Below are 173,118 nucleotides of genomic sequence, written 5' to 3' on the forward strand. Positions count from 1 at the left end.
ATCGCGGCCAGTCGATGTGCGTGCACGGCACCGGCAGTTTCGTCGATCTGCTCACCGGCACGGTGCGGCCGCGCGCAACCGAAGGCCACGACGGCACGTTGACGATGACGGCGCGGCGTCATGGCGGCGTCTCGCACTTCTCGCTCGAAACCTTCGTGCCGACCACGGGTTCCGCGCTGAACTGGATTTGCGAAAAGCTGCGCTGGTTCGACGACCCCAAGACCATCGCCGCGCTGGCCGGCACGGTGAATTCCGCGCGCGGTGTTGCGTTCCTGCCGGCGCTGACCGGCACGCGCGTGCCGAAGCTCGAACCCGCCGCGCGCGCGTCGCTTAGCGGCATTTCCATCGCCACGACCCAGGCCGAGATTGCCTACGCGATTCTCGAAGGCATCGCGCAATCGGTCGCGCTGTGCGTCGATGCGAACGAGTCCGTTGCGGGCGTGGCCGCGGGCGAACTCATCGTTGGCGGCGGCCTCTCGGGCAGCGACACGCTGCTGCAGATCCAGGCCGATCTCTGCGGCGTGCCGGTACGGCGCATGGCCGAAAGCGACCGGGCGAGCCTGCGCGGCGCGGCGTTTCTCGCGGGCGCCTCAGGCCTCATGTGGGATTCGCTCGACGAGGCGCGCGCGACGCTTGCCACCGACGCGGTGTTCGAGCCGAATATTTCGGAAGACGCACGCTGTCACCGGCGTGCAGCATGGCGCGCCCGCGTGAACGCCGAACTCGCCCATGTGGCGGAATTCGAACCAGGTTGAGCAGGAGAACTAACGCAATGCTGTTGTTTACATCGAGAAGCGTCAACCGCGAACGCGAGAGGATGACCGCAACCGAGCCGCTGCGCCTCGTGCGCGCCGAGCAGCTCGATCGCCTCGCGAGCGAAGCGTTCGACATCGTTATCGTGGGCGGCGGAGTGACGGGCGCGTATGCGGCGCTCGATGCAAGCCTGCGCGGCTATCGCGTGGCGCTGCTGGAGAAGAGCGACTTCGCCTCGGGCACGTCGTCGAAGTCGTCGAAGATGGTGCACGGTGGCCTGCGCTATATCGAGCAAGGCAATCTGGGCCTCGTGCGTCATTCGCTGCTGGAGCGCCAGCGGCTGCGCAGGAACGCGCGCCATCTGGTTCAGCGTCTGCCGTTTCTCTTTCCCGTGCTGGAGAAGGACGGCGTGTTCGACAAGCGCCTCGCCAAGGCATTCGAAAGTCTGCTGTGGACCTACGACCTCGCGGGCGGATGGCGCGAGGGCATCCTGCACCAGAAGCTTTCGAAGGCGGAGGTGCTCTCGCATTGCCCCACCTTCAAAGAAGAGAATCTCAAGGGCGGCTTCCTGTATTTCGACGCCCGCGTGGACGACGCGCGGCTCACGCTCACGCTTGCGCGCACGGCGGCGTTTCATGGCGCGGCTGTCGTCAATCACGCGAAGGCGGCGGAAGTCACGCGCAGCGAGCAGGGGAAGGTGGATGGCGTGATCGTGCAGGCCGATGGCCGCGAGATCCGCGTGCGCGCGGGCGTGGTGATCATGGCGACGGGCGTGTGGCTGCGCGACTGGAGCGGGCGGCGCAAGGGTGAAACCGCGGCGCTGCAGATCCGCCCCGCGAAAGGCGTGCACGTGGCGATTCCCTGGCTGAAGATCCGCAATGACTGCACGGTGACGATACCCGTGCCCGGCCGCAGCCGGCGCGCGACCATCACACGCTGGGGCAACGTCTCGTACCTCGGCACGACCGACGAGGATTACACCGGCGATCTCGACGATGTCTGCTGTACGCGCCGGGAGCTCGATTTCCTGCTGGAAGGCGCGCGTTCCGCGCTCAAGACCGACCTGTGCGCCGAGGACGTGGTGGGCAGCATCGCGGGCTGCCGGCCGCTTGTCGGCCCGCCTGGCGGCAAGACGCTGGAAATGAAGCGAAATCACGAGATTCATGTGGCACCGGATGGGCTCGTCACGATCGTGGGCGGCAAGCTCACCACGTCGCGCCACATGGCGGAGCAGACCATCGACGCCGCGCAAAAGGTCATTGGCGAGCGCCGCCGCTGTTCGACGCGCTCGGCGTACCTGCTCGGCGCGGCGGGCTACGACGCGCAGGCCATCGTCGCCTCGGGCGGTCTCGGTGCGCATCTGGGCGAGCGCTATGGCAGCGAGGCGCGCTTCGTGAGCGATCTGCTGCAAGCCGATGCGCGTCTTGCGAAACCGATCGTCGAAGGCTTGCCCTATACCGAAGCTGAAGTGCTCTATGCAGTGCGCCACGAACTGGCGGGCAACGTGGACGACGTGCTCTCGCGGCGCATGCGCGCGCGGCTCATGGCGCGTGACGCGTCGGCGCGTGCGGCTGCCCGTGTGGGAGAGATTCTGCAATCCGAACTCGGTCTTGGCGCCGAGACTATCGCCAACCAGGTGCGCGACTACATCGCCTCGGTCGAGCACGAAAAATCCGTTTTGATGGGAGATACCGAATGATCAGCAAGGAAGCAGTCAAGCGTGGCTATAACCGCGGCAACTACACCGTTGGCGCACCGACGCCGCCTGCATGGTCCGTCGCGCGCGAAGCAAGCGGTGCCGAGGCCGGGCTGCAGCGCAATCCTGTTTCGTTGAGCGCGCAACAAATAGAGGCGCTGCGCGCGCTGGCCGACGAAGTGCTGGTCGCGACGCCGGAGGTGGTCGCGGCCACGCGCGACTGGTGGGCCGGCACGATGATCGCCGAAACGGGCGGCAAGCCGGCCACGCCGCATGCAGTGGTCGTGCGCGTTTCCACGGTGGAGCAGGTGCAGGCCGTGATGCGTCTTGCCAGCGAGGCCGCGATTCCGGTCACGCCGTCGGCAGGACGCAGCAATGTGACGGGCGCGGCGCTGCCCGTGCGCGGCGGCATCGTGCTCGACGTTTGCGGCCTGAACCGCTTGTTGAACTTCGACCGCGAAAGCCAGATCGTCGAAGTCGAGGCGGGCATGTTCGGCGACATCTTCGAGGAGACGATCCAGCGCGACTACCGCATGACGATGGGACACTGGCCTTCTTCGTACGCGATCAGCACCGTGGGCGGCTGGGTGGCGTGTCGCGGCGCGGGGCAACTCTCCACGCGCTACGGCAAGATCGAGGACATGGTGTTCGGCATGGACGTCGTGCTCGCGGACGGGCGGCTCGTCACGCTCGGCGGTTACTCGCGCGCGGCCGTCGGCCCCGACCTGCAGCAGCTTTTCATCGGCTCCGAGGGCACGCTCGGCGTGATCGTGCGCGTGCGCCTGAAGCTGCATCGTCTGCCTGACTACGGGCGCGCGATTGCCTATGGCTTCAGTTCGTTCGCCAAGGGTCTGGAGGCGTGCCGCGAAATTCTGCAACGCGGCGGCAATCCCGCGGCGCTGCGCCTTTACGACGCGCTCGAAAGCGGCGTGCAGTTCGGATTGCCCGAATCCAACGTGCTGCTCGTGGCGGACGAAGGTCCGCGCGACATCGTCGAAGCGGTGCTCACGATCAGCGAGCGCGTGTGCAAGGAACTCGGTACGAAGCTCGACGAAGCCGCCATCTTCGAGAAATGGCTGGACACGCGCTACCTCACCGGGAAGAGCGCCGAAGGCTTCAAGCGCAGCCCAGGCTTCGTGGCCGATACGCTCGAAATGATCGGCCCCTGGAAGGATCTTGCGGGCATTTACGACGATGTCGTGAAGGCGATCAACGCGGTGCCCGGCACGCTCGCGGGCTCGGCGCACCAGTCGCACGCCTATGTGGACGGCGCTTGCCTCTACTTCTCGCTGCGCGGCGACGTGGAGGTGGCGGACCGCGCGCAGTGGTATCGCGCGGCCTGGGACGCCGCGAACCGCGTGATCATCCAATACAATGCAACGCTTAGCCATCATCACGGCGTGGGCCTGCTGCGCGCGCCCTATATGAACGATTCGCTCGGCAGCGCGTTTGCGGTGCTGGAAACGATCAAGCAGGCGCTCGACCCGAAAAACATTCTCAACCCGGGCAAGCTCGGTCTCACCGACACGCTCAGTCACGAGGCGAAGCAATAAAACAATGGATATGTCACTTGGGGCGCGTCTGCAGCGGCACCCGGTCATCGCGACGCTTTACGGCGTCGAGCAGTTCGACGACTTCCTGAAGAGCGCGGCCGAGGTCGCCATCGTCGCGAACGTCGATCTGCGCATGCTTCACAAGGTGGTCGCGGCGCTCACGAAGGCGGGCAAGTATGTCATCGTCAATATCGATAGCTGCGACGGCCTTTCGCAGGACAAGGGCGGCGTGGAGTACCTTGTCGATATCGGCGTGACGAGCCTCGTTTCGACCCGGGTGGCGACGATCCAGCGCGGCAATCGCGCGGGCCTCATCACGATCCAGAAGGTGTTCGTGACGGACCGCTCGACCTGGCCGCGCAGCGTGAAGGCGCTCGAGCAGAGCGACCCGAACATCGTGCAGTTGATGCCGGCGCCGATGCTCGCGCGAATTACCGCCCAGGACCGCAAGGTGCTGCCGCCCATCGTCGCATCGGGCTTCGTGTGCAACGAGGCCGATGCGCGCGATGCGCTCGAACGCGGCGCAGTGGCCGTTTCGACGAGCGAGGCCGGGTTGTGGGACATGAAGCTCGCACGCTGAAGCGGCGAATTTATCCGGAGCAAACGATGGCGAAATCTTATTTGCAGGTCATTGCGCACTACTACGTAAAACGCGGGCACGGCGACACGATTGCGGCCTTGCTACGCGAGTTGGCGCAGGCATCGCGCGGCGAGCCGAAGAATCTCTATTACGACTACTTCCGCTCGCCGGCCGATCCCGATCACTTCGTGATTCTCGAACAATACAGCGACGCGAATGGGCTGGCGGAGCATCGCGAGACCGCGCATTTTCAACGCATTGGTTTGCAGTCCATCGTGCCGCTGCTGGAGCGGCGCGAGGTGGCGAGCCATATGGTGAACGAGGGCGAGGCGTAAGCGCCGGGTTCTACTGCACCGTGATGGTGGCCTTCATATACGGGTGGATACCGCAAAACACTTTGTATACCCCCGGCTTGTCGAACTTGAATTGATAGGTGTCGTTCTGGTCGAGCGCGGCGGAGTGAAAGACGCCCGCGTCATTGACGACCGTATGCGGTTCGCCATCCATGTTTTTCCAGGTGACGGTCGTGCCCGCCTTGACCGTAATAGCCATGGGCGAAAACATGAAATTCTTGATGACGATCTGATTGGCGTCCTGCGCGTGCGCGGCAGGCGAGCCGAGGGCCGCCACCGCCATGAGCATTCCGATCCCGTAGAAGAGGGCGAACGCGCGACGAGTGTGAATGGAGAGCATGGCTCGAATCCTTGTTGAGTGCGCAAGACGCAAGGTCAGGCGAGGGTCGTGTCGGAGAGCGTTGCCGCGAGGGGATGGCGCGAGACCCGGATACTGGTTACGCCGAGCATCTTCGGCAATTGATCGCTTGCCACCTTGAGCGGCCCGGGTCCGGGGCCATCGCCAGCCGTCGGTTGCGGATAGGCGGTCGAGCGTGCCGTGTGGAACGTGATATTGCCTTCCACCTTGGAAACGATCTGATGAATATGACCGTTGAGCACGGTCACCGAGCCAAAGCGCTTCAGATAATCCATTGCCTGGCCCGCATCGCCGGTACCCCAGCCCCACGGTTCGTAGATCGTCCACATCGGCATGTGCGTAAACACGACGATCGGCGTGCTGGACGTGCGGCCCTTGAGGTCGTTTTCGAGCCAGGCGAGCTGGTCCTCGCCCAGATTTCCCAGCCCGTTCGGCTTGAAATGCATCACGTTGACGAGCGCGATGAAGTGCACGCCGTTGTGGTCGAAGCTGTAATAGCCACGGTTGTCCGATGCCTTGCCGAAACGCTTGAAGTATTCGCCTTGCGGTCCGTCCGTCACATCGTGCTCGCCGGGCGTGGTGTGCAACTCCGTGATGGTGAGGCCGGAGAGCAATTGCGCCGCCAGATCGAACTCCTCGGGTTTGGAGAGGTGCGTGATATCGCCCGTGTGAATTGCGAGAGCAGGCTTGACCGGCATGGCGTTGACATAGTCAATTGTCTGCTTGAGCGTACCCGCGACATCGGGATTGGCTTCCTTGTTGAAGCCAATATGCGAGTCGCTGATCTGCAGGAAGAGCGGCACGCCCGCCGATTTGTCCTTGGCGCTGGCTGCCAGCGCCAACTCCACCGGCGTGAGGACGCCTCCGGCCAGAACAAACACGGTGCCCGCGCCACCGAAGGCGAGGCATTTCAGGGCATTGCGGCGCGACGGCTGGGAAGGAAGATCTGACGACATGATGTCCTCTCGACTGGGTTCGGGAAGTCGGCCGCCGGTGCCATGCGGAGCGCCTTCAGGGCGGGCTTCACGTGCAATACCGCGAGGGCGGCGGTTTTATTCCCATTTTTTTCCCAGAGTTTTTCTCCATGTTTTTCCCGGTAGTCGAGCGCGGGAATAACCGGCGTCGACGCGCGGTAGTGCAGACGTGGCAAACGCAATGGCGGAAACATCCATGGACATCATCGCGATGGCTCGTCGCCGCGCCGGCGGCGTGAGAATCGACGTGCAATTCGTTCTGCGCCGACTTCAACTCGGGTCGGGCCTCGTGATGCTGACTTATCTCTTTCTGCATCTGGTCAATCACGCGCTCGGCATCTGGTCGCTCGAACTTGCCGGACGCGGTCTCGTGCTCGTGTTGCGGCTTTGGCGCAGCACGCCCGGAACGATTGCGCTGTATGGCGCGGCATCGGTGCATTTCGTGCTGGCGTTGCGCACGATATACGGACGGCGCCACTGGGCCCTGCCGCCCGCGGAATGGCTGCGCCTGTGGGCCGGGCTCAGCCTGCCGCTCCTCTTGATCCGCCATGCCGTGACGACCCGGCTCGCGTCTTCGCTCTATGGCTTCGAACCCGACTACGAGCGAGTCATTGTTGTGCTGCTCACGAGCGGCACGCAGGGCCTGCAACTCGCGCTGCTAGCGCCTGGCTGGATACACGGATGCCTCGGGCTGTGGTTCCGGTTGCGCCACTATGCGTGGGCGCGCCGCATGCGGCTGGCGCTGCTGGCACTGGTTGTCGTGCTGCCGCTGCTTTCCGCTGCGGGCTTTCTCCAGATGATGCGAGTCGTCGAGGGGACGCACCGCCTGCTTCCGCCTGTCGATGCCGCGCTAGTCGTCCATCAAGCTGCCCTCAATGGCGCGCGTCACGATCTCGTCACGCTGTATCTCGCCCTGATTGCCAGTACGCTGATGCTGGGCCAGTTGCGCAACGCGCTGGAGCGCCGCAGGCTGCGCAGACGTTCGGTGGACGCCTGTTTGCTGGCCCGGAGTTCATCGCGCGAGCAGGATTTTCAGGAATGACTTTCGATGTCGAGTTTGTTCCGCCAGGAAGGCGAAAACTTTATATTCAGCGCGTGCGGAGAGGGCGAATATACGGGTTCCAGATGTTGTCAGAAGCGGTTGTCAAAAGTGGGAGGACGCAATGCCCGCGAGTCTCGAGAATCCGGGAGGAGACATGTCGACAGTTTGTGCGATCCACAGCGACCCGCGTTCCGAGACGTTGAGTTCGGTCGCTGCGCGATTCAAAGGCAGGACAGTGCGCCTGTGTTCAGGCGGGCCGTTGATGACGGTAAACCAGGTCCTGCCTACGGCATTCGGGCCGCAGCTTTCTTGTGCCTGGTTCGAATCGCCCGAGTCGACGAAACTGATCAGGGCCGTGTTCAGCACCGATGCCGTTCAGTTCGCTTCAGCGTAATCGGGCACTCAGACGCTATAACCCGAATTGCGCATCAACCGGCGCGTTGCCTCGCCGCCCGAGCCTTGCGAATCGAATTGCGCGCGAAGTTTCGCGTCCGCCTTGCGGGTCACGCCGCGGTGCATGGCCACAATAATCGCGAAACAAGCAATGAGAAAGATTAGTAAGGTAGGCATCACGTTGCTCCTGGTTGGACTGGCCGGATAGGTGTCGCGTCCATTGATTACGAGGCGCATGGTGCGGGCGCTGAACGGGGCCAACGGAGCCCAGCCAGCCGTCACGGCGTTCTCGATTTATCATTTGGTACGCGCGAGGTGCCAAAATACGCGCATAACCCGTACCGAGGCCGCGATCCGCCCCTCTTTGCTGAGCCATGCGCCGCGAATCGAAGGCAGCCGGTTCCGCTTGAGATCAGGACGCCGAATCCCATTTAGCATTCGTGAACCAGCGTATTCGTCCTCCCTTACCGCCTGAATGGCCCTTTCCGCCGATTCGCGACGTCTCCGGCCGCGCCTTCGGCGATCTCGTCGCGCTTCAATATCGCGGCGCTGGCGTGTGGCTCTGGCGGTGCCGATGCGGCGCACACGTCACGGCCGCGCTCGATGAGGTGGAGAGCGGCCAGACGCGGGATTGCGGCTGCCGTGAGCAGCGCCGCGTGTGGCGGTCCCGGCCGGGTTCGCCCGCGCTGAAGGGCGGCGAGGTGTTCGGCCAGCTGACGACGGACCGGTACGCCGGCGATGGGATGTGGGTTTGCCGGTGCGACTGCGGCAATGAGGTGACCGTGAGCGCGGGGCGCCTGCGCCTCGGCCAGGCGCGGTCGTGTGGCCGTTGTTTTGGCGGAATGTCTGCTTAGTGTAAGGAAGGGCATTGCGCCTGGGCTTGCGGGTCACCGCCAATGACTCGTCATTGTGCAATTCAGCGAGCCACGGCTTCGCGCTCGCTCTCGCGTTCCAGAAAAGCCGCCACGGCTGCCGCCTCCATCGGGCGGGAACAATAGTAGCCCTGAATAAGCCTTGCCCCGAGCGCCGATACCGTTTGCAGTTCGTCCGCCGTTTCCACGCCTTCGACCACGCAGTCGAGCGACATCTGCCGGCTGAGATTGAGCAGCGTGCGGACCACGGTGAATGCCGTCGTGCGCTCCTTGAGACCGCTCACGAACATTCTGTCGATCTTCAGGCGCGTGAGCGGCAGATTGCACAGGTAGGAGAGGCTCGAATAGCCGGTGCCGAAATCGTCGACCGACAAACCGCAGCCCAGCGCACGCAGCACTTTGGCCGCTTTCTGGATCTGCTCGAAGTCTTTGGCCATCGCGGTTTCGGTGATCTCGAAGTCGAGCCGGGCCGGGTCGATGCCGCTGCTGAGAATGCACTGCGCCAGTTCCTTTACCGCCGATTCGCTGGCGAAATCATGCGCCGAAAGGTTGAAGGACAAGCCGATATGCGCGGGCCATTGTTTCGCGCAAGCGAGAGCCTTGGCAAACAGCGCGAGGGTCAAGCCGTTGATGACCCCGTTGCGTTCCGCGGCAGGAATGAATTCACCGGGCGGGACCGTGCCGAGCAAGGCGCTTTGCCAGCGCGCGAGGGCTTCGAAACCGACGGTGCGTTGCCGCTCGAGCGAGAAGATCGGCTGGAAGGCGAGGTGAAGTTCGCTGGCGAGGTCGGGCGAGCGTAGCGCCTGCGCGATTTGCGACTCGCGGATGATTGCGTTGCGGTGCGTCTCCGAAAAGATGGTCACCGAACCGCGCGAGCGGCGCTTGCCTTCGTAAAGCGCGTAGTCTGCTGTTTCGAACAGATCCGCCTTGCTTCGTGAAATGTGCGGATAGGTCGAGAAGCCGATCGTCGCCCCGAGCCGCACGGAAACCTCGCCGACAAGCACGGGATAATGAAAGACATCGCAAATGGTCCGGCCGAGCTGCGAAAGGCTGGCATCCGTGCAGTCGTGCGTGACAATCACGCCGAACTCGTCGCCGCCCAATCGCGCCAGGGTGATCGTGCCGCGCGCCGCTGCGGCCAGGCGCGAGGCGACTTCGGCTAGCACGTGGTCGCCCAGTGAGTGGCCGTGAATGTCGTTCACGGACTTGAAGCCGTCGAGATCGACGAGTCCCACCGCGAGCCGGCCGCCCGACGCCATGGCGGAATCGAAATGCTTGTCGAGCGAAGCGAAAAACGCCCGCCGGTTGGGCAGATTCGTGAGACTGTCGATATTCGCGAGACGCTTGTTTTCGCCTTGCGTTGCAACGAGGTCGGAGAAGTTCTTGAATTGCGTGAATGCAACGACCAGCATCGCCAGCGAGACCAGCGACGTATCGATTGCGATCGCCTGGAATACCCCATTTCCCGAACTCAGGAACGTGACGACGAGCGCGCCATTGACGATGGCGGTGACGGTGAAAGCCGCCTTGACGACGTTCATCAGACAGAAGATGACGCCGACGACCGTGATGGCCATGTAAAAGGCAACGTGGAGCTTGAATGCCGCGCCGCCGTGAGGCAAGAGGGACAGCGACCACGCCGTGAACGAGATCGCGAAGACCCACGCGAGCCTGCCGGAATTGCGCAGGATCGTAGCTGCTTCTTCCGCACTGACGCGGATTCTCGAGAGCCGCAACCAGGAGAGGACGCGTACGAAGCAAAATACCGTGAGCACGAGCGGACAGACGAATCCCTGCCACGCGGGAAGCTCGCTCTCGTGGGGCAGCACCATGCCCCACGTGTTGACGACCAGCAGCCCATACATCATGGGAAGCTGATAGATCATCACACGCAACTGCGCGAGCTTCAGTGCCGCGCTGTTTCCGGCGATGAACGTGCGTCGAATCGTTCCCCAATAGTGGGCCAGGACGTTGAACATTGTCTTGCGAGTCGATGCGGTCCCGTTGAAGTAGCCAGGAACGAAATGTAATACCTCCGTTTACGACCGCGCGCATTATTTCTGGAGGAAACGCGCGTGCTTTTCATGGTTGTTTGCGCGCGCCCATTTTTCATCAGACGATTAACGCGCGTGCGTTCGCGCCTTTCGTTTCTTCAACGATGCGACCACCTCGTCGACCATTGGGTGGTGACGTTGCGTGTTCCAGAGCAGCGCAGCCGTGACCACTGCAATGTTTTCTTTCAACGGCCGCACGATCACATTTGCGGGCGCAAGCTTGCGCATCGACGATGGCACGAGTGCGACGCCCTGACCGCAGCCGACATAGGCGATTTGCGAAGTGACGGTGCGCACTTCGTGCGTGATGTGCGGCGTCAGTCCATGCGAGCGGCACACCGAGGTCAGGAAGTCGAAATACACCGGACTGACCTGCCGCGACGACATCACCAGTTGCTCGCCTGCCAGCGACTGCAGTCGCACGCGGGGCAGCGCGGCCAGAGGATGATCCTTTGGCAGCGCCACTGCCAGGCGGTCCTCCGCGAGCGGCAGGGTGGCGATGCCGCTACCCACCTCGCCGTCGATGCGCACGAACGCGAGATCGAGTTCGCCGGCTTCGAGCATATGAATCGCGTCGACGCTGTCGATTTCCTGGACGAGCACGGTCAGTTGCGGGTGAGCGTGTTTGAGCGCATCCAGCACGGGTGGTACCGTTTCGAGCATCGCGGAGGTGATGGCGCCGACATGCAACACACCTGACTGCCCGGCGGCAACCTCACGCACGACCCGCTCCAGCCGCTCGACCTGCCCGGCGAATTGCCGCACAGCCGGCAATATGGCGGCGCCGGCCGGGCTCAACTGCGTGCCCTGGCGCGACCGGTAGAACAGTTCCAGCTTGAGCGATTGTTCGAGCACCTTGATCTGCTCAGTGAGCGGCGGCTGCGACATGTTCAGCCGCTGGGCGGCGCGCCCGAAATGCTGTTCCTCTGCCACCGCGAGGAACATCCATAGCTGCCGTATCAGCCTGAAGTCGATCGTATTGTTCATCGTGCGCGCGTTTCCCGCTGGCCAGTTGCTGTTCTGGAAATCGTATCACCGAGATACGAAATGCGAAATTTACATATCAGCCGTGCGGCGCGAGGATGGCGTGACTTTCCAACGGAGCCGAGCGTGACGACCATCCCTTCTTTCCTCGATCGACTCGCGTCACTCGACACCAACACGGTTTCCGACGCACTCGACTTTCTCGGCTTGCCCGGCGCGACTTACGGCTTGCGTCCGCTCTGGGACTGCCCGAAGATCGTCGGCCGCGCCAGCACCATCTTGCTCGGGCCCAAGCAGGACGCCAAACCCGGCGTGCACCTCATCTCCCCCGTCATCGACGCGGTCAGGACGAACGATCGCGTGCTGGTGATCGCGGGCGGCGTGGAAGGCATTTCCTGCTGGGGCGACATCCTCGCCAATGCCGCCACGGCGAAACAGATTCGCGGCTCCATCATCGACGGCGCGAGCCGCGATATCGATGGCAGCGAGGCCATCGGCTATCCGGTATACGGCCGGGGCGTCACGATGATCAGCGCGCGCAATCGCGTGGTGCAGATCGACTCGGGCAAGCCGGTGCAAATGGCGGGGGTCACCGTGCATGAGAACGACTATGTGATCGCGGATCGATGCGGCACCGTGTTCGTTCCTACCGGCCACATAGAAGCGGTGCTGGACCTTGGCGAGCGGATCGCACGCCGTCAGGACGGCATGGTGGCGGCGGTGCGCGCTGGGCGGCCGGTCGCCGACGTCATGCACGACAAGGAATTCGAAGCGATTGCGGTTCGATGAGCGGCCACAGGTTCAGACAAATTGATAAGGCATGCTACCGATGACGAATAACCATGAACTGGCAGGCGTGACGCACGTAAATACCCCCGCATTGAATCGCTTCCTCGCGGCTGCGAAGCCTTCTGCCACGTACAAGGTCATGGACCGCGTGGCTGCACGGCGCGCAAGCGGCGCCGCTGTCATATCGCTGAGCGCAGGCGAGCCGGATTTCGACACGCCACCGCATGTTTGCGAAGCCGGTATCGCCGCCATTCGCGCGGGCCACACGCGCTATTCGCAAGTGGCGGGGCTGCGGGCTTTGCGCGAAGCCATTGCCGCCAAGTTCCGGCGTGAAAACCGGCTCGACGTGGACTGGCGCGATACGCTCGTATGCAGCGGCGGCAAGCAGGTGATCTTCAACGCGCTCGCCGCGACGCTCAACGAAGATGACGAAGTCGTCGTGCCCGCACCGTATTGGGTGAGCTACCCCGAGATCGTGCAGCTATGCGGCGCCAGATCCGTGATCGTGCCATGCGGCGCGCAAAGCGGCTTCAAGCTGAGCGCCGACGCGCTGCAGGCCGCCATTACGCCGCGTACGCGCTGGCTGATTCTGAATTCGCCGTCCAATCCGAGCGGGGCGGTTTACAGCCGTGCCGAACTGCAACAACTTGCGCAAGTGCTGCTCGCTCATCCGCAGGTGCTTGTTCTTTCCGACGATATCTACGAGCATTTGATTTTCGACGGCCTCGAATTTTTCACGCTTGCTCAGGTCGAACCCCGGTTGCGCGAGCGTGTGCTGACGATGAACGGCGTTTCGAAGGCGTATGCGATGACGGGCTGGCGCATCGGCTTTTGTACAGGCCCCCGGTGGCTGATCGACGCAATGGAAAAGCTTCAGGGCCAGCAAACGTCCGGGGCGTCGACCATTTCTCAGCACGCCGCGCTGGCGGCGCTGAGCGGGCCGCAAGATTTCATCGGCCACTCACGCACGGTATTTCAGCGTAGGCGCGATCTCGTGGTCGATCAATTGAACAGGGCGCCGGGCATGCGCTGCGAGGCGCCGCAAGGCGCGTTCTACGCCTTTGCCTCGTGCGATGGCCTGATCGGCAAAACGACGCGGGAAGGCGCGTATCTCAAGGACGACGAAGCAGTTGCCAACGCACTGCTCGACGAAACCGGTGTGGCAACGGTGCACGGCAGCGCGTTTGGACTGGGCTCGCATATCCGTATCGCCTATGCGCTGGATGACGTGTCGTTGCGGCACGCTTGCGCCGCAATCCAGAATTTTTGCCGCACGCTTGTGGAGTGACCACGATGCTTCAGGAATTTACCCGTTCGGCGTTCTCGTTCGACGTGCACGGCACCGCGCTCGAGCTTTGCGCCATCCACCGTGAAGGCGACAAAGCCCCCATTGTTTTTCTCCACGGGTTCGGCTCCACGAAAGAGGACTACGCCGATATCGTGCGCTACGCCGAATTCGAAGGGCACCCGTTTATCGCGTACGACGCGCCAGGCTGCGGAGAATCGCAGTGCGCCGATCTGCAGAAAGTCGACATACCGTTTCTCGTCGAGACCGCGCTCGCCGTGCTGGAACGTGTTGGCTTTGGCCGCTTCCATCTGGTCGGGCACTCGATGGGCGGCCTGACCGCGCTCATGCTCGCCCACCGGCACCCGGAGCGCGTGCTCAGCTTCGTGGATATCGAAGGCAATATCGCGCCCGAGGACTGCTTTCTCAGCAGGCAGATCGTGGACTATCCGCGCGCCGACGCCGAGCGCTTCTTCAGCGACTTCATCGAGCGCACGCGCCTGGCGCCGGCTTACGCCAGTGCGTTGTACGCCGCGAGTTTGCGCTACAAAGTCAGGGCCGAGGCGGTAGGGCCGATTTTCCGGTCGATGGTCGATCTCTCCGATAACGGCGACCTCATGCGTAAATTCCTCAGCTTGCCGTTTCCGCGGATGTTCATGTATGGGCAGCAAAACGCTTCGCTTTCGTACCTCGATCATATTCGCGGGCACGGTGTGGTCCTGGCCGAAATCGCGGAGTGCGGGCACTTCCCCATGTATTCGAACCCGGTCGCGATGTGGCGGGCCATTGCCGAATTTCAGCGGCGCGCGTGACAGGCCGCGCGTTGCGTGACCCATGATGCGCGGTGGATCGCGACGGTCTTGACGCCCGCAAACGTTTGGCATCCTCAGTTACGTGGGCGAAATCACTGGCGAACGGCAATGCATGCCTTTTTCCTCGCATTCGACGACTCGCTGCGCGGCCTGTCTTGTTCGCGGGTCGGCTCGCCGCCGCCTAAAGTTCGCCTGGCCGTTGCCGAAATACCAGTCATGGCGCGCAAACATCCCGACTATCCCGACAAACCTCCCATCTGGGCAGAGGCGCGTGCGCTCGAGGCGAGCATTCGCGTCATCCGCCGTGCGCAGGGCAAGAAGAACCCCGAGGATTTCCCGGCGGGGAGCCCGGAGTGCACGGCTGCCATGGACGAGTTCGTGCGCGACGTCTGCCGCGCCCTCGAGATCGATATCGACACGCTCGGCAAGGACTAAGGCGACTCCGGGCGACCGTTCATGCCCTGCACACGCGGGAATGCGGATTGCGCGCCGCTGGACGACCGATGACGAGTCCACGAGGTTGCGCGTGAAAACGGCTCTTACGCTCGCGTTGTCGTCATGTCTTGGCGTGGCGTTGCTCGCGACGCAGCCAGCACATGGCGCAGATCCCACCCCCACTCCCGACGCCACGCCGCCATGCGGCCGGCTCGTGGGGGCGAGTGCCGCCGGCAGCTTTGCACTCCGCAGCGGCGAACCGGTCGATTTCGTTTCCGCAGGGCAGGCTACGCACGGCACGCTGCTCGTGTTCAGCGACGGCCCCGTATTTCGCGCGTACTGGCAACCCGAAGGCAGTGAGGAGAAGTACGCGCTGGCCAACGCGGGACCGGATAGCGTGCGCCTCGTTTCCACACCCCCGCAGGGCACACCGGCCAGCGGCGCTCAGCCCGGCGTCGCAATGCAGCCATTGCAAGTGCTTTCGTGTCCGAAGCTTTAATTCCTTTTTGTCGCGCTTTCGGTCCATTTCCCACCATGTGAACCGTCCTTTCGTATCGCGCCGCGACCGACTAGTCTTTTAACGATACCAAACCGACCGGCCCGTGACAGGCGCACCGCGCCGCGCAGCCGCCTCGAAGGAGACAGATATGGAGCTCGAAGCTCGCACCATGGCGCGCGTGATCGCGAGACTCGTGCCGTTCCTGATCATTTGCTATTTCGTGGCGTATCTCGATCGGGTCAACGTCGGCTTTGCTGCGCTGCAGATGAACAAGGCGCTCGATCTTTCCGCGAGTGCGTTCGGTTTTGGCGCAGGGATCTTCTTCATTGCGTACTTCTTCTTCGAGGTGCCGAGCAACCTCCTGCTCGAACGTTTCGGCGCCAGGCGCTGGATCGCGCGCATCATGTTCACGTGGGGCATCATCGCGGGCGCGATGGCGTTCATTCCGGACATCGCCCGCATGACCGGCATGTCGAACGCGCACGTATTCTACGGACTACGTATCTTGCTCGGCATCGCCGAGGCGGGGTTCTTCCCCGGCATCATCTTTCTGCTCACGCTCTGGTTTCCCGCCAAATACCGCGCGCGCGTGGTGGGCTACTTCATGGCGGCCATTCCTTTATCGACGGTGATTGGCGGCCCGGTTTCCGGTGCGCTGCTTTCGCTGGACGGCAAAGGGGGGCTTGCGGGCTGGCAGTGGGTCTACCTGATCGAGGCGATTCCCGCGCTCGTGCTCGCCGTGGCCGTGCTGTTCTATCTGACCGACAAGCCCGCCGACGCCGGCTGGCTTGCCGACGACGAGCGCCGCTGGCTCGTCGATCGCCAGGCGCAGGAGCGCCGGCATCGCGAGAAGGTGCGCAAGTTCAGCGTGCTGGAAGCGCTGATCAATCCGCGCGTGCTGGCCGTGGCGCTGATCTATTTCGGTGCGAACGCAACCAACTACGGGTTGAGTTTCTTCCTGCCGCAGATCGTCAAGGCGTTCGGACTCACGAACTTGCAGACCGGCTTCGTCACTGCGCTGCCCTACGCGGTCGGCGTCGTATCGATGGTGCTATGGGGCCGGCATTCCGACCGGCGCCTCGAGCGCAAGCGTCACGTGGCATTTGCGCTGGCCGTTGCGGCGGCGGGTATTGCGGCTGCGGCCGGACTCGACAATCCGGTGCTCAAAATGCTGGCGCTTTCCATTGCGGGCTTCGGTATTTTCGGCTGCCTGCCGGTGATCTGGACGTTGCCGGCCGCGTTCCTCTCGGGCGCGGCAGCGGCGGGCGGCATTGCCGCCGTCAATTCGCTCGGCAATCTGGCGGGCTTCTTCGGCCCTTATGCGATGGGCTGGATCAAGGACAGCACGGGCGGCTTCGGCGCGGGCCTGCTATGTCTTGCGGGGGCCGGGCTCGTGGGCGCGGGCGCGGCGCTCGTCCTCCATCACAACCCGGCGCTCGAGACACTCGAAGAAACGCCGCAAACCGAAACGCACGGGGAGGGCGGCGTAGTGAGGTCCTGAGTGAGGCCGTCAGCGGTGCATATGCACGCTATTCGCTCATTTCAGGCGTGCCATGACGAGCGTCGCGACTTTTCGATAAACGCGCTTGACCTGTGCCCATGACAGCGCCAATTCGATGAGTCGCCCGCGTGCATTGAGCACGACGATGCGCGACTCGTGCTGGGTCTCGCGATCCGCCCAACGCACCTTGTAGTCGCCGTGCAGCGGCCGGAAGTCGAAATCGCGGCAATGAGCATGCGCCCATTGTGCGATGTATTCGATCAGCAGATTGCCCACCGAATACACGCTGAACGCCTCGTCATAGGTGGTGATCAAATACTCGACGCTGCGCGCGCCGACGAGATTGACCGAAGCCGCCACCGGCTGCCCGTTGACCTGGACACAAGCAACGAGCGGCAGCGCGGTGAGGTCGGTTCGCTTTGCGAGGCCGATGAAAAAATCGCGTACGCGGTCGTCCATCAAATAGGCCGACTCGATTCCGCGCTTGAGCGCCCATTGGCGCTTGTTGGCGAATAGCCACGTCAATACGCGCTCGGTGTCTTCGGCGTTGTCACACCATCCGAGACTGACTTCGCCTTCTCGGCGCAACCGCTTCGCGCTCGAACGCAGCGCGGCGCGCAGCGTCGAGTGCCGTGTTGCGAGGAAATCGTTCCATGTGGGCGCGGCGCGCAGATCGATCGAATAGCCGGGCATCACGCGCCAGCGCGGCGGCAGCGCGCGCTGCACCCATGACTGCGGCGCGGCGTCGAGCGCGCGTTGCAGCGCGCTGCCGGTCTCCAGCATCGGAATGTAGAGCACGTCCGCGTGAATTCGCATGACCGCCCGGACCGCTGCATCGTAGAGCTCCGCGCGCCCGGCGTCGGCGATCAGCGGGCCGCCGTACTCCTCGCCGCATCCGCAACCCAGCGCGTGGGCGGCCCGCCACGCGCCTTTACGCGTGATGGCAACGGGCCATAGCGCCAGAAGGCCACGCGCGTCGTGCACCGTCGCGACTTCGACCCTCGCGCCGCGCTTGAGCGCCGCCGCAACGGCAGCCTCGCAATAGGCGAAGCTGATGAAAGGCGACGAGGCATCGGCTCCGGATAGAAGGGCGCGCCATTGGGGCTCGAATGCGCGAAACGCATCGATGGTCTCGCACGTTCGCAACTCGTACCGCAAGGATGCGGCCGGCGACGAATCGTAGATCGCCACGACGGAGGTCGGCACTTGCGTCTCCTGAATGAATTCGTGGTGCTGATGATTCAGCCTTCGAGGGAAGTGCTGAGCCGGTCTTTAGTCGTAATGCGGCGGTTGCGGTCCGCGAAGGTGTCGGGGCGCGCGCCGCGCACGCTTTGCCATACGACGACGTTCTCGTGGTCTTCGGGTCCGAAGCCGACTTCGTCGTGATCGTAGGGAAACACGCCCGCGAACCAGCGCTGCAACTGTTGGGATCCGTCGAAGACTTCATTACACACGGGGTTATCGTAGACGATGAAAAGATGCTGGATAGTCCCGCTCGTGAGGCCCGCTTCGAGTTTCTCCAGCAACGACGCCATCAACTCGGGGCCGAATGGATTGAAAAGAAACACGACTACGTTGCCCGACGGCACCTTCAAGTCGGCGACATTGGCGTGCAACGCGCGAATGGGCGGCCGTTGCGGATAGCGCCGCGCCATGACGACGGCGTTCGCGTTCGCCGTTCTCACGAGGTCCGCGCTGATGTCGTAGCCCAGCGCCAAAGCGAAAGGATACTCGGAGGCAACGATCATCGGCCGGCCCTTACCGCAGCCAATGTCCATGAACGTATAGCCGCTGATATCGCCCAGCGTGTCGAGTGCGCGGCGGATGATGGTGGGCTGCGAGCCCATGTAGGGCCTGAGTTGCTCGGCGAGTTGGGCGTCGCACTGCAGCGCGTTGGAATCGACGAGGCCGCTCGTGTCCGTGCCGTACTTGAGATCGATAGGGTGGCGACGCAGGCAGCCAGAGTAGACCGCGCGCAATACCGGCACGCGAATGCAGATGCGGCGTATCGGCGGCATGAACATCGCTCGCTGCACGCTGTCGGGCAGTCGAGCCACCGCATTGAGCAGCGGTTGCTTCAGTGCGCGTCCGAGCGCGAATCGGGGGCCGCCGTGTGTCGTTGTTCGCATGGATTGTCGCGCTGTGAACCTTCTGGAATGGGGTTGCCGATCCATCATGATCGCCCCGTGCGACATCGGGCCGCCGCCATTCCTCGGTTGTATTTCGACAAAACGGCACGAATCCGTGGCCTGCTAACGTGTGTCATATGGCCGGCGTAGTGTTTTAAGTGCGGGGTTTGAGTGCGCAGCCAGTGCGGCATGGATGGCGAGCCCTTTTTTCGCACAGTGCGGCGAAAGCGCTTTCATGCTGAGCGCCCTCAATACTCTCCCTGATGTTTCCGCCTTTAATTCCGTGCCTTAATGAGCGTTCGCGCGTGGTTCAGCGCGAATAATGTTTCAGCTTCGTAAGGTATCTGGTGCAGGTGGGTCTCCAGGTTTTTGTCTGCGCAATACTCAACCGGAAGAGGCGAGACGATGAACGCGCGAGTGGATACCGAAGCGCGCCGCAAGCGGTACGCAATGCACCGCCTGGGCCTGGCAATGAAGCGGCTGATGAATGCCGAAGTGGCCAGCGAAAAAATGATGGCGACGCGCTGGGTGAATGCCTGGAGCGCTTCCGTTGGCGAGCGGTGGTTCGCGGCAAGCCCGTATGGAAGGCTGAGTCAAGCGGCGTTAATCCGTGCACCATTAAAGGGCGCAACAGGTTTTCGTAATGGGCAAAAATCGGGCCGCCAATCGTTAATATGAAACAAAACGCATATTTAATTGACCAATGGGCGCGCGAAACGATATTGTCATAATTTAGACATTTCCGCGCTTACCTTGGCTCTTGCAGAATACGAAACCACCCATTCCTTGAACGTCGAACTGGATGGCGTGAACTACGCGGGCGCTTACCGCGTGATGGCCGGAAGCGTTATCGTTTACTTCGAAAACGAAATCAAGTTCGCGCAGTACGGAACGAATCGTCCCGAGATCATCGCGCGCTGGGTGCTCACCGACCTCTGCCGTAAAGCCGATACCCGCAGGCGCAAGGCAGGCAGGCGCTGATTCGTGCGTGCGGAATCGGCATGCAGCCGCACAAGCATTCAGTGCGCTTTCTTGCGCATGTTGCGAAGGTCCTCCCGCACGCGCCGTGAGACGAGCACAGTCAGATAATCCATGACGCGTGCGCCGTCACTGAACTCCGCCCACGTTTGCTCATACATCTTCGCGACGGTTTCCAGCGGCGTTTGCGTTTCGGTCGCGATCGACTTCACGACCTCTTCGGCAGCTTCCTGTTTCATCAACGCCTCCCTGGCGCAAAGGCGCCTGGCGTGAGAACGCGCGTGAACTGACGTGAACGCTATTGCACTGCGGCCGTTTTGGGGGCGGCGTCGTCGCTTTTGTCGCCGTGCCATTGCGCGCGAATTTTCGCCACCACTACGGCAGGCAGCGGAATATAGTCGAGCGCCTGAATCGTCGGCTCGCCGCGCGTGAGCGCCCAGTCGAAGAACTTCAGCGTTTCAGCACTGCGCGCCGAGTGGCCTGGCGTGGCCTGCAAAAGCACGTAAGTCGCGCCGATGACGGGCCATGCGTCCTTGCCTGGCTGATTGGTCAGCACCTGAAAGAGCGAGCTTGACCAGTCCGCATTCGCGGCAGCTGCGCTGAATGTCTGGATGCCCGGCTCGACGACCACGCCCGCTGCGTTGGTCATGGCCGTGTAAGTCAGGTGATTCTGCTTCGTGAAGTCCCAGGCGATATAGCCGATCGCCCCGGGCAAATAGCCCACGAAAGTGGCGACTCCTTCATTGCCATTGCCGCCTATTCCGAGGGGCCAGTGAACACTGGTGCCTTCGCCAACCTTGCGTTTCCATTCAGGGCTCACCTGCGAGAGATAGTGCGTCCAGATCAGCGTCGTGCCCGAACCGTCCAGACGCCGGACGACAGCGATCGGCGTGTTGGGCATCTTGATCTTCGGATTGAGCCGCACGATGGCCGGGTCGTCCCAGTACAGGATCTTGCCGAGAAAGATCTGGCCCAGCACTTCGCCGGTCAGCATCAACTGGCCAGCCTTGATGCCCGGAAGATTCACGACCGGAACCACGCCGCCTATCGCGGTGGGAAACTGCCGCAATCCTTCCTTGCTCAACTGCTCGCTTGTGAGCGGAGCGTCGGAACCGGCGAAGTCGACCGTGTGCGCGACGATCTGCTTGATGCCGTCCGTGGAGCCGGTACTTCGGTAGATCACTTTGCCGCCGCCGGACTTCTGGTAGGCGGTGGCCCAATGGTTGTATAGGGGGGCGGCCAGCGTGCTGCCGCAGCCGGTCACATCTTGCGCGCGGCACGTCAACGCGAAAATGCCGCAAACGAGCGCGGCAATCAGGGGGGGCAATGGTCTCACGAGCTTCTCCCGTTATTCATGTTTTGCGGGATGTCGCGGAGTCGGTTTTCTCCGCGTAGTGACTATTACAGGATGATGAAATGCAGGATTCAAATTGAATCCTGCTATCGTGCGGCGGATTTTTAACGAAGCATTCGAGTGAACTGCACGAACGGATGATGAGGATAACAAACGAAATTTCCACGCAAAGATTCGCGCTGAAAAAAGTCGAATTCCGCAGAGGAAAAGGCGTGATCGAAAGCCGCGAGACTGCAACAAATCTTTCACAAAATTTCGCTACGGTAAGCGGGATTGACCCCGAGTTCGTCTTGACAAAACGCCTGTAATTCCTTACGGAGACGCTACAGATGGCCATCAATACCCTTCGCCCGGCATGGTGCGGCGCTTGTTTTGCCGCACGCCCTTCACGTCTTGCGGTTGCCGCTGCTCTGGTTTGTGCCAGTGCAGGCGCAGCCGCGCAAAATGCGGACGCATTCTTCGGTGATTCGGGTCTGCTCGTTGTGAGTCGCAGTGTTTACGACAACGTGTCGAGCAACGTCACCCCTGGCACGGCGCTGCCGCCCAATTGCAATAGCGCGCAGGCGAGCTGCCCCACGGGCGGTGCGCCCACTGACGGCACGTATCCGGCCGTCTGGAACAACGTGCTCTACGATCCGAGCTTTGGTATCACGTCGCGCATTTTCCTCGATACGATCATGCCGGGAGGCCAGGTCGTTCACACGCTGGAGGTGCCCAACAGTCTGCATCCGGGCCATGACCATGACCAGCTCGTGACGAGCTTCAGCTCCAAGTCCGAACTCGCGCTCAACCTCTCGAGCGACGGTCGTTATCTGACCTTCATGGGCTACGTTGCACCGGTCAACTCGATCGACGTATCGAACTCGAATACGCCGGGCGCGATCGATCCGACGAATCCGGACGGTCAGGCGTTCTATCGCGCCGTGGCCCGGCTCGATGCGCAAGGGCACCTCTCCTTCACGGAGACCAACGCTTACAGCGGCAATAACGGCCGCGCTGCGTTGCTCAACAACGGCAAGGACAACGGCGAAGGCACCGGCTTCTACTACACGGTGGGCAACGCAGGCAACGGTGCGAACCCGCAGCCGGCGGGCGTGATTCTCGGCGCGGGCGCGCAATTCATCGAAGCGACGCACCAGCACGAGGCGCAGCAAACGCCCGGCACGCCCACGCCGCTCGCCAGCTTCTCGGTCACGCAGCTCGGTGCGAAGGCCGACAAGGTGGGCAAGGACGACAACTACCGCGGCCTGACCGTCTTCAACAACGTGGTGTACTTCACGAAGGGCAGCGGCAGCAACGGCGTGAACACGGTGTACTTCGTCGATACCACGGGCAAGGCGTGTCCCTCGGGCGGCGTAGGCGTACCGGTGGCGGGCGCGAAGCTGCCGGCCAACCCGCTTGCGTACGACGCGGCCACACTGACGACCAGCGGCTTGCCGAGCAATGTATGCGTGCTCGCGGGCTTCCCGGCCACGCCGAACAAGACCGCGACGACGCTCTCGTACCCGTTCGGCCTGTGGTTTGCCGACGCGAATACGCTTTATGTCGCCGACGAAGGCGACGGCTATTCGGGTGGCACGGACCTGTACACGCACGCCGCGCAGCAGACCGGCGCGGGCCTGCAGAAGTGGGTGTACAACGCAGGGACGAAGTCGTGGAAGCTCGCGTACACGCTGCAGAACGGCCTGAACCTGGGTACTTCGTACACCGTAGCAGGTTATCCGATGGGTACGAACAGCGCGACCGGCTTGCCGTGGTCGCCGGCCACGGACGGCCTGCGTAACATCACCGGACACGTCGGGCAGGATGGCACGGTTACGATCTGGGCGATCACCTCGACGGTGAGCGGCAACGGTGACCAGGGCGCGGACCCGAATCGCCTCGTCGCCGTGCGCGATGTGCTGCGCAACACCACGGCTTCGGGTGCTGCGAACGAGCGCTTCGTGACGCTGCGCAACGCGGGGTTCGGCGAAGTGCTGCGTGGCGTGTCGCTTGCGCCGGGCAGCGAGTTCGGCAAGTGGTTCTGATCGCCGCGTAGTCGTGCGGAAGCGGCCGGGCGTGCGTCACGCCCGGCCGTTTTTTATCATTGCAGCGCGCGCGCCATTTGGCTGCTGAATTTCGCAACGAGTGGGCCGACCACGTCGCGTAACACGGTCGTGCCGAAACGCCGCTCGCTGCGCTCCGGCTCCACGTCGATGCGGCCTGTGTTGTAGACGTCGTAAAGATCGGCGATGAGCCGGGTGTGATTCTCGCTGAGTCCGGCTTTGAGCAGCATCGGTGTCCACGCTTCACGCGGCAACGCATGGGGCGTGATCGTGCGACCGCTCGCTTCGCAGAGCGCCGCCGCAATATCGGTCACGCTGACCCTCTGCGGTCCTTCGATGCTCACGATTCGCGGTTCGTCTGACTGCTGCGGATGGAGCAGCAACTCGGCGCTCGCCGCGCCAACGTCTTGTGCGGCGACCGTGGGAAAGCGGCGCTCGAGAGGCTGATGCAGACTTGGCAGCACACCGGTTGCGAGCGCAGCGGGAATGAACGCCGCCCAGTTCTGCATATGTTCCGCCGAGCGCAGCAAGGTGAGATGCGTCGCAACGGGCTTCAGCCGCTGTTCCAGGTGGTGATATAGCCGTGTAATGCCCGTATTGATCGGCAGTTCCGCGCCGTAGTCGGAAATGGCGAGCAGCGTGGCGGGCGGGTTCGCGCGCAGGGCGTCGGCGGCGACGTCGATCATCGTGCGCATGGTTGTTTCGGGGTCCTTGTCACCTGACGGGACAGGGCATAGCAGTTGAACGGCGCGGGCGCCTTCTATCGCGGCTGCGACCGATCGCGGGTCGGTCAGATCGGCGAGCGCGATTTCGCAGCCCAGCTCCGCGAGACTCTCTCCATGGCGAGCATTGCGCACCACGGCGCGCACGGGCTTGCCCGCACGACGCAACGCGGCGGCGGTGACGCGCCCGGCCTTGCCCGATGCTCCGAAAATCACGAACATAATCGCTTTCTCCTGGTTTGCGTGGTCTGCGTCATCGTAGGCATACGAGCGCTGGCGGGCGCGCAGGAAAGGATGGCGTTGCGCAGAAACGGATGATTGAATACGTCCACCATTGCGCCGTGCGCGAGCGTGACGACAATCCAGTAGACTGGCTGCAAACATCGCACGATTTCCCGCACGGCTTTAGCGTCGAAGAGGAATGCCATGAGCGCAGTGACTGCAGATTCGAACCGGCAGACTGGAGCAAGCGTCAGCCTGCGTTCGAGCGTTGGGTTGGGCTGGCACGGCGGCGGCGCAGAACTGCTGCGCGTGAGTGCGGGGGAGCATCGTTTTCCCGCGATGACGTATCACCGGATCGGCATTCATGTCGGCACGCCGGTGCGTGCGCGATGCGCGTGCGACGGCCGTCGTCAATCGCGGCTCCAGGCGCACGGCGACGCGGATGTGGTGCCCGCCGGCGTCGAAGGCGAATGGACTGACGACGCGGACTGCACGATTCTGCGCGTGTGGTTCGACGATCGCTTCGTGCGCTCGATTGCGCAGCAAATGGAGAACCCCTGGGGCCAGCGCGAGATCCGGCCGCATCTCCAGTTGCGCGACCCGCGCATCAATGCGCTGGCGGGTGCGCTGCTCGCCGAGATCGATGCGGGAACGGCTTGCGATCCGCTATTCGCCGAAAGCATTTCCACTGCTATGGTGGTGCGGCTGCTCGGTGCAACGGATTCAGCGCTGCGAGGCCGCACCGCAACGCTTGCGACCCACAAGGCCGCGCGCGTGACCGATTACATCGAGAGCCATCTCGATCAACGCCTCACACTTGGCGAGCTTGCTGCGCTCGTCGACTTGAGCGTGCCGCATTTCAAGGCCCTGTTTCGCGAAACGCTAGGCATGCCGGTGCATCAATATGTCGTGCGGCGACGCGTCGAGCGCGCGAGGGCGCTGCTCATCGAAGGCCAACTGAGCCTGAGCCAGGTGGCGCTCGAAGCGGGCTTCTCGCATCAAAGCCATATGGCGCACTGGATGACGCGGCTTCTCGGCGCCACGCCGCGCGAGTTTGCGAAGCGGCCGTAAAAGCGGGGTTCAGCAAAGCGGCGAAATCGTGAGGCGTTGAATCGCCGCTGCTGCGCTCGTTACCGGTTGACGTCCACGACCAGCCGCCCGCGCACACGCCCGGCGAGCAGTTCGCTTGCGGCCGGGATGGCTTCGGCCAGGCCGATTTCATGCGTAATCGTATCGAGTTGCTTCAGGTCGAGCGTTTCTCCCAGCGCGTGCCACGCCTGCTGCCGCTCCGCGAGAGGACGCGTCACGCTGTTGATGCCGAGGAGGCTTACACCGCGCAAAATGAATGGCGCGACCGTGGCAGGAAGATCCATGCCTTGTGCAAGACCGCACGCGGCCACCGCGCCATCGGCGCGCAAACTCGCGCAGACGTTCGCCAATGTGTGGCCGCCAACCGAATCGATCGCGGCAGCCCAGCGCTCTTTTTGCAGCGGGCGGCCCGGTTCGGAAAGCGCGGCGCGGTCGATGACTTCGACGGCGCCGAGCTGCTTCAGATACTCCGCCTCTTGCAGCCTGCCGGTCGAAGCGACTACGCGATAGCCCCGGCGCGTGAGCAGTGCAATGGCGAAGCTGCCCACGCCGCCGTTCGCGCCCGTGACGAGCACGTCGCCGTGCGCGGGCGTGATGCCGTGGCGCTCCAGCGCGAGAATGCAGAGCATGGCCGTGTATCCGGCCGTGCCGACGGCCATCGTTTGGCGCGGCGTGAAGCCCGCCGGGAGCGCAATGAGCCAATCGCCCTTGACGCGCGCCTTCTGCGCGAGGCCGCCCCAATGCTGTTCGCCAACGCCCCAGCCGTTGAGCACGACCGCGTCGCCCACCGCGTAGGCGGGGTTCGCGCTTTGCGCAACCGTGCCCGCGAAATCGACGCCCGGAACCATGGGGAAGCTGCGCACGACCGGGCCTTTGCCGGTAATCGCGAGGCCGTCCTTGTAGTTCAGCGTGCTGTAGCCGACATCGACGAGCACGTCGCCTTCCGGCAGGCGTGCGTCGTCGAGCCCGGCGATACGCGCCTCATACGATCCGGATTCCTTATCAATGAGAATGGCCTTGAACATGATGCATCCTGCTCCTGAAACAGTGAACGGTTGACGGTGCCGCGCCTCACGCGCGAGGCAGCCCGGCGATGAAGCCTTTGAAGAATGTATCGAGCGGCGCCGCGCTGCGAACGAGCCGGGCGCGCAGCACGGCGCCTTCCCAGCCGATCCAGAAGAAAGCGGCGAGTGACGCGAGGTCGATTCGCTTCGCGAGCACGCCTTCGCGCTGGGCCTCGCGCAGGCACGCCACGATGCGCGCCTGCCAGCCTTGCAGAATATGTTCGAGCGTTTCGCGAAAGTCCTCGGGCAGGATGTCCACCTCGACACCGAGGTTGCCGACGAGGCAGCCGCGTGTGTAACGGTGGCGGGCCATGCCTTTGCTCGCGTCTTCGACGAAGGCGCCAAGCCGCTCCAGGGCGGGGCGCGTGTCGTCCTCCAGCCAGCGGTCGAGTTTCGCGCAGAAGTACGCATCGTACGCGGTCATCAACTCGCGCCCGAACGCTTCCTTGCTCTCGAAGTAGTGATAGAACGAGCCCTTTGGAATGTTCACGCGCTTGAGCAGGGCGTCCAGCCCTGTGGCTGCGAAGCTCTGCTCGGTCAGCATTTCCATGCCGGCGTGAATGAGGGATGCACGTGTATCGGCATGCGCGCGCGGGTCTTTCGGCGGCCTGCCGCGGCGCGGTTTGGCAATGGTCGGGTCCATGCCGACGATATTAGACCGATCGTCTATAAAATTCAAGCAGGCGATTGTATTCGAGTTGCTAGTGCGCCAGCGCTTCCAGTTCGCCTCGCAGCACGCCCCACAACGTGCGGGCGGCCAGGACGAGCAGCAGCGGCGTGACGGTGGCGAGCAGAAAGATCGCGATGCCATGCGTGATGGGGCCCGGCGCATGGTCGGCGTAGCGTTCGGCGCAACTCACCGAGCCAGCAAGCGGAAAGCTCACGGCCCACCACGAGAGCCGGAAGGGGCAGGCTATGGCGAGATAGCGCAACCGGCCCACGAGCACGGTGAGGAGAAACAGCGTGAGCATGTAGAGTGCGTCGGCGAAGCGATCGACTTCGCCCGTTACGGTGACATAGGCCGAGAAGCCCACCGCAAACGGCGCGAGCAGAATGAGGAGCGTTGGCTGCAGATTGTCGGCCATGGGCTCCTCGAACATCAGGCGCGCAAAGACGAGCGTGAAAAGCGGCACAGCGAAAAAGAGTCCCACGGCAAGTGCGAGTTGCAGTACGCCATTCACGCCCGTGATCTGGATGGCGGGCGTGGCGAGTGGAATGTCGATGAGCCCCACGACCGGCACGATCCACGCGGGTGTCGCGTGGGACGGTTGCTGACGCTGACTGAGCCAGCGCATGATGACGAACCACGCAAACGCGATCATGCCGATCGCGCCGACAGTCCACACCGCGCGCGCAAACGGCACGCTTAAATCCGCAAGCGGGATGGGAAGCAGAAGCAGGCTGATGAACAGCGTCCCAAAGAGATTGCCGGCCACGGGATGATTGAATTCGGCTTTCACCGCATCGGGTCCGGTGACCCATTTCACGGCGTAGCCGAAGCCGATCATCAGGAATGCCAGCACGGCGAGCACGCCGATGAGTTGTGCGACCCACAGTGGCATGCCGTACATGCGATGCGCGAGGCGCCAGGCCGACGAGAGTCCGGCAAGCCCCATGACCGAGCCGAACAGCGCAACGGGTAGGTAGCCGAGTCGTCCGGCTTGCGCGCTTGCCTGCGGGCTGCCATACGAGGCTGGCGTATCGATGCGATCGCTCATGCGTGGCTCCTGGCCGTTTTTAGATTCGCCTTGGGAGAACGGCGCACGCGCCGTTGGATGTTTTCAAATGTTTGGCATGCGAAATATCTGCGGCGGTTTCACGCCACACGCGATCATAGCGACTTGAGGCAAATGCCAGCGCCAGCAGGGCGCAAGCATCAAAGCCGCTCGATCAGCCGCTTTTCGCTGTGCGCGCAATAGTCGTGGCAGGCTGCGCGCGCGGCGTTCGCCGCGCCGTGCACGAATAGCGGCGCGTCGGTGCGCCGCGACATCGAGACGACGATCGAGGGCGGCGATGGCTGCAACGGCAGTTCCACCACTTCGCCGCGTGCAATGAGGTCGTCGACGAAGAGGCGGGGAATGGCGGCGACACCGAACCCGTCGCGCACGAGCTGTACGATCACGGAAATCGAGGGCGACCCGGTGATGCGCGTGTCGGAAATGCTCACCCCGTTCGCGAGCGCAAGCTTGCTCACGATGTCTTCCAGCGCGCGATGCGGCGCCGTTCCCCGCCCGAACGTGAGGATGGGGTGCTGTAGCACGCGCCGCGCGAGTGAGCTGCGCGAGGGCGGAAAGAGGCCCGCGCGCGCGATCCAGTGCACGGGGTAATTGGCGAGCGCGTCGCACACTACGGATGCCTCGTCGCTGCCTTCCACACGAATGATGAGGTCGAGCTCGCCCGCCATGAGGCGGCGCTGCAACACGACGCTCACATCCACCGCAAGCTCCACTTCCAGCTGTGGATAGTCCTGGCTGAGCCTGCGCATGTAATCGGCGAGCCAGCTATGCACGACCGTTTCGATCACGCCGAGGCGCAGCTTTCCGCGCATGGCGCCTTCGGTGGATGCGGCGGCCTGGAGCTGGCGCGTTGCCTCCACCACGGCTTTCGCGTAGCCCAGCAGATGTTCGCCGTTGGGCGTGAGGCGGAATTCACGGCTCTCGCGATCGACGAGCACTGTCTGCAATTCGTCTTCGAGCGCTTTGAGGCGCTGCGAAATGGCGGCGGGCGTGGCGTGCAGCGCCGTGGCCGTCGTGCGAAAGCTGCGCAGCTTCGCGAGCGTAACGAAGGTTTCGAGGAATCGCGTATTCATGGCGCGTGGGCGAGGGGATGGTCGAAATCTCGGGAAAACCCGCGATTTCGTTAAGAAATTCTATTCGTCCGACTCAAGAAAAACTAGTTGGCGTCAATTTTTTGTCTTTTCTATGCTTTGGCCTAACGAGTAGGCGAGCCGTTCGCCGCGGCTCCTGAACTTCAAGTCACGCCCAAAGACCATGACCCCATACGAATTCCGGCTTGCCGTGCGCACACGCGACTTTTGCGGCCCCACAGCCGGTCATTGCGGCGAGTACGCGCAGGCGAATCTCGCGATCCTGCCCGAGGCGCACGCGCACGACTTTCTGCGCTTTTGTCATGCGAATCCCAAGGCGTGCCCGTTGCTCGGCGTGGGCGAGCCCGGCGACTTTCGCGTGCCGGCGCTCGGCCGCGATATCGATATCCGCACCGACGTGCCCGCGTACAACGTGTATCGCCATGGCGAGCTGAGCGAACGAGTCGCTTCGCTCGAGGCGCTTTGGCAGGACGATTTCGTCGTGTTCGCCATTGGCTGCTCGTTCTCGTTCGAGCATATGCTCGCGCTCGAAGGCATTCCGCTGCGTCACGTGGAGGAGCGCTGCAACGTGCCGATGTACCGCACGCGCCGCGCGAACCAGCGTGCGGGCGTGTTCGCTGGCGATCTCGTCGTTTCGATGCGTCCCATGCGCGGCGCCGACGCCATCCGCGCGGTGCAGATCACGAGCCGCTTTCCGGGCGTGCACGGCGCGCCGGTGCATATCGGCGATCCGGCGGAACTGGGTATTGACGACCTCGCGCGCCCCGAGTTCGGCGACGCGGTTTCGATACGCGCGGGCGAGCTGCCGGTGTACTGGGCCTGCGGCGTGACGCCCCAAACAGCGTTGATGGACGCGAAGCTGCCGCTCGCGATTGCGCACGCGCCGGGCCACATGCTCATGACCGACATTACCAATGCATCGCTGGCGGTGTTTTAGGCGCGCCAGAAGCGCCCGAAATTCATTAGCACGTCTATCAAAAGGAGCAACAGATGGACAGCAAGACACTCGCGTCGCCCGCGGCTGAATCCGCGCCGTCTTCCGCGCAGGAGCGTTCGTGGTACGCGCACGCGTCGCCGCAGGCACGCCAGGCGTTCTGGAGCTGCAAGATCGGCTACATGCTCGACGGCATGGATACGCAAATGCTCTCGTTCGTGATCCCCACGCTGGTGGCGAGCTGGGGTCTCAGCCTCGGCGATGCAGGTTTCATCGGCACGCTCACGCTGCTTTCGTCGGCGCTTGGCGGCTGGTTCGCGGGCATCCTCTCCGACCGCATTGGCCGCGTGCGTACGCTGCAACTCACGGTGCTGTGGTTCGCGATCTTCACGGGCCTATGCGGACTCGCGCAGAACTACGGTCAGCTGCTTGGCGCACGGGCGTTGATGGGCTTCGGCTTTGGCGGAGAGTGGACTGCGGGCGCGGTGCTGATCGGCGAGGTGATTCGTGCGAAGGACCGCGGCAAGGCCGTGGGGCTCGTGCAGTCGGGGTGGGCGCTCGGCTGGGGGCTCGCCGCGCTGCTCTATGCGGTGCTGTTCTCGGTTCTGCCGGCGGAGCTGGCGTGGCGCTCGCTGTTTCTTGTGGGTCTCGTTCCGGCGCTGCTCGTGCTGGTGATTCGCCGATATGTCAAGGAACCCGAAGTATTCCGGAGCGCCAGGGCGGCGCAGGCCGAAGCGGGCGACAAGCCGCGCTTCACGGAAATCTTCGCGCCGAAGCTGCGCTGGACCACCGTGCGCGCGGCGCTCCTCGCAACGGGCGCGCAAGGCGGCTACTACGCCATTACCACCTGGCTGCCTACGTTTCTCAAGAGCGAGCGCCATCTCACGGTGATGGGAACGGGCGGCTATCTCGCGATGATCATCGCGGGTTCATACGTTGGCTATCTCTCGAGCGCGTGGCTGACCGACCGGATCGGCCGCAAGCCCAACTTCATTCTGTTCGCGGCGGGCTCGATGGTGATTGCATTCGCCTACACTTCACTTCCGCTCACGAATGGCTCGATGCTGTGGCTCGGCTTTCCGCTCGGCTTCTTTGCGTCGGGTATTTTCTCGGGCATGGGAGCGTTTCTCACCGAACTCTTTCCGACGCGCGTGCGTGGCTCGGGACAGGGTTTCTGCTACAACGTGGGCCGTGCCATTGGCGCGCTGTTCCCGTTTCTGATCGGCGCGCTCGCGAAGCAATTCGGTCTCGGTCCGAGCATTGGCATCTTCGCGATCGCGGCCTACGGCGTGCTGATCGTGGCCGCGCTCACGCTGCCTGAAACGCGCGGGCGTGAGCTTGAATCGGCTTGATCGTGCTTGTGTGCTTACGCGAGTTCGCGCGCCTTGATCGTGTCGCTGGCGCGCACGAAGTTGCCGGCGCCGAGATGGTGGATCGTATGGAGGTCCGTGTTGCTGCTGTCGAGTTCCCAGTGGCCATTGCGGAAAGCGCGCGAGTCGGCTGCTGCGGCAACCACTTCGGCAAAGCACGTGTCGTAGGCGTCTTCGGTATGCTTTTCGGCAATCAGGCGGCATTCCATCCATGCCGGGCAGCCCGCTTCGAGCAAAGGCAAGCCGAGCTTCGGGCCCGTAATGGCCGCGATATCGAAGCGCTTGAACTTGTCGGTCTCGCGGCCGCTCACGCTGCCCACGGCATAGGTCAGGTCGATTGCGGCGGCGCCCGGAATGATCACGCCGAATGTGCCGCTTGCGTGGATGAGTTCGCGCGTGAACGTGCGCTTGTCGATCACGATGGCGATGCGCGGCGGCGTGAATTCCACGGGCATCGACCACGCGGCCGCCATAATGTTGCGGCGCTTGCCGTCGCTGCTGGTGACGAGCACCGTGGGGCCATGATTGATGAGGCGGCTCGCATGTTCGAGCGCCACCGGCGTGAAAGTGGAGAGGTTTTCCATCGGCGTGGGATTCGCTGTGAGTCGGAACCCGAGCGACTTTACCTCAGAACGCCTCAAGCCGCTGCAACCGGCAAATTCGCCTGCAGATAGATCGACATCGGCGTTTGCAGCGGCAGGCTCGCGGCCGCGCCGCGGTTGTAGTGAGCGAGGATCACCTCTACCGCGCGCACCGCTTCGACGAATGGGCTCTGGTCGAGCACGGCGTCCATCACGCCTTCGGCGAGCAGCGCGCGGCTGATCGCGGTGAGTTCGTGGCCGATCAGGGTCGTTGCGTGCTCACGCTTGAGCGCCTTGAGCGCGCGTGCAATGCCTTCATCGCCAACCGAAAGATTGTAGATGCCGCGTAATGCCGGATACTTCTTGAAGGCGTCGCGCGTGAGGCGTTCGGTCGATGCGGCGTCTTCGCGGCTTTCCACCGTGGCCACGACTTCGCAGGCCGGAAAGCGGCTGCGCAGCACCGAGCGGAATGCGCCGTCGCGCTCTTCGTGGCCGAGGTAGGTGCGCAGGCCCGCGATCACCATGACCTGGCCGCCCGTCTCGCCCAGAAAGCGGCCCATCAGTTCGCCCGCCGTGCGCCCCGCGCAGCGGTTATCGATGCCCACGTAAGCGAGGCGTCCCGTGTCGGGCAGATCGCTCGCGATGGTAACGAGCGGCATCTTGCGCGCCACGCGCGAGAGCGCATCCACCACCACGGGATGCTCATAAGCCACGACGATCATGGCGTCCGCCTTCTGCGCGGCGCGCTCGATCACGCGCGCGAGCGACTTCGGTTCGAGGTCGTCGAAGAACGTGAGCTGACACATCACGCGGTAGGTTTCGAATGACTTTTGCGCAAGCTCGAACCCGTGACGCAAGGCGATGTAATAGGGCGAATCGGGCTTCTGCGTCACGATGGCGATGCGCAGCCAGCGCACCGACACTTCGTCGAGCGCCCGGTCCATCTTGAGCTTGCGCGCCCATTCGAGCACGCGCGCTTCCTTGTCGCGCGCCACGCCGCCTCGCCCGTTCAACACGCGCTCGACCGTGGAATAGCTCACGCCCGAGGCTTTGGCGACATCTTCCATCGTGGGTTTGCGTCTCGTGTTCATACGCGCTTTCCGTGTCTTTTCATTAGACGATTCATTTTGAGGAATTCTCCTCAAGAATCCGTTTGAGAGCGGAAATTCATTCAACTACATTCTAAGCGTGCCAGGCGGGCAGTGACGCAAGGGCCGAACACTACACAAACTGGAGACAACCTCATGAACATGACGAGACTTCGCGTGGGCCGCGTGTGCGCGGCCGCGCTCGCGGCAATGGCGCTCTGTAGCGGATTCGCGGCGAATACGGCCCGCGCCGGGGAACGCTTCGTGATGGTGAGTCACGGCTCGGATTCGAACGTGTGGTGGAACACCGTGAAAAACGGCATGCGCGACGCGAGCGAAGACTTCGGCGTGCCGGTCGATTACCGCAATCCGCCCACGGGTGACACCGGCGACATGGTGCGCATTCTCGAGCAGGCCTCGGCGCGCAACTATGCGGGCGTCATCACTACGGTGCCGAATCTGGAGATGATCCAGACAGGTCTGGCTGGTGTGAAGGCCAAGCATATTCCGCTCATCACGATCAACGGTGGCCCGGAAGCGGGTGTGAAGCTCGGCGCGATCCTGCACGTCGGTCAGCCCGAATACGCAGCCGGCAAGGCGGCGGGCGAGCGCGCCAAAGCGGCCGGCATTCACGACTTTCTCTGCGTGAATCACGGCGCGGATATCCAGGCGCTGTGGGACCGCTGCAAGGGCTTTGCGGACGCCATCGGCGCCGATTACAAGAAGTCCACGCTGGATAGCGGCGAAGACCCGACCGTTATCGAAAGCAAGGTGGCCGCGTATCTGCGCTCGCATCCCAACACCCAGGCGATTCTCGCGCTCGGCCCCGATCAGGCGATGGGCGTGCTGCGCGGCGTGAACGATGCGGGCAAGGCCGGCAAGCTTTATGTCGCGACGTTCGATCTTTCGCCGGACATCCTCAAGGCGATTCAAGCCGGGCAGATCCAGTTCGCAATCGATCAGCAGCCCTATCTTCAGGGATACCTCTCGGTGGCGGCCATGGCGATCGCGGTGCGCGACAAGACCAGCGACCCGGCCCATATCGTCGCCGCGCTCAAGGACGACAAGAAGGTGGCGGCGCGTCTCGCGAAGTACGACCTCAAGCCGGTTTATACCGGTTCGACGGTGAGTTCCGGCCCGAGCTTCGTCACGCGCGACAACCTCGCGCCCGTGCAGAAGTACGCGGGTTCGTACCGGTAAGAGCAGGCGTGAAAGCGACAACCTCGCGCGGAGCACGGCAATGAACATCGACATGAATGCGTGGTACAGGGTGGAGATCGACCGCAAGCGTCTCAAGGCATTCTCCACTCGCACCGACGCGCGGGGGCTCATGCAGGTGGGCGGCTTCCTCGCGCTCGTCGTGGCGACCGGCGTGCTCGCGTGGTACTCGCTCGGTACGGCCTGGGCGATTCCCGCCTTCCTGCTGTACGGCACGGTGTTCGCGTTCAGCGAGGCCGCCGCGCATGAGTTGGGTCACGGGACCGCGTTCAAAACGCGGTGGATGAACGAGACCGCCTACTGGATCATCTGCTTCATGTCGTGGCGCGAGCAGGTGTACAGCCGCTGGCTGCATGCGCGGCACCATACCTTCACGCATCTGACCGCCGAACCTTATCAGGACCCCGAACTGGCGTTCAAGCGGCCGCTCAGCTATTTGAAGCTCGTCACGGATTTCGTGCGTATCTCGCACGGTATGCAGTTTCTCGGCGCGATCGTGCTGCACAGCTTCGGCATTATCACGAAGGGCGCGAAGGAGGTGGTGCCGGAGGCCGAGTACCGCAAGATGTGCGCGAATTCACGCGTGCTGCTCGCGTGCTACGTGGCGGTGTTCGCCTGGGCGCTCATCGCGCATAGCTGGCTGCCGATCCTGTTCCTGTTCGTCTCGCGCGCCTATGGCACCTGGCTGCATGAACTGTGCGCGCTCACGCAGCATACGGGGCTCAAGGAGAATGTGCTCGATCACCGCGTGTCGAGCCGTACGGTGATGCTCAATCCCGTGCTGCGTTTTCTGTACTGGAACATGAACTACCATATCGAGCATCACATGTATCCGAGCGTGCCGTTTCATGCGTTGCCCGCTTTTCATGACGCGGTGGCTTCGCAAATGCCGAAGCCTTATGCGGGACTGTGGCCCGCATGGCGCGAGATTCTTGCGATCTTCGCACGCCAGCAGCGCGATCCCGAGTGCGTGGTCGTGCGCGATCTGCCGGTGGGCAAGCGCGGTGAAGCGGTGGCGTAGCGCCTGGCTTCCGCTCAGGAAGCCTGAGCGCCGCTCGCGTTAGCGGCGCGGCGGCCAAAAGCCTGGCGGACCCAACTTTGCGCGTTTACTACCAGAAGGCCAACCAGCACGAGCGCCGAGCCAAACAGGAAAGCGGGCTCCACGCTCTCGTGCAGCAGCGCGACGCCGAACGCCACGCCGAACAGCGGCGTCATGAACGAGAGGATGCCGAGGCGCGCGGCCAGATAGCGGCGCAGCAGCCAGAACCACACGAGATAGCTCACGAACGAGACGAGCAGCGTCTGGAACGCGAGCGAAGCCAGGGCGAGCGGGGTGCCGTGAAAGTGCGCCTGGCCGGTGAGAAACGCGAACGGCATCAGCACGACGAACGCCCCCGCCAGTTGATAGAAGAGCGTTTGCGTGGCGGGCGCTTCGCTCAGACGGCTCGTACGCACGACAACGGTGGTGAGCCCCCAGGCCGCGCCCGCGCACAGGCCCATGAAGTCGCCGAGCAGCCACAGCGGCGAGCCAGGCGTGCCGCCGCCCAGCAGCGCCGGGCCGAGGAACGTGATGGCAATGCCCGCGAAGGCGATCGCAATGCCGGCCCATTGCAGCCGCGCGAGGCGTTCGTCGGGCAGGCGCAGATGCAGGCCGATGGCCGCGAACATCGGCGCGGTATAGAGAAACACGGCCATGTGCGAAGCATTGGTCCAGCGCAGGCCCATCGCCACGAACACGAATTCGAGCGCGAACAGGCCGCCCGTGACGAGTCCCGCGCCGCGCGCCACGCCTTCCAGCCAGCGCTCACGCGAAACGAGCCGGTTGAAGAGCCACACGAGGGCAGCCGCCACGCCTGAACGCAGCCCGATCTGCAGCATGGGCGGGATATCCCCGGCCACCGCCTTGATCGCGGCCTGTTGCAGACCCCATGCGAGGCATAGCGCCACCATGATGGCCACGGCCGTTGCGTCGACTTGCTTTCTCATTGCGGACTCACTGACTTGAAGTATTCGGCTGAAGTTTGGCAGCAGTGGGCGTAGTATTGATGCGTCGGGATGCGCGCATATAGCGCAAAACTGACAATCGATAGCCCCAGACCGCCATGCCCAAAACGTCCAGCCATGCTCGCCCGGTGCGCCACCTGCGCCTGCCGCCCTTTACCGACGTGCTGCCCACGCCCGTGTTCTTCCGTATGGAGCACATGCCTTCGCACGCCACTTACCCGGAGATGTGCCACCCGTGGGGTGAGTTCGTCTACGCATTCAGCGGCACGACCGAGGTGAAGGCGGGGGACGAACACTACATCACGCCGCCGCATCTCGGCCTGTGGATCGCGCCGGGCACGGAACACGTGGGCTTCAACGAGCAGGAGACGGTGCATTGCTCGGTGTACATCAGCCGCGATCTGTGCACGCGCATGCCGGCAACGAGTTGTGCGGTGATGGTTTCGCCGCTCGTGCGCGCGATTCTCGAACATTTGCGCGTGACGCCGGTGGAGGAAGAGGGCGAAGCGCAGCGCGCGCGTCTGTTGCGCGTGCTCGTGGATCAGCTGTCGACCTGCGCGACCACGGGCAGCTTTGTGCCGCATACCGACGACGCCGATCTCAACGCGATCCTCCAGGTGCTGCGCGAGAATCCCGCCGACAACCGCTCGCTCGCCGAACTGGCCGATGCGTTTCACATGAGCGAGCGCACGCTCATGCGCCGCGCGCAAAACGAGCTGGGCATGTCGTTGACGGAATGGCGCCAGCGCATCCGGCTCGTGAATGCGCTGCCCATGCTGCATGCGGGGCGCAGCGTCGAGGCCGTGGCGCTGGATTTGGGCTACGCCACATCGTCGGCCTTCATTGCAATGTTCCGACGATTGACGGGCACGAGTCCCGGGCAGTTCGTGGCGCGTACGCGCCACGCATAGGGCTCGCGCGCAACGCTTACGAAGCCTCACGAAACCCCACAAAACCCTAAAGATTCCCCACGCGCGCGCCGTTAGAGCAGGCATGAAAACCCTACTCACCCAAACCGACGCGCGCTTCATCCTGTCGCTCGCCCTCGAGCTGGCTGAAAGCCAGGCCGCCGCGGCCGGGGTTCAGCTCGAATCGGCGGCAGGATCGGCGATTACCGACGACGTGATCGTCGCCACGCTCTCGCAGTTCGCGCCGACCGTGACGATCGACGAGTTCTACGGCCTGCTGGACCGGCCTGAGGTGCTGCACTGACCAGCGGCGCGGCTTCGTTGCGACCGCAACGAAGCCGGAAGTCACTTAGAACTTCTGACGCAAGCCCACGCTCACAATGGCTTGCGACTGCGTGGCCGACGAGTGGCCGTTGCCCTTGTCGGACACCGAAGCGGTTGCCGCGACCGGTTTGCCCGCCGCGTCGAGCGTCATGCCCGATGCATGCTGATAGCCCGCGAGCAGATACACCGTCGAGCGCGTCGAGAGATCGTAGGTCGCGCCGACCGACACGTTGTGGTACTGCGCATCTTCGTCCACGCCTTCCACAGCGCTGCCACGCGTATAGCTGTAGCCCGCGAACAGACGCGTGCGCGGCTGCACGTTCCACTGCGTGAAAATGCCCGCGATATTGAAGATCGCGTTGCCCGAGAACAGCGAATTCGCGCCCGAGCGGTACTGCACGTTGCTGTAGTTCACGCCCACCACTGCCGGACCGAAGTCCCACGTCGCGCCCGCTGCCACGACCTGCTGCGATTGCGCGCTCGCGTAGCCTTCGTTGATCGACGAGTTGAAGGTGCCGTCGTACGTGCCTTGCCACTTGCCGTAAGTGGGGTCGTCGAGGCCGGTCTTGCTGTTGTCCGAGCGCTCGTAGCCCACGCCCATGCGCAGCGGGCCGTTCGCGTAGCCTGCGCCCACGCTCCAGGTGTTCTTGCGCTTCATGCTGCCCGGCTGGCCGCCGAAGCCGTACAACGCGCCAAACGTGAAGCCCGCGTAATTCGCGCTCGTGTACTTGATCGAGTTGTCCACGCGCGTGGTCTGGTCGAGGTCGTCGATGTCGCCCGGATGCGCGCCGAATCCGCCGATGAAATTGACCGGCGCGACCGGTCCGACGAAGTCATCGAGCGAGGTGTACTGGCGGCCCATGGTGAGCGAGCCGTAGCGCTGGTCCGCGAGGCCCACGAAGGCCTGACGGCCGAACAGGCGCCCGCCCTGGCCCGAGGTGCCGTTGGTGATGTCGAAGCCGTCTTCGAGCAGGAAGATGGCCGCGAGCCCGTTGCCCAGATCTTCCTTGCCCTTGATGCCCCAGCGGCTGCCCGAGAGGTTGCCGGTGGAGAGGCCCACGTTCGAATGGCCCGTGTACGCGCCGGTGGTGCCGGTGCGCTCGTTGCTGCGATACGTGATGCCGGCATCGGCAATGCCATACAGCGTGACCGAACCTTGCGCCGATGCGATGCCGGCGAGCGAGAACAGGACTGGTGCGGCGAACAGGTGTTTTCTCATCATTTGTTGTTTCAACGTCTAAAGATCGCCTCGTGAGCGATTTCTGGTTATGCGCGCACGCGCCTGCGTGCCTCGCGAACGAGACCGCAGGCGTGAAACGCGGGGAGGAGAGGAGGGCGCGTTAGCGCTTGAGCGTGGTGCCGGGCGGCAGCTCAGGCGCGCTTACGGTGACGGTCTTGCGGACCTTCGCGACGTCTTCGGCGCTCACGGGCGCGCCCGCGTTGCCCCAGCTCGCGCGCACGAAGGTGGACACGTCGGCCACTTCCTGGTCGGACAGACGCCAGCCGAACGGCGGCATCGTGAACGACGAGGGCGCGGATTTCGTGCCTTCGAGCGCGCTGCCTGCGAGCAGCACGTGAATCAGCGAAGTGGGGTCCTTGCCCTGCACGACGGGGTTGCCGCCGAGCGCGGGGAATACGCGCGTGTAGCCGCGTCCGTCGCTGCGGTGGCAGGCCATGCAGTTGTCGCGATAGACCGCCGCGCCGCGCGCGCTTGCATCGCCGTTTTGCAGCTTGTTCGCGGCGGCGGCGTCGTAGGCGTAAGCCGTTTCCTTCGGGTCGCTGGAGGGCAGCGTCTTCAGGTAGCGCGCGATGGCGAGCAGGTCCGCGTCGTTCATGTGCTGCATGCTGTGCTGAACCACGTCGGTCATGCCGCCGAACGCGGCCGTATGCAGATTGCGGCCCGACTTGAGGAACTGCACGATGTCGTCCTCGTTCCATGCGCCGATACCCGTGCGCGGGTTGCCGCGCAGGTTCGACGGCACCCAGCCGTCGATCGGGCCGCCGCCTGCGAGGAAGTCGTCGCCTTCGAGGTCGGTGAGCGCGAGTTCCTGCATCGTGCGTGCGCGCGGCGTATGGCACGCGCCGCAGTGGCCGAGGCCCTGCACGAGATACGCGCCGCGCGCGACGATCGCATCGTTGTAGTGCGAGCCATCGAACGGCTGCACCTTTGCCGCGAACAGCATGCGCCAGGCGCCGAGCGGCCAGCGCATCGAGAGCGGCCAGGGAATGTCCACGGTGCGGTTCTGCGCCTGCACGGGCGCAACGCCTTGTTTGAAGTACGCGTAAAGCGCCTTCATGTCGTCATCGGAGAGGCGTGCGTACGAGGGGTACGGCATCGCGGGGTACAGCGTCTCGCCATTCGGCCGCACGCCCTGGCGTACGGCCTTGGCGAAGTCGTCGTAGCTCCACTTGCCGATGCCGGTATTCGCGTCGGGCGTGATGTTGGTCGAGTAGATTGCGCCGATCGGCGTGGCGAACTTCAGGCCGCCCGCGAACGGCTTGCCGCCTTGTATGGTGTGGCAGGCGATGCAGTCACCGGCGCGTGCGAGGTATTCGCCATGCGCGACGAGCGCGGCGTTCGGTTGGTCGGCCGCTTGCGCAGAAAATGTCACGAAAGCCGCGCACGCGAAGGTTGCACGCGCAACGTTCGCGCCAATTGAAAAAAGGTTCTTCTTCATGCGGCTCTTCACACGCTCACCAGGGGACCAGGGTTCTTCAGATACTGGTTGCGAATGGCCTTCGCGCTCCAGTAGGCGAGGGCGGCGACGAGGCCGGTCGGGTTGTAGCCGATCCCCTGCGGGAAGGCGGAAGCGCCCATCACGAACACGTTGGGCACGTCCCAGCACTGCAGATAGCGATTGATGACGCTCGTCTTCGGATCGGTGCCCATCACGGCCCCGCCCACGAGGTGAGTGGTCTGGTAGCGGCGCGAGTCGAAGTGCGCGCCGAATTCGCGCGTGTACACGTTGATGGCCTTCGGGCCCATCGCCTCGGCGATCTTTTGCATCTCGCCCGTCACGTACCGCGCCATCTTGATGTCGTTGTCCTTCCAGTCGAAGGTCATGCGCAGCAGCGGCTGGCCGTACGAATCGCGATAGGTCGGATCGAGGTCGAGGTACACGTCGCGGTACGACATGTTCGAGCCGTGCGCGTCCATCGAAATGGTGTGCGCGTAGTGGTCCTTCACGGCCTTCTTCCAACCCGCGCCCCAGTTCGGCGTGCCCGCGGGCGTGGCGATGCCGCTTATCGGCTTCACGCCCGCCTGGTTCACCCACAGCGGAGAACCGCCCACGAAGCCGAGCGGGCCGTGGTCGAAGTTGTCGGCGTTGAAGTCGTCCACGGCCACGCCGTTGCCGCCCGCGCCGATGAACGGATTCGTGTACGTGTCGTTGTCGAAGAACGCCGTGATGGTCGAAAGGTTCTGGTACGCGAAGTTCTTGCCCACCACGCCCTCGCCCGAAACCGGGTCGTACGGCTTGCCGATGCCCGAGAGCAGCAGCAGGTGCACGTTGTGATACTGGAACGCCGAGACGATCACGAGGTCCGCAGGCTGGAACACTTCCTGGCCAGCCGGATCGATATAGGTCACGCCCGTGGCGCGCTTTTTCGTGTCGTCGAGTTCTACGCGCAGCACGTGGCATTTCGAGCGCAGTTCGAAGTGCTTTTCCTGCTTTAGCGCGGGCAGGATGTTGAGATTCGGCGAAGCCTTCGAGTACATGTAGCACGCGTAGCCGCTGCAAAAGCCGCAGAAGTTGCACGGGCCCATCTGCACGCCATACGGGTTCGTGTACGGCCCCGAAGTATTGGCCGAAGGCAGGCGGTACGGATGCAGGCCGAGGGACTTCGCGGCGTCGAAAAAGCGTTGCGCCGAATAGGTATTAAGTTGCGCGGGCAATGGAAAGTTGTCGCTGCGCGCGGCTTCGAACACGTTGCCGTCGCCGACCACGTTGCCCTTCACCTTGTACGCCTGCCCCGAGGTGCCGAACACCTTCTCCGCGAAGTCGAAGTGCGGCTCCAGTTCGTCGTAGGTGACGCCGTAGTCCTGGATCGTCATGCCTTCGGGAATGAACTTCTTGCCGTAGCGCTCTTCGTAGTGGCTCTTCAGGCGCAGCTCTTCGGGCGTGATGCGGAAATGCACGCCCGACCAGTGCAGGCCCGCGCCGCCCACACCTTCACCGGGCAGGAACGCGGCGAGCTGGCGGTAGGGCAGCGCCGTGTCGTTCACGCCGTGGCGGATAGAGACGGTGGTCTTCGAAAGGTCGAGGAAGAGCTTCTTGCGGATGTTGTACGTGAGCTCGTCGATGGTGTTGGGGTACGCGCCATCCGGGTAGGTGTCGCGATACTCGCCGCGCTCGAGCGCCACCACGTTCAGGCCCGCTTCGGTCAGTTCCTTCGAGAGGATCGCGCCGGTCCAGCCGAAGCCGACAACCACGGCATCGACGTGAGGTTTCTTGATCGCCATTTACGTACGCTCTCCGTTGATCGAGACCGGGCCGTACGGATAGGGCTTGCCGTTCTGGTTGACGAAATCCATGAAGTCGGCGCGCGCGCCGGGAAAGCCGATCATCTTCCACGCGGCCATGTCGCGGTTGCCGCCGTGGATCGGGTCGCAGAAGTAGCCTTCGCGTGTGTTCTGCAGCAACTGGCCGAAGAACACCGAGGCAGGCACGCCGTCCAGTTCGACCTTGCCCGCTTCGAGCGCGGAGAGGACGCTGTCGCGCGTCTTGGCGTCGAGCGCGTCGAACTCCTTGCCATATGCCTTCGCGCAGTACGCGTTCACGGCCTTGATGCCGAGCCGGTAGATGTCGCGCGGCACGAGCTTCAACTGGTAGCCGAGTTCGGGCACGCCTTGCTGGAACGGCCCCTGCATATACCAGAGCGCGCCGTGCGCGTAGGGCGTGTCCATCTGCCGGTCGATGAATTCGGGCACGCCCGCTTCGAGCGCGCCGGGGCCTTCGGAATCGGCGGGAATCAGGCGGTCGGTGGCGGCTTCGACAAAGGCCCACTCGCGCGCGTCGAAGAAGCGCGGCTTGTAGGCGACGGCCTGGCCGACTGCGGGCGCAGCGTTTGGCGCAGATGCGGCGCTGCCCGCCGTGGCGGTTTCGCTCGACGGCTGCTTGCCGCCCTCGCAGCCCGCCAGCGCGCTGGCGGGCACGAGCACCGCTGCCGTGCGTAGGAAGCCGCGGCGTGTCGTGAGAGGAGATTCAGACATTGTGGGATTCTGTATGAGTTCGGCGCGGCATGGTTCGACCGTGTCCGCATAACGATCTTGCCCGCCGCGCATCACACGCCACCGCGGCGGGCATGGAACGGCATGTTAAATGGAACCGGTTCCATGATTAGGGCGCGATTCTACAATATTCCTTTGCGGGGCCTGTGGCGACCGCGCAGGGGCGGGCGGACACGGTTGTAGCGTCCTCCGAACAAACCCTAACAAATGCAACAAGTTGTTTGACAACTACGGCGGGCCGATGCTACTGTGCACCTTATTGACAACCCTCCCATCCCAGCCCGAGGCCTCATGAACGTGTCCCCGATTGTCGAGAGCGAATTCGCCTCGACTGTGATGGCAGTGCCGCCGCTCGCACGCCGCCCCGACTTCTCCCTCGACGTTGAACAAAACGGCAAGCTGATCCGCCATATGGAAGCGGGCGGCATCCGCACGCTGCTGTACGGCGGCAATGCGAACCTGTACCACGTCGCCGTGAGCGAATTCCGTGAGTTGCTTGACATGCTCGCCGACCTCACCGCGCCCGAAACGCGCGTGATTCCGGCCATCGGTCCCGACTACGGCAAGATGCTCGACCAGGCGCGCATCCTCGCGCAAACGCAGTACAAGACGGCCATGGTGCTGCCGCTGTCCGGCTTCACCACGCCCGCTGGCGTGGAAGCGGGCCTCACGCGCATCGCCGACACCGCCGGCATTCCGCTCACGCTCTATATCAAGAGCGAAGACTATGTCGACGTCGACACGCTCGTGCGCCTGATCGACCGCGGCACGCTGATCGCGGTCAAGTACGCCATCGTGCGCAAGGACCCGGCGAACGACCCGTATCTGCGCCGCCTGCTGCAAAGCGTGCCGCCCTCGAAGGTCGTCTCGGGCATGGGCGAGCGCCCGGCGCTGGTTCACGTGCGCGACTTCGGTCTGGCTGCCTGGACCACGGGCTCGGGCTGTATCGCTTCGAACACCATCATGGCGCTCCTGAAGGCCGCGAAGGAAGGCCGTGCGGAAGAAGCGCAACGCCTTTACGATGCCTTCATGCCGCTCGAAACGCTGCGCGACGACATCTCGCTCATCCGCGTGCTGCACGACGCCGTGACGCTTTCGGGCATTGCCGACATGGGCCCGATCCTGCCGCTGCTCTCGCAGTCGCCCGCTGAGGCACTGCCGGCGATCGGCGAAGCCGCCAAGGCGCTGCTCGCATTCGAGCAGAAGCTGGCCGCTTCGGCCCAGACCGCCAACGCGTAAGTGACGGCGAAGCAATTGAACGGAGCGAACATGCAGATTACTGGAGCCATGCTGCTGGGCGCGCAAGCGGTGCGCGGCGAGGTGGGCGAGATGCGCGCCTTCGCGCCCGCGCTCGGTCAGGAGATCGAGCCGTCGTTCGGCCTCGGCGGCAAAGCCGAAGTCGCGCGCGCTTGTGAACTCGCGGCGCAGGCATTCGACGCCTTCCGCGGCGCCCCGCACGAAACGCGTGCGCGCCTGCTCGAAGCGATCGCCGAACGCATTCTCGGCATCGGCGACGCGCTGATCGAGCGCGCGCATCTCGAATCGGCGCTGCCCAAGGCGCGCCTCGAAGGCGAGCGCGGCCGCACGGTCGGCCAGCTGCGTCTTTTCGCGTCGCTCGTGCGCGACGGCCGCTGGTGCGGCGCCGTGCTCGACTCGGCGCTGCCCGATCGCAAGCCGCTGCCGCGCTCGGACCTGCGCGCGCATCGCATTCCGGTCGGCCCGGTGGCCGTGTTCGGCGCGAGCAATTTCCCGCTGGCGTTTTCGGTGGCGGGCGGCGACACGGCTTCGGCGCTGGCCGCCGGCTGCCCGGTCGTCGTGAAGGCGCACCTGGCGCACCCGGGCACCTCGGAACTCGTGGGCCGCGCGATCCAGCAGGCCGTGGCTGACGTCGGTCTGCCCGAGGGCGTGTTCTCGCTCGTCTTCGGCGGCGGCAATGAAGCGGGCGAAACGCTCGTGGCGCATCCGGCCATCAAGGCGGTGGGCTTCACGGGTTCGCGCCGTGGCGGTCTCGCGCTCTCGCACATCGCGGCCGCGCGCCCCGAGCCGATTCCCGTCTACGCCGAAATGAGCAGCATCAACCCGATGTTCGTGCTGCCCGCAGCATTGGCCGCACGCGGCGAAGCGCTCGCGCAAGGCTTCGTCGATTCGCTGACGATGGGTGTGGGTCAGTTCTGCACGAACCCGGGCCTCGTGCTCGCGATCGACTCGCCGGAACTCGACCGCTTCGTGAAGGCCGCGAGCGCCGCGATCACGCAGAAGCCCTCGCAAAGCATGCTGACGGCGGGCATCGCTTCGACGTATGGCGAAGCCGTTGCCGCGCGCAAGCAGTTGCCGGGTATCGAGAATCTGGCCGAAGGCGCGAAGACGGACGCGCATTGCGACGCGCTGCCGGTGCTGTTCAAGGCGAGCGCTGAGCAGTTCCTCGCGCAGCACGCGTTGTCGGACGAGATTTTCGGGCCGACTTCGGTGGTCGTGGCGTGCCGCGACGAAGCCGAACTCGCGCGCGTGGCGGAGCACCTCGAAGGCCAGCTCACGGCGACGCTGCACATCGACCGCGACGACTACGCAATGGCCGCGCGCCTCATGCCGATTCTCGAGCGCAAGGCCGGCCGCATTCTCGCGAATGGCTTCCCGACGGGCGTCGAAGTCTCGTATGCGATGGTTCACGGCGGCCCGTTCCCGGCCACCTCGGACGCGCGCACGACTTCGGTGGGCGCGATGGCGATCGAGCGTTTCCTGCGTCCGGTCTGCTATCAGGATCTGCCGGCTGAACTTTTGCCGGTCACACTCCAGAACGACAATCCGCTCGCGCTGTGGCGTTTGCGCGACGGCGAACTGGTGAAGCAGTAACCCCGCGAAAGCGGTCAGGAAAGCGCCTGCAGAAGCTTTGCAGGCGCTTTCTCCAAGCGGATTCCGACAAGTGGCTCACAGTAGTCTCACAAAGAGCCTGACGTTGCTTGACAACTTGGTGCGTGGTTCGGCATCCTGTGTCCGGCTTTGAAAATACAAGAATCAACGGGTCGCGTAGAACAAATTCCATAAACAGAGATGTGAGGAGATGCGATGTTCGATGGACGCTTGAAGGCCAGCGTGCTGGCCGTGTGTGTGGCGGCCGCCACGGCGCTCGGCATGAGCGCGGCTAAGGCCGATCCCGTTTCCCTGAACATAGTCGACGTGGCCGGCAACCTGCAGCTCACGCAGAAGGCCTTCGAAGCGTTCAAGGCGAAGAACCCGAATCTCGTCTCCAACATCACTTACACCAACGCGCCCGCGCCGCAGTTGCCTGGCAAGATCAAGGCGATGCAGGCCGCCGGCCGCGCGGACATCGATCTCGTGCTGACGGGCACCGACGCGCTCGCCGCCGGCATCGAACAGAATCTGTGGATGAAGCTGCTGCCCGATCAGCAGGCCGCGCTGCCCGGCGTGCTCGACAAGTACGCGCCGGGCCCGCGCAAGATGCAGGACCTCGCGCAAGGCTATGGCCTCGAAGTGTCGTATATGCCGGCCGGTCCGCTGATCGAATACAACCCGGCGAAGGTCGCCAAGCCGCCGCAAACGCCGCAGGAACTGCTGGCGTGGTGCAAGGCAAACCCCGGCAAGCTGATCTATGCGCGTCCGGCCAACTCGGGTCCGGGCCGCACGTTCCTGATGGGTCTGCCGTACCTGCTCGGCGACAAGAACCCGCAAGACCCGATCAACGGCTGGGACAAGACCTGGGCGTACCTGAAGGAACTGAACTCGTGTGTGCCGTACTACCCGGGCGGCACCTCGGCGGTGATGAAGGAGCTGGGCGAAGGCACGCGTGACATGACCGTGACCGTGACGGGCTGGGACATCAACCCGCGCGCGCTCGGCATCGTGCCGGCCGACTTCAAGGTGCAGGCATTCAACAACATGACGTGGGTGAACGACGCCCACTTCATGGTCGTGCCGAAGGGCGTATCGAAAGAGAAGCTCGCGGTGCTGCTCAAGCTGATGAACTTCATGCTCGAGCCGCAGCAGCAGGCCATGACGTATGACGACGGCTACTTCTATCCTGGCCCGGCAGTGAAGGACGTCACGCTGCAAATGGCGCCGAAGGAAAGCCAGGACGTGATCGCGAAGTACGGCCGCCCCGAGTACGCGAAGTGGCTCACGGCCTATCCGCATGTCCAGCCGCTTTCGGCGCAGGCAATGGTCGCGGCGTTCCAGAAATGGGACCGTGAAGTCGGTTCGCAGAAGTCGCAGTAACGAGAGGAAGAATCAGCAATGGACGGACGGTGCTGTCGTGGTTGCGTTAGGGGAGCGCCGTCCTCGATCCCTGCTCATGCAGGTTGATCTTATTGTCTTGTTGGTCAGGAACGTGTCATGAAGCATTCTTTCGATCGTCTGCGCCTCGACTCGGTGTGCCGTAGCTTCACCAACGCGGAGGGTACGCAGCTCGCCGCGCTGCGTGGTCTCGACCTCGACATTCGCCGTGGCGAATTCATCGCGCTGCTCGGGCCTTCGGGCTGCGGGAAATCCACGGCGCTCAATTGCATCGCCGGTCTGCAGCCGCTCACGAGCGGGAGCATCTGGCTGGACGATCTGCGTATCGATGTGCTGCCGCCCGAAAAGCGCGGCTTCGGCATGGTGTTCCAGAATTACGCGTTGTTCCCGCACATGACGGTGCTGGAAAACGTCGGCTTCGGCCTGAAGATGCAGGGCGTGCCGCGCGACGAGGCGAAGCGCCGCGCGCGCGAGGCGCTGCAGCTCGTGCAGCTCGTCGGTCATGAAAACAAGCTGCCGGGTCAGCTTTCGGGCGGCCAGCAGCAGCGCGTGGCGATCGCCCGCGCCATCGTCATCGAGCCGCCGCTCGTGCTCATGGACGAGCCGCTCTCGAACCTCGACACCAAGCTGCGCATTGAAATGCGCGCGGAAATCCGCCGCATTCACGGCCAGCTCGAACGCGCCACCATTTACGTGACGCACGATCAGGACGAAGCGCTTTCGATGGCGGACCGCATCGTCGTGATGAAAGAGGGCGTCGTGCAGCAGGTGGCGACGCCGAAGGAAGTGTATAGCCGTCCGTCGAATCTGCACGTTGCGCGCTTTATGGGCTTTCGCAACGTGCTGCCGTTCGCCATCACGGGCGAGCAGGGCGACCACATTGCGATGTCGTCGTCGGGCATTACGCTGACTGGCGTGCCGATGGGTGAAATTGCAGCCAAAAGCGGTGGCAACGAGATTTCGGTGGCCATGCGCCCCGAAGACTTCGAACGCGCCAATGCGGGCGATGCCAACTCGTTCGACGTCGAAGTGGAAATGGTCGAATACGGCGGCCGCGATTCGCTGCTGCTCGCCAACGCGCCGTTCGGCAAGCTGTGGGCGCGTGTGGAAGGCGAATTCGAAGCGGGCGAGCGCGCCACGCTGCGCGTCGCGCCTTCGCACGTGCTGGCCTATGCGGAGCGTGTGTCGTGAGCACGGTCATTTCGTCGCTGACCCGGGCGCCGCGCGACTCGCGCGGCTGGCTCGTCACGCCCGCGCTCGGCTTCATCATCGCGATGTTCCTGTATCCGTTCGCCTACGGTCTCGTGCTGTCGTTCAAGCCGATGAACGGCGGCGGCATGTTCGCGAATTACCTGCAATTCGTTCACGACCTCGCGCTGTGGCCCACGGTGTTCGTCACGTTGAAGCTCGCGGTGCCCGCGACGATCATCAACGTCGGGCTCTCGCTGCCGGTGGCCTTCGCGCTGCGCCGCAAGTCGCCGTACCAGAAGCTCGTGACCACGCTGCTCGTGATTCCCGTCACGCTCGGCACGGTGCTGATCGCCGACGGCATGCTCAGCTACTTCGGCCCGAACGGCTGGTTCCCGCAGGCGCTGCACGCGCTGCATCTGTACACGAGCGAAGAGATCCGCCTCACGCACAACTATTGGGGCGTGCTGATCTCGCTGATCGTTTCGGGCTTTCCGTTCGCCTTCCTGCTCACGCTCTCGTACATCACCGGGATCGATCCGACGCTCGCGCGCGCGGCGGCGACGCTCGGCGCAGGTCCGTGGCAGCAGTTCCGTCAAATCTATCTGCCGCTGCTCGCGCCCGGTCTCACGATGGCCGCGTGCCTTTCGTTCGTGCAGGCGTATTCGGTGTTCCCTTCGGCGGTGCTGCTCGGCGCGCCCGCTGGTCCCACGCGCGTGATCTCCATCGCGGCATCGGAAGCGGCGTTCGAAAGCTATGACTACTCGCTCGCCTCGACCATCGCGATCGTGATGGGCTTCGTGCAGTTGGTCGTCGTGGCCGCAATGTTGAGCGCGAAGCGCTTCTTCTACTCGGGCCCGGTGAGCGGAGGGAAAGGCTGATGACCGCACATCAACGCAACGCGGCCGGCCTGAGCACCGGTGCGCAGGCGAGCGAGGAACGTTCCGCTCCCGCCGCCAACGCCGCGCAGCCCAAGCCCGCTTCGCGCCTGCCCGACGTGCTCTGGAAAGTGTTCGTCTGGGGCGGCGTGGTGTTCTTCCTGCTCAACGTGCTGCTGCTGATCGCAACCGTGGGCGTGAACTCCATCGCCACGCGCTGGTTCGGCACGCCGCTGCCGCAAGGCTTCACGCTGCACTGGTACGCGCAGGCGTGGCGCGACTTCCAGCTTTCGAGCGTGCTGTGGGTGACGTTCGAAGTGGTGGGCTCGGTCGTGCTGCTTTCCATCGCGCTGGGCGTGCCCGCGGCCTACGCGCTGGCGCGCGCGCAGTTCCCAGGCAAGCGCATCGCCATGCTCGTGTTCCTGCTGCCGCTCATGGTGCCGCCCGTCACGTACGGTATTCCGATGGCCACGGCCATGTACCAGACCGGTCTCGCGGGGACATTGATCGGCGTGATCCTCGCGAACCTCGTGCCCGCGCTGCCGTTCGTGATCCTCGTGATGACGCCGTTCATCGAGCAGATCGACCCGAACCTCGAATCGGCCGCGCGCATTTTCGGCGCGAACACGCTGCGCTATTTCCGTTATGTATTGCTGCCGCTTCTCGTGCCCGGGATGCTGGCGGCGGGGCTGCTCGTGCTCGTGCGCACGATCGGCATGTTTGAACTCACTTTCTTTACCGCCGGACCCGATACGCAAACGCTGGTGGTTGCGCTGTACTACGCCGTCTTCTCGACGGGCGTGCGTGCGCCGCAATCCATCGACGCGATGGCCATGATCTACATGGCCATCACGCTTGCGTGGGTGCTGGTCGCCCTGCAGTTCGTCAGCCCGACACAACTCGTGTCGCGCGTGAAGGAGCAACGCTAGGCCAGTGCCGGCGGCTTTACTGGAAACACCTGGAGCAACGCAAGATGAGCAAGAAGCGAAAGACCCCCGATGAACTGCGCAGCCACCGCTGGTATGGCGTGAACGACCTGCGGTCGTTCGGCCATCGCTCGCGCTCCGCGCAGATGGGCTACAGCCGCGAAGAATACGCGGGCAAGCCGGTGATCGCCATCCTCAATACGTGGAGCGAGATGAACCCTTGCCATACGCACTTCAAGCAGCGTGTGGAAGAGGTCAAGCGCGGCATCTGGCAAGCGGGCGGTTTTCCGATCGAGCTGCCGGTGCAAACGCTCTCCGAGCCGTTCCAGAAGCCCACCACAATGCTCTACCGCAACTTCCTCGCGATGGAAGCGGAAGAGACGATCCGCTCGTATCCGGCCGACGGCGTCGTGCTGATGGGCGGCTGCGACAAGACCACGCCCGCGCTGCTGATGGGCGCGATCTCGATGGATCTGCCGACGATCTTCCTGCCCGCGGGCCCGATGCTCAACGGCAACTGGAACGGCGTGACGCTCGGCTCCGGCTCGGACACCTGGAAGTACTGGGCCGACCTGCGCGCGGGCAAGATCACCGACGAAGACTGGAAGGGCGTGGAAGGCGGCATCGCACGCTCGCCGGGCCACTGCATGACGATGGGCACGGCATCGACGATGACGAGCGCTGCTGAAGCGCTCGGCTTCACGCTGCCGGGCTTCGCCTCGATTCCCGCGCCGGACTCGCGCCATGCGCAGATGTCGGCGAAGACGGGCATGCGCATCGTCGAGATGGTGTGGGAAGACCTCAAGCCTTCGGACATCATCACGCGCAAGGCAGTCGATAACGCCGTGACCACGTGTCTCGCGCTTTCGGGCTCGACCAACGCGATCGTCCACATGATCGCGCTCGCGCGCCGCGCGGGTGTCGATCTCTCGCTCGCGCAGTACGACGAAATCGCACGCCGCACGCCGGTGCTCGCGAACATCCGCCCGACCGGCAAGTACCTCATGGAGGACTTCTATTACGCTGGCGGCCTGCGCGCGATGCTCAAGGAACTGGGCGACCTGATCGACGGCACGCAGATGACCGTGAACGGCAAGACGCTCGGCGAGAACATTGCCGACGCGGAAATCTACAGCGAAGAGGTCATCTATCGCCGCGCGAAGCCGCTCATGCCGGATACCGGCCTTGCCGTGCTGCGCGGCAACCTCGCGCCGGACGGCGCCGTGATCAAGCCGGGCGCAGCGGAAAAGCACCTGCACGTGCATACGGGCAAGGCCGTCGTGTTCAAGGACTACAACGACATGGCCGCGCGCATCGACAGCGAAGACCTCGACTGCGACGAAAACAGCGTGATCGTGCTGCAGCACGCGGGTCCTGTTGGCGCGCCGGGCATGCCCGAGTGGGGCCAGCTGCCGATTCCGCAAAAGATTCTGCAGAAGGGCGTGCGCGACATGTTGCGTATTTCCGACGCTCGCATGAGCGGAACGAGCTATGGTGCGTGCGTGCTGCACGTGGCGCCGGAGTCGTTCATCGGCGGTCCGCTCGCCCTGGTCAAGGACGGCGACCTGATCGAGATGAACGTGCCGGAGCGCCGCCTGAACGTGCTGATTTCCGACGAGGAAATGGCGCGCCGCAAGGCCGAATGGGTCGCACCGGAACCGCGCTTCACGCGTGGCTACGGCGCGATGTACCAGATGCACGTGATGCAGGCCAACAATGGCTGCGAGTTCGATTTCATGCAGCGTGACGGCGTGGGCGGTGCCTGCGCCAGCGCGGGCGGCGAGCCCGAGATTCACTAAGGAGACACAAACGGCCAGGAGCGCTTCAGGGGTGATGCGCTCCCTGCCGGACAGGAGGCAATGTAGCAATCAGGGTTTTAACGAGTATCAAACCACAACGACTAAAGATAGGACGACTGATGAAAAAAACTATCCTCGCTTCCGCGCTTGGACTCGCCGCGCTGGGCGCACACGCCCAAAGCAGCGTCACGCTGTACGGTATCGTCGATACCGGTATTGGTTACCAGAGCAGTGCCGCGCCGAAACTCGGCGCCACCTCCGGCGGCCGTTCGCTCGTCAAGATGGCGAACGGCATCTGGGCTGGTTCGCGCTTTGGCTTCAAGGGCAGCGAAGACCTGGGCGGCGGCACGCGCGCGATCTTCCAGCTCGAAGAAGGCTTTAACTCGGCAACCGGCGCACAACAAACGACGAACCTGATGTTCAGCCGCCAGGCCTACGTGGGCGTCGCGAACGCCAACTACGGCACGCTGACGGCCGGCCGCCAGTACGCTCCGTACTACACGCTGCTCTCGCCGTACAGCCCGACCACGTGGCTGACCGGCGCATACGGCGCGCACCCGGGCGACATCGACTCGCTGGACACGATCTATCGAATCAACAATGCACTGGTCTATACGTCGCCGAACATCGCGGGCCTGACCGTGAGCGGCATGTATGCACTGGGCGGCGTGGCGGGCAGCACCGGCGCAGGCCAGACGTGGAGCCTTGCGGCGCAGTATCTGCACGGCCCCGCGGGCATCGCAGTGGGCTTCGAGCGCCTGCACAACGCGCAGCCTAACGGCGGCGCATGGAGCTCGAACTCGACGGCTTACAGCAATGGCGAGCCGGGCGTGTCGGGCCTCACCAACGGCTTCCAGACGACGCAGTCGCAGCAGCGCCTGGCTGTGACGGCTGGCTACCAGTTCAGCTCGCAGTGGGACATTTCGGTGGCCTACTCGAACGTCCAGTACATTCCGGGTACGGCTTCGTCCTTCCACGACACGCAGATCTGGAACACGGGCGGCGTCGTGCTGCACTATAAGCCGATCACCGTGCTCGATCTCGCGGCCGGTTTCTCGTACACGCGCGCGACCAAGGCTAACGGCATCCAGAGCTCGGCTTCGTACGCTCAGTACAACCTCTCGCAGTACTACACGCTGTCGAAGCGCACGGGTATCTACTTCGTCGAGGCGTACCAGCGCGCAGGCGGCCAGACGCTTGGCACGAACGGTGCAGGCAACATCATCAACGCCACGGCCGACATCGGCGACGGCCAGAACGGTGCGCCGTCCTCGTCGCGCAGCCAGGTGGCGGGCGCGGTTGGTATCGTTCACCGCTTCTAAGCGTCCAGGTACGGATCGAAGTCTGCTTTAAAGTCTTCACGTTCCAAAGGCAGTATGTTCGGCGGAGCCGGGTAGATACCCGGCACCGCCGTTTTTTTGCGCTACAAGCCCAGCGCCCGCCCGTCGCTGCGCGGATCGTGCGCGCCGGTGAACCCCTCACGATCCACGCGAATGGCGCCGGGATGTCCGGCCAACTGACTTTGCGCAGGAAGCGGGCTCAATTGATGCCCACGCGCGGCCAACTCGCCGAAGACAGTTGCGCCAGCATCGCTCTCGAGTTTCAGGCTGTCCCGACTATCCGAGAAGGTCTTGCCGAGCAGGAAACGCGGGCGGCCAAGCGCACTCAGGGGATCCATTTCATAGTCGATCAGGCGGGTGAGGACGGCTGCGAGGGTTTGCGGCTGTCCGTCGGCGCCTTGCGTTCCATAGAGCAGATGCGGTCGGCCTTGCTTGAGGTACATGCCGGGATTGAGCGTGTGAAACGGCCGCTTCCCGCCGCGCAACGCATTCGGACTGCGCGCGTCGAGGCTGAACGACGCCCCGCGGTTGTGCCACAACACGCCGGTGTCGCCCAGCACGACACCGCTGCCCCAATCGAAGTACACCGTCTGCAGCATGCTCACGCAGTTGCCATTACCGTCCGCAACGGCGATATACACGGTGTCGCCCGTCTTGAACCGGTGCGGCCAGGGCATGGCGCGATCCATGCATATGCGCCGGGCGTGCGCGTCGAGGTTGCCGGCCGAGAGCAGACGCTCGACGGGCACGTCGACAAAGTCGGGATCGGCCACGTAGCGGTTGCGGTCCAGAAACGCAAGCTTCACCGCTTCGACCAGAACGTGATAGTAGTCGGCACTGCCTTCCGGAATCGCCGCAAGATCGAAGCGATCGAGTATGCCCATGATCTCGAGCGTGGTCACGCCCTGGGTTGGCGGGCGCAAGCCGAGGAGCTCTCCGTCGCGGTACGCCACGCGCAACGGCGCTTCCTCGCGGGCCTGCGTGCGCGCCAGATCGACTGCCGTGAGAGGCGAACCCACCTGCTTCAGGCCAGTGGCGATGCGCGCGGCCAGTTCTCCCTCGTAAAACTCGCGGCCTCCTTGTGAAGCGATGCGCTCCAGAGTCCGGGCGAGGGCAGGCTGGAGGAATCGCTCGCCGGCCTGCGGAATACGCCCCGCCGGCATGAATATCTCTGCGAAGCCATCCCACTTGCCCATTTCGCCTGCGCGCAGTTCCTGCCAGAACTGCTGCGATGGCGTGACGGGAAAGCCCTCGGCCGCATAGGCTATGGCGCGCGAGAACAGGGACGACCAACCTTGCTTGCCGCCCCACGCTGAACGGCTGAGCGCGTAGGCCTTGTCCCAGACCGCCACGGTCGCGGCCGTCGTGAGCGTGGCGCCTGGTCCGCGCACGGGAATTTCGCCCGCATACTGCGGCACGGCCGCTGCCGCCTGTCCAATGCCCGAGAGCGTGCGGACATTGCCGTCGCGGTCGCTGATGACCATGAAGGCGTCACCGCCGAGCCCCGTGAAGTGCGGGTATGTCACGCTCAATACCGCGCCGATCGCGATTGCGGCCTCGATCGCATTGCCGCCTGAGCGCAGGACTTCGAGGCCCGCTTCGCTTGCGAGGTCGTGGGGGCTCGTGACCATGCCGCGTGTGGATTGCGCGGACCGCGTCGCCCGGAGTGCGCCTGGGGCTTCTGCGACGACCGGGCGCGCGGCGATGCCGGCAAGCACCGAAGTATCCGCCTCGAAGTCGCGCGCCGTCTCGTCGTCGGCCAGTTGCGCTGCTGTCATGAACGCCATGTCATCCTCATTGTGTCTGTCGTGTCGGCCGCGGCATGCGCAGGTTCTTACACTTCCGCCTTCCAGCCTTTCCACCAGCGATGGGCAGTCGCCTCCGGTGCGGAGCAATGTTCTTTCACCCATGCATAAGCCGGTCCGAGCGCATTCATCGCGATGGCGGCGCCCAGCGCCATGACAGGGTCGTGCGCCACCGGGCCGAAGCCGCCGAACAGGGTGCCGAAATACGTGGCGAAACCGAAGAACATGCCCGGAATGAAGTTCAGCATGACGAACAATCTGGCGAGCGCCATCATGGTGCCATTGAGCGTGAAGAGGACGAGCATCTGCGCGATGACCAGAGAGTTGCCGCTAAACTGCCTCGAAACCTGTTCGAAGCCCAGCACGACCAGAAACGCAAAGCACGAACCGACTGGCAACGTCGGCCAGATGCGCTTGAGGTTCTGCGCGGTGGGACCGCCCATGGCAAACGTCGCGGCCCAGCTGATGAAGATGGCCCACGGCGGCAGATGCAATGGGCCCATCGCGATGGGGATGGTGGTGACGGCGAGCAACGACGCGACTATTTCAGCAGGCAGTTTTTTCATGATCGTCTCCTTGAATTCTGGTGGACTTCATTGCGCGCAACAACAGGCATGCCGGTGAATCTCGCAGTGGTGGCGCGTCACCACGGTGATGCGTCCGCGTTTCACGACCCACAGGCGTGGCGGAATGTCGAGTAACGCGTCGGCCACCTTGAACGTATCGAGGATGACGATATCGGCCAGCTTGCCAACCGCGAGCCCGTATTCATGCCCGATGCCGATCGCTCGCGCGGCGTTGTGCGTGCCCATGTCGAGGATCGCGTGCTGGTGCTCCGGCACGCCGAACTGCGCGACGTGCGCAAGCAGGTTGCCGATCTGCAGCATGTCGGCAGTGCCAAACGGCGTGAACGCATTGCGCACGTTGTTCGAGGAATAGGCGACGTTCACCCCGGCGTTGTGCAGTGCCTTGACCGGCGTGAGGCCGCGACGCGGGTTTCCATCGTCCTTGCGTCCGCCCAGATAGAGATCGGTGGCGGGCAAGGTAACGATACTGATCCCGGCCTCGCGAATCTGGTCGATGACGGGCGCGAGCGCTTCGGCGTCGAGTGCGCCGAGGCTCGTGACATGGCCTAGCGTCACGCGTCCCTGGTAGCCCGTCTCGATGGTCTTTCGCGCGATATACGAAATTGCCGCGAAGCGTGCGTCGCTCGTGTCGTCGGCGAAGTCGGCATGCATGTCGACGGGCAGGCCGAAGCGCTGGGCCAGTTCGAAAACGATGTCGACATGCCGCCGGGTATCGTCCCAGTTCAGTTCGTTGTATGGGCAACCACCAACGACGTCCGCGCCCATCTGCAACGCTTCGATCATCAGCTCGCGGGTGCCCTGGGACTTCAGGATGCCTTCTTGCGGAAAGGCCACGATCTGCAGGTCGAGCAGGTTTTCGTATTCGGACTTCAACGCGAGCAGTGTTTCCACGCCGATCAATCCCTGGATCAGGTCGACGTCGGGGTGCGCGCGCACGGCGACGGTTCCATTCTTGACTGCCATGTCCAGGACCTGCCGCGAGCGTGCCAGCACGTCTTCGCGCTCCTGCTTGCTCTTGAGAATGCCCGTCACGCGGATCGCCTCGTCGAGCGTGCCGAAGCGCGCGGGCAGCCGGCGATGCAGCAGCGCCTTGTCCAGATGCAGATGCGCCTCGATCATGCCAGGGATGGCGGCCCGGCCGCCGGCGTCGATGATCTCGTCGGCCGAAGCGTCGATTGCCGGCTCCAGCGCCGCGATGCGGCCGTCGCGAATGGCGATGTCGACGAGCGGATCGTCGTCGCGCACGCACACGTTGTTGATCAGCAGGTCCACGTGCATGGTGTGGTCTCCTTACGGAATGGCCATGGGAATACGGTCGTGGCGCACGTCCTGACGTGGCTCCCGGCGCTGGCGGCCCGGAGCGTCGTGCGGTCAGGAAAAGATTAAGGTTGGCGGTGCGTGCCAACCATCGGGATCGGCTGGATTTCGTCCAGGATTTTCCCGAGATGCAACGCACAAACTGTGGGACGGTCAAGCGCTGGTGTGGGCGACGATCAGGCCGTGTTGAATCGCGTAGTGGACGAGTCCGGCCGTGGACGGAATGTCCATTTTCGTGAGGATATTGGCCTTGTGGGTGCTGACTGTCTTGTTCGACAGCGAAAGGCACTGCGCGATTTCGTTGATGCCGTTGCCTTCCACGAGCATCTGGAAGATCTGGAACTCGCGCGCCGTGAGGCGTGTATGCGGAAACGAACTCGCGGGCTGGTGCAACTGCTTGACGAGCTTCTCGGCCACGAGAGGGGAAACGACGCTGCCACCACGCGCAACCCTGCGGATCGCGTCCATCAACTCCCCAGATTCGGCGTTCTTGGTGAGATAGCCCGCCGCGCCAGACCGGATCGCCTGCACGGCGTACTGCGATTCACGGTACATGCTCAGGACCAGCACGGGCAGGGATGGATGGCTGGACTTGATCTGCTGGATCAGTGCAATGCCGCTCCTGCCCGGCATCGACATGTCGAGCAGCAACACGTCGACGGGCGTGCTGCGCAGTCCTTCGATCACGGCAGCGCCGTCGCATGCCTCGACTACGACGTGCATGTCCTGGGTGGTCGAGAGGATCTTTTTCAGGCCGTCGCGAATGATCGCGTGGTCGTCGGCGATCATGAGCCGAATCATCGCAGCGCGTCCGCCATCGCTACGCCGTGCAAGGGGATGCGGGCGGACACTGTCGTGCCGTGGCCGGGCCGGCTCCGCACGCTGAGTTGCCCGCCGAGCATGAGCGCGCGTTCGCGCATGCCGAGCAGGCCAAGGCTTGTGCCGTTCGCGGCGCGCGAGGTGTCCATGCCGCAACCGTCGTCGGTGATCGCGAGCAGGCAGTCATCACCGCGCATGTCGACTTCCACGACGACCCGCAGAGCGCGAGCATGCCGGGCGGCATTCGTGAGCGCCTCCTGGACGATGCGGAAGATCGCCGTGCTGCGCTCGGTGTCGAGGCCGTTTGCCTGCGTCCCGGACATCTCCACGTGGAGCTCGCACGGCAGGCTATTTCGTTGAACGAAGGATTCTGTGAGCCATTCGAGCGCGGCGTGTAGTCCAAGCTCGTCGAGCACTGCTGGGCGAAGATCGGAGGCGATGCGGTGCACCGCATCCATGGTGGCGTCGACCAGTTCCTTGAGCATGTGCACATGGGCGGCCTGAGCGGACTCTGGGTCACCCGCCTGCGTTTCCAGGTAATTCAGGCCGAGCCGCAGACCGCTCAGCAATTGGCCGAGTTCGTCGTGCAGTTCGCGCGAGATGCGGGTTCGTTCGGCTTCGCGTATGGATTGCAGATAGGCCAACAGCTTGCGCAGTTGCGAGCGCGAATCGGACAATTCCATCTCCGAGCGCTTGAGGTCGGTGATGTCGCGCGAAATGCCGACCGTGCCGATGATGCTCCCGTTGGCGTCGCGGATCGGCATCTTGACCGTGTCGAACCAGCGTGGTGTACCGTCTGCTCCGCTGCGCGTCTCCTCGTAGCGTCGCCGCACGCCGCTTTGCAGCACGGCGCGATCGGTGGACATATAAACTTTGCCCCAGTCAGGCGGCCAGACCTGTTCAGGCGTGCTACCGATGATTTCATGCTCCGCGCGGCCGCACGCGCCAATGAACGCTTCGTTGACGAGAACGTAACGGGACTCGGTGTCCTTGAGCCATGCCTGGTCGGGAATATTGCTCAGAATGGCCCGATGCAATTCGCCGTAGGTCTCCACCGTGTCTCCTCGTCAGCACGTGCACGCTTTGCGGCGCGTACACCCGGTGGGCCTCAATATATACACAGCGGCAGGCACGCGCGCCTCTAGTTTTCCCGCATATTCCTGCACTGAACCGATTCATGATTTTTGCGTATGAGACTTCGCGCATGCACACGCTTGCCTCAGCGACGTGACTTCGCTCACTGACGCTGCGGCCCGAGCATACGGCACAACGCACGCGCAAGTTCCTTGACGACCGCGTCGGCGGTGGGACGATGCAGCAAGGCGATATCCATCGTTTCGATGGACGGCAGGCCGGTTTTCGGCGTCAGCACGGCATGGTCGGCCGTTACCGCGCGCGCGGGCAGCAGACTCACCCCAAGACCATCGGCAACCGCCGCCTGGATTCCGCTCAGGCTCGAACTAATGAAGCTGATCCGCCAGCGGCGTCCCATTCCTTCGATGGCGTTGGTCATGTCGTCGCGGTAGAGGCCGCGCGGCGGAAAGGCGACGAGAGGAACCGGGTCGAGCTGGAGCGAGGGGCTTCTCGCGCTGTCGATCCATCGCAACTGCTCAGGCCAGCACGCAATGACCTCGCGGCTGTTGCGCCGCTGCTTGACGAGGATGAGATCGAGGTCGCCGCGATCGTAGCTGCTCGCGAGGTCGCGGCTCAAGCCGCTCGTCACTTCGAGCTTCACCTGCGGATGCTTGCGGTTGAATGCGGCGAGTGCGTGGGTCGTCGCGCCGCCGACGAAGTCTTCCGGCACGCCAAGGCGCACCGTCAATCCCACCGTCGCACCAGAGAGCGCTTCGATCATTTCGTCATTGAGTGCGAGCATGCGCCGCGCGTAGGCGAGCAGCGTCTCGCCCGCGTCGGTCGGCGTCACATCGCGGCTCCCTCGTTCGAGCAGTTTATGTCCTGCCATTTCCTCGAGGCGCCGGACTTTCTGGCTCACGGTGGACTGTGTGGAATGAAGCCGCGCGGAAGCCGCGGTGAAGGTGCCGGAGTCGGCGACCATGACGATGGCTTTCAGCAGGTCCAGATCGAACAGCGGTGTGCGTGCTTTGGCGTTGCGTTTGATTGAACCCATGGTGTCTCGAAGGTGGATGCCGAATGCCCGATGAGGTATTCGATTTTGCACTACATCGCAGTAGAACATTTAACTTTTGAATGTCTGGCCGAATCGATACCATCCAGCGATGCCTCGAGGCAACCGCATAACGGGCCAATGTCGCCCGCTGCGTCATAAGTTCAGACGAGACAGGCAGGAGACACATGAAACTTCGTTATTTGCTGGCCGCGTTGCCATTCATCGGTATTTATTCCGGCGGCTCGCTTGCCGCCAGCACGACGTTCCTGTTCGGCTTGCCGTTTCTGCTCGTGTGGAATCTGTTCTGGATGGCGGCGACGGCAGCCATTCTCGCGATCATCTATTGCCTTGATGCGCGCGATGAAGCGGCGCACGCAGGCGCGCGCAGCGGAGGCGAAAAGTGAACGCGGCCCTGATCATCATCGTCATGTTTGCGATCTTCGCGCTCGCAGTAGGTCTGAATGCGCGTCGCGGCAAAAAGCTGAGTCTCGAACAATGGGCCGTAGGAGGGCGCGGCTTCGGCGCGCTGCTCACCTTTTTGCTGATGGCGGGGGAGGCGTTTTCGACCTTCACCTTTCTCGGCGCGAGCGGCTGGACGTACAGCAAGGGCGTACCGGCTTTCTATATCCTTTCGTACGGGTGCCTGGCCTATATGATCGGCTACTGGATGCTGCCCGCCATCTGGCGCTACGCGAAGGAGCGCAATCTCGTTTCGTTCGCGGACTATTTCGCTGCGAAGTACGAGAGCCGCGCAGTCGGCGTGCTCGTCTCGCTGGTGGCTGTCTTCGCGATGGTGTCGCTGTTGATCATCCAGTTGCGGGGGCTCGGCATCATCGTCTCCGAAATGTCGTATGGTCAGATTCCGCAGAACACGGCGATCTGGATCAGTGCGCTGTTGATGGTCGTCTACATGTCCGTTTCCGGCATTCATGGATCGGCGAGCATTGCGATCTTCAAGGACGTGCTGATCCTCGTGCTCGCCGTGTTTCTCGGTACGTACCTGCCGCTCCATTATTTCGGCGGCTTTGGCGAGATGTTCGCGCGCATCGATGCCGTGCATCCCGAACTGCTTCGGATGCCTGAACATGGTCTCAACCTGAGCTGGTACAACTCCACGTTGCTGCTGACTTCGCTTGGCTATTACCTGTATCCCCACGGCTTCACCGCGATCTATGTGGCGCGCGATGCGTCCGCGCTGCGCAAGAACACGGTGCTGATGCCGCTTTATCAGGTGCTCATTGCGTTTCTGTTTCTCGTCGGTTTCGCGGCTGTGCTGACCGTGCACGGACTCGAGGGTGCGCAAACCGATCTCGCGCTGCTTCGCCTCGTCAAGCAGACGTTCCCTGCGTGGTTCGTCGGCATCGTCGGCGGGGCGGGGCTGCTCACCGCGCTGGTGCCGGGCTCGCTGATCATGCTCAACGCGTCGACGACGATTGCACGCAACATCTATCGCGAAGGCTTCGCGCCGCACGCAAGCGACAAGCAAGTGGCGCGCGTCGCCCGTATCACGCTGCCCGTCTTCACGCTCGTGGTCGTGTACTTCGTGCTGCGTGGCGGTGCGACGTTCGTGGCGCTCGCGATCTTCGCGTCGAGCCTCCTGACGCAACTGGTGCCGATGCTCGCTTCGAGCTTTCTCAAGCGGCCGTTCGGCACGCGCGAAGCGGCGTTTGGTGGCATCTTCGCAGGGGGAATCGTCCTTGCGTTGACGAACTGGGGCGGCGTGACGTTCGCCTCGATCTTCCCGCATGCGAGCGTCGCTTTCACATCGATCAATACCGGCCTCGTTGCGCTGGCCGCCAACGCCGCGGTCTTCGTCGCGATCAGCGCGATACAACGCACGCTCGGCAACCGTATTCCTGGCTCCATAGAATCGGCATGACACTCATGACTTCCTCACTTCATCTCTCCAATGTCTGCCTGGCCGATGGCCAGCGCGTTAGCGTCGCTGTCGCCGACGGCCGCATCGAAGCAATCGGACCGCACGTTGCCGCGCAACCTGATGCGCATGTTGTTGACGGCGGCGCGGCCCTGCTGTTGCCCGGTTTCGTCGAAGGCCACACGCATATCGACAAGAGCAACTGGGGCCGCCCGTGGTATCGCAACGAGGTCGGGCCGCTGCTCACCGATCGCATCGGCAACGAGCGCGAATGGCGCAAGACCTCGGGTCACGACGCCGCCGCGCAGTCGCTCGCGCTCTCGCGCGCATTCGTGCAGGCCGGCACGACGCGCATGCGCACGCACGTCGACATCGATACCGACGCGCGATTGCGTTACCTCGAAGGCGTGCTCGCCACGCGGCAGACGATGCGCGATGTGCTGGACATGCAGATCGTCGCGTTCCCGCAGTCGGGCATGCTGATCCGGCCGGGAACGGTCGAACTGCTCGACAGCGCACTCGCGGGCGGCGCCGATGTGCTCGGCGCGCTTGACCCGGCGCTGATCGACGGCGATCCCGTGGCCTCGCTCAACGCCACGTTCGAGCTTGCGGAGCGCCATCGCAAGCCGATCGACATTCATCTTCACGAGCCCGGCGAGGTTGGCGCATTCACGCTCAAACTGCTGCTCGATCGCGTGCAGGCGCTCGGCATGCAAGGGCAGGTTGTCGTGAGCCACGCGTTTTGTCTGGGCGCGTTGCCGGAGCGCGAGCGCGACGCATTGATCGAGCGGATCGCGCAACTGCGCGTGGCGCTGCTGACGAGCGCGCCGCCATCGCGCCCGGTTCCGCCGCTCAAGCTCTGCCGCGACAACGGCGTGACGGTGTTTGGCGGCAACGACGGCATTCGCGACACGTGGTCGCCCTATGGCGTGCCCGACATGCTCGAGCGCGCCATGTTGATCGGCTTGCGCTACGACTTGCGGCGCGACGACGACATTGCGATCGCATTCGACTGCGTGAGCGACGCCGCGGCGCGTGGCTGCGGCTTTTCCGACTATGGCCTGCGCGTCGGCGCGCGTGCGGACTTCGTGCTCGTGGAGGCGGAGAGCGTCGCGCATGCGGTTGTCGCGCGGCCAAAGCGCAAGCTCGTCGTCGCGAACGGACGCGTCGTCGTGCGTGACGGCGAGTGGGTCGTATGAGCAATCAGCAGGGCATTCAGGACGTCGACGTGCTGATCGAGCACGGTTGCGTGATCACGCTCGACGCCACGCGCCGCGTGATCGACGACGGCGCGGTGGCCGTGAAGGGCGAGCGCATCGTCGAGGTTGGCGAGACGCGTGTGCTTGCGCAGCGGTATCGCGCGGCGCGCCGCATCGACGCGCGCCGCAAGGCCGTGCTGCCGGGGCTCATCGACGCGCATGCCCATGCGGGGCATGCCATGCTCAGGACGCTCGGCGGCGCGAACGGCGAGGCGTGGACGGCGGCGTGCGAAGCGATCTATACAAGTGCATCCGATGAAGCCTTCTGGGAACTGGAGTCGCATCTGGCGGCGCTGGAGCGCCTGAAGGCAGGCGTGACGACGGGCGTGTCGCTGCTTGGCGGCGGCGACTCGATCATGCGCGTGGACGATCCTGTCTATGCGCGGCGCCATTGCGATGCCGTGGTCAGGACAGGCACACGCTCGATCGTGGCCGTGGGCCCATCGCGTCCGCCCGCGCCGCGCGCGTACACGCGCCACGGCGCGACCGGCAGCGAAACGCGCAACGTCGATTTCGCGCAGATGCACGGCGTCTGCCAGGCCATCATCGACGACTGTCATGGCGACGCGGGCGGGCGTATCGAGATCGCCCTGGCGCTGCCGGTCTATGCGCCGGAGCATGACCCGTCGGTCGCGGCATACGAACGCGACTATCGGCGCGAGGCAGAGCGATACACAGCGTTGGCCAGTGAGCGCGGCCTGCGCTTGACGCAGGACGGCCATCGCGCTGGCACGCTGGATTTTGCGCATCGTGAGTTGGGACTGCTGAACAACAGATCGTTCATGTCGCATGCCATCGATCTGTGCCCGGCTGACATCGAGGCGTGCCTCGCGACGGGGGCGTCGATCGTTCACAACCCGAGCGCGATCATGTCGATCATTGGCCGTTGCCCCGTGCCGGAACTCATCGACGCGGGCGTCACGGTGGCGATAGGCTCGGACGCTGCGGCGCCTGATCGCGGCTACGATATGTTCCGCCATATGTGGCAGTGCATGCATTACCATCGCCGTCACTTTCGCGACCCGGATGTGCTGCCGCACGGCAAGGTGCTCGAAATGGTCACGATCGACGCGGCCAGGGCACTGTCGATCGACGACGAACTCGGCTCGCTCGAAGCGGGCAAGCTCGCCGACATCATCCTGGTCGACCTGTTCAAGCCGCATATGATGCCGATGCATATGCCTGTCTATCGCGTCACGTGCTTCGCCAATGCGGGCGACGTCTGCATGACGATGGTGGGCGGCAAGATTTTGATGGAGGATTATCGCGTGCGCTCGGTCGAGGAGGGCGTGCTCCTCGAACGCGTACAGGAGGCGGCAGACCGAGCGTTAGAGCGGGCGGGTTTGCGTCATCTGCTGGACGCGCCGCCCACGCTGTGGGGCCATAGCCATTATTGAGCGCGCGCCGCATCGTCCCAGAATTGCCCGCGCCTGACGATAGCTCGATCAGCGGGCGCGGCGGCAACGGCGGCTGCGGCGTTCGGCGCTTGCACGACGACGAAGGTCGCTTCGTTGCCGACCTCGAGGCCATATCCGCTTTTACCGACCACGGCCGCTGCGGCATGCGTTGCCATGTCGAGCGCCACGTGCAGTTCGTCGTCGGTATAGAAGCCCGAACGATAGCCCACCAGCATCGCCCGCTGAAGCATGTCGCCGTTGCCGTAAGGCCACCAGGCGTCCTGGATGTTGTCGTTGCCGGTGAACACGCGCACGCCGGCGGCGCGTAGCTGGAGGACCGGCGGAAATGCACGGTCGCCGGGCGCATTCGTCATGATCGACACACCGGCTTCGGCGAGCGCCGTGGCGACGCCGTCAACCACGCCCGGCGCGACATCGCCCAACGCGTAGGCGTGACTCACCGCGACGCGGCCCTGCATGCCCAGCGCTTTCGTGCGCGCGGCAATGCGATGCAACTGGTCGATGCCCAACTGATCCGGCTCATGCAGATGGATGTCGATCTTCACGCCGCGCTTTTCCGCAATGCCGAACACGATGTCGAGTTGGCGTTGCGCGTCGCCATCGAGCGTGGTGGGATCGATGCCGCCCACGACCTGCGCGCCTTCGCGGACCGCTGCATCGAGCACCTCTGCCGTGCCGGGACACGACACGACACCCGCCTGCGGAAAGGCGACGAGTTCGATATCCACGATGCCGCGCCACTTTTCGCGCGCTTGCATGACGGCATGCAGATGGGTGAGCCCCGTGGTCGCGTCGACATCCACGTGGCAGCGCATCGCAATCGTGCCGAACGATGCCGCCTGGCGGATCAGCGCGTCGGCGCGCTCGGCGATGGGGCGCGCATCGGCAAGCGCCTGCTTTTCGATGGTGAGGCGCTCGCGCAGGCTCGCCGCGGGGCGGTGAGGGCGCCAGCGGTCGCCTACGAAGCTCTTATCGAGGTGAATGTGTCCGTCGACGAATCCTGGCAGTACCAGGCGTCCCTGCAGATCGACGACTTCGGCTGCGCCGCTCTCGGGACGCTCAGCGCCGACGGCGACGAAGCTTCCGTTGCTCACGGCGAGGTTTAGCGGGTTGCCGTTTGCATCAACGGCATTTGTAAATAGGCGCTCGATCATGGTTGCGGCTCGGTGTATTGAACGCTCCACCTTATCGACACAACGACCTATTTACAAATTAAATATCAAAATCAATAGTATTTAGATACTGAATAGGTAAGCAAAAAAAAAGCGCCCGCAAGGGGCGCTAAAACGCAAACACCGGAGAAGCGGTGTATCACGATTGCTTGCCGCGCTTCTCCACCGGCGTGAAATCGAAGCTGGCGAAACTGCCGCCCTGGTAGCGTTGAGCCACCGCATCGAGCGGATTCTCGTTCGCCAGAATCTCGGCAGCCCAATCTTCCGAATTCTGCTTCGGCTCGTAGCCCAGGCGCTTCGCGTCGTCGTTCGCGCCTTCCTGAATCCAGTAGCTGCGTGTGTTGTTCGACACGCCCCACACCACGGCGAAGCCGATCTCATCCACATTGATCACGCGATCGATGAGATGGAACAGGTCTTCGTGGCCAAACCACGTGCTCAATTGACGGAACTCGGTGGGCTTGGGCAAGCAACTGCCAATGCGCACGTTCACGGTTTCGATGCCGTGCTTGTCCCAGTACAGGCGCGCGAGCGATTCGCCCCAAGCCTTGGAAAGACCGTAGAAGCCGTCCGGGCGAAACGCGCAGTCGAGCGTGAGCTTTTCTTCCACGGGGTACATGCCGATCGCGTGATTCGAGCTCGCGAACAGAATGCGTTTCGTGCCGTGGCGGCGCATGCCTTCGTAGACTTCGACGAGACCGCGCAGGTTGTTTTCGATGATCTCGGGCAGGGGGCGCTCGACGCTCGTGCCGGCCATGTGGATCAGCACGTCCACGCCGTCGAGCAGGCGGTCGACCACGGCGGGGTCGCGCAGGTCGCCGTGCATCACGTCTTCGCCCGCGACGAGCGGTTCAAGCGGCTTCGAGCCGGCCGCGGAGCGCAGGTTCACGCCGCGTTCGAGCAGGCCCTTGCGCAACACGGTGCCGAGCTGGCCGGCCGCGCCGGTCAATGCAACTTTCTTCACTGTGATTGTCCTCACGTAGAAATGCCGAAAGCCGGCACCCTCGCGGGCGCCGGCCGGTGAATATGTCGATCAGGCCTTCACTTCATGCGAGGGCTGGAGCGCGGGGGTGCCCGCGTTGTCCTTCTGCTCGTTCGAGATCAGTCGCCATGCCACGCAGGCGCCGATGATGTCGAACAGCATGAGGGACACGAACAACGGGTTATAACCGATCGTGCTGGCCACTGCGCCGACGATGAGCGAGAACACCGTTGCACCGAGGTAGCCGAACATGCCCGAGAGACCCGTGGCCGTGGCGACTTCGTGCTGGCCGAACACGTCGGAAGCGAGCGTGAACAGCGCGCCCGAAATCGTCTGGTGGGCGAACGTGCCGACGCAGAAGAGGGCGATGGCGGCGTAGGGGCTCGCGACGAGGCCCACGCAGGCCGGGCCGACCATCAGCAGCGCGCCGGTCGTGATGACGAGCTTGCGCGAGGTGATGAGCGAGCAGCCGAACCAGCGGATGAAGAGCGGCGCGAGGTAACCGCCCACCAGGCAGCCGAGGTCGGCGGCGAGGAACGGCATCCACGCGAACAGCGCGATTTCCTTCAGGTTCATGTGGCGCACGGTGACCATGTACAGCGGAATCCACGCGCCGAAGGTTTGCCATGCCGGTTCAGCGAGCATGCGCGGAATGCCGATGCCCCAGAAGCGGCGCGTCTTGAGCACTTCCTTGAACGAGGCGCGGCGGCCTTTGGTCGACTTCTGCGCTTCGGTCTGGCCTTCGCGGATGTACTCGGCTTCTTCCGTCGAGAGACGCGGGTGCTCGGCGGGCATCTTGAAGAACACGAGCCACAGCGCCACCCAGATCAGCGCGCCGCCGCCGGTCACCACGAACGCGAACTGCCAGTTGAACTTGAGAATGCACCACACGACGAGCGGCGGAGCGAGCATCGCGCCGATCGAGGTGCCGGTGTTGAGCCAACCGGTCGCGACCGAGCGTTCCTTGGCCGGGAACCATGCGCTGATGGCCTTCATGCCGGCCGGGAAAATGGCGGCTTCGGTCAGGCCGAGCATGCCGCGGAAGGCGGCGAGCGCGGGCCAGCTGCCGGCGAGGCCGTGCAGCATGTTGGCGATGGCCCAGCCGAACGCGAAGATCGCGAAACCGATCTTGATGCCCACGGAGTCGAGCACGAAACCGGCGATAGGTTGTGCGAGCGCATAGCAGGCCTGGAAGGCCGTGACCACGTACGAGTACTGCTGCGTGGTCATGTGAAGCGTTTCAGTCAGCGTGGGGGCGGCCACCGCGAGCGAGCTGCGCGCGAGGTAGTTGAAGATGGTGCCGATCATGATGAGGCCGATGATCCACCACCGCACCCCCTTGAGTGTCTTGCGTTGCACTGCTCGTCTCCTGCTGTTGGCGGACTCTGGCACGAAGCTGTGCCGGAAGGTGAGTCCGAATGGCTGTGTTTCTGTGCGTGGCGCCCTGTGCTGGCCTGCGAAGCTTTAGGTAGCCGCGTTGCTGGTCTCCCGTTGGCGGGGATGAAGGGCCTTGCCGATGCATTGGCCCTTCATGTAAGACATCATTCTATTTTGCGGGAAGTTGTAAAGCAAATATTGATGTGCTGGGGATTTCCCTAGTGTCGGATCGGGGTCCGACGCCCGACGCGGCGTCCAGACGGGCTTTTGTTGACTTATGTCGTGTTCCGTCGGGCTATCTGCGCTAAATCCTGCGATGCATTCCGCACCTCGCCGATGGTGGGTCGTCATACATCTGGAGTCAGCCCGTAGCGCACTGGCCGGTTGACAATTTCCGTGTTGTATTACAACAATGCGGCCCATCCGCTCGACAGTTTTCGAGCCGCCGCCTGCGCCACGCGCACCACGAGACACACGACAACGGACGAGACACGATGAATTCCCCCGCCATCCCCGTGAGCGATGCCGCGCTCGAACAACTGCGCCACGTTTCCAACGCCACGCTCACCACGCAACTCTTCAAGCGCGGCCTGCGCAATGTCTTCCTGCAAGGCGTGAAACCGCTCGCCGCACCGGCGCCGGGCGCCCCCAATCTGGTCGGCCCGGCCTTCACGATGCGCAATATCCCGGCCCGCGAGGACCTCGACCAGCTGAGCGCGTTCCAGAACCCCGAGCATCCGCAGCGCAAGGGCGTCGAGACGGTGCCCGCGGGCGCGGTGCTCGTACAGGACTGCCGCGGCGTGACCGATGCCGCCTCGATGGGCTCGATCCTCGCCACGCGCATGAAGGTGCGCGGCGTGGCGGGCATGGTTTCGGACGGCCCGGTGCGCGACAGCGCGACCATCGCCGCGCTCGGCATTCCGGTGTTCTGCGCGGGCGCCTCGGCGCCGCTCAATCTCTGCAAGCACCACACGGTCGATCTGAACGTGCCGATCGGCTGCGGCGGCGTGGCCGTGTTCCCGGGCGACATCATCGTCGGCGATGCGGACGGCGTCGTCGTGATTCCACGTCATCTGGCCGAGGAAGTCGCGCGCGACGCCACGGAGCAGGAAACGCTCGAGCGCTTCATCACCGAGCGCATCGAGGCGGGCGCGTCGCTGCCGGGCACCTATCCGCCGAACGAGGCAACGCTTGCGGCCTACGAAGCCTGGAAGAAGGAGCAGCGTTGAGCATGCAGCAGGCAGTGACGCTAGATGCCGTTTCGACGCCGCCGGTGCGTCCGCTCGAGGCGCGCGACGCACGCCGCTCGTCGGTAGGCGAGTGTCCCGTTTGGCGCGCCGAGGAAAGCGCGCTTTACTGGGTCGATATTCCCGCGCAAACGCTCGTTCGCTACGCGGTCGATACGGCGCGCCGCACCGAGTGGGCGCTGCCGGAGCGCATCGGCTGCTTTGCGTTCGCGCGCGATGGCGGCGTGCTCGCGGCGCTGGAGACAGGACTCTTCGCTGTGACGCTGCACGAACCGGTTGCGAATGTGCGGGCAGGCGAGCTGAGTGTGCGGCCGCTCGCGAGCGTGGCGCACGAAACCGCGCGCATGCGTTTCAACGACGGCCGCTGCGATCGTCAGGGCCGTTTCTGGTCCGGAACGATGGTGCAGGACTCGGCTGAGCCCAACCCGGCGGGCAAGCTCTATCGCTATACGGCGCAAGACGGCTTGTCGGCGCCTGTGGTCGATAGCCTGTGCACGCAGAACGGTCTCGCGTGGTCGCCGGACGGCCGCACGATGTATCTCTCCGATTCGCATGCGTCGAGCCGCCTGATCTGGGCGTTCGATTACGACATCGACGACGGCGTGCCCACGAATCGGCGAGTGTTCGCCGATCTGCACGACTACACGGGGCGCCCCGACGGCGCAGCGGTGGACGCCGACGGCTGCTACTGGATCTGCGCGAACGACGCGGGCCAGTTGCTCCGCTTCACGCCCGAAGGGCGGCTCGAGCGCAGCGTGGCCGTGCCGGTTGCGAAGCCTTCGATGTGCGCATTCGGCGGCGCGAATCTCGACGTGCTTTACGTCACGACGATATGCCCGCCGCGAACGGGTGAGCTGGATGGCCTCGTGTTCGCCATCGACGCCGGTGTGCGTGGCTTGCCCGAGCCTGACTTCGCGGGTTCGCTGCGCGCAGCCATCTGACTCTTGTTTACCGGGCGACACGATATGCCGCAGTTTCAAAACCAGGACGTCATCGAACTCGCGCGCGGCGCGTCCCGGCTGCTTGTTGCGCCGCAGGCTGGCGGGCGTTTGCTTTCGTGGACGATCGGCGGCGCGCCCATCGTCCATTGGCCCGAGGCGCCGGACTGGAGCCAGCCGGGGCTGATCCGCGGCGGCAATCCGCTGCTGTTTCCGTTCATCGCGCGGCAGTGGGTCGATGGCCGCGTTGGCCGGTGGCGTGATGCGCAGGGCGTGGTGCGGGAGATGCCATTGCACGGCTTCGCGCGCGATCTGCCCTTCGCGGCGCAGACCGAGCCGCAAGGCGACGGCGTGCGCATGACGCTCACCGACAGCGAGCAAACACGCGAGATGTACCCGTTCGGCTTTCGCTTCGAGGCCGCCTACTGTCTTGCCGACGAAACGACGCTCGACGTGGAACTGACCACGACGAACACGGGCGACACGCGCATGCCGTACTACGCGGGCCATCACTTCTACTTCGCGCTGCCACACGCGCAGCGCGGCGAGGCGACGATCGCGTTGCCGCGCAACGTCTATCGGCGGCAGTTGCCGGACGGCACGACGGCCGAGGCCGCGCCGGGCGCGGTGCACTACCGCTTCGACGACACGCAGATCGTCGATCGCTTTCATTGCCTCGACGGCGAGCCCGATGGGCCCGTTCGCATCGAGATGCCGTCGCAGCAGCGCGCGATCGAAATCGATCTGCGCCGGCCCGGCTCGGCGTCGTGGTATGCGGTCACGACCTGGACGCTCGCGCCCGATTCGGACTTTTACTGCGTCGAGCCGTGGCTCGGCTTGCCCGACGCGATTCACACCGGGCTCGGACTGCGCTGGCTGGAGCCGCGCGAGACGCAGAAAGCGGCGCTGCGCATCCGCGTGAGCGCCTTGCGGTAAGGGCGGCCATAAATTGGCCGCAAATTGGTAAAGCGGGACGGAAAGAGCGGAAACACCCGCAAAATGGGGGCTGGCCGGGGCGGATGAGCGCTATCGGCCCGCCATATGACTTACAATTGACGACACTCCTGACAACCCAAAGTGCACCGTCCGATCATGTCTGAGCAGAAAGCGCCGAATATGCCGGCGCGGATTTACAGCGACATCCTCAATCGCATCATCGAGGGCGAGTACAAGGAAGGGGAGCGCCTGCCGACCGAGCACATGCTCGCGGAGCGCTTCGCGACCTCGCGCCCCACGGTGCGCGAGGCGCTCGCCCAGCTGCGCGCGGACGGCATCATCGCCACGCGCCACGGTTCGGGCACGACGGTCATGCGCCGCCCCGATCCGGACGTGCGCCGCTTCGCGCCGCTCGAAACGCTGTCGGACATTCGCCGCTGCTACGAATACCGCGTGGTGGTCGAAGCCGGGGCGGCCTCGCTGGCGGCGCAAAAGGCCGAAGACGAAGACATCGCCGCGATCCGGCGCGAGTGGGACAACCTGCAAACCATCATCGAGACCTCGGGCATTGGCGCGAAGGACGACTTCGCGTTCCATATGGCCGTGGCGCGCGCCTCGAAGAACCAGTTCTTCATCACGGCGCTCTCGGGCATCCAGGAGCAGATGGTGTTCAGCATGAACCTGTCGCGCAACCTCTCGCTCGTGAAGTCGATCGAGCGGCAGCGCCTCGTGCAGCAGGAACACCTCGAAGTGCTCGAAGCGATCCAGGCGCGCGACGCCGAACGCGCAGCGACCGCCATGCGCGCGCATCTCGAGCGCGCAGTGAACCGGATGTTCGGCTCCTGATCCTTCTGGCTGGCTATTAAGGGCGGCGCGCGTGCCGCCTTTGCGCTGTCGCCCGATTCTCCACACTCGCGCGCGCCCACCCTTCGGCTGAACTTCGCGGCGAGTGCCTTCATGGCTTCAAACGTTCTGCGCCGGCTGGCAGTTGTGATCGCTTTCGCTGTTGCGCCTGCACTCGCGCAGGCGCGTCCCGTGCATCCGGTCGACGCAATTGCCGACGCACGCCTGCCCGTCGATGGCCCGTCAGGCCACGCACAATTCCCGCTTTATGTGAGCGCCGACTGGAACGCGCCGCAGCCCGCCATCCAGCGCGCGGTGATCATCGTCCATGGCCGGCTGCGTAACGCCGATACCTACTTTCGCACCGCACAACATGCGCGCGAGCTGGCGGGCGTCGATCCTGCGAGCACACTGCTCGTCGCGCCGCAATTTCTCTCCACCAACGATGTGCGCGCGCACCATGCATCCGGCGATCTCCTGAGCTGGCGTGGCAACGCCTGGATGGCCGGCGCGAATGCCACGAGCGGTGCGCAGGTGAGTTCGTACGCGGTGCTCGACGACATTGCGCGACATCTCGCCGACCGGCGCCTCTTTCCCAATCTGAAAACGATCGTGTTCGCGGGTCATTCGGGCGGCGCGCAGGTGCTGCAGCGCTACGCGATCGCCTCGCATGCCGATGCGCTTGCCGCCGAGGGAGTCGACGTGCGTTTCGTGGTGGCGAGTCCGTCGTCGTACGCCTATTTCGATGCGCAGCGGCCCGGTGCGAACGGCGCGCCCGCCGCATTCGACGCTTCGAACTGCGCGGGATTCGACCGCTGGAAATACGGCATGGAGAACCGGCCGGCGTTCGTTGCCGAGCGCACGCCCGCACAGCTCGAAGCGGACTACGTGAAGCGGCGCATTGTCTACCTCGCGGGCGGCAACGACGACGACCCGGCCTCGGTATCACTCGACAAAAGCTGTGCCGCGCAGGCGCAAGGCGCTCAACGCGTGGCGCGAGCGCAAGGCTTCTATCGCTACCTGCAAACCCGTCACCCGCAAGGCCTGAACCAGACGTTCCATATCGTCCCCGGCGTGGGGCACGACGGCGCGCGCATGCTCACGTCGAGTTGCGCATTGGCGACGATGTTCGATACGGGAAACTGCGCGAATTGATTGCGCGTGGAGCGCTGAGCGCCGCACTGGGGTCGCCAAAAGCAAACGGGCGTGAACCTCGCATTGCACGAGGTCCACGCCCGTTTCGGTCCGGCTGGCAGCGGGAGGCTTCGAGCCACCGCGCCAGTGGAAAGCGAGGCGTATAGCTTACGCGGCAGCCTGCTTGGCGGCGCGTGCCGAAGCTTGCGCGACAGCCTTCGTCGCGGCCTTGCCAGCGGCGTCGAAGTTGCTTTCCGCGAATTCGACCGCTTGCTTCGCAGCCTTGTTCACCGACGAGTACGCGCTGTTGGCGGCGGTCAGTGCCGACTTGATCGCGGCGACAGCGGCTTCCGAGCCGGCCGGTGCGTTCTTCGCGGCGTTGTCCACGAGCGTTTCGAGCGCGCGCTGCTGCGTTTCGTACTGCGACTGGGCGGCGGTGGCGAATTCGGCTTGCGTGGCCGACACGATGCCGTACACGCTGCGGCCGTAGGCCAGAACCTTTTCAGCGGCGGGCTGGGCGAAGCCGGCTTGTGCGGCGAAGAAGCCTTGCGGGTCCTTGGCCGAGAACGCGCGGTGAGCTTGTTCCTGGCCTTCTGCGAACGCCGAGCGGGCCGTTTCGATGTTGAGTTCGGCGAGCTTGATCGCGCCTTCGAATGCCTTGCTCGTCAGGCCGAAGAGGGCCTCGAGACCGGCTTTCTGGTTGGCGGCGAATTGTTCGGGGGTCGGCAGGTTCATGTCTCTTTCCTTTAGGTGGACGCTACGCGTCGGTTTCGGTTACGAAAATAAACTTTCGGTCGATCACCGGTTCGCGCAGAGAAGGTTTTGTGCGATGCAGCAATCGACTTCATAGTACCGCATCCATAAAACGTGTCAAGAAGTTTTTGTGCGTCGCAACAATTATGTAAACGCCTGATTTTCGGTGGAAATTTCCTACAGCGCTTGAGGCGTCCAGATGGGCTGCGGATTGCACGAACCGCTTGAGCGCAATGCTTCTCATCTGCGGGCAAAATGGCCTTTCCCTCGGGTGGGCGTTGGTAGCGAAGGCACGGCACGTCCGCGCAACCCGGGTTGGTCCCCCAATCTAGCGGTGGCGGCCCCGGCCGCGGCTCGAACGCGCTGAAGTAGTCGCACTGAAGCAGTCGAACGGGCGCGGCGCGCAGCCGCCATTCGCGAATCCATCAGGAGAGCGGTAATGGGTGTATCGAACGACAAGTCTCACGGTCATTCCACGACGAGCACGGGCGCGCCGGCAGTCAGCGACCGTAACTCGCTTACGATCGGCCCCGACGGCCCGATCGTGCTGCACGACGTGCATTTCCTCGAGCAGATGGCGCATTTCAACCGCGAGAAGGTGCCCGAGCGCCAACCGCATGCGAAGGGCGCCGGCGCATTCGGCGAATTCAAGACCACCGAGGATGTTTCGCGCTACACGAAGGCCGCCTTGTTCCAGAAGGGCGCGTCCACGGAAATGCTGGCGCGCTTTTCGACCGTTGCGGGCGAAATGGGCAGCCCCGACACCTGGCGCGACGTGCGCGGCTTCTCACTGAAGTTCTACACGAGCGAGGGCAACTACGACCTCGTCGGCAACAACACGCCGATTTTCTTCGTGCGCGACCCGATGAAGTTTCCGCACTTCATCCGCAGCCAGAAGCGTCTGCCCGACTCGGGCCTGCGCGATGGCCAGATGCAATGGGACTTCTGGACCAGCAATCCCGAGTCGGCGCACCAGGTCGCCTATTTGATGGGCGAGCGCGGCTTGCCGAAAACGTGGCGCCACATGAACGGCTACGGCTCGCACACCTATATGTGGGTGAACGCGAAGGGCGAGAAGTTCTGGGTCAAGTACCACTTCCACACGAACCAGGGCATGCAGTCCTTCACCAATGCCGAAGCCGCGGCGATGGCGGGTGAGGACGCCGACTTCCACCGTCGCGATCTGTTCGATGCGATCAAGCGCGGCGAATATCCGTCGTGGACGCTCTCCGTGCAGGTCATGCCGTATGCGGAGGCGAAGCAGTACCGCTTCAACCCGTTCGATCTCACGAAGACGTGGTCGCACAAGGACTATCCGCTCATCAAGGTCGGCACGATGACGCTGAACCGCAACCCGGAGAACTTCTTCGCGCAGATCGAGCAGGCCGCGTTCTCGCCGGGCAACACGGTGCCGGGCATCGGCCTTTCGCTGGACAAGATGCTGCTGGGCCGCGCGTTCGCGTATAACGACGCGCAGCGCGCGCGCATCGGCACGAACTTCAACCAGCTGCCAGTGAATCGTCCGAAGGTGCCGGTGCAAACCTATATGTTCGACGGCAACATGACCTACGAACATAGCGGCAACGCGCCGACCTATGTGCCGAACAGCTTCGGCCGCCCGTGGGCGGATACGACGGGCGCCGCCGACGACGGCTGGGAAGCCGACGGCGACATGGTGCGCAGCGCCTACTCGCTGCATGCGGAAGACGACGATTTCGGCCAGGCACACGATCTCGTGCGCAACGTCTACAACGACAAGCAGCGCGAGGCACTGGTCCAGCAGGTGGTAGCGAGCCTGGGCGGCGTGGGCAGCCCGGTGCGCGAGCGCGTGTTCGACTACTGGAAGAAGATCGACGCCGAAGTGGGCGGTCAGATCGAAAAGCAGGCGGGCAGCGGGAAGTAAGCCGCCAAAGCCGTAAGAAAGCCGGAACGGGTTTCGCGACCCGTTCCGGCTTTTCTTTTGGGTCATGAGTTTGTTGGTCGTCACATGACGGCCCGCCGCCGCCAAACTGGCAGAAACGTCATCTGGCGGATTCTGCAGCGTCAGGGACGAGGGGGCATAATGCGCGAGTCGCTGTGTGGGCAGCATCGCGCAATCCCGCCGGCGGACAACGCGCGGCGGGAATAAATTTGCCGCGCCGCGCGTTATCCCTACTGATCCGCAACGGCCAAGCCCACGTGAAAACCTCCCTTTCCGCCGAAACTCCGTTTGTCGATGCCGCCGCCGGCGCGCAGAAGTACACGCGTGTTGCCGTGCTATTGCACTGGTTGATCGCGCTACTGATTCTCACGAACGTCGCACTGGGCCTGACCGCCGCGCTGCTGCCTGACGGCGCGCTTTCCGATACGGCCATCCGCTTCGTGATCGATACGCACAAGTCGATCGGCATTACCGTGCTCGGGCTGGCGATCCTGCGCGTGCTGTGGCGTCTCACGCATCGCCCGCCTGCGCTGCCCGCCGAGTTTCCGGGCTGGGAGCGCGCGTCGGCCCACGCCGCGCACGTCGCGCTCTATGTGCTGATTTTCGCGATGCCGCTCTCGGGCTGGCTGCACGACTCCGCCTGGGTCGCCGCCGCTTCGCATCCCATGTATCTCTTCGGCCTCGTGCAATGGCCGCGCATCGGCTTCATCATGAATCTCGATGCGGCCACGAAGGAACAGTTGCACAACCAGTTTGGCGCGCTGCACACGGCGTGCAGTTATGCGCTCTATGGCGTGCTCGCGCTGCACATTGCGGGCGCGCTCAAGCATCAATGGATCGACCGTCATTCGGTGCTGCGCCGAATGATGCCGTGAGCAACACGAGAAGGGTACGACTTGAAAAACACGCTTGAAGAGGCGCTCGCCCGCACGTCGCCGCGCCTCGTACCGCCGCCCACGCCGTTCGCGAGCATCGCGATCCATCTAGGCGTCATGGCGCTCTGGTTCGTGCTGTTCGCGCGCGCGTTCTTCCTGCAAGGCGTGGTCGCGTGGTCCACGGGCATCGCTTATGTCATCTACGACACGGTGTTGCTGCTGTTCGTCGCCTGGAAGGCGCGCGTGCTGCTTGCGCCTGCGGCAACGCCCGCTGCCGCAGGCGAAGCGAAGCTGCCGACGCTCGGCGTGATCGTCGCCGCGCACAACGAGGCGGCCGTGCTGCCGATCACGCTCGACGCGCTGTTCGCGCAAACCCGCGCGCCGGAGCAGATCGTCATCGCCGACGACGGCTCGACCGACGGCACGGCTGCGTTGCTCGCGCAGCGCTATGGCCTGGTCGATCCCGGCGATGGGCAGATGAGCGCGCCTTCGCCGCAGTATCCGAATCTACGCTGGCTGAAGCTCGCGCACGGCGGCAAGGCGCGCGCGCTCAACGCGGCGTTGCTTGCGATCGCAACGGAAACGGTCATGACCGTGGACGCCGACACGCTGCTCGAACCGGACGCATGCGCCGCGATGGCGAGTGCGTTTGGCCGCGAGCCGGCACTGGTTGCGGCAGCGGGCCTGCTCACGCCGGTTTGCGACCATACGCTCAGCGGCCGCTTTTTCCAGTGGTTCCAGACCTACGAGTACATCCGCAATTTCATCTCGCGCTTCGCGTGGATGCGAGCGGACAGCCTGTTGCTCATTTCAGGCGCGTTTGCGGGGTTTCGGCGCGATGCCGTGATGGCCGTGGGCGGCTTCGATGCCGATTGCCTCGTTGAGGACTACGAACTGATTCACCGCTTGCGCCGCTATTCGGCGCGCAAGGGCCTCGGCTGGGACGTGCGCGTGCTCGGCACGGCGCGCGCGCGCACCGATGCGCCCGGCACGCTCACGACCTTCCTGCGTCAGCGCCGCCGCTGGTTCGCAGGCTTTCTGCAGACGCAGTACTGGTATCGCGACATGACGGGCAACCGCCAGTATGGAAAGCTCGGTCTCATGATGCTGCCCGTGAAGGCGTTCGACACTGTGCAGCCCATTTATGGACTGACGGCGTTCGCGCTGCTGATCGGCTTTTTGTTCGACGGACGTTTCACGATCGTGTTGCCGGTGCTGGGCGTGATCGTCGGCAAGATCGCGATCGACCTCGCGTTTCATTTGTACTCCGTACATCTTTACCGGCGCTGGAGCGGAGACCGCACGCATTCGAGCTTCGGCATGGCGTTCCTTGCCGCCATCTTCGAGCCGTTTTCCTTCCAGTTGATGCGCCACGGCGGCGCGGCGCTCGGCTGGCTGCATTTCTTGCTCGGTCGGCGCAAGTGGGGCGTGCAACACCGCACTGGGCTCGCAGCGGCGCGCAGCCGCGAGAGCGCCGCTTCGCAATGATCTGATTTCCGCGTATTCGACTTGCTACCAGGTTGACAGGGCCGCGCCACGCGGCCCTGTCCTTTTGTCACGCGAATGACACATCCAGCACATCGTTAAGCGCCGCCGGGCTCGCTCGCGCAAAGCGCTTGCCACGCCGCGATTTTCGTAGGACGCTCGTTCAAGCAGGTCGCTCCGGCTACTGGAACTCAAGCCCGTCCAGTTGGCTCCTGTGCCTGCATATACCGTGCCGCGCAAGCGCATTGCACCAGCTTGAAGCGCAAATGCGGCGCCGTATTGGCATGCGCCGTTTCGATACTGCCGATCATGCCCGCTTTGCACCAATCGAGCGCATGAAACAAGGCCTGAACGCGATGGCATACGCCTTGCTTTTTAGCCTGAACCGCAGCGCGCAACGCTTCTCGCCTCAATCATGAGACGAATCGCGGCAGCGCCGCTGACGCAGTTGCACTCACGCGCGAGAACGAACCGATGCAAGTCCATGACGAAATGCGCGACGAGGGCGCGGTGCGCCCGCACTACGAACGCTTCCAGCACTGGCTGGAGAAGCAGACTGGCGAGACGATGGCGCGCAAGCGCGCCGAGGCGGACCTGCTGTTCAGGCGGGTCGGCATCACGTTCGCGGTGAACGGCGACCTTTCCGGCACCGAGCGGCTCATTCCTTTCGACCTGATTCCACGCATCATTCCCGCAGACGAATGGGCGCTGCTCGAGCGCGGGCTGCGCCAGCGCGTACAGGCGCTCAATCTGTTCCTGCACGACGTCTATCACGAGCGCAACATCGTACGCGCCGGCGTGATTCCCGCCGAGCAGGTCTATACCAATGCGCAGTACCGGCCGGAAATGCAGGGCATCGATCTGCCGCTGGGTTTGTATGCGCATATCGCGGGCATCGACATCGTGCGCGACGGGCGCGACGGCGCGTTCTACGTGCTCGAAGACAATTTGCGCGTGCCCTCAGGCGTCTCGTACATGCTCGAAAACCGCAAGATGATGATGCGGCTCTTTCCCGAGTTGTTCGTTCAGCACAAGGTGGCGCCCGTCGCGCATTATCCCGACCTGCTGCTCGATACGCTGCGCTCGGTGGCGCCCGAAAGCGCGGACGATCCGACCGTGGTGGTGCTCACGCCCGGCATGTACAACTCCGCGTATTTCGAGCATACGTTCCTCGCGCAGCAGATGGGCGTCGAGCTGGTGGAGGGTAAGGATCTATTCGTAGAGGATAACTACGTATTCATGCGCACGACGCAGGGGCCGCGTCGCGTGGACGTGATCTACCGGCGCGTGGACGACGACTTTCTCGATCCCCTGGCGTTTCGTCCCGACTCCGCGCTCGGCGTGCCGGGGCTGCTCACGGCGTACCGCGCGGGTCGCGTCGTACTCGCGAATGCAATGGGCACGGGCGTGGCCGACGACAAATCGATCTACCCCTATGTGCCCGACATGATCGAGTTCTATCTCGGCGAAAAGCCGATCCTGAAGAACGTGCCGACGTGGCAATGCCGTCGTCCCGACGATCTCGCGTGGACGCTCGAGCATCTCCCGGACCTCGTCGTGAAAGAGGTGCACGGTGCGGGCGGCTACGGCATGCTTGTCGGTCCCGCTTCTACCCGTGAGGAGATCGAAGCGTTTCGCGCGCGGCTGCTCGCGCGGCCAGGCAACTACATCGCGCAGCCCACGCTGTCGCTCTCGGCTTGCCCGACCTTCGTCGAGGCGGGCATCGCGCCGCGCCATATCGATTTGCGGCCCTTCGTGCTCTCCGGCAAGACGATCCAGATGGCGGCGGGCGGTCTCACGCGCGTGGCGCTCAAGGAAGGCTCGCTCGTCGTCAATTCGTCGCAGGGCGGCGGAACCAAGGACACGTGGGTGCTCGAATGAATTCACTGGCCATACCATTCGTACAAGACGAGGTTCAAACATGCTGAGCCGCACCGCCGATCATCTGTTCTGGATGGCCCGCTACATGGAGCGCGCTGAGAATACCGCGCGCATGCTGGACATCAATCTGAAGGCGCTGCTGTTGCCGGGCAGCGCGGACGCGGAGGCGCGCACGCATCGCGCGATGCTGCGCATCTCCGAACTGGAGCCCGCCTTCGACGCGCGCCACGAGGAAACGACCAGCAGCAATGTGCTCAAGTTTCTCGTTGCGGACCCGACGAACCCGTCGAGCATCTACTCGTGCCTGCAGGCGACCCGCGAGAATGCGCGCGCGGTGCGCGGCACGCTCACCACGGAATGGTGGGAAACGATCAACGACACGTGGCTGCAATTCGTCGAGCTGTTGCGCGGTGGTGAATTGGAGTCCCGGCCCGATGCGCTGTTCGAGTGGGTGAAGTTCCGCTCGCATCTCTCGCGCGGCGTGCGCCTTGGCACGGCGTTGCAGGACGATGCGCTGTTCTTCACGCAGCTCGGCACGTTCCTCGAACGCGCGGACAACACGGCGCGCATTCTCGACGTGCGTTTCGTCGACGTGGAGAACGCCGATTCGCGTTCGGCCGCGCGTCAGCTCGAAGACTTCTATTACTGGACCTCGATTCTCAGCTCGGTTTCCGCGCTCGAAATCTATCGCAAGGTTTACCGCGACGTCGTGACGCCCGCGCGCGTGGTGGAACTGCTCATCCTCAACCAGCAAATGCCGCGTTCGCTGCTGGCGTCGCTGGACGGCGTCTGCACGAATCTCGCCATGCTGCGTACGGACAGTTCGCGCGAAGTCGAGCGCACCGCGGGCAAGCTGCGCGCCGAGCTGCTTTATGCGGACCTTCGGCAGATCTTCTCCATGGGCGTGCATACGTTTCTCACGCAGTTTCTCGCGCGCGTGTACGAGTTGGGCAATCAGGTCGCGCGCACCTATCTGATGTTGCCGGTTGGTTAGCGCGATTTCGCGCTCATCGATATTTCATTCGTCTCGATGGAGGATTCACCTCATGCAGCTCGCGATCCGGCACGACACGGTCTACCGCTACGAAGCGCCCGTGCATTATTCGATCCAGCAATTGCGGCTTTCACCGCTCACCACGCCCACGCAGATCGTCAAGCAATGGCATGTCGATGCGCCGGGCAAGCTCGACGCGGGCCGCGACGCCTATGGCAACGCGCTGATGACGCTGGTGCTCACGCGTCCGCACAGGGAAATTCGCCTGCACGTGCGCGGCGAAGTCGAGACCGTGGCGCTGCCTGACGGCCGGCTGCCCGAAGGCGAGGGCATGGTGCCGATGCATCACTTCACCTCGCCCACGCGCCTGACAGAAGCCGACGAGGCGCTCACGGAATTCGCGTTCAGCCTGCCGCCGCTGGACGACACAGCGGCCATTCTGCACGCGGCTGCGCGCATCACGGAGCGCGTGAGCTATGAATCGGGTGTCACGGACGTGACACACACTGCGGCGGACGCGCTGGCGCTAGGCCGTGGCGTGTGCCAGGATCACGCGCATGTGATGCTGGCGGTGTGCCGCGCACGCGGCGTGCCGGCGCGTTACGTGAGCGGCTATATCGACCCCGGCGACGTGCCCGAAATGGCGAGCCACGCATGGGTCGACGTCTGGCTCGACAATGGCTGGGTGACCGTGGACGTCACGCACGCGTGTTTCGCAAGCGAAAAATATTGCCGGATCGCGGTGGGGCGCGACTACGACGCGGCCGCGCCGGTTCGCGGCCGCCGCATCGGCGGGGCCGGCGAAACGCTCGATGTCAGCGTGCACGTGAGCGCGCAGCAGTCGCAGCAGTAGTTTTGCCGCTATAACAAGAACAGCGGAAACGTTAGGGACGGGCGAGGAGGCGCATGACGTACTGTGTGGCAATGGCAGTGGACGAGGGGCTCGTGTTTCTTGCGGACACGCGCACGAACGCGGGTGTCGATCACATCAGCACGTCGCGCAAGATGGCTGTGTTCGAGGAGCCCGGCGAGCGCGTGCTCGTGCTGCTCGTCGCGGGCAATCTGGCCATCACGCAGGCCACGCTGCAAGTCTTGACGGAGCCGCAGGACGCGGGGCGCGCCACGCTCTGGAGCGCGCCGACCATGGTCGAGGCCGCGCGCGTAGTGGGCGAAGCCGTGCGCGAAGTGCACCGGCGCGACGCGGAAGCGCTCAAGACCTTCAACGTCGACTTCAACTGCAGTTTCATCCTCGGCGGCCAGATCGGCGGCCACGCCATGCGGCTGTTCCAGATTTACGCGGCAGGCAATTTCATCGAGACGTCGAGCGTCAATCCGTATTTCCAGATCGGCGAGTCGAAGTACGGCAAGCCGATCATCGACCGCGTGCTGACGCCGCACACGCCGCTCGACGAGGCCGCGAAGTGCGCGCTCATCTCCATGGACTCGACGCTGCGCTCGAACCTCTCGGTCGGCCTGCCGCTCGACCTGCTCGTGTACGAGCGCAACGCGCTGCGTGTCACGCGATACGCGTCGCTCGACCAGTCGAATACGTACTTCCAGATGATTCATTCGACGTGGGGCGAGCGGCTGCGCCAGGTGTTCGGCGAGATTCCCGATCCGCTCTGGACCGACGAAGGCGATGTGCCGCGCCATGAGCGCACGACGCTGCCGAGCGCCCCGCGCCCCTCGCATGAGGGGCACGTGAACGAACCGCGGCCCGCGCAAACGCTCGCGCAAGCCCATCCCAACGGCGCTTCGACCACGCCGCGCATGCCGCGCGACGGCTAAAAGGGCGGCTTCGGCGCGGCGCTCGCGCACTTCCTTTTTGCCTCGTCATCTGCGGAACCGGTATCCTCCTGCGTAACATTCGCGGTACGCCGCGCGCTATGCGCGTCCCTCATGGAGGCAGGCTGATGAAGCAGAACGACGACCCGAAGAACGTACGCCGTGAAGAACCTTCGACTCCCGCCGGTCCGGACGACCCCACGCGCCGCCGTGTACTCGGCGGCCTCGCGGCAGTTGGCGTGGGCCTCGCACTCGGCGGTTGCGAGACGCCGGCGCAGAGCGCGGCGAGCGCGCCGCGCAGCGCCGCCGATGCGCGCGTGGATGCCGCGCTGCGCAACCAGGTGCGTCAGATCGTCGTGATCTACGCGGAGAATCGCAGCTTCGTCAATCTCTACGGCAACTATCCCGGTGTGCAGACGCCGCTCGCGAGCGTGAGCGCCGAGCGCTACGAGCAGCTCGATCGCGACGGCAAGACGCCGTTGCCGCAGTTGCCGAAGATCTGGGGCGGCCTCGTGCCCCAGGCGCAGGAACTGGATGGCAGGCGCTACATGATCGCCGAGCATCAGATCACGGGTCTCTCGAACCGTCCGTTTCGTATCGCGGATGCGCACGGCAATCCGTTGCCGAACGGCATCATCACGCGCGACCTGATCCATCGCTTCTATCAGAACCAGATGCAGATCAACGCGGGCCGCAACAACCAGTTCGCCGCGTGGGGCGATTCGGGCGGCCTCGTGATGGGCTACTACGAGAATTCCGCGGAAACGCTGCGGCTCTGGAATCTCGCGCAGCAGTACACGCTGTGCGACAACTTCTTCATGGCCGCGTTTGGCGGTTCGTGGCTCAATCACATCTTCCTGATCTCGGCGCAGGTGCCGCAATACGCCGATATCCAGACGAGCGCCGCAAAGCATCTCGCCTCGGTCGTGGAGGGCGACGATCCCACCGGCACGCGCCTGAAGGTCGCGGCGAATTCGCCGGCCTCGGCGCTCGATGGGCCGCCGAAGTTCGTCAACGACGGCCTCTTCACGCCCGACGGCTACGCCGTCAACACGATGGCGCCGCCGTACCAGCCGAGCAATGTGCGCCCGTCGGAAGACGGCAACCCGGCGCTCGCCGACCCGGCCAATCCGCGCGTGCTGCGCCCGCAGACCTACGCGACGATCGGCGACCGGCTCTCGGCCAAGGGCGTCGACTGGGCCTGGTACAGCGGCGCCTGGCAGTACGCGCTCGATCATCGCGACACCGGCGCGATGCCCGACTTCCAGTATCACCATCAGCCGTTCAACTACTTTGCTAACTTCGCGCCGGGCACGGCCGCGCGTTCGCGTCACCTGCGGGATGCGGGCCTGGGCGACGATGCGTCGACCAACCGTCTGCTCGCGGACATCGACGCAGGGCGGCTGCCCGCCGTCACGTTTTACAAGCCGCAGGGCAACCTGAACATGCATGCCGGCTATGCGGACGTCGAATCCGGCGACCGCCACATCGCGACCGTCATCGAGCACATTCAGCGCGGCCCGCAATGGGCGAACACGATGATCGTGGTGACGCACGACGAGAACGGCGGCTGGTGGGACCCGGTCTCGCCGCCCGTGGGCGACCGCTGGGGTCCGGGCTCGCGCATCCCGGCGCTCGTGATCGCGCCGTTCGCGAAGAAGGGCTATGTCGATCACACGTTCTACGACACGGTCTCGATCCTGCGCTTCATCAGCCGTGTGCATGGTCTCGCGCCGCTCGACGGCGTGGCCACGCGCGATCACACGTTCCTCTCGCGGGAGCAGACGCCGCCCGGCGATCTCACGGCCGCGCTCGATCTGGCCTGAGCGCTGCGCGCATCGATGTATCGGTTGGAGAGGGCGGCGGTCGCGAAACGTTTGCGCCCCCGCCCTGGGTTGCCCATGCGAAACGCAATTTGATGCAACCGCGACACAAGCGACGAACTCTCTATCCGATCAATGAGTTGGCGCGCTCGCCAGGCGGTTATCAACAGGTTTGTCACCAAAAACTGTGGACAACTTTGCCGTGCAGAAAAGATGCATTTTTCGTGTTGTTTGCCAGCTTCCTGTTTCCAATCAAGGACTTGATGCGGATGTCCAGAAGTTGCTAACAGGGCTCTCAACAAAATCTGTGGAAAAGCCCCCGCGCGTTTTTCCTTGAGACGCCGCCGCTGCCACAATCGGCAACTTTGCGCACATTCCGAATCGCATCAAGCACTTGCTGGAGTCGTCCCAGGGTTACGCACAAGCCTGTCCACGAAAGTTGTGGATAGCGCACCCAGATGTTGATCGCTGCCGGATCAACCTTGCACAGTGTGGGAGTTCGGCCCGATAATCGCCGTCGATATGGCCGTCGCGTGACCGCGCGTGCACGGGCAACTCTCTTCTCGTTACTACCCGCCGCGCCGTGCTCAAAAACTCGCGCTTTGCCGGTCTTCTGCGTATTCCTGGTTTCCTGCCACTCGCCGGCGCCACCCTGATGCTGGGCGTGGCGATGTCGTTCACCGCGCCTTACCTCTCGCTCTTCGGCGTCGAGCGCGCCGGCATGACACCGTTCCGCCTCGGCGTGTTCATGACCGCCATCGCCACGAGCGGCGTGATTGCGAGCACCGCCGCGGGCCGCTGGAGCGACGCCACCGGCAAGCACCGAACCCTCCTGCTTGTCTCGCTGTGCGCTGCCACGCTCGGTTATCTCTGCCTGTGCGTCGTGCGCGACTACCGGCTTCTGCTCCTCGTGGGCATTGCGTTCATCGGCGCGGGCGGTTGCGCGCTCTCGCTCGTGTTCTCGTTCAGCCGCGCGGCGCTGCCCGCGAGCGACGACGCCGAGCGAACCTTTGCGAGCGCAACGTTGCGAACGATTCTCTCCGCGGCATGGGTGTTCGGGCCCGCAGTCGGCGCGCTCGTGCTGGCCGCCACGAACTTCTACGGGCTCTTTCTGTTTGCGGCGGCGAGCTTCGCGGCTTGCGGCACGATCGTCTGGCGCATGCGCGAGCCGCGCCACGACGAACACGCCACCCAGCATTTGATGACGCGACCCACCGCCGACGAAGTCGAACAGGATATGAGAGATGAGAGCGCGGCGCAGTACGAAGGCCAGCCGCTCACGCAGGCCGAAGTGCAGCCGGGCGCGCCACGCGACCCCGCCACGCTTGCGGCCGCATCGGTAAAGGCGAAAGCGAAAGCCAAGGCAGCGCGCCCGCCTGCGCCCGTCGCGGAGGGCTCGCAGAAAGACATCATGCGTGCGATCGTTGCGCTCACACTCATCGGTCTCGCGGCCAACGCGACGATGATCGTGCTGCCGCTCTACATCGTGCATGGTCTGCAGGGCACGCGCATCGACGTCTCGATCATGCTCGGCCTCGGCGCGCTCATGGAGATACCGATGATGCTCGCGCTCGGCGCGCGCGCCTCGGTGCTCAACAAGCCCTGGTGGCTGGCGGCGTGCGCCATGGTGCATGCCGTCTACTTCGTCGCGATGTCGCTGGCGCCCGGCGTGGACGCGCTGATCCCGATGCAGATCCTCAACGCTTTCGTGGTTGCGGTCACGTCGTGTCTAGGCATGACCTTCGTGCAGGACCTGATGCCATCGTCGCCGGGTCGGGCGACGGCGCTCTTCTTCAACGCGGCTCGGCTCGGCTCGATACTGTCTGGCGTGCTTTCCGGCGTGCTCGTGCAGGCGTTCGGTTATCGCGGCACGTTTTTGTTTTGCAGTGCGCTCGCGCTGTGTGCACTCGTGCTGTTTGCCGTGCCAGGCGAGCAGTATCCGAAGATGGCGCGCGCTGTGCGGCGTTATCTGCGCGAGCGGGCGAGCAAGCGAAACTGATACCTGCGGTCCCCAGGCAATTTCATTCGAAGAAAAGGACAGTGCAGAAAACGCTCCGCCCCTTATCGACTTTTACTGCACCGTTTCTGCGTTCCGAGCGGCGAGCGCTCGCGCGGGCGTGGCGGCGTCGAAGTCTTCCGCATCGACGTCATAGCCCGAAGGCTCCCAGCGAATCGACAGCAGCGCTGCGAGCCCCGCGAGCGGCGCGACCGCGATGATCCAGAACACGCGCGTGCCGAGCGCGGCGGCGAGCACCGGAAACAGGAACAGCGAGACCGTCGAACTTGCGCGCATCAGCGTCTGGTTGAAGCCGACGCCTACGCCGCGCAGCGAGGTCGGGTAGCCGAGCGAGGCGAACGTCATGCTGTGCGAACCGGGGCCGACGCCCTGGCCGAAGAGGAACGCGGCGAGCAAGGCGACCGCGCTGACGACTTCGGGCGCAGTCGAAGGCTTGCCGATGATCGCGAGGCCAACGAGCGCCGCGAACTGGATCACATAGCCCCACACCGTGAGCTTCCAGGCGCCGAAGCGCGGCACGATACGCACGGCGATCAGCCCGCCCACGAAGGCGAAGCCGAGATTCAGCACGAGCGAGGCGAGGATCGTCGTGAGCATGGACTGCGCGAGGAAGCTCGAGATGATCACGGGCAGGCCGAACGCGACCGCGTTATATGCGAACGAAGAAGCTACGCCGATGACGGTGGCGAGCACCGTGCGCCGCGTATAGACGCCGCGCAGCAGCGCGCCATAGTTCTTCCACGAGGCCACGCGCGACGGTTTTGCCGCGGCACTCGCGGCGGCATCGGGTGCCACCTGCGCGTCGATGCCGTACGAGCGCTTGAGGATGCGCGCCGCGCCCGCGAGATCGCCCTGGTTCGCGGCCCACACCGGCGACTCGCTGATATAGCGGCTGCGAATCGCGATGATGACGAGCGCCGGCACGGCGCCGAAGCCGAGCGTGAGGCGCCAGAGCAGATGCGAGTGCGACGCGGGCAAGCCTGCGTAGAACGCCAGCACTAGCAGATACGACACGCTGATCGCCGCATACCAGACGGGGCACCACATCGCCACGCGCGCGGCCTTGTTGCCACGGCCCTTGAGCCGCGAGAACTCGGCGAGAAAGGCCATGGCCACGGGCAGGTCGATGCCGACGCCCAGCCCCATCACGAAGCGCGCGCCGCCGAGCACCCAGGCGTTGGGCGCGAGCGCGCAGGCAATCGCGGCCACGACGAAGAAGAACATGTCGGCCATGAACACGCGATAGCGCCCGATGCGATCGGTGAGGAAGCCGCCGAGAAATGCGCCGACGATGGCGCCGAACGTGATGGCGGAAGCGACGAAGCCGGTGCCCGCGGGCGAGAGCGAGAACTCGCGCGCCACGTCCTTGAGCCCGAAGGCGAGGGCGCCGAGGTCGTAGGCGTCGAGGAACACGCCGCCCAGCGCGATCGCGACGACGATGCGCGCGTTGCTGCCGATGGCGGCCCCCGCGTTGACGAGCTGCGAGACATCGGCGGCGCTGCGGATCAGCGGGCGGCCGGAGGTGCTGGACGAGGAGGGGGAAGCAGAGGCGGACATGCGAGGCGACGCGAGCGGGCGCGCTAATAGCGACAAAGCGCGTGATCCTAACCCCCGCGCGGCGCGCGCCCAAATCGTTTTTGGTTATTAGCTCATGCCGCCAGTGCTGGGCCAACCCAGGCCGGTCAGTGCATGTAGGTGACGCGGCGCGAGCGGTCGCTCAGCTGCAATCCCGCGTCGAGCAGCGCGATGGCGAACCAGCGCGCGGTTTTGAGCATGCCGCTCACGCTCGGCATCGGCAGCCAGTCGTTCAGCAACTGCACGGCGGCCTCGCTGCGCGTGGACTGCAAAAGCGCGATCACCTGCAGCAACGAACCTTCGTCCTTCGCGAGTTCGGACGCGCAGCGGCAGCGCGTATCGAGCGGGCGGCACGAGGCCCGGCACAGTGTGCCCATCAACAGGTCGAAGTAGCCGAAGCCTTCCGCACCGAGCCCGGCGTCGGCGAGCACGCCGCGCCAGCTTTCGGCCTTGGCGTAGGCGTCGCAATGGGGGCGCAGCCAGGTGCGCACCGCACGCAGGACGGTCTGCTCGGCGGTGTCGGGGTGATGGACGAAGGTGTCGTCGATCAGCGTGTCATTTCTCGCGAAAGGGGCGGTGTAGTTCATGGAGCCTCCGGTCCCGCACAAATCATTCGGGTAGCGCCGGGTCGTCCGGCATGGGCTTCATTCTGGAACAAATTCGATCCAAATGCAAATGATTCTCATTTGTAAAATGAGGAGATGACCTCGCACAACGAAGAAGGGACTGTTCCAGCCAGCACCCTTAATTGCGGGGACACAAGCCGCTAAAGTGCGGCCATGCGTGTTCCAGTGTTCTGGCGCAACGTGAGAGTTGGCCCCGGCCCCCATGAAGGCTGGGGCTTTTTTTTGCACCGCGCAAGGGCGCGCAGGGCGGGCCTGGCACGCGTTTTGGAGACCGCCGGGGGCCATACCCCGATGCATAAGTCATTGAACCGAAAGAAACAAGTAAGGTATTATTCTGCCCGCGCAGCGCGACAGCCTGCCGCGCGTCATGGCGCCCCGGCGGTCGAAAACGTTGTTTTCGCGATCAAAAACAGGCCGTAACAGCCTGTTTGTTGTTTTTTCTCTTAGTACGTTTCTGAATAAAAACAATGACTTGCGTCAACCATCGATCCGGCCCGTGTTGTTGCGCTGCAAAACTTCCGTATTCCGTTTACCCTCGTTAACCCTTGAACGTGTGTTGCATTTCGCCTCGTCGCTGACAAATACATTACAGCCAGCCTGGTTCGATTTTCACCCCGCGTCAATCTTTCAAGTTGCTTGCGCACCTGAACGTGCGCCGTGGAAGCTATTTGCTCCGCATTTTTGAGGTCCTGTTGAAATGCAATCCGTTCCATTCCTGAGTCTGGCGATCTGGATTCCCATCCTGTTCGGCGTGGCAGTGCTGCGCGTCGGGTCGGATCGTCATCCGCAGCGCGCCCGCTGGCTGTCGCTCGTTGGCGCTGTCGTCGGTCTGCTGCTGACCCTCCCGCTCATCTCCGGCTTCGACAACCACGCGGCCGGCATGCAGTTCGTCGAATTCCGCGAATGGCTGCCTGAGTTCGGCGTGGCGTGGCGACTCGGGATCGATGGCATTTCGATGTGGCTCGTGGTGCTCACCGCGTTCACGACGCTCGTGATCGTGATCGCCTCGTGGGAATCGATCACGGTGCGCGTGGCCCAGTACTTCGGCGCGTTCCTGATTCTCTCGGGCCTGATGGTCGGCACCTTCGCTGCGACCGACGGCATGCTGTTCTTCGTGTTCTTCGAAGCCACGCTGATTCCGCTGTACCTGCTGATCGGCTCGTGGGGCAATGCCCGCCGCACCTACGCCGCGGTCAAGTTCTTCTTCTTCTCGCTCGCCGGCTCGCTCTTGATGCTGGTGTCGATGCTGTACCTCTACAGCCAGGCGCACACCTTCGACATGTCGGTGTGGCACAACCTCACGCTCGGCTTCCTGCCGCAGATCCTGATCTTCATCGGCTTCTTCGCGGCCTTCGCGGTGAAGGTCCCGATGTGGCCGTTCCACACCTGGCTGCCCGACGTCCACCTCGAAGCGCCGACTGGCGCAACCGTGATGCTGGCCATGCTCAAGCTTGGCGGCTATGGCTTCCTGCGTTTCACGCTGCCGATCACGCCTGACGCCGCGCACTTCTTCGCGCCGGCGATCATCACGCTCTCGCTCGTGGCCGTGGTCTACTCGAGCCTGCTCGCGCTCGCGCAGACCGACATGACCAAGCTGCTCGCGTACTCGACGGTCGCCCACATGGGTCTCGTCACGCTCGGCCTGTTCCTCTTCAACCAGATCGGCACCGAAGGCGCGATCGTGCAGATGATCTCGTACGGCTTCGTTTCGGGCGCGATGCTGCTCTCGATCGGCGTGCTGTTCGACCGCACCAAGACGCGCTCGATCTCGGCTTACGGCGGCGTCGTCAACGTGATGCCGCGCTACGCCACTTTCATGATGCTGTTCTGCATGGCCAACCTCGGCCTGCCGGGCACGTCGGGCTTCGTGGGCGAGTTCATGGTCATCATGGGCGCGATCCGCGTGAACTTCTGGGTCGGCGCGATCGCCGCGACGACCGTCATTCTGAGCGCTGCGTACACCCTGTGGATGTACAAGCGCGTGATCTTTGGCGCTGTGGCGAACAAGGGCGTTGCGAAGCTGGCCGACATCGGCCGCCGCGAGACGCTGATCTTCGCTTCGCTCGCAGCGTTCGTGCTCGCAATCGGCCTCTACCCGAAGCCGATGACCGACGCGATCGAGCTCTCGGCGGCGAACCTCGTCACCCAGGCTCTTCGCAGCAAGCAACCTGTCGACGATGGAGCGCCTGCTGACGCAGTGCGCGCGGGCACGGACGTTCGTGCTCCGCACTCGCCGACGTGATCGCAACAGATTGACGACGCAACCAACGCGCCGCACCGCTACCAGGCTGTGCGGCGCGTTGTTGCGTTCAAGGGTTTCGAATCTCGATTCGAAAAATAGCCGCGGCGGGCCGCTGTCAAGGGCGGAGCAGGGCGCGATGTGCGTGTGTTTCCGAGGCGCGACAAACCTCGCGAACACATGCGACAAAGTGTCTCAATCTTCTTTTGACAAAGGTCATTTTCCACATTCATTGATTGCGAAATATCAAAGCGGCTGTATGATGCGGGCGCGCTTCCTTTGTCGGATGTCAGGGGACGCGTCCGGAACTATTCAATGAATGAAATTCAGGCAAACGTGATGAAAAGAACGACCTTTCAAAGGTTACTGCTTCCCGTAAGCGCCGGATTGGCCTTGTGTCTTTCCGGATGCAACATGGAGCTCCTTGACCCCAAGGGAAGTGTGGGCGTGGCGGAAAAGCAGCTGATCGCTACCTCCACATGGGCCATGCTGATTGTGGTGATCCCCGTGATCATCCTGACGCTCTGGTTCGCGTACCGCTATCGTGCGTCGAACCGTAACGCCACCTATGCGCCGAAGTGGTCGCACTCGACGGCGATCGAAGTCGTCGTCTGGACCATCCCGACGCTGATCATTCTGTTCCTCGGCGTGCTCACGTGGAACACCACGCACGAGCTCGACCCCTACAAGCCGCTCGAATCGAACGTCAAGCCGATCAACGTCGAAGTTGTGGCGCTCGACTGGAAGTGGCTGTTCATCTACCCGGATCTCGGTATCGCGACGGTGAACCAGCTGGCCGTGCCCGTTGGCACGCCGGTGAACTTCAGCATCACGTCGGACTCGGTGATGAACTCGTTCTTCATCCCGCAGCTTGGCACCCAGGTTTATGCGATGGCTGGCATGCAGACGCGTCTGCACCTGATCGCCGACCACGCTGGCGACTACGCCGGCCTCTCGGCGAACTTCAGCGGCAAGGGCTTCTCGGACATGAAGTTCCGCACGATCGCCACGAACCAGCAAGACTTCGACGCGTGGGTCCAGAAGGTGAAGGCGTCGCAGACGCAGCTTTCCATGGATCAATACGCAACGGTCGCACAGCCTAGCGAAAAGGCTCCTGTCGAGTACTTCTCGACGGTCGACCCGAAGCTCTTCAACAACATCATCGCGAAGTACAACAACGGCCACGTCACGAATTTCAGTGACCCGTCGTGCGTGACCAAGGGGTAAGCCAAGCATGTTCGGAAAACTTACACTGGACGCCATTCCGTATCACGAGCCGATTATCGTCGGCACGATGATCGGCATGGCGCTCATCGGCGCATTGGTGCTCGGCACCATCACTTACTTCGGTAAGTGGAAATATCTGTGGACGGAGTGGCTGACGAGCGTCGACCACAAGCGTCTGGGCGTGATGTACATCGTCCTCGCCCTCATCATGCTGCTGCGCGGCTTCGCCGACGCAATCATGATGCGTACCCAGCTCGCGCTCGCGTACAACGCGCCGGGCTACCTGCCGCCGCACCACTACGACCAGATCTTCACGGCGCACGGCGTGATTATGATCTTCTTCATGGCCATGGCCTTCATGGTCGGCCTGATGAACATCATCGTGCCGCTGCAGATCGGCGCACGCGACGTCGCGTTCCCGTTCCTGAACTCGCTGTCGTTCTGGATGACCGCAGTCGGCGCCATCCTGCTGATGATCTCACTCGTCGTGGGTGAGTTCGCGCAGACCGGCTGGCTCGCGTATCCGCCGCTTTCGGAGCTTGCGTACAGTCCAGGGGTAGGGGTGGATTACTACCTGTGGGCGCTGCAGATCTCCGGTGTCGGCACGCTGCTGACCGGCGTGAACTTCTTCGTCACCATCATCAAGATGCGCGCGCCTGGCATGACGATGATGAAGATGCCGGTGTTCACGTGGACGGCGCTGTGCACGAACGTGCTGATCATGGCCGCGTTCCCGATCCTGACCGTGACGCTCGCGCTGCTCGGCCTCGACCGCTACATCGGCACGCACTTCTTCACGAATGACGGCGGCGGCAACGCCATGCTGTACCTGAACCTGATCTGGGCCTGGGGTCACCCCGAGGTGTACATCCTGATCCTGCCGGCGTTCGGTATTTTCTCGGAAGTCGTCGCGACCTACGCGAAGAAGCCGCTGTTCGGCTACAAGACCATGGTCTATGCGACCTGCTCGATCATGGTGCTCTCGTTCCTCGTGTGGCTGCACCACTTCTTCACGATGGGCTCGGGCGCGAACGTCAACGCGTTCTTCGGCATCATGACGATGATCATCGCGATCCCGACGGGCGTGAAGATCTTCAACTGGCTGTTCACGATCTACCGCGGCCGCCTCGAGTTCACCTCGCCGGTGCTCTGGACGATCGGCTTCATGGTCACCTTCACCATCGGCGGCATGACCGGCGTGATGATGGCGATCCCGGGCGCGGACTTCGTGCTGCACAACTCGCTGTTCCTGATTGCTCACTTCCACAACGTGATCATCGGCGGCGTGCTGTTCGGCTACCTCGCTGGCTTCAACTACTGGTTCCCGAAGGCGTTCGGCTTCAAGCTCAACGAAAAGCTCGGTAAGCGCGCATTCTGGTTCTGGCTCTCGGGCTTCTACGTTGCATTCACGCCGCTGTACGTGCTGGGCTTCATGGGCGCAACCCGCCGTCTGAACCACTACGACAATCCGGCATGGCAACCGTGGATGATCATCGCCTGGGTTGGCGCCGTGCTCGTGGCAATCGGTATCGCGCACCAGCTGCTGCAGCTGTACGTCTCGATCCGCGACCGCAACCTGCCGGAAAACCGCGACCTGACGGGCGATCCGTGGGGTGGCCGTACGCTGGAGTGGGCGATGTCGTCGCCGCCGCCGTCGTATAACTTCGCGATCATTCCGCACGTGAGCGAGCTCGACGAGTTTGCGCACCTGAAGGAAACCGGCCGCGAAACCGTGGACGTCGCAAACACGAAGTACACCGACATCCACATGCCCTCGAACACGAGCGCAGGTGTGTTCATCGGTTTCTTCAGCCTGGTGCTCGGCTTTGCTGGCATCTGGCACATCTGGTGGCTCATGATCGTTGGCTTCGTCGGCATTCTCGGCACGGCCATCGCCTACAGCTTCCAGAAGAACGAAGGCTATTACATCCCGGCCGCCAAGGTCCGGGCAGACGAAGAAGCGCGTAGTCGCGCACTGGTCAAGGCGTTCGCTGACAAGCAACGCGGTGGCAAGGTTGAAGAAGCACTGGAGGCCAACTGATGTTGACGAAAACAAGTGCGGCCGCACTCGCGGAGCACGATCACCACGATCACCCGCCGTCACACTCGGTGTTCGGCTTCTGGCTGTACCTGATGACGGACTGTATTCTGTTCGGCTCGCTGTTCGCAGTGTTCGCCGTGATGCAGAACCAGTTCGCAGGCGGCCCGACGGGCAAGGACCTGTTCGACATTCAGGGCGTTGCGATGGAAACGGCAGTGCTGCTGCTGTCGTCCATTACGTACGGCTTTGCGATGATCGGCGCGCACAAGCAGCGCAAGGGTCAAGTGCTGGTCTGGCTGGCGATCACCTTCCTGCTGGGCGCAACGTTCCTGTACTTCGAACTGCATGAGTTCGCGAACATGATCGCCGAGGGCAACGGCCCGAGCCGCAGCGCGTTCCTGTCGTCGTTCTTCACGCTGGTTGCCACCCACGGTATTCACGTGACGATGGGCATGATCTGGATGATCGTCCTGATGGTCCAGGCTGTGAAGGCGCCGACGCTGGGCGAGCGCGAACTGCGCCGCCTGACGTGCCTGAGCCTTTTCTGGCACTTTCTGGACATCGTCTGGATCTGCGTGTTCTCCTTTGTTTATCTTGCGAGCGTGATCTAAATGAGTGCTCATTCCATCCATGAAGAAGAAAGCCATGGCAGCGTAGGCAGCTACGTGGCCGGTTTCGTCCTGGCGGTGGTGCTCACGGCCGCTTCGTTCTGGCTCGTGCTGCACGGCGGCTTCCCGCGCGAAACCGCGCTGCTCGGCCTCGCTGTGCTGGCTGTGGTGCAGATCGTGGTCCACCTCGTGTTCTTCCTGCACATGAACACGTCGTCGGGCCAGCGCTGGAACGTGACGGCATTTGGCTTCACGGTGTTGACGGTCCTGATCGTGGTCGTCGGTACGCTGTGGGTCATGCACAACGTCAGCATGAACATGATGTCGCGTTAAGCGCTCATCGTTGCTGGACTTGCGCTTCGCTCGCTTCGAGTGAAGCGCAAATGGAAACGCCGCCAGGCCTTCGGGCTGGCGGCGTTTTTCTTTTTGAGGCTCGATGCGCGGTTAGGCGTTGAAGCGTTGACGCACGACTTCTGCGACGGCTTTGCCGAGGCGGTGGTGTTGCGAGGCTTCGTAGTGAATGCCGTCGGTTGGGCTGACGGTGGCGAACTCGCCGGCATCGAGAAACGCCGAACCGTACTTCACGGCCACGCGCTCGTAGAGCGGCGCGAGCAGGCGCGACTTGGCCGCGCCGCCCGTGAAAATCTCGCCGAGGAAACCAATCTCCTCTATCGGCACCGGCGACATGAGCAGCACGTGCGGCGTCGAGCCGCCCGGACCCGCGCGGCACGCGACAAGCGTTTCGAGCAGCACGTCCACGGAGTTCGCGATATCGGTGGGCGTGACGGAGAAGCGCGTCTTGAGGTCGTTGGTGCCGAGCATCAGCGCGACCACATCGACCGGCAACTGGCTTTCAAGGCATGGGCGCAAATAAGCGTGCCCATTCTTGTGCCGACCTTCGATAGGATCGTCGTGCACCGTGGTGCGCGCGGGCAGGCCTTCCTCGATGATCGTCCAGCTCGGCCCGAGCGCCTCGCGCAGCACGCCGGGCCAGCGGTCTGCGGGGCCGAATCGCTCGGACACGCCGGGCACGGTGAGCGGCTTCGTGCCGTGCGTATTGGAATCGCCAAAACAGAGCAGGGTGCGGGACGTCATGGGGAGCCTCTCTCTCGTTTCATGTGACCGGTTGCGCTGCAATGCCATTACTGATCATGGGAGATTACTAGACGACTGGTCTAATCGCTCTGTAACATGCCGTCTCATGAATGCAGCGGCAGCCGTCGAAGTGCGGCAACACATCCTCGATACCGCCATGCCCATTCTGCTAGGCAAGGGCTTTTCCGCAGTGGGTCTCAATGAGATCCTCGCGGCCGCCGGTGTGCCCAAAGGGTCGTTCTATCACTATTTCGGCTCGAAGGAAGCGTTCGGCGAGGCCTTGCTCACGTCGTATTTCGCCGAATATGCGGAGCGTCTCGACGACATGCTCGTGCGTATGCCGGGCACGGCGGCCGAGAAGCTGATGCGCTACTGGGACGACTGGCGCCTGATCCAGTGCGCCGACGACCCCGTAGGCAAGTGTCTCGCGGTGAAGCTGGGCGCGGAGGTGAGCGATCTTTCCGAGGCCATGCGCGAGGCGCTGCGTCTCGGCACCGATGCGACGATCTCGCGCATTACCGCGTGTATCGAGGCAGGCCGCGCCGATGGCTCGCTCGCGGGCGTACATGACGCCGCGACGCTCGCGGTGACGCTCTACGAACTGTGGCTCGGCGCGACGCTGCTCGAAAAGATCCACCGCGATCGCAAGCCGCTCGATGCGGCGATGGCGACCACGCGAATTCTGCTGAACCTGCCGCCGGGCAACTAATCGAACGCGAAGCGGTAGCGCGGTGTGTGAACTGCGCGCGATTGTCGCGCATTGTGCGAAAGAACTAGACGACCGGTCTAATAGATCAAGTTGAGGCCGGTTTCCGAACGGCGCGCGAGCGCCCAGACCCAACCCAAAAAGGAACGCCGATGAAAGTACTGATCGTTTTGACCTCGCACGAGGACCTCGGCAACACGGGCAAGAAAACGGGCTTCTGGCTCGAGGAATTCGCCGCGCCGTACTACGCGCTGCGCGACGCCGGCGCCGAACTTACGCTCGCATCGCCCAAGGGTGGCCAGCCTCCGCTCGATCCGAAGAGCAGCGACCCTTCCGCCCAAACCGATGCGACGCGGCGTTTCGCATCCGATACCGAAGCGCAAACGGCGCTTGCCAATACGAAACGTCTCGCCGATATCGACGCGAGCACGTTCGACGCCGTGTTCTACCCGGGCGGCCACGGCCCGCTCTGGGACCTCGCCGAAGATCCCGTTTCGATCGCGCTGATCGAAAAGACCATCGCGGCGGGCAAGCCCGTCGCTGCCGTTTGCCACGCGCCCGGCGTGCTGCGCCATGTGAAGGGCGCGGACGGCAAGCCGCTCGTGGCCGGCAAGTCGGTCACCGGTTTTTCGAACGACGAAGAAGCGGCGGTGCAGTTGACCGACGTCGTGCCGTTCCTCGTCGAGGACATGCTGAAGGCGAACGGCGGCCAGTACTCGAAGGCCGCCGACTGGCAGCCGCACATCGCAACCGACGGGCTGCTCATCACGGGCCAGAACCCGGCTTCGTCTGAACCGGTTGCCGAGGCCTTGCTCGCGGCGCTGCGTCACGGTTGATGTTTCGCGAACGCGTCCGACTTTCTACGGGCGCGTTCTCTTCCCACTATTTCCTTTTGGCAACGCTGCGAGCCGCGCTCGCAGCGCGCGTCTGACTGCGCGTTGCCGTAAGGAAATCCCTATTTTTGCCAACCGGCACAGGCGCCGCGCGAGGCGCGACCTGTGCCACGAAAGGAGCTGTAGATGTCCGCATTGTTCGAACCGTTCAAGCTCAAGGGTGTGTCCCTGCGCAACCGCATCGCAGTGCCGCCGATGTGCCAGTACATGGCCGTCGATGGCGTGGTCAACGACTGGCACCACGTCCACTACGCGCAGATCGCGCGCGGCGGCGCGGGCCTCGTGATCGTCGAGGCGACGGCGGTTTCGCCCGAAGGCCGCATCACGCCGGCTTGCACGGGCCTGTGGAACGACACGCAGATGGAGGCGTTCAAGCCCACCGTCGCCGCGATCAAGGCGGCGGGCGCCGTACCCGGCATTCAGATTGCGCACGCGGGCCGCAAGGCGAGCGCGAACCGTCCGTGGGAAGGCGACGACCACATTACCGAAGGCGACGCGCGCGGCTGGCAGACCATCGCGCCGTCGGCGACGCCGTTCGGCGCGCATCTGCCGAAGGTGCCGAAGGCGATGACGATCGACGACATTGCACGCGTGCGCGAGGACTTCGTCGCCGCGGCGAAACGTGCGCTCGAAGCCGGCTTCGAATGGCTCGAACTGCACTTTGCGCACGGCTATCTCGCCCAGAGCTTCTTCTCGACACACTCGAACCATCGCGACGACGCCTATGGCGGCAGCCTCGAAAACCGCAGCCGTTTCCTGCTGGAAACGCTGGCCGCGGTGCGCAAGGTCTGGCCCGAGCATCTGCCGCTAACGGCCCGCTTTGGCGTGATCGAGTACGATGGCCGCGACGAGGAAACACTCGCCGAATCGATCGAACTCGCCAAGGGTTTCAAACGCGAAGGGCTCGACATGCTGGGCGTGAGCGTCGGTTTCTCGACGCCCGCCGCGCAGATTCCGTGGGCGCCCGCGTTCCTCGCGCCGATCGCGCAAAAAGTGCGCCGTGCAAGCGGTCTGCCGGTGTCGTCGGCATGGGGTATCGGCACGCCGGAACTGGCCGAGGGCACGGTGGCGAAGGAGCAGCTCGACCTCGTGATGGTCGGGCGCGCGCATCTCGCGAATCCGCACTGGCCGTATTTCGCTGCCCAGCAACTTGGTGTCGAGCGCGCCGCGTGGACCTTGCCCGCGCCGTACGCACACTGGCTCGAGCGCTACAAGGCCTGAACGCCATCGAATCTGCCTGAGTTTGCCGACCCGCAAAACCGTTGAAGATGAGGAAATGCCGATGACCGTCTATCTGTTTGCGAGCATCACGCCCAAGCCCGAGCATGTCGCCGAAGTGGAAGCGCTCATGCGCGACATGGTTTCGCATACGCGCAAGGAGCCGGGCAATTTGCGCTACGACCTGCTGCGCCGCGCCGATGGCGCACCGGGCTTTTACCTCTACGAAACGTATGTCGACGAAGCCGCGGTGCAGGCGCATCGCGATAGCGCGCACTTCGTGGCGTATCGCGCGAAGATCGCTGCGTGGGTGACAGAGCCGCCCGAGGTGAAGTTGCTGAAGGGCGTGGACGTCGCGGACTGAGGCCGCGCTTTTCGCCGCATTCCGCTAACGCGCAGGACATCGCTTTGCAGCGATGTCCTGCGCGTTTTTCATTGAGCCGCCGCGCGCGGGTTAGCCCGCCATATCGAGCACGACTCGGCCTTCGATCGCGCCGCGCTCCATGCGCGCGAACACGTCGTTGATGTTTTCGAGCTTGTCGGTGGACACGGTCGCCTTGACCTTGCCTTCCTGCGCGAACATCAGCGACTCTTCGAGGTCGAGACGCGTGCCGACAATCGAGCCGCGCACCGTCACGCCGCCTAGCACCATGTCGAAGATCGGCAGCGGGAAGTCGCCGGGCGGCAGGCCGTTCAGCGACACCGTGCCGCCGCGGCGCACCATGCCGAGGGCCTGCGAAAACGCAATGGGCGAGACCGCGGTGACGAGCACGCCGTGCGCGCCGCCAATTTCCTTCTTCAGATACGCAGCGGGATCGGTGGTTTTCGCGTTGACCGTCACGGTCGCGCCGAGGCGTTTCGCCAGTTCGAGTTTTGTATCGTCGACATCGACGGCCGCGACGTTGAGTCCCATCGCCCGCGCATATTGCACGGCCATGTGGCCGAGGCCGCCCACGCCGGAAATCACGACCCAGTTGCCAGGGCGCGTGTCCGTCACTTTCAGACCCTTGTAGACCGTGACGCCCGCGCAGAGCACCGGTGCGATTTCGATGAAGTCGATATTTTTCGGCAGCAGGCCCACGTAATTCGCGTTGGCCTTCGCGTATTGAGCGAAGCCGCCATTGACTGAATAGCCGGTGTTCTGCTGCTGTTCGCAAAGCGTTTCCCAACCGCCCAGGCAATGTTCGCAATGGCCGCATGCCGAGTAGAGCCACGGAATGCCGACGCGATCGCCTTCCTTCACATGCGCGACGCCCGCGCCCACACCCACGACATAGCCCACACCCTCGTGGCCGGGAATGAACGGCGGCTGCGGCTTGACGGGCCAGTCGCCGTGCGCGGCGTGCAGGTCCGTGTGGCACACGCCGCACGCTTCGATTTTCACGAGCAACTCGCCGGGTCCCGGCGTGGGGACAGCCACTTCCTCCAGCACGAGGGGTTTGCCAAATGCGCGGACTACCGCGGCTTGCATCGTCTTGCTCATCGTCGGCCTCCTGTCGAAGCTGAGTGGCGGCGCGCGGCCGAATGCGTTGCGCATTGCGGTGCCACCGTGCGTTCGCCTGCCTTTCAAGTTTGAAGGAAAGGTTTTTCGCGTGCGATGAATGTGCTCAATAGTCGGTAATAAAGAGGAAGAGAAGTTTTCGAAAGAAACTGCCGTTAATATTGGGTAAGGTTTGGTAACGACATCGTTGCACGAATTCAGTGAGCCCGATGCAGAACGACTCCCTCTACGAGCGCGCCAGTGCGAGCCATTTCGACGGCGACCTGCCGCGCGCGCGTCAGTTGTACACGCAACTGCTTGAAGCCGATGCAACACACGCGGGTGCGATGTTTCGCCTCGGTGTGATCGGCTTGCAGGAAGGCGCGCCGGCCGATGCGATCGGCTGGTTGCAGCGCGCGCTCGCCATCGAGCCCGGTCAGCCGCGCTATCGCGAAGCGTTGGGGCAGGCCTATGCCATGGCCGCACGTCACGCCGAAGCGGCGGAGATCTATCTTGGCCTGCTGGCCGACGACGCTTCATCCGCCGATCTCTGGTGCGGGCTGGGTTCGGCATTGCAGGCGCACGGCGCGCTCGCGGAGGCAGCCGAGGCGTGGCGCGCGGCGCTCGAGCGCGAGGCGAACCGGGCCGACGCCTGGAACAATCTCGGCAATTGCCTGCGTCTGCTCGGCGATTCCGGCGAAGCCCAGGCGGCCTATCGTCACGCGCTCGCCTTGCAGCCGGGCGATGCCAACGCGTTGACGAACCTCGGCACGCTGCTGCAGGAGGCGGGGCGCAACGAGGAAGCGCTCGAAAGCTTGCGCGCCGCGCTCGTGGCCGCACTCGACACTGCAGTCGCGATGATCAACCTCGGCGTTCTGCTGACCCGCCTGGAGCGTCTGGACGAAGCCTTGCCCTTGCTCGAACGCGCGGTGGCCGTCGAGCCGCATCTCGCGCATGCGGCCTACAACTACGGCGTCGCGCTTCAGGCGTGCGGGCGTCTGCGCGACGCCGAAGCGCAATATCGCCGCGCGCTCGCGCTCGAACCGGCGCATGCGGAAGCGGCCAACAACCTGGGCAATGTCTACCGCGATCTCGGCGAATATCAGGCGGCGCGCGAAGCGTACGAGATGGCCATCCACGCACGGCCGGATTTCGTCGATGCGTTCAACAACGCCGCCAACCTGATGCGCACGCTCGGCGGCCTCGACGAGGCGCAAGCGCTATTGCGCCAGGCCCTCGCCCTCGATCCATCGCGCTCGGCCACGCTCAACAATCTCGGCAATGTGCTCAAGGACAGCGGGGGTCTGGACGAAGGTATCGCATGCTTTCGCCGGGCCGTGGCGAGCGAGCCCGGCAACCTCATCGCGCACAGCAATCTTCTGTACGCGTTGTCGTTTCAGGCCGAAGATTCGGTGGTGATTCTCGACGAGGCGAGACGTTGGTCCGCGCAGCACGAAGCGCCTTTTCATGCCGAGCGCTCGCGCGCTCGAGTCGAGCCTGCGGCGGGAAGGCGATTGCGCATCGGCTACGTATCGGGCGACTTTCGTGAGCATTGCCAGGCATTGTTCATGACGCCGCTTTTCGCCCATCACGACCGCGCGCGCTTCGAGATTCACGCGTATTCGAGCGTCGTGAGGCCCGATGCGACGACCGCACGCTTCGCCGAGCATGTCGACAAGTGGCACGACGTGCGTACGTTGAGCGACGCGGCGCTGGCGGACCAGATCCGCGCGGATGGCATTGATATCCTCGTCGATCTAACGATGCACATGTCCGATGGTCGGCCCCTGCTGTTCGCGCGCAAGCCTGCGCCAGTGCAGGTCGCCTGGCTCGCGTATCCCGGCACGACCGGAATCGGCGCGATGGACTGGCGGCTCACCGATCCCTGGCTCGATCCGCCTGCGCACGACACGCAGTACAGCGAAAAATCGTGGCGCTTGCCGCACACATTCTGGTGTTATGACCCGCTTGCTTCGGAGCCCGAAGTGAATGTGCTGCCGGCATCGAGCGCGGGACACGTCACGTTCGGCAGCCTGAACAATCCTTGCAAACTGACGGATACGACGCTGAATCTTTGGGCTCGCGTAATCGCCCGCTTGCCTGCGGCGCGCCTCGTGCTGATGGCCGCGGAGGGCAACGCGCAGCGCCGTCTCGCGCAACGGCTTGCACAGGCCGGCATCGATCCGGCGCGCGTGCGCTTCTTGCCGTTCAGGCCGCGCGCGGATTATCTGCGCAGCTATCACGAGATCGATGTCGGGCTCGACACGTTGCCGTACAACGGCCATACCACGTCGCTCGATGCGCTGTGGATGGGCGTGCCGGTCGTCACGCGCATCGGGCCGACGGTGGCGGGGCGCGCGGGCTTGAGCCAGCTGGCGAACCTCGGCCTTGCCGAACTGGCCGCCGATTCCGACGACGCCTTCGTGGAGACGGCGGTGAGTCTTGCGAACGACTTGCCGTGCCTCGCGAATCTGCGCGCCACGCTGCGCAAGCGCATGGCCGGCTCGCCGCTGATGGATGGCGAGCGTTTCGCGCGCGGCGTCGAGGCGGCGTACGAAGGCATGTGGCGCGCCGCGCCGCAATAGGGCGATCTGGCGCGTAAATCCGGGGCAAATGGCGGTGAAGACTCAGCCAAACGGCCATCCAGCGTGCTGTATAAATATACAGTAGAATCCTAGCCTGACAGCCAGGGCTGCGCGCCGTTTTTCCGCGCGCGCCGCGCTGCAAGTTGCCGGGCCGCGCCGCGCCTTTGCCCCAATTCGCGCGCCGCCCGGCCCCACGCGTGTGATCCCAGCCGGAATGCCAGCGCAAGTGAGCGATAACCGATCCATCCGAATCCGTGGTGCCCGCCAGCACAACCTCAAGAACCTCGACCTCGACCTGCACACCGGTGAAATGACGGTCGTCACCGGGCCTTCGGGCTCGGGCAAATCGAGCCTCGTCTTCGACACGCTTTATGCCGAAGGCCAGCGCCGCTACGTCGAAACGTTCAGCGCCTACGCGCGCCAGTTCCTCGACCGCATGGACCGGCCGCAGGTCGATCGCGTGGACGGCGTGCCGCCCGCCATCGCCATCGACCAGACCAACCCTGTGCGCAGTTCGCGCTCCACGGTCGGCACGATGACGGAGCTGAACGACCACCTGAAGCTGCTCTACGCGCGCGCCGCGAATCTGTTCGACCGCGTCACGGCGCAGCCCGTGCGGCACGACACGCCTGAGACCATCTACGCCGAACTGATGGCGCGCACGGCGGCGGGCGATCCGCGTCTCGTGGTCACGTTCCCGGTCGAACTGCCCGACACGACTACCGAGGAAGAAGTCGCGCAGTGGCTCTCCGCGAGCGGCTATACGCGCGTGCAGGCACAGCGCGAAGTGAAGACCGCCGAAGGCACGCGCAAGCTGCTCGACGTGGTCGCCGACCGTTTCCGCATGCAGAACGTGGAAAAGAGCCGCGCGATCGAGGCGATCGAGGCATCGCTCAAGCGCGGCAGCGGGCGCGTCAACATTTACGTGCTGGAGAGCGGCGATGCAGAGGCAGCGGCCGAGCCGCAGATCTGGCGCTTCTCGACCGGCCTGCATTGCCCGGACAGCGATCTGCGCTATGCCGATCCGCAACCCGCGCTGTTCTCGTTCAACTCGGCCTATGGTGCCTGCGAGGCGTGCCGCGGTTTTGGCCGCGTAATCGGCGTGGACTGGGGCCTCGTGATCCCCGACGAGCGCAAGACGCTGCGCGGCGGCGCGATCAAGCCGCTGCAAACGCCCGCGTGGAAGGAATGCCAGGACGATCTGATGCGCTATGCCGCGAAAGCCGGCATTCCGCGCGATACGGTATGGTCGGAGCTCACGCAGGCGCAGCGCGACTGGGTCATCAACGGCGCGCCGGACTGGAAGGGAAGCTGGCAAACGCAGTGGTACGGCGTGAAGCGCTTCTTCCAGTATCTGGAGTCGAAGGCCTATAAGATGCACATTCGCGTGCTGCTGTCGAAGTACCGCAGCTACACGCCGTGCGAAACCTGCGGCGGCGCGCGCCTGAAAACCGAGGCCTTGCAGTGGCGTCTCGGCACGCAGCAGAACGCGGACGAAGTGCTCGCGCCATCGGGGCGCTTCCTGCCGCACGGCGTGGACTGGACGCGCGCGCAGCTCGAAGCGCTGCCGGGCCTCACCGTGCACGACGTGATGCTGCTGCCGATCGAGCGCATTCGCCGCTTCTTCGACAATCTTTCGCTTTCCTCATCATTGCTCGACGACGCGCTCAAGCTGCTGCTCGAGGAAGTGCGTACGCGCCTGAAGTATCTCTGCGACGTGGGCCTCGGTTATCTCACGCTCGACCGCCAAAGCCGCACGCTTTCGGGCGGCGAAGTGCAGCGCATCAACCTGACTACGGCGCTCGGCACCTCGCTCACGAAAACGCTGTTCGTGCTCGACGAGCCGAGCATCGGCCTGCATCCGCGCGACCTCAACCGCATCGTCGAGGCGATGCAGCGTCTGCGCGATGCGGGCAACACGCTCGTCGTGGTCGAGCACGATCCTTCCGTGATGCTCGCGGCCGATCGTCTCATCGACATGGGCCCTGGCCCCGGCGAGCGCGGTGGCACGATCGTCTATGACGGCACGCCGAACGATATCCGCTCATCGGGCACCCTGACGGGCGAGTACCTGGGCGGCCACCGCGCCGTTGCCGACGCTTCGCACTGGGAGCGTCGCCCGGTCGATGCGTCCACGCCGAACCTTCTGCTCGAAGGCGCGAGCGAGCACAATCTGCGCGACGTGACCGTGCAGATTCCGCTGCAGCGCCTCGTTTGCGTGACGGGCGTTTCGGGTTCGGGCAAGTCGACGTTGGTGCAGGACGTGCTGTATCCCGCGCTCGCGCGCCATCTAGGCAAGGCGACCGAAGCGCCGGGCACGTTCCGCAAGCTGAGCGGCGCGGAGCAAATCACCGACGCCGTGTTCGTCGACCAGTCGCCGATCGGCAAGACGGCGCGCTCGAATCCGGCCAGCTATGTGGGCGCGTTCGACGAGATCCGCAAGCTGTTCGCCAAGGCGACGCTCGCGAAGCAGCGCGGCTATACGGCGGGCATGTTCAGCTTCAACTCGGGCGAAGGCCGCTGCCCGACTTGCGGCGGCTCGGGCTTCGAGCACATCGAAATGCAGTTCCTGAGCGATGTGTACTTGCGTTGCCCCGATTGCGACGGCAGCCGTTATCGTCCGGAAGTGCTCGAAGTGAAGATCGAGCGCGCAGGCCGCACGCTTTCGGTGGCGGACGTGCTCGACCTCACGGTGAGCGAAGCGGTGCAATGCTTCGCTCAGGATGCCGAAGTATTGCGCGTGCTTCAGCCTATCGTGGACGTGGGCCTCGAATACGTGAAGCTCGGCCAGCCGGTGCCCACGCTCTCGGGCGGCGAGGCGCAGCGCCTGAAGCTCGCGGGCTATCTTGCGGAAACCGCGCAGTCGCGCGGCAAGGAAACGGGCGGCCGCCTCTTCATGTTCGACGAGCCGACCACGGGCCTGCATTTCGACGACATCGCCAAGCTGATGCGCGCGTTCGGCAAGCTGCTCGCGGGCGGTCATTCGCTGCTCGTGATCGAACACAACCTCGATGTGATCCGTGCCGCCGACTGGCTGATCGACCTCGGCCCAGAAGGCGGCGACGCGGGCGGCGAAGTGGTGTGCGTCGGTACGCCCGAAGACGTGATCGCATGCCCGCGCTCGCATACTGGCGCGGCGCTCGAACGCTACGAAGCGGCGCTGGGCAGCGGCGTCGAGCTGATGGCCGAAGAAGAGGGCGTGGCGCTGCAAACCAGGTTGCGCGCCGCGCAGGCACGCCGCGAAGTGCAGGGCGAGAACGTGGTGCGCATCGTGAATGCGCGCGAGCACAACCTCAAGGCACTCGACGTCGATATTCCGCACGGCCGCTTCAACGTCATCACGGGCGTGTCGGGCTCGGGCAAGTCCACGCTCGCGTTCGACATCCTCTTTCACGAAGGCCAGCGGCGCTACCTCGAATCGCTCAATGCGTATGCGCGTTCGATCGTGCAGCCAGCGGGCCGTCCGGAAGTCGATGCCGTGTATGGCATTCCGCCGACCGTCGCGATCGAGCAGCGTCTTTCGCGCGGCGGGCGCAAGAGCACGGTCGCCACGACCTCGGAGGTCTGGCACTTCCTGCGTCTGCTCTACGTGAAACTCGGCGTGCAGCACTGCGTGCATGACGGCACGCCCGTTACGTCGCAGAGCGTCGATGCGATCGTCGCGCAACTGCTGCGCGAACATCGCGGGCAGCACGTTGGTTTGCTCGCACCGCTCGTCGTCAATCGCAAGGGCGTGTACACCGATCTCGCGAAGTGGGCGAAGGCGCGCGGCAATACGCATCTGCGTGTGGACGGCGAATTCGTGCCGGTTGCGCCGTGGCCCAAGCTCGACCGCTTCCGCGAACATACGATCGAGTTGCCCGTGGGCGACCTCGTGATCGAGCCTGAAAACGAGGCGCAATTGCGCGCGATGCTCGCTACGACGCTCGAAGCGGGCAAGGGCATCGTGCACTTGCTCGCGCCGCTCGACGGCCTCGATCATGCGATTGGCAACGGCGGCTCGACGGCGAGCATCGGTGCAGTGAAGGTGCTGTCCACGCGGCGCGCGTGCCCGGTGTGCGGCACGAGCTATCCCGAACTCGATCCGCGCATGTTCTCGTACAACAGCAAGCACGGCTGGTGCACGACCTGCGTGGGCACGGGGCTCGCGCTCACGCGCGAGCAGCGCGCCGCCTACGACGACACGATCGTCGCCGAAGACGGCCGTGGCCGCGAGCAAACCTTGCCTTCGGAAGAGCAGGAACCCGACGGCATGGTCGACGAGCCGTGCCACGATTGCGGCGGCACGCGCCTGAATCCCGAGGCGCGCGCCGTGACGTTCGATGCTCACGCGATCGTCGACGTCGCGCAATGGACCGTGGCGGACACGCGCCGCTGGATCGATGCGCTCAAGCTCAACGGCCGCGACGCGCAGATCGCGCGCGACGTGGTGAGCGAAATCCGCAGCCGTCTGCAGTTCCTGGAGGAAGTGGGGCTCGGCTATCTGAGCCTCGATCGCGCCGCGCCGAGCCTTTCGGGTGGCGAGGCGCAGCGCATTCGACTCGCCGCGCAACTGGGCAGCAACCTGCAGGGCGTGTGCTACGTGCTCGACGAGCCGACCATCGGTCTGCATCCGCGCGACAACCAGATCCTGCTGAACGCGCTGCGCAACCTCGGCGAGAAGGGCAACACGCTCGTCGTGGTCGAGCACGATGAGGACACGATCCGGCGCGCCGATCACATCATCGACATCGGCCCGAGCGCGGGCAAACGCGGCGGCCGCGTGGTCGCGCAGGGCAGTGTCGCCGATCTCGCGGCGCAGGCCGACTCGCTCACGGGCCGCTATCTCGCGCAGCCGATCCAGCACCCGCTGCAGCCGCGCCGCGAAGTGCGTCCTGCACGCGCGGGGCGCGAGGCGGTGCCGGGCCAATGGCTCACCGTGCATGGCGGCAAGCTGCACAACCTGCGCAATGTGACCGCGCAGATTCCGCTTGGTCGCCTCGTGGCGATTACGGGCGTGAGCGGTTCCGGCAAGTCCACGCTCGCGCGCGACGTGCTGCTTTCCAATCTGCTCGACGCCGTGGGGCGGTCGGTACTGTCTTCGCCCGCCGAGCGCCGCGCGCGCAAGGCGGTGAAGGAGAAGGCGCCGAGCGCGTCGGAGCGCCGGTCGAGCGTGCTCGCGCGCACAAGCGCCAAGCCGAAGCTCGAGGTTTCGCATACGTGGCAGGGCTGCGATTCGATTAGCGGCTGGGAAAGCATCGACCGCGTGCTCGAAGTCGACCAGACGCCGATCGGAAAAACGCCGCGCTCGTGCCCCGCGACCTATATCGGCGTGTGGGACGCGATTCGCCGCCTTTTCGCCGATACGCTCGAGGCGCGCGCCCGCGGCTATAGCGCGTCGCGTTTCTCGTTCAACACCGGCGACGGACGCTGCCCCGCGTGCGAAGGCCAGGGCGTGCGCACGATCGGCATGAGCTTCCTGCCCGATGTGAAGGTGCCGTGCGACGTGTGCCACGGCCAGCGCTTCAATCCGGAAACGCTGGCCGTGACGTGGCGCGGCCGGAACATCGGCGAAGTGCTGACGATGGAAATCGACGAGGCGGTCGAGTTCTTCGGGGCGATCACGAGTATTTCGCATCCGCTGCAGCTCATGAAGGACGTGGGTCTCGGCTACCTCACGCTCGGCCAGCCTTCGCCCACGCTCTCGGGCGGCGAGGCGCAGCGCATCAAGCTCGTGACCGAGCTTTCCAAGGTGCGCGACGACATCACGCGCCGCGGGCAGAAGGCGCCGCACACGCTCTATGTGCTCGACGAACCCACGGTGGGCCTGCACATGGCCGACGTGGCGCGACTCATCAGCGTGTTGCACCGGCTCGCGGACGCAGGGCATAGCGTTGTCGTGATCGAGCACGATCTCGACGTGATCGCCGAAGCCGACTGGATCATCGACCTTGGGCCGGAGGGCGGCGTGGGCGGCGGCACCATCGTCGCCGCGGCCGATCCCGAAGCGCTCGCGAAGGTGCGCGCGAGCCATACGGGTGCGGCGCTCGCGCCCGTGCTGTCACGCGGCCAGGGCGACGCGAACCAGGCCGAAAGGAAACCTGCACCAGAGCGGCGCGCGACGGGCGCAGCGGGGTCGCGCTAAAAGTACGGAGCGGGCCGCAGAGGCCCGCTCCGCCTTGAAACCGCTTGATCTGTGCCGCGAGCGCAAGGTATCATGGGCTCCGCTTGCAGCAAACGTTCGCTCACCTGTAGCGGCGTCATCTGAGAGCGGAGCAGCGGACTGCAGATCCCCTCCGAACCGGTCACGGGCTCCACACCTGGGCCACCTCATCAGTGCAGCAAGGCTTCGCAGTCTGTTCGCGAAGCCTTTGTCTTTTCAGGGAAGACGATTCTTTTGCCGATCGGAGTATCGGTGCCTTGCCCTTGACGAAGCGAGAGGAATTAATCGATGTTCGACCTCGATGGAGAGGCGCGCGAACGGCTCATCGTGTGGATTCGACGCCGCATGGAAGAGTACGGCATTACGTTCGAAGAGCTTGAAGCGTCTATTGCCGAAAGCGAAAAAATACCCAAGTACCGCGACGCATACGGGAATACGTGGAATGGCGAGGGCGATATGCCGGCCTGGCTGTTGCGCTATAAGCACGCGGGACAGGATATCGAGCATTTTCGCTGCTAGCCGCCATGGTGCGCGAGTGTGTGTGAAGGCGCGCCGGTGTTGCCGTTCGACCGCCAGACCGTTCGCGGCGCATGCCGCAAAGCCCGCGCATTGGCGCGGTGCCTGGTATTATTCAGCATAGTTTTAAAATACCTTTCGGCGCGAGCCCGGTTTTAATTGCGCCTCGTAATGGGCCGCGCCAATGATTTACGCCTTGTTTTTTGGGCGTCATTTGCGTGTGCATAATTAGTCAGGTTTTTTGAAATCGCCGGTTGGCCGCGCGATCAACCTGCGCGACAATCTCGCCCATTCCGAACTTGCTGCGGCAGGGAGGTAGTCATGGCGATACTCGTGCTGGGCCTCGTGATTTTCATTGGTGTCCATTCGATCCGCATCGTGGCAGGGCCTTGGCGCGCCGCGCAAATCGAACGCCTCGGCCCGCGTGCCTGGCGAGGTGCGTTCGCGTTGCTCTCCATTCTGGGCTTCGTACTGATCGTCTATGGGTACGGCCTGTCGCGCCGCTACCCGGTGCCCATCTGGCTGCCACCGTTCTGGATGGCGCATGTCACGGCGCTCCTCACCGCCATTGCCTTCATCATGATCGTCGCGGCCTATGTGCCGGGTAATCACTTCAAGCGCGCGCTTGGCCAACCCTTCGTGAGCGGCGTCGCGCTTTGGGCGTTCGCGCATCTGCTCGCCAACGGCACGCTCAACGACATCATTCTGTTCGCGGTTTTCCTCGTCTGGGCGTTGTTCGAGCTTCGGGGCGAGAACCGGCGCGATCGCGAGGCCGGGGTCGTCTATCCAGCGGGGCAGGTTTCGCGCGATGCGATCGTCGTCGTGGTCGGCCTCGTGGCCTGGGCCGTGTTTGCCTTCTGGCTGCACGGCCTGCTGATTGGCGTGCGACCGCTCGGCTGAGCACGCCGGAAAAAAGAAGCCTGCGCATGGCAGGCTTCACAAGGTACAGCTCGGAGTTCCGCGATCAGATCGCAGCGGCACGATCATAGGGCCAGTTCATGAAAGGCATGTGAAAGTCCGCACGACTCGGCTCGCGTAACCGTTCACGCATTACAGATCGAAGAACACCGTTTCCTGTTCGCCCTGCATGCGGATGTCGAACGTGTAGACGATGCTCCCGGCCTGCTCGCTGCGGCGTGCGACGAGCGTGTCGCGGCGCGCTGCGGGCACGGCTGAGAGCACCGGGTCCTGCGCGTTCGCGGCGGCTTCGTCTTCGAAGTAAATGCGCGTGAAGGTGTGCGTGAGCATCCCGCGCATCATCACCATCACATTCAGGTGCGGTGCTTCGCCTGCGTTCTCGCTGCCCGGCTTCACCGTGCGCACGATGAAGCGGTGCTGCGGGTCGGTGCCGGTGCCCACTCGGGCAAAGCCGCGGAAGCCGTTTTGCGCGATTTCCTCGCGCGAGGCCGGATAGCGGCCGTTCGAATCGACTTGCGTGAACTCGAGCATCGCGTCGAACACGGGGTTGCCGTCGCCGTCGATCACGCGGCCGATCAGCGTGATGTGCTCGCCCGGCGTTTCATGGCCGACGACGTCGGCGGTGAACAGGCTCTTATAGTCGAAGTCGTATTGCTGCGGGCAAAGGCCGTAGGCGAAGTACGGGCCGACCGTTTGCGAAGGCGTTTCCTTGAGTGCCATGGTTTAACGCTCCGTAGGGGTTTGGTTCGGGCCGCGCAGCACGATGTCGAATTCGTAGCCGAGTGCGAAGCCTTCTTCGGTGGTGTCGAGCGAGAAGCGCGAGATCATGCGCTCGCGTGCGTCCTCGGGCGTGCCCTGATAGATCGGGTCGAACGCGAGCAGCGGGTCGCCGGGGAAATACATCTGCGTGACGAGACGCGAGCCGAAGTAATCGCCGAACAGCGAGAAGTGGATGTGATTCGGACGCCACGCGTTCGGGTGATTGCCCCAGGGATACGCGCCCGGCTTGATCGTGAGGAAACGATAGCGGCCGTCGTTGTCCGTGATCGCGCGGCCCGCGCCGAGGAAGTTGGGGTCGAGCGGCGCGTCGTGCTGGTCCTGCTTGTGGACATAGCGGCCGGCGGCGTTCGCTTGCCAGATTTCCACGAGCGTGTTGCGCACCGGCTTGCCGCCGTCGTCGAGCACGCGACCCGTCACGATGATGCGCTCGCCAAGCGGCGCGCCGTTCTTCGCCGCGTTGCGCGTGAGGTCGTGATCGAGCGCGCCGAGATCGTCGGTGCCGTACACGGGTGCGTGCTGGTTGCGCAGCTTTTCTTTCAGCGGAATGAGCGGGAGCGTGGGGCCGCGTTTAACCGACGAACGGTACGGCGGATAAACATACGCGGGATGCGAGTCGAAGTCGCGCGGCGACAGGATGGACTCGGCCATGGGGCGTCTCCTGGGGTGGATTATTGGGGGAAGGGCTCGTCGCCGGCAGCGGTTGACGGTGCGAGCCGATGCAGCCACTTTATCCAAAGCGAAAAGTTATGCAAAATGATGTTTTTTCGCATCTCGTATAACCAACCGTTATGCAAAACCGGCTCGCGGACGGACGCGTCAAATTCCGCCATCTACAGTGCTTCCTGGCCGTGGCCCAGATGGGCAGCGTGCAGCAGGCCGCCGAGAGTCTTTCGGTCACGCAGCCCGCGGTGTCGAAGACGATCGCCGAGCTGGAACTGGTGCTGGGCGTGAAGCTGTTCGAGCGCGGACGCCACGGCGCGGTGCCCACGCGCGAGGGGCAGCTTTTCATGCCGCACGCGAGCGCCTGCGTGAGCGCGCTGCGCCAGGGCGTGGCTTTGCTCGCGCGCGACGAAGGCGCGGTGGCCGCGACGCTCGATATCGGCGTGCTGCCCACGGTGGCGACGGCGTTGCTGCCCGGCGCGTTGCATCACTTCGGCGAGGAATGGCCGCGCGTGAGCGTGCGCCTCGTGACGGGGGCCAACACGGAGCTGCTCGATCGCCTGAAGACCGGGGCGATCAGCTTCGCGGTGGGGCGCCTCGCCGACCCCGAGCGCATGGTGGGCTTGAGCTTCGAGCAGTTGTACAACGAGCCGCTCGCCGTGGTGGTGCGCGCGGGGCATGCGCTTGCGCAGGGGGCGGGGCTGCCTGCGCAGCTTGTGTCGTATCCCCTTGTCCTGCCGCCGTTTGGCACGTTGATCCGCCAGGCGGCAGACAGCCTGCTCGCGGCTTGGGGCGCGCCGCCGCTGTCGGCGTTCGTCGAGTTGCTTTCGGTTTCGGTGGGGCGCGCACTCGCGCTCCAGAATGACGCGGTGTGGTTCGTGCCCGCAGGCGCCGTTGAGTACGACCTTCGGCGAGGCACGCTAGTGCGGTTGCCGTTGCCTTCTGCGGGCGGCGAAGAGCCGGTGGGGCTGATTCAGCGCACCGATACGCAGCCCACGCCTGCCGGTCGCGCGCTGATCGAGGCCGTGCGGCGTGCGGCGCGCGAGCGTGAAGCGCTGCCGGATGGCGCCGCCGCGCCACGGAAACGGCGTGCGCGTGCCGCGGCTGCTTCCGCCGACAAGCGTTCGCCCAGCGCGAAGGGTTGAGGCGTCACTTTCCGGCAGGCCCCAGGCCGCGCTATCGATTCAGCCGGCCGTGAGCTTTGCCTTGGCGCGCGACTTCGACGCAGCCGCCGGTTCCGGCGCGACGCCGGGCAAGCGCGCGCTCGTGGCCATCCACAGCACTTCGGCATCTTCCTCGCTCGTCGAAATGGCTGCGTGGCCGGTGCGGCTGTCAAAGTAGAGGCTGTCGCCGGCTTCGAGGCAGGTGGGCGCGTAAAGCTCCGAATACAGGCACACGCTGCCGCTGATCACATAGAGAAACTCCTCGCCCTCGTGGCGGCCCCAGTCGTCGAACGCGTCGAGCGAATGCGCGGTGATGCGGATGCGAAACGGCAGCATGGCCTTGTGCGCGAGATCGGTGGCGAGCAATTCCATTTGATAGCCGCGATAGGCGTGGCGCTGGCCCGCACCGTTGCGCGTGAGCGCGCGGCGGCCGCCGGCATTGAGCTTGGGCGGGGTGCCGAACAGCTCGGCCAGATCGATCCTGAGCCCGCCGACGATCTTTTGCAGCACGTCGAAGGTTGGCGACATCAGACCGTTTTCGACTTTCGACAAGGTCGAGCGCGACACGCCGCACAGGCGGCTGGCCGTATCGAGCGTCAGGTCCTGAGCGACGCGCGCGGCGCGCACGCGGCGGCCGAGGTCGGTGGTCGCCGTGCTGGCGGATGGGGTGAGCGTGGAGTCCATGGGCTACGTTCAAAGGCTGGCGAAAAGCCCTGGTGGGGCCGCGCGGTGTCTTACCGATCATATCAAACGCTTGCGCGCGCGAAAGCCTGGTCAAACGGCTGGGCAGGGCCGTCGGCACGACGGCAGGGGCAAACCACCGCGCATCGATGCCCCGGCTAGTCGCGAATTAAAGCGATTCGATTTAACGATTTTTAAAATTAATCCGCCATCGATTTGACAGATTTTAAAGATTTCCAGGGTTTGATATTAGAGTGGCGCTTCAAAATGCGTCCATGCGTCGCGGCTCTCACCGATTTTGATATTTATCATTGTAATCAGATGATGTAGATCAAGTGGAGGGAGCAAAATGCATGACGAACGCCTTGAATTATTGCTCGCAATCTCGCGGAGAACCCTCGGGATCGAGAGCTTCGAACTGACCGGGAAGCCGACCGCCGACGTGCACCTCGTGAGCGCGGAGGATATTGGCCGCGCGCTGGAGTCGGCGTATGACGCCGGTCTGATCGTCGGCTACCGCATGGGCCGCGCGGAGTGCGAGCAGAACGCCTGAATATCGCTTGATGCGATTTACGAGTGGCGTCCTTTAAAGGGACGCCGTTTTTATTTTTGCGGCTATTAACTTGTTAATAAACCTGGTTCTGAATGGCGCATCGGCATTACCCAATCACAAGCGAATGCGCTTGTGTGATCGCGCTGATTACCTGGGAACCCTGATCAATCAAACGAGGCGGCGCAACGGCGCGAGCGACCAGTCGTGCGGCACGCCATGCACGGCGAAGAACCACGCGGCCACCCACGACGCGGCGACGACGATCAGGTCGCAACGTCCGCTGCGCCACCAGTTCAGCGAGTGCCGCTGATAGATCCACGGCACACCGAGCGGATTGGGCCAGTCGGCGAACAGGTGGATCACGCCTCCGCAAGCGAAGCCGAATGCGGGCGCCGCGAGCGGCACGTGACCGAGTCTGTGATACGACCAGACGAGCAACGCAATCCAGCCGATGCCCCAGTGCGTGAGCGTGCGATGCGTGATCCAGAGGTGCCGCTTCTTGCGCCACCATGCGACTTCGAGCCAGTCGGGCGCCGAGCCGCCCGCGACGCCCGCCGCGAATGCGAGCGCGGCGTAGAGATGCCAGGCGCTATCGGCGCCCTGATGCGTGACGATTGCGGCGGCGATGACGCCGGCGGCCCAGCCCGTGGCGTGATGTGCGGTGCCTGATGCCATGAAGCGATGTGTTGCGAAGTCGAAGGGGGCGCAATCTTCGCAGATGTGTCGCCGTTATGACAGGGGTGACGTGCAGGTGACAAGCGGGCGACAAGCGGACGACATGCGGCACGTCGTGTGGCGCGCGCGATGCGCGCGCCAGCCGTTCGCGTATCAGGTCGTGCAGCGCGCCACGTCGAAGCGCAGTTCTTCTTCAGGCGGATCGTTCGACGCGGAAGCGCCATGCGTCACGCGAATGACCGAGCCGTGGCCGTTCGGCGTGAGCGTGACGAAGTACGACGCGTCCGAGCGCGAGCCCACGCTCAGCTCGGTCGTGTTGCCGTCTCGCGAAGCGTGCACGTGCGGCAGGCGGTCTTCGAGGCAACTCGCGACCGACGAAGCCGACCGCGCCGACGAAGCGTAGATCATCTGTTCGCCGTTCGAAGCGGTGCCGGACGGCGGTGTCGATCCACAAGCGGCGATGAGCGCGAGCGGGGTAGCGGCGAGGAGTCGTTGCGTGAGCGTTTTCATAAGCGGCATGACAGTTTCGAAGCTGCGGATTATGCCAATGAGTATACGCACCCTGATCTGCATCAAGGCCCACGCAGACGTAAAAAGATGCAACAGTGAAAAGAAAAAACGCCCATGCGCTTGTGGCGCATGGGCGTTTCGCAAAGGAAAGGCAGCGCTGCGGATCGCGCCGCGTTTGCCCAATCCCGCGCGATCAGAAGCGGTGACGCAAACCGACTGTCGCGGCCACCTGGTTGTTCGTCGAAGAAGGCGAGAGCGTATTGATCGCTGCCACGTTCGCGATACCCGAGCCATCGGCGTGATAGCCGAGCGAACCCGTGGCGTGCTGGTAGACGCCAGCGACATAGACGTCCGTGCGCTTGCTGAGCGAGTAGTCGGTACCGAGGACCACCGTGTGCCACTTCGGGCTGTTGTTGGGTCCGTTGCCCGTCACGGTGCCGTCGGTGAACGTGTAGGAGCCGACGAACGCGAGGGCCGGCGTCAGATGGTAAGCGCCGTTGATCTCATAGTTGTCGACGTGCAGGTTCAGGCCCAAGAGGCCTGGCAGCGGCGCGCTGCCGCCACTCGATAGACTCTGCATGCCGTCGATCTGCGAGTGCGTCCACACGAAGCCAACCTGGGCCGGGCCGTAGGTGTAGTTCACGCCTGCGCCGAACGAGCGCTGCAGCCGCGCTGAGATGTTCTGGTCAGCCGAAGCTGCGCTGTTCGCGGCGCCCAGGCCGCCGGAGTTGTTCTGCTGCGAGTAGGCGGCTGCGAAGTTCAGCGGGCCGTTGCCGTACGACGCGCCAACGCTCCAGGCGCGGCCATTCGCGAAGCCGTTCGCGTCGTTGCTGAAACCGTACAGGCCGCCGAACTGGAAGCCAGCGTAGTTCGCGCTCGCATACTTGACCGAGTTCTTGATCGAATAGCTTTGGGCGAGGTTGTCGTTGTCGAACGGGTGGCCCGCGAGATTGTTGCCGAAGCCCGCGCCGGCCTCCGAGAGCGGCGAGAGGTAATCGACCATCGAGTCATACTGCCGGCCGAGCGTGAGCGTGCCGAATTGGTCGCTCTGCAAGCCGACATACGCCTTGCGGTTGAAGCCGTTGTCGCCGTTCTTGTAGCCGCCGTTGTTGATGTTGAATCCGCTCTCCAGAGTGAAGATCGCCTTCAGGCCGCCACCCAGGTCTTCAGCGCCGCGAAAGCCGAAGTAGTTGTTCGAGAGCGCGCCGCTGCCCTGAGCCCACAGGCTGTGGCCGCCCGCGTTGTTCGCGTAGACAATGCCGGCGTCGAGCGAGCCGTAAAGGGTGACGCTGCTTTGCGCATGAGCGCTCATGGCGAATGCACTGAGGACGCCCGCAACGATGAGTGCTTTTTTCATGTTTTTCTCCGATCAGAACTTGGGGAATCTCAAGCCGAATATTCTGAAATCGATTTCGTGCCCGGCTGATTCGCAACGAAGTGTAGGCCTGGGTTTCGGAGTATTTGCGCGGATTGGCGCAACAATGCATTCATCTCATTTCGAGATTGGCATTAATCACCGTAAGTGGTTGCATTTAAAGGGGTTTTATATTGGATTATCAGGTGCAGCAAAATGATCCGTGGGAATAATCCGTTGCGCACCCGCGACGGTGCGGCAAAGCCGCGCAGGTTATGGCTTAGCGCGAATTCCACTCTTTTTCAAGGCCGATTCGCGTCATTTTGTGAAAGGTACTGTTCCACATCCTGTACTGAACACGCGCCCAGCGCGGCGCTACAATTTCTTCAGCCCTCGACCAAGGGTGGTCTTTTTTCATCTGTTTTTACGCGGCTTTCGGGCCGCGTTTTTTTGCCTGCGAAAAATCATTTTAAATTCACGCGTGCGACGGAATGGTGCGTTGCGGAAAATGCAATGATTAAAATCGCTGGCGGATATTCTCGTTGAGTGTCGGGATAATCCAGAGCGGACTGATAGGAAGTCGTGGCGCCCGACGCGCGCCGCGATCCGGGTAGAATCTTGCCCTTGCCCGCGACGGGCAAGTCCCCGCAGAACCCGATGAAAGCCCCGCCATGACCGATTCTTCACCCGCAACCGATCCCGATTTCCCCGCCGATGACTCCGCCGCCGAGGCTGAGGTGATCCAGGAAGCGCGCCTGTGGCGCAAGGACGGCTGGACCGCGCGCGTGATCAAGAATGAGGACGACGACGGCTGGGCCGTCGAAATGATCAAGGACGGCGAGCCGGAGCCCGCACTGGTCGGCCCCTGGACCATGGGCCGCGACAAGAAGAATCCCAAGCCGCTCGATACGTCGGCCTTCAACACGCTCGTGAAGACCGCTTCCGAGGTGCTGCGCCGGCACGAGCAGCAGTTGCGCGCGCTGCTGCACAAGCGCGTGAGCGTGCAGACCGCCGAGGGCGATGTGGACGTGACGCTCGATATCGTTCCCGACGAGTACGAGCCCTATGCGCTCGTCAGCGCGATCGACGCGTATGGCGAGCAACTCGCCCAGGCGCGCGTCGCGCCGAACTTCAAGCTCACGAAAGCGCGCGCCGAAGCCTGGGCCGAAGGCGGCTTCGGGCGTATCGAATAAAGATCCGCGGCCGTCGGCCTATTCCTGCTTGCAGAAGATCGCAGTCAATAGCGGGCCAGCATGGTGGACGATGGCGTTATTGCCAGCCGCCGTGAGCGCCGCCTGCACCTTGGCCTGGGTGCCGACCACAACGGCCCCGTAGGCGGATGGGGCGATGGGCGTGCCGTTGCCGGTCTTGAAAATCGGGTCGTCCTTCTGGAAACCCACGATGGCGAACACGCTGAAGCCGTAGGCGGTCATGTGCTGGCCGCGCGCGGGCCAGAACGCGTTGATCGAATTGCTTTCGACTCTCATGGGCTTCGGGTCGATCAGGTTTTGCGTGATCAGTCCCGAGATGAAGTCGTGTGCGGATTCGCTGCAGGTCAGCGAGTCGTCGATGACAGCGGCGGCGCGAGCATTGCCGGCGAGAAGCGTCAGGAAAGCAAGAAAAAGGGCGGCAAAGGTAAAGCGTTTCATTGATCGAATGGCGAAAATGCGTGCGCCGAAGGCCGGAATGCGGCGGGCGCACAACGCCCGGTCTGGCGCGAAGGCTGCACTCTACGCGTGTTCCGGCGTTTTCGCTTGCGGCGCTGCGGGAACCGGTCTGGCGCTTTGGCTTACAAAGCCACAAGGCAAAAGTGGTACGAACGTCGGAATACCTGCAAGTTTTCTGGAAGGCGTATATATTGCGCGGTTATGACCGAAAAAGATAAACCTGTAAAAACGGCTCCGCGAGTGGTGCCGCAGCCGCGCACGTGGGACGCCCGCGCGGCGCGTTGGCTCGTCACTCCGCTCGTACCCACGCGCGTTACCCCGAATCATCTGACCACGCTGCGACTGCTGATCGGCGTTGCCGGCGGCCTTTATCTGGCGCGCGGAGACTTTCTGCACGTCAATGTTGGCGCATTTCTGATCGTATTGTCGAATTTTGTCGATCATACCGACGGCGAACTGGCGCGTATCAGCGGCAAGACCAGCCGTATCGGACATTTCTACGATCTGGCGGCGGACGCGCTCGTCACCGTTCTGTTGTTCCTCGGCATGGGCTGCGGCCTCGGCGTCGTGGCCGCCCACTCCGGCGCCGAATGGCGTGTGCCGCCGGCCGTGCTCGGTGGCATCGCGGGCGTCGCGGTCGCCGTGATCTTTTTCCTGCGCATGCGTATTGAGGAAATGGCCGGCAAGGCGGGCACGCAACAGGCGTTTGCCGGCGGCTTCGAGACGGAGGACGTGCTGTATCTGCTACCCCTTGTCACGCTGACGGGCGTCGTGTCGCCGTTCATTATCGCGGCTTCGATCGGGGCGCCGTTGTTCGCCATCTGGGTGGTGCTCGACTATGTGCGCGTAACGCGCCGCCTGCGCCCCGCCAAGGAAACCAGTCAGGTGTGGAGCAGCCGATGAGCTTGCAAGCAGAACAAGAACAGGTCGTAGCGCCTCCCGTGCCGCCTCCAGTCCGTACCGCGCGTGCGGCGGCCGGCGACCCGGAAGGAGCAATCGGCCGCGCGCTGCAACCGTTGAACACGGGACGCCTGCGCGACGAATATCAGAGCCAGGGCTCGTTCCTGTACCTCTCCGATTTTCTGCCCGCCGACGCCACGCAACAGTTGATCGACGCGGCCAACGCGCTGCTTCCCGAAGTCAACCGCAACTATCTGCCGGGCCACAAGGCGGGCGGCAGCGTGAGCCGTCACACCATCGACCGCCTCGCGCCGTACATCGCCGAGCTTTACCGCTCGCCGCAGTTGATCGCGTGGCTCGAGAAGATCACGGGCGACAGCCTCCAGCTTTCGCCTGAAGACGACCCGCACGCTTACGCGCTCTATTACTACACGCGCGCCGGCGACCATATCGGTTGGCATTACGACACGTCGTACTACGACGGCCGCCGCTATACGGTGCTGCTCGGTGTGATCGACGAGTCGTCGTGCAAGCTCGACTACGAACTGCACACGAAAGACCCGAACAAGGCGGATCAACCGGGATCGGTGCAGTACCCGCCGGGCGCGCTCATCGTGTTCGACGGCGACAAGCTTCGCCATCGCGTCACGCCGAGCCTCGAAGGCGAAGTGCGCGTTTCGCTCACGCTCGAATACGTGACGAACCCGAACATGCGTCCGTGGCGGCGGTTCATCTCAAACATGAAGGACGCCATTGCGTACTTCGGTTTCCGCCAGGTGTTCCGCAAGGCATTGGGAGGCAAGGCGTGAGCCGTGCAGCCATCCTGCTGCTGTCGGTCGGCACGGCGCTCTTCATTGCGCTGCTCGCCTGGCAGGGCCTCGGCTCGGTCACGGGCGCACTCGCGGCGGCTGGCTGGGGGCTCGTGCTCGTCGCGGCGTTCCACGTCGTGCCGCTCGCGCTCGACGCGGGTGCGATCGCCGTGCTCTTTGGCAAAGGCGAGCGTGTCGATCAGCGTGATGCGCTGCTCGCGCGCTGGACCGGCGAATCGGTCAACAGTTTGTTGCCGGCAGGCCAGATCGGCGGCCCCGTGGCCATGGTGCGCCAGCTCGGGCAACGCGGCATGTCGATGCGCGACGCCGCTGCGGCCATCACCGTGAGCACCACGCTGCAGGCCGTTGCGCAGATCGTCTTCGCCGTATTCGGCATCGTGCTTTTTTCGGCCTACGCCGCGAATGGCGCGCCGCGCGATCTCGGCGTCGCCGCGCTGATCGCGACCGCCGTGCTCGGCGGCCTGATCGCGCTGTTCTATGTCGCGCAGCGCCGCGGTCTGTTCGGCCGTCTGCTGCGCCTCGCTTCGAAAGTGTTCGGCAAACGCGACTGGTCGACGCTTGCCACGCGCGCCGACGCCATCGACGAAGCCGTGAAGTCGCTTTACGCGCAGCGCGGCCGCGTGGCGGCCAGCTTTGCGCTGAGCCTCGTGGGCTGGCTCGTGGGCACTGTGGAAGTGTGGCTCGCGCTGCGCTTTCTCGGCCATCCCGTAGGCTGGATCGATGCGCTGCTGCTCGAGAGCATCGGCCAGGCCATTCGCGGCGCAGCCTTCGCCATTCCTGGCTCGCTGGGCGTGCAAGAGGGCGGTTATCTGCTGCTTGCGCCGCTCGTCGGCCTGCCGCCTGAGGCGGCGCTCGCGCTCTCGCTCGCCAAGCGCGCGCGCGAAATCCTGCTCGGCTTGCCGGGCCTTCTGTATCTGCATTTCAGCGAACGTAGCTGGCAACGCCGGCGCGCCTCGCGCGTCTGCGCTGTCGAAGTCGCCGATTGACCTTTTTTCTTCCAAGGAACGTTTGCGCATGCGCGCCATCATTCTCGCGGCAGGCCTTGGCCTGCGCCTTCAGCAACCCGCTGGAGATCAGTTTCCGAAATGTCTGCTGCAGTTCGAGGGCGTGACGCTGCTCGAACGCCATCTGCAATTCCTGGAAGAGGCGGGCGTGACCGAAGTCGTGCTCGCGCTCGGTTTCCAGCCTGAGCTGGTCGAGGCCGAACTCAAGCGCATTGGCTGGCCGCACAAGGTCGAGGTCGTGATGAATCCGCGCTTCGACCTGGGCAGCGTGCTCACGGTGCATCGCACGGCCGAGGCGCTCACGCGCGGCGGCGACGTGCTGCTCATGGACGCCGACGTGCTCTACGACGAGCGCGTGTTCGCGCCGCTCGTGGCGGGCGAGGCGCCGGCCAACCGTCTCTTGATCGACCGCGACTTCGAAGCCGGCGACGAGCCCGTGAAGCTGTGCCTGCGTAATGGTGTGCCCGTCGAACTGCGCAAGCAGCTTGCGGTTGGTTTGCAATACGACACGATCGGCGAGTCGGTGGGCTTCTTCCGCCTGAACGAAGCGACGGCGAAGCGCTTTGCGCAGATCGTGGAAGGCTACGTCGATACGGGCCGCGCGAACCTGCCGCACGAAGAAGCGCTGCGCGACCTGCTGCTCGAACGCGGCTGCGAATTCGAAACCGCGGACGTGACCGGCGCACCGTGGATCGAGATCGACTTCCCCAATGACGTGACGCGCGCCGCGGAGCAGGTGCTGCCGCAACTGCGTCCGGTGGTGAGCCGCGTGAAGCAGACGGCGATCTGATCGCCTCTGCGCTGATTGCTTGATTCAGGCCGCGAGGTCTGTCGCGCGCTTCAAAGCGGCGGCGGGCTTCGCGGCTTTTGCTTTTGCGCGTGCTTTGGCTTCACGGCGCACACGCAAAAGCGCACCGCTTCATCTGTTGCCGGGTTCCCGTTTTCTGCAACAAGGGCCATAATGGCAGCTTTACGCCATCAGCCACGCTGATCGTCGTTTCTGCCCATGCCATTAGCCCTCGGCACATTCATCGTTCCGCTCATTGTCGCGTGCTCGATGTTCATGGAGAACGTGGACGGGACGGTCATCGTCACCTCGCTCCCCGCACTGGCCCGCGATCTCGGCCAGGACCCCATCACACTCAAGCTGGCCGTCACGAGCTATGTGATCGGCCTGGGCGTGTTCATCCCGATCTGCGGCTGGGTGGCCGATCGATTCGGCTCGCGCAATGTGTTCCGCACGGCGATCGGCATCTTCATGGCGGGGTCTCTGTTGTGCGCGGCTTCGCGCTCGCTCGAGATGTTCGTGGCCGCCCGCTTTGTGCAGGGCATCGGCGGCGCGATGATGGTGCCGGTGGGCCGCATCATCATCTTCCGCTCGCTGCCCAAGTCGGACTTCATTCGTGCCGTCAACTACCTCACCGTGCCCGCGCTGCTCGGGCCCGTCGTGGGGCCGCCGCTCGGCGGGTTCATCACCACGTATCTGCATTGGCGGTTGATTTTCTTTATCAACATTCCGATTGGCGTGCTCGGTATCTGGCTCGCGAACCGGCATATCGCGAACATGCACGAGGAGCATCCGGGGCGGCTCGACTGGGTCGGCTTCGTACTCTCCGCGGGTGGGGCGTCGCTCTTCATGTTGGGCCTTTCGCTCGTAGGCGGCGAACTCGTCGCCACGGGTACGGCGGTGACGATGTGCGTGATCGGCGCGTTGCTGCTGGGCGCTTACTGGTTGTATGCGCAACGAGTCGAGCGGCCCGTGCTCGATCTGAAATTTCTGCGTATTCCCACGTTCAATGCGAGCGTGGCGGGCGGCTCGCTGTTTCGCATCGGGCTCGGCGCCGTGCCTTTTTTGTTACCGCTCACGCTGCAGGAAGGACTCGGCATGACGGCGTTCGCTTCAGGCGCGATCACTTGCGCTTCGGCGTTCGGCTCGATCTTCATGAAGGCGATCGTCTCGCGCGTGCTCGGGAGCTTTGGCTTTCGCCGCACGCTGATGGTCAACGCCGTGCTCGCGGGCACGGCCATCGCGATCTGCGGCTCGTTTTCGCCTGGCATGCCGGTGTGGCTCATCTGGGTCATCGTGCTTGCGGGCGGCATCTTTCCTTCGCTGCAATTCACCGGCCTCAATTCGCTCGCCTACGCCGATATTCCGACGCGCGACATCGGCCGCGCCACGAGCGTGGCAAGCGTGATCCAGCAGGTGTCGCTCGGCCTCGGCGTGACGATTGCGGGCCTTGTGCTGCAGATTTCGCATCGGGTGCAAGGGCATTCGACCATCGTCTGGTCCGATTTCTGGCCGGCGTTTCTCGTGGTCGGGCTTTTTTCGGTGGCGTCGATTCCGGTGACGATGCGCTTGCCCGCCAATGCGGGAGAGGAAATTGCGCGCGGCCGGCGCGGCAAGGCTTGATCCGCGGCCGGACGTTCGTTTTGCACCGCAGCGGAATCAGCGGATCGCCGGATCGCAAACGTTTTCCTGGCGTGCTATAAGGCCAAGGCAGGTATCAGGTAGGTCAACAAACCGAATCATGGGGTGAACTCAATGAAGCTGGTTGAAAAAACGAAAATCTCCGCTGCCGCTCTCGCACTGCTTTCCCTCTCCGCGTTGTCCACGGGCTTCCTCGAAGCCACGCCGGCCTTTGCGAAGGATACGGCGCAACGCCCTGCGGTCCTCAACGCATCGGCGGTGGCCGTTGCTGACAAGTACGCGGCCGACGCCGCCGAGCAGATCTTCAAGGAGGGCGGCAACGCCGTCGACGCGGCCGTCGCCATCGCCTTCTCGCTCGCGGTGACGTACCCCGAAGCCGGCAACATCGGCGGCGGCGGGTTCATGACGCTCTACGTGAACGGCAAGCCGTACTTCCTCGACTATCGCGAGCGCGCGCCGCTCGCCGCCACGCGCACGATGTACCTCGACGACAAGGGCAACGTGATCCCGGGCAAGAGCCTGTTCGGCTATGACGCCGTGGGCGTGCCGGGCACGGTCGAGGGCATGTGGGAAGCGCAGAAGCGCTTCGGCAGGCTGCCATGGAAGCAGGTGCTCGCGCCCGCGATCAAATACGCGCGCGACGGCTTCGTGGTGGACGAGCAACTCGCGAAGCGCCGTGAGGCCGCTGAGAAGGACTTCAACGGCAAGACCAACTTCGACGACTACTTCGGCAACCTGAAGGAGGGCGTGACGTTCAAGCAGCCCGATCTCGCCAACGTGCTCACGCGCATTGCGAACCAGGGCGCGAAGGACTTCTACGACGGCAAGACCGCCGACCTGATCGCCGCCTCGATGAAGGGTCACGGCCTGATCACGAAGCGCGACCTGCAGGAATACAAGGCGGTGTGGCGCCAGCCGGTCGAGGCGAAGTGGAACGGCTACGAGATCATCACGGCGCCGCCCCCGAGTTCGGGTGGCGTGGGCCTCGTGCAGCTGCTCAAGATGAAGGCGATGCTTGCGCCGCAGTTCAAGGACGTGCAGCTCAATTCGCCGCAGTACATCCACCTGATCGCGGAGATCGAAAAGCGTGTGTTCGCGGATCGCGCGCAATATCTCGGCGACCCCGACTTCTACAAGGTGCCGGTCGCGCAGCTCACCGACGACGCGTACCTCGCGAAGCGCGCCGCCGAAGTCGATCCCGACAAGCCTTCCGACACCAAGAGCGTGCAGCCGGGCCTCGGCACCTCGATGCCCGAGAAGGCGGAAACGACGCACTTCTCGGTGGTCGACAAGTGGGGCAACGCCGTTTCGAATACGTACACGATCAACGGCTACTTCGGCTCGGGCGTGGTCGTGCCGGGCGCCGGCATCGTGCTCAATGACGAGATGGACGACTTCGCGTCCAAGCCGGGCGTGCCGAACATGTTCGGCGTGGTGGGCAGCGACGCGAACGCAATTGCGCCGAAGAAGCGCCCGCTGTCGTCGATGACGCCGACCATCCTCACGAAGGACGGCAAGGTGGCGCTCGTGATCGGTACGCCGGGCGGCTCGCGCATCTTCACGTCGGTGTTCCAGGTCATCAACAACAACTATGACTTCGACATGCCGTTGAAGGACTCGGTGGCGGCGATGCGCTTCCACCACCAGTTGCTGCCGCCCAACACGATTTTCTGGGAGCCGTACCAGCCGATCGACGGCGAACTCGCCAAGCAGGTCGAGGCGAAGGGCTACGTGCTGAAGGGGCAGGACTTTAACGGCGACATTCAGGCGATCCGTATCAACGGCGATACGCCCGACGCGGTTTCCGATCCGCGCGGCCGTGGCGTGTCGCGTCTGATCCAGTAACGCTCAACGCCGATGCGAAACGATGCGCTGCGCATGAAAGCAAACCATTTCGCATCGGCAACCTGGCATGAGGTGGCAAAAGTTTGCATGACATGAGCGTTTATCCTCAAATTTGGGGATGCCGCTCCGTTATTCATCGCGTACTATGCAACCTCCGGCGGAAGACAGCCCTTTGCCGGCGTGTGTTTTTCTTGGGGCGGCGTTTGCCGCCCCATTTTCTTTTCGGCATTCCCAGTTTCACATTCCTGTTTCACGCTTCACCGACTGCATGTTGAATCCGTCAGGCACTAAACTCTGACGTTTGCGCCGCCAAGTAAGCGAGGCGCGCCCACTTCTCATCGCACCCGAGCATGGACCTGACGAGCCGCGAACTCGCGCTGATCGCCGACGTCTTCAAGCTGCTGGCCGACCACATCCTGCCCGAGGGCGCCTTGCGCCTCGAGGTGGGGCGCCGCCTGCTCGAACTGCTGCGCGCCGATGGCCTGGATGCGGGCGAGGGCCTGTTCGTCTGGTCGGGCGAAGAGAATCTCGATCGTCTGCGCATTCGGCGCGGCAAGCGGCGCGAGCATTTTTCCGATCGGGAACTGCTGCTGTTCGATCTGGTGCGCCCGGCTTTCATTGCGGCGCTGGCGCGTTCGCGCGCGCAGACGGGGTACGTTCAGCCCACGCAAGGCGACACATCCGCTGCCGATAACGAAGCGATCAACCGCTTGACGCGGCGCGAGCGCGACGTGGTCGCGCTCGTGGTGGAAGGGCTGCTCGACAAGGAAATTGCCGAGCGGCTGGGCATTTCCTATACGACCGTGCGCACCCATCTCGATCGTTCGTTTCAGAAACTCGGCGTCAGCAACCGCTCGCGCCTCGCGCGGCTCGTGCAGTCGGCGCAACGCTGAGGCGCGCTGCGCTTCCCCTTATTTCGGCGCGGCTGCCGAAACATTCTCGCCCGCGGCATCGATCAAGCCGACGCAGGTTTGCGCGTTGCCGATCCGCTCGATCGCGAGCAGCGCGAAGCGCGCGAGAAAGAGCGGGCCGTTGGCTTCGCCCAGGTTGGTCATGGTCTTGCACAGGTGCGTGTAAACGGTGTCGAGTTCGCTGTCGGTCATGGTTTTCTCCATCAGTACTTGATTCGTCAGCGCTCAGGCGCACAGCGCCTGGTCGAGGGCGGCGAGCGCATTCGTCGCGACTGTGCCGGCGTCGCCGTGCCAGCGGCCGAGCACGTGGCCGTCCGGGCGCACGAGGTAGAGCGTGCCGGGCCGCGCGCCATAGATCGGGAAGAGGCGTCCCGTGTGATCCCAGCCGCTGCGGCGTGGTGCGTCGGCGGGTTGGCGCTGGGCGAGCGGCACCAGTGCGAACGGCAGTGCGCGTGCGGCCAGCGTCGTTTCGAGCGCGGCGAGCGGGGCGGGCGTCGCGCCATCTTCGCTGAAGTAGAGCGCTGTGAAGCACGGCGCGATCAGGTCGGTCACGTGGCCTTCGCGCGTGCCTGCCTGGTCGACGATCGTGAGCGGGCACTCGGGCAGCACCGTGCCCGGCGCCGGACCGTTCGCGAGCGCATCGGAGGCTGCGTTGAGCGGCGAGGCCGAGTAGGCGATCGCCGAAGTTTGGCGCGGATTGATCAGCGAGCGCACGGCGGCGTGCTCGCGTGCGAGGCTCAGTACCGCTGTGCGCATCAGATCGAAGGCAAACGACGGCGGCGCCATGAACTCCGTGCTCTTCGTGCCGTAGCTCAGGTTTTCGTGCGCCGCGTAGACGCGCTCGTCGGAGTAGCTGTCGAGCAACGCGTCGCTCGCGAGCCCCTTCACGACATAGGCGAGTTTCCAGGCCAGATTGTCGGCGTCGTCGATGCCCGAGTTCGCGCCGCGCACGCCAAAGATCGGCACGAGGTGCGCCGCGTCGCCCGCAAACAGCACGCGGCCGTGGCGATAGCGCTCGAGCGTGAGCGCGTTGGCTTTGTAGATGGTGATCCAGACCGGCGACCAAGACGCTTTCTCGCCCATCATGTCGAGCAGGCTCTGCACGCGCGGCATGACGTTTTCAGGCTTGATCGCTTCGTCGGCATCCTCGTCGTCGCGCAGTTGATAGTCGATGCGCCACACGTTGTCGGGCTGCTTGTGGACGAGCACGGTCGAGCCGGGATTCGACGCCGGGTCGAAATAGGCGAGCCGTTCGGTGGGACGCGCGCTGTCGAGCAGAATGTCGACGATGACATAGCGGCCCTCATAGCTCGTGCCCTGAAGCTTCAGGCCGAGCGCTTCGCGCACCGTGCTGCGGCCGCCGTCCGCGGCGATGAGCCAGTCGGTCTGGGCGATGTAGTCGCCTGCGGGCGTGGAGAGCGAGAGCGTGGCGCCGTGCGCGTCGTCCTGCAGCGCCGTCACTTTCGTGCGCCAGCGAATGTCGATGAGATCGGTGTGCCGTTGCGCGGCGTCGAGCAGGAACTGCTCGATGTGGTACTGCGCGAGGTTGACCATCGGCGGCAGCTTCTGGTTTTCGTCCTGCGGCATCGTGAAGTGCAGCACTTCGTCGTTGCGGTAGAAGCTGCGGCCGCCCGTCCACGGCAGGCCTTTCGCGAGGAAGCCGTCGAGCGCGCCGAGGCGCTCGATGATCTCGAGGCTGCGGCGCGAGATGCAGATCGCGCGGCTGCCATAGCAAACCGATTCGTCGGCTTCGATCAGCACCGAGCGCACGCCATGCTTCGCGAGGCCGAGCGCGATGGCAAGGCCCACCGGACCGCCGCCGACGATCGTCACGGCGTGGCGCTGTACTTCGCGGCCGCCTTCGAGTTCAGGCAGGCGGGCGTCGTACTGCTTCGCCTCGAACGGATAGGGTTTGAATTCGGCGGTCATGGGGATGTGTCTCCGATACGTATGTCTTGTACTTGCCGGCTTGCCCGAGCAGGGGCGCTGGCGATGAAGGCAGTATGGAGCGCGAAGCGCGGCCCGCTGTCCTCAATTTGGGTACAGGGGGCTTACGGGGGAGATGACTCGGAGATGCGCGAATACGGCTGGAGGTCAGCCCTGATCCGTCGCCAGACAAAGCGCGAAAAGCTGGCGCTGGCTCGAAATGCCCAGCCGCTGATACGCGCGTTTCTGATAGGTCACCACACTGCTGGGCTTCACGCCCATGCACTCGGCGATTTCAACCGCGCTGCGTCCTTCGAGCACGCCGCGCAGGGCGTCGAGTTCGCGTTTGGAGAGCGTGGGGCACAGGCCGCGCAGCCGCGCGAGCATCATCTGAGGAATCCCAAGCTGGCTCTGGCCGCGAATCGTGTAGTGATGCCGCGCCGATTCGCCGATCAACGGCGCGAGCGACTCGACCAGTTCGACTTCGCCCGGCTGGAAATTCCCGGCATCGCTTTCGCGATACAGGTTCACGGAAAGCCAGATGTCGGCGGCCGGCTGCAACAGCAGCGAGAGCCGGTCGGACACATTGGGCGTGGCGTAGCACGCGGTGCGGTAACCGTCGTGCGCGATGTCGGCGCTGCTTTGCCAGTGCAGCACGAGCGACGAGCCGGGTTTGTCGGCCGCGCCGCCGGTGACGATCTGCTGATTGCCGTCGAGCGCGTAGAAGAGGCGTGCGTAGGTATCGGCGACGTCGCGCAGAAAGCGCCCGCCGCGATGATCGGCCACGGAAACCGTGCGCGGCCGGTTGCCGAATTCGTAGGCGAACACCGTGCACTGCGTGACCGAAGTCGCCGGACCGAGCATGTTCAGCACTTCGGCGGCGAGCGCGTTGGCGTCGTCGCGGCCGATGGCCGAAACGAGGCTGGTGACGCGCGAGAGGTCGAACTGACCTGCCTGCCTCGGTCGATCGAGATGCCAGTAACGCATGTTTCTTAAGGAAAACGGCTAGGAAAAGCCACTCTTACGAGATTAGCACCGTTTCGCATCAGCGTGAAAGAAGCGCGAAAGCGCCGGCAGCGGGGCCGGATCGCCGGGTGCAATGCCGCCGTGAAGCCTGCGTCAATGTAAGCAAGGAACGGCACGTTGGGGTAATCTCCACCCTCGGCCGGCGCGGTATTCGCGTCATGTTTCCTTACCTGAACCTCCCTGCGCGCAGGATATCTCGAAATGTTGACGCTCCCCACCGCGATTCCACCCGATTTCGGCGCCGGAGCGGTCTTTCTCAGCGTACTCGTCACGCAACTGGGCGTGCCCGTGCCGGCCGCGCCGGTGCTGATTCTCGCGGGCACGCTGGCGGCGGGCGGCGAGACATCCTACGGGAGCCTGCTGGCGGCGGCGGTGATCGCCACGCTGCTCGCCGATTCACTGTGGTTCGCCGCGGGCCGCAAGCGCGGGCGGCGTCTGCTCAATGGGCTCGTGCGTTTTTCGTTGTCGCTGGACACGACGATCCGTATTGCGCGCAACGTATTCGAGCGCTACGGTGCGCCCATTCTCGCAGTGGCGAAGTTCGTGCCGGGGCTCGGCCTGATTTCCGCGCCGCTGCTCGGCACGACGACGGTGGCGGTGCATGTCTTCCTGCTGTGGGACACGGTTGGCGCGGCGTTGTGGGCGGGCACCTGGCTGCTCGGCGGCGCAGCGCTGCATGCGGAAATCGTGCGCTTCGCGGCGTTCGTGCGCGCGAACGGCATGACGATCTTCGACGTGCTCGCCGTGGCGGGCGTGCTGTTCCTCGCCTGGCGCTGGCTGCGGCGCATGCAGTTCCGCCACTGGCTCGCCACGCATCGCATTTCGCCCGATCAGCTCGACGAGATGATGAAGTCGAACTCGCCGCCGATCGTGCTGGACGCGCGTCCGCAATCCGTGCGCGAGAAAGAGTCCTACCGCATTCCCGGCGCGCGGCCGCTGAATCTGGAGTCGAGCGAAGAACTCTCGCCCGAGCTGATCGGACGCCCGATCGTCGTGTACTGTGTGTGCCCGAACGAGGCGACGGCCAAGCGCATCGTCGATCAATTGCGCAACAAGCACATCTATCATGCGCATGCGCTCAAGGGCGGACTCGACGCCTGGGAGCGCCACGGTTATCCGGTCGAGCCGCTGTCCAACGAATTCCACGCGGCGCATGAGCATGCCGACGAACTCGAAGCGGGCGAGGAACCGGAATACACCGTGCGGGCTAGCCTCTCGAAGTAACTGTTGTTCCGCCGCGCGTCGCCTGGCGCGCGGCATTGCCTGCTACGCGCGCTGCTTGCGCGAGCCGCCCCCCACGTTCTGCCCCGCGTCGCGCGCCATCTGCGCATAACCCCACACCGAAATCAGCGTGAGCACGCCGGCACCGAGAAAGGCGAGCCGGAAGTCGTCGAGCGTGAACACATGGCCGGTCGTTTCGCCGTTGACGTGCGCGGCCACGCGCAGCGCGAGCGCGCCGAACGCAATGCCAAGACCGATGATCATCTGCGCCGCCGCGCTCCAGAGCGTGCTGGCCGCGCTCATCTGCGGCTGCGCGACATCGGCGTAGGCCAGCGTGGCGAGGGTGGAAAACTGCATCGAGCGCGCCATGCCGTAGACGAACACGACAATCAGCACGATGGCGAGTGGCGTGCCGGGCGTGAGCATGCCGCACGCGATCAGCGCGACGCCCGCGACGCTGACGTCGACGACCGAGACGAGCCGGAAGCCCCAGCGTTCGAGAATGCGCGTCGTGAGCGCCTTCATGCCGAGGTTGCCAAGCGCGCTCGCGAGCAGCAGCAGGCCCGACTTGAACGCCGAGAGACCGAAGCCGATCTGGAACATCAGCGGCATCAGATACGGCGCCGCGCCGATGCCGATGCGCGTGACCGAGCCGGTCACGATCGTGACGGAAAACGTCGGTATTTTGAGCGTGGAAACATCGACGAGCGGGTGCGGATGTCGTTTCGCATGCACAAACGCGACGACGCCGATCGCAACGCCCGCCGCCACGATCGCCACCGCGCGCCACGGATTCTGGCCGACCTGGCTCGCCAGTTCCGCGCCGTAGAGGATGGCGGTCAGCGCCGCGCCGCTCAGCACGAGGCCCGTGACGTCGAGCGGCCGGCGGTGTTCGCCGCGCAGGTTCGGCACGATCGCGGCGATGGCCGCTAGCACGGCGATGCCGAACGGCACGTTCAGCAGGAAGATCCAGCGCCACGACGCGTAAGTCGTAATGAAGCCGCCGATGGGCGGTCCCACCACGGGCGCGGCGATGGCGGGCCAGGTGATCGTCGAGATCGCCTGCATGAGCTTGCTTTTCTCGGTGCTGCGCACGACGATGCTGCGCCCCACGGGCACCATCATCGCGCCACCAATGCCTTGCAGGATGCGCGCGGCCACGAACTCGTCGAGGTTCTGCGAGATCCCGCACAGCACGGACGCCACCGTGAACGTGACCACGGCGCCGAAGAACACGGAGCGCGCGCCGCAGCGGTCCGCCACCCAGCCGCTGGCCGGAATGAAGATGGCGAGCGCGAGCATATAGGCGGTCACGCCGAGACTCAGGCTATTCGGGCCGATGCCGAACGAGCGCGCCATCTGCGGCAGCGCCGTGGCGATGACGGTCGTGTCCAGGTACTCCATGAAGAACGTGGCGGCGACGAGGTACGGCAGCCAGCCGACGCCGGAGGAGCGTTGCGCGGGAGCGGTCATTGCGCCTCCGCGTAGCAGAGGGGAATCAACGTCATCGTGGTGCGGATCATGTGCGGTCTGCTGGCGGCGAAAGGCGACAGTTTCCAATACGCAAAAGCATCTGTACAGCCGCGCGGCGGTCGGTGCGGGCGTTGAGTCCTTCGCGGCAGGCCCGAATCGAAGCGCGTAGACTCGTGCGCTGTCGGCATCTCATCGTCAACCCCATCGAGCAATGGAGGATCGGAAATGGAATACCGTTTTCTGGGTGCGTCTGGAATGAAGGTACCGGTGCTGAGCTTCGGCACTGGCACGTTCGGTGGCAAGGGCGAGTTCTTCGGGGCTTGGGGTGCGACCGATGTCGCCGAGGCGCGCAGGCTCATCGACATTTGCCTCGACGCGGGCGTCACGATGTTCGACACGGCCGATATCTATTCGAGCGGCGCATCGGAGTCGGTGCTCGGCGAAGCGCTCAAGGGGCGCCGCGACAAGGCGATCATCTCGACCAAGGCGACCTTCCGCTTCGACGACGAACCCAATAACGTGGGCTCGTCGCGCTTCCACCTGAAGCGCGCGGTCGACGCAGCGCTCAAGCGCCTGCAGACCGACCACATCGACTTGTTCCAGTTGCATGGTTTCGATGCGCGCACACCGGCCGAAGAAGTGCTGTCCACGCTCGACGAACTCGTGCGCGCCGGCAAGATTCTCTATACGGGCGTGTCGAACTTCTCGGGCTGGCACCTGATGAAATCGCTGGCGGTGGCCGATCGCTACGGCTATCCGCGTTACGTCGCCAACCAGACGTACTACTCGCTGATTGGCCGCGACTACGAGTGGGAGTTGATGCCGCTCGGGCTCGATCAGGGCGTGGGTGCGGTGGTGTGGAGCCCGCTGGGCTGGGGGCGTTTGACGGGCAAGATCCGGCGTGGCCAGCCGCTGCCGGAGAAAAGCCGTCTGCACAAGACGGCAGAGCAGGGTCCGCCGGTGCCGGATGAATACCTCTTTCGCGTGCTCGACGCCATCGACGAGATCGCGAAGGAAACCGGCAAGACCGTGCCGCAGATTGCGTTGAACTGGCTGCTGCAGCGGCCGACGGTCGCGACCGTGCTGATCGGTGCGCGCGACGAGGCGCAGTTGCGCCAGAACCTCGGCGCGGTCGGCTGGAATCTCACGCCCGAACAGGTGGCGAAGCTCGACGCCGCGAGTGTGGTGCGGCCGGTCTACCCGTACTGGCACCAGGAGGGTTTCGCCGAGCGCAATCCGTCGCCGGTTTGAGGAGAGTCTTCGCTCAGTGAGGCCGCTTCAAGCCGCTTCGGTCTGGCGCAGGATCTGGGTCGCGCCCAGATGCAGCGCCAGCGCAAAGAACTCGCGCTCTGCGAGATTGAGGGTCTTCGCGGCGGCCATCGCGCGGTAATGATCTTCCGGATGCAGGAACAGCTTCACTTCGACTTTCGACTGACAGTTCTGCGCGGACTCCATGGATGCTTCTCCTTCGGTAACCGGGCGCTCGGCCCGTGACGGGTGCGATGCCCATTACCGGGCGTCCATACGCGCAGAGGCGCGCGCCATTTGCCGCGATGGAGCGGCGGCATGAAAACGGCGATGACGCGGAGTGGGCCTTGAATCTTCCGAATTCTTCTTCTTGTGCGGCAGGGCGCCGCATGTAGTACGGGCGCCAGTGTAGTCGGGTTTGATCCTAGGGTAAACCCCTAATTTGAAAAGAATTATTGCGCGAATTGAGAAGATCGCGCGACAAGATCTGAAATGCGTTGTGGACGCACTTCAATTCATGCGGAATGAATAAGGGGAGTTTGATGGGGCGGCGCGAACCGCCGCCCCGCGCCAGGTTGAGAGCTGGCGTTAAGGCATGGGCGCCTCAGCGCCCGGCCATTATTCCTCGACGCGCTTGCGCAGGCGCGCACGCGCTTCGCCGAGCGACAGGAACTTGCCGTGTGCTTCGTCCAGCACGGTGACCTTGCCGTGGCCGATGTCGTAGACCCAGCCCTGCAGTTCGAGCTGTCCCTGGGCCACGCGCGCCGCCACCGCGGGGTGCGTGCGAAGGTGCGTGAGCTGCAGGCGGACGTTTTCTTCCACGAGTGCCTGGACAACATGGTCGTCGTCCAGACCGCGCGTCTTCACCACGCTGCGTGCGGCTTCCGCGTTGCGCAGCCACGCCTGCACGGTTGGCATGTTGGCCGTGGCCTCCGCGCCCGAGGCGAGCCCCTTCATCGCGCCGCAATCGGTATGGCCGCACAGCACGATCTGCTTCACGTTGAGCGCGAGCACCGCGAACTCCACGACAGCCGAAACACCGCCGAGCATTTCGCCATAAGCCGGCACGATATTGCCGATGTTGCGGCAAACGAACAGATCACCGGGCTTGGCCTGCGTGATCATTTCCGGCGAAACGCGCGAGTCGGCGCACGTGATGAAGAGCGTGTGCGGCGCCTGGCTGTGGGCGAGGCTGTGGAACAGCTCCTTGTTGCCCGGGAAAACGTGATGAGTGAATTCGTCCACGCCGTCGAGCAGGTGTAACAGATCGCAGCCGCACGAATCGGAGTGACCGTCGTGCGAGTGGGTGTTGTCTGGCATGGATGTTTCTCTCTTTATCATGAATCGACACTATCGAATGGCAACAGCGGGAGTTTACGCTGAGCCGACCCCTTCCGGATCGGAAACTTCGCGCCGCGTTGCGCGAGACAGCCGTTTTCCCGGCACCCAATCGTCGAACCGGCGGGATATGTCGATAAACCGGCCGAAAAGACAGCTAAGTACGGGAAAGTGGGCTGCTGCGAGGGCGCTGGCGCGTCGTGCGTTTCCGTTCGAAAAGCGATTTTCTCACGCCGGGCGTCATTGGCCCATCCGGGGTGCTGCCGGTGGTGTCGGGATCATGAGGAGAGATGAGGCGCGACCGACCAGTCGGTCGGCGCGCTCACCAGGCCATGCGCCATTGACCTGCAGAATGGGCAGGGCTGTCGGGCAACAACGTGGCGCTGGGCGGTGTCGTTGCATCCGAGAAGTCGGCAAGGATTTCGTCGCGCAGGTGCACGAAGCGTGGGTCGGCGCGCTCGCGCGGGCGCGGTAATCCCACGTCGACGATGCGGCGGATACGGCCGGGGCGCGGGGCCATCGTCACGACACGGTCGCCCAGGTAGATCGCCTCGTCGACATCGTGCGTGACAAGGATCATCGTGATGCGTTCGCGTTCCCAGATGCGCAGCAATTCGTTTTGCAGGCGGCTGCGCGTGAGGGCGTCGAGCGCGCCGAAGGGTTCGTCCAGCAGCAGCACGCGCGGACGGTTGACGAGGCCGCGCGCGATCGCCACGCGCTGCGCCATGCCGCCCGAGAGCTGATGCGGGTACGCCTTCTCGAAACCCGTAAGGCCTACGAGCGCTATATGCTCTGCCACCGCCTCGTGTTTCTCGCGTGCCGAAAGCGGGGCGTTGCGCAGCGCCGCGAGGATGTTCTGCTCGGCGGTAAGCCAGGGAAACAGCCGGTGATCCTGAAACACGATGCCGCGCTCGAGCGAGGTGTCGCCCACGCGCTCGCCGCGCATCATGATTGCGCCGCTATAGCTCGCGTCGAGGCCGGCGATCAGGCGCAACAGCGTGGATTTGCCGCATCCGCTCGTGCCGAGCACGCTCACGAATTCGCCGGGGCGCACATGCAGCGTCACGTCGTCGAGCACGACGAGCGCGGATTCGCCGGCACCGTAGCGCTTGCTCACGTGCAGAATATCCAGCCCCTCGGGTTCAATGGTGCTCATCTGGCTTTCTCTCAAGTTCAATTGATTTGCAATGCGAATCATTGTGCGGTGATGTGCAATCGTGCAAGCACCGTTCGCTCCACACGCCGTGCGAGCGCATTGAGCGCCCAGCCAATCGCACCCACGACGACGATGCCGAACAGCACGAGGTCCATGCGGAATTGCTCGCTGCCGTCGATCAGCAGATTGCCGATGCCGCTGCCCGCGACGAGCAGATACTCCGCGCCGAGCGTGGCGAGCCACGAATAGATGAGCGCGAGATAGAGTCCCGTGAAAATGGAGGGCAGAGCGGCCGGCAACAGAACGTAGCGGATGAGTTGCAGCCGCGAATAGCGCAACGCCTGCGCAAGTTCGACGTATTTGCGCGGCACGGCGTGAATGCCGTCGCACGTGTGGGCGGCGACCGGGAGCAAGGCCGCGAGCGAGAGGAAGACGACCTTGGCGGCGTCGCCGAGACCGAACCACACGGAAATGAGCGGAATCCACGCGAACAGCGAGATCTGCTTGAACGTGTCGAAGCTCGGCCCCACGATGCGCGCGGCGATGCGCGAGAGACCCAGCGCGCCGCCCAGCAGGAACCCCGCCGTTGCGCCGATGGCGAAGCCGCAGGCCTCGCGCATCAGCGATGCGGAAAGTGCCCGGAATAACGCGCCGCTCTCGACCTGTTCGTAAGCGGTACGAATCACATCGGCGGGACTCACGAGCAGGCCGCTCTTCACGAGATGCGAGGCGCTCACGGCCCACCACAGCGCGATAGCGACGAGGGGTAGGGCGGCGCCGCGCATATCGACGCGTTGTCGCGGCCTGGCTTCGACGGCCGCTTCGCAGGCGCACTCAGGGCGCGCGGATTTTCGTGGGAGTGAAATTTTCATGGCGAATTCTCCTCTGTCCTGAATGGCGGCAATCGCACACCGTCAGCCGCGGAATGCCGAGGGCGTGCCACGCCGCAAACGCCGCTCCAGCACATCGAGCAGTCGATTGATGACGAGGCCGACCGCGCCCACCACAACCACGGAAGCCATCACAAGATCGAGCTGAAAGAGTTGTCGGCCATAGACGATCAGATAGCCGAGCCCTTCCGACGACGCCACGAGCTCGACCACGACTAGCGCGAGCCACGCTTTCGTGAAGGCAAGGCGCACACCGGTTGCGAGTGTCGGAACCGCTGCGGGCAGCACGAGCCTCACGATCCGTTGCCAGCGGGTGTAGGCGAATACGCGCGCGACTTCGTCCAGTGCGGCGGGTGTTTGCCGGAAGCCCTGCATGGTGCTGAGCGTGACGGGCACGAGCGCCGCGTGAGCGATGAGCAGATATTTGAGCGGTTCGCCCACGCCGACGAGCAACAGCAAAAACGGCAGCCAGCCGAGCACGGGAATCTGCACGATCGCATTGAAGCTGGGCAGCACCCAGGCTTCCAGCGTGCGCGAGAGCCCGAGCGCGCCGCCGATCAGCAAGCCGAGCACGGTGCCGCCTGCAAAGCCCAGCAGTACGCGTTGCAGGCTGATCAGCGTATTGCGCGCAAGCTCGCCGCTCTGGGCGAGATCGACGAAGGTTTCATAAACGCGCTGCGGCGCAGGCAGGATTTGCGGCGCGATCCAGCCGCGCGCGCAGCCCACGCTCCATAGCAAATAGAGCAGTGCGGGCAGCAACCACGGCGCGAGATGCCACGCGCATGTGCGCAGCACGACGCGCCATCGTACGTGCGCGGTTGCAGCGTCGATACGCGCTGCCGCACGCTGCGTGTCCGAAGCAATCGTAATCGCGGTTTCCGTCATGATGCAGTTCCTCTCGCTTGCTCAGCCAAGCGGTTTGCCGGCGGCGTCGTAGCGGGTCCAGTAGTGTTCGAGCTTTTGCGTGCGCAGCGCGTTGTCGAGGTAACGCGGCTCGAACCACGAGTCGACCTCCACCGGCTGGCGAATCAGCTTCAGGCGCAGCGCGTCCTGCGCCACGGCCTTGTAGCGCGCCACGATGAACGGATCGATCAGCGGCGAATTGCGGTACTTGAGAGGCTGCTCGCCGAATTCGGACTGCCAGGACGCGTAGCTCACGCCGCTCTTCGCCCAGAGCTTGAAGAGCGCGTCGCGGTTCGCTTCATCGGACGACCATTGCGCCGCTTGCACGAAGACATTGACCACGCGCTGCACGATATCGGGATGCGCCTTCTCGAAGCCGTCGAGCACGAGCAGATGCGCCTGACGCGTCAACTGCGGCCCATCGTGCTGCGATTCGTAGACGATGCGGGCAAGCCCCTGGTCGCGCAGCCGGTAGAGGTGATAGTCGTTCACCGAAGCGTCGATGCCTTTTGATGCGAGCGCCGCGAGCGAGCTTGCGGTATCGAGGTTGATCACGCGTAGCGCGTGCTCGTCGAGCTGGTTCTCGGCGAGCGCGTTGTCCGCCACGAGCTGCAGGTTCGTGCCGCGAAAAATGGCGACGCGCCGGTCCTTGAGATCCTTGATCGATTTGATGTCCGAATCGGCGGGCACGCCCACTTTCACACCGGAGCGCACGCCCGACTCCAGCAGGATGCGGGTCTTGAGACCGTTGGCGCGTGCGAGCACCGAGGGCAGGTCGCCTTGATAGGCGAAGTCGAGTGCGTTGTTGGCAATGGCCTCATTGACAGCCGGGCCCGCGCCTTTGAAGAAGAGCCACTCGACCTTGATGCCGTCGGCGGCGAATTCCTTTTCGAGCAAGCGCTGGCCTTGCACCGTGGCGGCGGTCGAACCGCCGAAGGTGGGCGGATCGCCCGCGCCTTGCTGTGCGACGCCGATGCGGATCACGGCGGGCTCAACGGCCGCGGCATGCAGGGAGATGAACGAAATCGCTGCGCAAAGCAGGTACTGCAGAACGCGATGTGAACGCATGGGCAGGTCGGATATGAGTGACGAAACAGGGTGCGTAGACTGGCGGGCTTGCGTCGCCGTCATTGCCGTTGGGTCATTCTTTTCCGTGCGTGCCGATCAGGACAACCAATGATTCGAGATTTGTATTTCTCGAGAAAAGCGCTGCGCGTTATGGGGAAGGTGATCGGCAGGGCGCCTTCATGATAGTGAAGCTGCGCCCGTGCCGAAGGAAGAAATCGTGCTATCGATGTGAACAGAAACGCAAAAGCGCGCCTTATTGCGTTTCGATTGCGCGGCGCGTCGCAGCCGCACGCCGCGACGGCATGAAGTACCACACGGCGCAGAGCACTTGCAGCACGACGAGGACCGTCCACACGGTCTGATGCGCAATCGCGGGGTAGTGGCCGTCGAGTGCCGGCCAGTGCGCCAGCGCGGCGCCGATCGCGATCTGCAGAACGAAGATGCCAATGAAGATGACGAGCGTGAACGTCGTGTTCACGCGGCCAATCAGGCGCGGGGGGAAATGTTCGGCGAGGACCGCATAAGTGAGGATGCCGGTGCCGCCAAACGCGCCGTACGCAGCCCAAAGCAAGGACGCGGGCAGCGGCACCCGTGCGGCGAGCAACGCTTGCACGAGCACGAAAGCGAGCATCGTGACGCCGGAAAAGAGCTGGACGCTCACGCCGCGCCGCTCGAAGCCGCGTGCGAGCGCGCCAAAGCCGATGTTGCCGACAATGAATGCGCCGCCCAGCACGGAAACGAGCGAGGCCGCACGCGCACCGACATCGGCTGTGCCGGCCGGCACCACGTCGCGCAGGAACGCGCCGACCCACAGTGACTGCATGGCGTAGAACACGGCCTGGGTCAGCGAGGAAAATGTTGCAGTCTTCCAGAACGCATGGCTGCGCAGGATGTGCGCGGTGCCCTTGAACTGTTCGAGCACGCTCGCCTGGTGGTGGGTGTCGCGCGTGCGCGGCCCGCCAATCCAGATGATGGCGGCCACGAGCACCGTGAGTGCCGCGAGCCCGAGGCTCACCGCACGCCATGGCGCGATCGAAAGCAGCCACGAGAGCGGGGCGCCCACGGCCACGCCGCCGAGGCCCCCCACGGCCATCACGAGGCCGTTCACGAGCGTGAGCTGCGCGACGGGAAAGTGCTGCGCGGTGGCCTTGAACGCGCCGCCAAGGCACACCGACACGCCCACGCCAATCAAGAGCCGGCCCACCATCATCGCGGCCATGTTGTGCGACACGCCGAAGATCAACGCGCCCGTTGCGGCCACGAGCATGACGCATGCGGTGACGCGGCGCGGGCCATAGTGGTCGAGCAGCACGCCGCCCGGGATCTGCGCGCCCGCGAAGCCGAGGAAATAGAGGCTCGTGAGCGTGCCGAGATCGGTCGCCGTGAAGCCCATTTCACGCGAGAGAAACGGCGCGAAGCCGAGATTGACGCCGCGAAACAGGTACGAAATGAAATAGCCGAGCGCGAATACGGCGAATACGCGCAGTCTGAGTGAGGTCATTGTTGTGGCGAAAGCGGATCGAATGCCTGGCTGTCGATTATTGGCGATTGCCGTGTGCGAGGCCAGCGAGAGATTTCAGACGGCATTGTGAGTAGAATTTGACGTCATGGCCCGATCTCTCCCCCCACTGCAGGCGCTGCGCGCCCTTGAAGCCGCTGCGCGGCGGCGTAGTTTCAGCCGTGCCGCGGAAGAATTGCATTTGACGCACAGCGCCGTTAGCCATCATCTGCGCGCGCTCGAAACGGAACTGGGCGTCGAGTTGTTCCGCCGCGCGGGCAGCCAAATGATTCCCACCGCGGCAGGCGCGCAGCTGGCCGAGCGCGTGCGCCGCAGTCTCGACGACCTGCGCGACGCGCTCGACGCCACGCGGCCCGGCGTGAGCGGCGTCACGCGGCTCGAGCTGAGCGTGATGTCCGATTTCGCCTCCGTCTGGCTGATTCCGCGCCTGGGCGACTTCTACGATCGCCATCCCATGGTCGATCTCTCGCTGCGGATGCACGCCGACGTCACGCCGCCCGACCCTTATCCCTTCGACATCGGCATCTGGCATCGGCGGGTGGACGAGCCCGGTTTCCAGATCCGTAAGCTGCTGGACGACCAGGTCGTTGCGGTGTGCAGCCCGGCCTTGCTCGCGCGCCATCCGGACTTTCGCATCGAAGATCTCGCAAGCATGCCGCTCCTGCGTTTTTCGCGCCGCTCGTGGCGCGACTTCTTCGAGGCCGCGGGCGTGGCGGGCGACGAGCCGGAGCGCGGACCGGTGTTCGACGACGCCGGCCTGCTGCTCCAGGCCACGGTGGCCGGGCAGGGGGCGGCCACGGCGCGTTTGCAACTCGCGCGCGGCTTCATCGAGCGTGGCGAGCTGGTGCAGTTGGGGCAGGTGCGTATTCCGGCTTCGCTCGACTATTACTTCACGTGGCGCGAGGGGCATCCGCGCGAGGCGGCGATCCAGCAATTCTATCGATGGGTAAAGGCGCAATTGGCAAATTGATGGCGGCCGGCTTCCCGTATTGCGCAATGGGTATTCGGGTTAACCGCTGTGGGTATTGTCAACGCCGTTTGTGTGATGCGCGTTGCTGTTTGAATAAAGAGGCTCAATCCCGCTCTGCAATACGCGATTAGTCATTGTATTCATATCGCATGCACCAAAGCGGATCATGGCTGAAGGCATTGCGCCGGGCGTTTAAAAGCGGAAATGAAACGCCGATGAATGGGCCGTAAAGCAGGTGTAAAGGGCTGTGAAGCGCAAAGGAAGCGGATGCGTGAAGCGATTCAAATGGCCGCTTGCGCGATGGCTTCACTATTTGGACAATCAGGCGTATTCGTCTGCGGAAAGCGACAGGAAGTGTGGCGTGGAATCACAGATTGGGCACGCCTCGTGTCAAGAATGAAATAGTTGCGGTATTGTTACTCCCCATCGCCGTTTGGCGCGCGAATGTTTTGTAGTCAAAGGTGTAGTTAACGGCCCATTCCTGGGCCAGCAATAAGACTGACAACAGGAGAAACTGCATGAAGGCTATTCAGATGTTCAAGCTTGCCGCAGCCACGGCACTCGTGGCGGCCTCGTTCCAGGTCTATGCACAGGACGCGTCGGCACCGGCCGCAGCAGAAGCCCCTGCCAGCGGTCCGACTGCCGCAGCTCAGCACAACGTCAATCAATCGAAGGCAGCGTTGAAGCAGGCACGCGCAGCGAACCGTGCGCTTGGCCGTAAGGTACGTGCGGCCCTCGCGCGTGAGAAGAACGTGAGCGTCTCCAACATCACCGTGCGTGCGAAAGACGGCGCCATCACGCTGCAAGGCACCGTGCCCGATTCGTCGCAGATCCAGCGCGCTGGCGATGTCGCCAAGGGCGTGGAAGGCGTAACGTCGGTGCGCAATGCGCTGACGATCCGCCCGGTTGGGACCTGAGCATCGGCTAGCCGGCGCGCGCCCATCGCCCTTCGCGGTGTGGGCGGCGGCGCCGGAGCGGGTGTCTTTAGCGTCTTACCTGAAGGCCGCACATGCAGTCCTGTTCGTGGACTGCATGTGCGGCTTTTTTGTTGCCTTGCGCAAGCGCGAAGTTGTTTCGCTCAGGGCTCGACGTAATGCATTTCCGGCGATTCGCCCATCAGTAACGGGCGATTGGCGTCGGCGGCCGCGCGCAGGTAATCCCAGAGCGACGTGATGCGCCGCAGCTTGCGCAGGTCCTCGCGGCTGCACAGCCAGAAGCGCCGCGTCACCACCACTTCGTCGGGCAGGATCGGCACGAGGCGCGGGTCCGGCTCGGCCATGAAGCAAGGCAGGATGGCGAGCGCGCTGCCCTGCAGCGCGGCATGGTACTGCGCGATCACGCTGGTGCTGCACAGGTTCGCGGTCACGTTCGGCGCCGTCCGTTCGAGATAGAGCAGCTCGTGGCTGAATGCCAGATCGGCGACATAGCTGATGAAGGCGTGATTGCGCAGGTCGGCGGCCGTGCGAATGCGCGGGTGGCGCTCGAGGTATGCCGTCGTGCCGTACAGGCGCAACCGGTAGTCGCATAGCTTCGTGTAGACATACTGTCCGCGCTCGGGACGTTCCAGCATGATCGCGAGGTCGGCCTCACGCTTTGAAAGGCTCACGAAATGCGGCACCGGCAACAGGTCGATCGACATGTCGGGATGCTGGCCCGTGAAGCGCGCGAGTTGCGGCGCAAGAAAGAAGCAGCCGAAACCCTCCGTCGAACCCACACGTACATGGCCCGAGAGCGACTGCGCGCCGATCGCGAACTGCTCGCTGGCCGATTGCACCGTGGTTTCCACGGCATCCGCGTAGGCTAGCAGGCGCTGGCCTTCGGCCGTCAGCACGAAGCCGCCCGAGCGCGATTTGTCGAACAGGACGGTGCCCAGCGCCGCCTCCAGCTCCCGCACCCGTCGCGCGACCGTGGTGTGGTCGACGCCCAGGCGCTTTGCGGCGCCGCTCGCGCGCTGCGTGCGAGCGACTTCCAGGAAGTAGCGCAGATCGTCCCAGTTCAGTGTCTCCATGCTGCTCGTTGTGTTTTTTTGCATATCGGATGGGCTTTTTCATCACTATGCCGTGGATATTCGAATAACTATACTCGTTGAACAAGGCGACTGAAACCGACACGGTCGCACGACAACAAGGACGGAGACAGACGATGCAAATGCAGTTGTTCCCCGCGCGGGCGCCGCAGGCGCGTTCGTGTTCAGCAGGACTCTCCTTTACCTCGCCCGACTTCGTACTCAGCACGTTCGACCTCAATGCACGCGTTTGCACAGGGTTCAGGCGCGCGCGCTGCGATTGAAGATTTCGCGTACTCCGCACATTCCGCTAGATCCGGCCACGGCCGGCCCGTTCGAATCCATCAGGGAGAGTTCACGATGAACGCAGTGACCCAGGCATCCAACGCGCATGTTTCCACCGTCAAGCTGCTCATCGACGGCGAGTTCGTCGAATCGAAAACGAAGGAGTGGCGCGACATCGTCAATCCGGCCACGCAGGAAGTGCTGGCGCGCGTGCCGTTCGCGACCGTCGAGGAAGTGGACCAGGCCGTGAAGGCCGCGCACGCTGCATTCGCCACGTGGAAGAACACGTCGCTCGGCGCGCGCTTGCGCATCATGCTCAAGCTCCAGGCGTTGATTCGCGAGCACATGCCGCGCATCGCGCAGACCCTCACCGCCGAGCAGGGCAAAACGCTGCCCGATGCCGAAGGCGACATTTTCCGCGGCCTCGAAGTGGTCGAGCACGCTTGCTCGATCGGCACGCTACAGCAAGGCGGTTTCGCCGAGAACGTGGCGGGCGGAGTGGACACCTATACGCTGCAGCAGCCGCTAGGCGTATGTGCCGGCATCACGCCGTTCAACTTCCCCGCGATGATTCCGCTGTGGATGTTCCCGATGGCGATCGTCTGCGGCAATACGTTCGTGCTCAAGCCTTCGGAGCAGGACCCGCTTTCGACCATGCAGCTCGTCGAACTCGCGATCGAAGCGGGCATTCCGAAGGGCGTGCTCAACGTCGTGCACGGCGGCAAGGAAGTCGTCGATGCGATCTGCACGCATGAACTCGTGAAGGCGATTTCGTTCGTCGGCTCGACGGCCGTGGGCACGCACGTCTATCGTCTGGGCAGCGAACACGGCAAGCGCGTTCAGTCGATGATGGGCGCGAAGAATCACGCCGTCGTGCTGCCCGATGCGAATCGCGAGCAGGCGCTCAATGCGCTCGTCGGCGCGGCGTTCGGCGCGGCGGGCCAGCGTTGCATGGCGACCTCGGTGGCCGTGTTCGTGGGCGCGGCGCAGCAATGGTTGGACGAGCTCGTGGAAAAGGCGAAGACGCTCAAGGTCAATGCGGGCCACGAGGCCAAGACCGACGTCGGACCGGTCGTGTCGCGCGCTGCGAAAACGCGCATTCTCGGGTTGATCGACTCGGGCGTGAAGCAGGGCGCGACGCTCGCACTGGACGGCCGTGACGTGAAGGTGCCGGGCTACGAGAGCGGCAACTTCGTCGGCCCCACGGTGTTCACGAACGTGAAGACCGACATGGACATCTACACGAACGAGATTTTCGGGCCGGTGCTCGTGGTGCTCACGGCGAAGACGCTCGACGAAGCGATCGCCATCGTCAACGCGAACCCGTTCGGCAACGGCGTGGGCCTTTTCACGCAAAGCGGTGCGGCGGCGCGCAAGTTCCAGAGCGAGATCGACATTGGCCAGGTGGGCATCAACATTCCGATTCCGGTGCCGGTGCCGTACTTCAGCTTCACGGGCTCGCGCGGCTCGAAGCTCGGCGACCTGGGCCCGTACGGCAAGCAGGTCGTGCAGTTCTATACGCAGACCAAGACGGTCACCGCGCGCTGGTTCGACGACGCCACCGTGAGCGACGGTGTGAACACGACGATCAGCCTGCGCTGATACGCCGCCCGGAATCAACATGGAGTACTGAACAATAACGGAGACAGGCTCATGAAAATTGGATTCGTCGGGCTGGGCCACATGGGCGCGCCGATGGCGCTCAACCTGCTCAAGGCAGGGCATACGGTGGCGGTGTTCGACTTGAGCACGAGCGCGATGCAAGCGCTCGCAGAGGCTGGCGCGCAGAAGGCCGTATCGGCGAAGGCGGCGGCGAGCGGCGCTGAGTGCGTCATCACGATGCTGCCCGCGGCGGCGCACGTGCACAGCGTGCTGACCGCGGAAGACGGCGTGCTGGCGGGCATCGCGAAGGGCGTGACAATCATCGATTCGAGTACGATCGATCCGGCGAGCGTCAAGGCGTTCGCCAAGCTTGCCGCCGCGCAGGGCAATGCGTTCGTCGACGCGCCGGTTTCGGGCGGCACGGGCGGCGCGGCGGCAGGCACGCTCACCTTCATGGTGGGTGGCAGCGCCGCGGACTACGAGAGCGTGAAGCCGGTGCTCTCTGGCATGGGCAAGAACATCGTCCATTGCGGCGAGACAGGCACGGGGCAGGTGGCGAAGATCTGCAACAACCTCGTGCTCGGCGTCACGATGGCAGGCGTAGCCGAAGCGATGGCGCTGGGCGAGGCGCTCGGCATCGACCCGAAAGTGCTGGGCGGCATCATGAACACGTCCACGGGCCGCTGCTGGAGTTCCGATACGTACAACCCGTACCCGGGCGTGATCGAGACCGCGCCTTCTTCGCGCGGCTACACGGGCGGCTTCGGCACGGATCTCATGCTCAAGGACATGGGCCTCGCCACCGACGCCGCAAAAAGCGTGCATCAACCCGCATACATGGGGGCGCTCGCCCAGCAGCTCTATCAGGCCATGAGCAGCCACGGCGACGGCAAGCTCGACTTCTCGGCGATCATCAAGCTGTATCGCACCGAGAAAGACTGAGCCGCGTAGTTTCGAGTCGAAAAAGGCGCGCTGCAAAGCGCGCTTTTTTGCGCCTGCGTCTGTTAGGCCTTGATACGAGCCTCGACGCGCGCAAAGAGCCGTTTGAACCAGACGCCTAGCAGCGCATTCGAAGGCGCAAGCGCGGTCGAGCAGGCGAGAATGCGATACACATCGTTGCGCGTGACCTTCGAGGTCTTCGCGGGATCGAGCCAGTCGTCGTTGTCGACGAGACGTTCGAGCGTTTCGAGGCCGATGAGAATAGGCCACAGGCACGCGAGCCGCAAACGCACCGAAAGGCGCGGCAGTGCGAACGTATAGTCGATGGCCGCGCGGAAATGATCGAGCGCGATACGCACGAGTTCGAGCATGATCGGCCGCGCGCGCGCCGAGGCGCCGGGCTGCAGCAGGTCCTGTGCGGTGAGCCCGGCCTGGGCCAGCATCGAAGCGGGCAGGTAGCAGCGGCCAATGCGCAGATCCTTGCCGCAGTCGCGCAGCACGTTCACCATCTGCAGGGCCTTGCCGAAGCGGATGCCGCGCGCGTACATGGTTTGTTCCAGCGAGGGAGCGAGCGTGCCCGGCAGGTGCATGTACGTCATCTTCGTCCAGAACTCGCCCACGCAGCCCGCCACGAGATACGTGTAGCGGTCGAGTTCGTCCCATGTGTTGAGCGCGGCCACCCGGCCCGAGCGCTCGTCGGGGAACGTGCGCAAGTCGAACTCCATGCCTTCGGTGAGCGTCGTGACGATCTCGCGCACGGCACGGCGATCGGCGTCGTCGAGTTGCGCGAGCACGTCGAGCGCGCCACCCAGCGATTCGAGCAGGAGCTTTTCGTCCGATTGCGTTTGCTGACCCGCAACCTCGCCCGCGAGATCGGCGAGCAGGGTGTCATGGTTCGTCGCGCCGTTCACGCGCTCGCGCAGCGCGAGCAGCAGGGCGAGGCGCCGCTCGGGCGGAATCAGCGCGGTGTCGGCGATGGTGTCGGCGGCGCGCGCGAGCAGATAGGCTTCGCCCACGGGGTCGCGCATGCCGGCGGGCAACACGCGCATCGTGAGGTAGAACGAACGGGAAACGCCTTTGAGCAACGGGCCCAAGAGGAAGGCCCGGGTAGAATTCTGCATGTCGGATAGGGGCAGCGAGGGACGGATCGGACGCAGCCGCATTGTATCGTGGACGAAGGAGGCGAGGCCCGGTGACACCCCAACGCGCGTTTTACGACCTCCAGGTGCGCTTCGCGCGCACGGCGGCGCGCCTGGCTGACGTGCCGCTCGCGGCGGCGCTGCTCGATTGCACGAACCTCTATGTGCGCTTTGGCGCGGGGCGGGCCTTCGATCGCACGCATCCGCTCTGGGAAGGCTATGTGCGCGGGCTCGACGGGCACGCAAGCGTCGATGAGCAGTGCGAGTGGACGTGGCGATATTTGCAGCGCTGCCCGACGCAACAAGGGGCGCCTGCGGTCGTCGCAACGTTTGGCTGCTTCTCTTACGCGCACGAACCGCATGGCGGCGTGCGCCTGCACTTCAACGCCCAAACCGATAGCGGCATGTCACCGCTCGATCTCCGACAACTTGCCGCGCGACGCGGCGAGTTGCGCGCGCTAATCCGCCATCTGCGCGGCAGTCTGCGGGAAAGCGGCTGTGCGCCGGGCGACAGGCTCGTCCACGGCACGTCCTGGCTCTACAACTTGCCTGCTTACCGGCGGCTCTTTCCCGCGGACTACGTCGCGAGCGCACAGCCCGTTGCCCGCCTGCGCGCACTTTCGCTTTGGGGCCAATTTCTCGACCGTAACGGCTGCGTGCGCAACGACGCAGCCGCAGTGCTGCTCGCGCGGATCGAACGCATAAGCGCCTTTGCCGATGTCTTGCCTTGCTTTCCCTTACAGGCGCTCGCGGTGCAAGCGAGCGTCGAGGTGTTTGCGGCTTTTCTGGATACGTGACGACCAGTTTTGGCATGGCACCAGTCACGCTGCTCGCATTAAAACGCCTGTTTGCCGATAGAAAGCGAACGTAATCGCTACGGTTACCAAAAATTTTTCAAGATAACTGTGGGGTCGTGCAGGAGACGGCGGATTGAAAGCCGCTCTACGCGCGCAGGGCATTGGCCTGACGCCGAAATGGGTGCGCGCGAAACGACCGGACGCAGCCCCCGCGCAATATTGATGAAAGTAATCCCTGTAATGACGGGGTAACGCGCGCAACGCGCCCAGCGCACTAGACTCCGCCGATGCTTTTGTCACGGAGCGTCGCTCATGCCCTCGTCCCCGGCTCTTGCCATTCATTCCCTGCGCGATTTCGAGCTGACTGCGGACGGCCAGTACTTGATGGTGAACGGCAATCAGCCGGACAGCGTCGCGCTGCATTGCTCGGTGATGCATGAACTGCTCGCCGCGCTTTCCAATGCGATTGGCCGCTCCGAGCGCATTCGCCACAAGACCGCGAGCGTGAAATTCACCATGCCTTGCGAGGCCTGGGAGGTCGGCCGCGAGTCGGGCGATGTGCAGCATCTCGTGGTGAGTTTTCGTCTGCCGGGCGGCGCTGAACTGTCGTTCCGTCTGCAACCGGCGCAAGCCGTGCACATGACCGAGGTGCTCTCACTCGCAACGGGGCTCGCGAAGATGCGCCTCCCCGGCCGCGCAAGCATGCAATAGGCGTGGCGCGCCGGCCTCGCTTGCCGCACCCGTTGTACACCCCGCATCCGTGGATGCCGGCCGCGCGCGTCTCGCGCCGGTAACGGACCATTCGGCACTTTCACGGCTCTTTCGTTGGCTTCACATTCGACCTCCCGCATGACGGCATCAACTACCACGGCGCGCTATGCACGCGCACTGACTTTCGCCGGCTTCGGCATCGGCGTGACCGCAGCGGCGCACGCCACCGAGCCCTTCGTGGTCCAGGACATCCGCATCGACGGGCTCACGCGCATCGAGCCGGGCACCGTATTCGCCTATCTGCCGATCAAGCAGGGCGAGACCTTCACCGACGACAAGGCTTCCGACGCCATTCGCGCGCTGTACGCAACGAGCCTCTTCAGCGACGTGCGCATTTCCACACAAGGCAGTACGGTGGTCGTGCAGGTGCAGGAGCGTCCCGCCATCGGCACGATCGACTTCGCGGGCATCAAGGAATTCGATAAGGATAACTTGACGAAGGCGCTCAAGTCGGTCGGACTCTCGCCAGGACAGAGCTACGACAAGGCGCTCGTCGACAAGGCGGAACAGGAACTCAAGCGCCAGTACCTCACGCGCGGCTACTACGCGGCGGAGGTCACGACCACGGTTACGCCGATCGACCGCAATCGCGTCGGGCTGCTGTTCTCCGTGGTCGAAGGGCCGAGCGCCAAGATTCGCCAGATCAATTTCATCGGCAACAATACGTTCAGCGGCAGCGCGCTGCTCGATGAAATGCAGCTTTCCACGCCGAACTGGTTCTCGTGGTACACGAAAAACGACCTGTATTCGAAGGAAAAGCTCACGGGCGACCTCGACAACGTGCGCTCGTATTATCTGGACCGCGGCTATCTTGAGTTCAATATCGACTCGACGCAGGTTTCGCTGTCGCCCGACAAGAAGGACATGTATCTGACGATCGGGATTCACGAGGGCGAGCCTTATACGATTTCGAGCGTCAAGATGGCCGGTAATCTGCTCGACCGCGAGGCGGAGTTGAAAAAGCTCGTTGGCGTCAAGGCGGGGCAGCGTTTTTCGGCGCAAAAGCTCAAGGACACGACCAAGGCGATCGTCGACAAGCTCGGCGAATACGGCTACGCCTTCGCGACTGTGAACGCGCTGCCCGAAATCGACCAGAAGAACCACACGGTCGCGCTCACGCTGCAGGTCGACCCGAGCCGCCGCGTGTATGTGCGCCGCGTGAACGTCACCGGCAATACCCGCACGCGCGATGAAGTCGTGCGCCGCGAAATGCGCCAGCTCGAAAGCTCGTGGTTCGATTCGAACCGTCTCGCGCTTTCGAAGGACCGCATCAACCGCCTCGGCTACTTCACCGATGTGGACGTGACCACGGTGCCGGTGGAAGGCACGCAGGACGAAGTGGACGTGAACGTGAAAGTGACCGAAAAGCCCACCGGCACGCTTTCGCTGGGTCTGGGCTACGGTTCGGGCGAGGGGCCGATCATTTCGGCGGGCATTTCGCAGGACAACGTGTTCGGCTCGGGCAACAGCCTCTCGCTGAATGTGAATACGGCTACGACCTATCGCACGCTTTCGGTCACGCAGGTCGATCCGTATTTCACGGTGGACGGCATCAAGCGCATTACCGACGTCTATTACCGCACGACCGAGCCGCTTTACTACTCGAGCACGAACGACACGAGCTTTCGCATCATCTCGTATGGCGCAGATATGAAGTTCGGCATTCCGTTCTCCGAGACCGACATGGTGTATTTCGGCCTCGGCATCGAGCAGGACCGCCTCGACGTCGATTCCAGCACGCCGCAGACCTATATCGACTACGTGAACGAGTTCGGGCGCGTTTCGAATACGGTGCCGCTCACCGTAGGCTGGTCGCGCGACAACCGCGACAGCGCGCTGGTGCCGAGCCGCGGCTACTACGCGCAGGCCAACGCCGAATACGGCACGCCGGCGGGCACGCAGTACTACAAGGGCGATGCGCAAATGCAGTACTACTACTCATTCGCACGCGGCTTCGTGCTGGGGCTGAACTTCCAGGGCGGCTACGGCAACGGTCTGGGCGGCAAGCCGTATCCGATCTTCAAGAACTACTATGCGGGCGGTATCGGTTCGGTGCGCGGCTACGAGTCGGGTTCGCTCGGCCCGCGCGACACCACGACGAACGACCCGATCGGCGGTTCGAAGATGGTGGTGGGCAATATCGAGCTGACGTTCCCGCTGCCCGGCACGGGCTACGACCGCACGCTGCGTGTGTTCACGTTCGTGGACGCCGGCAACGTGTGGGGCACGGAAGGCAGCAGCACCGGTGCGAACGGTCTGCGTTACAGCTACGGCGCGGGCCTCGAATGGATCTCGCCGATCGGGCCGCTCAAGCTCGACCTGGGCTTCCCGATCGTCAAGCACGCAGGCGATCAGTACCAGAAGTTCCAGTTCCAGATCGGTACGTCGTTCTAAGCGCTACCCGTGGAGGCGGCAATCGCAGCGCTCAGATCAGCAATTCGAGCGTGTGATAGAGCCGCCTGCGCTCGGGGTTCGCCGAAGCCTCGCCCGCATGGATGGCCTCCTTGAGGCAGTCCAGAAAGCATTCGGCTGCGGCGGAGAGCGGCACGCCGCGCCGCGCGACCACGCTCACCACCGTGCGGTCCACTTCCTCATGCAGCGCAAGCGCGCGCAGATTGTCGCGCGCGAAGCGCGTCTCCACCAGCGGCCACGGGAAGATGCTCACCATGTCCGTATTCATGATGAGCCCCATCGCCACCACGAACGAGTGCGCCAGGTGCACGTGATTCGGCATCGGTAAGCCGTGACGCAGGAAGACGTCGTCGGCGATCATCTCCTTGCTGGCCGGGTCCCAGTTGAGCAACCATTCGCAATCCTGAAGTTCCTTGAGCGATTGCGCATTCGCGAGCGGATGGTCCTTGCGCACCACCACGGCCGACTCCGTGGCGAAGATCGGCGTTTGGGTGAATTCCGCATGCAGCGAAGCGGGGCCAGGCTTGCCTAGCGAGAAGTCGAGCGAGCCGTCGCGCAGCCGCGGCATCACGATGTTGAGCAGGCCTTCGTAGAACTCCAGTTGCATGCCGGGCATGCGCTCGCGAAACAGCGTGACGGCGTCGGGCAGGAAGGAGAGGGCGAGCCACGGCGTCACGCCGATCGCGAGCTTACCGCCGGCGCGCCCGCGCCGCGCATCGAGTTCGTCCTGGGCGCGCGACATCTGGTGCACGACGAGGCGCGCATGCACGAGCAGCGCCTGACCGGCTTCCGTGAAGGCGATGCCGTTCGCGTTGCGCGTGACGAGCGCGATTTGCTGCTCGGCTTCGAGCTCGCGCACCGCCTTCGTTGCCGCCGCCGGCGAGATGCCGAGCTGACGCGCGGCGGCCCGAATGCTGCCGGTATCGGCCATGGCGACGAGCGCGCGGAACTGGTGGAACTTCATAAGGGATAACCCGAGTGCGCACTTCTGGTTGGCGGGCCAACTATTTTAGGGCTGTCGGCATCCAGGAGACGTCATTATTCTCAAGCGAATTCACACTCACGCTCGCCCTGGAGGGAATTCGTATGAACACGATGGCTATCCCGGCCGCAATCGCCGCGATCGAAGAAGAGATGATCGCGCTGCGTCACGAGATCCACGCCCACCCCGAGCTGGGCTTCGAAGAATTCGTCACGAGCGACCTCGTTGCGCAGCGCCTCACCGAGTGGGGCTACGAAGTGCACCGCGGGCTGGGCGGCACGGGCGTCGTGGGCACGCTCAAGGTGGGCGAAGGCACGCAGCGACTCGGCCTGCGCGCCGACATGGACGCGCTTCCGATCCACGAGAACACCGGCCTCGACTACGCGAGCCGCATTCCGGGCAAGATGCACGCGTGCGGCCACGACGGCCACACGGCCATGCTGCTCGCGGCGGCCAAGCATCTCGCGCAGTCGCGCAACTTCAGCGGCACGCTGCACCTCATTTTCCAGCCCGCCGAAGAAGGCCTGGGCGGTGCGAAGCGCATGCTCGACGAAGGCCTTTTCGAGCGCTTTCCCTGCGACGCCGTGTTTGCCATGCACAACATGCCCGGTTTCCCGACCGGCAAGCTCGGCTTCCGCCCGGGGCCGTTCATGGCTTCGTCGGACACGGTCATCATCGATATCGACGGGCGTGGCGGTCATGGCGCGGTGCCGCATAAGGCGATCGACCCGGTGGTGGTGTGCGCCAATGTCGTGCTCGCGCTGCAGACCATCGTGTCGCGCAACGTGCCGCCGCTCGACATGGCGATCGTCACCGTGGGCGCGATCCATTCGGGCGACGCACCCAACGTGATTCCGCAAACCGCGCAGATGCGCCTCTCGGTGCGCGCGCTGCGCCCCGAAGTGCGCGACTTGCTGCAGGAGCGCATCACGGCGCTCGTGCACGCGCAGGCGAGCGCTTATGGCGCGACGGCGCGCATCGACTACCAGCGCCGCTACCCGGTGCTCGTGAACGACGTGGCGATGACCGAGTTCGCGCAGGACGTGGCGCGCGACTGGCTTGGTGAAGAAGGGCTCATTCACGACATGGCGCCGCTCACCGGCAGCGAGGACTTCTCGTTCCTGCTCGAAAAATGCCCTGGCAGCTACCTCATCATCGGCAATGGCGATGGCGAGGGCGGCTGCATGGTGCACAACCCAGGCTACGACTTCAACGACGACTGCCTCGCCACCGGCGCGGCATACTGGGTGCAGCTCGCCGAACGCTTCCTGCGCGGCTGACGCCCGCAACCAGCGGGCAAACGCATCACGACGATACGAGACACGAGACACCCGAGGAGACACCCGATGACCGCCAGCACGATCCACGCGCAAGCCGCCGCGGCCCCGACATCCACGCGCCGCTCGCGCGCGAAGGCCATCTTCGCGATCACGCTCGGCAACGGGCTCGAGTTCTTCGACTTCACGGTCTACAGCTTCTTTGCCTCGATCATCGGGCAGTTGTACTTCCCGGTGCACGGCTCGCTGAACCAGTTGATGCTTGCCGTGGGCAGCTTCGGCGTGGGTTTCGTCGTGCGTCCGATCGGCGGCATCGTGATCGGCGCGTTCGCGGACCGAGTGGGCCGCAAGGCCGCCATGACGCTCACGCTCTGGCTCATGGCGCTCGGCTCGGCGCTCATCGCGTTCGCGCCCACCTATGCGCAGATCGGGCTCGCGGCGCCCGCGCTGATTCTGCTCGCGCGTCTCGTGCAGGGCTTCGCGGTGGGCGGCGAAGTGGGCGCGTCGACGTCGCTCCTGCTCGAATACGCCGACGACCGCTCGCGCGGCTTCTACGGCAGCTGGCAGTTCGTCAGTCAGGGCCTGAACACTGTGTGCGGCGCGCTCATCGGCGTGACGCTTTCCACCACGCTCTCGCAGGCCGCGCTCGAAAGCTGGGGCTGGCGCGTGCCGTTCGTGATCGGCATGCTGGTCGTGCCGGTGGGCGTGTACATCCGCCGCCATCTCGACGAAACGCTTGCGCACCCGGTCGAAGTCGAAGACACCGAACCCGTGGCCGACATGGCGCGGCCGCTGCGCGAGATTTTCGGGCGTCACCGCACGGCGCTCGTCGCGGGCATCGTGACGACCATCGGCGGCACGGCGGCGAACTATATCGTGCTGTTCTATATGTCGACCTATGCGATCAAGATTCTCGGCCTGCCGATGTCGGTCGGCATGAGCGCGGCCCTCGTCGCGGCGCTCGTCACGGCCATCTGCTCGCCGTTCGCTGGGTCGCTGTCCGACCGGCTGGGCCGCAAGTGGGTGATGGGCGTCTCGCGCGTGCTGCTGATCGCGGTGATCTATCCGGCGTTCATGCTCATTCACGCCATGCCGACCATTGCGACGGTGCTCGCGGTCGTGGCCGTGCTGGGCGCGATCGTGGCGTTCACGGCGGTTCCCAACATCGTGATGCTGCCCGAACTCTTTCCTCAGTCGATTCGCGTGACGGGCATGTCGGTGGTGTATTGCGTGGGCGTGTCGATCTTCGGCGGCTTCGCGCAGTTCTTCGCGACCTGGCTCATCAAGCTGCTCGACAACCCGCTCGCGCCCGCCTGGTATCTGATCGGCTGCGGGGCGGTCTCGCTGCTCGCGCTGCCGCTCATTCGCGAGCCGGCGGGGCGTCCGCTCGATTGAGGCTTCGCTCCGGCCTGGTCTGTCGCTACGCACTTTTAGCGGCCGTGCAGCGTTTATTTACCAGACGTTTACGCGGCGCTACCTAGAATCGGTTCGTGTTCAACTCAAGCGCGCCGCCCGAAACGGCGGGGCGCGCACAACACGTATGCCGTCTACCGTCTCGCAGGGCTCGACTTCCCGAGGTTCCCGATCCGCCGCCACGCCGGGGCCCGTCCTCTCGCTGCGCGGCTCACGCAAGCCGCCTCACCCGGCAACCCATCGCACAACGGTCCAACTGGTCGTGCGCGTGCCCACTAGCGAAGCGCAACTCGCGCGATGCACACTGCATGGTCTCGTTGGCAACGCGCTCGGCGTGCATACGATCGATATCGATCGCCGCAGCGATCTCGCTTGCCTGCACGTCGAACTCGATCGCCGCCGCGTGGCCGAGGCCATGGCGCTGCTTATGCGCACGCTTTCGTGTGCAGAATTCGGCTCAGTGCGCGAGCTCGATCGCGCCGCCTGAAGTACGACGCGTGACGCAACTGCCGCTACAGCGGTTGCGCCACGCTCAATTGATCTCCCGTCTGCAGTTCATGCGACGCACGAACCGTGCGTCCGCAACCTTCGCTTCCCCCTTTGTCACTTTCTCCATACGCAAGCGTTACGCATATACGCGCGAACGTTAGCGAACGATTAGTGCATTTTAATTTCGGATTTCGAAACGAATTCAGAGACTGTTGCTCCGTAAGTGCCGGTCTTGTCATCGCGTGCGAATTTTTGGCCACTCTGATTCTGCGCTGTCTCGAAAAACAGTAGTATTTGCTCGAGCACCAAAGTCAGTTTGGCGATTGATTCGACTCGATCGCCCGCGCGCGCCTGATTTGGAGTTCGTCGGTCCAGCGCAGATCGTCGATAACAACGGAGAACAGCATGACTCACGGATTTCGGGTGGCCAGCTTGTGCCTGTCGCTGGGACTGCTGGTAGGTGTCGCTGCATGTCATGACAACAAACCTGCTGCTGAAACACGGCCTGCCGCGAACGTCGACGTAATCAATGTTGCGCTGCGGGACGTGCCCGTGGTCTTCGAGTACGTCGGGCAGACGGAAAGCTCGCAGCAGGTCGAAATTCGTGCACGCGTGAACGGTTTCCTCGAGAAGCGCGTCTATACAGAAGGCTCGCTGGTCCATGCGGGCGACGTGATGTTCGTTATGGACCGCAAACCCTTCGAGGCTGCGCTCGATGCCGCGCAGGCCGAGCTTGCACAGCAGAAGGCGCGGCTCGTCACTGCGCAGGCCAACCTCGCCCGCGTGCGTCCGCTGGCGGCGAAGAATGCGTTGAGCCAGAAGGATCTCGACGATTCGGTCGGCCAGGAGCAGGCGGCCGCCGCCGCAGTCGAAGGCGCTCGCGCGAATGTCATCAGCGCGACGCTCAATCTCGGCTATACGACCATCGTCGCGCCCGTTACCGGCCTTTCGAGCTACGCGAAGAAGCAGGACGGCACGTATATCGATGCGGCCAACAGCCTGCTCACGTACGTGGCGAAGCTCGATCCCATGTGGATCAACTTCTCGCTCTCCGAGAACGAGATGCTCGATCTGCGCACGCAAACGCAGAACGGCACGCTCAAGCTGCCGCCCGTCGGCAAGCTCGAAGCGGTGATCGTGCTCGCGGACGGCAGCCTCTATCCGGAGCGCGGCCACATTGCGTTCACCGACGCCTCGCTTAGCTCGGAAACCGGCACCTACCTGATTCGTGCCTCCATGCCGAACCCCACGGGGTCGCTGCGGCCCGGACAGTTCGTGCGCATCAAGCTGCTGGGCGCGCTGCGCAGCTCCGCGGTGGCCGTGCCGCAGTCGGCAGTCCAGCAGGGGCCGCGCGGCGCGTATGTGTGGACCGTCGACAAGGACAGCAAGGCGCAGCAGCGCGTGGTGGAAATGGGCGAATGGAATGGTAACGACTGGGTGATCAAGTCGGGCTTGCATCCGGGCGATCACGTCGTCATCGACAATACGCTGCGGCTCATGCCCGGTGCGCCAGTCAAGGCGAATGTCGTGGCCACGCCGCCCGCAAGCGTGAATATTGGCGGGCCTGACAGTGGCGCAGGCGGCGCAGCTGGGGCTTCCGGCCCTGCTGCGGCCAACGCGAACGCTAACCCTCAGGCCAACGCGGCAACGACCGCCGCGAAACCTGCCGCCGCATCCGGCGCTGCCGACGTGTTGGGCGAGCACACCGCGCTTTACTTCGCCTCGGGCAGCGCGAGCCTCGACGCCCAGTCGGCCGACGCGCTCGCGGGCGTGGCGCGCCGTCTCGTCGCCGAGCCAGGCTTGCGCGTGGCGATTTCCGGCTACACCGATTCGAGCGGCTCGCAGGCCGCGAACGCGCGCCTCGCAAAGGCGCGCGCGGACACCGTGCGCTCTGCGCTGGTCGTGGCCGGCGTGAAAGCCGAGCGCATCGAGATGCGCAAACCGGCGCAGATCGTCGCCAACGATCCACCCGACAAATCCCGCCGCGTGGACGTCACGTTCTCGCCCGCCGCGGGAGGCTGAACGATGAAGTTCTCCCACTTCTTTATTGACCGGCCAATTTTTGCCTCGGTCCTCTCGATCGTGCTCGTCGTCGCGGGTCTGGTGTCGATGTTCAACCTGCCGATCGCCCAGTTTCCGGACATCGCGCCGCCCACCATCACTGTGAGCGCCACGTATCCGGGCGCGAGCGCCGATATCGTCGCGCAGAACGTGGCCGCGCCGATCGAGCAGCAGGTGAACGGCGCGGACAACATGATGTACATGAACTCGTCGAGCTCTTCGACGGGCAACATGACGCTCACGGTGTACTTCAATATCGGCACCGATCCGTCGCTCGCCCAGGTGGACGTGCAAAACCGCGTGAACCTCGCGCTGCCTTTCCTGCCGGATTCGGTGACGGCCCAGGGCGTGTCGGTGCAGAAGCGTTCGTCGGCGTTCATGATGGTGATTGCGATCTATTCGCCCGATAACGCCTACGATGCGTCCTACGTGGCGAACTACGCGAACGTCTACGTGCTCGACGCGCTCAAGCGCATTCCGGGCGCGAACCAGGCGTCGATCTTCGGTTCTGCTGACTATGCAATGCGCGTGTGGCTCAAGCCCGACCGCATGGCGAAGCTCGGTATTACCGTGTCCGACGTGCAGAACGCGATCGCGCAGCAGAACCAGCAGTTCTCCGCGGGCCGTCTAGGCCAGGCGCCGACCAACAGCCCCGTCAACCAGACCTTCCCGGTGACGACCAAAGGCCGTCTCACCGAACCCGCCGAATTCGACAACATCATCCTGCGCGCGGCGTCAGGCGATGCGGCGATCGTGCGCCTCAAGGACATCGGCCACGCGGAGCTGGGCGCGAAAGACTACACGCTGCGCGGCCGCTACAACGGCAAGACGGCCACACTGCTCGCCGTGTATCAGCAGCCGGGCGCGAATGCGCTGCAAGTGGCCAAGCAGGTGCGCCAGACCCTCGAGCAACTGAACAAGAGCTTTCCGCCCGGCCTCAAGTATGAAGTCGCGCTCGATACGACCGAGTTCGTGCACGAGTCGATCAACGAGGTGGTCCATACGCTGCGCGATGCGGTGATTCTCGTGATCATCGTGGTGTACATCTTCCTGCAGAGTTTCCGGGCCACGCTCGTGCCGCTGCTCGCGGTGCCCGTGTCGATCATCGGGGCGTTCATCGGCATGGAGGCGTTCGGCTTCTCGATCAACATGCTCACCTTGTTCGGCATGGTGCTAGCGATCGGTATCGTGGTGGACGACGCGATCGTGGTGATCGAAAACGTCGAGCGCAACATGACCGAGTTCAAGCTGCCACCAAAAGAAGCGGCCAAACGCGCGATGGACGAAGTGAGCGGACCGGTGGTGGCGATCGTGCTGGTGCTGCTCGCGGTGTTCATACCGGTGGCGTTTCTCTCCGGCATCACGGGGCAGCTATACAAGCAATTCGCTGTGACGATCGCGGTCTCGGTGGTGCTGTCGGGTATTGTCGCGCTCACGCTTTCGCCCGCGCTCGCGGCCATCCTGCTCAAGCCGGGCGAGCACAAGAAGAACCGCTTTTTCCGCTGGTTCAACGAGAAGTTCGATAACCTGACCAACGGCTACGGCAGCTGGGTGCAGACGGCGATACGGCGCGTGATGCTCTCCATCGGCCTGATCGTCGTGATGCTGATCGCAACCGTTGGCCTCTTCAAACATATTCCGTCGTCGTTCCTGCCCGTGGAGGATCAGGGCTATCTGTTCGGCGCGGTCGTGATGCCCGATGCGGCGAGTCTGGACCGCACGGGCGATCTCTCGAAGAAGGCCGAGGACTGGTTCGCGAAACAGCCGTCCGTGAGTTCGGTGGCGGCGCCGATCGGCTACAGCCTGATCGACTCGCAGTACAAGTCGAATGCGGGCACGCTGTTCGTGACGCTCAAAGGCTTCAAGGATCGCGGCGAGAACGGCACCGCGCAGGACTTGATCCGCGACGCCACCAAGGCGTTCTCCACGTTCAAGGACGGTGTGGTCGTGCCGCTCAATCCACCGTCGATTCCGGGCCTCGGCACCACAGGCGGCTTCGAGTTCTGGCTGCAAAGCACTGGCGACGGCAGCTATCAGCAGCTCGAAGAGAAGGTGCGCCAGGTGATTGCGAAGGCGCGTCAGAATCCGGCGCTGCGCGGCGTGAATTCCACCATCAATACGAATTCGCGCCAGCTGCTTGTGGAAGTGGACCGCGAGCGGGCGGAAACGCTCGGCGTTCCGGTTCAGGACATCTATTCTGCACTCCAGACGATGTTCGGTTCCTTGTACGTGAGCCAGTTCCCGAAGAGCAGCCGTCTCTTCCAGGTGATCATTCAGGCCGAGCCGCAATACCGCTTGAGCCCGGACGATATCCAGCAGCTCTATGTGCGCAACCGCAACGGCGACATGGTGCCGATCAAGGCCGTGACGACCGCGCGCTTCGTGCCTGGACCTGACATCGTGAACCGCTTCAACAACTTCCCGGCGGCGAAAATCACCGGCGACGCAGCGCCGGGCCACAGCTCGGGCGAGGCGATCGCGGCAATGGAGCAGATCGCCAACGAAGTGCTGGGCGAGGGCTACAGCTTTGAATGGAGCGGCCAGGCGTACGAAGAGAAGAAGGCCGGCTCGACGGCGGCGCTCGTGTTCGCCTTCGCGCTGCTGATGGTGTTCCTCATTCTCGCGGCGCAGTACGAGAAGTGGTCGCTGCCGATTGGCGTGCTGCTGGCCGTGCCGTTCGCGATCTTCGGGGCGCTGGTGGGCATCTTGTTGCGGGGCATGGAAAACGACGTGTACTTCCAGATCGGCTTGACCGTGCTGATCGCGCTCGCGGCGAAGAACGCCATTCTGATCTTCGAGTTCGCGGTGGAAATGCGCGAGAAGGAGAACATGTCGCCGTTCGAGGCCGCACTGCACGCCGCGAAACTGCGCTTGCGGCCGATCATCATGACCTCGCTCGCGTTCATCCTGGGCTGCGTGCCGCTCGCCATCGCGAGCGGCGCATCGGCTGCGAGCCGCCGCTCGCTCGGCACCGGCGTGATCGCGGGCATGCTCGGCGCCACGGTGATCGCACTCTTCTTCATCCCGATGTTCTTCTGGGGACTCGAAACGCTCTCGTCGCGCAAGAAGAAGGACGCAGCGCCGCATGCCAGCACGCCCCCTGCGGCGCCGCCTGCGCAGGAGGGCTGAGCGATGAAGACACGTTCGAATCTGACGAATCGCACGCTGCGTCCTCTCGGGCTGATCGTCGCGACGGCTTGCCTTGGCGCCTGCGCGGTCGGGCCCGACTATCACCGTCCCGCGGTCGAGACACCGTCGACGTTTCGGTACGCCTCGCCGCAAGCGGAGGCCGTCGATACCACGCTCGACTGGTGGACGCAGTTCAACGACCCGGTGCTCAACGACCTGGTCACGAAGGCTCTCGCGCAGAACAAGGATCTCCTGATTGCGTCGGCGCGTGTCGAGGAGTTCTACGGGCGTTACGTCGTGACGCGTGCGGGTCTCTTCCCGCAGGTTTCGGCGAATTTCGGCGCGTCGCGTAGCCGCAGCACGCTTGCGCCTGGCTTTCCGCCCACGGTCGGCAACCAGGTGCAGCTGAACGGCGCAGTTTCCTGGGAACTCGATCTGTTCGGCCATTTGCGCCGCCTGACCGAAGCCGCACGCGCCGATTACATGGCCACGCAGTCCGCGCAGCAGGCCACGCGCATTGCCATCATCGCGAACGTGGCCACCTCGTATCTGCAGCTGCGCGACTTCGACAATCAGCTCGTCATCGCGCAGAGCACGCTCGAAAGCCGCAAGGGCGCGCTCGATCTCTTCAACGAGCGCTATGCGGGCGGCGTCGTGTCGAGGTTGCAGGTGAGTCAGGCGCAGTCGGAGTATCAGTCGGCGCAGACCTCCGTCTTCTCGATCCAGCAGCAAATCGCGACGCAGGAAGACGCCATTTCGCTGTTGCTGGGCCAGAATCCGGGGCCGATCGCGCGCGGCAAGTCGATCACCGAGCTGACCGCGCCCGCCATTCCCTCAGGTCTGCCGTCGACGCTGCTGGAGCGGCGGCCCGATATTCTGCAGGCCGAACAAACGCTCGTTTCGGCGAATGCATCGATCGGCGCGGCGCGCGCGCTATATTTCCCGCAGATTTCGCTCACGGGCTTGTTCGGCGCGGCGAGCACGGCGCTCTCGGGGCTCTGGACCGGCCCCGCGCGCATCTGGTCGTTTGCGGGCGCGGTCACGCAGCCGATTTTCCAGGGCGGCGCGATTGCGGGCGGCGTGCATCAGGCTGAAGCCGTGCAGCAGGAAGCGCTCCATAGCTACGAGCAGACGATCCAGCAGGCGTTCGCCGATGTCGAGAATGCGCTCGTGGGCGTGGCGCGCACGCGCGATCAGCTGAATTCGACGACGCAGCAGGTGGCCGCGCTCACCGAATACACGTCAGTTGCGCGCGATCTCTATGAGGGCGGTTACACGAGCTATCTGGAAGTGCTCGATGCCGAGCGCAGCCTCTTCAATGCGCAATTGCAGCAGTCGTCGCTGCAGGATCAGGAACTCGCGCAGATCGTGAGCCTGTATAAGGCGCTGGGTTATGGCTGGACGCCGGCAGCGCCGCCGCCGGCGGCAGACAGCGCGAAGCCGTCGCAGTCTTGACCTGCGACGGACGCGCTTCGAGGCGGAGTGGCAGAAGTTACGGCGGGCGAACCTGGCGCGGGCGCGCCGGTTCGTTTCATGGAGATTCCGACATCAGCCAGCGCAGCGATTGCGGAGCGGGCTTGGCGGCTTTCGCGGTTTGCTGGGCTTTGGGCGCCGGCTTCGCGACTTTTTGCAACTGGATGGGCCGGGCGGCGTTGAGGGCGGTTGCATGGCCGCTGGTTTGCGCGAGCGCGACGGGGCTGGCCGACGCGAACGCGAGTAGCGCGGCGGCGAACGTCAGGGCGTGGGGGCGAGGCATCTGAGTTCTCCCGCATGGACGAGCGGCTGGCAAAGCGCCAGCGCTCTACGCGGAAGTATGTTTGGCGGATAGCCGCCACGCGTCCATCATTTGATGGAGAAACGCGTGGCCTGTGTGGGGAACCCCGCTTAACGCGTTGTTGAGGGGTTCCGGTTTAGTCGGCGGGGCGGCGGTCGGCTAGCGCTCGTTCGCAGTCCTTGAGCACTTGCAGGACGAGCTTGGCCTGGTAGTTCAGGTCGTCGGTGTCGAGAATTTCCTCGACCGCGTCGCGCGCCCAGACCGCGTCCACGAACCACGCATGCTGCTGCGCGATGTCCTGCGCCATGGCGGCGAGGCGGGCGATCGCGAGCCAGTCGGCTTCGCGCGCGTGACGGTCGAGCCACTTGTGCGCCGCCTGGACGTGAAAGGCCGCGTTGGGCCAGGATTCGTTGAGGTAGTAGGCCCCGAGGCTCCCGCAGGTGAGCCAGCAGAGCAGCTCCACGCGATCGCGCGGACTCAGATGGTGGCGTACATCACTCATGGCGACGCTCGCGAAAGTAACAGAGTTCGATTGACGGGTGCGTGCAGACTTCTCGAATCCGATGACAAAACGATATCACGGCTCGTGGAAAATCGCCTGCCCCGCACTGGCGCTGCACGCACGGGTGTTACATGGATAGCGTCGCCTGGCGGCGCGTTGTATGCAAACCAGGAGAGACACCAGGAAGGCGCACGCGGTTATGCGCTTTGCAGCGTTTTGCGTGCCTGCTTCCTGGGGGTGTCGATTGCGCCCCTTGATTCACGTCCCTGATTCGCTCCTCTGACTCACTCCAGCAGGTCACGCGCTTTTGCCGCCGCCTTTCCCGGCGAGCTGGGCGGCGGTGTCCACCGCGCCCATGGCATTCGCCACGTCGAGCGCGGTGTTGCCCGCGGCGTCGTGCGCCGCCGGGTTCGCGCCGCGCGCGAGCAGCAGGTCGACGATATCGGAGCGGTTGAACATGGCGGCGATCATCAGCGCCGTGCGGCCGTCGGGGGAGGCGCCTTCCACGTCGGCGCCAGTTTCCAGCAGGGCGCTGATCACGTCGGCGTAGCCCTTGAAGGCCGCGCCCGCGAGCGGCGTTTGCCCGTTGTCGTTACGCAGGTTGGGATCGGCGCCGCGTTGCACGAGCGCGCGCACGGCGGCGGCGTGGCCGTGATAGCTCGCGAGCATCACGAGGCTGTCGCCTTTTTCGTTACGCAGGTTGGGCGGCAGGCCCTGGTCGATGAGCGTGGCGAGCGTGGCGGCTTCGCCGCGGCGCGCGGTGTCGAACACCTGGCGCGCGAACTCGACGAAACGCGGATCGAGTTCGCCGCCGTCTTCGCCCGAGCCGGACGAAGAGGATGACGGTGGGGAAGGCGGCGCGCTGGCGGTCATGGCAGTCTCCTGGTTCGGATCGCAGATCGATTCGGCGCAGCATGCCGCCGTCGAGGCCTGCCCATTGTCGCCGATCTTCGCAAGCCGCGAGGCCAGGGCGTCGTGCGCGTGCGGCATGAAAAAAGGCGCTGCCCGACCCGCAAAAAAAGCGGTCGGCGCAACGCCTTCCTGCGCAGCGGAACGGTCTACGCTCAGGGCACGAGCCAGAGCGCGACGGCGTAGATCACGAGCGAAACGGCGAACGTCACGGCGGTATAGCCCATCACGCGCTGAATGCGGATGCCCGCGATCGCGACGATCGGCACGGCCCAGAACGGCTGCAGCATGTTCGAGACGTTCTCGGCCATCGCCACGCCCATGGCGGTGCGCGGCACGGAGGCGTGCAGGCTCAGCGCGGCAGGCAGCACGAACGGCCCCTGCACGGCCCAGTGGCCGCCCGCGCTAGGCACGAGCAGCGTGATGATGAGCGAGCTCAGATAGCTCCAGAGCGGCAGCGAAACCGGCGTGGCGATCGTGACGAAGGCCTTGGCGATCATCGAAGCGAGGCCCGTGCCCTTCATGACGCCCATGATGCCGCCGTACACGGGGTACTGAAGCAGCATGGAGCCGGTCTGGCGCGCGGCGCGGCGAATGGCGTTCGCGTAGGCGATAGGCGTGCGCTGGAGCGCGAGGCCGATCAGCAGGAAGATCAGGATCGTCGTGTTGATGTCGAGTTCGAAACCCTTTTCGCTCCATTCCATCGCGAGATAGCCCGCGCCGAGCACGATCAGCAGCAGCGTGCCGAGCATCGACTGTTCGAGGCGCGATGCGAACGAAGGCGTGCCGGTGCCGACGCGCGCGTGCGGGTCGTCGCTGGCGCCGGCGTCGCTCGCTTCGGCTTCGGCCGCCTGGCTGAAGGGCGCCACGTGCTCCGGCTTCGGATGCATGCGGATGAAGATGAACGTCATCACGACCACCACGAGCACGGTCGGGATGAAGACGAACGGCGCGAACACGGTCTGGCTGAGCGGAATCACCTGGCCAGTCGCCTTTTCCACGAGATTGAGCGCGTTGCCGTGCGAGGCCTGCGAAAGGGCGATCGAGCTGGAGAGCCCGCTATTGCAGATCGACCACGCCGAGTAACTGCCCGCCACGAGCCACGCGAAATCCACGTTCACGCGTTTGGCAATTTCGCGCGAGAGCAGCGCGCCGACGATCAGGCCCAAGCCCCAGTTCAGCCACGCCGCGATGGCGACGACCGGAAACACCAGCAGCGCGGCGCGCGCCGGCGTTTGCGCTTTGGCGGCCAGCGCGCGCAGCACGCGCTGGATCACGGGCGCCTCGGCGATGGCGTAGCCGGTGGCGAGGATCAGGATCATCTGCAGCGCGAAGCCGAGAATGCCGAACGTGCCTTCGTACCAGGAGCTGAGCAGCGTGGGGAGATTGCCGTGCGGCGCGATGAGAAGCGCGAGCACCGCGACGAAGAAGGTGAGGCAGATGGACAGAACGAAGGGGTCGGGCATGACCCGCTCGAACACATACACGAGGGCGGCGACGACACCCTGGCGGGAATCGCGCGTTTCAGTCTGGAGGTCTCTTTTCATGCTCTTTGCGCTAGTTCGTAGCGTGTGGCTACTGGCTGGCCGGAGCGGACAGGAGGCGTTGCTTGCGGATGGCCCCGGCACCGTGCGTCTGAAGAGCCAGTCGCGCGATGGACGGGGAGGCAGGTGCGGCTCCTCCATTAGCGAGAGGCGATGCCGCCCCGGCGCAGCGGGTTCATATCACGCCTCGCCCGCGCGGATTTGCGCGGCAAGACGGCCAGCCCGTTCTTGTTGTTCTCGTGTTCATAATCCGAACACGGTTTCGATTATCGAACGTCGCATTATTCGCTTCATGCTCAGTGGATGTCAAGGATGCGATGCCGTGCCGATGCCGGGTTTTAGCGACAAATGATGGCTAAATGTATGTTTGTTGTAATGATAGTGAAATCGGAAAGAAATTCCGTAACGGTCACTTGAACTACCTAAAATGCAGAAGCGGGAATCACTTTTCGCGCGTACGCAGAACCCTCTCGAGCTGTAAATCACTGCATTCAGGAGACTGAAGATGACGATTCGAATTGGAGAAGAGGCACCCGATTTCACCGCGGAGACCACTGAAGGCAAGATCAACTTCCACGAATGGATCGGCGACCACTGGGCCATTCTGTTTTCACATCCGAAGGACTTCACGCCGGTTTGCACAACGGAACTTGGCTATATGGCGAAGCTCAAGCCGGAGTTCGACAAGCGCAACACGAAGATCATCGGCCTGAGCATCGACCCGGTGGATGATCATGCGAGGTGGGCGAAGGACATCGAGGAAACGCAGGGCAGCGCCGTTAATTATCCGATGATTGGGGACTCGGACCTGAACGTTGCCAAGCTCTACGACATGATCCACCCGAACGCGAGCGGCGCGAGCCCGCGCACGGCGGCCGACAACGCGACGATACGCGCGGTGTTTCTCATTGGGCCGGACAAGAAGGTCAAGGCGATGTTCGTCTACCCGATGAGCTCGGGCCGCAATTTCGACGAGGTGCTGCGCCTGCTCGATTCGCTGCAGCTCACCGCGAAGCACACGGTGGCGACGCCGGTGAACTGGAAGCCGGGTGATGACGTCATCATCCCGACTTCGGTTTCCGACGATGCGGCCAAGCAGAAGTATCCGCAGGGCTTCAAGACGCTCAAGCCGTATCTGCGCACGGTCGAGCAGCCGAAGTAACCTTTGGTGAGCTAGATAAAAAAACGCGGCGCACTGGCAGTGCGCCGCGGATCACGGACCAGGCAAGCTCTCGCGTCTCACGCGGTCCGGACAGGGGAAGCTGACTGAATCAGTTCGAAGGCGTGGGCCGCCACTTGAGCAAACGATGCTCGAGCGCCGTGAGCAGGTAGTCGGCGGCGAGCGCGACCACGGCGAGCACGATCATCGCGGCGAACACGCCGCTTGCGTTGAACGCGCCTTGCGCCGTCGAAATCAGCAGACCAATGCCTTGCTTCGAGCCGAGGAATTCGCCCACCACGGCGCCGACCAGCGCAAAGCCGAAGCTCACGTGCAGGCTCGCGAGAATCCACGAAAGCGCCGAGGGAATCACGACCGAGGTTGTCACCTGGCGGCGCGACGCGCCGAGAATCTGCGCATTGGCGATCATGTAGCGGTCAGCCTCGCGCACGCCCTGGAACGCATTGGCGAACACCACGAAGAACACCATCACCACGGCGAGCGCCACCTTCGACGCCATGCCGAGACCCAGCGCGATCACGAACACCGAGCCGAGCACCACGCGCGGAATCGAATTGGCGATCTTGATGTAGAGGCTGAACACGTCGGAGAGCAGCTTGTTGCGGCCGAGCACGATGCCGCAGAACACGCCGGCCACCGAACCGATGATGAAGCCGAGGCCCGTTTCTTCCAGCGTGACCCAGACCTGCGTGAGCAGCGGCCCTTGCGAGGTGCCGTTCACGAACCAGTCGATGATCTGGTCGAAGATGGCCGTGGGCATCGAGAAGAAGAACGGATCGATCCATTTGAGGCGCGCGGCGAGTTCCCAGCCGCCTAGCACGACGACGAGCACGAGAATACGCAGCGAAATGACGAGCAGGTTGCGCTGACGAATGCGCTTTTGCGCGGCGCGCTCGACGGCGTCGAGCGAGGCGGTATCGAGGCCTTGCGGCAGGGTTTGTTGCGGGGTGGACATAGTGTGAACGGCTCCGGTGTTAGGCGATCTGCACTTCTTCGCGCAGGTCGTGCCAGATCTGGCGCGACAGTTCGACGAAGTGCGGCGCGTAGCGGATTTCAGAGGTCACGCGCGGGCGCGGCAGATCGATCTCGTAGACCTTCTTGAGCGTGGCCGGGCGCGCGGTGAGCACGAACACGCGGTCGGCGAGCGCAATGGCTTCTTCGAGGTCGTGCGTGACGAACACCACCGACCCCGTGCCGCCCCACAGTTGCAGCAGCTCGTCTTGCATGAGCGTGCGCGTTTGCATGTCGAGCGCCGAGAACGGCTCGTCCATCAGCAGGATTTCGGGCTTGTTGATGAAGGTCTGCGCAAGCGCCACGCGCTTTCTCATACCGCCCGATAGCTGATGCGGATAGTGCTTGCCGAAGTTCGCGAGGCCCACGCGGCGCAGCCATTCGTTGGCTTCGTCGTAGGCCGCCGACTTCGAGCGGCCGCGATAGAGCGGACCGGCCGCCACGTTGTCGAGCACTGAGCGCCACGGGAATACGGCGTCGGCCTGGAACACGAAGCCGATGCGCGGATCGATGCCGTTCACGGGCGCGCCCATCACGCGCACTTCGCCCGTTGTGGGTTTGAGCAGGCCCGTAATCATGCTGAGCGTGGTGGACTTGCCGCAGCCCGTGGGCCCGACGATCGCGACGAACTCGCCGCGCGCGACCGACATGCTGAAGTCGCGCAACGCGACGGTCGCCTTGCCGTCCGGTGAAATGAAACGGCACGAAACATTGCGCAGCTCGATGGCCGGCGTGCCTTGGGAATGGGAGGAAGTCATTGTCTCAGTGGGCTGAACGTGGGGCCGATCCAGATGCTTACTTCGACGCCGTGGCGGTCGTAGCCGGCAGGTAGTCGTTCGAGTAGGTCTTCGCGAGGTCGATGTGCTTGCCCTTCACCGAAGGGTTGAATGCCGAAAGCACCTTCAGCACCGTATCCGGGCCGTCGGCCGGCATGCGGCCGTCCTTCGTGAACATCGGCAGCGAGGACTTCAGCGCGGCCACATAGAGGTCCTTGTTGTTGCCGTAGTAGTCCTTAGGCATCTTCGCGGCGATTTCGTCGGCGCTATGCGTGGCGATGAAGTTGAGCGTGCGCGAGAACGCGTGCGCGAGCTTCGTCGCATCGTCCTTGTGCGACTGCGCCCACGCGCGCTGCACGTAGAAGCTCGAAGCGGGGTAGGTGCCGCCGAGCGCCGCGCGCGTGCCTTCGAGCGTGCGCATGTCGACGAGCACCTTGGCGTCGCCGGTTTGCAGCAGACGCGAGACGGTCGGCTCCGTGGTCATGCCCGCGTCGATGCGGTTCTGCTTGATCGCCGCGATGAAGGTGTTGTCCGCGCCCACCGGCAGCAGCGTGTACTGGTTGGAGGGCACGCCCGAGCGCTGCGCGAGGTACTGCGTGAGGAAGCTCGTGGAGGAGCCGAGACCCGTCACGCCAAGCGTCTTGCCCTTCACGTCGGCCATGCTCTTGACCGTGCCGGCCGCCGCGTTCGAGACCATTTCCACTTCGCCCGGCACCTGGCCGAACACCACGAGCGTCTGCACTTCCTTGCCCTTGCTCTGCAGGTCGATCGTGTGATCGTAGAAGCCCACCACGCCTTGCACCGCGCCTGCGAGCAGTTCGTTCTCCGCGTCCACGCCGGCTGGCTGCGACTGGATTTCGACGTCGAGGCCTTCGTCCTTGAAGTAGCCGAGCTGTTCGGTCAGCTTGGCGGGGAGATAGATGATCTTGGTCGCGCCGCCAACCATGATCGTGATCTTTTCCGCGTGGGCAGCCGTGGAGCCGGCGGCAAGGGCAAACGCGACACTCGATACGGCGGCGATCTGGCGCAAGGTAGGCATCGTGGAGTCTCCTGAGGGTGTGCGCCGTGCATGCGGGCGCTTTTTGGTGGATGGAGCCGATTATAAAAACCGTAAGCCTTCTGCCAGCCTTCTAGCGCCGTGCAAAAACACCCGTGTTAACCCGCAGGGCGGCGGCGCGCCGGCAACGGCACAATCGATTCCCCCGAAACGGCCTTCGCCTTTGCCCGCACCCTCCCATGAAGTTGCTGCTCATCGAAGACAATCCCACGCTCGCGCACTGGCTCGTCAAGACGCTGGAGGAGCAGGCGTTCGCCTTCGACGCCGTGCAGGACGGCGAAGCCGCCGACCAGTTGCTGCAGTCCAACCGCTACGACGTGGTGCTGCTCGACCTCAATCTGCCGAAGCTTTCGGGCAAGAACGTGCTGCGCCGGCTGCGCCAGCGCGGCGACGCGACGCCCGTGATGGTGCTCACCGCGAGCGGCTCGATCGACGAAAAGGTGGAGTTGCTCGGCGCGGGCGCCGACGACTATCTCGTCAAGCCCTTCGAGGTGCGCGAACTGGTGGCGCGCATCAAGGTGCTGATTCGCCGGCAAACGCCTGCGCGCGCGAACGAGATCGGCTGCGGCGACCTCGTGTTCGACCTCAATACGCGCCAGTTCACGCTCAAGGGCGCGCCGCTGAACGTTACGCCGCGAGAGCGCACGGTGCTCGAAACGCTGGCGCTGCGCCTCGGCCAGACCGTTTCGAAGGCCGCGCTCGTCGATGCGATCTTCACGCTCGCCGACGAGCCCAGCGAGGACGCCATCGAAATCTACGTCTCGCGGCTGCGCAAGAAGCTCGAGGGCAGCTCGGCCGTGATCGTGACACTGCGGGGCCTCGGCTATTTGCTGCGCAGAAAGGATGAAACGCTATGACGACGAACGCGTGCCGTCATGACAGGTAGCCTGCGTGTTCGCCTGCTGTGGTGGATGCTCGTGCCGCTTGCGCTCTATGTGAGCTTCACGGCGACCTCCGAATATCGCGCCGCGCGCCATACCGCCGACCTCGTGCAGGACGGGCGCCTCCTTTCGTCCGCGCGCATGATCGCCGGCTCCGTGCAATGGGCCGACGGCGCGCTGCGCGCCGATGTGCCGCCCGCGGCGCTCGAACTCTTCGCCTCGCCGCAGCAGGATCAGGTGTTCTACAACGTGCACGTGGAGGGCGGCTCGCTGCTCGCGGGCATGCCCGATTTTCCGCACGCCGAATCGCCACCCGCCGTCGAATCGCCCGTGTCGTACGACGCCGAATTGCGCGGCCAGGCCGTGCGCGCCGTGAGCGTCGTGCGCTCCATGTACGACAACGGTCGCATCTGGCGCGTGCGCGTGTCGGTCGGCAAGACCGAGCGCTCGCGCGACGCGATGGTGGAGGCCTTGTGGCGTCCCCAGCTTTATCGCCAGATCGGCATGGTCATGCTGGCCGTGGCGCTCGCCTGCATCGGCCTCACGTTCGAGCTGCGTCCGCTCATGAAGCTCAAGAACGACGTAGCCGACCGCGATCCTTCGCACCTCGAACCAATCCGCGCCGAGGGGCTGCATGCCGAACTGCGACCCGTTGTGGAGGCAATCAATCAATGCATTGCACGCCTCTCGGCGCAGACGGCGGCGCAGCGCCGTTTCATTGCCGACGCCGCGCATCAACTGCGCACGCCGCTCACGCTGCTCGGCACGCAATTGCAGTACGCGCGCCAGCAAAAAGCCGTCGATCCCGCGCTCGACGAAGTGCTGGCGGCCATGCACGTGAGCAATCGCTCGATGGTCGCGCTCACGAACCAGTTGCTGCTGCTCGCGCAGGCCGAGGCGCTCGACCCCGCGCAGTTGCCGGCCGCGCCTGTCGACATGGCGCAGCTTGCCCGCGAGGTGGTCGAAGCGCTCGCGCTGCTTGCGCAGACGCGCGGCATCGATCTCGGCGCGGAGCTGCCGGGTGAGGCGGGCGAGGCGGTGGTGCAGGGCCATCGCGAGCTGCTGCGCGCGATGGTCAGCAATCTCGTGGATAACGCGCTGCGCTATACGCCGGAGGGCGGCCACGTGACAGTGTCGGTGCGCGCGAGCGGCGAGACGGTTGCGCTCGAAGTGCTCGACGACGGCCGCGGCATTCCCGCGGAAGCGCGTGCGCGCGTGTTCGAACCTTTTTTCCGCGCCGCTACGCAGACGGAGGGCACGGGCCTCGGTCTTGCCATCGTGCGCGAGATCGCGCAGTCGCATCGCGGCGCGGTGAGCCTGAGTCCGGGCGCGGACGGGCGAGGCGTGCGCGCCTGCGTGGTGCTTGCGCGCTGGCAGCCCGCGCTCGCGGCCGTGCCCGCATAAGAGGGCGCGCTCCGTGTCGAGGCGGTGAACTGCGGAGGTCGTGAACTGCGGCGTCGCAGCCCGTGCGCGGCGGCACTTTAAGGGGCGGTACAATGTGGGCCGCCTGAAGCCGCAAATCCTGGCCGCGCCTGGCGGCGATTGCTTCGGCCACCTCCCGTTCATTCGAAGATCGAGACCATGCAAAAGAAAACGGTCGGCAGTGCCCCGTTGCCCGCCTATGAGCAGATCAAGCGCCATGTGCTCGCGCAGATCGAAAGCGGCGCCTTGGGACCCGGCGACGTGGTGCCTTCCGAAACGGAACTGGTGAAAGAATTCGGCGTGGCGCGCATGACGGTCTCGCGCGCGCTGCGCGAGCTGATGGCCGAAGGCGTGCTGAACCGCGTGCGTGGATCGGGCACTTACGTGGCGCCGCGCCAGTACGAATCGACGGTGCTGCAGATCCGCAATATCGCCGACGAAATCGCGGCGCGCGGTCATCGGCATGCGGCGCGCGTGCTGGGGCTGGAGGAGAGCGACGATCCCAACGCGGTCGCCGCGCTCGAACTCGGTGCCGGGCCGGTGTTCCACTCGCGCATCGTGCACAGCGAGGAAGGCGAGCCGATCCAGTACGAGGACCGCTACGTGAATCCCGAGGTGTTCCCCGACTACCTCGCCCAGGACTTCACCGTCGAAACACCGAATCACTACATGGTGCGCCTCGCACCGATCCAGCGCGCCGAGTTCCGCATCTACGCGCAGAAGCCCGACGCGCGCGTACGGCAGTATCTGGAGATGGAAATCGGCGAGCCTTGCCTGCTGTTGCTGCGCCGCACCTGGGTAGGGCGGCATGTGGCGACCTCCGTGCGCTTGTGGCATCCCGCTTCGCGTTTCCACCTTGCGGGCACGGTTTGAGGCGGTAGAAGACGCCCGTTTTCTGCAGTTCGCCTGCCGCTGAAACGCGTTTTGCGACCAATTTCGTCGTTTAAGGCGAAGCGTTTCAGGCCACTCAATTCTTCCTTTCTCTTCGAGCCCGCCTTTTTGTCCGCGCGGGCCGCACGGCCGCGTCCGCACGCCGTGCGTTGCGTCGGCCTGTTTGCAGACGTCTTGTCTAGACAAAGCGTTCGCGGGTCGCTCGCCGGTTCTTCGCTCCCGCACACGAATTTCCGCTAAATACGCCAGGGTAACTACTAACCCACGTTTGATCAAAACGAGTTGTATATACAACTTAGCGGGGTTAGACTTAGTCCACGTTGCAGCGCTCATCGCACCTCCGCGGGCGCAGCCCCTCAGCTTGCTACCAGACTCGACGGACTCGAACAAACGCCATGAACCATCCGAACTTCACCGATCCCCGCCTCGACCCGACCCGCACGATCCGCGCGCCGCGCGGCGCGGAGAAGGTCTGCAAGACCTGGCTGGCCGAAGCCGCCTACCGGATGATCCAGAATAATCTGGACCCGG

Annotated in this window: 157 protein-coding genes; 92 read left to right on the forward strand and 65 right to left on the reverse strand. The window is 64.2% G+C overall.

The genetic code is table 11. The annotated features are described in order from the left end of the window. The 5 genes from VSR72_RS25835 to VSR72_RS25855 form a co-directional block, all read left to right on the forward strand. Positions 1–755: FGGY-family carbohydrate kinase (locus tag VSR72_RS25835; protein WP_342955193.1), on the forward strand; the 755-nt coding region annotated here is incomplete at its 5' end. Between the two features lie 17 nt (positions 756–772). Further along, positions 773–2,452, forward strand: coding sequence for a glycerol-3-phosphate dehydrogenase/oxidase (locus VSR72_RS25840; protein WP_342955194.1), 1,680 nt, complete (start codon positions 773–775; stop codon positions 2,450–2,452). After that, complete coding sequence (locus VSR72_RS25845; protein ID WP_342955195.1) at positions 2,449–4,002, forward strand: FAD-binding oxidoreductase; 1,554 nt, start codon at positions 2,449–2,451, stop codon at positions 4,000–4,002. The genes VSR72_RS25840 and VSR72_RS25845 overlap by 4 nt, the downstream gene beginning before the upstream one ends. A 4-nt stretch (positions 4,003–4,006) precedes the next feature. Next, entirely contained in the window at positions 4,007–4,582 is a 576-nt protein-coding gene (locus VSR72_RS25850) for a glycerol-3-phosphate responsive antiterminator (protein ID WP_342955196.1), read from the forward strand. Between the two features lie 26 nt (positions 4,583–4,608). After that, positions 4,609–4,917, forward strand: a complete 309-nt coding sequence (locus tag VSR72_RS25855) for a putative quinol monooxygenase (RefSeq protein ID WP_342955197.1) — start codon at positions 4,609–4,611, stop codon at positions 4,915–4,917. A 10-nt stretch (positions 4,918–4,927) separates the two neighbouring features. Here the strand turns inward: VSR72_RS25855 and VSR72_RS25860 are convergent, their stop codons facing one another. The 3 genes from VSR72_RS25860 to VSR72_RS25870 all read right to left on the reverse strand — a co-directional run bounded on the left by VSR72_RS25860 (position 4,928) and on the right by VSR72_RS25870 (position 6,461). Continuing rightward, a complete protein-coding gene (locus VSR72_RS25860; protein ID WP_342955328.1) occupies positions 4,928–5,218 on the reverse strand; it encodes a cupredoxin family copper-binding protein in 291 nt (96 codons plus the stop codon). 92 nt (positions 5,219–5,310) lie between these two features. Beyond that, positions 5,311–6,249, reverse strand: a complete 939-nt coding sequence (locus VSR72_RS25865; protein ID WP_342955198.1) for a metallophosphoesterase — start codon at positions 6,247–6,249, stop codon at positions 5,311–5,313. Further along, on the reverse strand, positions 6,204–6,461 hold the full coding sequence (locus VSR72_RS25870) for a hypothetical protein (protein ID WP_342955199.1): 258 nt from the start codon (positions 6,459–6,461) through the stop codon (positions 6,204–6,206). Before VSR72_RS25870 ends, VSR72_RS25865 begins: the two co-directional genes overlap by 46 nt. A 2-nt stretch (positions 6,462–6,463) precedes the next feature. On the opposite strand from VSR72_RS25870, the gene VSR72_RS25875 reads away from it, so the two are divergent. Then, positions 6,464–7,309 carry a hypothetical protein gene (locus VSR72_RS25875; RefSeq protein WP_342955200.1) on the forward strand — a complete coding sequence of 282 codons (846 nt, stop codon included), beginning with the start codon at positions 6,464–6,466 and terminating at the stop codon, positions 7,307–7,309. A gap of 402 nt (positions 7,310–7,711) precedes the next feature. Here the strand turns inward: VSR72_RS25875 and VSR72_RS25880 are convergent, their stop codons facing one another. The 3 genes from VSR72_RS25880 to VSR72_RS25890 form a co-directional block, all read right to left on the reverse strand. Then, positions 7,712–7,984 (reverse strand): hypothetical protein, encoded by a 273-nt coding sequence (locus tag VSR72_RS25880; RefSeq protein WP_342955201.1) that lies wholly within the window; start codon positions 7,982–7,984, stop codon positions 7,712–7,714. 634 nt (positions 7,985–8,618) lie between these two features. Then, on the reverse strand, positions 8,619–10,553 hold the full coding sequence (locus VSR72_RS25885) for an EAL domain-containing protein (protein WP_342955202.1): 1,935 nt from the start codon (positions 10,551–10,553) through the stop codon (positions 8,619–8,621). Positions 10,554–10,694: 141 nt separating this feature from the next. Continuing rightward, the gene (locus tag VSR72_RS25890) at positions 10,695–11,615 is read right to left on the reverse strand and encodes a LysR substrate-binding domain-containing protein (protein WP_342955203.1); all 921 of its coding nucleotides are present in this window, start codon (positions 11,613–11,615) and stop codon (positions 10,695–10,697) included. 123 nt (positions 11,616–11,738) lie between these two features. On the opposite strand from VSR72_RS25890, the gene VSR72_RS25895 reads away from it, so the two are divergent. The 6 genes from VSR72_RS25895 (at position 11,739) to VSR72_RS25920 (ending at position 16,933) form a co-directional block, all read left to right on the forward strand. Continuing rightward, a complete protein-coding gene (locus VSR72_RS25895) occupies positions 11,739–12,401 on the forward strand; it encodes an RraA family protein (RefSeq protein ID WP_342955204.1) in 663 nt (220 codons plus the stop codon). Positions 12,402–12,441: 40 nt separating this feature from the next. Then, the gene (locus tag VSR72_RS25900; RefSeq protein ID WP_342955205.1) at positions 12,442–13,689 is read left to right on the forward strand and encodes a pyridoxal phosphate-dependent aminotransferase; all 1,248 of its coding nucleotides are present in this window, start codon (positions 12,442–12,444) and stop codon (positions 13,687–13,689) included. 5 nt (positions 13,690–13,694) lie between these two features. Next, positions 13,695–14,498: an alpha/beta hydrolase gene (locus tag VSR72_RS25905; protein WP_342955206.1), complete on the forward strand. Its 804-nt coding sequence runs from the start codon at positions 13,695–13,697 to the stop codon at positions 14,496–14,498. Between the two features lie 216 nt (positions 14,499–14,714). Then, positions 14,715–14,933: a hypothetical protein gene (locus tag VSR72_RS25910; protein ID WP_342955207.1), complete on the forward strand. Its 219-nt coding sequence runs from the start codon at positions 14,715–14,717 to the stop codon at positions 14,931–14,933. A gap of 214 nt (positions 14,934–15,147) precedes the next feature. After that, the gene (locus VSR72_RS25915) at positions 15,148–15,432 is read left to right on the forward strand and encodes a hypothetical protein (RefSeq protein WP_342955329.1); all 285 of its coding nucleotides are present in this window, start codon (positions 15,148–15,150) and stop codon (positions 15,430–15,432) included. A 148-nt stretch (positions 15,433–15,580) separates the two neighbouring features. Next, the gene (locus VSR72_RS25920; protein ID WP_342955208.1) at positions 15,581–16,933 is read left to right on the forward strand and encodes an MFS transporter; all 1,353 of its coding nucleotides are present in this window, start codon (positions 15,581–15,583) and stop codon (positions 16,931–16,933) included. 36 nt (positions 16,934–16,969) lie between these two features. On the opposite strand, the gene VSR72_RS25925 is transcribed toward VSR72_RS25920, so the two are convergent. Together VSR72_RS25925 and VSR72_RS25930 are read right to left on the reverse strand one after the other, a co-directional pair. After that, positions 16,970–18,139, reverse strand: a complete 1,170-nt coding sequence (locus tag VSR72_RS25925; RefSeq protein WP_342955209.1) for a GNAT family N-acetyltransferase — start codon at positions 18,137–18,139, stop codon at positions 16,970–16,972. Positions 18,140–18,174: 35 nt separating this feature from the next. Continuing rightward, positions 18,175–19,062, reverse strand: coding sequence for a class I SAM-dependent methyltransferase (locus tag VSR72_RS25930; RefSeq protein WP_342955210.1), 888 nt, complete (start codon positions 19,060–19,062; stop codon positions 18,175–18,177). Positions 19,063–19,467: 405 nt separating this feature from the next. On the opposite strand from VSR72_RS25930, the gene VSR72_RS25935 reads away from it, so the two are divergent. Continuing rightward, on the forward strand, positions 19,468–19,740 hold the full coding sequence (locus VSR72_RS25935) for a hypothetical protein (protein ID WP_342955211.1): 273 nt from the start codon (positions 19,468–19,470) through the stop codon (positions 19,738–19,740). An 18-nt stretch (positions 19,741–19,758) separates the two neighbouring features. After that, positions 19,759–20,043 (forward strand): hypothetical protein, encoded by a 285-nt coding sequence (locus tag VSR72_RS25940; protein ID WP_342955212.1) that lies wholly within the window; start codon positions 19,759–19,761, stop codon positions 20,041–20,043. Between the two features lie 38 nt (positions 20,044–20,081). Here VSR72_RS25940 and VSR72_RS25945 read toward each other — a convergent pair whose 3' ends face one another. After that, positions 20,082–20,279 (reverse strand): DUF3562 domain-containing protein, encoded by a 198-nt coding sequence (locus tag VSR72_RS25945; RefSeq protein WP_342955213.1) that lies wholly within the window; start codon positions 20,277–20,279, stop codon positions 20,082–20,084. Positions 20,280–20,338: 59 nt separating this feature from the next. Further along, positions 20,339–21,367 carry a phosphate ABC transporter substrate-binding protein PstS gene (gene pstS, locus VSR72_RS25950; RefSeq protein ID WP_342955330.1) on the reverse strand — a complete coding sequence of 343 codons (1,029 nt, stop codon included), beginning with the start codon at positions 21,365–21,367 and terminating at the stop codon, positions 20,339–20,341. A gap of 509 nt (positions 21,368–21,876) precedes the next feature. Here pstS and VSR72_RS25955 point away from each other — a divergent pair. Beyond that, entirely contained in the window at positions 21,877–23,421 is a 1,545-nt protein-coding gene (locus tag VSR72_RS25955) for a hypothetical protein (protein WP_342955214.1), read from the forward strand. Between the two features lie 56 nt (positions 23,422–23,477). On the opposite strand, the gene VSR72_RS25960 is transcribed toward VSR72_RS25955, so the two are convergent. After that, positions 23,478–24,383 (reverse strand): NAD(P)H-binding protein, encoded by a 906-nt coding sequence (locus VSR72_RS25960; RefSeq protein ID WP_342955215.1) that lies wholly within the window; start codon positions 24,381–24,383, stop codon positions 23,478–23,480. After that, complete coding sequence (locus tag VSR72_RS25965) at positions 24,374–24,589, reverse strand: hypothetical protein (RefSeq protein WP_342955216.1); 216 nt, start codon at positions 24,587–24,589, stop codon at positions 24,374–24,376. Before VSR72_RS25965 ends, VSR72_RS25960 begins: the two co-directional genes overlap by 10 nt. Between VSR72_RS25965 and VSR72_RS25970 the strand changes: the two genes are divergently transcribed. Continuing rightward, positions 24,588–25,454 (forward strand): AraC family transcriptional regulator, encoded by an 867-nt coding sequence (locus VSR72_RS25970; protein ID WP_342955217.1) that lies wholly within the window; start codon positions 24,588–24,590, stop codon positions 25,452–25,454. The genes VSR72_RS25965 and VSR72_RS25970 overlap by 2 nt on opposite strands. A 59-nt stretch (positions 25,455–25,513) precedes the next feature. On the opposite strand, the gene VSR72_RS25975 is transcribed toward VSR72_RS25970, so the two are convergent. The 4 genes from VSR72_RS25975 to VSR72_RS25990 all read right to left on the reverse strand — a co-directional run bounded on the left by VSR72_RS25975 (position 25,514) and on the right by VSR72_RS25990 (position 29,345). After that, positions 25,514–26,497 carry an MDR family oxidoreductase gene (locus VSR72_RS25975; protein WP_342955218.1) on the reverse strand — a complete coding sequence of 328 codons (984 nt, stop codon included), beginning with the start codon at positions 26,495–26,497 and terminating at the stop codon, positions 25,514–25,516. A 46-nt stretch (positions 26,498–26,543) separates the two neighbouring features. Further along, complete coding sequence (locus tag VSR72_RS25980; RefSeq protein WP_342955219.1) at positions 26,544–27,179, reverse strand: TetR/AcrR family transcriptional regulator; 636 nt, start codon at positions 27,177–27,179, stop codon at positions 26,544–26,546. Positions 27,180–27,237: 58 nt separating this feature from the next. Further along, on the reverse strand, positions 27,238–28,254 hold the full coding sequence (locus VSR72_RS25985) for an SLAC1 anion channel family protein (RefSeq protein WP_342955220.1): 1,017 nt from the start codon (positions 28,252–28,254) through the stop codon (positions 27,238–27,240). Positions 28,255–28,412: 158 nt separating this feature from the next. After that, positions 28,413–29,345, reverse strand: coding sequence for a LysR family transcriptional regulator (locus VSR72_RS25990; protein WP_342955221.1), 933 nt, complete (start codon positions 29,343–29,345; stop codon positions 28,413–28,415). A gap of 181 nt (positions 29,346–29,526) precedes the next feature. On the opposite strand from VSR72_RS25990, the gene VSR72_RS25995 reads away from it, so the two are divergent. Together VSR72_RS25995 and VSR72_RS26000 are read left to right on the forward strand one after the other, a co-directional pair. Continuing rightward, a complete protein-coding gene (locus VSR72_RS25995) occupies positions 29,527–30,300 on the forward strand; it encodes a putative hydro-lyase (protein WP_342955222.1) in 774 nt (257 codons plus the stop codon). Between the two features lie 53 nt (positions 30,301–30,353). Continuing rightward, the gene (locus VSR72_RS26000) at positions 30,354–31,649 is read left to right on the forward strand and encodes an MFS transporter (protein WP_342955223.1); all 1,296 of its coding nucleotides are present in this window, start codon (positions 30,354–30,356) and stop codon (positions 31,647–31,649) included. Between the two features lie 14 nt (positions 31,650–31,663). Here VSR72_RS26000 and VSR72_RS26005 read toward each other — a convergent pair whose 3' ends face one another. Further along, positions 31,664–32,251, reverse strand: coding sequence for a flavin reductase family protein (locus VSR72_RS26005; RefSeq protein WP_342955224.1), 588 nt, complete (start codon positions 32,249–32,251; stop codon positions 31,664–31,666). A gap of 53 nt (positions 32,252–32,304) precedes the next feature. Then, positions 32,305–33,339 (reverse strand): LacI family DNA-binding transcriptional regulator, encoded by a 1,035-nt coding sequence (locus tag VSR72_RS26010; RefSeq protein ID WP_342955225.1) that lies wholly within the window; start codon positions 33,337–33,339, stop codon positions 32,305–32,307. Positions 33,340–33,492: 153 nt separating this feature from the next. Here VSR72_RS26010 and VSR72_RS26015 point away from each other — a divergent pair, with 153 nt between their 5' ends. Both VSR72_RS26015 and VSR72_RS26020 read left to right on the forward strand, forming a co-directional pair. Continuing rightward, entirely contained in the window at positions 33,493–34,536 is a 1,044-nt protein-coding gene (locus VSR72_RS26015) for a sugar ABC transporter substrate-binding protein (RefSeq protein ID WP_342955226.1), read from the forward strand. A gap of 40 nt (positions 34,537–34,576) precedes the next feature. Beyond that, positions 34,577–35,575 (forward strand): fatty acid desaturase, encoded by a 999-nt coding sequence (locus tag VSR72_RS26020; protein WP_342955227.1) that lies wholly within the window; start codon positions 34,577–34,579, stop codon positions 35,573–35,575. Positions 35,576–35,589: 14 nt separating this feature from the next. Here the strand turns inward: VSR72_RS26020 and VSR72_RS26025 are convergent, their stop codons facing one another. Beyond that, entirely contained in the window at positions 35,590–36,540 is a 951-nt protein-coding gene (locus tag VSR72_RS26025) for a DMT family transporter (RefSeq protein ID WP_342955228.1), read from the reverse strand. A gap of 116 nt (positions 36,541–36,656) precedes the next feature. On the opposite strand from VSR72_RS26025, the gene VSR72_RS26030 reads away from it, so the two are divergent. Next, entirely contained in the window at positions 36,657–37,469 is an 813-nt protein-coding gene (locus VSR72_RS26030; RefSeq protein WP_342955229.1) for a helix-turn-helix transcriptional regulator, read from the forward strand. A gap of 82 nt (positions 37,470–37,551) precedes the next feature. Then, positions 37,552–37,770 carry a hypothetical protein gene (locus VSR72_RS26035; protein ID WP_342955230.1) on the forward strand — a complete coding sequence of 73 codons (219 nt, stop codon included), beginning with the start codon at positions 37,552–37,554 and terminating at the stop codon, positions 37,768–37,770. 45 nt (positions 37,771–37,815) lie between these two features. On the opposite strand, the gene VSR72_RS26040 is transcribed toward VSR72_RS26035, so the two are convergent. The 4 genes from VSR72_RS26040 to VSR72_RS26055 all read right to left on the reverse strand — a co-directional run bounded on the left by VSR72_RS26040 (position 37,816) and on the right by VSR72_RS26055 (position 43,002). Beyond that, positions 37,816–39,009, reverse strand: a complete 1,194-nt coding sequence (locus tag VSR72_RS26040) for a porin (protein ID WP_342955331.1) — start codon at positions 39,007–39,009, stop codon at positions 37,816–37,818. 121 nt (positions 39,010–39,130) lie between these two features. Beyond that, positions 39,131–40,468 carry a cytochrome c gene (locus VSR72_RS26045; RefSeq protein ID WP_342955231.1) on the reverse strand — a complete coding sequence of 446 codons (1,338 nt, stop codon included), beginning with the start codon at positions 40,466–40,468 and terminating at the stop codon, positions 39,131–39,133. Positions 40,469–40,476: 8 nt separating this feature from the next. Continuing rightward, positions 40,477–42,252: a GMC family oxidoreductase gene (locus VSR72_RS26050; RefSeq protein WP_342955232.1), complete on the reverse strand. Its 1,776-nt coding sequence runs from the start codon at positions 42,250–42,252 to the stop codon at positions 40,477–40,479. Further along, on the reverse strand, positions 42,253–43,002 hold the full coding sequence (locus VSR72_RS26055) for a gluconate 2-dehydrogenase subunit 3 family protein (protein WP_342955233.1): 750 nt from the start codon (positions 43,000–43,002) through the stop codon (positions 42,253–42,255). A 309-nt stretch (positions 43,003–43,311) separates the two neighbouring features. On the opposite strand from VSR72_RS26055, the gene VSR72_RS26060 reads away from it, so the two are divergent. From VSR72_RS26060 to VSR72_RS26095, 8 genes are all read left to right on the forward strand, one after another. Beyond that, a complete protein-coding gene (locus tag VSR72_RS26060) occupies positions 43,312–44,259 on the forward strand; it encodes a dihydrodipicolinate synthase family protein (RefSeq protein WP_342955234.1) in 948 nt (315 codons plus the stop codon). 30 nt (positions 44,260–44,289) lie between these two features. Beyond that, positions 44,290–45,870: an aldehyde dehydrogenase (NADP(+)) gene (locus VSR72_RS26065; RefSeq protein ID WP_342955235.1), complete on the forward strand. Its 1,581-nt coding sequence runs from the start codon at positions 44,290–44,292 to the stop codon at positions 45,868–45,870. A gap of 279 nt (positions 45,871–46,149) precedes the next feature. Beyond that, positions 46,150–47,250 (forward strand): extracellular solute-binding protein, encoded by a 1,101-nt coding sequence (locus VSR72_RS26070; protein WP_342955332.1) that lies wholly within the window; start codon positions 46,150–46,152, stop codon positions 47,248–47,250. Between the two features lie 117 nt (positions 47,251–47,367). Continuing rightward, on the forward strand, positions 47,368–48,459 hold the full coding sequence (locus VSR72_RS26075; protein WP_342955236.1) for an ABC transporter ATP-binding protein: 1,092 nt from the start codon (positions 47,368–47,370) through the stop codon (positions 48,457–48,459). A gap of 8 nt (positions 48,460–48,467) precedes the next feature. Next, entirely contained in the window at positions 48,468–49,337 is an 870-nt protein-coding gene (locus VSR72_RS26080; protein ID WP_342955333.1) for a sugar ABC transporter permease, read from the forward strand. Beyond that, positions 49,337–50,263: an ABC transporter permease gene (locus tag VSR72_RS26085; protein WP_342955237.1), complete on the forward strand. Its 927-nt coding sequence runs from the start codon at positions 49,337–49,339 to the stop codon at positions 50,261–50,263. The genes VSR72_RS26080 and VSR72_RS26085 overlap by 1 nt, the downstream gene beginning before the upstream one ends. 44 nt (positions 50,264–50,307) lie before the next feature. Continuing rightward, on the forward strand, positions 50,308–52,059 hold the full coding sequence (gene araD / locus VSR72_RS26090) for an L-arabinonate dehydratase (RefSeq protein ID WP_342955238.1): 1,752 nt from the start codon (positions 50,308–50,310) through the stop codon (positions 52,057–52,059). Positions 52,060–52,178: 119 nt separating this feature from the next. Continuing rightward, complete coding sequence (locus tag VSR72_RS26095) at positions 52,179–53,381, forward strand: porin (RefSeq protein WP_342955239.1); 1,203 nt, start codon at positions 52,179–52,181, stop codon at positions 53,379–53,381. A 101-nt stretch (positions 53,382–53,482) separates the two neighbouring features. Here VSR72_RS26095 and VSR72_RS26100 read toward each other — a convergent pair whose 3' ends face one another. The 6 genes from VSR72_RS26100 to VSR72_RS26125 all read right to left on the reverse strand — a co-directional run bounded on the left by VSR72_RS26100 (position 53,483) and on the right by VSR72_RS26125 (position 60,055). Then, positions 53,483–55,186, reverse strand: a complete 1,704-nt coding sequence (locus VSR72_RS26100) for a gamma-glutamyltransferase family protein (protein ID WP_342955240.1) — start codon at positions 55,184–55,186, stop codon at positions 53,483–53,485. Between the two features lie 47 nt (positions 55,187–55,233). Further along, complete coding sequence (locus VSR72_RS26105) at positions 55,234–55,770, reverse strand: DUF1097 domain-containing protein (RefSeq protein WP_342955241.1); 537 nt, start codon at positions 55,768–55,770, stop codon at positions 55,234–55,236. A 27-nt stretch (positions 55,771–55,797) separates the two neighbouring features. After that, entirely contained in the window at positions 55,798–57,069 is a 1,272-nt protein-coding gene (locus tag VSR72_RS26110; protein WP_342955242.1) for an amidohydrolase family protein, read from the reverse strand. A 192-nt stretch (positions 57,070–57,261) separates the two neighbouring features. After that, positions 57,262–57,909: a response regulator transcription factor gene (locus tag VSR72_RS26115; protein ID WP_342955243.1), complete on the reverse strand. Its 648-nt coding sequence runs from the start codon at positions 57,907–57,909 to the stop codon at positions 57,262–57,264. Then, the gene (locus tag VSR72_RS26120; RefSeq protein WP_342955244.1) at positions 57,906–58,982 is read right to left on the reverse strand and encodes a PAS domain-containing protein; all 1,077 of its coding nucleotides are present in this window, start codon (positions 58,980–58,982) and stop codon (positions 57,906–57,908) included. The genes VSR72_RS26115 and VSR72_RS26120 overlap by 4 nt, the downstream gene beginning before the upstream one ends. Positions 58,983–59,164: 182 nt before the next feature. Next, positions 59,165–60,055 carry a LysR family transcriptional regulator gene (locus tag VSR72_RS26125; RefSeq protein ID WP_342955245.1) on the reverse strand — a complete coding sequence of 297 codons (891 nt, stop codon included), beginning with the start codon at positions 60,053–60,055 and terminating at the stop codon, positions 59,165–59,167. A gap of 185 nt (positions 60,056–60,240) precedes the next feature. Between VSR72_RS26125 and VSR72_RS26130 the strand changes: the two genes are divergently transcribed. Genes VSR72_RS26130 through VSR72_RS26145 form a run of 4 tightly spaced genes read left to right on the forward strand, consistent with a single transcriptional unit; the run spans position 60,241 to position 64,587 of the window. Beyond that, entirely contained in the window at positions 60,241–60,459 is a 219-nt protein-coding gene (locus tag VSR72_RS26130) for a DUF3311 domain-containing protein (protein WP_342955246.1), read from the forward strand. Next, positions 60,456–61,934: a sodium:solute symporter gene (locus VSR72_RS26135; RefSeq protein WP_342955247.1), complete on the forward strand. Its 1,479-nt coding sequence runs from the start codon at positions 60,456–60,458 to the stop codon at positions 61,932–61,934. Before VSR72_RS26130 ends, VSR72_RS26135 begins: the two co-directional genes overlap by 4 nt. Before the next feature lie 5 nt (positions 61,935–61,939). After that, positions 61,940–63,130 carry an amidohydrolase family protein gene (locus tag VSR72_RS26140; RefSeq protein WP_342955248.1) on the forward strand — a complete coding sequence of 397 codons (1,191 nt, stop codon included), beginning with the start codon at positions 61,940–61,942 and terminating at the stop codon, positions 63,128–63,130. After that, positions 63,127–64,587, forward strand: a complete 1,461-nt coding sequence (locus VSR72_RS26145; protein ID WP_342955249.1) for an amidohydrolase family protein — start codon at positions 63,127–63,129, stop codon at positions 64,585–64,587. Before VSR72_RS26140 ends, VSR72_RS26145 begins: the two co-directional genes overlap by 4 nt. Here the strand turns inward: VSR72_RS26145 and VSR72_RS26150 are convergent. The 3 genes from VSR72_RS26150 to VSR72_RS26160 all read right to left on the reverse strand — a co-directional run bounded on the left by VSR72_RS26150 (position 64,581) and on the right by VSR72_RS26160 (position 68,070). Further along, positions 64,581–65,762, reverse strand: coding sequence for an amidohydrolase family protein (locus tag VSR72_RS26150; protein WP_342955250.1), 1,182 nt, complete (start codon positions 65,760–65,762; stop codon positions 64,581–64,583). The genes VSR72_RS26145 and VSR72_RS26150 overlap by 7 nt on opposite strands. A 157-nt stretch (positions 65,763–65,919) precedes the next feature. Continuing rightward, complete coding sequence (locus tag VSR72_RS26155; protein WP_342955251.1) at positions 65,920–66,744, reverse strand: NAD(P)-dependent oxidoreductase; 825 nt, start codon at positions 66,742–66,744, stop codon at positions 65,920–65,922. A gap of 69 nt (positions 66,745–66,813) precedes the next feature. Then, complete coding sequence (locus VSR72_RS26160) at positions 66,814–68,070, reverse strand: MFS transporter (protein ID WP_342955334.1); 1,257 nt, start codon at positions 68,068–68,070, stop codon at positions 66,814–66,816. 563 nt (positions 68,071–68,633) lie between these two features. Here VSR72_RS26160 and VSR72_RS26165 point away from each other — a divergent pair. From VSR72_RS26165 to VSR72_RS26185, 5 genes are all read left to right on the forward strand, one after another. Next, a complete protein-coding gene (locus VSR72_RS26165; RefSeq protein WP_342955252.1) occupies positions 68,634–69,368 on the forward strand; it encodes a ribonuclease activity regulator RraA in 735 nt (244 codons plus the stop codon). Positions 69,369–69,370: 2 nt separating this feature from the next. After that, entirely contained in the window at positions 69,371–70,327 is a 957-nt protein-coding gene (locus VSR72_RS26170) for an SMP-30/gluconolactonase/LRE family protein (protein WP_342955253.1), read from the forward strand. Between the two features lie 24 nt (positions 70,328–70,351). Next, a complete protein-coding gene (locus tag VSR72_RS26175) occupies positions 70,352–71,260 on the forward strand; it encodes an aldose epimerase (protein ID WP_342955254.1) in 909 nt (302 codons plus the stop codon). Positions 71,261–71,416: 156 nt separating this feature from the next. Next, positions 71,417–72,106 carry a FadR/GntR family transcriptional regulator gene (locus VSR72_RS26180; RefSeq protein ID WP_342955255.1) on the forward strand — a complete coding sequence of 230 codons (690 nt, stop codon included), beginning with the start codon at positions 71,417–71,419 and terminating at the stop codon, positions 72,104–72,106. Positions 72,107–72,217: 111 nt separating this feature from the next. Further along, on the forward strand, positions 72,218–73,258 hold the full coding sequence (locus VSR72_RS26185) for an alpha/beta hydrolase (RefSeq protein ID WP_342955256.1): 1,041 nt from the start codon (positions 72,218–72,220) through the stop codon (positions 73,256–73,258). A 147-nt stretch (positions 73,259–73,405) separates the two neighbouring features. Here the strand turns inward: VSR72_RS26185 and phaP are convergent, their stop codons facing one another. Further along, complete coding sequence (phaP, locus tag VSR72_RS26190; RefSeq protein ID WP_342955257.1) at positions 73,406–73,972, reverse strand: TIGR01841 family phasin; 567 nt, start codon at positions 73,970–73,972, stop codon at positions 73,406–73,408. A 457-nt stretch (positions 73,973–74,429) separates the two neighbouring features. Between phaP and VSR72_RS26195 the strand changes: the two genes are divergently transcribed. The 10 genes from VSR72_RS26195 (at position 74,430) to VSR72_RS26240 (ending at position 86,753) form a co-directional block, all read left to right on the forward strand. Then, complete coding sequence (locus VSR72_RS26195; RefSeq protein ID WP_342955258.1) at positions 74,430–75,893, forward strand: catalase; 1,464 nt, start codon at positions 74,430–74,432, stop codon at positions 75,891–75,893. Positions 75,894–76,168: 275 nt separating this feature from the next. After that, positions 76,169–76,786, forward strand: coding sequence for a cytochrome b (locus VSR72_RS26200; protein WP_266232089.1), 618 nt, complete (start codon positions 76,169–76,171; stop codon positions 76,784–76,786). Positions 76,787–76,807: 21 nt separating this feature from the next. After that, entirely contained in the window at positions 76,808–78,274 is a 1,467-nt protein-coding gene (locus VSR72_RS26205) for a glycosyltransferase (RefSeq protein WP_342955259.1), read from the forward strand. 242 nt (positions 78,275–78,516) lie between these two features. Next, the gene (locus tag VSR72_RS26210; protein ID WP_342955260.1) at positions 78,517–78,690 is read left to right on the forward strand and encodes a hypothetical protein; all 174 of its coding nucleotides are present in this window, start codon (positions 78,517–78,519) and stop codon (positions 78,688–78,690) included. A gap of 55 nt (positions 78,691–78,745) precedes the next feature. Then, complete coding sequence (locus VSR72_RS26215; protein ID WP_342955261.1) at positions 78,746–80,152, forward strand: circularly permuted type 2 ATP-grasp protein; 1,407 nt, start codon at positions 78,746–78,748, stop codon at positions 80,150–80,152. Between the two features lie 40 nt (positions 80,153–80,192). Beyond that, positions 80,193–81,146: an alpha-E domain-containing protein gene (locus tag VSR72_RS26220; protein ID WP_342955262.1), complete on the forward strand. Its 954-nt coding sequence runs from the start codon at positions 80,193–80,195 to the stop codon at positions 81,144–81,146. Positions 81,147–81,198: 52 nt separating this feature from the next. Further along, positions 81,199–81,999 (forward strand): transglutaminase family protein, encoded by an 801-nt coding sequence (locus VSR72_RS26225; protein WP_342955263.1) that lies wholly within the window; start codon positions 81,199–81,201, stop codon positions 81,997–81,999. 53 nt (positions 82,000–82,052) lie between these two features. Beyond that, positions 82,053–82,934, forward strand: a complete 882-nt coding sequence (locus VSR72_RS26230) for a proteasome-type protease (protein ID WP_342955264.1) — start codon at positions 82,053–82,055, stop codon at positions 82,932–82,934. A gap of 125 nt (positions 82,935–83,059) precedes the next feature. Continuing rightward, entirely contained in the window at positions 83,060–84,757 is a 1,698-nt protein-coding gene (locus VSR72_RS26235) for an acid phosphatase (RefSeq protein WP_342955265.1), read from the forward strand. Between the two features lie 580 nt (positions 84,758–85,337). Continuing rightward, on the forward strand, positions 85,338–86,753 hold the full coding sequence (locus VSR72_RS26240) for a sugar efflux transporter (protein ID WP_342955266.1): 1,416 nt from the start codon (positions 85,338–85,340) through the stop codon (positions 86,751–86,753). Between the two features lie 72 nt (positions 86,754–86,825). Here VSR72_RS26240 and VSR72_RS26245 read toward each other — a convergent pair whose 3' ends face one another. Next, a complete protein-coding gene (locus VSR72_RS26245; RefSeq protein ID WP_342955267.1) occupies positions 86,826–88,328 on the reverse strand; it encodes an MFS transporter in 1,503 nt (500 codons plus the stop codon). A gap of 125 nt (positions 88,329–88,453) precedes the next feature. Next, positions 88,454–88,933, reverse strand: coding sequence for a hypothetical protein (locus tag VSR72_RS26250; protein ID WP_158759625.1), 480 nt, complete (start codon positions 88,931–88,933; stop codon positions 88,454–88,456). A 736-nt stretch (positions 88,934–89,669) separates the two neighbouring features. Here VSR72_RS26250 and VSR72_RS26255 point away from each other — a divergent pair. The 5 genes from VSR72_RS26255 to cyoD all read left to right on the forward strand — a co-directional run bounded on the left by VSR72_RS26255 (position 89,670) and on the right by cyoD (position 95,420). Next, on the forward strand, positions 89,670–91,214 hold the full coding sequence (locus VSR72_RS26255; RefSeq protein WP_342955268.1) for an NADH-quinone oxidoreductase subunit M: 1,545 nt from the start codon (positions 89,670–89,672) through the stop codon (positions 91,212–91,214). 336 nt (positions 91,215–91,550) lie between these two features. Beyond that, entirely contained in the window at positions 91,551–92,438 is an 888-nt protein-coding gene (gene cyoA / locus VSR72_RS26260; protein ID WP_342955269.1) for a ubiquinol oxidase subunit II, read from the forward strand. A gap of 7 nt (positions 92,439–92,445) precedes the next feature. Further along, positions 92,446–94,479 (forward strand): cytochrome o ubiquinol oxidase subunit I, encoded by a 2,034-nt coding sequence (cyoB, locus tag VSR72_RS26265; protein WP_342955270.1) that lies wholly within the window; start codon positions 92,446–92,448, stop codon positions 94,477–94,479. Further along, a complete protein-coding gene (gene cyoC / locus VSR72_RS26270; protein ID WP_342955271.1) occupies positions 94,479–95,090 on the forward strand; it encodes a cytochrome o ubiquinol oxidase subunit III in 612 nt (203 codons plus the stop codon). The genes cyoB and cyoC overlap by 1 nt, the downstream gene beginning before the upstream one ends. After that, positions 95,091–95,420 (forward strand): cytochrome o ubiquinol oxidase subunit IV, encoded by a 330-nt coding sequence (cyoD, locus tag VSR72_RS26275; protein WP_310631508.1) that lies wholly within the window; start codon positions 95,091–95,093, stop codon positions 95,418–95,420. It begins immediately after the preceding gene. A gap of 111 nt (positions 95,421–95,531) precedes the next feature. On the opposite strand, the gene VSR72_RS26280 is transcribed toward cyoD, so the two are convergent. Next, positions 95,532–96,182, reverse strand: coding sequence for an SGNH/GDSL hydrolase family protein (locus tag VSR72_RS26280; RefSeq protein ID WP_342955272.1), 651 nt, complete (start codon positions 96,180–96,182; stop codon positions 95,532–95,534). 106 nt (positions 96,183–96,288) lie between these two features. On the opposite strand from VSR72_RS26280, the gene VSR72_RS26285 reads away from it, so the two are divergent. The 4 genes from VSR72_RS26285 (at position 96,289) to VSR72_RS26300 (ending at position 99,363) form a co-directional block, all read left to right on the forward strand. Continuing rightward, a complete protein-coding gene (locus VSR72_RS26285; RefSeq protein ID WP_342955273.1) occupies positions 96,289–96,891 on the forward strand; it encodes a TetR/AcrR family transcriptional regulator in 603 nt (200 codons plus the stop codon). A 149-nt stretch (positions 96,892–97,040) separates the two neighbouring features. Next, positions 97,041–97,724, forward strand: coding sequence for a type 1 glutamine amidotransferase domain-containing protein (locus VSR72_RS26290; RefSeq protein ID WP_342955274.1), 684 nt, complete (start codon positions 97,041–97,043; stop codon positions 97,722–97,724). A 183-nt stretch (positions 97,725–97,907) separates the two neighbouring features. Next, positions 97,908–99,002 (forward strand): NADH:flavin oxidoreductase/NADH oxidase, encoded by a 1,095-nt coding sequence (locus tag VSR72_RS26295; protein WP_342955275.1) that lies wholly within the window; start codon positions 97,908–97,910, stop codon positions 99,000–99,002. A gap of 61 nt (positions 99,003–99,063) precedes the next feature. Next, positions 99,064–99,363 (forward strand): putative quinol monooxygenase, encoded by a 300-nt coding sequence (locus VSR72_RS26300; RefSeq protein WP_342955276.1) that lies wholly within the window; start codon positions 99,064–99,066, stop codon positions 99,361–99,363. A gap of 90 nt (positions 99,364–99,453) precedes the next feature. On the opposite strand, the gene adhP is transcribed toward VSR72_RS26300, so the two are convergent. Next, positions 99,454–100,482: an alcohol dehydrogenase AdhP gene (adhP, locus tag VSR72_RS26305; RefSeq protein WP_342955277.1), complete on the reverse strand. Its 1,029-nt coding sequence runs from the start codon at positions 100,480–100,482 to the stop codon at positions 99,454–99,456. A 227-nt stretch (positions 100,483–100,709) separates the two neighbouring features. Between adhP and VSR72_RS26310 the strand changes: the two genes are divergently transcribed. From VSR72_RS26310 to VSR72_RS26325, 4 genes are all read left to right on the forward strand, one after another. Next, a complete protein-coding gene (locus VSR72_RS26310) occupies positions 100,710–103,064 on the forward strand; it encodes a tetratricopeptide repeat protein (protein ID WP_342955278.1) in 2,355 nt (784 codons plus the stop codon). A 226-nt stretch (positions 103,065–103,290) separates the two neighbouring features. Continuing rightward, a complete protein-coding gene (uvrA, locus tag VSR72_RS26315) occupies positions 103,291–109,188 on the forward strand; it encodes an excinuclease ABC subunit UvrA (RefSeq protein WP_342955279.1) in 5,898 nt (1,965 codons plus the stop codon). Positions 109,189–109,494: 306 nt separating this feature from the next. Beyond that, on the forward strand, positions 109,495–109,725 hold the full coding sequence (locus tag VSR72_RS26320; RefSeq protein WP_254315634.1) for an H-NS histone family protein: 231 nt from the start codon (positions 109,495–109,497) through the stop codon (positions 109,723–109,725). Positions 109,726–110,043: 318 nt separating this feature from the next. Then, a complete protein-coding gene (locus VSR72_RS26325; RefSeq protein ID WP_342955280.1) occupies positions 110,044–110,622 on the forward strand; it encodes an NnrU family protein in 579 nt (192 codons plus the stop codon). A gap of 150 nt (positions 110,623–110,772) precedes the next feature. Here the strand turns inward: VSR72_RS26325 and pcaG are convergent, their stop codons facing one another. Together pcaG and pcaH are read right to left on the reverse strand one after the other, a co-directional pair. Then, positions 110,773–111,360: a protocatechuate 3,4-dioxygenase subunit alpha gene (pcaG, locus tag VSR72_RS26330; protein ID WP_342955281.1), complete on the reverse strand. Its 588-nt coding sequence runs from the start codon at positions 111,358–111,360 to the stop codon at positions 110,773–110,775. A 3-nt stretch (positions 111,361–111,363) separates the two neighbouring features. Then, positions 111,364–112,068 carry a protocatechuate 3,4-dioxygenase subunit beta gene (gene pcaH, locus VSR72_RS26335; RefSeq protein ID WP_342955282.1) on the reverse strand — a complete coding sequence of 235 codons (705 nt, stop codon included), beginning with the start codon at positions 112,066–112,068 and terminating at the stop codon, positions 111,364–111,366. Positions 112,069–112,208: 140 nt separating this feature from the next. Here pcaH and pcaQ point away from each other — a divergent pair, with 140 nt between their 5' ends. Next, positions 112,209–113,225 carry a pca operon transcription factor PcaQ gene (pcaQ, locus tag VSR72_RS26340; protein ID WP_342955283.1) on the forward strand — a complete coding sequence of 339 codons (1,017 nt, stop codon included), beginning with the start codon at positions 112,209–112,211 and terminating at the stop codon, positions 113,223–113,225. A gap of 39 nt (positions 113,226–113,264) precedes the next feature. On the opposite strand, the gene VSR72_RS26345 is transcribed toward pcaQ, so the two are convergent. Then, on the reverse strand, positions 113,265–113,927 hold the full coding sequence (locus VSR72_RS26345) for an XRE family transcriptional regulator (protein ID WP_342955284.1): 663 nt from the start codon (positions 113,925–113,927) through the stop codon (positions 113,265–113,267). Between the two features lie 346 nt (positions 113,928–114,273). Here VSR72_RS26345 and VSR72_RS26350 point away from each other — a divergent pair, with 346 nt between their 5' ends. Then, positions 114,274–114,477: a hypothetical protein gene (locus VSR72_RS26350; RefSeq protein ID WP_254340422.1), complete on the forward strand. Its 204-nt coding sequence runs from the start codon at positions 114,274–114,276 to the stop codon at positions 114,475–114,477. 168 nt (positions 114,478–114,645) lie between these two features. On the opposite strand, the gene VSR72_RS26355 is transcribed toward VSR72_RS26350, so the two are convergent. The 3 genes from VSR72_RS26355 to VSR72_RS26365 all read right to left on the reverse strand — a co-directional run bounded on the left by VSR72_RS26355 (position 114,646) and on the right by VSR72_RS26365 (position 117,019). Next, on the reverse strand, positions 114,646–115,152 hold the full coding sequence (locus VSR72_RS26355; protein ID WP_342955285.1) for a metal-dependent hydrolase: 507 nt from the start codon (positions 115,150–115,152) through the stop codon (positions 114,646–114,648). Positions 115,153–115,305: 153 nt separating this feature from the next. Next, complete coding sequence (locus VSR72_RS26360; protein ID WP_342955286.1) at positions 115,306–115,671, reverse strand: sugar ABC transporter ATPase; 366 nt, start codon at positions 115,669–115,671, stop codon at positions 115,306–115,308. Between the two features lie 184 nt (positions 115,672–115,855). Beyond that, entirely contained in the window at positions 115,856–117,019 is a 1,164-nt protein-coding gene (locus VSR72_RS26365; protein ID WP_342955287.1) for a porin, read from the reverse strand. Positions 117,020–117,687: 668 nt separating this feature from the next. Between VSR72_RS26365 and VSR72_RS26370 the strand changes: the two genes are divergently transcribed. Continuing rightward, entirely contained in the window at positions 117,688–118,209 is a 522-nt protein-coding gene (locus tag VSR72_RS26370; RefSeq protein WP_342955288.1) for a hypothetical protein, read from the forward strand. 18 nt (positions 118,210–118,227) lie between these two features. Here VSR72_RS26370 and VSR72_RS26375 read toward each other — a convergent pair whose 3' ends face one another. Further along, positions 118,228–118,665, reverse strand: coding sequence for a hypothetical protein (locus VSR72_RS26375; RefSeq protein WP_342955289.1), 438 nt, complete (start codon positions 118,663–118,665; stop codon positions 118,228–118,230). A 219-nt stretch (positions 118,666–118,884) separates the two neighbouring features. Between VSR72_RS26375 and VSR72_RS26380 the strand changes: the two genes are divergently transcribed. From VSR72_RS26380 to VSR72_RS26410, 7 genes are all read left to right on the forward strand, one after another. Beyond that, complete coding sequence (locus VSR72_RS26380; RefSeq protein WP_342955335.1) at positions 118,885–119,586, forward strand: CDP-alcohol phosphatidyltransferase family protein; 702 nt, start codon at positions 118,885–118,887, stop codon at positions 119,584–119,586. After that, positions 119,583–120,392, forward strand: a complete 810-nt coding sequence (locus tag VSR72_RS26385) for a 2OG-Fe(II) oxygenase (RefSeq protein WP_342955290.1) — start codon at positions 119,583–119,585, stop codon at positions 120,390–120,392. The genes VSR72_RS26380 and VSR72_RS26385 overlap by 4 nt, the downstream gene beginning before the upstream one ends. Continuing rightward, positions 120,389–121,399, forward strand: coding sequence for a flippase-like domain-containing protein (locus VSR72_RS26390; RefSeq protein WP_342955291.1), 1,011 nt, complete (start codon positions 120,389–120,391; stop codon positions 121,397–121,399). Before VSR72_RS26385 ends, VSR72_RS26390 begins: the two co-directional genes overlap by 4 nt. Positions 121,400–121,427: 28 nt before the next feature. Then, complete coding sequence (locus VSR72_RS26395; protein WP_342955292.1) at positions 121,428–122,207, forward strand: phosphocholine cytidylyltransferase family protein; 780 nt, start codon at positions 121,428–121,430, stop codon at positions 122,205–122,207. A 216-nt stretch (positions 122,208–122,423) separates the two neighbouring features. Beyond that, complete coding sequence (locus VSR72_RS26400) at positions 122,424–123,827, forward strand: MFS transporter (RefSeq protein WP_342955293.1); 1,404 nt, start codon at positions 122,424–122,426, stop codon at positions 123,825–123,827. A gap of 132 nt (positions 123,828–123,959) precedes the next feature. Further along, complete coding sequence (gene ggt, locus VSR72_RS26405; protein ID WP_342955294.1) at positions 123,960–125,690, forward strand: gamma-glutamyltransferase; 1,731 nt, start codon at positions 123,960–123,962, stop codon at positions 125,688–125,690. 350 nt (positions 125,691–126,040) lie between these two features. Continuing rightward, positions 126,041–126,583, forward strand: coding sequence for a LuxR C-terminal-related transcriptional regulator (locus VSR72_RS26410; RefSeq protein ID WP_342955295.1), 543 nt, complete (start codon positions 126,041–126,043; stop codon positions 126,581–126,583). Between the two features lie 18 nt (positions 126,584–126,601). Here the strand turns inward: VSR72_RS26410 and VSR72_RS26415 are convergent, their stop codons facing one another. The 3 genes from VSR72_RS26415 to VSR72_RS26425 form a co-directional block, all read right to left on the reverse strand. After that, positions 126,602–126,793, reverse strand: coding sequence for a hypothetical protein (locus VSR72_RS26415; RefSeq protein WP_233885247.1), 192 nt, complete (start codon positions 126,791–126,793; stop codon positions 126,602–126,604). 33 nt (positions 126,794–126,826) lie between these two features. Continuing rightward, complete coding sequence (locus VSR72_RS26420; RefSeq protein ID WP_342955296.1) at positions 126,827–128,530, reverse strand: FAD-dependent oxidoreductase; 1,704 nt, start codon at positions 128,528–128,530, stop codon at positions 126,827–126,829. A 165-nt stretch (positions 128,531–128,695) separates the two neighbouring features. After that, the gene (locus VSR72_RS26425; RefSeq protein WP_342955297.1) at positions 128,696–129,514 is read right to left on the reverse strand and encodes a LuxR C-terminal-related transcriptional regulator; all 819 of its coding nucleotides are present in this window, start codon (positions 129,512–129,514) and stop codon (positions 128,696–128,698) included. A 240-nt stretch (positions 129,515–129,754) separates the two neighbouring features. Here VSR72_RS26425 and VSR72_RS26430 point away from each other — a divergent pair, with 240 nt between their 5' ends. Continuing rightward, on the forward strand, positions 129,755–130,777 hold the full coding sequence (locus VSR72_RS26430; RefSeq protein WP_342955298.1) for a VTT domain-containing protein: 1,023 nt from the start codon (positions 129,755–129,757) through the stop codon (positions 130,775–130,777). A gap of 42 nt (positions 130,778–130,819) precedes the next feature. On the opposite strand, the gene VSR72_RS26435 is transcribed toward VSR72_RS26430, so the two are convergent. Beyond that, positions 130,820–132,247 (reverse strand): DHA2 family efflux MFS transporter permease subunit, encoded by a 1,428-nt coding sequence (locus tag VSR72_RS26435; RefSeq protein WP_342955299.1) that lies wholly within the window; start codon positions 132,245–132,247, stop codon positions 130,820–130,822. Between the two features lie 225 nt (positions 132,248–132,472). Between VSR72_RS26435 and VSR72_RS26440 the strand changes: the two genes are divergently transcribed. Next, on the forward strand, positions 132,473–133,498 hold the full coding sequence (locus VSR72_RS26440; RefSeq protein ID WP_342955300.1) for an aldo/keto reductase: 1,026 nt from the start codon (positions 132,473–132,475) through the stop codon (positions 133,496–133,498). Positions 133,499–133,525: 27 nt separating this feature from the next. Here VSR72_RS26440 and VSR72_RS26445 read toward each other — a convergent pair whose 3' ends face one another. The 7 genes from VSR72_RS26445 to VSR72_RS26475 all read right to left on the reverse strand — a co-directional run bounded on the left by VSR72_RS26445 (position 133,526) and on the right by VSR72_RS26475 (position 140,351). Beyond that, on the reverse strand, positions 133,526–133,702 hold the full coding sequence (locus tag VSR72_RS26445) for a hypothetical protein (protein ID WP_342955301.1): 177 nt from the start codon (positions 133,700–133,702) through the stop codon (positions 133,526–133,528). Positions 133,703–134,113: 411 nt separating this feature from the next. Beyond that, complete coding sequence (locus VSR72_RS26450) at positions 134,114–134,815, reverse strand: carbonic anhydrase (protein ID WP_342955302.1); 702 nt, start codon at positions 134,813–134,815, stop codon at positions 134,114–134,116. Between the two features lie 340 nt (positions 134,816–135,155). Further along, positions 135,156–135,989, reverse strand: a complete 834-nt coding sequence (locus VSR72_RS26455; RefSeq protein ID WP_342955303.1) for an ABC transporter ATP-binding protein — start codon at positions 135,987–135,989, stop codon at positions 135,156–135,158. 38 nt (positions 135,990–136,027) lie between these two features. Beyond that, positions 136,028–136,774 carry an ABC transporter permease gene (locus VSR72_RS26460; protein WP_342955336.1) on the reverse strand — a complete coding sequence of 249 codons (747 nt, stop codon included), beginning with the start codon at positions 136,772–136,774 and terminating at the stop codon, positions 136,028–136,030. A gap of 129 nt (positions 136,775–136,903) precedes the next feature. Beyond that, positions 136,904–137,764, reverse strand: a complete 861-nt coding sequence (locus tag VSR72_RS26465) for an ABC transporter permease (RefSeq protein ID WP_342955304.1) — start codon at positions 137,762–137,764, stop codon at positions 136,904–136,906. Positions 137,765–137,785: 21 nt separating this feature from the next. Continuing rightward, the gene (locus tag VSR72_RS26470) at positions 137,786–138,850 is read right to left on the reverse strand and encodes an ABC transporter substrate-binding protein (protein WP_342955305.1); all 1,065 of its coding nucleotides are present in this window, start codon (positions 138,848–138,850) and stop codon (positions 137,786–137,788) included. Between the two features lie 253 nt (positions 138,851–139,103). Further along, positions 139,104–140,351 carry an MFS transporter gene (locus tag VSR72_RS26475; protein ID WP_342955306.1) on the reverse strand — a complete coding sequence of 416 codons (1,248 nt, stop codon included), beginning with the start codon at positions 140,349–140,351 and terminating at the stop codon, positions 139,104–139,106. A 106-nt stretch (positions 140,352–140,457) separates the two neighbouring features. On the opposite strand from VSR72_RS26475, the gene VSR72_RS26480 reads away from it, so the two are divergent. After that, entirely contained in the window at positions 140,458–141,339 is an 882-nt protein-coding gene (locus VSR72_RS26480; RefSeq protein ID WP_342955307.1) for a LysR substrate-binding domain-containing protein, read from the forward strand. A 518-nt stretch (positions 141,340–141,857) separates the two neighbouring features. Then, a complete protein-coding gene (locus tag VSR72_RS26485) occupies positions 141,858–142,256 on the forward strand; it encodes a BON domain-containing protein (RefSeq protein WP_342955308.1) in 399 nt (132 codons plus the stop codon). Between the two features lie 161 nt (positions 142,257–142,417). Here the strand turns inward: VSR72_RS26485 and VSR72_RS26490 are convergent, their stop codons facing one another. Then, entirely contained in the window at positions 142,418–143,371 is a 954-nt protein-coding gene (locus VSR72_RS26490) for a LysR family transcriptional regulator (protein WP_342955309.1), read from the reverse strand. 333 nt (positions 143,372–143,704) lie between these two features. Between VSR72_RS26490 and VSR72_RS26495 the strand changes: the two genes are divergently transcribed. Both VSR72_RS26495 and mmsB read left to right on the forward strand, forming a co-directional pair. Beyond that, positions 143,705–145,231, forward strand: a complete 1,527-nt coding sequence (locus tag VSR72_RS26495; RefSeq protein WP_342955310.1) for a CoA-acylating methylmalonate-semialdehyde dehydrogenase — start codon at positions 143,705–143,707, stop codon at positions 145,229–145,231. 51 nt (positions 145,232–145,282) lie between these two features. Beyond that, positions 145,283–146,173: a 3-hydroxyisobutyrate dehydrogenase gene (gene mmsB, locus VSR72_RS26500; RefSeq protein WP_342955311.1), complete on the forward strand. Its 891-nt coding sequence runs from the start codon at positions 145,283–145,285 to the stop codon at positions 146,171–146,173. 62 nt (positions 146,174–146,235) lie between these two features. Here mmsB and VSR72_RS26505 read toward each other — a convergent pair whose 3' ends face one another. Next, on the reverse strand, positions 146,236–147,291 hold the full coding sequence (locus tag VSR72_RS26505) for a phytoene/squalene synthase family protein (protein ID WP_342955312.1): 1,056 nt from the start codon (positions 147,289–147,291) through the stop codon (positions 146,236–146,238). A 71-nt stretch (positions 147,292–147,362) separates the two neighbouring features. Between VSR72_RS26505 and VSR72_RS26510 the strand changes: the two genes are divergently transcribed. The 3 genes from VSR72_RS26510 to bamA all read left to right on the forward strand — a co-directional run bounded on the left by VSR72_RS26510 (position 147,363) and on the right by bamA (position 151,271). Then, positions 147,363–148,106, forward strand: coding sequence for a hypothetical protein (locus tag VSR72_RS26510; RefSeq protein WP_342955313.1), 744 nt, complete (start codon positions 147,363–147,365; stop codon positions 148,104–148,106). 312 nt (positions 148,107–148,418) lie between these two features. Continuing rightward, a complete protein-coding gene (locus VSR72_RS26515; RefSeq protein WP_028205068.1) occupies positions 148,419–148,817 on the forward strand; it encodes a hypothetical protein in 399 nt (132 codons plus the stop codon). A 138-nt stretch (positions 148,818–148,955) separates the two neighbouring features. Continuing rightward, complete coding sequence (gene bamA / locus VSR72_RS26520) at positions 148,956–151,271, forward strand: outer membrane protein assembly factor BamA (protein ID WP_342955314.1); 2,316 nt, start codon at positions 148,956–148,958, stop codon at positions 151,269–151,271. 31 nt (positions 151,272–151,302) lie between these two features. On the opposite strand, the gene VSR72_RS26525 is transcribed toward bamA, so the two are convergent. Beyond that, entirely contained in the window at positions 151,303–152,253 is a 951-nt protein-coding gene (locus VSR72_RS26525; protein WP_342955315.1) for a LysR substrate-binding domain-containing protein, read from the reverse strand. Between the two features lie 122 nt (positions 152,254–152,375). Here VSR72_RS26525 and VSR72_RS26530 point away from each other — a divergent pair, with 122 nt between their 5' ends. From VSR72_RS26530 to VSR72_RS26555, 6 genes are all read left to right on the forward strand, one after another. After that, positions 152,376–153,551: a M20 aminoacylase family protein gene (locus VSR72_RS26530; protein ID WP_342955316.1), complete on the forward strand. Its 1,176-nt coding sequence runs from the start codon at positions 152,376–152,378 to the stop codon at positions 153,549–153,551. A 66-nt stretch (positions 153,552–153,617) separates the two neighbouring features. After that, complete coding sequence (locus VSR72_RS26535) at positions 153,618–154,943, forward strand: MFS transporter (protein ID WP_342955317.1); 1,326 nt, start codon at positions 153,618–153,620, stop codon at positions 154,941–154,943. Positions 154,944–155,088: 145 nt separating this feature from the next. Next, the gene (locus VSR72_RS26540; protein ID WP_342955318.1) at positions 155,089–155,448 is read left to right on the forward strand and encodes a hypothetical protein; all 360 of its coding nucleotides are present in this window, start codon (positions 155,089–155,091) and stop codon (positions 155,446–155,448) included. Between the two features lie 407 nt (positions 155,449–155,855). After that, positions 155,856–157,472 carry an efflux RND transporter periplasmic adaptor subunit gene (locus VSR72_RS26545; protein WP_342955319.1) on the forward strand — a complete coding sequence of 539 codons (1,617 nt, stop codon included), beginning with the start codon at positions 155,856–155,858 and terminating at the stop codon, positions 157,470–157,472. Between the two features lie 3 nt (positions 157,473–157,475). Next, complete coding sequence (locus tag VSR72_RS26550; RefSeq protein WP_342955320.1) at positions 157,476–160,640, forward strand: multidrug efflux RND transporter permease subunit; 3,165 nt, start codon at positions 157,476–157,478, stop codon at positions 160,638–160,640. Between the two features lie 3 nt (positions 160,641–160,643). Beyond that, positions 160,644–162,095 (forward strand): efflux transporter outer membrane subunit, encoded by a 1,452-nt coding sequence (locus tag VSR72_RS26555; RefSeq protein ID WP_342955321.1) that lies wholly within the window; start codon positions 160,644–160,646, stop codon positions 162,093–162,095. A 76-nt stretch (positions 162,096–162,171) separates the two neighbouring features. Here the strand turns inward: VSR72_RS26555 and VSR72_RS26560 are convergent, their stop codons facing one another. From VSR72_RS26560 to VSR72_RS26575, 4 genes are all read right to left on the reverse strand, one after another. Further along, positions 162,172–162,396, reverse strand: coding sequence for a hypothetical protein (locus tag VSR72_RS26560; protein ID WP_342955322.1), 225 nt, complete (start codon positions 162,394–162,396; stop codon positions 162,172–162,174). Between the two features lie 154 nt (positions 162,397–162,550). After that, on the reverse strand, positions 162,551–162,916 hold the full coding sequence (locus tag VSR72_RS26565) for a hypothetical protein (RefSeq protein WP_028205078.1): 366 nt from the start codon (positions 162,914–162,916) through the stop codon (positions 162,551–162,553). Between the two features lie 297 nt (positions 162,917–163,213). Then, positions 163,214–163,789, reverse strand: a complete 576-nt coding sequence (locus VSR72_RS26570; RefSeq protein ID WP_342955337.1) for an ankyrin repeat domain-containing protein — start codon at positions 163,787–163,789, stop codon at positions 163,214–163,216. Positions 163,790–163,980: 191 nt separating this feature from the next. After that, positions 163,981–165,372, reverse strand: a complete 1,392-nt coding sequence (locus VSR72_RS26575) for a TIGR00366 family protein (protein WP_342955323.1) — start codon at positions 165,370–165,372, stop codon at positions 163,981–163,983. Between the two features lie 502 nt (positions 165,373–165,874). On the opposite strand from VSR72_RS26575, the gene VSR72_RS26580 reads away from it, so the two are divergent. After that, on the forward strand, positions 165,875–166,531 hold the full coding sequence (locus tag VSR72_RS26580) for a peroxiredoxin (RefSeq protein WP_342955324.1): 657 nt from the start codon (positions 165,875–165,877) through the stop codon (positions 166,529–166,531). 109 nt (positions 166,532–166,640) lie between these two features. On the opposite strand, the gene VSR72_RS26585 is transcribed toward VSR72_RS26580, so the two are convergent. The 3 genes from VSR72_RS26585 to VSR72_RS26595 are packed head-to-tail and all read right to left on the reverse strand — an operon-like array spanning position 166,641 to position 169,375. Then, positions 166,641–167,504, reverse strand: coding sequence for an ABC transporter permease (locus tag VSR72_RS26585; protein ID WP_324154559.1), 864 nt, complete (start codon positions 167,502–167,504; stop codon positions 166,641–166,643). 19 nt (positions 167,505–167,523) lie between these two features. Then, positions 167,524–168,318 carry an ABC transporter ATP-binding protein gene (locus VSR72_RS26590; RefSeq protein WP_069269299.1) on the reverse strand — a complete coding sequence of 265 codons (795 nt, stop codon included), beginning with the start codon at positions 168,316–168,318 and terminating at the stop codon, positions 167,524–167,526. Between the two features lie 37 nt (positions 168,319–168,355). After that, positions 168,356–169,375, reverse strand: a complete 1,020-nt coding sequence (locus VSR72_RS26595; protein WP_342955325.1) for an ABC transporter substrate-binding protein — start codon at positions 169,373–169,375, stop codon at positions 168,356–168,358. 197 nt (positions 169,376–169,572) lie between these two features. Between VSR72_RS26595 and VSR72_RS26600 the strand changes: the two genes are divergently transcribed. The 4 genes from VSR72_RS26600 to VSR72_RS26615 form a co-directional block, all read left to right on the forward strand. Further along, entirely contained in the window at positions 169,573–170,250 is a 678-nt protein-coding gene (locus VSR72_RS26600; RefSeq protein WP_321917837.1) for a response regulator, read from the forward strand. 18 nt (positions 170,251–170,268) lie between these two features. Beyond that, entirely contained in the window at positions 170,269–171,678 is a 1,410-nt protein-coding gene (locus tag VSR72_RS26605) for a sensor histidine kinase (protein ID WP_342955326.1), read from the forward strand. 177 nt (positions 171,679–171,855) lie between these two features. After that, a complete protein-coding gene (gene hutC / locus VSR72_RS26610; RefSeq protein WP_342955327.1) occupies positions 171,856–172,569 on the forward strand; it encodes a histidine utilization repressor in 714 nt (237 codons plus the stop codon). A gap of 413 nt (positions 172,570–172,982) precedes the next feature. Further along, positions 172,983–173,118: hypothetical protein (locus tag VSR72_RS26615; protein ID WP_342955338.1), on the forward strand; the 136-nt coding region annotated here is incomplete at its 3' end.

It is taken from the genome of Paraburkholderia sp. JHI869 (genome assembly GCF_038900775.1).
Classification (GTDB): Bacteria; Pseudomonadota; Gammaproteobacteria; order Burkholderiales; family Burkholderiaceae; genus Paraburkholderia.

Bases quoted from the DNA above. Each gene is read 5' to 3' on its own strand.
- VSR72_RS25840 (WP_342955194.1), top strand. From the start codon at position 773: ATGCTGTTGTTTACATCGAGAAGCGTCAACCGCGAACGCGAGAGGATG.
- VSR72_RS25845 (WP_342955195.1), top strand. From the start codon at position 2,449: ATGATCAGCAAGGAAGCAGTCAAGCGTGGCTATAACCGCGGCAACTAC.
- VSR72_RS25850 (WP_342955196.1), top strand. From the start codon at position 4,007: ATGGATATGTCACTTGGGGCGCGTCTGCAGCGGCACCCGGTCATCGCG.
- VSR72_RS25855 (WP_342955197.1), top strand. From the start codon at position 4,609: ATGGCGAAATCTTATTTGCAGGTCATTGCGCACTACTACGTAAAACGC.
- VSR72_RS25860 (WP_342955328.1), bottom strand. From the start codon at position 5,218: ATGGCGGTGGCGGCCCTCGGCTCGCCTGCCGCGCACGCGCAGGACGCC.
- VSR72_RS25865 (WP_342955198.1), bottom strand. From the start codon at position 6,249: ATGTCGTCAGATCTTCCTTCCCAGCCGTCGCGCCGCAATGCCCTGAAA.
- VSR72_RS25870 (WP_342955199.1), bottom strand. From the start codon at position 6,461: ATGTTTCCGCCATTGCGTTTGCCACGTCTGCACTACCGCGCGTCGACG.
- VSR72_RS25875 (WP_342955200.1), top strand. From the start codon at position 6,464: ATGGACATCATCGCGATGGCTCGTCGCCGCGCCGGCGGCGTGAGAATC.
- VSR72_RS25885 (WP_342955202.1), bottom strand. From the start codon at position 10,553: ATGTTCAACGTCCTGGCCCACTATTGGGGAACGATTCGACGCACGTTC.
- VSR72_RS25890 (WP_342955203.1), bottom strand. From the start codon at position 11,615: ATGAACAATACGATCGACTTCAGGCTGATACGGCAGCTATGGATGTTC.
- VSR72_RS25900 (WP_342955205.1), top strand. From the start codon at position 12,442: ATGACGAATAACCATGAACTGGCAGGCGTGACGCACGTAAATACCCCC.
- VSR72_RS25905 (WP_342955206.1), top strand. From the start codon at position 13,695: ATGCTTCAGGAATTTACCCGTTCGGCGTTCTCGTTCGACGTGCACGGC.
- VSR72_RS25910 (WP_342955207.1), top strand. From the start codon at position 14,715: ATGGCGCGCAAACATCCCGACTATCCCGACAAACCTCCCATCTGGGCA.
- VSR72_RS25920 (WP_342955208.1), top strand. From the start codon at position 15,581: ATGGAGCTCGAAGCTCGCACCATGGCGCGCGTGATCGCGAGACTCGTG.
- VSR72_RS25930 (WP_342955210.1), bottom strand. From the start codon at position 19,062: ATGCGAACAACGACACACGGCGGCCCCCGATTCGCGCTCGGACGCGCA.
- VSR72_RS25935 (WP_342955211.1), top strand. From the start codon at position 19,468: ATGAACGCGCGAGTGGATACCGAAGCGCGCCGCAAGCGGTACGCAATG.
- VSR72_RS25945 (WP_342955213.1), bottom strand. From the start codon at position 20,279: ATGAAACAGGAAGCTGCCGAAGAGGTCGTGAAGTCGATCGCGACCGAA.
- VSR72_RS25960 (WP_342955215.1), bottom strand. From the start codon at position 24,383: ATGTTCGTGATTTTCGGAGCATCGGGCAAGGCCGGGCGCGTCACCGCC.
- VSR72_RS25970 (WP_342955217.1), top strand. From the start codon at position 24,588: ATGAGCGCAGTGACTGCAGATTCGAACCGGCAGACTGGAGCAAGCGTC.
- VSR72_RS25965 (WP_342955216.1), bottom strand. From the start codon at position 24,589: ATGGCATTCCTCTTCGACGCTAAAGCCGTGCGGGAAATCGTGCGATGT.
- VSR72_RS25975 (WP_342955218.1), bottom strand. From the start codon at position 26,497: ATGTTCAAGGCCATTCTCATTGATAAGGAATCCGGATCGTATGAGGCG.
- VSR72_RS25980 (WP_342955219.1), bottom strand. From the start codon at position 27,179: ATGGACCCGACCATTGCCAAACCGCGCCGCGGCAGGCCGCCGAAAGAC.
- VSR72_RS25985 (WP_342955220.1), bottom strand. From the start codon at position 28,254: ATGAGCGATCGCATCGATACGCCAGCCTCGTATGGCAGCCCGCAGGCA.
- VSR72_RS25990 (WP_342955221.1), bottom strand. From the start codon at position 29,345: ATGAATACGCGATTCCTCGAAACCTTCGTTACGCTCGCGAAGCTGCGC.
- VSR72_RS25995 (WP_342955222.1), top strand. From the start codon at position 29,527: ATGACCCCATACGAATTCCGGCTTGCCGTGCGCACACGCGACTTTTGC.
- VSR72_RS26000 (WP_342955223.1), top strand. From the start codon at position 30,354: ATGGACAGCAAGACACTCGCGTCGCCCGCGGCTGAATCCGCGCCGTCT.
- VSR72_RS26005 (WP_342955224.1), bottom strand. From the start codon at position 32,251: ATGGAAAACCTCTCCACTTTCACGCCGGTGGCGCTCGAACATGCGAGC.
- VSR72_RS26010 (WP_342955225.1), bottom strand. From the start codon at position 33,339: ATGAACACGAGACGCAAACCCACGATGGAAGATGTCGCCAAAGCCTCG.
- VSR72_RS26015 (WP_342955226.1), top strand. From the start codon at position 33,493: ATGAACATGACGAGACTTCGCGTGGGCCGCGTGTGCGCGGCCGCGCTC.
- VSR72_RS26020 (WP_342955227.1), top strand. From the start codon at position 34,577: ATGAACATCGACATGAATGCGTGGTACAGGGTGGAGATCGACCGCAAG.
- VSR72_RS26025 (WP_342955228.1), bottom strand. From the start codon at position 36,540: ATGAGAAAGCAAGTCGACGCAACGGCCGTGGCCATCATGGTGGCGCTA.
- VSR72_RS26030 (WP_342955229.1), top strand. From the start codon at position 36,657: ATGCCCAAAACGTCCAGCCATGCTCGCCCGGTGCGCCACCTGCGCCTG.
- VSR72_RS26035 (WP_342955230.1), top strand. From the start codon at position 37,552: ATGAAAACCCTACTCACCCAAACCGACGCGCGCTTCATCCTGTCGCTC.
- VSR72_RS26040 (WP_342955331.1), bottom strand. From the start codon at position 39,009: ATGAGAAAACACCTGTTCGCCGCACCAGTCCTGTTCTCGCTCGCCGGC.
- VSR72_RS26045 (WP_342955231.1), bottom strand. From the start codon at position 40,468: ATGAAGAAGAACCTTTTTTCAATTGGCGCGAACGTTGCGCGTGCAACC.
- VSR72_RS26050 (WP_342955232.1), bottom strand. From the start codon at position 42,252: ATGGCGATCAAGAAACCTCACGTCGATGCCGTGGTTGTCGGCTTCGGC.
- VSR72_RS26055 (WP_342955233.1), bottom strand. From the start codon at position 43,002: ATGTCTGAATCTCCTCTCACGACACGCCGCGGCTTCCTACGCACGGCA.
- VSR72_RS26060 (WP_342955234.1), top strand. From the start codon at position 43,312: ATGAACGTGTCCCCGATTGTCGAGAGCGAATTCGCCTCGACTGTGATG.
- VSR72_RS26065 (WP_342955235.1), top strand. From the start codon at position 44,290: ATGCAGATTACTGGAGCCATGCTGCTGGGCGCGCAAGCGGTGCGCGGC.
- VSR72_RS26070 (WP_342955332.1), top strand. From the start codon at position 46,150: ATGAGCGCGGCTAAGGCCGATCCCGTTTCCCTGAACATAGTCGACGTG.
- VSR72_RS26075 (WP_342955236.1), top strand. From the start codon at position 47,368: ATGAAGCATTCTTTCGATCGTCTGCGCCTCGACTCGGTGTGCCGTAGC.
- VSR72_RS26085 (WP_342955237.1), top strand. From the start codon at position 49,337: ATGACCGCACATCAACGCAACGCGGCCGGCCTGAGCACCGGTGCGCAG.
- araD (WP_342955238.1), top strand. From the start codon at position 50,308: ATGAGCAAGAAGCGAAAGACCCCCGATGAACTGCGCAGCCACCGCTGG.
- VSR72_RS26095 (WP_342955239.1), top strand. From the start codon at position 52,179: ATGAAAAAAACTATCCTCGCTTCCGCGCTTGGACTCGCCGCGCTGGGC.
- VSR72_RS26100 (WP_342955240.1), bottom strand. From the start codon at position 55,186: ATGGCGTTCATGACAGCAGCGCAACTGGCCGACGACGAGACGGCGCGC.
- VSR72_RS26105 (WP_342955241.1), bottom strand. From the start codon at position 55,770: ATGAAAAAACTGCCTGCTGAAATAGTCGCGTCGTTGCTCGCCGTCACC.
- VSR72_RS26110 (WP_342955242.1), bottom strand. From the start codon at position 57,069: ATGCACGTGGACCTGCTGATCAACAACGTGTGCGTGCGCGACGACGAT.
- VSR72_RS26115 (WP_342955243.1), bottom strand. From the start codon at position 57,909: ATGATTCGGCTCATGATCGCCGACGACCACGCGATCATTCGCGACGGC.
- VSR72_RS26125 (WP_342955245.1), bottom strand. From the start codon at position 60,055: ATGGGTTCAATCAAACGCAACGCCAAAGCACGCACACCGCTGTTCGAT.
- VSR72_RS26130 (WP_342955246.1), top strand. From the start codon at position 60,241: ATGAAACTTCGTTATTTGCTGGCCGCGTTGCCATTCATCGGTATTTAT.
- VSR72_RS26140 (WP_342955248.1), top strand. From the start codon at position 61,940: ATGACTTCCTCACTTCATCTCTCCAATGTCTGCCTGGCCGATGGCCAG.
- VSR72_RS26145 (WP_342955249.1), top strand. From the start codon at position 63,127: ATGAGCAATCAGCAGGGCATTCAGGACGTCGACGTGCTGATCGAGCAC.
- VSR72_RS26150 (WP_342955250.1), bottom strand. From the start codon at position 65,762: ATGATCGAGCGCCTATTTACAAATGCCGTTGATGCAAACGGCAACCCG.
- VSR72_RS26160 (WP_342955334.1), bottom strand. From the start codon at position 68,070: ATGATCGGCACCATCTTCAACTACCTCGCGCGCAGCTCGCTCGCGGTG.
- VSR72_RS26165 (WP_342955252.1), top strand. From the start codon at position 68,634: ATGAATTCCCCCGCCATCCCCGTGAGCGATGCCGCGCTCGAACAACTG.
- VSR72_RS26170 (WP_342955253.1), top strand. From the start codon at position 69,371: ATGCAGCAGGCAGTGACGCTAGATGCCGTTTCGACGCCGCCGGTGCGT.
- VSR72_RS26175 (WP_342955254.1), top strand. From the start codon at position 70,352: ATGCCGCAGTTTCAAAACCAGGACGTCATCGAACTCGCGCGCGGCGCG.
- VSR72_RS26180 (WP_342955255.1), top strand. From the start codon at position 71,417: ATGTCTGAGCAGAAAGCGCCGAATATGCCGGCGCGGATTTACAGCGAC.
- VSR72_RS26185 (WP_342955256.1), top strand. From the start codon at position 72,218: ATGGCTTCAAACGTTCTGCGCCGGCTGGCAGTTGTGATCGCTTTCGCT.
- phaP (WP_342955257.1), bottom strand. From the start codon at position 73,972: ATGAACCTGCCGACCCCCGAACAATTCGCCGCCAACCAGAAAGCCGGT.
- VSR72_RS26195 (WP_342955258.1), top strand. From the start codon at position 74,430: ATGGGTGTATCGAACGACAAGTCTCACGGTCATTCCACGACGAGCACG.
- VSR72_RS26215 (WP_342955261.1), top strand. From the start codon at position 78,746: ATGCAAGTCCATGACGAAATGCGCGACGAGGGCGCGGTGCGCCCGCAC.
- VSR72_RS26220 (WP_342955262.1), top strand. From the start codon at position 80,193: ATGCTGAGCCGCACCGCCGATCATCTGTTCTGGATGGCCCGCTACATG.
- VSR72_RS26225 (WP_342955263.1), top strand. From the start codon at position 81,199: ATGCAGCTCGCGATCCGGCACGACACGGTCTACCGCTACGAAGCGCCC.
- VSR72_RS26230 (WP_342955264.1), top strand. From the start codon at position 82,053: ATGACGTACTGTGTGGCAATGGCAGTGGACGAGGGGCTCGTGTTTCTT.
- VSR72_RS26235 (WP_342955265.1), top strand. From the start codon at position 83,060: ATGAAGCAGAACGACGACCCGAAGAACGTACGCCGTGAAGAACCTTCG.
- VSR72_RS26245 (WP_342955267.1), bottom strand. From the start codon at position 88,328: ATGTCCGCCTCTGCTTCCCCCTCCTCGTCCAGCACCTCCGGCCGCCCG.
- VSR72_RS26250 (WP_158759625.1), bottom strand. From the start codon at position 88,933: ATGAACTACACCGCCCCTTTCGCGAGAAATGACACGCTGATCGACGAC.
- VSR72_RS26255 (WP_342955268.1), top strand. From the start codon at position 89,670: ATGCAATCCGTTCCATTCCTGAGTCTGGCGATCTGGATTCCCATCCTG.
- cyoA (WP_342955269.1), top strand. From the start codon at position 91,551: ATGAAAAGAACGACCTTTCAAAGGTTACTGCTTCCCGTAAGCGCCGGA.
- cyoB (WP_342955270.1), top strand. From the start codon at position 92,446: ATGTTCGGAAAACTTACACTGGACGCCATTCCGTATCACGAGCCGATT.
- cyoC (WP_342955271.1), top strand. From the start codon at position 94,479: ATGTTGACGAAAACAAGTGCGGCCGCACTCGCGGAGCACGATCACCAC.
- cyoD (WP_310631508.1), top strand. From the start codon at position 95,091: ATGAGTGCTCATTCCATCCATGAAGAAGAAAGCCATGGCAGCGTAGGC.
- VSR72_RS26280 (WP_342955272.1), bottom strand. From the start codon at position 96,182: ATGACGTCCCGCACCCTGCTCTGTTTTGGCGATTCCAATACGCACGGC.
- VSR72_RS26285 (WP_342955273.1), top strand. From the start codon at position 96,289: ATGAATGCAGCGGCAGCCGTCGAAGTGCGGCAACACATCCTCGATACC.
- VSR72_RS26290 (WP_342955274.1), top strand. From the start codon at position 97,041: ATGAAAGTACTGATCGTTTTGACCTCGCACGAGGACCTCGGCAACACG.
- VSR72_RS26295 (WP_342955275.1), top strand. From the start codon at position 97,908: ATGTCCGCATTGTTCGAACCGTTCAAGCTCAAGGGTGTGTCCCTGCGC.
- VSR72_RS26300 (WP_342955276.1), top strand. From the start codon at position 99,064: ATGACCGTCTATCTGTTTGCGAGCATCACGCCCAAGCCCGAGCATGTC.
- adhP (WP_342955277.1), bottom strand. From the start codon at position 100,482: ATGAGCAAGACGATGCAAGCCGCGGTAGTCCGCGCATTTGGCAAACCC.
- VSR72_RS26310 (WP_342955278.1), top strand. From the start codon at position 100,710: ATGCAGAACGACTCCCTCTACGAGCGCGCCAGTGCGAGCCATTTCGAC.
- VSR72_RS26320 (WP_254315634.1), top strand. From the start codon at position 109,495: ATGTTCGACCTCGATGGAGAGGCGCGCGAACGGCTCATCGTGTGGATT.
- VSR72_RS26325 (WP_342955280.1), top strand. From the start codon at position 110,044: ATGGCGATACTCGTGCTGGGCCTCGTGATTTTCATTGGTGTCCATTCG.
- pcaG (WP_342955281.1), bottom strand. From the start codon at position 111,360: ATGGCACTCAAGGAAACGCCTTCGCAAACGGTCGGCCCGTACTTCGCC.
- pcaH (WP_342955282.1), bottom strand. From the start codon at position 112,068: ATGGCCGAGTCCATCCTGTCGCCGCGCGACTTCGACTCGCATCCCGCG.
- pcaQ (WP_342955283.1), top strand. From the start codon at position 112,209: ATGCAAAACCGGCTCGCGGACGGACGCGTCAAATTCCGCCATCTACAG.
- VSR72_RS26345 (WP_342955284.1), bottom strand. From the start codon at position 113,927: ATGGACTCCACGCTCACCCCATCCGCCAGCACGGCGACCACCGACCTC.
- VSR72_RS26350 (WP_254340422.1), top strand. From the start codon at position 114,274: ATGCATGACGAACGCCTTGAATTATTGCTCGCAATCTCGCGGAGAACC.
- VSR72_RS26355 (WP_342955285.1), bottom strand. From the start codon at position 115,152: ATGGCATCAGGCACCGCACATCACGCCACGGGCTGGGCCGCCGGCGTC.
- VSR72_RS26360 (WP_342955286.1), bottom strand. From the start codon at position 115,671: ATGCCGCTTATGAAAACGCTCACGCAACGACTCCTCGCCGCTACCCCG.
- VSR72_RS26365 (WP_342955287.1), bottom strand. From the start codon at position 117,019: ATGAAAAAAGCACTCATCGTTGCGGGCGTCCTCAGTGCATTCGCCATG.
- VSR72_RS26370 (WP_342955288.1), top strand. From the start codon at position 117,688: ATGACCGATTCTTCACCCGCAACCGATCCCGATTTCCCCGCCGATGAC.
- VSR72_RS26375 (WP_342955289.1), bottom strand. From the start codon at position 118,665: ATGAAACGCTTTACCTTTGCCGCCCTTTTTCTTGCTTTCCTGACGCTT.
- VSR72_RS26380 (WP_342955335.1), top strand. From the start codon at position 118,885: ATGACCGAAAAAGATAAACCTGTAAAAACGGCTCCGCGAGTGGTGCCG.
- VSR72_RS26385 (WP_342955290.1), top strand. From the start codon at position 119,583: ATGAGCTTGCAAGCAGAACAAGAACAGGTCGTAGCGCCTCCCGTGCCG.
- VSR72_RS26395 (WP_342955292.1), top strand. From the start codon at position 121,428: ATGCGCGCCATCATTCTCGCGGCAGGCCTTGGCCTGCGCCTTCAGCAA.
- VSR72_RS26400 (WP_342955293.1), top strand. From the start codon at position 122,424: ATGCCATTAGCCCTCGGCACATTCATCGTTCCGCTCATTGTCGCGTGC.
- ggt (WP_342955294.1), top strand. From the start codon at position 123,960: ATGAAGCTGGTTGAAAAAACGAAAATCTCCGCTGCCGCTCTCGCACTG.
- VSR72_RS26410 (WP_342955295.1), top strand. From the start codon at position 126,041: ATGGACCTGACGAGCCGCGAACTCGCGCTGATCGCCGACGTCTTCAAG.
- VSR72_RS26415 (WP_233885247.1), bottom strand. From the start codon at position 126,793: ATGACCGACAGCGAACTCGACACCGTTTACACGCACCTGTGCAAGACC.
- VSR72_RS26420 (WP_342955296.1), bottom strand. From the start codon at position 128,530: ATGACCGCCGAATTCAAACCCTATCCGTTCGAGGCGAAGCAGTACGAC.
- VSR72_RS26425 (WP_342955297.1), bottom strand. From the start codon at position 129,514: ATGCGTTACTGGCATCTCGATCGACCGAGGCAGGCAGGTCAGTTCGAC.
- VSR72_RS26430 (WP_342955298.1), top strand. From the start codon at position 129,755: ATGTTGACGCTCCCCACCGCGATTCCACCCGATTTCGGCGCCGGAGCG.
- VSR72_RS26435 (WP_342955299.1), bottom strand. From the start codon at position 132,247: ATGACCGCTCCCGCGCAACGCTCCTCCGGCGTCGGCTGGCTGCCGTAC.
- VSR72_RS26440 (WP_342955300.1), top strand. From the start codon at position 132,473: ATGGAATACCGTTTTCTGGGTGCGTCTGGAATGAAGGTACCGGTGCTG.
- VSR72_RS26445 (WP_342955301.1), bottom strand. From the start codon at position 133,702: ATGGAGTCCGCGCAGAACTGTCAGTCGAAAGTCGAAGTGAAGCTGTTC.
- VSR72_RS26450 (WP_342955302.1), bottom strand. From the start codon at position 134,815: ATGCCAGACAACACCCACTCGCACGACGGTCACTCCGATTCGTGCGGC.
- VSR72_RS26455 (WP_342955303.1), bottom strand. From the start codon at position 135,989: ATGAGCACCATTGAACCCGAGGGGCTGGATATTCTGCACGTGAGCAAG.
- VSR72_RS26460 (WP_342955336.1), bottom strand. From the start codon at position 136,774: ATGCGCGGCGCCGCCCTACCCCTCGTCGCTATCGCGCTGTGGTGGGCC.
- VSR72_RS26465 (WP_342955304.1), bottom strand. From the start codon at position 137,764: ATGACGGAAACCGCGATTACGATTGCTTCGGACACGCAGCGTGCGGCA.
- VSR72_RS26470 (WP_342955305.1), bottom strand. From the start codon at position 138,850: ATGCGTTCACATCGCGTTCTGCAGTACCTGCTTTGCGCAGCGATTTCG.
- VSR72_RS26475 (WP_342955306.1), bottom strand. From the start codon at position 140,351: ATGACCTCACTCAGACTGCGCGTATTCGCCGTATTCGCGCTCGGCTAT.
- VSR72_RS26480 (WP_342955307.1), top strand. From the start codon at position 140,458: ATGGCCCGATCTCTCCCCCCACTGCAGGCGCTGCGCGCCCTTGAAGCC.
- VSR72_RS26485 (WP_342955308.1), top strand. From the start codon at position 141,858: ATGAAGGCTATTCAGATGTTCAAGCTTGCCGCAGCCACGGCACTCGTG.
- VSR72_RS26490 (WP_342955309.1), bottom strand. From the start codon at position 143,371: ATGCAAAAAAACACAACGAGCAGCATGGAGACACTGAACTGGGACGAT.
- VSR72_RS26495 (WP_342955310.1), top strand. From the start codon at position 143,705: ATGAACGCAGTGACCCAGGCATCCAACGCGCATGTTTCCACCGTCAAG.
- mmsB (WP_342955311.1), top strand. From the start codon at position 145,283: ATGAAAATTGGATTCGTCGGGCTGGGCCACATGGGCGCGCCGATGGCG.
- VSR72_RS26505 (WP_342955312.1), bottom strand. From the start codon at position 147,291: ATGCAGAATTCTACCCGGGCCTTCCTCTTGGGCCCGTTGCTCAAAGGC.
- VSR72_RS26515 (WP_028205068.1), top strand. From the start codon at position 148,419: ATGCCCTCGTCCCCGGCTCTTGCCATTCATTCCCTGCGCGATTTCGAG.
- bamA (WP_342955314.1), top strand. From the start codon at position 148,956: ATGACGGCATCAACTACCACGGCGCGCTATGCACGCGCACTGACTTTC.
- VSR72_RS26525 (WP_342955315.1), bottom strand. From the start codon at position 152,253: ATGAAGTTCCACCAGTTCCGCGCGCTCGTCGCCATGGCCGATACCGGC.
- VSR72_RS26530 (WP_342955316.1), top strand. From the start codon at position 152,376: ATGAACACGATGGCTATCCCGGCCGCAATCGCCGCGATCGAAGAAGAG.
- VSR72_RS26535 (WP_342955317.1), top strand. From the start codon at position 153,618: ATGACCGCCAGCACGATCCACGCGCAAGCCGCCGCGGCCCCGACATCC.
- VSR72_RS26540 (WP_342955318.1), top strand. From the start codon at position 155,089: ATGCCGTCTACCGTCTCGCAGGGCTCGACTTCCCGAGGTTCCCGATCC.
- VSR72_RS26545 (WP_342955319.1), top strand. From the start codon at position 155,856: ATGACTCACGGATTTCGGGTGGCCAGCTTGTGCCTGTCGCTGGGACTG.
- VSR72_RS26550 (WP_342955320.1), top strand. From the start codon at position 157,476: ATGAAGTTCTCCCACTTCTTTATTGACCGGCCAATTTTTGCCTCGGTC.
- VSR72_RS26555 (WP_342955321.1), top strand. From the start codon at position 160,644: ATGAAGACACGTTCGAATCTGACGAATCGCACGCTGCGTCCTCTCGGG.
- VSR72_RS26560 (WP_342955322.1), bottom strand. From the start codon at position 162,396: ATGCCTCGCCCCCACGCCCTGACGTTCGCCGCCGCGCTACTCGCGTTC.
- VSR72_RS26565 (WP_028205078.1), bottom strand. From the start codon at position 162,916: ATGAGTGATGTACGCCACCATCTGAGTCCGCGCGATCGCGTGGAGCTG.
- VSR72_RS26570 (WP_342955337.1), bottom strand. From the start codon at position 163,789: ATGACCGCCAGCGCGCCGCCTTCCCCACCGTCATCCTCTTCGTCCGGC.
- VSR72_RS26575 (WP_342955323.1), bottom strand. From the start codon at position 165,372: ATGAAAAGAGACCTCCAGACTGAAACGCGCGATTCCCGCCAGGGTGTC.
- VSR72_RS26580 (WP_342955324.1), top strand. From the start codon at position 165,875: ATGACGATTCGAATTGGAGAAGAGGCACCCGATTTCACCGCGGAGACC.
- VSR72_RS26585 (WP_324154559.1), bottom strand. From the start codon at position 167,504: ATGTCCACCCCGCAACAAACCCTGCCGCAAGGCCTCGATACCGCCTCG.
- VSR72_RS26590 (WP_069269299.1), bottom strand. From the start codon at position 168,318: ATGACTTCCTCCCATTCCCAAGGCACGCCGGCCATCGAGCTGCGCAAT.
- VSR72_RS26595 (WP_342955325.1), bottom strand. From the start codon at position 169,375: ATGCCTACCTTGCGCCAGATCGCCGCCGTATCGAGTGTCGCGTTTGCC.
- VSR72_RS26600 (WP_321917837.1), top strand. From the start codon at position 169,573: ATGAAGTTGCTGCTCATCGAAGACAATCCCACGCTCGCGCACTGGCTC.
- VSR72_RS26605 (WP_342955326.1), top strand. From the start codon at position 170,269: ATGACAGGTAGCCTGCGTGTTCGCCTGCTGTGGTGGATGCTCGTGCCG.
- hutC (WP_342955327.1), top strand. From the start codon at position 171,856: ATGCAAAAGAAAACGGTCGGCAGTGCCCCGTTGCCCGCCTATGAGCAG.